The 226,398-nt window shown below is 66.2% G+C and carries 208 protein-coding genes and 2 pseudogenes (1 of these 210 cut by a window edge); 98 read left to right on the top strand and 112 right to left on the bottom strand.

Annotated elements, in window-relative coordinates; all coding sequences use genetic code 11:
• Both U6958_RS31425 and queA read left to right on the top strand, forming a co-directional pair.
• Nucleotides 1–615 carry the end of an HD-GYP domain-containing protein gene (locus U6958_RS31425; RefSeq protein WP_016449151.1) on the top strand. It extends 639 nt beyond the left edge of the window, so the window shows 615 of its 1,254 coding nt (coding positions 640–1,254); its start codon lies off the left edge, out of view; it ends in the stop codon at nt 613–615.
• A 97-nt stretch (nt 616–712) separates the two neighbouring features.
• A complete protein-coding gene (gene queA, locus U6958_RS31430; protein ID WP_074920818.1) occupies nt 713–1,813 on the top strand; it encodes a tRNA preQ1(34) S-adenosylmethionine ribosyltransferase-isomerase QueA in 1,101 nt (366 codons plus the stop codon).
• A 68-nt stretch (nt 1,814–1,881) separates the two neighbouring features.
• Here the strand turns inward: queA and U6958_RS31435 are convergent, their stop codons facing one another.
• The 9 genes from U6958_RS31435 to hpf form a co-directional block, all read right to left on the bottom strand.
• On the bottom strand, nt 1,882–2,640 hold the full coding sequence (locus U6958_RS31435; protein ID WP_034363473.1) for an ABC transporter ATP-binding protein: 759 nt from the start codon (nt 2,638–2,640) through the stop codon (nt 1,882–1,884).
• Nucleotides 2,637–3,635 carry an iron chelate uptake ABC transporter family permease subunit gene (locus U6958_RS31440; protein WP_016449148.1) on the bottom strand — a complete coding sequence of 333 codons (999 nt, stop codon included), beginning with the start codon at nt 3,633–3,635 and terminating at the stop codon, nt 2,637–2,639. The genes U6958_RS31435 and U6958_RS31440 overlap by 4 nt, the downstream gene beginning before the upstream one ends.
• A complete protein-coding gene (locus U6958_RS31445) occupies nt 3,632–4,615 on the bottom strand; it encodes an ABC transporter permease (protein ID WP_074920928.1) in 984 nt (327 codons plus the stop codon). Before U6958_RS31445 ends, U6958_RS31440 begins: the two co-directional genes overlap by 4 nt.
• A 46-nt stretch (nt 4,616–4,661) precedes the next feature.
• Nucleotides 4,662–5,672, bottom strand: a complete 1,011-nt coding sequence (locus U6958_RS31450; protein ID WP_074920821.1) for a siderophore ABC transporter substrate-binding protein — start codon at nt 5,670–5,672, stop codon at nt 4,662–4,664.
• A 14-nt stretch (nt 5,673–5,686) separates the two neighbouring features.
• Entirely contained in the window at nt 5,687–7,453 is a 1,767-nt protein-coding gene (locus U6958_RS31455) for an enterochelin esterase domain-containing protein (RefSeq protein WP_074920823.1), read from the bottom strand.
• Nucleotides 7,454–7,457: 4 nt separating this feature from the next.
• The gene (locus U6958_RS31460; protein ID WP_074920826.1) at nt 7,458–9,635 is read right to left on the bottom strand and encodes a TonB-dependent siderophore receptor; all 2,178 of its coding nucleotides are present in this window, start codon (nt 9,633–9,635) and stop codon (nt 7,458–7,460) included.
• 232 nt (nt 9,636–9,867) lie between these two features.
• The gene (gene hprK / locus U6958_RS31465; protein WP_016449143.1) at nt 9,868–10,824 is read right to left on the bottom strand and encodes an HPr(Ser) kinase/phosphatase; all 957 of its coding nucleotides are present in this window, start codon (nt 10,822–10,824) and stop codon (nt 9,868–9,870) included.
• A gap of 32 nt (nt 10,825–10,856) precedes the next feature.
• Nucleotides 10,857–11,330 (bottom strand): PTS sugar transporter subunit IIA, encoded by a 474-nt coding sequence (locus U6958_RS31470; RefSeq protein ID WP_016452020.1) that lies wholly within the window; start codon nt 11,328–11,330, stop codon nt 10,857–10,859.
• A gap of 155 nt (nt 11,331–11,485) precedes the next feature.
• Nucleotides 11,486–11,845 carry a ribosome hibernation-promoting factor, HPF/YfiA family gene (hpf, locus tag U6958_RS31475; protein ID WP_016449141.1) on the bottom strand — a complete coding sequence of 120 codons (360 nt, stop codon included), beginning with the start codon at nt 11,843–11,845 and terminating at the stop codon, nt 11,486–11,488.
• Between the two features lie 364 nt (nt 11,846–12,209).
• On the opposite strand from hpf, the gene U6958_RS31480 reads away from it, so the two are divergent.
• Nucleotides 12,210–13,133: a phosphoribosylaminoimidazolesuccinocarboxamide synthase gene (locus U6958_RS31480; protein WP_016449140.1), complete on the top strand. Its 924-nt coding sequence runs from the start codon at nt 12,210–12,212 to the stop codon at nt 13,131–13,133.
• Between the two features lie 142 nt (nt 13,134–13,275).
• Nucleotides 13,276–13,860, top strand: coding sequence for a DJ-1/PfpI family protein (locus U6958_RS31485; RefSeq protein WP_016449139.1), 585 nt, complete (start codon nt 13,276–13,278; stop codon nt 13,858–13,860).
• 29 nt (nt 13,861–13,889) lie between these two features.
• Here the strand turns inward: U6958_RS31485 and U6958_RS31490 are convergent, their stop codons facing one another.
• On the bottom strand, nt 13,890–14,750 hold the full coding sequence (locus U6958_RS31490; protein WP_074920828.1) for a DMT family transporter: 861 nt from the start codon (nt 14,748–14,750) through the stop codon (nt 13,890–13,892).
• 94 nt (nt 14,751–14,844) lie between these two features.
• Here U6958_RS31490 and U6958_RS31495 point away from each other — a divergent pair, with 94 nt between their 5' ends.
• Complete coding sequence (locus U6958_RS31495; protein WP_074920830.1) at nt 14,845–15,741, top strand: LysR family transcriptional regulator; 897 nt, start codon at nt 14,845–14,847, stop codon at nt 15,739–15,741.
• A 3-nt stretch (nt 15,742–15,744) separates the two neighbouring features.
• Here the strand turns inward: U6958_RS31495 and U6958_RS31500 are convergent, their stop codons facing one another.
• Nucleotides 15,745–16,656, bottom strand: a complete 912-nt coding sequence (locus U6958_RS31500; RefSeq protein WP_074920832.1) for a LysR substrate-binding domain-containing protein — start codon at nt 16,654–16,656, stop codon at nt 15,745–15,747.
• Nucleotides 16,657–16,755: 99 nt separating this feature from the next.
• Between U6958_RS31500 and U6958_RS31505 the strand changes: the two genes are divergently transcribed.
• A complete protein-coding gene (locus U6958_RS31505) occupies nt 16,756–17,562 on the top strand; it encodes an aminotransferase class IV family protein (protein ID WP_074920929.1) in 807 nt (268 codons plus the stop codon).
• A 63-nt stretch (nt 17,563–17,625) separates the two neighbouring features.
• On the opposite strand, the gene trxA is transcribed toward U6958_RS31505, so the two are convergent.
• Entirely contained in the window at nt 17,626–18,582 is a 957-nt protein-coding gene (gene trxA, locus U6958_RS31510) for a thioredoxin (protein ID WP_016449132.1), read from the bottom strand.
• 268 nt (nt 18,583–18,850) lie between these two features.
• On the opposite strand from trxA, the gene U6958_RS31515 reads away from it, so the two are divergent.
• The 6 genes from U6958_RS31515 to U6958_RS31540 all read left to right on the top strand — a co-directional run bounded on the left by U6958_RS31515 (nt 18,851) and on the right by U6958_RS31540 (nt 24,880).
• Nucleotides 18,851–19,837, top strand: coding sequence for an ABC transporter ATP-binding protein (locus U6958_RS31515; protein WP_074920834.1), 987 nt, complete (start codon nt 18,851–18,853; stop codon nt 19,835–19,837).
• Nucleotides 19,834–21,222 carry a hypothetical protein gene (locus tag U6958_RS31520; RefSeq protein WP_074920837.1) on the top strand — a complete coding sequence of 463 codons (1,389 nt, stop codon included), beginning with the start codon at nt 19,834–19,836 and terminating at the stop codon, nt 21,220–21,222. Before U6958_RS31515 ends, U6958_RS31520 begins: the two co-directional genes overlap by 4 nt.
• Before the next feature lie 83 nt (nt 21,223–21,305).
• Nucleotides 21,306–21,803: a 5-(carboxyamino)imidazole ribonucleotide mutase gene (gene purE, locus U6958_RS31525; RefSeq protein ID WP_016449129.1), complete on the top strand. Its 498-nt coding sequence runs from the start codon at nt 21,306–21,308 to the stop codon at nt 21,801–21,803.
• A complete protein-coding gene (locus U6958_RS31530; protein WP_017404019.1) occupies nt 21,800–22,966 on the top strand; it encodes a 5-(carboxyamino)imidazole ribonucleotide synthase in 1,167 nt (388 codons plus the stop codon). Before purE ends, U6958_RS31530 begins: the two co-directional genes overlap by 4 nt.
• An 11-nt stretch (nt 22,967–22,977) precedes the next feature.
• Complete coding sequence (locus U6958_RS31535; protein WP_074920838.1) at nt 22,978–23,976, top strand: L-threonylcarbamoyladenylate synthase; 999 nt, start codon at nt 22,978–22,980, stop codon at nt 23,974–23,976.
• Nucleotides 23,977–24,178: 202 nt separating this feature from the next.
• Nucleotides 24,179–24,880, top strand: coding sequence for an NYN domain-containing protein (locus U6958_RS31540; protein WP_244160436.1), 702 nt, complete (start codon nt 24,179–24,181; stop codon nt 24,878–24,880).
• A 36-nt stretch (nt 24,881–24,916) separates the two neighbouring features.
• On the opposite strand, the gene U6958_RS31545 is transcribed toward U6958_RS31540, so the two are convergent.
• On the bottom strand, nt 24,917–25,816 hold the full coding sequence (locus U6958_RS31545; protein WP_074920842.1) for a MurR/RpiR family transcriptional regulator: 900 nt from the start codon (nt 25,814–25,816) through the stop codon (nt 24,917–24,919).
• Between the two features lie 104 nt (nt 25,817–25,920).
• On the opposite strand from U6958_RS31545, the gene iolC reads away from it, so the two are divergent.
• From iolC to U6958_RS31565, 4 genes are read left to right on the top strand one after another with little or no spacing between them, the layout of a single operon-like run.
• Complete coding sequence (gene iolC / locus U6958_RS31550) at nt 25,921–27,894, top strand: 5-dehydro-2-deoxygluconokinase (RefSeq protein ID WP_074920844.1); 1,974 nt, start codon at nt 25,921–25,923, stop codon at nt 27,892–27,894.
• On the top strand, nt 27,891–28,694 hold the full coding sequence (iolB, locus tag U6958_RS31555; protein ID WP_074920846.1) for a 5-deoxy-glucuronate isomerase: 804 nt from the start codon (nt 27,891–27,893) through the stop codon (nt 28,692–28,694). Before iolC ends, iolB begins: the two co-directional genes overlap by 4 nt.
• 44 nt (nt 28,695–28,738) lie before the next feature.
• Nucleotides 28,739–29,758 carry a tripartite tricarboxylate transporter substrate binding protein gene (locus U6958_RS31560; RefSeq protein ID WP_083393554.1) on the top strand — a complete coding sequence of 340 codons (1,020 nt, stop codon included), beginning with the start codon at nt 28,739–28,741 and terminating at the stop codon, nt 29,756–29,758.
• A gap of 46 nt (nt 29,759–29,804) precedes the next feature.
• On the top strand, nt 29,805–30,785 hold the full coding sequence (locus U6958_RS31565; protein WP_074920848.1) for a tripartite tricarboxylate transporter substrate binding protein: 981 nt from the start codon (nt 29,805–29,807) through the stop codon (nt 30,783–30,785).
• Between the two features lie 10 nt (nt 30,786–30,795).
• On the opposite strand, the gene U6958_RS31570 is transcribed toward U6958_RS31565, so the two are convergent.
• On the bottom strand, nt 30,796–31,746 hold the full coding sequence (locus U6958_RS31570) for a LysR family transcriptional regulator (protein ID WP_034363449.1): 951 nt from the start codon (nt 31,744–31,746) through the stop codon (nt 30,796–30,798).
• 82 nt (nt 31,747–31,828) lie between these two features.
• Between U6958_RS31570 and U6958_RS31575 the strand changes: the two genes are divergently transcribed.
• A complete protein-coding gene (locus U6958_RS31575) occupies nt 31,829–33,367 on the top strand; it encodes a CoA-acylating methylmalonate-semialdehyde dehydrogenase (RefSeq protein ID WP_074920850.1) in 1,539 nt (512 codons plus the stop codon).
• 64 nt (nt 33,368–33,431) lie between these two features.
• On the opposite strand, the gene U6958_RS31580 is transcribed toward U6958_RS31575, so the two are convergent.
• The 3 genes from U6958_RS31580 to dacB form a co-directional block, all read right to left on the bottom strand.
• The gene (locus U6958_RS31580; protein ID WP_016449118.1) at nt 33,432–34,103 is read right to left on the bottom strand and encodes an OmpW family protein; all 672 of its coding nucleotides are present in this window, start codon (nt 34,101–34,103) and stop codon (nt 33,432–33,434) included.
• Nucleotides 34,104–34,134: 31 nt separating this feature from the next.
• Nucleotides 34,135–35,268, bottom strand: a complete 1,134-nt coding sequence (locus tag U6958_RS31585; protein ID WP_017404003.1) for an SGNH/GDSL hydrolase family protein — start codon at nt 35,266–35,268, stop codon at nt 34,135–34,137.
• A gap of 264 nt (nt 35,269–35,532) precedes the next feature.
• The gene (dacB, locus tag U6958_RS31590; protein WP_034363446.1) at nt 35,533–37,101 is read right to left on the bottom strand and encodes a D-alanyl-D-alanine carboxypeptidase/D-alanyl-D-alanine-endopeptidase; all 1,569 of its coding nucleotides are present in this window, start codon (nt 37,099–37,101) and stop codon (nt 35,533–35,535) included.
• A gap of 69 nt (nt 37,102–37,170) precedes the next feature.
• On the opposite strand from dacB, the gene tsaB reads away from it, so the two are divergent.
• From tsaB to corA, 4 genes are all read left to right on the top strand, one after another.
• Nucleotides 37,171–37,911 (top strand): tRNA (adenosine(37)-N6)-threonylcarbamoyltransferase complex dimerization subunit type 1 TsaB, encoded by a 741-nt coding sequence (gene tsaB, locus U6958_RS31595; RefSeq protein WP_016449115.1) that lies wholly within the window; start codon nt 37,171–37,173, stop codon nt 37,909–37,911.
• A complete protein-coding gene (gene rimI, locus U6958_RS31600) occupies nt 37,908–38,432 on the top strand; it encodes a ribosomal protein S18-alanine N-acetyltransferase (protein WP_016449114.1) in 525 nt (174 codons plus the stop codon). The genes tsaB and rimI overlap by 4 nt, the downstream gene beginning before the upstream one ends.
• Nucleotides 38,423–39,382 carry a uracil-DNA glycosylase family protein gene (locus U6958_RS31605; protein WP_074920852.1) on the top strand — a complete coding sequence of 320 codons (960 nt, stop codon included), beginning with the start codon at nt 38,423–38,425 and terminating at the stop codon, nt 39,380–39,382. Before rimI ends, U6958_RS31605 begins: the two co-directional genes overlap by 10 nt.
• A gap of 173 nt (nt 39,383–39,555) precedes the next feature.
• Entirely contained in the window at nt 39,556–40,542 is a 987-nt protein-coding gene (gene corA, locus U6958_RS31610) for a magnesium/cobalt transporter CorA (RefSeq protein WP_016449112.1), read from the top strand.
• Nucleotides 40,543–40,573: 31 nt separating this feature from the next.
• Here corA and U6958_RS31615 read toward each other — a convergent pair whose 3' ends face one another.
• From U6958_RS31615 to U6958_RS31630, 4 genes are all read right to left on the bottom strand, one after another.
• The gene (locus U6958_RS31615) at nt 40,574–40,969 is read right to left on the bottom strand and encodes a RidA family protein (protein WP_016452039.1); all 396 of its coding nucleotides are present in this window, start codon (nt 40,967–40,969) and stop codon (nt 40,574–40,576) included.
• Nucleotides 40,959–42,101 (bottom strand): DSD1 family PLP-dependent enzyme, encoded by a 1,143-nt coding sequence (locus U6958_RS31620; protein ID WP_016452040.1) that lies wholly within the window; start codon nt 42,099–42,101, stop codon nt 40,959–40,961. The genes U6958_RS31615 and U6958_RS31620 overlap by 11 nt, the downstream gene beginning before the upstream one ends.
• A 19-nt stretch (nt 42,102–42,120) precedes the next feature.
• Nucleotides 42,121–43,134, bottom strand: a complete 1,014-nt coding sequence (locus U6958_RS31625) for a tripartite tricarboxylate transporter substrate binding protein BugD (protein WP_016452041.1) — start codon at nt 43,132–43,134, stop codon at nt 42,121–42,123.
• Between the two features lie 66 nt (nt 43,135–43,200).
• Nucleotides 43,201–43,866, bottom strand: a complete 666-nt coding sequence (locus tag U6958_RS31630; protein ID WP_016449108.1) for an HAD family hydrolase — start codon at nt 43,864–43,866, stop codon at nt 43,201–43,203.
• A gap of 72 nt (nt 43,867–43,938) precedes the next feature.
• On the opposite strand from U6958_RS31630, the gene U6958_RS31635 reads away from it, so the two are divergent.
• Nucleotides 43,939–44,847 (top strand): LysR family transcriptional regulator, encoded by a 909-nt coding sequence (locus U6958_RS31635; RefSeq protein WP_016452042.1) that lies wholly within the window; start codon nt 43,939–43,941, stop codon nt 44,845–44,847.
• 6 nt (nt 44,848–44,853) lie between these two features.
• On the opposite strand, the gene U6958_RS31640 is transcribed toward U6958_RS31635, so the two are convergent.
• The 12 genes from U6958_RS31640 to U6958_RS31695 form a co-directional block, all read right to left on the bottom strand.
• Entirely contained in the window at nt 44,854–46,149 is a 1,296-nt protein-coding gene (locus U6958_RS31640; protein WP_016449106.1) for an MFS transporter, read from the bottom strand.
• A gap of 29 nt (nt 46,150–46,178) precedes the next feature.
• On the bottom strand, nt 46,179–47,246 hold the full coding sequence (locus tag U6958_RS31645) for a porin (protein ID WP_013804504.1): 1,068 nt from the start codon (nt 47,244–47,246) through the stop codon (nt 46,179–46,181).
• A 77-nt stretch (nt 47,247–47,323) separates the two neighbouring features.
• Nucleotides 47,324–48,283, bottom strand: coding sequence for a PDR/VanB family oxidoreductase (locus U6958_RS31650; protein WP_016449105.1), 960 nt, complete (start codon nt 48,281–48,283; stop codon nt 47,324–47,326).
• Nucleotides 48,280–49,305: an aromatic ring-hydroxylating dioxygenase subunit alpha gene (locus tag U6958_RS31655; protein WP_016449104.1), complete on the bottom strand. Its 1,026-nt coding sequence runs from the start codon at nt 49,303–49,305 to the stop codon at nt 48,280–48,282. Before U6958_RS31655 ends, U6958_RS31650 begins: the two co-directional genes overlap by 4 nt.
• A 24-nt stretch (nt 49,306–49,329) precedes the next feature.
• Complete coding sequence (locus tag U6958_RS31660) at nt 49,330–49,551, bottom strand: recombinase-like helix-turn-helix domain-containing protein (protein WP_016452043.1); 222 nt, start codon at nt 49,549–49,551, stop codon at nt 49,330–49,332.
• A gap of 38 nt (nt 49,552–49,589) precedes the next feature.
• Entirely contained in the window at nt 49,590–50,567 is a 978-nt protein-coding gene (locus tag U6958_RS31665) for a tripartite tricarboxylate transporter substrate binding protein (protein ID WP_074920853.1), read from the bottom strand.
• Between the two features lie 53 nt (nt 50,568–50,620).
• Nucleotides 50,621–51,583 carry a VOC family protein gene (locus U6958_RS31670; protein ID WP_016452044.1) on the bottom strand — a complete coding sequence of 321 codons (963 nt, stop codon included), beginning with the start codon at nt 51,581–51,583 and terminating at the stop codon, nt 50,621–50,623.
• Nucleotides 51,584–51,594: 11 nt separating this feature from the next.
• A complete protein-coding gene (locus U6958_RS31675) occupies nt 51,595–53,070 on the bottom strand; it encodes an aldehyde dehydrogenase (protein ID WP_017406709.1) in 1,476 nt (491 codons plus the stop codon).
• Between the two features lie 35 nt (nt 53,071–53,105).
• Nucleotides 53,106–54,812 carry a thiamine pyrophosphate-binding protein gene (locus U6958_RS31680; RefSeq protein WP_034363429.1) on the bottom strand — a complete coding sequence of 569 codons (1,707 nt, stop codon included), beginning with the start codon at nt 54,810–54,812 and terminating at the stop codon, nt 53,106–53,108.
• Between the two features lie 34 nt (nt 54,813–54,846).
• The gene (locus U6958_RS31685) at nt 54,847–55,644 is read right to left on the bottom strand and encodes an SDR family oxidoreductase (protein ID WP_047217882.1); all 798 of its coding nucleotides are present in this window, start codon (nt 55,642–55,644) and stop codon (nt 54,847–54,849) included.
• Nucleotides 55,637–56,530, bottom strand: a complete 894-nt coding sequence (locus U6958_RS31690) for an IclR family transcriptional regulator (protein WP_074920854.1) — start codon at nt 56,528–56,530, stop codon at nt 55,637–55,639. Before U6958_RS31690 ends, U6958_RS31685 begins: the two co-directional genes overlap by 8 nt.
• A gap of 12 nt (nt 56,531–56,542) precedes the next feature.
• Nucleotides 56,543–57,313, bottom strand: a complete 771-nt coding sequence (locus U6958_RS31695) for an SDR family oxidoreductase (protein WP_074920855.1) — start codon at nt 57,311–57,313, stop codon at nt 56,543–56,545.
• A gap of 554 nt (nt 57,314–57,867) precedes the next feature.
• Between U6958_RS31695 and U6958_RS31700 the strand changes: the two genes are divergently transcribed.
• From U6958_RS31700 to U6958_RS31710, 3 genes are all read left to right on the top strand, one after another.
• Complete coding sequence (locus tag U6958_RS31700) at nt 57,868–58,143, top strand: hypothetical protein (RefSeq protein ID WP_046989307.1); 276 nt, start codon at nt 57,868–57,870, stop codon at nt 58,141–58,143.
• Between the two features lie 263 nt (nt 58,144–58,406).
• The gene (locus U6958_RS31705; RefSeq protein WP_017406311.1) at nt 58,407–58,754 is read left to right on the top strand and encodes a type II toxin-antitoxin system RelE/ParE family toxin; all 348 of its coding nucleotides are present in this window, start codon (nt 58,407–58,409) and stop codon (nt 58,752–58,754) included.
• Nucleotides 58,751–59,059: an XRE family transcriptional regulator gene (locus U6958_RS31710; RefSeq protein WP_016449816.1), complete on the top strand. Its 309-nt coding sequence runs from the start codon at nt 58,751–58,753 to the stop codon at nt 59,057–59,059. Before U6958_RS31705 ends, U6958_RS31710 begins: the two co-directional genes overlap by 4 nt.
• Before the next feature lie 12 nt (nt 59,060–59,071).
• Here U6958_RS31710 and U6958_RS31715 read toward each other — a convergent pair whose 3' ends face one another.
• The 9 genes from U6958_RS31715 to U6958_RS31755 all read right to left on the bottom strand — a co-directional run bounded on the left by U6958_RS31715 (nt 59,072) and on the right by U6958_RS31755 (nt 66,628).
• On the bottom strand, nt 59,072–59,833 hold the full coding sequence (locus U6958_RS31715; protein WP_074920856.1) for a 5'-methylthioadenosine/adenosylhomocysteine nucleosidase: 762 nt from the start codon (nt 59,831–59,833) through the stop codon (nt 59,072–59,074).
• Between the two features lie 111 nt (nt 59,834–59,944).
• A complete protein-coding gene (locus U6958_RS31720; RefSeq protein ID WP_016449818.1) occupies nt 59,945–60,742 on the bottom strand; it encodes an aspartate dehydrogenase in 798 nt (265 codons plus the stop codon).
• 54 nt (nt 60,743–60,796) lie between these two features.
• Entirely contained in the window at nt 60,797–61,603 is an 807-nt protein-coding gene (locus tag U6958_RS31725; protein WP_016449819.1) for an IclR family transcriptional regulator, read from the bottom strand.
• A 22-nt stretch (nt 61,604–61,625) separates the two neighbouring features.
• Nucleotides 61,626–62,480: an alpha/beta fold hydrolase gene (locus U6958_RS31730; protein ID WP_074920857.1), complete on the bottom strand. Its 855-nt coding sequence runs from the start codon at nt 62,478–62,480 to the stop codon at nt 61,626–61,628.
• A 14-nt stretch (nt 62,481–62,494) separates the two neighbouring features.
• Nucleotides 62,495–63,025, bottom strand: a complete 531-nt coding sequence (locus tag U6958_RS31735; protein ID WP_016449821.1) for a cupin domain-containing protein — start codon at nt 63,023–63,025, stop codon at nt 62,495–62,497.
• 199 nt (nt 63,026–63,224) lie between these two features.
• A complete protein-coding gene (locus U6958_RS31740) occupies nt 63,225–64,421 on the bottom strand; it encodes an MFS transporter (RefSeq protein WP_074920930.1) in 1,197 nt (398 codons plus the stop codon).
• A gap of 22 nt (nt 64,422–64,443) precedes the next feature.
• Nucleotides 64,444–65,328 (bottom strand): NAD(P)-dependent oxidoreductase, encoded by an 885-nt coding sequence (locus U6958_RS31745; RefSeq protein ID WP_074920858.1) that lies wholly within the window; start codon nt 65,326–65,328, stop codon nt 64,444–64,446.
• 136 nt (nt 65,329–65,464) lie between these two features.
• Nucleotides 65,465–66,055: a TetR/AcrR family transcriptional regulator gene (locus tag U6958_RS31750; RefSeq protein WP_013804518.1), complete on the bottom strand. Its 591-nt coding sequence runs from the start codon at nt 66,053–66,055 to the stop codon at nt 65,465–65,467.
• 81 nt (nt 66,056–66,136) lie between these two features.
• Nucleotides 66,137–66,628 carry an Lrp/AsnC family transcriptional regulator gene (locus U6958_RS31755; RefSeq protein ID WP_016449824.1) on the bottom strand — a complete coding sequence of 164 codons (492 nt, stop codon included), beginning with the start codon at nt 66,626–66,628 and terminating at the stop codon, nt 66,137–66,139.
• A gap of 143 nt (nt 66,629–66,771) precedes the next feature.
• Between U6958_RS31755 and U6958_RS31760 the strand changes: the two genes are divergently transcribed.
• Nucleotides 66,772–68,217: an L-lactate permease gene (locus tag U6958_RS31760; protein ID WP_074920859.1), complete on the top strand. Its 1,446-nt coding sequence runs from the start codon at nt 66,772–66,774 to the stop codon at nt 68,215–68,217.
• A 68-nt stretch (nt 68,218–68,285) separates the two neighbouring features.
• Here U6958_RS31760 and U6958_RS31765 read toward each other — a convergent pair whose 3' ends face one another.
• The gene (locus U6958_RS31765; RefSeq protein ID WP_074920860.1) at nt 68,286–69,965 is read right to left on the bottom strand and encodes a long-chain-fatty-acid--CoA ligase; all 1,680 of its coding nucleotides are present in this window, start codon (nt 69,963–69,965) and stop codon (nt 68,286–68,288) included.
• A gap of 157 nt (nt 69,966–70,122) precedes the next feature.
• The gene (gene dkgB, locus U6958_RS31770) at nt 70,123–70,944 is read right to left on the bottom strand and encodes a 2,5-didehydrogluconate reductase DkgB (protein ID WP_074920861.1); all 822 of its coding nucleotides are present in this window, start codon (nt 70,942–70,944) and stop codon (nt 70,123–70,125) included.
• A gap of 140 nt (nt 70,945–71,084) precedes the next feature.
• Here dkgB and U6958_RS31775 point away from each other — a divergent pair, with 140 nt between their 5' ends.
• The 4 genes and pseudogenes from U6958_RS31775 (at nt 71,085) to U6958_RS31785 (ending at nt 74,335) form a co-directional block, all read left to right on the top strand.
• Complete coding sequence (locus tag U6958_RS31775; RefSeq protein ID WP_016449828.1) at nt 71,085–71,978, top strand: LysR family transcriptional regulator; 894 nt, start codon at nt 71,085–71,087, stop codon at nt 71,976–71,978.
• A 193-nt stretch (nt 71,979–72,171) separates the two neighbouring features.
• Nucleotides 72,172–72,630 (top strand): annotated as a pseudogene (locus tag U6958_RS33365) (amidohydrolase); the annotation flags it as partial.
• A 62-nt stretch (nt 72,631–72,692) separates the two neighbouring features.
• Entirely contained in the window at nt 72,693–73,364 is a 672-nt protein-coding gene (locus U6958_RS33370; RefSeq protein WP_404997197.1) for a M20/M25/M40 family metallo-hydrolase, read from the top strand.
• Nucleotides 73,361–74,335, top strand: a complete 975-nt coding sequence (locus U6958_RS31785; RefSeq protein ID WP_016449830.1) for a tripartite tricarboxylate transporter substrate binding protein — start codon at nt 73,361–73,363, stop codon at nt 74,333–74,335. Before U6958_RS33370 ends, U6958_RS31785 begins: the two co-directional genes overlap by 4 nt.
• Before the next feature lie 12 nt (nt 74,336–74,347).
• On the opposite strand, the gene U6958_RS31790 is transcribed toward U6958_RS31785, so the two are convergent.
• The 3 genes from U6958_RS31790 to tkt all read right to left on the bottom strand — a co-directional run bounded on the left by U6958_RS31790 (nt 74,348) and on the right by tkt (nt 78,015).
• Nucleotides 74,348–74,707, bottom strand: coding sequence for a tRNA-binding protein (locus U6958_RS31790; RefSeq protein ID WP_016449831.1), 360 nt, complete (start codon nt 74,705–74,707; stop codon nt 74,348–74,350).
• Between the two features lie 151 nt (nt 74,708–74,858).
• Complete coding sequence (gene gap / locus U6958_RS31795; protein WP_012202871.1) at nt 74,859–75,860, bottom strand: type I glyceraldehyde-3-phosphate dehydrogenase; 1,002 nt, start codon at nt 75,858–75,860, stop codon at nt 74,859–74,861.
• A gap of 109 nt (nt 75,861–75,969) precedes the next feature.
• Nucleotides 75,970–78,015 (bottom strand): transketolase, encoded by a 2,046-nt coding sequence (gene tkt / locus U6958_RS31800; RefSeq protein ID WP_074920862.1) that lies wholly within the window; start codon nt 78,013–78,015, stop codon nt 75,970–75,972.
• A gap of 117 nt (nt 78,016–78,132) precedes the next feature.
• Between tkt and U6958_RS31805 the strand changes: the two genes are divergently transcribed.
• Both U6958_RS31805 and U6958_RS31810 read left to right on the top strand, forming a co-directional pair.
• On the top strand, nt 78,133–78,921 hold the full coding sequence (locus tag U6958_RS31805) for a nucleotidyltransferase family protein (protein WP_061287286.1): 789 nt from the start codon (nt 78,133–78,135) through the stop codon (nt 78,919–78,921).
• A 132-nt stretch (nt 78,922–79,053) separates the two neighbouring features.
• On the top strand, nt 79,054–79,890 hold the full coding sequence (locus U6958_RS31810) for a sulfite exporter TauE/SafE family protein (RefSeq protein ID WP_034363409.1): 837 nt from the start codon (nt 79,054–79,056) through the stop codon (nt 79,888–79,890).
• Between the two features lie 57 nt (nt 79,891–79,947).
• Here U6958_RS31810 and fba read toward each other — a convergent pair whose 3' ends face one another.
• The 3 genes from fba to U6958_RS31825 form a co-directional block, all read right to left on the bottom strand.
• On the bottom strand, nt 79,948–81,012 hold the full coding sequence (gene fba / locus U6958_RS31815; RefSeq protein WP_013804528.1) for a class II fructose-bisphosphate aldolase: 1,065 nt from the start codon (nt 81,010–81,012) through the stop codon (nt 79,948–79,950).
• Between the two features lie 129 nt (nt 81,013–81,141).
• Nucleotides 81,142–82,512 carry a two-component sensor histidine kinase gene (locus U6958_RS31820; RefSeq protein ID WP_043791552.1) on the bottom strand — a complete coding sequence of 457 codons (1,371 nt, stop codon included), beginning with the start codon at nt 82,510–82,512 and terminating at the stop codon, nt 81,142–81,144.
• Nucleotides 82,509–83,207, bottom strand: coding sequence for a response regulator transcription factor (locus U6958_RS31825; protein ID WP_074920931.1), 699 nt, complete (start codon nt 83,205–83,207; stop codon nt 82,509–82,511). Before U6958_RS31825 ends, U6958_RS31820 begins: the two co-directional genes overlap by 4 nt.
• Before the next feature lie 93 nt (nt 83,208–83,300).
• Between U6958_RS31825 and U6958_RS31830 the strand changes: the two genes are divergently transcribed.
• Together U6958_RS31830 and U6958_RS31835 are read left to right on the top strand one after the other, a co-directional pair.
• Complete coding sequence (locus U6958_RS31830; protein WP_074920863.1) at nt 83,301–84,077, top strand: phosphatase PAP2 family protein; 777 nt, start codon at nt 83,301–83,303, stop codon at nt 84,075–84,077.
• Nucleotides 84,078–84,089: 12 nt separating this feature from the next.
• Complete coding sequence (locus tag U6958_RS31835) at nt 84,090–84,674, top strand: phosphatase PAP2 family protein (RefSeq protein ID WP_074920864.1); 585 nt, start codon at nt 84,090–84,092, stop codon at nt 84,672–84,674.
• Between the two features lie 139 nt (nt 84,675–84,813).
• Here the strand turns inward: U6958_RS31835 and pyk are convergent, their stop codons facing one another.
• On the bottom strand, nt 84,814–86,250 hold the full coding sequence (gene pyk / locus U6958_RS31840) for a pyruvate kinase (RefSeq protein WP_016449840.1): 1,437 nt from the start codon (nt 86,248–86,250) through the stop codon (nt 84,814–84,816).
• 501 nt (nt 86,251–86,751) lie between these two features.
• Here pyk and U6958_RS31845 point away from each other — a divergent pair.
• Nucleotides 86,752–88,023, top strand: coding sequence for a TIGR03118 family protein (locus tag U6958_RS31845; protein ID WP_074920865.1), 1,272 nt, complete (start codon nt 86,752–86,754; stop codon nt 88,021–88,023).
• Nucleotides 88,024–88,062: 39 nt separating this feature from the next.
• Here the strand turns inward: U6958_RS31845 and U6958_RS31850 are convergent, their stop codons facing one another.
• From U6958_RS31850 to U6958_RS31865, 4 genes are all read right to left on the bottom strand, one after another.
• Nucleotides 88,063–88,881, bottom strand: a complete 819-nt coding sequence (locus U6958_RS31850) for a hypothetical protein (RefSeq protein WP_016449842.1) — start codon at nt 88,879–88,881, stop codon at nt 88,063–88,065.
• Nucleotides 88,874–90,256, bottom strand: coding sequence for an aminopeptidase P N-terminal domain-containing protein (locus tag U6958_RS31855; RefSeq protein WP_016452064.1), 1,383 nt, complete (start codon nt 90,254–90,256; stop codon nt 88,874–88,876). Before U6958_RS31855 ends, U6958_RS31850 begins: the two co-directional genes overlap by 8 nt.
• 101 nt (nt 90,257–90,357) lie before the next feature.
• Nucleotides 90,358–90,888 carry a rhodanese family protein gene (locus tag U6958_RS31860; protein WP_017404647.1) on the bottom strand — a complete coding sequence of 177 codons (531 nt, stop codon included), beginning with the start codon at nt 90,886–90,888 and terminating at the stop codon, nt 90,358–90,360.
• A gap of 25 nt (nt 90,889–90,913) precedes the next feature.
• Nucleotides 90,914–91,231 (bottom strand): helix-turn-helix transcriptional regulator, encoded by a 318-nt coding sequence (locus tag U6958_RS31865; RefSeq protein ID WP_074920866.1) that lies wholly within the window; start codon nt 91,229–91,231, stop codon nt 90,914–90,916.
• 81 nt (nt 91,232–91,312) lie between these two features.
• Here U6958_RS31865 and U6958_RS31870 point away from each other — a divergent pair, with 81 nt between their 5' ends.
• The gene (locus U6958_RS31870; protein ID WP_017404645.1) at nt 91,313–92,209 is read left to right on the top strand and encodes an MBL fold metallo-hydrolase; all 897 of its coding nucleotides are present in this window, start codon (nt 91,313–91,315) and stop codon (nt 92,207–92,209) included.
• 57 nt (nt 92,210–92,266) lie between these two features.
• Nucleotides 92,267–92,677 (top strand): OsmC family protein, encoded by a 411-nt coding sequence (locus U6958_RS31875; RefSeq protein ID WP_016449847.1) that lies wholly within the window; start codon nt 92,267–92,269, stop codon nt 92,675–92,677.
• A gap of 81 nt (nt 92,678–92,758) precedes the next feature.
• Here U6958_RS31875 and U6958_RS31880 read toward each other — a convergent pair whose 3' ends face one another.
• A complete protein-coding gene (locus tag U6958_RS31880) occupies nt 92,759–93,055 on the bottom strand; it encodes a hypothetical protein (protein WP_016449848.1) in 297 nt (98 codons plus the stop codon).
• A 191-nt stretch (nt 93,056–93,246) separates the two neighbouring features.
• Between U6958_RS31880 and U6958_RS31885 the strand changes: the two genes are divergently transcribed.
• The gene (locus U6958_RS31885; RefSeq protein ID WP_016452068.1) at nt 93,247–94,185 is read left to right on the top strand and encodes a pirin family protein; all 939 of its coding nucleotides are present in this window, start codon (nt 93,247–93,249) and stop codon (nt 94,183–94,185) included.
• A gap of 97 nt (nt 94,186–94,282) precedes the next feature.
• Here the strand turns inward: U6958_RS31885 and U6958_RS31890 are convergent, their stop codons facing one another.
• A complete protein-coding gene (locus tag U6958_RS31890) occupies nt 94,283–94,663 on the bottom strand; it encodes an HPF/RaiA family ribosome-associated protein (RefSeq protein WP_016449850.1) in 381 nt (126 codons plus the stop codon).
• Nucleotides 94,664–95,034: 371 nt separating this feature from the next.
• On the opposite strand from U6958_RS31890, the gene U6958_RS31895 reads away from it, so the two are divergent.
• Nucleotides 95,035–95,916, top strand: a complete 882-nt coding sequence (locus U6958_RS31895) for a gamma-glutamyl-gamma-aminobutyrate hydrolase family protein (protein WP_012202849.1) — start codon at nt 95,035–95,037, stop codon at nt 95,914–95,916.
• Here U6958_RS31895 and U6958_RS31900 read toward each other — a convergent pair.
• A complete protein-coding gene (locus U6958_RS31900; protein WP_074920867.1) occupies nt 95,818–96,837 on the bottom strand; it encodes a LysR family transcriptional regulator in 1,020 nt (339 codons plus the stop codon). The two genes, U6958_RS31895 and U6958_RS31900, sit on opposite strands and share 99 nt — an antisense overlap.
• Before the next feature lie 76 nt (nt 96,838–96,913).
• Here U6958_RS31900 and U6958_RS31905 point away from each other — a divergent pair, with 76 nt between their 5' ends.
• Nucleotides 96,914–97,255: a protocatechuate 4,5-dioxygenase subunit alpha gene (locus tag U6958_RS31905; protein ID WP_074920932.1), complete on the top strand. Its 342-nt coding sequence runs from the start codon at nt 96,914–96,916 to the stop codon at nt 97,253–97,255.
• A 47-nt stretch (nt 97,256–97,302) separates the two neighbouring features.
• Entirely contained in the window at nt 97,303–98,148 is an 846-nt protein-coding gene (locus tag U6958_RS31910; protein ID WP_074920868.1) for a class III extradiol dioxygenase family protein, read from the top strand.
• 86 nt (nt 98,149–98,234) lie between these two features.
• Here the strand turns inward: U6958_RS31910 and U6958_RS31915 are convergent, their stop codons facing one another.
• Together U6958_RS31915 and U6958_RS31920 are read right to left on the bottom strand one after the other, a co-directional pair.
• Complete coding sequence (locus tag U6958_RS31915) at nt 98,235–98,705, bottom strand: peptidylprolyl isomerase (RefSeq protein ID WP_034399899.1); 471 nt, start codon at nt 98,703–98,705, stop codon at nt 98,235–98,237.
• Between the two features lie 111 nt (nt 98,706–98,816).
• The gene (locus U6958_RS31920; RefSeq protein ID WP_047326367.1) at nt 98,817–99,710 is read right to left on the bottom strand and encodes a LysR family transcriptional regulator; all 894 of its coding nucleotides are present in this window, start codon (nt 99,708–99,710) and stop codon (nt 98,817–98,819) included.
• Nucleotides 99,711–99,811: 101 nt separating this feature from the next.
• Between U6958_RS31920 and U6958_RS31925 the strand changes: the two genes are divergently transcribed.
• From U6958_RS31925 to U6958_RS31935, 3 genes are read left to right on the top strand one after another with little or no spacing between them, the layout of a single operon-like run.
• Complete coding sequence (locus tag U6958_RS31925) at nt 99,812–100,825, top strand: tripartite tricarboxylate transporter substrate binding protein (RefSeq protein WP_074920869.1); 1,014 nt, start codon at nt 99,812–99,814, stop codon at nt 100,823–100,825.
• A gap of 16 nt (nt 100,826–100,841) precedes the next feature.
• Nucleotides 100,842–102,218, top strand: coding sequence for a lyase family protein (locus tag U6958_RS31930; protein ID WP_074920870.1), 1,377 nt, complete (start codon nt 100,842–100,844; stop codon nt 102,216–102,218).
• A gap of 16 nt (nt 102,219–102,234) precedes the next feature.
• Entirely contained in the window at nt 102,235–102,687 is a 453-nt protein-coding gene (locus tag U6958_RS31935) for a carboxymuconolactone decarboxylase family protein (protein ID WP_016452075.1), read from the top strand.
• Nucleotides 102,688–102,713: 26 nt separating this feature from the next.
• Here the strand turns inward: U6958_RS31935 and U6958_RS31940 are convergent, their stop codons facing one another.
• From U6958_RS31940 to U6958_RS31950, 3 genes are all read right to left on the bottom strand, one after another.
• A complete protein-coding gene (locus U6958_RS31940) occupies nt 102,714–103,760 on the bottom strand; it encodes a pirin family protein (protein ID WP_043825395.1) in 1,047 nt (348 codons plus the stop codon).
• Nucleotides 103,761–103,891: 131 nt separating this feature from the next.
• Nucleotides 103,892–104,614: a glutathione S-transferase C-terminal domain-containing protein gene (locus tag U6958_RS31945; protein ID WP_013804547.1), complete on the bottom strand. Its 723-nt coding sequence runs from the start codon at nt 104,612–104,614 to the stop codon at nt 103,892–103,894.
• A 236-nt stretch (nt 104,615–104,850) separates the two neighbouring features.
• Nucleotides 104,851–105,399 carry a DUF1439 domain-containing protein gene (locus U6958_RS31950; RefSeq protein WP_034366894.1) on the bottom strand — a complete coding sequence of 183 codons (549 nt, stop codon included), beginning with the start codon at nt 105,397–105,399 and terminating at the stop codon, nt 104,851–104,853.
• A gap of 398 nt (nt 105,400–105,797) precedes the next feature.
• On the opposite strand from U6958_RS31950, the gene yjjJ reads away from it, so the two are divergent.
• The gene (yjjJ, locus tag U6958_RS31955) at nt 105,798–107,150 is read left to right on the top strand and encodes a type II toxin-antitoxin system HipA family toxin YjjJ (protein ID WP_074920871.1); all 1,353 of its coding nucleotides are present in this window, start codon (nt 105,798–105,800) and stop codon (nt 107,148–107,150) included.
• Nucleotides 107,151–107,350: 200 nt separating this feature from the next.
• Entirely contained in the window at nt 107,351–107,998 is a 648-nt protein-coding gene (locus U6958_RS31960) for a DUF924 family protein (RefSeq protein ID WP_074920872.1), read from the top strand.
• An 81-nt stretch (nt 107,999–108,079) separates the two neighbouring features.
• On the opposite strand, the gene U6958_RS31965 is transcribed toward U6958_RS31960, so the two are convergent.
• The 3 genes from U6958_RS31965 to U6958_RS31975 all read right to left on the bottom strand — a co-directional run bounded on the left by U6958_RS31965 (nt 108,080) and on the right by U6958_RS31975 (nt 111,179).
• The gene (locus U6958_RS31965; RefSeq protein WP_016449864.1) at nt 108,080–109,228 is read right to left on the bottom strand and encodes an acyltransferase; all 1,149 of its coding nucleotides are present in this window, start codon (nt 109,226–109,228) and stop codon (nt 108,080–108,082) included.
• Between the two features lie 494 nt (nt 109,229–109,722).
• Nucleotides 109,723–110,571 carry a tRNA-uridine aminocarboxypropyltransferase gene (locus U6958_RS31970; RefSeq protein WP_083393556.1) on the bottom strand — a complete coding sequence of 283 codons (849 nt, stop codon included), beginning with the start codon at nt 110,569–110,571 and terminating at the stop codon, nt 109,723–109,725.
• The gene (locus U6958_RS31975) at nt 110,568–111,179 is read right to left on the bottom strand and encodes a class I SAM-dependent methyltransferase (protein ID WP_016449866.1); all 612 of its coding nucleotides are present in this window, start codon (nt 111,177–111,179) and stop codon (nt 110,568–110,570) included. The genes U6958_RS31970 and U6958_RS31975 overlap by 4 nt, the downstream gene beginning before the upstream one ends.
• Nucleotides 111,180–111,547: 368 nt before the next feature.
• Between U6958_RS31975 and U6958_RS31980 the strand changes: the two are divergent.
• A pseudogene (locus U6958_RS31980) lies at nt 111,548–112,189 on the top strand (N-acetylmuramoyl-L-alanine amidase).
• A 32-nt stretch (nt 112,190–112,221) separates the two neighbouring features.
• Nucleotides 112,222–112,623: a hypothetical protein gene (locus tag U6958_RS31985; protein ID WP_074920934.1), complete on the top strand. Its 402-nt coding sequence runs from the start codon at nt 112,222–112,224 to the stop codon at nt 112,621–112,623.
• A 139-nt stretch (nt 112,624–112,762) separates the two neighbouring features.
• On the opposite strand, the gene U6958_RS31990 is transcribed toward U6958_RS31985, so the two are convergent.
• On the bottom strand, nt 112,763–113,149 hold the full coding sequence (locus U6958_RS31990; RefSeq protein ID WP_012202828.1) for a VOC family protein: 387 nt from the start codon (nt 113,147–113,149) through the stop codon (nt 112,763–112,765).
• 135 nt (nt 113,150–113,284) lie between these two features.
• On the opposite strand from U6958_RS31990, the gene sbcD reads away from it, so the two are divergent.
• The 4 genes from sbcD to U6958_RS32010 all read left to right on the top strand — a co-directional run bounded on the left by sbcD (nt 113,285) and on the right by U6958_RS32010 (nt 119,892).
• Complete coding sequence (gene sbcD, locus U6958_RS31995) at nt 113,285–114,562, top strand: exonuclease subunit SbcD (protein ID WP_074920873.1); 1,278 nt, start codon at nt 113,285–113,287, stop codon at nt 114,560–114,562.
• Nucleotides 114,559–118,056 carry an AAA family ATPase gene (locus U6958_RS32000; RefSeq protein ID WP_074920874.1) on the top strand — a complete coding sequence of 1,166 codons (3,498 nt, stop codon included), beginning with the start codon at nt 114,559–114,561 and terminating at the stop codon, nt 118,054–118,056. Before sbcD ends, U6958_RS32000 begins: the two co-directional genes overlap by 4 nt.
• Nucleotides 118,057–118,138: 82 nt before the next feature.
• Complete coding sequence (locus tag U6958_RS32005; protein ID WP_083393557.1) at nt 118,139–119,077, top strand: GSU2403 family nucleotidyltransferase fold protein; 939 nt, start codon at nt 118,139–118,141, stop codon at nt 119,075–119,077.
• A 206-nt stretch (nt 119,078–119,283) separates the two neighbouring features.
• Nucleotides 119,284–119,892, top strand: coding sequence for a hypothetical protein (locus U6958_RS32010; protein WP_074920875.1), 609 nt, complete (start codon nt 119,284–119,286; stop codon nt 119,890–119,892).
• Between the two features lie 102 nt (nt 119,893–119,994).
• Here U6958_RS32010 and U6958_RS32015 read toward each other — a convergent pair whose 3' ends face one another.
• The 3 genes from U6958_RS32015 to U6958_RS32025 all read right to left on the bottom strand — a co-directional run bounded on the left by U6958_RS32015 (nt 119,995) and on the right by U6958_RS32025 (nt 122,267).
• On the bottom strand, nt 119,995–120,453 hold the full coding sequence (locus U6958_RS32015) for an RDD family protein (protein WP_074920876.1): 459 nt from the start codon (nt 120,451–120,453) through the stop codon (nt 119,995–119,997).
• Between the two features lie 113 nt (nt 120,454–120,566).
• A complete protein-coding gene (locus tag U6958_RS32020; RefSeq protein ID WP_016452086.1) occupies nt 120,567–121,631 on the bottom strand; it encodes an asparaginase in 1,065 nt (354 codons plus the stop codon).
• A 129-nt stretch (nt 121,632–121,760) separates the two neighbouring features.
• Nucleotides 121,761–122,267 (bottom strand): glutathione peroxidase, encoded by a 507-nt coding sequence (locus U6958_RS32025; protein ID WP_074920877.1) that lies wholly within the window; start codon nt 122,265–122,267, stop codon nt 121,761–121,763.
• Between the two features lie 232 nt (nt 122,268–122,499).
• On the opposite strand from U6958_RS32025, the gene U6958_RS32030 reads away from it, so the two are divergent.
• Nucleotides 122,500–123,069, top strand: coding sequence for a bacterioferritin (locus tag U6958_RS32030; RefSeq protein WP_017405563.1), 570 nt, complete (start codon nt 122,500–122,502; stop codon nt 123,067–123,069).
• Between the two features lie 163 nt (nt 123,070–123,232).
• Nucleotides 123,233–125,758 carry a penicillin-binding protein 1A gene (locus U6958_RS32035; RefSeq protein WP_074920878.1) on the top strand — a complete coding sequence of 842 codons (2,526 nt, stop codon included), beginning with the start codon at nt 123,233–123,235 and terminating at the stop codon, nt 125,756–125,758.
• A gap of 654 nt (nt 125,759–126,412) precedes the next feature.
• Here the strand turns inward: U6958_RS32035 and U6958_RS32040 are convergent.
• Both U6958_RS32040 and U6958_RS32045 read right to left on the bottom strand, forming a co-directional pair.
• Entirely contained in the window at nt 126,413–127,192 is a 780-nt protein-coding gene (locus tag U6958_RS32040) for a tyrosine-protein phosphatase (RefSeq protein WP_016449410.1), read from the bottom strand.
• A gap of 216 nt (nt 127,193–127,408) precedes the next feature.
• Nucleotides 127,409–130,324 (bottom strand): DNA topoisomerase III, encoded by a 2,916-nt coding sequence (locus U6958_RS32045; RefSeq protein WP_034368856.1) that lies wholly within the window; start codon nt 130,322–130,324, stop codon nt 127,409–127,411.
• A gap of 128 nt (nt 130,325–130,452) precedes the next feature.
• Here U6958_RS32045 and U6958_RS32050 point away from each other — a divergent pair, with 128 nt between their 5' ends.
• The 3 genes from U6958_RS32050 to U6958_RS32060 are packed head-to-tail and all read left to right on the top strand — an operon-like array spanning nt 130,453 to nt 132,696.
• A complete protein-coding gene (locus tag U6958_RS32050) occupies nt 130,453–131,103 on the top strand; it encodes an SET domain-containing protein (protein WP_074920879.1) in 651 nt (216 codons plus the stop codon).
• On the top strand, nt 131,100–131,930 hold the full coding sequence (locus tag U6958_RS32055) for a biotin--[acetyl-CoA-carboxylase] ligase (protein ID WP_016449407.1): 831 nt from the start codon (nt 131,100–131,102) through the stop codon (nt 131,928–131,930). The genes U6958_RS32050 and U6958_RS32055 overlap by 4 nt, the downstream gene beginning before the upstream one ends.
• A 34-nt stretch (nt 131,931–131,964) precedes the next feature.
• Nucleotides 131,965–132,696 (top strand): hypothetical protein, encoded by a 732-nt coding sequence (locus U6958_RS32060; RefSeq protein WP_017407049.1) that lies wholly within the window; start codon nt 131,965–131,967, stop codon nt 132,694–132,696.
• 74 nt (nt 132,697–132,770) lie between these two features.
• Here the strand turns inward: U6958_RS32060 and U6958_RS32065 are convergent, their stop codons facing one another.
• Both U6958_RS32065 and U6958_RS32070 read right to left on the bottom strand, forming a co-directional pair.
• Complete coding sequence (locus U6958_RS32065; RefSeq protein ID WP_047218928.1) at nt 132,771–133,703, bottom strand: N-formylglutamate amidohydrolase; 933 nt, start codon at nt 133,701–133,703, stop codon at nt 132,771–132,773.
• Nucleotides 133,704–133,878: 175 nt separating this feature from the next.
• Entirely contained in the window at nt 133,879–134,847 is a 969-nt protein-coding gene (locus U6958_RS32070) for a tripartite tricarboxylate transporter substrate binding protein (protein WP_026062916.1), read from the bottom strand.
• Nucleotides 134,848–134,956: 109 nt separating this feature from the next.
• On the opposite strand from U6958_RS32070, the gene U6958_RS32075 reads away from it, so the two are divergent.
• Nucleotides 134,957–135,937: a LysR substrate-binding domain-containing protein gene (locus tag U6958_RS32075; RefSeq protein WP_016454232.1), complete on the top strand. Its 981-nt coding sequence runs from the start codon at nt 134,957–134,959 to the stop codon at nt 135,935–135,937.
• Here the strand turns inward: U6958_RS32075 and U6958_RS32080 are convergent.
• From U6958_RS32080 to U6958_RS32090, 3 genes are all read right to left on the bottom strand, one after another.
• Nucleotides 135,921–137,420: a sensor histidine kinase gene (locus U6958_RS32080; protein WP_074920880.1), complete on the bottom strand. Its 1,500-nt coding sequence runs from the start codon at nt 137,418–137,420 to the stop codon at nt 135,921–135,923. The genes U6958_RS32075 and U6958_RS32080 overlap by 17 nt on opposite strands.
• Nucleotides 137,421–137,515: 95 nt before the next feature.
• Nucleotides 137,516–138,190, bottom strand: a complete 675-nt coding sequence (locus U6958_RS32085; RefSeq protein ID WP_012202808.1) for a response regulator transcription factor — start codon at nt 138,188–138,190, stop codon at nt 137,516–137,518.
• 100 nt (nt 138,191–138,290) lie between these two features.
• On the bottom strand, nt 138,291–138,791 hold the full coding sequence (locus U6958_RS32090) for a MarR family winged helix-turn-helix transcriptional regulator (protein ID WP_017407164.1): 501 nt from the start codon (nt 138,789–138,791) through the stop codon (nt 138,291–138,293).
• 147 nt (nt 138,792–138,938) lie between these two features.
• Between U6958_RS32090 and recA the strand changes: the two genes are divergently transcribed.
• Both recA and recX read left to right on the top strand, forming a co-directional pair.
• Nucleotides 138,939–140,042, top strand: a complete 1,104-nt coding sequence (gene recA / locus U6958_RS32095) for a recombinase RecA (protein ID WP_016454235.1) — start codon at nt 138,939–138,941, stop codon at nt 140,040–140,042.
• A gap of 202 nt (nt 140,043–140,244) precedes the next feature.
• On the top strand, nt 140,245–140,724 hold the full coding sequence (gene recX, locus U6958_RS32100) for a recombination regulator RecX (protein WP_074920881.1): 480 nt from the start codon (nt 140,245–140,247) through the stop codon (nt 140,722–140,724).
• Here recX and yddG read toward each other — a convergent pair.
• Genes yddG through argC form a run of 3 tightly spaced genes read right to left on the bottom strand, consistent with a single transcriptional unit; the run spans nt 140,721 to nt 144,476 of the window.
• Nucleotides 140,721–141,641, bottom strand: coding sequence for an aromatic amino acid DMT transporter YddG (gene yddG / locus U6958_RS32105; protein ID WP_074920882.1), 921 nt, complete (start codon nt 141,639–141,641; stop codon nt 140,721–140,723). The two genes, recX and yddG, sit on opposite strands and share 4 nt — an antisense overlap.
• A 22-nt stretch (nt 141,642–141,663) precedes the next feature.
• On the bottom strand, nt 141,664–143,547 hold the full coding sequence (locus tag U6958_RS32110; RefSeq protein WP_074920883.1) for a hypothetical protein: 1,884 nt from the start codon (nt 143,545–143,547) through the stop codon (nt 141,664–141,666).
• Nucleotides 143,544–144,476, bottom strand: coding sequence for an N-acetyl-gamma-glutamyl-phosphate reductase (gene argC / locus U6958_RS32115; protein ID WP_017405114.1), 933 nt, complete (start codon nt 144,474–144,476; stop codon nt 143,544–143,546). Before argC ends, U6958_RS32110 begins: the two co-directional genes overlap by 4 nt.
• Before the next feature lie 435 nt (nt 144,477–144,911).
• Between argC and sucC the strand changes: the two genes are divergently transcribed.
• The 10 genes from sucC (at nt 144,912) to U6958_RS32165 (ending at nt 155,221) form a co-directional block, all read left to right on the top strand.
• Nucleotides 144,912–146,072 (top strand): ADP-forming succinate--CoA ligase subunit beta, encoded by a 1,161-nt coding sequence (gene sucC / locus U6958_RS32120; RefSeq protein ID WP_016449395.1) that lies wholly within the window; start codon nt 144,912–144,914, stop codon nt 146,070–146,072.
• Nucleotides 146,073–146,092: 20 nt separating this feature from the next.
• On the top strand, nt 146,093–146,986 hold the full coding sequence (gene sucD, locus U6958_RS32125; RefSeq protein WP_016449394.1) for a succinate--CoA ligase subunit alpha: 894 nt from the start codon (nt 146,093–146,095) through the stop codon (nt 146,984–146,986).
• Between the two features lie 165 nt (nt 146,987–147,151).
• Entirely contained in the window at nt 147,152–147,844 is a 693-nt protein-coding gene (locus U6958_RS32130) for a TerC family protein (RefSeq protein WP_016449393.1), read from the top strand.
• Between the two features lie 294 nt (nt 147,845–148,138).
• The gene (locus U6958_RS32135) at nt 148,139–148,921 is read left to right on the top strand and encodes a PP2C family serine/threonine-protein phosphatase (RefSeq protein ID WP_047474588.1); all 783 of its coding nucleotides are present in this window, start codon (nt 148,139–148,141) and stop codon (nt 148,919–148,921) included.
• Nucleotides 148,922–149,169: 248 nt separating this feature from the next.
• The gene (locus U6958_RS32140; protein ID WP_074920884.1) at nt 149,170–149,880 is read left to right on the top strand and encodes an FHA domain-containing protein; all 711 of its coding nucleotides are present in this window, start codon (nt 149,170–149,172) and stop codon (nt 149,878–149,880) included.
• 222 nt (nt 149,881–150,102) lie between these two features.
• Nucleotides 150,103–150,537: a pilin gene (locus tag U6958_RS32145; protein WP_074920885.1), complete on the top strand. Its 435-nt coding sequence runs from the start codon at nt 150,103–150,105 to the stop codon at nt 150,535–150,537.
• 75 nt (nt 150,538–150,612) lie between these two features.
• On the top strand, nt 150,613–151,044 hold the full coding sequence (locus U6958_RS32150) for a pilin (RefSeq protein ID WP_074920886.1): 432 nt from the start codon (nt 150,613–150,615) through the stop codon (nt 151,042–151,044).
• A gap of 54 nt (nt 151,045–151,098) precedes the next feature.
• Nucleotides 151,099–153,126, top strand: coding sequence for a hypothetical protein (locus U6958_RS32155; RefSeq protein ID WP_143044491.1), 2,028 nt, complete (start codon nt 151,099–151,101; stop codon nt 153,124–153,126).
• Nucleotides 153,123–154,007 carry a glycosyltransferase family 2 protein gene (locus U6958_RS32160; RefSeq protein ID WP_074920888.1) on the top strand — a complete coding sequence of 295 codons (885 nt, stop codon included), beginning with the start codon at nt 153,123–153,125 and terminating at the stop codon, nt 154,005–154,007. Before U6958_RS32155 ends, U6958_RS32160 begins: the two co-directional genes overlap by 4 nt.
• Nucleotides 154,004–155,221: a glycosyltransferase gene (locus U6958_RS32165; protein ID WP_074920889.1), complete on the top strand. Its 1,218-nt coding sequence runs from the start codon at nt 154,004–154,006 to the stop codon at nt 155,219–155,221. Before U6958_RS32160 ends, U6958_RS32165 begins: the two co-directional genes overlap by 4 nt.
• 4 nt (nt 155,222–155,225) lie before the next feature.
• On the opposite strand, the gene U6958_RS32170 is transcribed toward U6958_RS32165, so the two are convergent.
• From U6958_RS32170 to moaC, 16 genes are all read right to left on the bottom strand, one after another.
• Entirely contained in the window at nt 155,226–156,368 is a 1,143-nt protein-coding gene (locus tag U6958_RS32170; protein ID WP_074920890.1) for a glycosyltransferase family 4 protein, read from the bottom strand.
• Nucleotides 156,369–156,381: 13 nt separating this feature from the next.
• Nucleotides 156,382–157,488: a UDP-galactopyranose mutase gene (gene glf / locus U6958_RS32175; RefSeq protein ID WP_074920891.1), complete on the bottom strand. Its 1,107-nt coding sequence runs from the start codon at nt 157,486–157,488 to the stop codon at nt 156,382–156,384.
• A gap of 207 nt (nt 157,489–157,695) precedes the next feature.
• On the bottom strand, nt 157,696–158,745 hold the full coding sequence (locus tag U6958_RS32180; protein ID WP_143044492.1) for a polysialyltransferase family glycosyltransferase: 1,050 nt from the start codon (nt 158,743–158,745) through the stop codon (nt 157,696–157,698).
• A complete protein-coding gene (gene pseI / locus U6958_RS32185; protein ID WP_074920892.1) occupies nt 158,721–159,779 on the bottom strand; it encodes a pseudaminic acid synthase in 1,059 nt (352 codons plus the stop codon). The genes U6958_RS32180 and pseI overlap by 25 nt, the downstream gene beginning before the upstream one ends.
• Entirely contained in the window at nt 159,772–160,533 is a 762-nt protein-coding gene (locus tag U6958_RS32190; protein WP_074920893.1) for a WbqC family protein, read from the bottom strand. The genes pseI and U6958_RS32190 overlap by 8 nt, the downstream gene beginning before the upstream one ends.
• Before the next feature lie 20 nt (nt 160,534–160,553).
• Entirely contained in the window at nt 160,554–161,615 is a 1,062-nt protein-coding gene (locus U6958_RS32195) for a putative sugar O-methyltransferase (protein WP_074920894.1), read from the bottom strand.
• Between the two features lie 7 nt (nt 161,616–161,622).
• The gene (locus U6958_RS32200; protein WP_083393559.1) at nt 161,623–162,237 is read right to left on the bottom strand and encodes a trans-aconitate 2-methyltransferase; all 615 of its coding nucleotides are present in this window, start codon (nt 162,235–162,237) and stop codon (nt 161,623–161,625) included.
• The gene (locus tag U6958_RS32205) at nt 162,234–163,229 is read right to left on the bottom strand and encodes a hypothetical protein (RefSeq protein WP_143044493.1); all 996 of its coding nucleotides are present in this window, start codon (nt 163,227–163,229) and stop codon (nt 162,234–162,236) included. Before U6958_RS32205 ends, U6958_RS32200 begins: the two co-directional genes overlap by 4 nt.
• Nucleotides 163,230–163,292: 63 nt before the next feature.
• Nucleotides 163,293–163,904, bottom strand: coding sequence for a bifunctional 2-polyprenyl-6-hydroxyphenol methylase/3-demethylubiquinol 3-O-methyltransferase UbiG (locus U6958_RS32210; protein ID WP_083393560.1), 612 nt, complete (start codon nt 163,902–163,904; stop codon nt 163,293–163,295).
• A 28-nt stretch (nt 163,905–163,932) separates the two neighbouring features.
• Nucleotides 163,933–164,628 (bottom strand): pseudaminic acid cytidylyltransferase, encoded by a 696-nt coding sequence (gene pseF, locus U6958_RS32215; RefSeq protein WP_074920897.1) that lies wholly within the window; start codon nt 164,626–164,628, stop codon nt 163,933–163,935.
• Nucleotides 164,625–165,782: a UDP-4-amino-4,6-dideoxy-N-acetyl-beta-L-altrosamine transaminase gene (pseC, locus tag U6958_RS32220; protein WP_074920898.1), complete on the bottom strand. Its 1,158-nt coding sequence runs from the start codon at nt 165,780–165,782 to the stop codon at nt 164,625–164,627. Before pseC ends, pseF begins: the two co-directional genes overlap by 4 nt.
• A 4-nt stretch (nt 165,783–165,786) precedes the next feature.
• Nucleotides 165,787–166,788 (bottom strand): UDP-N-acetylglucosamine 4,6-dehydratase (inverting), encoded by a 1,002-nt coding sequence (gene pseB, locus U6958_RS32225; RefSeq protein WP_074920899.1) that lies wholly within the window; start codon nt 166,786–166,788, stop codon nt 165,787–165,789.
• A gap of 13 nt (nt 166,789–166,801) precedes the next feature.
• On the bottom strand, nt 166,802–168,517 hold the full coding sequence (locus U6958_RS32230) for an ABC transporter ATP-binding protein (RefSeq protein ID WP_074920900.1): 1,716 nt from the start codon (nt 168,515–168,517) through the stop codon (nt 166,802–166,804).
• 264 nt (nt 168,518–168,781) lie between these two features.
• A complete protein-coding gene (locus tag U6958_RS32235; protein ID WP_074920901.1) occupies nt 168,782–170,104 on the bottom strand; it encodes a nucleotide sugar dehydrogenase in 1,323 nt (440 codons plus the stop codon).
• On the bottom strand, nt 170,094–170,840 hold the full coding sequence (locus tag U6958_RS32240) for a class I SAM-dependent methyltransferase (protein WP_074920902.1): 747 nt from the start codon (nt 170,838–170,840) through the stop codon (nt 170,094–170,096). The genes U6958_RS32235 and U6958_RS32240 overlap by 11 nt, the downstream gene beginning before the upstream one ends.
• A 58-nt stretch (nt 170,841–170,898) precedes the next feature.
• Nucleotides 170,899–171,372 carry a cyclic pyranopterin monophosphate synthase MoaC gene (gene moaC / locus U6958_RS32245; RefSeq protein WP_074920903.1) on the bottom strand — a complete coding sequence of 158 codons (474 nt, stop codon included), beginning with the start codon at nt 171,370–171,372 and terminating at the stop codon, nt 170,899–170,901.
• A 152-nt stretch (nt 171,373–171,524) separates the two neighbouring features.
• Between moaC and U6958_RS32250 the strand changes: the two genes are divergently transcribed.
• Entirely contained in the window at nt 171,525–173,150 is a 1,626-nt protein-coding gene (locus U6958_RS32250) for a M48 family metalloprotease (RefSeq protein ID WP_016454243.1), read from the top strand.
• On the opposite strand, the gene U6958_RS32255 is transcribed toward U6958_RS32250, so the two are convergent.
• The 3 genes from U6958_RS32255 to U6958_RS32265 form a co-directional block, all read right to left on the bottom strand.
• Nucleotides 173,124–173,471: a phage holin family protein gene (locus U6958_RS32255; RefSeq protein WP_012202791.1), complete on the bottom strand. Its 348-nt coding sequence runs from the start codon at nt 173,469–173,471 to the stop codon at nt 173,124–173,126. The two genes, U6958_RS32250 and U6958_RS32255, sit on opposite strands and share 27 nt — an antisense overlap.
• Before the next feature lie 152 nt (nt 173,472–173,623).
• Nucleotides 173,624–174,082, bottom strand: a complete 459-nt coding sequence (locus U6958_RS32260) for a hypothetical protein (RefSeq protein WP_016449386.1) — start codon at nt 174,080–174,082, stop codon at nt 173,624–173,626.
• A 134-nt stretch (nt 174,083–174,216) separates the two neighbouring features.
• A complete protein-coding gene (locus U6958_RS32265) occupies nt 174,217–174,957 on the bottom strand; it encodes a TerC family protein (protein WP_016449385.1) in 741 nt (246 codons plus the stop codon).
• Nucleotides 174,958–175,465: 508 nt separating this feature from the next.
• Here U6958_RS32265 and U6958_RS32270 point away from each other — a divergent pair.
• From U6958_RS32270 to U6958_RS32280, 3 genes are all read left to right on the top strand, one after another.
• A complete protein-coding gene (locus U6958_RS32270; RefSeq protein ID WP_047474569.1) occupies nt 175,466–175,897 on the top strand; it encodes a DUF3717 domain-containing protein in 432 nt (143 codons plus the stop codon).
• Nucleotides 175,898–175,954: 57 nt separating this feature from the next.
• Nucleotides 175,955–176,134 carry a hypothetical protein gene (locus U6958_RS32275; RefSeq protein WP_016449383.1) on the top strand — a complete coding sequence of 60 codons (180 nt, stop codon included), beginning with the start codon at nt 175,955–175,957 and terminating at the stop codon, nt 176,132–176,134.
• Nucleotides 176,135–176,274: 140 nt separating this feature from the next.
• Complete coding sequence (locus U6958_RS32280) at nt 176,275–176,964, top strand: hypothetical protein (RefSeq protein WP_043790902.1); 690 nt, start codon at nt 176,275–176,277, stop codon at nt 176,962–176,964.
• Between the two features lie 29 nt (nt 176,965–176,993).
• Here the strand turns inward: U6958_RS32280 and U6958_RS32285 are convergent, their stop codons facing one another.
• Nucleotides 176,994–177,554, bottom strand: a complete 561-nt coding sequence (locus U6958_RS32285; RefSeq protein WP_017404069.1) for a YaeQ family protein — start codon at nt 177,552–177,554, stop codon at nt 176,994–176,996.
• Between the two features lie 104 nt (nt 177,555–177,658).
• The gene (gene purB, locus U6958_RS32290) at nt 177,659–179,038 is read right to left on the bottom strand and encodes an adenylosuccinate lyase (RefSeq protein ID WP_016449379.1); all 1,380 of its coding nucleotides are present in this window, start codon (nt 179,036–179,038) and stop codon (nt 177,659–177,661) included.
• A gap of 114 nt (nt 179,039–179,152) precedes the next feature.
• On the opposite strand from purB, the gene U6958_RS32295 reads away from it, so the two are divergent.
• Nucleotides 179,153–179,773, top strand: a complete 621-nt coding sequence (locus U6958_RS32295; RefSeq protein WP_016449378.1) for a glutathione S-transferase family protein — start codon at nt 179,153–179,155, stop codon at nt 179,771–179,773.
• 352 nt (nt 179,774–180,125) lie between these two features.
• Here U6958_RS32295 and glnE read toward each other — a convergent pair whose 3' ends face one another.
• On the bottom strand, nt 180,126–182,867 hold the full coding sequence (gene glnE, locus U6958_RS32300; protein ID WP_016454244.1) for a bifunctional [glutamate--ammonia ligase]-adenylyl-L-tyrosine phosphorylase/[glutamate--ammonia-ligase] adenylyltransferase: 2,742 nt from the start codon (nt 182,865–182,867) through the stop codon (nt 180,126–180,128).
• A gap of 133 nt (nt 182,868–183,000) precedes the next feature.
• On the opposite strand from glnE, the gene U6958_RS32305 reads away from it, so the two are divergent.
• The 4 genes from U6958_RS32305 to U6958_RS32320 are packed head-to-tail and all read left to right on the top strand — an operon-like array spanning nt 183,001 to nt 190,721.
• On the top strand, nt 183,001–187,137 hold the full coding sequence (locus U6958_RS32305; protein WP_074920904.1) for a YhdP family protein: 4,137 nt from the start codon (nt 183,001–183,003) through the stop codon (nt 187,135–187,137).
• Complete coding sequence (locus U6958_RS32310) at nt 187,134–187,949, top strand: carbon-nitrogen hydrolase family protein (protein WP_016454246.1); 816 nt, start codon at nt 187,134–187,136, stop codon at nt 187,947–187,949. The genes U6958_RS32305 and U6958_RS32310 overlap by 4 nt, the downstream gene beginning before the upstream one ends.
• Complete coding sequence (locus U6958_RS32315) at nt 187,946–190,057, top strand: nitrogen regulation protein NR(II) (RefSeq protein ID WP_016454247.1); 2,112 nt, start codon at nt 187,946–187,948, stop codon at nt 190,055–190,057. Before U6958_RS32310 ends, U6958_RS32315 begins: the two co-directional genes overlap by 4 nt.
• 34 nt (nt 190,058–190,091) lie before the next feature.
• On the top strand, nt 190,092–190,721 hold the full coding sequence (locus U6958_RS32320) for a response regulator transcription factor (RefSeq protein WP_074920905.1): 630 nt from the start codon (nt 190,092–190,094) through the stop codon (nt 190,719–190,721).
• Nucleotides 190,722–190,726: 5 nt separating this feature from the next.
• On the opposite strand, the gene U6958_RS32325 is transcribed toward U6958_RS32320, so the two are convergent.
• From U6958_RS32325 to U6958_RS32335, 3 genes are all read right to left on the bottom strand, one after another.
• Complete coding sequence (locus U6958_RS32325; RefSeq protein ID WP_047328051.1) at nt 190,727–192,001, bottom strand: amino acid deaminase; 1,275 nt, start codon at nt 191,999–192,001, stop codon at nt 190,727–190,729.
• A gap of 105 nt (nt 192,002–192,106) precedes the next feature.
• Nucleotides 192,107–192,835: an OmpA family protein gene (locus tag U6958_RS32330; RefSeq protein ID WP_016449372.1), complete on the bottom strand. Its 729-nt coding sequence runs from the start codon at nt 192,833–192,835 to the stop codon at nt 192,107–192,109.
• A 145-nt stretch (nt 192,836–192,980) separates the two neighbouring features.
• The gene (locus U6958_RS32335; RefSeq protein WP_167368393.1) at nt 192,981–193,151 is read right to left on the bottom strand and encodes a hypothetical protein; all 171 of its coding nucleotides are present in this window, start codon (nt 193,149–193,151) and stop codon (nt 192,981–192,983) included.
• Between U6958_RS32335 and U6958_RS32340 the strand changes: the two genes are divergently transcribed.
• Nucleotides 193,150–194,334 (top strand): murein transglycosylase A, encoded by a 1,185-nt coding sequence (locus tag U6958_RS32340; protein ID WP_074920906.1) that lies wholly within the window; start codon nt 193,150–193,152, stop codon nt 194,332–194,334. The genes U6958_RS32335 and U6958_RS32340 overlap by 2 nt on opposite strands.
• A 277-nt stretch (nt 194,335–194,611) precedes the next feature.
• Here U6958_RS32340 and U6958_RS32345 read toward each other — a convergent pair whose 3' ends face one another.
• Both U6958_RS32345 and U6958_RS32350 read right to left on the bottom strand, forming a co-directional pair.
• Nucleotides 194,612–196,372 carry an MFS transporter gene (locus U6958_RS32345; protein ID WP_374006324.1) on the bottom strand — a complete coding sequence of 587 codons (1,761 nt, stop codon included), beginning with the start codon at nt 196,370–196,372 and terminating at the stop codon, nt 194,612–194,614.
• Between the two features lie 159 nt (nt 196,373–196,531).
• Nucleotides 196,532–197,035: an Lrp/AsnC family transcriptional regulator gene (locus U6958_RS32350; protein ID WP_016449368.1), complete on the bottom strand. Its 504-nt coding sequence runs from the start codon at nt 197,033–197,035 to the stop codon at nt 196,532–196,534.
• A gap of 188 nt (nt 197,036–197,223) precedes the next feature.
• Between U6958_RS32350 and U6958_RS32355 the strand changes: the two genes are divergently transcribed.
• The 5 genes from U6958_RS32355 to U6958_RS32375 all read left to right on the top strand — a co-directional run bounded on the left by U6958_RS32355 (nt 197,224) and on the right by U6958_RS32375 (nt 206,914).
• Nucleotides 197,224–200,805 carry an indolepyruvate ferredoxin oxidoreductase family protein gene (locus tag U6958_RS32355; protein WP_074920907.1) on the top strand — a complete coding sequence of 1,194 codons (3,582 nt, stop codon included), beginning with the start codon at nt 197,224–197,226 and terminating at the stop codon, nt 200,803–200,805.
• A 332-nt stretch (nt 200,806–201,137) separates the two neighbouring features.
• Entirely contained in the window at nt 201,138–201,473 is a 336-nt protein-coding gene (gene yajC, locus U6958_RS32360; protein WP_016449366.1) for a preprotein translocase subunit YajC, read from the top strand.
• Between the two features lie 91 nt (nt 201,474–201,564).
• Complete coding sequence (gene secD / locus U6958_RS32365) at nt 201,565–203,487, top strand: protein translocase subunit SecD (protein ID WP_016454252.1); 1,923 nt, start codon at nt 201,565–201,567, stop codon at nt 203,485–203,487.
• Between the two features lie 13 nt (nt 203,488–203,500).
• Entirely contained in the window at nt 203,501–204,451 is a 951-nt protein-coding gene (gene secF / locus U6958_RS32370; protein WP_016449364.1) for a protein translocase subunit SecF, read from the top strand.
• A gap of 39 nt (nt 204,452–204,490) precedes the next feature.
• Nucleotides 204,491–206,914: a DUF1631 family protein gene (locus tag U6958_RS32375; protein WP_047328047.1), complete on the top strand. Its 2,424-nt coding sequence runs from the start codon at nt 204,491–204,493 to the stop codon at nt 206,912–206,914.
• Between the two features lie 143 nt (nt 206,915–207,057).
• Here the strand turns inward: U6958_RS32375 and dprA are convergent, their stop codons facing one another.
• Together dprA and U6958_RS32385 are read right to left on the bottom strand one after the other, a co-directional pair.
• Entirely contained in the window at nt 207,058–208,263 is a 1,206-nt protein-coding gene (dprA, locus tag U6958_RS32380; RefSeq protein ID WP_074920908.1) for a DNA-processing protein DprA, read from the bottom strand.
• Nucleotides 208,264–208,288: 25 nt separating this feature from the next.
• Nucleotides 208,289–209,494, bottom strand: a complete 1,206-nt coding sequence (locus tag U6958_RS32385; RefSeq protein WP_074920909.1) for a LysM peptidoglycan-binding domain-containing protein — start codon at nt 209,492–209,494, stop codon at nt 208,289–208,291.
• 199 nt (nt 209,495–209,693) lie between these two features.
• On the opposite strand from U6958_RS32385, the gene def reads away from it, so the two are divergent.
• From def to U6958_RS32425, 8 genes are all read left to right on the top strand, one after another.
• Nucleotides 209,694–210,206, top strand: a complete 513-nt coding sequence (gene def / locus U6958_RS32390) for a peptide deformylase (RefSeq protein ID WP_061288755.1) — start codon at nt 209,694–209,696, stop codon at nt 210,204–210,206.
• Complete coding sequence (locus U6958_RS32395; RefSeq protein ID WP_034366210.1) at nt 210,203–210,736, top strand: membrane protein; 534 nt, start codon at nt 210,203–210,205, stop codon at nt 210,734–210,736. The genes def and U6958_RS32395 overlap by 4 nt, the downstream gene beginning before the upstream one ends.
• 36 nt (nt 210,737–210,772) lie before the next feature.
• Nucleotides 210,773–211,756: a methionyl-tRNA formyltransferase gene (gene fmt / locus U6958_RS32400; RefSeq protein WP_074920910.1), complete on the top strand. Its 984-nt coding sequence runs from the start codon at nt 210,773–210,775 to the stop codon at nt 211,754–211,756.
• A complete protein-coding gene (locus U6958_RS32405) occupies nt 211,753–212,616 on the top strand; it encodes an AzlC family ABC transporter permease (protein WP_016449357.1) in 864 nt (287 codons plus the stop codon). Before fmt ends, U6958_RS32405 begins: the two co-directional genes overlap by 4 nt.
• Nucleotides 212,616–212,951, top strand: a complete 336-nt coding sequence (locus U6958_RS32410) for an AzlD domain-containing protein (RefSeq protein WP_012202761.1) — start codon at nt 212,616–212,618, stop codon at nt 212,949–212,951. Before U6958_RS32405 ends, U6958_RS32410 begins: the two co-directional genes overlap by 1 nt.
• Before the next feature lie 202 nt (nt 212,952–213,153).
• A complete protein-coding gene (locus tag U6958_RS32415; RefSeq protein WP_074920936.1) occupies nt 213,154–214,347 on the top strand; it encodes a phosphoglycerate kinase in 1,194 nt (397 codons plus the stop codon).
• Nucleotides 214,348–214,466: 119 nt separating this feature from the next.
• Nucleotides 214,467–215,006 (top strand): hypothetical protein, encoded by a 540-nt coding sequence (locus U6958_RS32420; protein WP_074920911.1) that lies wholly within the window; start codon nt 214,467–214,469, stop codon nt 215,004–215,006.
• Nucleotides 215,003–215,602, top strand: coding sequence for a FlgO family outer membrane protein (locus U6958_RS32425; protein WP_017407706.1), 600 nt, complete (start codon nt 215,003–215,005; stop codon nt 215,600–215,602). The genes U6958_RS32420 and U6958_RS32425 overlap by 4 nt, the downstream gene beginning before the upstream one ends.
• Before the next feature lie 74 nt (nt 215,603–215,676).
• On the opposite strand, the gene U6958_RS32430 is transcribed toward U6958_RS32425, so the two are convergent.
• On the bottom strand, nt 215,677–216,558 hold the full coding sequence (locus tag U6958_RS32430) for a DMT family transporter (RefSeq protein ID WP_074920912.1): 882 nt from the start codon (nt 216,556–216,558) through the stop codon (nt 215,677–215,679).
• Between the two features lie 88 nt (nt 216,559–216,646).
• Between U6958_RS32430 and pyrF the strand changes: the two genes are divergently transcribed.
• The 4 genes from pyrF to U6958_RS32450 all read left to right on the top strand — a co-directional run bounded on the left by pyrF (nt 216,647) and on the right by U6958_RS32450 (nt 220,524).
• On the top strand, nt 216,647–217,474 hold the full coding sequence (gene pyrF, locus U6958_RS32435) for an orotidine-5'-phosphate decarboxylase (protein ID WP_016449352.1): 828 nt from the start codon (nt 216,647–216,649) through the stop codon (nt 217,472–217,474).
• A 20-nt stretch (nt 217,475–217,494) separates the two neighbouring features.
• On the top strand, nt 217,495–218,400 hold the full coding sequence (locus U6958_RS32440) for a LysR family transcriptional regulator (protein WP_034366206.1): 906 nt from the start codon (nt 217,495–217,497) through the stop codon (nt 218,398–218,400).
• A gap of 155 nt (nt 218,401–218,555) precedes the next feature.
• Nucleotides 218,556–219,539 (top strand): tripartite tricarboxylate transporter substrate binding protein, encoded by a 984-nt coding sequence (locus U6958_RS32445; protein ID WP_016449351.1) that lies wholly within the window; start codon nt 218,556–218,558, stop codon nt 219,537–219,539.
• 7 nt (nt 219,540–219,546) lie between these two features.
• Nucleotides 219,547–220,524, top strand: a complete 978-nt coding sequence (locus U6958_RS32450) for a succinylglutamate desuccinylase/aspartoacylase family protein (protein WP_074920913.1) — start codon at nt 219,547–219,549, stop codon at nt 220,522–220,524.
• A 3-nt stretch (nt 220,525–220,527) separates the two neighbouring features.
• On the opposite strand, the gene U6958_RS32455 is transcribed toward U6958_RS32450, so the two are convergent.
• The gene (locus tag U6958_RS32455; protein WP_074920914.1) at nt 220,528–221,682 is read right to left on the bottom strand and encodes an FAD-binding oxidoreductase; all 1,155 of its coding nucleotides are present in this window, start codon (nt 221,680–221,682) and stop codon (nt 220,528–220,530) included.
• 8 nt (nt 221,683–221,690) lie between these two features.
• Nucleotides 221,691–224,798, bottom strand: coding sequence for an excinuclease ABC subunit UvrA (uvrA, locus tag U6958_RS32460; protein WP_016449348.1), 3,108 nt, complete (start codon nt 224,796–224,798; stop codon nt 221,691–221,693).
• Nucleotides 224,799–225,071: 273 nt separating this feature from the next.
• On the opposite strand from uvrA, the gene U6958_RS32465 reads away from it, so the two are divergent.
• Nucleotides 225,072–226,247, top strand: coding sequence for an MFS transporter (locus U6958_RS32465; protein WP_034348262.1), 1,176 nt, complete (start codon nt 225,072–225,074; stop codon nt 226,245–226,247).
• Nucleotides 226,248–226,398: the final 151 nt, after the last annotated feature.

Below are 226,398 nucleotides of genomic sequence, written 5' to 3' on the forward strand. Positions count from 1 at the left end.
AAGCCCGGCCCGCTGGACGACGCCGAATGGGCGCTGATGCGCGCCCATCCACGCCACGGCGAGCAGCTGCTGCGCCCGCTGGGCCTGGACGACGAGGTCATCGATGCCTGCCTGCACCACCATGAAAAGGTGGACGGCAGCGGCTACCCCGACGGGCTGCAGCAGGGCGACATCGGCCTGCTGGCGCGCATGACGGCGATCTGCGACGTCTACGATGCCATCACCTCGGACCGGCCCTACAAGAAGGGCTGGCCGCCTTCGGAGGCGCTGCGTCGCATGGCCGAGTGGAGTCCGCGCCATTTCGACAAGCGGCTGTTCGAGCAGTTCGTGCAGACCGTGGGCATCTACCCGCTGGGCTCGCTGGTGCGCCTGCATTCGCAGCGTCTGGCGGTGGTGGTCGATGCCTCGCCGGCCAGCCTGCTGGCGCCGCGCGTCAAGGTCTTCTATTCGCTGCGCCAGTCCTGCCGCATCACGCCGGAGATCGAGGACCTGTCCGAAAGCCAGGGCAACGACCGCATCATCGCGCGCGAAGACCCTGCGGACTGGGACTTCCCCGATCTGGAATCGCTGTGGCTGGAGTTCGAGCGCCAGCCCCAGGCCGCCATGGCCAGGTGACCACCGGCAATTCCGGGGATGACCCCAGGGTTTGCGACAATTGCCAGCTTCCGTTCAACGAACTTGGAACGGGCCATGTCCGGCCCTCAAGCACTGCATGTCCTCCCTGTCCCGTGTGTTCTCGCTCAGCGATTTCGACTTCGAGCTTCCCGAGAAGCTGATTGCCCAGCATCCTGCCGCCCAGCGCAGTGCCTCGCGCCTGCTCGACGGCCGCGACGATGCCAACCCGCCCGCCGACCGCATCTTCCACGAGCTGCCCGATCTGCTGCAGCCCGGCGACCTGCTGGTGTTCAACGACACGCGCGTGATCAAGGCGCGCATCTTCGGCGAGAAGGCCAGCGGCGGCCGGCTGGAGCTGCTGGTCGAGCGCGTACTGGAAGGCAACGACGTCGTGGCCCACATGCGCGTCAGCAAGAAACCCCTGCCCGGCTCGCGCATCCACCTGTGCGGCGGCAAGAACGGTGGCGGCTTCGACGCCGTGCTGCGTGGCCGCTGGCCCGACGAGAACGGCTCGCTGTTCCACCTGAGCTTTGAAGGCCCGCGCGGCGAGACGCCCCATGAGCTGATGGAGCGCTTCGGCCATCTGCCGCTGCCGCCCTACATCGAGCGCCACCAGGAAACCGGCAACGACCCCGATGCCGCCGAAGACAGCGAGCGCTACCAGACCGTCTTCGCGGCCCGCCCCGGCGCCGTGGCCGCACCCACGGCCGCCCTGCACTTCGACGACGCCGTGCTGGCCCGCCTGGCCGAGCGCGGCATCGAACGCGCCAGCGTCACGCTGCACGTGGGCGCCGGCACCTTCCAGCCCGTGAAGACCGAGAACCTGGCCGACCACCAGATGCACAGCGAGTGGTACGAAATCCCGCTGGCCACCCTGGCCGCGCTGGAACGCTGCCGCCAGCGCGGCGGCCGCATCATCGCCGTGGGCACGACCACGGTGCGCACGCTGGAGTCCTGGGCCCAGACGGGCAACTTCTCAGGCGATACGCGCATCTTCATCACACCGGGCTTCGAGTACCAGGTGGTCGATCTGCTGATCACCAACTTCCACCTGCCCAAGAGCACGCTGATGATGCTGGTCAGCGCCTTCGCCGGCTACGAGCAGGTGATGGCGCTGTACCGCCATGCGATCGCGCAGGAGTACCGCTTCTTCAGCTATGGCGACTCCATGCTGTTGAAGAAGAAAAGCACCCCCTGAGCGGCTGGCTTAGGCCCTTGCTTGGTGTCCCTCGCCTCAGGCCGCGCCAAGCCCGAAACGCCGCATGTTCAGCCAAAGTAATGGCAGAGCCTGCGGCCCTTGACCTCGTGCACGCTGACGGGGATGCCGTAGAGGGTGCTGAGGACCTCGTCCTGCACGACCTCGGCCGGCGTGCCCGCCACGGCCAGGCGGCCGTCCTTGAGCGCGATGATGTGGTCGGCGTAGCAGGAGGCGAAGTTGATGTCGTGCAGCACCATGACCACGGTCTTGCCGCGTTCGGTGACGGCGCGGCGCAGCAGGCCCATCATGCTGACGGCATGGGCCATGTCCAGGTTGTTCAGCGGCTCGTCCAGCAGGATGAAAGGCGTGTCCTGGCACAGCACCATGGCGATGTAGGCGCGCTGGCGCTGGCCGCCTGACAACTCGTCGAGAAAGCGCTCGGCCAGCGGCGTGAGCTGCAGGTACTCCAGCGCCTCGTCCACATGGCGCACATCCTCGGGGCCCAGCCGGCCCTTGCTGTGCGGAAAGCGGCCGAAGCCCACCAGGTCGCGCACCGTCAGGCGCAGCGTGCTCTGGTTGTCCTGGCGCAGGATGGCCATGATGCGCGCCAGCGCCTCGGTGGGCGTGGTGGCCACGTCGCGGCCAGCCACCAACACTTGGCCTTCCGTGATCGGCATGAGGCGGCTGACCAGGGACAGCAGCGTGGATTTGCCGGCCCCGTTGGGGCCGATGATGGCCGTCAGCGCCCGCTCGGGCACGTTGAAGTTGAGCTCCTGCAGCACGGTCGTGCCGCCATGGCGCTTGAGCAGATCACGCACCTCGATCATTGGGTCCCCTTGCGCATGAGCAGCACGATGAAGACGATTCCACCCAGGAACTCCACCACGATGCTCAGCACGGTATTGAATTGAAAAAGCTGCTCCAGCAGCACCTGGCCGCCCATGAGCAGCACGCAGCCCCAGAGCACGGCCGCAGGCAGCACCCAGGCATGGCGGCGCGTGCCCATGGCGTGATACGCCATGTTGCTGACCAGCAGACCGAAGAAGATGACAGGCCCGACCAGGGCCGTGGACACGGCCACCATGCAGGCCACCACGGCCAGCAGCCGCAGCACGCGGCCATCGTAGTCCAGGCCCAGGCCGATGGCGGCATCGCGCCCCAGCGAGATCACGTCCAGCACGTGGCGCTGGCGCCAGATCCAGGCGCTGCCCAGCGCGATCAGCAGCAGCGACGGCACCAGCAGTTGCAGGTTCACCGCGTTGAAGTTGGCGAACATGCGGTCCTGCAGCGCCGTGAACTCATTGGGATCGAGCACGCGCATGGCCAGCCCCGCCAGGCTGCGAAAGAAGATGCCACCCACCATGCCCACCAGCAGCATCAGGTGCAGGCTGCTGGCATGGCCCACGAAGAGCCAGCGCATCAGCAGCACGCTGAAGCCCACCATCAGCACGATGTTGAGCGCATAGCGCCCGACCTCGCCCATGGCGGACACGCCTGCCGCGCCCAGCATCAGCACCATGGCCGCCTGCACGAACAGGTACAGCGCATCCAGCCCCATCACCGAAGGCGTGAGGATGGTGTTGTGCGACACGGTCTGGAACACCACGGTGGACAGGCCGATGGCGCAGGCCACCAGGGCCATGGTCAGCACCTTGGCGCCCCGGTGCTCCAGCACGAAGGCCCAGTCGGTCCTGACGCCCACGGTCATGAAGGCCAGCAGGCACAGCAGCGCCAGCCCTCCCAGCAGCGCCAGGCGTCGGCCCCGGCCCCAACTGCGCGCAGACGGATCGGCGCAAGCAACGGATTGCGGCAGGCTGCTCATGCTCGGTCCTTGCGGCGGCGCAGGATGAGCGCCAGGAACAAGGCACTGCCCAGCACGCCCAGCACGGTGCCCACGGGGATTTCATAGGGCGCGATCAGCATGCGCCCGACCAGATCGCACAGCAGGGTCAGGCCCGCGCCGATCAGCGCCACCCACAGCACGCTGCGGCGGACGTTGTCACCCAGGACCAGGCGCACCACGTTGGGCACGATCAGTCCCACAAAGGGAAGGCTGCCGGCCGTGACCACCACGGCGGAAGTGGCCACGGCCACCACCACCAGCCCCTGCCAGACCAGGCGCCGGTAGTTCAGGCCCAGATTGGTGGCAAAGCTCTCGCCCAGGCCGGCGACGGTGAAGCGGTCGGCCGCCAGGCAGGCCAGGGCGGTGACACCCAGCGACAGCCACAGCAACTCGTAGCGGCCCTGAACCACCAGCGAGAAATCGCCGTTGGACCAGGACTTGAGCGCCTGCATCATGTCGAACTGCAGCGCCACGAAGCTGCCCGCAGCCTCCAGCACGCCGGCCAGCACCAGGCCGACCAGGGGCACCATCCACGACGAGCGCAGCCGGATGCGCGAGAGCACGGCCAGGAACAGCGCCGTGCCCAGCAGTGCCGCCACGGCCGAGATGCCCATCTTGGCCATCACCGGCCAGTCCGGCACCCAGAGGAACGCGGCCAGCATGCCCAGGCTGGCCGACTCCACCGTGCCCACGGTGGAAGGCTCCACGAAATGGTTGCGCGCCAGCATCTGCATGAGCAGTCCGCAGACCGCCATGGATGCGCCGGCCAGCACCAGGGCCAGGGTGCGCGGCACGCGGCTGTAGACCAGCACCTGGCTGGCCAGGTCGTCCTCGCTGCGCGACCACAGCACGCTCCAGTGCATGTCGCCCGCGCCCACCATCAGGCTGGCCAGCGACAGCGCCAGCAGCAGGCCCAGCGCGAAAAGCCAGGCAAGGGCCTGGCGAGAGGGGCGTGACATGGGCACGGCGTGCGCGGTGGCGACAGGCGGGCTCAACGCTTTGGCGTCATGTGCGGGCAAAGGCATCCGACAGTTGCTGGATATTGGCCTTCAGCGCGCCCGGCCCGGCGTTGGACAGGGTGTACCAGTTGGCTGCGTTCAGATAGACCACCTGCTTGCCGCGCCAGGCCTTGGTGGCGCGCACCAGCGGGTTGTCCAGGAGTTGCTGGGCGGTCTTGCCATCCTGGCCGATGGCCACGTCGCGGTCGATGACGAACAGCCAGTCGGGATTGGTCTTGAGCAGGAACTCGAAGGAGACCACCTGCCCATGGCGCGCCACCGTCAGGTTGTCGATGGCCGGCTTCACGCCGAACACATCGTGCAGCATGCCGAAGCGCGAGCCCGGACCGTAGGCGCTGAGCTTGCCGCCCGAGGTCAGCAGCACCAGCCCCTTGCCCGCGTTCTGCGCCTTGCCATGCAGCGCGGCGATGGCCTGCTCCACGGCCCGGACCTCGGCCTCGGCCTTGTCCTGCAGGCCGTAGACGGCGCCCAGCGTGCGGATGTTGCGGTAGATATCGGCCATCTGGTGCTGGTCGCTGACGCTCAGGTCCAGCACGGGGGCGAAGCGCGACAGCTCCTTGTACTTGGCCTCGGAGCGGCCGCCCACGATGATGAGGTCGGGCGACAGCGCCTTGACGGCCTCGTAGTCGGGCTCGAACAGGCTGCCGATGCGTGCGTATTTCGCATCGGCATAGCGGTCCAGCAGCGGCGGCATCTTGAACTCGGGCACGCCACGCACCTCGCCGCCCAGCGCCTGCAGCGTGTCCAGCGCCGCCAGCTCGAACACCAGCACGCGCACGGGCTTGAAGGGCACCTGGACCTCGCCCTTGGCGTGCGGCACGGTCACGGTCTTGCCGACCGCTGCCGTCTGCGCATGGGCCATGGACAGTGCCAGAGGCAGCGTGACCAGCATGCCCGCGCCCTGGCCCATCGTCGCCAGGATGTGGCGCCGGGAATGATTTGCATTCAAGGTGTTCATTCTTTCAATGATTGCTGTATCGCCAGGAAGTTCAAACATTGGCCTTGGCGGCCTCAGGGAAGTGCGGGCGTGCTGTCCGGCATGCGCTCGCAGGCCGGCAGGCCCTGGGCAAAGCGCCCGGGGTTGAGCAGGGCCACCAGGCCGCAGGCCAGCGATCCCTGCCATTGCAGGTAGTCATGGCTGGTTTCATGCTCGGCCTGCGTGACCTCGTAGCCCTTGGCGCGCAGCACGTCGGCCAGGTGGCGGTTGGTTTCCAGGATGCCGTCCTGCCCGCCGCGTGCACGCTCGTAGCGGCCTGCATCCAGATAGAAGCGCACGGGCTGGCGCGGCTCCTGGGCATAGCGGCGCTGCACCCAGCCCGGCACCTCGCCGGCCGGCGACCACCAGAACGATCCCGACATGCTCAGCACATTGCCGAACCAGCGCGCATTGACCAGGCCCGCATAGGCCGAGGCCAAGCCGCCGAAGCTGGAGCCGCCGATCACCGTGCGCGCCGCAGGCTGGCCCAGGCCCTGCTCCCCCACCCAGGGCATCAGCTCCTCATCCAGAAAGCGCGCGAAGGCGGTGTTGGGCGGCAATTCCCTGCCGCGTGCCTGCGGGCTGGCGTTGTCCACCAGCACCACGGCCGTGGGCGGGATCAGGCCGTCGGCCATGAGGTTGTCGATGAGGGTGGGCGTGGACACCTGCTTTGCATAGGCATTGCCGTCGAACAGCACCAGCAGCGCCTCGGGCGCTTGGCCGCCTGCCGGGCGGTAGGTCCAGACATTGCGGCTGTTGCCCAGCACGCGGCTGGACAGGCGGTGCTGCACCAGCGCCCCCTGGGCCACGCCCGCGCGCGGCACCACCCAGGGCTGGGGCGGCGCCTTGGGCAGCTCCAGCACGGAGGCGCCCTGGAAGACATCGATGAAGCCGCCCTCGGGCGGCTGCGGGAAGGTCTTGGGATTGAGCGGATCGCGCTGCGCCGTGGCCAGCAGGGCGCGGCGCTGCTCCATGGCCGAGCCTTCGATCAGCGGCACATCGGGCGCCAGCCGGTAGCTGAGCCTGGCGTTGTCCGCCATGCGGAAGCTGGCCCACCAGACATCGCTGCCGGGCAGATGCTGCAGCGGATCATGGTTGCCGGCCGGGCTGCCGAACAGGCGCACGCCCTGCATGCCCGCACGCGGCTGGCCGCGCCATAGGAAGGTGACCAGGGAGTGCCCCTCGGACAGGGGCTCGACCATGGGTGTTCCTTCCTCCTGCACGCGCCGCCAGAAGGCGTCGGCAGCCACACCAGCACCCGCGCCGCGCTGGATTGCCTGCGCCAGAGCCCGCAGCCGCGGGCTTTGCAGTGCCGGAGGCTCGGAGGTGGCCGAGGCCTTGTTGCCGGCAGGCGCCAGGCTGGAGGTCAGCCGCAGCGCGAAGCGCCCCGCTTCTTGCGCCTCACCGCCGGAACCGGGGTCAGCCAGGGCCACACGCCTGGCCACCAGCCGCTGCCGTCCGGCTCCCTCCGTGACCCACATCAGCGACTGGGCGCCGCCATCAGGCCTGGCCAGGCGGCGCAGGTGCCGGCCCTGGACATCCTCCAGGTCCAGGGCCACGCCCTGCCCCTCGAATTCACCCTGGACCACATGGCCGGCGGGCAGATCGACGCGCCAGGACTCGCGCCCACCGGCAGCCAGAACCCCTGTGGCCGCCTGGCCCGGCGCCAGCGTGCCCGACCGTGCGGCCAGGGCCTGCCGCGATGCGGTTGCCGTCATGTCTTCAGCGGCATGGACGGCTGCGCCCAGCAGGCACAGCAGCGAGGCGGCCAGGCACAGGCCTTGTCGTGCAGCTTGTGCCATGGCGTCAGAAGTCCACCGTGGCCGAGACACGCACCGTGCGCGGGCCGCCCGTGGTGGCGAAGTTGTCGTTGAAACTGCCGGCCCAGTAGGACTTGTCGAACAGGTTCTCTACCGTGGCGCGGAAGGTGACGGGTTTGGCCGCGATGCGGGTGGCATAGCGTGCGCCCACGTCCACGCGGGTCCAGCTGGGCATCTTCAGCGTGTTGGCCGAATTCACCCATTGCGCGCCCGTGTAGATCAGGCGGCCGGTGAGCGTGGCGCCCGGCAGCGCGGGCACATCCCACTCGCCGCCCAGGTTGGCCGTCCAGCGCGGCACGCCGTAGACGCCGTAGCCGTCGCGCGCGCCGCCCTGGGTCTTGCTCTGGATGGCCTGCGTATAGGCCAGGCCGCCCAGCACGCGCGTGCCGCGCAGCGGCTCGCCGAACACATTCCACTCCAGGCCCCGGTTGCGCTGCTCGCCATCCATCAGCAGGCGGTTGGTCGCGGCCTCCACCACGGACGAAGGCCGCTCGATCTGAAACAGCGAGACCGTCTGCGTGAAATCACCCGTGCGCCACTTGGCGCCGATCTCGAACTGCTTGGTCTTGTAGGGCGCGAACACTTCGCCGGCATTGGCGTAGGTGGCGCCGACGATGGAGCCCGCGCTCAGGCCCTGCACATGGTTGGCGTACAGCGAGACCGTATCGCCCCAGGGCTTGACCACCAGGCCCAGCGCGGGCGAGATGGCATGTTCGTCATAGCGCGCCATCTTCTGGTTCACGCGCTGCAGGCGCGCGCCCACGGTGAGCTGTACGGTGTCGCCACCCCAGCTCAGCGTGTCGGCCAGGGCCAGGCTGCTGAGCACGTCGTCGCGCTCCTGCTTGATGGCGCCGTAGGGGCCGGCCAGTGTGATGGGCGCAGGGTCGTAGATGTTGGTGATGTAGCTGGCGCTGGTGGCCACGGCCGCGCGGCCGCCCTTTTGGTTCATCCAGTTCACGGAGGCGACCAGCAGATGGTTCACGCTGCCCGTGCGCAGGCGCCCGCGCACGCCGAACTCGGCCGCCATGCTGTCGGTGTAGCCGTACTGGTTGTAGGTCTGGCCCACGGCCGAGCCGTCGCCCTGGGCGCGCAGCACCACGCGCGTGCCGTTGAGCATGCCGTCATAGGAATGCTTGCCGCTGCCCACCGAGCCGAACAGCGTCCAGTCCGCCCCCAGGTCCACCGAGCCGCGCAGCATCAGCGCATCGCTTTGCTGCTGGGCACGTATGCCCGGGAAGAGATTGGTCTTGGCGTCGGGCGCTGCAATCACCTGCTTGAGGTTCTGCATGCTGACCATCATCGGGCTGCCGTCACGGATGGTGGAGCGGTAGCTGTAGGCATCCAGGCCCAGCGTGAAACCGTCGCCCTGGTAGTCGAGCGCCAGTGCGCCCAGGCCATGGCGGCGGTTCTGGCCGTCGATCTCGGTATCGCCGCCCGAGGTGCTGCCGTTGATGCGTATGCCCAGGCGGCGTTCCGGTCCGAAGCGGCGCGACACATCGGCCTGCAGGCCCAGCTGCGAGGAGCTGCTGAACATGGTGGTCACGCGCGTGAGGTCCCGGGCCAGCGGACGCTTGGTCACCAGGTTGATGGTGCCGCCCACGGCGCCGCCCGGCGTCATGCCGCTCAGCAGCGCACCCGGGCCCTTGAGCACTTCCACGCGCTCGATCATCTCGGTGGGCACATGGCCATCGGGCGCCAGGCCGTACAGGCCGTTGAAGCCCAGTTCCGAGGCATTCACACCCAGGCCGCGGATGGTGAAGTTCTCGTAGGCGTGGCCGGTGTTGGTGGTGAAGCGCACGGAGGGGTCGTTTTCCAGCACCGACATCAGCGTGGTCGCGTGCTGGTCGGCAATGCCTTCGGCCGTGTAGGAGGTGATGTTGAACGGCGTATCCATCACATCGCGCTGGCCCAGCACGCCCAGGCCCGCGCCCTTGGCCACCTGGCCGCCCGGCGCCACGGTGGGCAGTGCCTGGGGATCGGTGGTGCTGCGCACCGTGATCTCGCCCAGTTCGGCGTCGGCCGCCCAGGAGGCGGCGGGCAAAGCGGCAGCGGCAACCATGGCGCAGACACGGGCGATGGTGCCCAGGCCGTGGAACGGTGAAACGGGGGCGAAGGGGCTGACAGCGCCTGCGCGCGGCAGGCCGGTGCGGGAACGAGAGGACATCCGGGAGGGCTTTCAAGGCGGAAGAAAATGCGCCGCATCCAGGCCCGCAGCCCGTCGGGACACAGGCCGGATACGGCATCTGCCCGAATTATAGAAAATGAGAATTATTCTTATTTGAGAAAACAACGACAACGCACCGCGCGCAAACATGGGCGCACGGTCCGCAAACAATCCCGGGGAAAACAGTGGGGGCCAGGCAACAGGCCGCCGGACGCCACGACGGCGCAGACCGCTAGAAGGTGTCGCCGCGTTCCATGGCGCGGCGGTGGCGCTGCACGAATTCCTGGTAGGTGTCGATGCCGCGCAGCTGCAAGATGGCATTGCGCACGGCCGCCTCCACCAGCACGGCGATGTTGCGGCCCGCCACCACCTGGATCACCACCTTGCGCACGGGCACGCCGAGCACGTCCTGCGTCAGCGGCTCGGCTGGCAGCCGCTCGTATTCGCGCTCCATGGTTTCCTTGCGCACCAGGTGCACGATGAGCTTGAGACGCATCTTGCGGCGCACGGCCGTCTCGCCAAAGATGGCGCGGATATCGAGCAGGCCGATGCCGCGCACCTCCAGCAGGTTCTGCAGCAGCTCGGGGCACTTGCCTTCGATCGTGGTCTGGTTGATGCGGTACAGGTCCACGGCATCGTCGGCCACCAGGCCGTTGCCGCGCGTCACCAGCTCCAGCCCCAGCTCGCTCTTGCCCAGGCCCGACTCGCCCGTGATCAGCACGCCCATGCCCAGGATGTCCATGAACACGCCATGCATGGTCGTGCGGTCGGCGAAATGCTTGGCCAGGTAGGCACGCAGCACATCGATCACGAAGGCCGACTGCTCGCGCGTGGCGAACATGGGAATGTGGGCACGCTCGCACATGGACAGCAGCGCCTCGGGCGCCGTCTGGCCATCGGCCAGCACCAGCACGGGCGGCTCCAGCGTGACGATGCGTGCCACGCGGCGCTGGCAGTCCTGCGGCGTGGCGTTGGTCAGATAGGCGATCTCACGCTCGCCCAGCACCTGCAGCCGGTAGGGATGGATGTAGTTCAGGTAGCCGACGAGATCGGCGCCCGAGCGCGCCGAGCGCACGGCCATCTCGTCGAAGCGGCGCTCCGAGGCCCCCAGGCCCGCCACCCACTCCCAGCGCAGGCTGGAGCGGAACTCCTCGAAAAGGACGTCGGCGCTGATGGCACTGGGTCTCATGGCAAGGCCCGTGAAAAGGGGAAGACGAAAGTCTAGACCAGCGGAGCGGCGGAAGACTGCCAGCCGGCAATCATTCCATGCAGCCGGGCCGCATCGCCGCAGGACTTCAGCCGCTCGCGCAGCTGGCTGTCGCTGAGCAGTTCGGCGATTTCAGAAAGGATTTCCAGATGCTTTTGCGTCGCCGCTTCGGGCACCAGCAAAAAGATCAGCAGGCCTACGGGCTGCTCATCGGGCGCATCGAAGCCAATGGGATGGTCCAGCTGGAACACGGCTGCCATCGGAGCGGTCAGCCCCTTGATGCGACCGTGGGGAATGGCCACGCCATGGCCCAGCCCCGTCGAGCCCAGGCGTTCACGCGCGAAGAGGCTGTCGGTGATGAGTGCGCGGGACAGGCCATGCAGGCTCTCGAATAGCAGACCTGCTTCTTCGAAAGCGCGCTTTTTGCTGGTGACGTCGACGCTCACGAGCACTTGAGCGGCGGGCAGGATGGAGGCAAGACGGTTCATGGTTCGGGAAACAATTATGCACCGCAGTGCCGGAAACCGTGGGGAAACCCTGACCCCCATCAAAAACCGCCCCGAAGGGCGGTGGTCGTGCGTGGCACATCAGCCACAAAAACGCAGGTATTGTAAGCGCCCGCACAGGGCCGGCGCCTTACCTGTCACCCGACTGACGCCAGGGTCAGTCCAGCATCATCGAGCCGCTTGGCCGTGCCGTAGCGGCTGCCCTGCTGGCGGGTCTTGTAGCGCACCACGAGGCGGTCCAGCTTGTCAGCCAGCGCGTCGACGGCGGCATAAAGGTCGAAGTGAGAGGTTTCGACAAAGAGATCCTGGCCCTTGACGCGCAGCGTGCAACCGGCACGTTGGCGCTTTTCCTTCTCCTTCTGGTTATGAACGGTCAGCAAGACCTTGACATCCACCACCTGGTCAAAGTGTCGAAGAATGCGTTCGAGCTTGGCCATGACGTAACTGCGCAGCGAGGGAGTGACCTCCAGGTGATGCCCACTAATCGTCAGATTCATATCTAAACACTCCTTGCTCTGGATGGAAACAGCCCGGTCCACCGGGGGACGATCCGCCGGGACAGGTGCTTGCAGGCCGGAATGCGCATTCGTTTGCTTGCGAATCCACTATGCGCCCGGGTCGGGTCAAAAGCAACGCCGCAAGCCGATAGCGCAGGACGGTGCAGGGCCTTGGAGGCGGGTTTTGCGCGCCATGCGATTGGGCGCACAATCGGCGGGTTTGCCAGGCTGCGCCCCTGGGGTGGGGGTGGCCACAGGCCGTCCGTCACCGTGAGGCGCCGTTGGGTAGAATCGCGCTCCTGCGCGTGCCGCTTGCAGCCCTCCGGCCCCTGCAGCCTCTTTGCCAGATTGCCCCTTGCCTCACATGACCACCCAGTCCCGTCCCTCCGCCCTGCACACTTCCAACATTGCCTCGCTGCCGCTGCTCGCGCGCGGCAAGGTGCGCGACAACTATGCCGTGGGCGATGACCGCATCCTGATGGTGGCCTCGGACCGCCTCTCGGCCTTTGACGTGATCATGGGCGAGCCCATCCCCGGCAAGGGCGAGCTGCTGACGCAGATGGCGCTGTTCTGGTTCGACAAGCTCGGCCACATCTGCCCCAACCACCTGACTGGCGAAGCGCCCGAATCCGTGGTCACGCCCGCCGAAGTGCCCCAGGTCACGGGCCGCTCCATGCTGGTCAAGCGCCTCAAGCCCGTGCTGATCGAGGCCGTGGTGCGCGGCTACCTGGCCGGCAGCGGCTGGAAGGAATACCAGGAATCGCGCTCGGTCTGCGGCGTTCCCCTGCCCGAAGGCCTGACCAACGCCGCCAAGCTGCCCGAGCCCATCTACACGCCGGCCGCCAAGGCCGAGATGGGCGACCATGACGAGAACATCACCTACGAGCGCACGGTGGAGATGGTCGGCGAGAAGCTGGCCTCCCAGATCCGCGATACAGCCATCCGCATCTACAAGGAAGCCGCCGCCATCGCCCTCGAAAAGGGCATGATCATTGCCGACACCAAGTTCGAATTCGGCCTGGACGAAAACGGCGAACTGGTGCTGATGGACGAGGTGCTCACGCCCGACAGCTCGCGCTACTGGCCCGTGGAAGGCTATGCCCAGGCGCTGGCCAAGGGCGAGAACCCGCCCAGCTACGACAAGCAGTTCGTGCGCGACTGGCTGGAGCAGGCCCAGGTCAACGGCAAGCCCTGGGACAAGAGCGCCCCGGCGCCCCGCCTGCCCCAGGAGGTGACCGAGAAGACGGCCGCCAAGTACCGCGAAGCGCTGCAGCGCCTGACGGCCTGAGCTGCCGCCTGCCTGTCCCCGCAAAAGAGAGCTTCGGCTCTCTTTTTCATTACGCGGGCCCGTTTCTGCAGCCGGTCACGTTGGCGTCACCGACACTGCCACAATGCTTGTTCCCTCTGACTTTTTTCGAAGGAGCAAGCACATGGCCGGCAAGAAGATTCTGATGATCTGCGGAGACTACTGCGAGGACTACGAAACCATGGTCCCGTTCCAGGCCCTGCAGGCCGTGGGACACACGGTGCACGCGGTCTGCCCCGACAAGAAGGCGGGGGACCACATCAAGACGGCCATCCATGATTTCGAGGGCGCCCAGACCTACAGCGAAAAGCCCGGCCACAACTTCACGCTCAACGCCAGCTTCGCCGACATCAAGCCCGAGCAGTACGACGCCCTGGTGATCCCCGGCGGACGCGGCCCCGAATACCTGCGCAACTACGATGCCGTGCGCGCCGCCGTGCGCCACTTCTTCGACAACAACAAGCCCGTGGCCGCCGTCTGCCATGGCGCCCAGCTGCTGGCCGGCGCCGGCGTGCTCAAGGGCCGCACCTGCTCGGCCTACCCGGCCTGCCGTGCCGAGGTCGAACTGGCCGGCGGCACCTACGCCGACATCGGCGTGGACCAGGCGCACACCGAAGGCAATCTGGTCAGCGCCCCCGCCTGGCCGGCCCATCCGGCCTGGATCGCACAGTTCCTGTCCCTGCTGGGCACGCGCATCAGCCACGGCTGAGCACGCAGCCGCCGTTGGCGCCGGGCGGATCAGCCGCCCCAGCGCACCAGCACGATGCCGCCGAACACCAGGGACGAGGCCAGCATGCGCACGCGGCCCAGGCGCTCGCGCATCAGCCAGGCGGCAATCCAGCCTGCAAACAGCACGCTGCTTTCACGCAGTGCAGACACAAGCCCCATGGGCGCCTGCGACAGCGCCCAGGTCGCCATCCAGCTGGCGCTCAGCTGCATGGCGGCGGCCAGGGCGCACAGGCGCCAGGTGCGTGCATCGGCGCGCAGCACGGCAGGACCGCGCCGCCAGGCAACGATCAGCACCGTGGCCAGGCCATCGCCCAGCGTGAGCAGGGCCGCATAGAGCAACGCGGAACCGGATGCGCGCGCACCCAGCCCGTCGATGACCGTGTAGCAGGCAATCATGGCGCCCGTGGCCAGCGCATGGCCGCTGCCGCCATAACCGCTGGCCGCGCCGCTGCGCAACGACAGCGCCAGCACGCCCAGCGACAGGCACAGCACGCCGGCCAGCCCGGTCGCGCCCGGCCACTCACCGGCCAGCAGCGCCGCGCCCAGCGTGACGAACAGTGGCGCACTGCCACGTGCCACCGGGTAGACCACGCCGAACTCGCCATGCTGGTAGGCGCGCGGCAGCACGAAGTGGTAGGCGGTGTGCACGGCCACCGAGGCCGCCAGCCACCACCACACCGATGCATCCCACAGCGCCGCCGCACGCCAGTCCAGCCAGGGCAGCACCAGCAGAGACCACAGGCTGGCCAGCCCCGTGGTCAGCGCCATGGCGACCATCTTGTCACCGCCTAGCTTGATGGCGCTGTTCCATCCCGCATTCATCAGCGCGGCCCCCAGGGCCGCGGCCAGCACTGCATTGCTCAATTCCATTCCATGGCCTCGTTCCTGATACGGGACGGGATGATGGATTCACACCCAGATTAGATAAAGTCGAATTTTCGGAACCTTATCTTCAGGAAACCTGATGCGACGCCTGAACCTCGACCAGCTCCAGACCCTGGAGGCCGTGGCCGACCTGGGCACGCTGGCTGCCGCCGCCCAGGCCCTGCACCTGTCGCCGCCCGCCGTCAGCCTGCACATCCAGGAGCTGGAAGCGCGCCTGGACACACCGCTGCTGGTGCGCGGCAAGCGCCAGGCGCAGCTGACGCCTGCGGGCGAACTGCTGGCCGAAGGCGGACGCCGCCTGCTGGCAGACAGCGAATCCCTGCTGCGCCAGGTGCGCAAGCGTGCCGAGGGCTTTGGCGCCAGCGTGCGCATAGGCGCCTCGGCCGGCGTCAGCCCCCTGCTGCTGCCCGAACTGCTGCAATGGCTGGCCGAGCACGCACCGAGCGTGGAGCTGCGCCTGGAAGTCGTGAGCTCGGCCCAGGCCATGCAGCGCCTGGCGGCCGGCAGCCTGGACCTGGCCCTGGTCGGTCTGCCCCAGCCCGTGGCTGCGGGGCTCGAGGTGCTGGCCTGGCGCAACGACCCCATGGAGCTGTTCGCGCCGCCGCAGATGCCGCTGCCCGACCAGATCACGCCCGAATGGCTCAACGCCCAGCCCTGGATAGGCTTTGCCGCCGGCACCCAGATGCACCGCCTGCTGTCGCAATGGTTTGCCCAGGCCGGCCTGCTGCCCCAGCCGCGCATGGAGATGAGTTATCCCGAAGGCATACGCGCCCTGGTCGCCGCAGGCCACGGTCCCACGGTCCTGCCACGCGAGGAGCCCATGGACGCCGTCAGCCGCACGCTGCAGCAGCGCGGGCTGAGTCCCGCCCTGACACGCCCGCTGGGCCTGGCCTGCCGCAGCGCCTCGCAGCAAGACCCGGCCGTGCAGGCCGTGGTGCGCGGGTTGATGCGATTTGCCGATCCCGTACGGAAGTAGGCGCTACAGTCCGGCCTCCTGCAGCACCCACGCACGCAGGGCCTCGATGGCCGGCTGGCCCTGGCTGCGCCGGGGGTAGAGCAGGTGGTAGGCATAGGCCGGGCCCAGGCCCACGGCGATGTCGAACAGGCGCACCAGGCGGCCACGGGCCAGGTCTTCGGCCACCAGGTCCTGCTCGACCAGGCCCACGGCGCCGCCGTCCAGCACGGCCTGCACGACATGGCTGGAGTCGGTGAATGCGATGCAGCGGCCTGCGTCCAGGCCCTCCACGCCGGCCGCCGCCATCCACATCGGCCAGTTCGGCCAGACCTGGCCGTCCACCATGCAGTCCACGTGGCACAGCGTGTGGCCCAGCAGGTCGGCGGGGCTGGCCAGCGGCGGGCCGGACTGCAGCAGGGCCGGGCTGCAGACGGGGATGACCCTGGCGTCGAACAGGCGCACCGCCAGGGTGTGCGGATCACGGCCGGTGCCGAAGCGGATGCCGGCATCAATGTCATCGGCGTCGAAGTCGCGCACCTCGTCGCTGATGTCAAAGCTCAGTTCGATCTGCGGATGCGCGGCGCGAAAGCGCGGCAGCCGGGGCAGCAGCCACTGCGTGGCAAAGCGCGCGCCCAGCGACAGGCGCAGCCGCGTCTCGCCCCGGGCCAGCTGGCGCGCCCGACCGGTGGCGCGCCGCAGCAGGCCCAGCGCCTCGGCCGTGGCCTCCAGCAGCACGCTGCCTGCGGGCGTGAGCTGCATGCTGCGGCTGTTGCGCGTGAAGAGGACGAGGCCCAGCTGTTCCTCCATCTCCTTGATCTGGTGGCTGACCGCCGCCGGGGTCAGTCCCAGTTCGTCGGCCGCACGCGTGAAGTTCAGGTGGCGCCCTGCGGCCTCGAAGCTGCGCAGGGCGCGTGTGCCCGGTGGAAGCTGGCGCATGGATCTTCAAATCTTTCTTGATGGAGCATCGAATACTACTTGCTTCCTCTTTTGGAACCGCCATCGAACAATCAAGAAAACTTGTTGATGGATGAATCCATGGAAACCGCCTCTTTCTTCACCAGCCTTATCGATGGGCAGCCCGCTACGGCGGCCGAACTCGCCGCCCTGGCCTTTGCAGGCCATGCCCATTTCACGGCCATGCAGGTGCGCGGCGGCCGGCTGCGCGGGCTGGACCTGCATCTGCAGCGTCTGCGCCAGGCCTCGCTGGAGCTGTACGGCCAGGCCTTGTCCGATGACCATGTCCAGGCACAGCTGAGGGCGGCGCTTGCCGGTGGTCCGCAGGATGTGTCGCTGACCGCCACGGTGTACTCGCCTGCCGGTGAATTCACGGCCGCCGATGCGCGGCCGCGCATGCTGGTGCGGACCTCGGCACCCGCCTCGGGCCCTGCCGGGCCCTTGAGCCTGGCGCTGTTCGAGCATGAACGCATGCTGCCCCACCTCAAGCATGTGGGCGAGTTGGCGAAGACGCATCTGCTGCGTCGCGCCGTAGCCCAGGGCTTTGACGATGCCGCCTTTGCCGATCGCCACGGCCGTATTGGCGAGGCCACCATCTGGAACCTGGCCTTCTGGGATGGAGATGCCGTGGTCTGGCCGCGCGCCCAGGTGCTGCCGGGCACGACCGAGTCCATGCTGCGCCGCCAGCTGCAGCGCATGGGCGTGGCGCAGCGCGAGGCCGTTCTGACCCTGGCCGACCTGCCCGACATGGCCGGCGCCGTGGTGATGAATTCATGGTCCCCCGGCATTGCGGTCAGGCGCCTGGCCGAGGTGCATCTGCCGGATGCGCCCGGCTTCGTGCAGTTGCTGCACCGCGCGCATGCGGCCGAGGAGCCGGTTGCACCCTGAGCCCTCGCCATGAAAAAAGGGAGCCGCAAGGCTCCCCGTCTCTTCACTGGCGTGCGGCCGGACTCAGTTCAGCGCCATGCTGAGCTTGCGGCGGTAGCCGTTGACCAGCTGCGTGGCCTCGTCCTGCTCGGCCGCGCCCTTGCCCAGCAGCTCGATGCCGCCGCTGCTCTTGCCGGGGATGGCGTCCTGCTTCTTGGGCTTCGGGGGTGTGAGCAGCTCCAGGATGCCCACATAGAGCTTGCGCGCGGCCTGGCCGTTCCATTCCTTGTCGCGCATGATGATTTCCAGCAGCTCGTCCATGCTGGCTGCCCACTGGCCTTCGGCGGCCAGGGCCTGGGCCTTGCCGAAGCGGGTGTCGAAGTCGCGCTTGTTCTGTGCGATGACGGCATCGAACTGGGCAAACTCCCAGTTGCCGCGATCGTCGTTGTGCACGAAAAGCATGCACTGCAGCCATTGGTTGAGCGCCTCGAAGCGCGTGGGCTGGGGAATGCGCTTGAGCGGCTCGGTCAGCAGGGCGCCGGCCTCTTCGTAGCCGCCCGTGGCGATCAGCAGGCGCACGTAGTCGAAGCGCGCATCGTCGTTAGCTGGGTCGGCGGCCAGCGCATCGGCCAGCTTTTGCAGGGCGGCCTGCGTGTCGCCGGCTTCCAGCAGCTGGTGGGCCTCGTCGGCTTCGGCCTCGGCCGCCAGCTCGCCTTCGGAGGGCAGGTGCTTGTCCAGGAACTCGCGCAGCTTGCCTTCGGGCTGGGCGCCCATGAAGCCGTCCACGGGCCGGCCGCCCATCATCAGGATGCAGGTCGGGATGGAGCGGATGCCGAACATGCCGGCCAGCTGCTGCTCCTGGTCGGAATCGATCTTGACCAGCTTGAAGCGGCCTTCGTAGGCCACTTCCAGCTTTTCCAGGATGGGGCCCAGCGTCTTGCACGGGCCGCACCAGGGCGCCCAGAAGTCGACGAGCACCGGCACCTGCATGGAGGCGGCGACGACTTCGGCTTCGAAATTCTCAATGGTGACATCAATCATGTGATCAGACCCTGTGGCAAGGCGCGCGGCCAGGGCGCGCGAACTGTGGCGGTTCGGAGTTCGGCGGCCGGATGCCTCCGATGCGGACCGTGTGATTCTCCAGCAATTCCATGGCGTGGGCGCCATGGACGGCAACCACCCCAGTTGGGAGCCGGCTGCGTGCATTTCAAGCCGCCCGGCCGGGGACGAGGCGCGGCAGCGCTGGGCTATATTGGCGCGCTGAGCCGCCATTGCGGCCTGCCATCAACACAATGAGGGAGGGCTCGCCTTGATCAAGGTTTCGCAGCTGGTGTTCGAGTACCCGGGCCACCGCGCGCTGGACGGCGTCAGCGTCCATATCGCCGCAGGCACCGTCACGGCCCTGGTAGGGCCCAACGGCGCCGGAAAATCCACGCTGATGCGCTGCATCGCCGGGCTGGACCAGCCGCTGTCGGGCCAGGTCGAGGTGCATGGCATTGCCGTGCAGGAGCAGCCCCGCGAAGTGCACCGGCACCTGGGCTATCTGTCGGATTTCTTCGGCCTCTATGACCGCCTGAGCGTGCGGCGCTGCCTGCAGTACGCAGCCCTGTCCATGGGCGTGCCCCCGTCCGAGGCGCCGCAGCGCGTGGCGCACGTGGCCGGGCAGCTGGGCCTGGCCGATCTGCTGGAGCGCCTTCCCACCGAGCTGTCTCGCGGCCAGCGCCAGCGCGTGGCCATCGGCCAGGCCATCGTCCACCAGCCGCGCGTGCTGCTGCTGGACGAGCCGGCCAGCGGCCTGGACCCCGAGGCACGCGCCAGCCTGTCCCGGCTGATGCGTGCGCTGCAGGCCCAGGGCATGACCCTGATCGTCTCCAGCCACATCCTCAGCGAACTGGACGAGTACTGCACCCACATCCTGAGCCTGCGCGGCGGCCGCGTGGAAAGCCACGAGGCCCTGCACGGCGGCATCAAGGCACCTGCCGCCGGCGACGATGCCCCGCTGGCACTGTACGCGCTGGAGCTGGCGCCGCCCCCGGGTGCCTCGGCCGGGTCGCTGGCACGGCAGCTGCATCTGGTCCTTCCCGACACCCCTGTGCCGCCGCCCGATGAACAGGGCCTGGTGCATCTGCAGCTGTGGCTGCCCACCCTGCCGCGCGAGCGCGCCGATCTGCTGGCCCGCCTGGTCGGTACCGGCCTGCCCGTGGCCAGCCTGGCCCCGGTGCGCGAGCGCCTGCAGGACCGCTATGCGCGCGGCCTGCAGAACGCAGCAACCCCCACGCCTGCGGAGCAGCCATGACGCACAACCCCGAATTCCAGCGCCAGCTCTGGCTCAACTGGCGGCCGTCCCAGCTGGGCTGGAGCCTGCTGCTCACCGCCTTGCTGCTGGCCACGCCAATGGCCCTGGTCCAGCCCGACCGCCGCCTGCACACGCTGCTGATCGCCGCCCTGGTCGGCATGTGGATCGCCGCGGCCGGCCTGGGCAGCGTGCTGGCCGGACGCGGCCTCAACGAGGAAGCGCGCCAGCACACCTGGGACTGGCAGCGCCTGTCAGCCCTCACGCCCTGGCAGATGGCCTGGGGCAAGCTGCTGGGCGCCCCGCTGCCGGCCTGGCTGTACATGCTGTGGTGCGCGCTGGCCGTGCTGGCCACCTCGGCAGGCCAGCCGGGCGGGCTGGCCTGGGGCGTGCACGCCGTGCTGCAGGCCGCGCTGTGGGGCCTGGCCCTGCAGGCCTGGAGCATGCACTCCGTGCTCATGGGCTGGGGGCCGAAGGAGCAACCCGCGCGCCGCATCCGCTTCGTGCTGGTGCCGCTGCTGTTCGTGATGGTGCTGCCCGGCCCCATCCTGGGCCGGTTGACCGAGCAGCTGGGCCGCGAGGAAGGCCGCCCTGTGCTGTGGTGGTCCTTACCGCTGCACGGGCGCGGCGCCATCTACCTGTTCGGCGCCATCGCGCTGGGGCTGGGCCTGCTGGCCCTGTGGCGGCTGCTGTGCACGCGGCTGGATGTGCGCACCCTGCCCTGGGCCTGGCCGCTGGGCCTGTGCGTGGCGGGCCTGGCCTTTGGCGGCATGCACCTCGATGCAATGCAGTTGCAGGGCCCCGGCCCGACCTCCTTCTTCGCATGGACCACGGGGCTGGCGCTGGCGGGCACGGCCTATGTCTGCCTGCACGGCATGGACGAAGGCCTGCGCAGCTGGCGCCAGGTGCAATGGTGCGTGTTGCAGGGGCGCTGGCGTGGCGCGCTCGAGGCCCTGCCGCTGTGGCCCGTGAGCTGGCTGCTGGCCGTGCTGGCCTGTGCGCTGTGGCTGCTGTGGCCCGCAGGCGGCCAGCCCATCCTGCCCGGTACAGCCCAGTTGGCGGCACTGGCAACGGCGCAGTTGCTGCGTGATGCCGCGCTGGCCACGGGCTTTTCCCTGCTGGCCGGGCGCATCAAGTCGCCGCTGGCCGCGTTCGCCGTCACCTGGCTGCTGGTCAACATCGTGCTGCCGCTGCTGGCCTTTGGCCTTGCCGGGGCCGATGCCGCCATGCTGGCCCAGCCGCTGGCAGCCGGCCTGACCAAGCCCGTCACCAGCGGCATGTGGCTGTCGCTGGCCGTGCAGGTGGCGGTGGCCCTGGCCTGGCTGGCCCATGTGTTTCGCCAGCGTGTGCTGGGTTTTGCGCGCGAGCAGCACACGGCTGTGCGGTGATTTGCAGGGGGATGCGGGCCGATCCGGACTAAAAAAGTAAAATCGCGGGTTCCACTAGGCCGGGCCGCAGGCGCCCTCACGACATGAACTCCATCCAGATCGGTGTGGTCATGGGCTCCAGCAGCGACTGGGAGACCATGCAGCACGCAGTTGCCATTCTTCAGCAATTTGGCATCGCCCATGAAGCCCAGGTCGTCTCGGCCCACCGCATGCCCGACGACATGTTCGCCTATGCCGAGGCCGCCGCAGGCCGGGGCCTGAAGGCCATCATCGCGGGCGCCGGCGGCGCCGCACACCTGCCCGGCATGATCGCCGCCAAGACCGTGGTGCCCGTGCTCGGCGTGCCGGTGGCCAGCCGCCACCTGCAGGGCGTGGACTCGCTGCACTCCATCGTGCAGATGCCCAAGGGCGTGCCCGTGGCCACCTTTGCCATCGGCGCGGCCGGCGCAGCCAATGCGGCCCTGTTCGCCGTGGCCCTGCTGGCCAATGAGGACCCGGCCCTGCGGGCGAAGCTCGAAGCCTTCCGCGCCGAGCAGACCGCCGCCGCGCGTGCCATGACGCTTCCCTCGGTGGCCGCATGAGCGCCGCTGAAGTGATCCTGCCCGGCGCGACCCTGGGCGTTCTGGGCGGCGGCCAGCTCGGCCGCATGTTCGTGCAGTCGGCCCAGGCCATGGGCTATTTCACGGCCGTGCTCGACGCCGACCCGACCAGCCCCGCGGGCCTGGTAAGCCACCACCACATACGCACCGGCTACGAGGACCCGCAGGGCTTGGCCGAGCTGGCGCGCCTGTCGGCCGCCGTCACCACCGAATTCGAGAACGTGCCCGCCGCGGCGCTGAACCTGCTGGCCGCCCAGCGGCCGGTCTCGCCGGCCGGCTCCTCCGTGGCCATTGCCCAGGACCGCGCCCAGGAGAAGGCCCACTTCGTGCGCTGCGGCGTGCCCTGCGCGCCCTACGCGGTGATCGAGACGCCGGCCCAGCTGGCCGCCGTGCACGCCAGCCTGCTGCCCGGCATCCTCAAGACCGCGCGCATGGGCTACGACGGCAAGGGCCAGGTGCGCGTGAAGAACGCCGCCGAGCTGGCCACCGCCTGGGAGCAACTGGGCCGCGTGGCCTGCGTGCTGGAAAAGATGCTGCCGCTGGCCCATGAATGCTCGGTCATCGTGGCGCGCGGCCGTGACGGCTCCATGGTCAACCTGCCCGTGCAGCGCAACCTGCACCGCGAGGGCATCCTCTCCGTCACCGAGGTCTACGAAGGCAACCTGCCCCAGGCCCAGGTCGAGCAGGCGCTGGCCGCCGCACGTTCCGTGGCCGACGGCCTGGACTACGTGGGCGTGCTGTGCGTCGAATTCTTCGTGCTGCAGGACGGCATGCTCGTGGTCAACGAGATCGCGCCGCGCCCGCACAACAGCGGCCACTACAGCCAGAACGCCTGCGATGTCTCGCAGTTCGAGCTGCAGGTGCGCTGCATGACCGGCCTGCCGCTGACACAGCCGCGCCAGCACAGCCCATCCATCATGCTGAACCTGCTGGGCGACCTGTGGTTCAAGGACGGCGAACAGGCCCAGGCGCCGGCCTGGGACCAGGTCCTGGCCCTGCCCGGCTGCCACCTGCACCTGTACGGCAAGCACGACGCCAAGCGCGGCCGCAAGATGGGCCACCTGAACGTCACCGGCCCCACGCCCGAGGCCGTGCGCTCCACCGCCCTGCAGGCCGCTGCCATCCTGGGTATAGAGCCGTTCTAAAGGCCCGCGCGATGATTCTTGATGGAACGCTGGCGGCCTCTGTCCAGGCCGCCGCACAGGCGCTGCAGCGCGGCGAACTGCTGGGCCTGCCCACGGAAACCGTCTACGGCCTGGCGGCCGATGCCGACAACGACGCGGCCGTCGCGCAGATCTTCACTGCCAAGGGCCGGCCGCCCAACCATCCGCTCATCGTGCATGTGGCCGACAGCGGCGCCATCACGCGCTACGCACGTGAAGTGCCGCTGTTCGCGCAGCAGCTGATCGACGCCTTCTGGCCCGGCCCGCTGACCCTCATCCTGCCGCGCCTGCCCCAGGCCGCCCGGGCCTCGACCGGCGGCCAGGACAGCGTGGGCCTGCGCTGCCCCTCCCACCCCGTCGCCCATGCCGTGCTGGCCGCCTGCCAGCAGTTGCAGCCGCCCGTCTGGGGCGTGTCGGCGCCCAGCGCCAACAAGTTCGGCCGCGTCAGCCCCACCACGGCGGCCCATGTGGCCGACGAGTTTGGTGACGCGCTGCTGGTGCTGGACGGCGGCGCCTGCGAAGTGGGGATTGAATCGACCATCGTGGACTGCACGCGCGGCGTGCCCGTGCTGCTGCGCCCCGGCGCCATCACGCGCGACGACATCGAGCGCGCCTGCGGCCAGCGCCCCCTGTCCAAGGACGAGCTGCTGGAGAACACGCCACGCGCCTCCGGCACGCTGTTGGCCCACTACGCGCCCAACGCCAAGGTCCGGCTCATGGATGCAAGGCAGCTGCAGGCCGGGCTGGACGTGCTGGGCGCCGACGCCCGGAACCTGGCCGTCTACCACCGCGCACCGCTGCGCACCGCCTCGCGCGCCGTCACGCTGCGCGCCATGCCCGCCGACGCCGCCGCCACCGCGCGCGAGCTGTTCGGCGCCCTGCGCGACTTCGATGAGATCGGCGCCCAGCTGATCTGGATCGAGACCCCGCCCGACACGCCGGACTGGGAAGGCGTGCGCGACCGGCTGCTGCGCGCGGCGGCTGCGGGGTAGAAGAGGTTCCCCCGGGACTGCAGTGCCGCATCGGGCCTCAACCCGCGCACCTGTCCAACGGCGTGCGGCGCAGGAACAGGCGCCGTTCCAGGCCTTTGAATGGCAGGAGTTGCTAGAATCGCGCTACAAAATCCCTTCGCGGTGTCATTCAGTTGGCTCAGGCTTAGGGCGAAAAGGCCACCGCAAGGTGGTCTTTTCATTGGTGGCTTGGACATCGACCAGAACAACCATCTACATTGACGGCTACAACCTCTACTACTCGCGGCTCAAGGGCACGCCGTACAAGTGGCTGGACATTGCTGCGCTGTTTCGTGATCGCATCCTGCTGCCGCAAGACCCTGGCGCAGAGGTTGTCGCCATCAAGTACTTCACGGCCCCCGTCAAAGCCTCGTACGCCCGGCATGGCGAGGCATCGGTCCAGGCACAGACCCAGTACCTTCGCGCCCTTCAGGCACAAGACCCTGGCCTGATCCAGATCGTCAACGGCTTCCACGTCTTCGAACCCACATCCCTGCCGAGCTACCAAGCGGGCGCCAACCCGAGCAAGAACAACGTGTCGCGCGTCTGGATGATCGAAGAAAAGCAGACCGACGTGAACCTTGCGCTGCACGCCTACCGTGATGCAGTACGTGGCGAATGCGACCAGCTGGTGATCTGCTCCAACGACAGTGACGTGGAACCCGCACTGCGCATGCTGCGCGAGGACGTGCCCGCCGCCAGGCTGGGGCTGGTCATGCCATTGCGCGACAGGACCGCAGCAGACGGCAAAGTGCCCAACAAGCGCTTGACGGCGTTGGCGCACTGGGTTCGCCATCACATCAGGGACGACGAGCTGGCGCAATCGCAGTTGCCGCTGAACGTGCAGACGCGGAAAAAACCAGCCGGCAAGCCTGCGCATTGGTGAACCCCCACAAAGCGGCCCTGGGCGGAATGCTGCCGCCTAAGACCTCTTCCCCGAAGGCTCGTACGCCAGCTCCATCCGGTAGGCCAGCGCCAGGAACAGCGACTGCGCCAGGGTCAGCGTGCTGTTCAGCGAGCGAAAGCCGAAGGTGGCTGCGTCCTGGGCCAGCAGGGTGACGGTGGCGCGGGATGCCAGGGGGCTGAGCTGGCTGTCGGTCAACGCCAGCAGGCGCGCGCCGCGTGCCAGGGCCGCGTCCACCACCTCCAGCGTTTCGGGCGCATAGGGCTCGAAGGAGACGGCCAGCATCACGTCGCCGGGCGACAGCGCGCGCAGCTCGCCCTTTTGCATGGCGCCCAGGCCGTGCAGCCAGTGCACGGGCTTTTCAGTGTGCTGCAGCGCATAGGCCAGGTAGGCGCCCACGGGGAAGGCCCGGCGCGAGGCGGCCAGCCACAGCGAGGGGGCATCCAGCATGAGGTCCACCGCCGCCTCGAACTGCTCGGGCGGCAGGCCGCGCTGCAGGGCCTGCAGGCTTTCGATGCTGCCTTCGATGACCTCGTACGCCAGGCGCGCGCTGCTGCGTGGCTCGTTGCCCGAGGCGATCAGGCCCCGGATGCGGTCCTGGTAGTCATGCTGGGCCGAGAGCTGGCGCGCCGCATCGGCGCGGAACAGCGCCTGCAGTTCCGAGTACCCCGAGAACCCGAAATGCTTGGCAAAGCGCACCACGGCAGAAGGCTGCACACCGCACTGTTCGGCCGTGGCCTGGATGCCGTCGAAGGCCAGGCGGTCGCCCTGCATCTCCACATGCCGGCCTATGGCCTTGAGCTGGCGGCTCAGCGCCTCGAAGCCCTGGCGTAGCACGTCCAGGAAGGCAGCGCGGTCGGCGTAGGGGCCGCAGGCCGCAGTGGCGCCCGCATCGGCTGGTGTTTTTCTATTTTTCATATTTGTGGAAAATATTTTCTATTTCGATCTATGATCGCACGAACGCAACGATTATGGGGAGGCCCGCACGCCCCGGGCCCCTCGCAACGCACAGGCCTATGACGATGAGCATGCTGAACTTTCCCTCCGACCGTCCGCTGGACGTGGCCTGCCTGGGCCGTCTGGCCGTGGACCTGTACGCGCAGCAGACAGGCTGCAGCCTGGAAGAGGCCAGCAGCTTTGCCAAGTACCTGGGCGGCTCCTCCGGCAACATGGCTTTCGGCACGGCGCGCCTGGGGCTGCGCTCGGCCATGATTTCGCGCGTGGGCAATGAGCACAACGGCCGCTTCCTGGTCGAGACGCTGCAGCGCGAGGGCTGCGACACCAGCCAGGTGCAGGTCGATGCCCGGCGCCTGACCGGCATGGTGCTGCTGGGCATCAAGGACCAGGAGACCTTCCCCCTGCTGTTCGCCCGCGAGGACTGCGCCGACATGGCGCTGGACGCCGCAGCCATCAGCGAGGAATTCCTGGCCCGCTGCCGCTGCCTGGCCATCACGGGCACCCACCTGAGCGCGCCCGGCGTGCTGGCCGCCAGCCGCAGGGCGCTGGAGATCGCGGGCCGCCACGGACTGGTGCGCGTGCTGGACATCGACTACCGGCCCGTGCTGTGGGGCCTGACCGGACGGGGCGACGGCGAGACACGCTATGTCGCCAGCGCCGAGGTCAGCCGCAGGCTGCAGGCCGAGCTGGGCCCGTTCGAACTCATCATCGGCACCGAAGAGGAATGGCTGATCGCCGGCGGCGTGGAGGGTGACCTGATCGCCAGCCTGCGCCGCGTGCGCGAATGCAGCCGCGCCGTCTTCGTGGTCAAGCGCGGGCCGCTGGGCTGCTCGCTGATCGAAGGCGCGGTGCCCGATGCCATCGACCAGGCGCCCACGGTGCCGGGCGAACGCGTGGAAGTGCTCAATGTGCTGGGCGCGGGCGATGCCTTTGCCTCCGGCCTTCTGTCGGGGCTGCTGCGCGGCAAGAGCCTGGCCGAATCTGCGGCGATTGCCAACGCCTGCGGCGCCATCGTGGTCTCGCGCCATGGCTGCGCGCCGGCCATGCCCACGCAGGCCGAGCTGGCGCACTGGTTCTCGGGCCACCGCCATCCGCGTCCCGACCAGGACCCCGAGCTGTCCCACCTGCACCGCGTCAGCCGCGCGCGGCCGCAGTGGCCCGCGCTGTGCGTGCTGGCCTATGACCACCGCAGCCAGTTCGACGATCTGGCGCGCGAGGCCGGCGCAGCGCCCGCGCGGCTGCGCCCGCTCAAGCGGCTGATCAACGAGGTGGTCGCCCAGGTCGAGCGCGATCCGGGCAACGCGGGCCGCATGGGCGTGCTGATCGACGGCCGGCACGACCTGGGCGAGGCCGCGCTGCACGACGCCACGGGACGCGGCTGGTGGATAGGCCGGCCCATCGAGCTGCCGGGCTCGCGCCCGCTGCGCTTTGACGGCACGGACTCGCTGGCCTCCGAACTGCTGCACTGGCCGCAAAGCCATACCGTCAAATGCCTGGTTTTCTACCACCCCGACGACACGCCCGCACTGCGCGCCGAGCAGGATGCCTGGCTGCAGCAGGTCTGGACCGCCACGCGCGCCAGCGGCCATGAGCTGCTGCTGGAAGTGATCCCGCCAAAGGACACGCTGGCGCCCGACGACCGGGGCGAGGCCGTGCTACGCGCCATACGCCACTTCTACGACCTCGGCCTCAGGCCCGAATGGTGGAAGGTCGGCACCATGGCGCGCGAAAACTGGGAGGCGCTGGACGCCCTGGTGAACGAACGCGACCCCTGGTGCCGGGGCGCCGTGATCCTGGGGCTGTCCCAGCCCGTGGAGCAACTGGTGCAGGGCTTTGCCCAGGCGCGGGCGCCCGTGGTCAAGGGTTTCATGATCGGCCGCAGCGTCTGGGCCGGCCCGGCCCTGCAGTGGCTGCGCAACGAGCTGGACGATGCCGGCCTGCGCGATGCCGTCGCCGCCAACTTCCGTGCCCTGATCGCCGGCTGGGATGCCAGCCGCGTGGAAACCTCCCAGGACATCACCGAAGGAACTGCAGCATGAGCCTGCTCGTCAAGGCCGCGCCCGGCCGCATCGTCACCGACATCACGCCCGCCAGCGCGGGCTGGAAGCACATCCACTTCAAGGCCCTGAGGCTGCAGGCAGGCGAGCAGGAGGAGTTTTCCACGGGACCGCTTGAATACTGCATCACCGTGCTCACCGGCCAGGTGGATGTGCAAGTCGGCAGCCAGGCGTTCAGCGCCCTGGGCAGCCGCGCCAGCGTGTTCGAGGAGAGTGCGCCCACGGCCGTGTACGTGCCGCCCGGCCAAAGCCTGCGCATCACGGCGCGCAGCCCGGCCGACGTTGCCTTGAGCGCCGCACCCGCCACGGGCCGCCATGCCACGCGCGTGATCGCGCCCGAAAGCATGCGCCGCAGCGTGCGCGGCCAGGGCAGCAACACGCGCCATGTCTGCGACATCCTGCCCGAGACCGAGGCGGCCGAGTCCCTGCTGGTGGTCGAGGTCATCACGCCCGCAGGCAACTCGTCCAGCTATCCGCCGCACAAGCACGACAGCGCCGACCCCGCCGCGCCGGACGCCGAGACCGTGCTGGAGGAAACCTACTTCCACCTGCTCAACCCCAGCCAGGGCTTTGCCTTCCAGCGCGTCTACACCGATGACCGCAGCATCGACGAAGCCATGGCGGTGGAGCATCGCGACACCGTGATGGTGCCGCGCGGCTACCACCCCTGCGTGGCCCCGCACGGCTACGACCTCTACTACCTCAACACCATGGCCGGGCCCGAGCGGCGCTGGGCCTTTCGCAACGATCCCGCGCACGAATGGATGCTGCGGCCGCGCTGACGCACGGCGCAACAGATCCCCATAAAAACCACCGGAGACAAAAAATGCTGTTCAACCCAATGGTCCTGCACCGCCAGGCCTGGCTTTCCTGCGCCCTGCTGACGCTGGGCATGGGCACCGCCCAGGCGCAATCCACCCCAGCCCCCTCCTCCCAGGGTGCGCCAGCCTGGCCCACCCAGCCCGTCAAATGGGTGGTGCCCTATGCACCGGGCGGCACCACCGACGTGATCGCGCGCCAGCTGGCCGTGCAGATGGGCAAGGACCTGGGCCAGCCCGTGGTGGTGGACAACCGTCCCGGCGCGGCCAGCATCATCGGCGCCACGCTGATCGCACGCGCCCCGGCCGATGGCTACACGCTGGGCACGGCCGACTCGGGCACGCTGGCCTTCAACCCCGCCATGTATGCGCGCCTGAGCTATGACGCGGGCAAGGACTTCAGCTACATCGGCGGTCTGGGCCGCATGCCGCTGGTGCTGGCCGTGCATCCGTCCTTCCCCGCGAAGAACGTGCAGGAATTCCTGGCCATGGCGCGCAAGGAGCCGGGCGGCATCTCCTCGGCCTCGTCGGGGCCGGGCTCGCCGCTGCACGTGGCGCTGGAGCTGTTCAAGCAGCGCACGGGCACCCAGATCCTGCACGTGGCCTACAAGGGCTCGGCCCCGGCGCTGCAGGACCTCATGGCCGGCCAGATCCAGTCCATGTTCGTGGACCTGCCGCCCAGCATCTCGGCCATCCGCGCGGGCAAGCTGCGCGTGCTGGCCGTGGCCACGCCTCAGCGCCTGCCCATCCTGCCCGACGTACCCACCATGGCCGAGGCCGGCGTGCCCGGTTTCGAAGCCTATGCCTGGCAGGGCTTCGTCGGCCCCGCCCACCTGAGCCCCGCGCTCACCGAGCGCCTGAACAAGAGCCTGGCCACCGCCCTGCGCCACCCCGAGACGCGTGCCAAGCTCGAAGAGATCGGCATACAGCCCATGGAGATGACGCCGCAGCAGTTCGCAGGCTTCGTGCGCTCGGAACAGGCGCTGTGGAGCGGCGTGATCAAGGCGGCCCAAATCAAAATGGATTGAAGCGCAGCAGCGACAAAAGACACTTAGAACAGATTCCGGAGACAACATGACCACCGCATCCCGCCGCCATTTCATCCGCTCACTCGGCGCCCTGGCCGCAGCGCCCGTCCTGCCCGCCGTGGCACAAGCGCCTGCCGGCGCCTGGCCCCAGCGCCCCATCGAACTCATCGTGCCCTTCGCTGCAGGCGGCGGCACCGACGTGCTGGCACGCGCGCTGGCCGAGGTGGCGCGCAAGCACCTGCCGCAGGACCTGATCGTGCTCAACCGCGCAGGCGCCAGCGGCGCCGTGGGCTGGACCGAGCTGGCCAATGCCCGGCCGGACGGCTACAAGATCGGCATCATCACCGTCGAGCTGACCATGATCCCGCACATGGGGCTGACCAAGATCAGCTCCGACGCCGTGCTGCCCGTGGCCCGCCTGAACGCCGACCCCGCCACCATCGCCGTGCGTGCCGACTCGCCCTATCGCAGCATCGAGGAACTGATCGCCGCCGCGCGCAAGGACGAGGCAGCGGTGCGCATCGGCAATGCCGGCCCGGGCTCGCTGGGCCACCTGGCCGCCGCCGCGCTGCAGGACAAGGCGGGCGTGAAGTTCAACCACGCGCCCTACCGCGGCGCCAACCCCGCCGTGCTCGACCTGCTGGGCGGCCACATCGAGGCCGTGGCCGTCACGCCCGTGGAGGTGGCCACCTATGTGGCGGCCGGCAAGATCCGCCCGCTGGCCATCATGGCCGAGCAGCGCATACAGGCCGGCTGGGAAGCCGTGCCCACGCTCAAGGAGCGCGGCATCGACCTGCTCATCGGCGGCTGGCGCGGCCTGGCCGTGCCCCGCAACACGCCCGACGCCGTGGTCCAGACCCTGCGCAAGGCCATGGCCCTGACCCTCAAGGACCCCGTCCTGCGGGAAACCATGGCCAAGCAGAACATGGGCGAGGGCTACCTGGACCAGCCCGAATTCAAGGCCGTGATCGACCGCGACAACGCGGTGTTCAAGCAGTTGGTGGACAAGCTGGGGATCAAGGCCTGAGGGCTCGCCCTCAGCGGATGAACCCCGCCGCAAACGACGCCCGCAGGAACTCCACGAACACCGCCACCGCGCGCGGGACGTGGCTGGCGTAGGGGCGGATGGCGAACAGCTGTTCGCCGAAGGCGTCGACGGGCCGCCAGCCGGGCAGGACTTCGCTCAGGTGGCCGGAGGCCAGGCCCGATTGCGCGCTGAAGTCCGGAACCAGGGCGATGCCCAGGCCGGCCAGTGCCGCGTCGCGCAGGATTTCGCTGTTGTTGGCGGCAAAGCCGCCGGTCACGGGAACGACGACGCGCACGCCGTCCACGCCGGCGTCGCGGGGAACGAAGCTCCAGGCCGGGGCACCCTGGGTGCGCGGATAGTGCAGGCAGTGGTGCGCGGCCAGGTCCTGCGGCGTGGACGGGGTGCCGTGCGCGGCCAGGTAGTCCGCGCTGGCCACGAGCAGCGAGCGCGTGGGCGCCAGCGCCCAGGCCACATGGGTTTCGGGCGGCGCCGTGACGTGGCGTATGGCCAGATCAAACCCTTCCAGCGCCAGCGAGCGTATCTGGTCCGACAGGTCCAGCTCCAGCCGGATCTGCGGATGTGCGCGCAGGAAGGCCGGCAGGCGCGGCATGAGTTGCTGGCGCGAAAAGGCCAGCGGCGCCGTCACGCGCAGCAGGCCGCGCGGTGCGGCAGCCAGGTCGCGCACGCCGGAGAAGCTGTGGGCAATGTGCTCGAAGGCACCGCGCGTGTCGTCCACCAGGCGCTGGCCCGCTTCGGTCAGGCGCACGCTGCGCGTGGTGCGGGTGACCAGGGCGATGCCGGCCGCGCGCTCCAGCTCTGCCACGCGCTGGCTCATGGCCGCCTTGCTCACGCCCAAACGCGCGGCGGCCGAGGTGAAGCTGCCCTGCTGCTCCAGCACGACCAGCCAGTGCAGGTGGCTCCACAAGGCCTCGGCCTTGGCATCGGGTTTTTCATTTGCCATGCATGGATTGTTCAGCAAATCGAACAATCAATTCAAGCGCAGCGCCTAGGCAGGCAGAAAGCGCACTTCTAGACTGCCTGGCATGAACACCGCAAACACCTCCTTCGCTTCCATCGTCCACTACGTCAACGGCCAGCGCACGGCAGGTGCCAGCGACCGCGGGCAGGACGTGACCAACCCGGCCACCGGCCAGGTCACGGGCCGCGTAGCCCTGGCCTCGCGCGCCGATGTCGATGCCGCCGTGGCGGCGGCCAAGGCGGCCTTCCCGAAGTGGGCCGATACGCCGCCCATCCGCCGTGCACGCGTGCTGCTGCGCTTCCTGGAGTTGCTCAACCAGCACAAGGACGAGCTGGCCCATGCGATCACGGCCGAGCACGGCAAGGTCTTCACCGATGCGCAGGGCGAAGTCAGCCGCGGCATCGACATCGTGGAATTCGCCTGCGGCATTCCGCAGCTGCTCAAGGGCGATTTCACCGACCAGGTCTCCACCGGCATCGACAACTGGACGCTGCGCCAGCCCCTGGGCGTGGTCACGGGCATCACGCCCTTCAATTTCCCGGTGATGGTGCCGATGTGGATGTTCCCGGTGGCCATTGCGGCGGGAAATACCTTCGTGCTCAAGCCCAGCCCCATCGATCCCACGCCGTCGCTGCTGATCGCCGACCTGCTCAAGCAGGCGGGCTTGCCTGACGGCGTGTTCAACGTGGTGCAGGGCGACAAGGAGGCGGTGGACGCGCTGATCGAGCATCCCGACGTGAAGGCCGTGAGCTTCGTGGGCTCCACGCCCATTGCCAACTACATCTACGAGACGGGCGCGCGCCACGGCAAGCGCGTGCAGGCCCTGGGCGGCGCCAAGAACCACATGGTGGTCATGCCCGATGCCGATATCGAGCAGGCCGTGGACGCGCTGATCGGCGCCGGCTACGGCTCGGCCGGCGAGCGCTGCATGGCCATCAGCGTGGCCGTGCTCGTGGGCGACGCGGCCGACCAGCTGCTGCCGCGCCTGATCGAGCGCACCAAGGCGCTGAAGGTGCTGGACGGCGAGGACCTGGCCGCGGAAATGGGCCCCATCGTGACCCGCGCCGCACACGAGCGCATCAGCGGCTACATCGACCTGGGCGTCAAGGAAGGCGCGCAGTTGCTGGTCGATGGCCGGGGCTTCGATGGCAAGGCGGCCGGCGCCTCCACAGGCACGGACACCTCGGGCGGCTTCTGGCTGGGCGGCACGCTGTTCGACCATGTCACGCCCGACATGCGCATCTACAAGGAAGAGATCTTCGGCCCCGTGCTGGCCGTGGTGCGCGCCAAGGACTTCGCCGAGGCCGTGCAGCTGGTCAACGACCATGAGTTCGGCAACGGCGTGGCCTGCTTCACGCGCGACGGCAATGTGGCGCGCGAGTTCGGCCGCCGCATCGAGGTCGGCATGGTCGGCATCAACGTGCCGATTCCCGTTCCCATGGCCTGGCACGGCTTCGGCGGCTGGAAGCGCAGCCTGTTCGGCGACATGCACGCCTATGGCGAGGAAGGCGTGCGCTTCTATACCCGCCAAAAGAGCATCATGCAGCGCTGGCCCGAGAGCACGCCCAAGGGCGCGGAATTCGTGATGCCCACGGCCAAGTAGGCGCAGTCCCCCTCCATGAAAAAACCAGCCCGCGGGCTGGTTTTTCTTTGGGGACTGCGACCTGTCAGAAGCGGTATCCGATGCCGATGGCGTAGACGTTCGGATTGAGCTTGAGCGACACGCTCTGGCCCGAGGACAGGTGCGCCGTGGTCTTCAGGAAGCTCTTGTAGTAGGCCACGTCCAGGAACCAGCGCTCGTTGAAGTTGTAGACGAAGCCGATCTGGGGCGTCAGGCCCCATTTGCTGTCCACCGAGGCCGTGGTCGGGTTGGCCAGCGTGCCGCCGGTCAGGCCGTTGAGGGAGGCCGTGGTGCGCTCGCCGAAGAACTTGGCATAGGTCACGCCCAGGCCCAGGTAGGGGCGGAAGGCGGAGTTGGCCTCGCCGAAGCGGTACTGCGCGAACACGGTGGCGGGCAGCACCTTGGTGCGGCCCAGCTTGCCCGTGCCGGAGATGGCGCCATTGCCCACGAAGTCATGCTTGAACGGCAGGCCCATGGGCACGTCGATGGCCCAGTTGTTGGTGACCATGTAGGTCACGCCGCCCGTGAGCTGGCTGTTGGCCTTCACGTCCACGCGGGTGTCGGGGAAGCTGGGTGTGCTCAGCCAGCCGCTGCTGGTCTGGGGATCGATGCGCGTGGCGCCCAGGCGCACGCTCCAGGTGCCGGCGGACTGGGCGGTGGCGGCCATGCAGGCCGTGGCCATGGCCACGGCGGCGGTGATGCGCAGGAATGTCTTCATGGATGTGTCTCCTCGTGCTGCATGACTGCGATCACAGCCAGCCGGCACGGGCCAGGGTGCGGGAGGCCAGCTGGCTCATCTGCTGATGGCCATAGGGCGTGGGGTGGAAGCTGTCGGCAAAGGCATAGCTCTTCCACCAGTTGGCGCTGGTCTCGCCCACGGGAATGGAGGCGGACAGCGCGGCCTCGGTGCAGGTCGGGAAGCTGTAGGTGGGCAGGCCGTCGGCGCCCGCGCCGGTGGCAGGGCAGGCCGCCTTTTTCACGTTGGTGTAGGCGTACTGGGCGGGGTCGGCCATCTGCTGGCGGAACTCGCTGTAGAAATCGATGATGGCCACGCGGCTCTCGCCCGCGAAGCCGGTGGCAACCTGCTGGTTGAAGGCCTTGACCCAGCCGTCGAACACGGTCTCCAGCTGGGCGGCGGCGGCCGAGCCCTGCTGCTGGGCCACCGACTGCAGTACCAGCTGGAAGCGCGGCGTCAGCGTGATGGCCGGCACGTTGAGGATGGCCACGCGCGTGGCGCCCTTGCCCAGCACATTCGCCTGGATGGTGGACACATAGCCCTTGGCCAGGTTCTGCATGTACAGGCCGCCGGCCTGGGCCATGCCGGCCTGGCCCTGCTGCAGCAGCGCACCCAGCGTGGCCGCGTCGATCTTGGTGGACAGCAGTGCCTTGAAGTTGGCGCCCTGGTCCCTGGAAGCGGCCAGGAAGGCGCCGATCACGTCGGCCGCGTCATTGGCGCCGCCGTCGATCACGGCCAGGTCATCGGCCGTGAAGCCAGCCGCGCCGGCCAGCAGGATCTGCTGCGTGATGGAGATGGGCGCCGTGGGCGCGCTGGTGTAGTTGATGCGGCCGCCGCCCACGGCGTAGTTGTTGCACGAGGTGTTGGGCGTGAAGGCCGTGCCGTTGAAGCGCGGGCACAGGGAGATGTTGTACAGGCCCGCCACGCGCTCGGCCCAGACCTGGTTGGAGCCGGCGCCTGTCAGCGTGGCGTTCTGCACGGTGAACTTGTAGCCGAAGGTGCCGCTGTCGGAGAGGCTGTCGCCCATCACCTTGACGGAGGTGATCTTGGCACGGGGGGTGGTGTCGGCGCCGCTGCCGCCACCGCAAGCGGCCAGCAGGCCGGCCGTGGCCAGGGAGGCCGCGAGGATTCGATAACGATTTGCCAAGGTGTGATCTCCGTGAAGTGTTGTGAATAGCACGACCGTGCTTTTTTTGGTGATTGCCATCGTAGCGACAGTCGCACCTTGGCGACACCGGGCAAGTACCGATAGGAATCGCGGGCCTACCGGGCATTTCGCACGCGGGCGAATAGACGATAAATACCGGTCTGGCGCCCGCAGGCAGGACAAGGCCCTTGCCGGGCAGGAGGCGGAAACACAACGGAAAGGGCCTGCAAAAGCAGGCCCTGGAACAGGAGCGCAGGCGGCGTATCAGCGGTCGTGCGCCGTCCAGTCCACCAGCGCATCCCAGGCCGCGCGCGCGGCGGCCGCATTGGCGTGGTTGGCCATGGCCACCAGCACGTATCGGCGGCCGCTGGCACCATCCACATAGCCGGCCAGGGCCGAGGCATCGCGCAGCGTGCCGGTCTTCAGGTGTGCCATGCCCTGGACGCGGCTGAGGCTGCGGCGCAGCGTGCCATCGACGCCGACGATGGGCATGGAGGCCACGAACTCCGGCATCACGGGCGAGGCCCAGGCCTGCTGCAGCATGCGGCCCAGGCCGGAGGCCGTGATGCGCGCCTCGCGGCTCAGGCCCGCGCCGTTGTCGGCCACGGGCTGCTCGGCCGCACCCCAGCGCGCCTGCCACCACTGGCCCAGCGCCTGGCGCGAGGCCTCGAAGCTGGCCACGCCGGTGCGCTGCATGCCCATGGTCAGGAACACCTGCTGGGCCATGACGTTGTTGCTGTATTTGTTGATGTCCCGCACCACCTCGGCCAGCGAGGGCGATTCGCTCTGGAAGGCCGGCTGCAGGCCGGCCGGCACGCGGCCGTCGCGCACGGTGCCCGTGAGCTTGCCGCCCAGCTCGCGCCACATGCCCTCGATGGCGCGCGCCGCGAAGGCCTCGGGCTGGGCCGGCGCCAGCGACCAGCTCTTGTCGCCGCAGCTGGCCGGGAACGTGCCGGCAAAGGCGATGCGCAACGGGTCGGCCATGTCCAGCTGCAGCCGGGCGCGCCAGTCGCCGCACTCGCTGCCTGCCGGCGCCAGGGGCACGGTTTCCTGTTGCTGGATTCCGGCCAGCGGCGGATCGTATTGCAGCCGCGCCACGCCCGCCGCAGCGTCGGGCACAAAGCCGACCGTCACGGCCTTGTAGTTGACCAGCAGGGCGTCGGGCGCCACGTTGTAGGGGCGCCAGGGCTCGTTGTCGAAGGTGGAGGGATCGTGGGCGGGGACGGAGAACGCGCTGCGGTCCAGCACGATGTCGCCCACGATGACCTTGATGCCCATGCCCTGCAGGCGGCGCAGCATCAGCCACAGCCGCTCCATCACGAGCTTGGGATCGCCCTGGCCCTGGATGTACAGCGGCCCGCGCAGCACGCCGTCCTGCACCGGCCCGCCCAGGAAGACGGGCGTGCGCCAGACATGGGCAGGACCCAGCTGGTCCAGCGCCGCATAGGTGGTGACCAGCTTCATCACCGAGGCCGGGTTCATGGCCACATGGCTTTGCCAGTCCAGGCGCGGAGCGGCCCGGCCATCGACCTCCACCACCAGGGCGGAGACCGCCTCGCGCGGTAGCTTGGCGCGCGCCAGGGCGGCTTCCACGGGAGGCGGCAGCCGGCTTTCGCGCGCAGTCTTGGTGGAAAGGGCCGCCGGTGACGTGGGCGCATCGGCCTGGGCAATGGCCATGCCGGGCAGGGCAGCCGCCGCCAGCAGCGCGGCTGCCAGGCCCCGGTGTGAACGCGGCGTTCCGAGTGAGAAGGCGGAGGAAATCGAGGAAATAAGGAAAGAAGACAGCGAAAGATGCAACATGGCCGGCAAGTCTACGCCGGTCATTGCGGCCATGCCGCGCGCGGGCCGGGCGGGGCACCGATAATCCAGGGCTTGCTGCGGCACCGCCGCCTGCCCCACGCCATGAATCTTCTTGCCCTAGACACCAGTACCGACACCCTCTCCATCGCCGTGCAGCGCGGCGATGCCGTCTGGGAACACAGCGGCCCCGGCGGCCCGCAGACCTCGACCGAGCTGATCCCCGCCATCCTGGCCCTCATGGCCCAGGCCGGACTGGAGTTCGCCGAGCTGCGGGCCATCGTCTTCGGCCGGGGTCCGGGCTCGTTCACGGGCCTGCGCACGGCGTGCTCCGTGGCCCAGGGCCTGGCCTTTGCCGCCCGCGTGCCCGTGCTGCCCATGGACAGCCTGCTGGCCGTGGCCGAGCAGGCGCGCATGCAATACGGCTGCACCGACCTCATCGCCGTGATCGATGCGCGCATGAACGAGGTCTACCACGCCGCCTACCACTGGGCCGATGGCCGCTGGAACGACATCGGCGAGCAAAGCGGCGACTTCGGCCTGTGCGCGCCCGAGGCCCTGCAGCTGCCGCCCGGCACCGTGGTGGCCGGCAACGCCCTGGCCGCCTATGGCGAGCGCCTGGCGCCCCAGGCCAGCCATGTGGCTGCGCTGCCCACGGCCGCCGCCATGCTGCGCCTGGCCCCTGCGATGCTGGCGGCCGACCGCGCCCTGCCGGCCGACCAGGCCCTGCCGCGCTACATCCGCGATAAAGTCGCGCAGACCACGGCCGAGCGCGAGGCTGCCAAGGCGGCAGCCGCGCTTGCTTCACCCGTGCAGACCACAGAGACCCCTCCTGCCCAGGCATGAGCACGCACACGCCACAGCCCTCGCGGCCGCTGCCGCCCCTGACCGACGCCTTGGCGTCGGAGCGGGACAGCGTGCGCTTCGAGCCGCTGAACGTGCTGTGGCTGGACACGCTGCTGCCCGTGGAGCAGCAGGCCTATTCCCATCCCTGGACGCGCGGCAACTTCATCGACGCCATGGCGGCCGGCTATGAAACCCAGCTGCTGGTGGATGCCCAGGGCGGGCTGGTCGGCTACTTCGTCGCCATGATCGTGCTCGACGAGGTGCACCTGCTCAACATCACCGTGGCCCCGGCGCGCCAGCGCCAGGGCTGGGCCCGCATCCTGCTGGACGCCCTGGCCCTGTGGTCGCGCCAGCGCCAGGCCCAATGGATCTGGCTGGAAGTGCGCGAGAGCAATGTCCGCGCACGCAGCATCTACGCCGCGCATGGCTACCAGGAAGTGGGCCTGCGCAAGAACTACTACCCCATGCACGACGGCCCGCGCGAGCATGCCGTGCTCATGAGCCTCAAGCTATGGCCCTGAATCTAGACACCCGCCAGCGGGCCATGCTGCATGCCATGGGCATCACTGTCTGGCTGCCCGAACCCGAGACCGCGCCCGCCGTGCTGTCCGAGGCCCTGGCTGCGCCCTCCGATGCGCCTGCAGCGGCGCCCCTGGCAGATCCGCTGGTGGCCCGCCCCGTGCCGCCGCCCGTGCAGGAGGCGCCCTCCCCGGCGTCTGCTGCACCGGCGTCTGTCGCCGCGCCAACGCCCGCACGCGTCCAGGTGCCTGTTCAGGCGCCGGTCCAGGCGCCACCGCCTCCCGCACCCGTGCACGCCTCTCCTGCACCCGTCATCCCCGAACGCGAACGCCCGCCGCGCCGCTACGTGCAGCAGCCCGTGGCCGGCGCACCGGGCCTGGGCTGGCGGCTGGGCCCCGTGCGTCCCGTGTATGCGGCAACGCCGCCGGCCGGTGATGGCGGCGAAGGCGGCTGGCTGATCCTGCTGGAGCCGCCGGCCAACTCCCTGCCGCTGCCGCCCGCCCGGCGCCCCGGCCCCGACTGCGCGCGCACCGCGCTGGAAGGCGATGCTGCCCGGCTGCTGGACAACATGCTGCGCGCGCTGAACCTGCAGGACCATCCGCGCCTGTACAGCGCCGCCCTGCACCGCGTGCAGCCTCCGGCCGAAGGCCAGGAGGCGCCCGAGGTCCCGGCCCTGCAACCGTCGCTGGAGGCACTGCTGCGCGATCTGCGCCCGGCCTGCGTGCTGGTGCTGGGCCTGGCCACGGCGCGCGCCGTGCTGGGGCGCCAGGAGGCCCTGGGCCGCCTGCGCGCCGAGCCTCACCGCATCGCCGGTGTGCCGGCCGTGGTCAGCTACGACCCCAACTATCTGCTGCGCGCCCCCCAGGCCAAGGCCGGCGCCTGGGCCGACCTGTGCCATGCCCAGGCTTTTGTGACAGGCCGCCAGATGCCCCCTGGAGCCGCTTCCGAATAGCGCGGCCGGCCCGCATGCTGCAGCGCAACGCTGCATAATCCGATGCTTTGCATCTTGGAGAAAGCTCCGTGGAAACCTACCCCAGTTGGTAGCTTTCAACTCCCGGTTGGCCTGTGGGGTTGAAAGCACCCCCGATACCCCGCACGCCTGAGAAGAACACCTGGAGTGAGCCTATGCTCAACATCTTTACGCTGGCCAATGGCCGCCTGGTTCAAGAAGAGATCGAGTCGCTGGAGGAGCTGTCCCGCTTCAAGCCGATCTGGGTGGACCTGGAGTCGCCCACGGTCGAGGAAAAGCGCTGGATCAAGCAGCACTACGAGTTGTCCATCCCCGAAGATGCGATGGACGACGACATCGAGGAATCGGCCCGCTTCTACGAAGAAGACAACGGCGAGCTGCACATCCGCAGCGACTTCCTGATCGACGATGACGAGGACCCCCGCTCCGTGCGCGTGGCCTTCATCGTCAACGAGCACAACAAGAACCTGCGCAGCTGCGGCGTGCTGTTCTCCATCCATGACGAGGACGTGCCGGTCTTCCGGCTGCTGCGCATGCGCGCGCGCCGCGCGCCGGGCCTGATCGACGAGGCCAAGGACGTGCTGCTCAAGCTGTTCGACGCCGACGCCGAGTACTCGGCCGATACGCTCGAAGGCATCTACGACGACCTGGAGAAGGCCAGCAAGATGGTGCTGTCCGGCGACGTGACCGACGATGTGGCCCGCGAAGTGCTGGGCGCCATCGCGCGCCAGGAAGACCTGAACGGCCGCATCCGCCGCAACGTCATGGACACGCGCCGCGCCGTCAGCTTCATGATGCGTTCCAAGATGCTCAATGCCGAGCAGTTCGAGGAAGCGCGCCAGATCCTGCGCGACATCGAATCGCTGGACAGCCACACGGCCTTCCTCTTCGACAAGATCAACTTCCTGATGGATGCCACCGTCGGCTTCATCAACATCAACCAGAACAAGATCATCAAGATCTTCTCGGTGGCCAGCGTGGCCCTGCTGCCGCCCACGCTGATCGCCAGCGTCTACGGCATGAACTTCCGCTTCATGCCCGAGCTGGAGTGGGAGTTCGGCTACGTCTACGTCATCGCGCTCATGGTGCTCAGCGCCGTCGGGCCCATGCTGTATTTCCGCAAGCGCGGCTGGCTGAAGTAGCGGCAGCCGGCCCCCTCGGGCCGGGCTTTCTTCAGGCCAGCGCCACGGCCTCGATTTCCACCTTCAACCCGAAATGCAGCGCCCCCGTGGGCACCACGGCGCGCGCGGGCCGGTGTGCGCCGGCCCAGTCCGCGTAGATGCGGTCGAAGGCCGGCCAGTGCGCCATGTCGTCCAGGTACACGCGCACCTGCAGCAGCCGCGGCACGCCGCTGCCGGCCAGCTCCAGCGCCGCTGCCAGGTTGGCCAGCGCCTGCCGGGCCTGGTCCTCGAAGCTGGCGTCCACCAGGCGCGTGCCGTCGGGCCGTATGGGCAGCTGCCCTGACACGAAGACCAGCCCCTGGCCCGTGGCCGTGTGGCTGTAGTGGCCGCCCGGCGCAGGCAGGTTCGGCGATGCATGGCGCAGATCGATCCCGTTTTCACCAGCCATGGAGCCGCTCCCAGGTTTGCACCGAGCCATCTGCCCCCAGCGCCTGGTAGGCCGGGAACTGCGCGCCCGTGGCGCAGGCATGGTTGGGCAGGATGCGCAGCCGCGTGCCCAGGGGAAAGCGGGCGGCGATGTCGGCCTCTATCGCGCCATCAGCGCGCGCCAGGATGCCGTGCTCCTGGTTGGCGCCGGTCAGCACGAAGCCCGGCATCACCTCGCCATGCAGGTCGCAGACCTGGCCGTAGCCGAAGTCCTGCCGCTGTTTCGCCGTGCCCCGGTCGCGGCTCATGGCCATCCAGCCTGCGTCCACGATGGCCCAACCCTTGTCGGCCTGGTGGCCGATCACGGTGGCCAGCACCGACAGCGCCACGTCCTCGGCCGTGCACACGCCGATGTTGCGCATCACCAGGTCGAAGAACACATAGACGCCTGCGCGTACCTCGGTCACGCCGTCCAGCCGGCATGCCGCCAGCGCGGTGGGCGTGGAGCCCACGCTGACCACGGGGCACGGCAGGCCGGCCGCGCGTAGGGCTTCGGCGGCCTGCACGCAGCCGGCGCGCTCGCGCTCGGCCAGCGCCTGCAGCGCCTCGGGCGTGTCCAGCTCGTAGCTGGAGCCGGCATGCGTGAGCACGCCGCCCAGGCGCATGCCGCCATCGTGCAGCGTGCGGCCAATGGCCAGCAGCAGCGGCGCATCTTCGGCGCCCACGCCGGAGCGGTGGCCGTCGGTGTCGATCTCTATCCATACCTCGAAGGCCTCGCCCTGTTCGCGGCCAAACGCGGCAATGGCCTGGGCCGCCGCCACGCTGTCCACGATGAGCTTGAGATCGCAGCCGCGCCGGCGCAGTTGCAGGGCCTGCGGCAGGCGGTGCGGCGCCATGCTGACTGCATAGAGGATGTCGGTGGTGCCAGCGGCAAAGAACTGCTCGGCCTCCTTCAGGGTGGAGACCGTGATGCCCGAGGCCCCGGCCGCGCGCTGCGCGGCGGCCACGGGCACGCTCTTGCTGGTCTTCACATGGGGGCGCAGGCGCACGCCCTGCGCGTCCATGCGCTGCTGCATGCGGTGGATGTTGCGCTGCATGCGTGCGAGGTCGATCACGGCAGCGGGCGTGTCCAGGGTCAGAAGTGTGTCTTGCATGGTGTTTCTCTCTCCATCGTCAATCCAGGTATTGGCCTTTGGCCTTGAGGGCAGGCACGTCGTTGCGCAGTCCCTGTTCGATCAAGGCGGAGACCGTGGCCGGCACGGCCTGCTCGGGCGACGGCAGCTCCACCCCCAGCGCGGCCATCTGTGCGCGCAGGCCCGCATCGCCCATGGCGTGCTGCAGCGACCGCGTCAGCCGCGCGAGCACCGCCGGCGGCGTGCCGCGTGGTGCGAAGATCGCGTTCCATGAGCGCGCCTGCAGGGGGTGGCCGGCCTCGGCGCTGGCCGCCGTGCCCGGCAGCTGAGCCAGGCGCTGTGTTCCCAGCACCGCAATCGCCTTGATGCGGCCGCCCGCGATCTGCGGCAGCGCCGTCGTCGTCTGGTCGCACATGAAATCGGTCTGTCCGCCCATGAGATCGTTCATGGCAGGCGCGATCCCGCGATAGGGAACATGGGTGGGGCTTTGGCCCAGCGCCGACAGCAGCAGCACGCACCCATAGTGCGATATCGAGCCCACGCCGGCGCTGCCATAGGAGGCTGCGGCCTGGTTGCGCTTGAGCCAGTCGGCGAACTGGCGCAGGTCGGAGGCCGGCAGATTGGCACGCGCCAGCAGCAGCATGGGCGCCGCGCCCGCAGGTCCCACAGGGGCGAAGTCGGCCACGGGGTCATAGGGCAGCTTGCGGTACAAGGCCACATTGACCACATGCGTGCCTATGCCGCCAAAGGACAGGGTGTAGCCGTCGGCGGCAGCCTTGCGCGCCTGGTTCAGGCCGATGGTTCCATTGGCGCCACCCAGGTTCTCGATCACCAGGGGTTGGCCCAGATGCTCCCCCATCTTCTGAGCCACGGCACGGGCCAGCGCATCGCTGGGGCCTCCCGGGGGAAACGGCACGACCAGCGTGACCGGCCTGGCCGGAAAGGCAGCGCCGGCCTGCGCCAGGGCTCCCTGGCTCCACGCCATGGCACAGACGATGGACAGGACCGGGAATGCGGACACAAGGGACAACGGCAGGGCTGGACGCAGCTGCATGGCAGGCTCCTCACAAGGGTGGACAGGATAGGAGGGCGGGCACAGCACCGGCTGCACCCTCGGGGTTCAACCCTGCTGCAGGGAAAAGTCCCTGAGCCAGGGCAGTGCCGGCGCCAGCGTGGGTGCTTCGGCCTCGGCCTGCGGCGCGCCCGTGGGCCGCGACAGGCCCACGCGGTTGTGCCAGAAGGTACGCAGGCCCACGGCCGAGGTGCCGAACAGGTCATAGCCCGATCCGGCCACGAAGGCGGCCTGGCCCGCAGGCAGCCCCAGCCGGTCCAGCGCCAGCTGGTAGGGCCGGGGGTCGGGCTTGTAGAAGCCTGCTGCTTCCGAGGTCACCACCACATCCCAATCCACGCCCAGCAGCGCGGCGGCACGTTGACCCAGTCGCTCGGAGCAATTGGTCACCACGGCCAGGCGACAGTGCGGGCGCAGGGCGGCCAGCAGCTCGCGTGCGCCATCCCAGGGCTGCAGCTGCTCCCATTGCGCCTCCAGCCTGTCGGCCACCGCCTCGGGCAGGCCCCGGTTGCGGGCCGCCGTGCGCACCAGGTCCTCATAGGGCTGGTAGGCGCCGCAGCCATAGGTCAGGCGCAGGTATTCGGCGCGCCAGTCGCGCCCGGCAGCCTCGCTGCCGGCGGCCGCATTCCAGACGGTCCAGGAGTCCAGCAAGGCGGTCAGCAGGTCGAAGAGCACGGCCCGGGGCCATGCGGCAGAGGTGGGGTATGGGGTGTTCATGCCTTGGCACTGTACGGACCAAGACCATGGTCGTGGTTAAATCCGCCGTCATCAATCGTTAAGGCAAATTGAATGATTGCCATCGAAGACCTGCAGCTTGCCGCCGCCTTGCTGCGCGAAAGCTCGCTGAGCGCGGCGGCCCGTGCGCTTGACGTGACACCGCCTGCACTGTCCATGCGGCTGCGCCGGCTGGAGGCCGAACTGGGCCTGTCCCTGGCCAACCGCAGTGCGCGGCGCCTGGCGCTGACGCCCGAGGGCGAGCGCTTTGCCCGCGAGGCCGTGCGGCTGCTGGGCCAGATCGAGGAGCTGCGCGACTCGCTGCACGGCGATGCCCGGCAGCTGGGTGGCACGCTGCGCATTGCCGCGCCCTTTGGCTATGGGCGCAGCCGGCTGGCCCCGGCCCTGGTGCCCTTCACGCGCCAGCACCCGCAACTGAAACTGCAGCTGGACCTGCGCGAAACGCCTTTCCCCGACCGCCACGATGCCGATGCCGTGGTCCACATCGGCGCGGTGCGCGACTCCTCCTGGGTGGCGCGCGAGCTGGCTGCCAACGACCGCTGGCTGTGCGCCAGCCCCGGCTACCTGCGCCGCCATGGCACGCCCGCCACGCCGCGCGAATTGCTGGAGCACGCCTGCATCTGCATCCGCGAGAACGAGGAGGATGTGACGCTGTGGCACCTGCGCCCCGCCGCCAGCCGGCGTGCCGTGGACGGCCAGACCCTGCGTGTGACGCCGTCCTATGTGACCAACGATGGCGGCGTGGCCCGCCACTGGGCCGAACAGGGCCTGGGCCTGGTGCTGCGTTCGCAATGGGACATGGCACCGGCCATTGCCGAGGGCCGGCTGGTGCGCGTGCTGCCCGACTGGCATTTCGGCAGCGCACCCGTCACCCTGCTGGTGCCCACGCGCAAGGGCCGCACGGCGCGCGTGCAGGCCTTGGTGACGTTTCTGGAGCAGTGCGCCGCAGCGGGCGCGCTGTAGTGCAGGTCAGGCCGTGCGCGCGGACGTATCCCGGGCATCGCTGGCACCGTGGGTGCCCTGGCCGCGCTCGCGCAGCCACAGCACCAGGCCGCAGACCATGACCACCAGCTGCGTGCCCACCAGCAGGCCGAAGCCGGCAACGAAACCGCCGCCGGCCGAATGCGATGTCCAGCCGATGACGGCGCCCATGAGCGCAGGCATGAAGCCCGCCACCAGGGTCGCCGTGCCGTTGACGACGCCATAGGCGCTGGCCACATGCTCGGGCCGCGCGCAGTACTGCACGGTGCTGGGAATGGCCGGGCTCATCAAGCCCCAGCAGAAGTTGGCGGCGATCAGGCAGTAGGCCGCCGCGTAGCGGTCTTCCATGTGGATGGCCAGCCATATGGCCAGCGCCAGGCCCAGGCTGCCGCCGACGAAGATCAGCGGCACCTGGCGGCGCGGCAGGCGGTCGATGACGATGCCGCCGACCAGCACGGCCAATACCGTGGCGTACTGCGGCAGCGAGGCCAGCCAGCCCATCTCGCGCAGCGAAAAGCCGCGCGACTCCAGATAGGCCGGCAGCCAGTTGCTGCTGCCCCAGAGGTAGGAGAAGAAGGCCGCCGACAGCACGGCCACCAGCACCAGATAGCGCGTGTGCATGGCGCCGCGCACGATCTGCCCGACCTGGCCCACCGCCTCGCCCAGCGAGCGCGGGCGCGGCATGCCGGTGTCCACGCGGGGCATGCGGATGAAGGCCAGCACCAGCGGAATGCCGATGGCCACATTGATCAGGCCCAGCACGTGGAACGAGGTCTGCCAGTCATGGCCGGCCACCAGGTAGCCGATCAGCGGATAGCCCACCGCCAGCCCCAGGCCCGTGCCCATGTTCACGAAAGAGTTGGGCAGGCCGTTCTCATGGCTCTGGAAATGCGCCTTGATGTAGCTGCCCGCCAGCGAGTACAGCGGCCCTTCGGAGATGCCCAGCAGGATGCGCGAGGCCAGCAGCAGGCCATAGCTGTTCATGGCCGGGGACAGAAAGGACACGGCGCCCCACAGCAGCAGGCCGACCACCAGGCTTCGGCGCACGCCGAAGAGCGCCGCGCAAAACGGCGTCAACACGAAGGAAGAAACGCCGTAGCCCACCATGAAGGCCGTGGCCAGCAGGCCCTGGCGCGTGCGGTCGTCGTGCGTCAGCCCGATGTGGTCCAGAAATCCCTGGTCGAGGATGAGGATCGAAAGGTTGATCCGGTCCACATAGGAGATGGCGACGATGATGAAGAGGCTGATCACCCCCCACCAGCGGGCCGCACGCATATCTTTCATGGCAAGTCTCTATCGCCCGATGGGCTGTATCAGAAGAAGTGGCGCACGCCCACCTCGAAGCCGGAGGAGCGGCCGCCCAGCGTGGTGCCCGGGGCCGACAGGCCCTGCACGCCGATGGACTTGGCCGCGCCGTCCTTGTTCTTGAGGAAGGCCACCGTGCCGTAGACCTGGGTGCGCTTGGACAGGTTGTGCCCGTAGCCCACGCTGATCTTGTTCCAGTCGGCATTGCTGCCGTCGGTGTTGTAGTGGCCGTAGGAGGCCTTGAACTCGCCCATGCCCACGGGCGCGGTCACGCCCAGCTGCAGGGCGGTGACCTTGAGGGCGCCGCGCTTTTCGCTGGCCCACAGCAGCATGGGCTTGGCCACGCCGAAGTCCCAGCTCAGGCCCACGTTGCTGGCCGTGAGGTTGGTCGCATCGCTGTCGCCATAGAACTTGCCCGTGGCCAGTGCGCCGTTGAAGGGGCCCTGGCGGTAGCCGAAGCGCAGGCCGCGGTAGTCGCCCTGGTTCTTGTTGGGCGCGCTGCGCGCCTGCTCGCCCATGGCCACCTGCACCTGGCCGTAGAAGCCGCCCAGGTTCTGCGGCAGGAAGTAGCTGACCGCGTTGCTGATCTGGATGGGCGCGCCGCCCGTGGCCGTGCCCGTGCCGGGAATGCCCAGCATGGTGAAGCCCATGGTGCCGCCCACGCCGTTGGTGAGGAAGGGGTCGAAGATCAGCGTGCTCAGGAAGGTGGCCGAGTCATCGCGGCCCAGGCGCACTTCGCCGAAGTCGCCCGACAGGCTCACGGTGGAGCGGCGGTTGAAGCTCAGGCCGCCACCGCTGGCCTTGCCCGAGCCGCTGTCCACGTCCATGCCCGCCTCCAGCCAGAAGCCAGCGCGCAGGCCGCCGCCCAGCTCTTCCGTGCCGCGAAAGCCGAGGCGGCTGATGTTGGCGCCGCCCGTGGACAGGCCGGTCTTGGACGGGCCGGAGCCGTTCAGGTGCGTGACGCCGACATCGACGACGCCGAAGATCTCGACCTTGGACTGCGCCGAAGCGGCACCGGGCAAGGACGCCAGGCAGGCTAGCGCCACGCCCAGCATGGGCGTATGGATGGTTTTCATGGGGTTGTCTCCTCTGGGGTGGTGGCTTGGGGGGCTTGGGGGTGGTGGGTTGTTGCCGTGCAGGTCTGATTGCCTGCTCAGATATCGAGCACTAAACGTTCGCTCTTGCAGCCGGAAACGCAGACCATCATCACTTTGTTGCTGGCCTTTTCCTTGGGGCTGAGCACCGAGTCGCGGTGGTCCGGAATGCCTTCGAGCACGCGCGTCTCGCAAGAGCCGCAGACGCCTTCGCAGCAGCTGTGGTCCATCTGGATGCCGGCATCCAGCAGGGTGTCGAGCAACGACTTCTCGGGCGTGATCTCGATGAAGCGGCCGCTGCGCTTGAGCTCCACCGTGTAGTTGCTGCGCGCATCGTCGGCGGCCTTGACCTCCACGGGCGTGAAGCGCTCGATGTGGGCGTTGGCGTGGCCCAGCTCGGCGCAGAACTTCTCGAAGGCGTCCAGCATGGGCGTGGGGCCGCAGGCGTAGTGGTGCGTGCCCGCGTCGGGCTGGCGTTGGGCCAGCAGCGCGCGCAGGTCGGGCGGGCCGCCGGCCTCGCTGTCGAAGTGCAGGTGCAGCGGCATGCCCAGCGCCTGCAGCTCTTCCAGGAAGGCCGCGCCCTTGCGCTCGCGGGCGAAGTACAGCATCTCGAACGAGCGGCCCTGGCCCTTGAGCCTGCGCGCCATGCACAGCAGCGGCGTGATGCCGATGCCGCCGGCCACCAGCACGGTGTGCGCGGCGCTTTCGTCCAGCGCGAAATGGTTGCGCGGCTCGGAGATGGTGATGGGCATTCCCACGCGCAGCGACTCGTGCACGCAGCGCGAGCCACCGCGGCTGGCGCGGTCGCGCAGCACGCCGACCACGTAGCGGTGGCGCTCCTCGCTGGGGTTGCTCAGCGAGTAGCTGCGCACCAGGCCGTTGGGCAGGTGCAGATCGATGTGCGAGCCCGGCGTGAAGGCGGGAAGCTCCCCGCCCGCCACGGGCCGCAGGTCCACGCTGATGGTGTCCTGGGCCTCGAAGCGCAGCGTGTGCACGAAGGCCTGGAGGTTGGTGCTCATGATGCGGCGCCTTCGTCGATCTGCTCCTGGGCCAGGCGGCGCAGGTGGCGGCGCAGGCGCACCAGGCCGATGTCGTGCTGGTAGAGGTTCTCGCGCTCGTTGGCGTCCAGCTCCATCTGCTCCATCATGATCCGGTCCTGCTCCAGCACGGCCCAGTGGCGCGCCTCCAGGCGGTTGCGGTACAGGAAGCGCCAGGTGTCGCGCATCCAGCCCTGCACCTTGCGGCAGCGCCAGAAGAACACGGCGCACAGGTCGGCGCTGATGGGCGTGACGCAGGCCACGATGGCGAAGTTGCCGCCGGGGCCGCCGGTCTTGGGATAGGGGATCTCCAGGCGCATCCAGTGCACGCCCGTGCTGCCCCACTCGGTCCAGTCGAAGTTCACGCCGCGCTGGCCCACCTTCTCGAAGACGAAGCCGTCATCGGTCTCGCGCACCTGGAACGTGGCCTTGCTGTCACCCTCGGCCATGGAGTGCGACTGCTTGTGCAGGAAGGTGCCGTGCATGGGGTCCATGACGTTGTCCAGCGCATAGCGGTAGTCGCTGCGCCACTCGGCATAGCACAGGAAGTTGGAGTACTCGGGCGAGGTCAGCTCCTCGGGCAGCGTGAACTCGGGCGCCTCGTCAACGGCCTTGTCGCTGTTGTAGAGAAAGATGGCGCCATGCGCCTCGCGCGCATGGAAGGCCAGCGCCGCGCGCGAGCCTTCGAGCTTGCAGCCGGGGCTGCCGGGCACCTTGGTCACGGTGCCGTCGCAGCGCACTTCCACGCCGTGGTAGGGGCAGGCCAGGCGGTCGCCCAGGATCACGCCCTGCGACAGCGGCGCGCCGCGGTGCGGGCAATGGTCTTCCAGCGCGTGGACCTGGCCGGCGGCATCGCGCCACAGCGCGATCTTGCGGCCGAAGCGGCGCACGGACACGGGCTGGGTCTTCACGAAGTCCGAGGGGCAGACCGCGTACCAGAGGTTCTTCAGGCCTTTGTTGAGCAGGCCGTCCACCGGATCGATGGTGATGGTTTGTACGTTCATGGGGCTCTCCAGTCCTGCTCGGTATCAATAGCCCAGCCGCGCCATCAGCGCCTGGAAGCTGTCTTCGGTCCAGGCCTCGCCGTTCTCGCCGGAGGGGCCGCTGCGGTTGAGGTAGGCCACCAGTTCGGGCAGGGTCTGCACGCCTTCGCCGAAGGCGCGTTCGATGGAATCGCCCAGCAGGTCTTCCATCAGGGTGGGGGCACGTTCGCGCGCCTGGTGCGGCTCGAGATAGCGATCAGCGGCCATGGTTCTCTCCTTCGAAAACTGTCTTGTGTGGGGGGTGCTCAATCAGCCCTGATATCCAGGTCTTTGATGAGCTTGCCGAAGCGATTGAAATCGGCGGCATTCGTCTTTTCCAGGCGCGCGGGCTCGCCGCCTGCGGGCAGCGCGCCGAAGGTGGCCATCTTGGAGACCACGTCGGGCATCTTCAGGATCTCGTTGAGGTGCGTGTTCAGCAGCTTCACGGTCTCGGGCGACATGCCCTTGGGGCCGAACAGGCCCTGCCATGCGGACACTTCCACATCCTTGACGCCCAGCTCGGCCAGGGTGGGCACATTGGGGGCCAGCGCGCTGCGCTGGCTGTCGGCCACGGCCAGGGCGGCGACCTTGCCGCCGACGTAGGGCGCGATCGGTCCCCAGGTCATGAAGGTCGTGGGCACATGGCCGCCGATCAGGTCGTTGACGGCAGGTGCCACGCCCTTGTAGGGAATGTGGGCGATGCGCGTGCCGGCGGCGCGGTGGAACATCTCGCCCAGGATGTGCATGGGCGAGCCGCTGCCGGGGCTGGCGTAGGTCAGGCCGTCGCGCTTGCCCTGGGCGATCAGGGTCTTCATGTCCTTGATGCCCGAGGCCTGGTTGGTGGCCACGAACATGGGCTGCACGCTGGTCTGCACGATGGGCGTGAAGCCGTGCAGCACGTCGTAGCTGGAGCCCGAGGCCGTCTTGAGCACGAACTGCGCGATGGCGAAGGTATTGGGCGCCAGCAGCAGCGTGTAGCCGTCCGGCGAGGCCTTGGCCACATGCACGCTGCCGATGGTGCCGCTGGCGCCGGGGCGGTTGTCCACCAGCACGGGCTGGCCCAGGCGCGTGGACAGCTTCTCGGCATACAGGCGCGCCATGGCATCGGTGTCGCCACCGGCCGGATAGGCCACGATGATGGTGATGGGCTTGGCCGGATAGGCCTGGGCCATCGCGGTGCCGGACAGCGTGGCTGCAGCCAGGAATGCAGCGGCAAGAGAAACCTGGCGACGTGTCTTGTTCATGGTGGGGGGCCGTGGGGTGGTTGGGTTGTGGGGGTAGGCCGTCAGGCGCGGTCTCAATGCCGCTTGTCGGTGATGAATTTCCCGTCGCTGGTACCCACGCCCTTTTGGCGCCGGGTGTTGCCGTCGATGCCGCCATCGATGGCCCATTCGGCAAACACCGTGGGGCCGGGCTCGAACTCGCGGGGCTGCCAGTCGGCGGTGAGCTGGTCCTCGTCGGCGTAGTACTCGACCAGGGCGCCGGCCGGATTGCGGAAGTACCAGAAATAGGCCGAGGACACGGGATGGCGGCCCGGGCCCAGCTGGGTGTCCCAGCCGCAGCGCGAGATGTGCATGCCGCCGCCGAAGACCTCGTGGATGTCGCGCACCGTGAAGGCCACGTGGTTCAGGCCCGCGTCCTTGGCGGGGCGCTGCAGCAGGAAGATGTCGTGGTGGCCGCCGTCGGGTGCGCAGCGCAGGAAGGCACCGCGCTCGGGGTAGCGGTCCGAGGCTGCGAAGCCGAAGTTGTCCACGTAGAAGCGCTCGCAGGCCTGCACGTCCTTGACGAAGAACACCACATGGCCGACCTCGATGGGCTGGGCGCGCTCGTAGGCCGGGCTGGCCTGGTTGACGCGGTCCTTGCGGTCCCAGGTGTTGTAGGCGGCGCCTTGCACATCCACATCACGCTTTTGCGTGACCTGCAGGCGCACGGACAGGCCGTTGGGGTCGGTGCAGCCTATGCGCCCCTGGCCCTGTGTGAAGCCCGGCAGCGCGGCAATGCGGCTGGCGTACAGCGCAAGGTCCGCCTCGCTTTCCACACCCCAGACCACTTCGCGCAGCGTGGGGCCGGCCTCGATGGCGGGCGGCAGATCGGGATGGTCCACGGTGGCCACGATCACGCGGCAGCCGTTGAGGGTCTCGAACACCAGCCGGTCGTCCGCTTCCTGCACCAGCGCCAGGCCCCAGTCCAGGAAGAAGCGGCGGCAGGTGGCCAGGTCGTCCGCGCCGTAGGTGATTTCGTCTATGCCCAGTACGCTCATGTCGTGCTCCTTCAATTTGCCCAAGCGATGGGGCTCTCGTTCAAGCCCCAGTACATGCTCTTTTGCTCCATGTACTGCTGTATGCCCAGCCGTCCCTTCTCGCGGCCCAGGCCGCTGTCGCGCCAGCCGCCGAAGGGCGTGGAGATGGAGAACTGCTTGTAGGTGTTGATCCAGACCGTGCCGGCCTGCACGGCGCGGCCAATGCGCCAGGCGCTCTTGTAGTCGCGCGTCCAGATGCCGGCGGCCAGCGCGTAGACGCTGTCATTGGCCTGGGCGAGCAAGTCGTCCTCGTTGTCGAAGGGCATGGCCACGAGCACGGGGCCGAAGATCTCCTGCTGGCAGATCTGCCAGTCGTTCTTCACGCCGTCGATGATGGTCGGTCGGTAGTAGTAGCCGCGCTCGAACTGCGCGCCCTCGGGCCGCTGGCCGCCCGTGAGCAGCCGGCCGCCCTCGGACAGGCCCAGGGCCACATAGCTCTCTATGGATTCGCGGTGCTTGGCGGTGATCAGCGGCCCCATCTGCGTACGCTCGTCGGCCGGGTCGCCCACCTGCAGCGCGGCGGCCTTGGCCGTCAGGCGCTGCATGAATTCGGCATGCAGGCTGCGCGCCACGAACAGGCGCGAGCCCGCGATGCACGACTCGCCCGAGGAGCTGAAGATGCCGTAGAGCACGCCGTTGACGGCATGGTCGATGTCGGCATCGGCCAGCACCATGGTGGCCGACTTGCCGCCCAGCTCCAGCGAGACCGGCATCATCTTGTCGGCCGCGATGTGGGCGATGTGCTTGCCCGTGGACGTGCCGCCCGTGAACGACACGCGCTTGACCAGCGGATGCTTGGTGATGGCGTCGCCGATCACCGAGCCCCGGCCCGGCAGCACGCTGACCAGGCCCTTGGGCACGCCGGCCTCTTCGCAGATCTTCGCCAGCTCCAGCGCCAGCAGCGGCGTGGCCTCGGCGGGCTTGACGACCACGGCGTTGCCGGCGGCCAGCGCCGGAGCGAGCTTTTGCGCCTCGCTGGCGATCGGCGAGTTCCACGGCGTGATGGCCGCCACCACGCCCATGGGCTCGTACACGCTCATGGTCATGAAGTCGCCGCGCGAGGGCGTGATGGTTTCCTCCATGGTCTCGCAGGCCGCTGCAAAGAACTGGAAGGTGGCGGCGGCGCTGGCCACCAGCATGCGTGTTTCCTTGATGGGCTTGCCGTTGTCCAGGCGCTGCAGCTGGGCCAGGGGCTCGGCGCGCTCGCGGATCAGCTGGGCCACGCGGTGCAGCACGGCCGCGCGCTCATGGGGCTTTTTCTGGGCCCAGCCGCTGGTGCGGAAGGCGTGGTCGGCCTTCTGGATGGCCTCCTCCACATCCTCCAGGCTGGGCGCGCGCAGGCGGCCCACCACTTCGCCGGTGGCGGGATAGAGCGTGGTGGATTCGCCGCCGCCGCCCAGGCGCCATTCGCCGGCGATATTGATGGGGAGCAGTTCCAGGTTCGACATGGTGAGCCTCTCTCGTTCGTTCGAATCCAGCCGCCTCAGGCGGCCTTGGTGGCCGTGGTGGTGGCCGGGATCTGGTCCAGCTTGTTCACGGGCGGGCCAGAGAACGTGGCCTTGAAATTGCCGATGGCGCGCATGTCGATCTCCAGCAGGAAGGGGCCCTTCTTCGTCCAGGCCGACTGCAGCACCGCCGGCAGCTCTTTGAGGTCTTGCACGCGGGCATGGGGCAGCTGGATGGAGGCGCACAGCTGCGCGTAGTCGGGCGTGTGCAGCTCCACATAGCAGCGGCGGCCGCCGTAGGAGGCGTCCTGGATGTTCTGGATCACGCCGTAGCGCTGGTCGTTCATCAGCACGATCAGGGTGTCGCACTCTTCCTGCACCAGCGTGGCCAGCTCGCCCAGGTTCAGGATGAAGCCGCCATCGCCCGCCAGGCCCAGCGTCTTGCGGCCCGAGCCGCTGACGGCCGCGCCCACGGCCGCGCCGATGGCCATGGGCATGCCCATGCCGATGCCGCCGCCCGTGGCGTGCACGCCCGCGTTGGGCTCGAAAAAGCGCAGCTCGCGGTTGCCCCAGGTGCTGTTGGAGACGGTCACGTCGCGCACCCAGTTGAAGTTGCGGCCCACGGCCTTTTGCAGCTCCTGCACCAGCACGCTGTACGGGCCCAGGCCGTCGCGCATGGTGGCCACGGCCTCGTCGTGCACCTGGCGCAGGTCGGCCAGCAGCTCGGGGTCGGCCTTGTAGCCGCGCGCCTCCAGCCGGTCAGCCAGGCCCGTCAGCGCCAGGGCCGAGTCGCCGCAGACAAAGCCGTCATCGGCATAGCAGCGGCCCTGCTGGGCGGCGTCCACATCGATGCGCAGCAGCGGGCGCGGCAGCTTCAATTCGTACTTCAGCGTCTCGTTGCTGCGCAGGCGCGTGCCCACGGCCAGCATGGCGTCGCAGCGCTGGTAGAAGGCCTCCACGGGCTTTTGGATGTTGTAGGCGCCCAGCGAGGCCGGATCGTCCTCGGCCACGATGCCGCGGCCCTGGCCCGTGCTGACGATGCCGAAGCCCAGCGCCTTCAGGCGCTGCACGGCAGCGACTGCGTGGCGTGCGCCGCCGCCCAGCCACAGCAGCGGGCGGCGTGCCTTGGCCAGCGTGTCGGCCAGGGCGTCGAGCGCGGCCTCGCTGGGGGCCAGCACGGCCACCGGCAGCGGCGACAGGTCGGCCGGCATGTCGATCACGGTCTGCTGGATGTCGATGGGAATCTCCACGCTCACCGGGCCGGTCGGCGCGGTCATGGCGGCCTGCACGGCGGCCTTCAGGGTGGACAGGCAGGTCTCGGCGCTGCGCACGCGGAACGCCGCCTTGGACACGGCGCCCAGCATGGTCAGCTGGTCGGGCGCCTCGTGGATGTACGACAGCTTCTGGTCCAGGTACTGCGTCTCGATCTGCCCCGTGATGTGCAGCAGCGGCGTGCCGGCCGTATAGGCCTCCACCAGGCTGCCGGCGATGTTGCCTGCGGCCGGGCCGGTGCTGGTGATGCACACGCCCAGGCTGGAGGTGGAACGCGCGCAGGCATCGGCCATGTTGCCGGCGCCGGCCTCGCCGCGCGCCATCACGAAGCGGACCCTGCCGCGCGCATGCATCGCGTCCAGGATGGGCATGTTGTGGATGGAGATCACCCCGAACGCGGCCTGCACGCCGCAGTGTTCGAGGAACTGGGCCACAACGGCGCCGACGGTGATTTTGGATGCGGAAGAAGTCATGTTCTGCTTTGAATCGGGTGAAGGGGCTGAAGCACTACGCTTGCCGTGCAAGACCACCGGAGACGTCGATGTGGCTGCCGGTCGTGTAGGAGGACAGGGGCGTGGCGAGATAGAAGATGGCGCGCGCGGCCTCGTCGGGCGAGCCCAGGCGGCCCAGCGGAATGGACTTCTTGCGGGCGAGGTCGGCGCTCCAGGCGTTCCAGTCCTGGCTGCGGTCCTCGCGCGCCTCGAAGCGGCGGCGCCACTGGCCGGACTCGATCAGGCCGACCAGGATGCCGTTGACGCGCACGCCCTTGGGCGCGAACTCGGTGGCCATGGAGCGCACCAGGTTCTTGAGGCCGGCGCGCGCGGCCGAGGTGGCCACCATGTGCGGCTCGGGCTGCGAGGCCAGCAGCGAATTGACGCAGACGATGGCCGGCTCAGCCGTGCGCTCGAGCTGCGGCAAAAAGGCGCGCGTGGGATGCAGCACCGAGAAGAACTTCAGGTGCAGCTCCTCGGTCCAGGCCGCATCGTCGGTGCTGGCAAACGTCGAGACCCGGCCCTGGCCCGCGTTGTTCACGAGGATGGAGGCCGGACCCAGCGCAGCCTCGCTGTCGCGCGCGAATTGCTGCACCTGGGCGGCGTCGAGCACGTCGCAGGCCTGGGCGAACAGGCGGGCCTCGGGATGGCGCCCGCGCAGTTGCTGCACGGCCTGCTCTAGGCGTTCGGCGCTGCGCCCGCACAGGGCGACACGCGCGCCCTGCGACAGCAGCAGATCGACCGTGGCCAGGCCAATGCCCGAAGAGCCGCCGGTGACGACGGCCGTGGTGTCCTTGAGTTGGGAATCAAACATGGCCGCCTCCTGCGCGCCGGGAATTGAGGGAAAGCAGCTGTGCCGTCTGCGTCTGCGTCTGCGCTTGCGGGCGGTAGTTCAGCAGCTCGGACAGCTCGGCCGCCGCGTCGCAGACGCCGGCGATCAGGGTCTCGGCACGGCCCTCCTCCACATGGGGCGCGGGAACCGTCGTGCCCAGCGCCGCCACCACGCGGCCGCTGTGGTCGCGCACGGGGGCGGCGATGGTGCAGATGGAGCTTTCGTAGAAGCCTTCGCTGAACACATGGCCGCGCTCGCGGTCGGCCTCGACCAGGTTGAACAGGTCCAGCACCGTGCGCGGCGTCTTGGGCGTGTGCGCTTCCAGGTGGTCTTCGGGGTAGAGCGCGCGCAGCTCGGGCAGGGACAGGTCGGCCAGCAGCACGCGGCCCAGGGCCGTGGCATGGGCAGGCAGGCGCGTGCCCACACGCACCGAACTGGTCAGCGGCGTGGGAGGCGTGACCTTGGCCACGTAGACGATGGAGCGGCCATCACGCACCACGATGTTGCAGGGATAGCGGATCTCGCCGCACAGCCGCGCGATCACGGGCTGGCCCAGCTCGGTCAGGTCCATGGACGACAGGAACTCGAAGCCCAGGCGCAGCACGGAAAGACCCAGCCTGTAGTCATTGCTGCCCTCGGCACGCTGCAGAAAGCCCATGGCCTCCAGCGTGTTGAGCATGCGGAAAATCGTGGCGCGCGGCAGCTGCAAGCGGCGGGCCAGCTCGGGCGCGCCCAGCGTGGCATTGCCGCGCCCGAACTCCTGCAGCAGGCGCAGGCCGCGCTCCAGCGCGGGCACCATGTACTTGTCGGCGCCGTTGTCCGCGCTTTCGGCGCTCTCGGCATTCCCGGAAGAGGGGGTGTCGTTCATGGCGAACCCCCTTCAATTCATGACGAAGCCGCCGTTGACGGGCAGCACCTGCCCCGTCACGAAGCGCGCGCCATCGGACAGCGCATAGGCCACGGCGCCCGACACATCCTCGGGCCGCTGCTCGCGCTGCAGCGCGCGCTGGTCGATGTACAGGCGGTGGCGGTGCTCGGGCACGTACTCCGTGGCCTCCACCAGCACCAGGCCCGGCGCCACGGCGTTGATGGTGATGCCGTCGGCGCCCAGCTCGCGCGCCATGGAACGCGTCATGGCCATCACCGCGCCCTTGCTGGCCACATAGGCCATCAGGTTCGGGGCGCCCCACATCGCGGTGTCGGAAGCCAGGTTGACGACGGCGCCCCGGCCGCTGTCGCGCAGCGCGGCGCGGCAGGCGCGCGTCATCAGCCACACGCCGCGCACGTTCACGTTCATCACCTGGTCCCACTTGTCCAGATCGATGTCGTCCATGCCCTTGCCGCCCGAATCGGTCACGGCCGCGTTGTTCACCAAGCCGTCCAGCCCGCCCAGCGCCTGCACGGCCTGCTGCGCGCAGCGCTCTATCGACTCCGGATTGCCGGCATCCAGCCCGAAGCCATGGGCCTCGAAGCCCTGCGCACGCAGCCGGGCCACGGACTCGGCCAGCAGCTCCTCGCGCAGATCGGCCATGGCGACACGCGCGCCCTGCTCGCAAAAGGCCTTGGCGAACGCAAAGCCCAGGCCGCGCGCCGAGCCTGTGACGAGGATGCGGCGGCCGGCAAGCTGGCCTGTGGAGGGCGTGGTGTTCATGGCGTACCTCAATCGAAGGGGGTTTGTGTCTGTTTCAAATTTGAAATGACACTTTTTTCTTGAAACAAGCGTGAGTTTAGGACTGATGGGGCAGGGGGGGATTGGGGAAAACACGGAGACGTGTGGGAAATGGATGACAGAGGTGTGTCTGGGTGTGTTTTGGATGGGGGCGTTTTTATGGCTTGCGAGGACATGCCCGCCCTGCGGGCGCGTTCATACGGGGAGTGGGGTGCGGGCCGTCGCTTCGCTCGGCCTGGGGTTTGAGGCGGGGTTGTGGAATGCCTCTATGATTTCGGTGGCCCCCTGTTCCGGGGCTGGTGCTTGAAAACACCATCAACACACAGCGGCAGAGCCTCCCCGAAAGTGAGGCCTCGTCACGTCTGAACACTTGGACAGTGGACATCGCACCCGCACGTCCACACGGTTTTGGATGGGATGGGGCTACCCGCAAGGCTGCCCGCACGTCTGTGTGCGTGTTTTCAACATCCCATCCACCCTTTCTGCGCTTGAAAACGCAGGTCGGGTGTTTCCGTCTCGCACAGGAGTACGAAAACATGAACGATCAGCGCACCGCTCTTCCCACACGCGCCAGCTTCGAGCAACTGGCTCGCACCATCACCGAAACCAATGGATGGGTACAGGAAGGCTGCAACGAAATACGGGCCCTGGCCCAACTTGCATTGGCCAGCCTCCATGCCCCAGAAGACTTGCGACGTCCGCAAGCCATGGCTCACGCACTGCGCGCCATCCGCGATGGCGCTGAGTCACTGGCCGACTATGTGCAAGGCGAAGCCAGAAGCGTAGGTTGCGACCCCACTCAAAGCCCATAGCCACGAGTGCGGCCACATCCGGCCGAGCGCAGCGAAGGGGTCGCGGGCATTCGGGTTGCCGTCTTTGACCTGACCTTTCTTGGCGCATCAAGATGGGCCATCGGCTGCCAGGCCAGGAACCAGGCATCGAAACCAAGCAATCGCAGTAGCAGGAATTCCCCTCGCGTCCAGCGTCAAGGCTTTGGCCTCCGATGACACACGGGCTACACGGTCATCAGTAAAGATACGCAGCAAAATAGTACTTTTTTAGATACACTTTTCCGATGGAAGAGCCCATTCTTTCCGTTGTCTTCTACCGGTCCGATGCCGGCAAGGAGCCCGTGCGTGACTGGCTTCTTGAACTTACGGTGGAAGACCGCAAAGCCATCGGCGCCGATATCAAGACTGTCCAATACAACTGGCCTCTGGGCATGCCCGTAGTACGCAAGATGGAGCCAGGACTGTGGGAGGTGCGGTGCAGCATTGGCGATGGCATCGCACGTGTCCTATTCACGGCCCAGAATGGAAAAATGGTTCTGCTGCATGGCTTCATCAAGAAGTCGGCCAAGACCCCCGCGCCGGATCTGACAACTGCCAGAAACCGGCTCAAGAAGCTGAGGAATACCCCATGAACAAACATCTAGGCAGCAATTTCGATGACTTCCTCGAAGAAGAAGGCCTGCTTGAGGAGGCCACAGCTATCGCAGTGAAGCGGGTGATTTCCTCGCAATTCGCACAGGCGATGAAAGCCCAGAAAGTCAGCAAGACCGAGATGGCGACACGCATGCGCACCAGCCGCATGGTGGTGAACCGCCTGCTGGACGAAAACGACACCGGCGTCACCCTGGCCACGTTGGCCCGCGCCAGCGTGGCGCTTGGCACGGCTTTGCACTTTGAACTGGACGATGCGACGGTTCTCCAGGCATCAGCGGCATAAAAGCACTACCGCTCAGCGCTGCGCCGACAGCCGCCGCAAAAACCCATCCACCACCCGCAACGCATACCGACTCGCCACCACCCTCACAAACTCCGCAAAGTCCACATGCGCACTGTCATCCGCCCGATCGGAAACAGTCCGCATCGCAGCAAACGGCACGCCATAGTCCAGGCAAGCCTGCGCCACCGCAGCCCCTTCCATCTCCACCGCCAGCACCTCATGCCCTGCAGCACGCAGGCCCTGCGCCAGCGCGCAAGAAGCGCCCGCCGTGCCCACGAACTGGTCACCGCTGGCAATCAGCCCCTGGTGCGCGCGCGGCGCCGTGGTGGCGTGGGCGGCGCGCAGGTCTTCGCCCGCCTCGGCCACGCAGGCCTGGGCGGCGGCCAGCAGCGCGGCGGTCATTTCAGGGTCGCAGGGCAGGCGCGTGCGTCCGTAGCCGGGCATTTCCCAGCGCGGGAAGATGGGCGAGGCGTCCAGGTCGTGCTGCAGGTATTCGTCGGCCACGACGACATCGCCCACGCGCACGCCTTCGCCCAGGCCGCCGGCGACGCCGGTGAAGGCGATGCGGCGCACGCCGAAGCGCTCGATCAGCGCCGTGGCCGTGGTGGCCGCCGCCACCTTGCCTATGCCCGACAGCGCGCAGACCACGTCGTGCCCCTGCAGGCGCCCGCGCCAGAACATGCGGCCGGCGTGGGCCGTGCCCTGGGCGTCGGACAGGGCATGGACCAGGCCTTCCTGTTCCTGCGGCAGGGCACTGAGGATGGCGATGGTCATGGTGGCTTCTCTTTCAACGTTTCAACGGCACAGGCAAAAAGCAAAGGCGGCCCGGGGGCCGCCTGCGGGGCGAAAGCGCCCATTGTGCCGCGAGCCTGTGCCCGGCGCGGCTCAGATGGCGATGGCCGTGGCCTGGTTGAGCACGGCGCGCACCACGCTGTAGACGGTGAGGGCCGAGGTCTTGGGGTTGGCCGCCAGCGGCTTGCCGCGCATGGTCAATTCCATGGATCCGAAGGCGCCGCGCGCGGCCACATGGTGCACGTTCTCGTCCACGCCCGGGTCGGCGTACAGGCGCACCGTGGTGCGGTCCAGGCCCATGCCGGCCAGCGACAGGGTGGCGGCCACGTTGGCGTTCTTGGGGTAGAGCTGGGCGGCCTCGCGCGCGCTGCCTTCGAAGATGCAGAAGGCTTCCTTGAGGCTGGCAAGGTCGCAGCGCTGTTCTGCGGGCGTGCCGGTCCAGGCCAGGGGCGGCTTGCGGCCGGTGTAGACCACTTCATCCAGGCCGCCGATGCGCGCAGCGGCCAGCGCATCCACGCCGCCGATGGCACCCGACAGCAATTGCACCTGGGTGCCTCCGGCCTCGGCCGCCGCCTGCACGGCCTCGGCCATGCCCGGGGCGCTGAGTGCGCCGATGGAGGCCACGACGGCAGGAATGCCGCGCCGCAGGGCGGGCAGCACATGCTCCTCGATGGCGGCATGGCCCGCGCACTCCACGATGAGGTCGGGCCGGTCTTCGGCCGCCAGCGCAGGCACGGCACGCGCCTGGGGCGCATGCAGGGCCAGGGTGGCGCGCACGGCGTCGGTCACTTCCGGCACAAGCACCCAGCCCACCTGCACGGCGGCATGTCCCTTGAGCAGTTCAAGCACGCTGGCGCCAATCGCACCGCAGCCAATCACAGCAATCTTCATCGTCATATCTTTCTGGGAAGGAATGCGCTGGCGGCCGGTGTGCCCACCATCCGTTCAGCGCAGAAAACCGGGATGCTGGGTGCGCAGGTGGCCGGCCAGCTCATCGGCGGCGGCACGTACCTGCTCCACCCAGTCGGCCATGCGGCCGGGAGCGATTTCGGTGAAGGCCACGGCCATGCCCAGGCCCGCCACGATGCGCCCCTGCGCATCGCGCACGGGCGCGGCGATACTGGAGACGCCGGGCTCGTAGAAGCCCTCGCCCATGGCGTAGCCGCGTTCATGGTCCTGCTGCAGCAACTGCAGCAACTGCTCCACGCTGCGTGGCGTGCTTTCCGAGAACTGGGGCAGTTCGCTGCCGCCGAACAGGGCGCGCAGCTGGTCCGCGTCCATGTCCTGCAGCAGTGCCCGGCCCAGCACGGTGGCATGGGCCGGCAGCCGCGAGCCCACGCGCACGGCGCCCTGGAAGGCGCCGGCCGGCGCGATGCGCGCCACGTAGACCACCGAGGTGCCGTCCAGCAGCGCCAGGTTGGTGGTGAAGCCCAGCCGGTCGCACAGCGACTGCAGCACGGGCTCGGCCAGCTGGGCCAGCGGCTGGGTGGACAGGTAGTCGTAGCCCAGGCGCAGCACGGCCAGGCCCAGCCGGTATTCGGTGCCCGAGCGTTGCAGATACCCCATGCCCTCCAGCGTCGTCAGCATCCGGAACACCGTGGACCGGGGCAGCGCCAGGGTGCGCGCCAGGTCGGGCGCGCTCCACACGGGCTGCGAAGGCGTGAAGCAGGCCAGCAGGCGCAGGCCGCGCTCCAGCGCGGGGACGGTGTAGCGGTCGTTGTCGTTCGAGAGGGTTTCGGAGGTATCGCTCATCGCAATTCGGGCAGGTAGGCCATCAGGTCAGCAGGGTGGCCAGCCTCTGTGCGACATCCGCAGGTTGTTCGACGACAGAGGCATGGCCGGCTGCCGCAAGCGTAACGTACCGCGCCCCCAGTCTTGCGGCCCAGGCCGCGCAGGCAGCCGGCGGCGTGACCACGTCGTGCTCTCCCACCCAGACCTCGACCGGCATGGCAAGGCGCCCCGCCGCCTGCCCCAGGTCGCTGCCGCACAGCAGTTCCACGGCCTGGGCGTAGCCTGCGGCATGCAGGCGCGCCGTGTTCCAGCGCACCCATTGGCGCACGGGCTCGGGCGCGGCGGGCGAGACCAGGCGCTGGTCGATGGCGGCGGCCAGGCCTTCGATGCCTTTTTCCTGCAGGGCCGCAAGACGGCCCTGGCGTACCTTGGCCTGCTGCTCGCCCATGCCGGGTGCGCCATAGCCGCCAGCGGGGCTGATCAGCACCAGTTGCTGCACGCGCCCGGCACCGGCCTGCACCGCCCAGGGCGTGCCCATGAGCGCACCCAGCGAGTGGCCCACCAGCAGGCAGCGGCGCACGCCCAGCGCCTGCAGCGACTGCTCCAGCACGCGGGCGTAGTCGGCGCCCGTGGGCGCGGCAGGTGCCAGCGGCGTGGAGCGGCCATAGCCGGGCGCGTCCCAGGCCAGCACGCGCGTGCGCGGCGCCAGCGCCAGGGCCACGTCCATCCAGGACGCGGCGCCCGAGCTGATGCCGTGCAGCATCACCACGGCAAAGTCCGAGGCCGTGTCGCCGGCCTCGCGCCAGGCGACCTGGGCGCCACCGGGCAGGGCGATGAGGTGTTCGGGGAACTGCGCCTGAAGGCGCTGCTCCATGCGTTGCAGCGTCTGCGCGGTCATGGCAGGCCCGCTACTCAACGTTTGATTTTTGCCAGGGGGTGTTCTGGGGGATAGGTGGGCGTGATGGGCTTCTTGGCACCCAGCATCACGCACATCAGCGCGTCTTCGTCGCCGATGTTGATTTCCTCGCGGTACACGCCGGGCGGCACGGAGACCACGTCGCGGTCGGTCAGGATGGTCTCGAAGCGCTGGCCGTCCTTCTCCAGCACGAGCTTGAGCTTGCCGCGGATCAGGAAGAAGACTTCCTCCACATCGGTATGCAGGTGCGATGGGCCTTCATTGCCGGCCGGGATGACCATGGTGGAGAAGGTGAAGTGCTCGGCCGGAATGGTGTTGCTGTCCGCAGCCACGCCCGTGCCGCCCGTGCCGATGTAGCGCATCTGGCCACGGCGGTACTTGGGATCGAAGTCGGCCTGGAACTTCAGCGCGTCGAAGTCGTACTTGCGCGTGGAAAACCGCGCCACGCGCGATTCCATCCATTGTTCGAAGCTGGAGCCTTCGGGCTGGTCCCAGGTGCGGGGCGTGTTCTGAGCGGATTCGGACATGTGTCTCTCCATCAACGTCGGTGGATCATGGCGGGGAAGGCGCCATTTGTTTTATCCATGAATCACAGTTCATGGGGTAAAACAATTATAGGAAGATTGATCGCACGCAACAAGGGCCACATGCGCAGCGGCATGTGGCCCCTTTGCTGCCCCGTCTGTTAGGGAACAGCGATGCGGGTGCAACAGCGATGGCCGTGCCTCAGGCAGCCATGCTGCGCCGCCCAGGCCGAAAGCCCGCATGGCTGGCCGGCCAGACCACGGACAGGCAGGCCAGCGCCAACACCCCCAGCGCCCAGGGCAAGGCGCGGGCACCCAGCCAGCCCAGCAGCAGTCCGCCGGCCACGCCGCCGCTCGCCACGGCCAGGTTGAAGACCGTCACCAGCATGGACTGGGCCACGTCGGCGCCCTCGCCTGCCGCGTCGGCCAGCGCGGTCTGCAGCAGCGTGGGCGCGCCGCCAAAGCTCAGGCCCCAGGCCGCAACGCCGATCAGAACGGCCACGGCCGACTGCCCGGCCAGGCCCAGCACCAACGCAGACACGGCGAACAAGGCCAGGCTCAGCACGGTGAGTGCGCGCAGCCAGCGGTCCACCAGCAGGCCCGTGAGCCAGATGCCGGCAATGGCCGCAAGGCCGAACAGCAGCAGCACCCCATCCACCCTTTGCCCCAGACCCGCCGAAGCCAGGAAGGGCGCGATGAAGGTGTAGAGCATGTTGTGGGCCAGCATCCAGCCGAACAGCGCCAGCAGCACGGGGCGCACGCCGGGCATGAGCAGGATGCGCGCCACGGGCAGGCGCTGCTGCGCCGTCTGCCCGGTGTAATCCGGCACACCCAGCCGCACCCAGGCCAGCAGCAGCAGGCATAGCGCCGACAGCGCCCAGAACACGCCGCGCCAGTCGAACAGGCTGCCCAGCCAGGCGCCCAGCGGCACGCCGGCCGCCAGGGCCAATGGCTGGCCCACGCCCGCCACGGCCAGTGCGCGCCCCTGCAGATGCGGCGGCACCATGCGCCGCGCGTAGCCGGCCACCAGCCCCCAGATCACGCCCGCAGCCATGCCTGCGGCAAAGCGCGCGGCCAGGGTCAGGCCGTAGTGGCCGGACAACGCGGTGAGGCTGTTGAACAGCAGCAGCCCGCCCACCGCCGCCATGAACAGCGGCCGGCGCCTGAGCCCGCGCGTGGCGGCCACGACGGGAATGGCGGCCAGTACCGAACCCAGCGCGTACAGCGTGACCATCTGGCCGGCCATGGCTTCGGACACAGCCAGTCCCGTGCCGATCTGCGGCAGCAGGCCGGCCGGCAGGGCCTCGGTCATGATGGCCAGAAAGCCTGCCATCGCCAGGGCCAGCAGCCTGCCCAGTGGCAGGCCTGTGTCGAAGGAGGTGTCCATGGGCGAATTCATTGCCTTGTCCTTGCTGCGCATCTCAGGCATGGGAGGCTGGATAGGATGCCAGGTGGGATGCCGCCATGTCCTTGTCGCCATGCCCGGCGGCCAGCGCGCGTTCGAAGCGGCGCAGCCCGGCCTGGGCGCCATCCAGCAGCAGGCCTGCGCCGGCGGCGGCATCGGCCACCAGTTGCGCGTCCTTGACGGCATTGGCCACGGTGAAGCTGGCGTCGTAGCGGCCTGACAGCATGGCAGCGGCCTTGGCCTGGAAGAAGCCGCTGTCCATGGGCCCGCCCGTGACGGCATCGACCACCAGGGCCGGTTCTATGTCCAGCCCCTTGGCCAGCGCCAGGCTTTCGGCCAGGCCATGCGTGAGTGCGAAGGCCCAGTGGTTGAGCGCCAGCTTGAGCCGGCTGGCGGCGCCTGCCTGCTGCGCAATCCACAGGCTGCGTTTGCCAATGGCATCGAACACCGGCTGCACCTGGCCGCGCTGCGCCAGCGGGCCTGCGGCCAGGATGACCAGCTGGCCCTGCTCGGCCGGCTGGCGCGTGCCCTGCACGGGGCAGTCGTAGAACACCAGGCCATGCCGATCGGCGAACTGCGCCAGCGGCGCGATGGCGTCCACACCCACCGTGCTCAGTTGCAGCCACAGTGTGCCCGGCTGCAATGCGGGCGCTGCAGCCTGCATGGCCTGCAGCACGGCCGGCCCGTCCTTGAGCACGGTGACGACGATGCGGGCGCCACGCACGGCGTCGGCCGCGTCGCCACAGGCCTGAACACCGTCGGCCGCAAGGGCCTGGGCCTTGGCGGCCGTCCGGTTCCAGGCCCGGACGGTGAAGCCCTTGCGTTGCAGGTTGCGCGCGACGGGCGCACCGATCAGGCCCGTGCCGAGCACCGCAATGGTGGTTTGAAGGTTTGTATGCATGGGAGCTCCTGGGTGATGAGAGAGTGAAACAGACACGGAAAACTGAGATCCGCATTACTGGAACGATCATTCCAATTCAAGGAAAATAAAAACCCGCAACGGCACGACATGCGCGCGGCGGGTGGCGGGTGGTCGGCTATTGCGCCTGCAGCGCCATGTCGACCACGTCGACCACATCCATCAGGCACTGGCGGCGCTGCGGCGCGCTGCTGCCCTTGCCCAGCACGCGCAGGCCCTGCACGGTGTTCAGGACGAAGCGCGCCAGGGCGCGCGGCTTTTTGCTGTCGGTGATATCGCCTTCCTGCTGGCCGCGCAGGATGAGCTTTTCCAGCGCCTTTTGCAGGCGCTGGAAGTTGCCGGCCACCCTCTCGGCCACGGCCTCGTCATGGCCGGCCAGCTCCAGCGCGGCATTGGCGACCAGGCAGCCCCGGCGCCCGGCATCGCTCAATTCGTCCTGCACGATGCGCAGCAGCAGCTGCCGCACCAGGTCCCGGGCGCGTCCCGGGCCGGACAGCAGTTCCACGTTGGAGGTGGTCACGGCCTCATAGCGGCGCAGCGCATGCTGGAACAGCCCCTGCTTGTTCTCGAAGGTGCCGTACAGGCTGCTGCGCGACAGGCCCGTGCCGTCCACCAGGTCCTGCACCGAGGTGGCCGCGTAGCCGCGCTGCCAGAACACCTGCATGGCGGCGTCTGCAATGTCATCGGGGTCGAAGTCCTTGGTGCGCATGGTGGCTCATTGAATTGGAACGATCATTCCATTCAATGTAGGCGGCCGTTTGGCGGCTGTCAAGATTGCGCCAAAGGGCCTTCACTCGCAGGGAATTTCCAGCCCGACCTTCACGCGGTCCAGCGCCACGATGGTCTTGAACCATTTGACGTTGGGGTTCTCGGCGAACAGGCGCCGCGCCAGCGCCTCGTACTCCTGCATGGTGGCCACGGTGAGGACGAGCACGAAGTCCACCTCGCCCGTGACGTAGTAGCACTGCTGGACCTCGGGCACGGCGAAGTGCGACTTCATGGCGTTGAGCGCATCGATGCTGGTGCGCTCGGTCATGACCTCCACGATGATGGTGATGGGCCGGCCCACGCGCGTGGGGTCCACGGTGGCGGCCTGGCCGGTGATCACGCCCTCGGCCTGCATGCGCTTGAGCCGGCGCTGCACGGCGGCCGTGGACAGGTTGACCTGCTCGGCCAGCAGGCGCAGCGGCACCGTGCTGTCGCGCTGGACGATGGCCAGGATGGCGCGGTCGAAGCCGTCGAGGTCGGCCAGGTGTGCAGGGTGGGCGGTGTGCTTGGTCATGGGAAGCGAGGACTTTTGGAGGGTGAGAAATTTTCTCGCAAACACCCTCAATTCAGAGACCAAAAAACAGGTGTCGCGAAATAGTATTTCGTCGTTTTCCGCATCCAACGCATGCGGACCTGCCTGCCGAGAAAGCCCATCCCATGGCCACCCTGCTCCACCTGTCTCCCGTGTTTCTTGTGATGTCCATGCTCATGGTTTTGCGCCGCCCGCCTGTGCAGGCGGCCATGGCCGGGGCGGCGCTGGTCGCCCTGCTGTGGCTGGTCGATGCCTGGATGGCGAAGGGCACCGCCGCTTCCGGCGCCGCCCTGGCCGCAGCGCGCGACACGGGCGTGCTGTTCCTGAGCACGGCCTTCGTGATCGTGCCGGGCCTGGGTTTCGTGATCCTCATCGAACGCATGGGTGTCAACCAGGCGCTGAGCCAGTGGGTGCGCTCGCTGGGCCTGGGACCCGCCGATCAGGTGGTGTTCATCGTGCTGGGCCTGGCGCCGCTGCTGGAGGCGATGACGGGTTTTGGCGTGTCGCTGATCGCCACCGTGCCGCTGCTGCTGAGCCTGTTCGAGCGGCGCGCCGCGCTGCGCATGGCGCTGGCGGGCATGGCCATCATGCCCTGGGGCACGCTGGGCCTGGCCACGGTGATCGGAGCCTCGCTGGCCCATGTGGATGCGGCGGCGCTGGCCGCTGTGTCCTCGCTGACCAGCGCGCCGGTGTTCCTGGTGCTGGGCGCCCTGTCCCTGCACTTGGCAGGCGAGCGCGGTGCGCGGGCCTGGCTGCTGCTGGGCGGCTTTGGCCTGCTGTTCGTGGGCGTGCTGCATGGCATCAGCCGCTGGCTGGGTCCCGAGGTGGCGGGCGTGGGCGCAGGCTTTGCGGTGGCGCTGGGCATGCTGGTACGCGCACTGCTGCTGCGCGGAACGGCCCAGGCGGCACCCGGCTGGCCGCGACAGGCCTGGCCGTATCTGGCGCTCGCCCTTGCCATCGTGCTGCTCAAGCTGCTGGCCCTGGCCACGCAGTGGGACCAGCGCTGGATCGTGCAGGGCGCCCAGGTGGCCTGGAAGCCGCTGGCCTCCCCGGGCGTGGCGCTGACCCTGGTGCTGGCCCTGCTGCTGGCGCGCGGGGCCGGCCGTGGCGTTGCCCTGGCTGGTGCACTGGCCGCCCGCGCCAAGCGCCCGCTGCTGACCATCTTCTTCTTCCTGGCGATGTCCCAGATGATGGTCAAGGCCGGTTTCCTGTCCGGCCTGGCGCAGATGCTGGCCGAGCTGGCGCCTGCGGCCCTGGCGCCCATCGTGGCCGCCTTCGGTGCGCTGGCCGGCTACATGACGGGCTCCAACGTGGGCGGCAACGCGATCTTCATGCCCGCCATCGCCCTGCTGCCCGAGTCCTCGCGCCTGCTGCTGGCCGCCGTGCACAACAGCGCCGCCGGGCATGCGGCCCTGGGCTCCCTGTCCATCGTGATGCTGGTGCTGGGCCTGGCACGGACCACCGCGCAGGAAGAAGGCGAGCTGGTGCGCTTCGGCTTTGCGCTGGCCTGCCTCAATACGGCGGCCGTGGCGCTGGCGGCGCTGGCCCTGGCGGGTCCGGGCGTGTTCTGAAGACGTGTTCCCTCCCAATGAAAAGAGGCGCCGCAGCGCCTCTTTGCAAACACGGCAAGCCGCCCGCGTTACTTGCTGTCGCGCAGCTCCCGGCGCAGGATCTTGCCGACCGGGGTCTTGGGCAGTTCGGTGCGGAACTCGATCACGCGGGGCCGCTTGTAGCCCGTGAGGTTGTCGTGGCAGAAGTCGCGCACGGCCTGTTCGGTGAGGCTGTCGTCCCTGCGCACGATGACCAGCTTGACGGCCTCGCCGGTCTTCTCGTCGGGCACGCCGACCACGGCGCATTCGAGCACGCCGGGGCAGTTGGAGACCACGTCCTCCACTTCATTGGGATAGACGTTGAAGCCGCTGACCAGGACCATGTCCTTCTTGCGGTCCACGATCTTGAAGTAGCCGCGCTCGTCCATGGTGCCGATGTCGCCGGTGCGAAAGTAGCCGTCGGCGGTGAAGACCTTGGCGGTTTCGTCGGGGCGCTGCCAGTAGGCGGCCATGACCTGCGGGCCCTTGATGGCGACCTCGCCGCGCTCGCCGATGGTGGTCACGTCGTTTCCTTCGTCATCGACGAGCTTCATCCAGGTGCTGGGCAGGGGCACGCCGATGGTGCCCGAGAACTCGGTGGAGGTGACGGGGTTGCAGCTGACCGAGGGACTGGTCTCCGACAGGCCGTAGCCCTCGCAGATGGGGCAGCCGGTCTTTTGCAGCCACAGCTGGGCCACGGCGCTTTGCACCGCCATGCCGCCGCCGACCGAGACCTTCAGGTGCGACCAGTCCACGGTGTTGAAGTCCGGGTGGTTGGCCAGGCCGTTGAACAGCGTGCTCACGGCCGGGAAGCTGTGAAAGCGCTGCGTGGACAGCTCCTTGAGCGTGGCCTTGAGGTCGCGCGGATTGGGAATCAGGATGGTTTTGCCGCCCGTGCGCATGGACAGCATCATGTTCACCGTGAAGGCGAAGATGTGGTACAGCGGCAGCGCGCAGATGCTGGTGGGCTGCTCGCCGGCCGGCACCTTGCCCATGGCGGGCTGGTTCCAGGCCTCGGACTGCAGCACGTTGGCGATGATGTTGCTGTGCAGCAGCACCGCGCCCTTGCTCACGCCCGTGGTGCCGCCCGTGTACTGCAGCAGGGCCATGTCGGAGGCCTGCAGCTGCGGCGCCTGGAAGGGCGAGCGCATGCCCTTGGCCAGCGCGTCGTTGAAGAGCACGGCCCCTGGCAGCGAGAACGGCGGCACCAGCTTCTTGACCTTGCGCACCACGTAATTGACGATGGCGCCCTTGAGCATGCCCAGCTGGTCGCCCATGGTGCACAGCACCATGTGCTGCACCGGAGTGGCGGCCTTGCAGGCCTGCAGCGTATGGGCGAAGTTCTCGATGATGACGATGGCCTTGGCGCCCGAGTCCTTGAGCTGGTGCTCCAGCTCGCGCGCCGTGTACAGCGGGTTGACGTTGACCACCACGAAACCGGCGCGCAGCACGGCGGCCACGGCCACGGGGTACTGGGGCACGTTGGGCATCATCAGCGCCACGCGGTCGCCGCGGGCCAGGCCCAGGCTTTGCAGATAGGCAGCGAAGGCGCGGCTTTGCGCATCGACCTGGGAGTAGGTCAGCTCCTTGCCCATGAAGGAATAGGCCACACGGTCCGCGTAGCGGCTGAAGGCCTCCTCCATCAGGGCCACCAGCGAAGGGTATTGGGAGGGATCGATGTCGGCGGGCACACCTGCCGGATAGGCACCCAGCCATGGGCGGTCACTCATGCTGCTTGTCTCCTGGTTGTCTCGACTAATCGTGCATTCTCATAAAAAGCACGGTCGTTCGATACTGTGATAACCCTAGTACTACCCCTAGGGTCCGCATTGCGTTGCTCCAGGTCAAAGCTCGCCGGGCCGCCCAGGCCCCTGATCACAGCCCCATTCAATCCCAGGCGGGAGCCAGTCCGTCAGGGCTGACTTGGCGGTCGCCGCGCTCCAGCGCGGCGATGCGCTGCATGTCTTCGGCGCCCAGCACCAGCTGGCAGCTGTCCAGGTTGGCCTGCAGGTGGGCGCGCCGGGTGGACGAGGGGATGACGGCATAGCCCATGGCCATGGCCCAGGCCAGCGCCACCTGGGCGGGCGTGGCGCCGCGGGCGGCGGCGATGTCGGCCAGCACGGGATCGGCCAGCAGCTTGCCGTAGCCCAGCGTCATGTACGAGGTGGTGTGAATGGCCTGCTGGCGTGCGAAGTCGGTGACGGCGCGGTTTTGCAGATAGGGGCTGAGCTCGATCTGGTTGGTGGCGATGTTCGTGGCGCCCACGGCGGCGATGGACTGCTGCAGCAGCGCGATGTTGAAGTTGGACACGCCGATGTGGCGCGTCAGCCCCTGCTCCCTGGCGCGCATGAGGGCGCCCAGGCTGTCCTCCAGCGGCACGCTGCGCGAAGGCCAGTGGATCAGCGTCAGCTCCACATGGTCGGTGCGCAGGGCTTCAAGGCTGCGCTCCAGGCTGGGGATCAGCGCGTCGGCGGACAGGTTCTCGGTCCAGATCTTGGTGGTGAGGAACAGCTGATCGCGCGGCACGGCGCTGGCGGCGATGGCGGCCCCCACATCGGCCTCGTTGCCGTAGATCTGGGCGGTGTCGATGGCGCGGTAGCCTACTTCCAGGGCCTGGCCCACGGAGTGGCGCACCACCTCATCCTTGAGGCGGAAGGTGCCCAGGCCGAAGGCGGGCACCACGGAAGCGAGAGAGGCAGTCGATGTCATGCAGGTCTTTCAAAAAGGAAAAAAGGCGCGGAACAACGCCTCGAAGACTGCAGTCTGGCGCGTTCACGCTTGCAGATAAAGCCTGGTATCAGCAGAAAATATTTGACGCTGCAGCAACAATTGCGCCAAGCTGGCACCCCATGAAAACCACCCTGGACGAGTTGCAGGCCTTTCGCGCCGTGATCGACTGCGGCAGCATCACGGCGGCGGCCGAGCAGTTGGGACAGACCACCTCGGGCATCAGCCGCAGCCTGTCGCGCCTGGAGAAAAAGCTGGCCACCACCTTGGTGCGGCGCACCACGCGCAGCCTGGAGCTGACCGAGGAAGGCGCGCGCTTCCTGGCCCGCACGCGCGAGGTGCTGCAGGCCCTGGACGCGGCCGAGGAGGAACTGGCCGCGCGCCGTGAGGCGCCGGCCGGGCTGCTGCGCGTCAACGCGGCCTCGCCCTTCATGCTGCATGCCATCGTGCCGCTGGTGGGTGAGTTCCGCGCGCTCTATCCGCTGATCACGCTGGAGCTGAACACCGATGACCTGCACATCGACCTGCTGGCCCAGCGCACCGACATCGCCATCCGCATCGGCGAGCTGCGCGACTCCACGCTGCATGCGCGGCTGCTGTGCCACAGCCTGCTGCGCGTGCTGGCCAGCCCCGCCTACCTGCAGGCCCATGGCCCCGTGGCGAGCGTGGCCGCGCTGGCGCGCCACCAGCGCATCGGCAACAGCCAGGTGCCGGGCCTGAACCACTGGCCGCTGCGCACGCCCGAGGGCGGCGACCGCTGGGATGCCGCGCCCCAGCTCACGGCCTCCAGCGGCGAGACCATGCGCCAGCTGGCCCTGGCCGGCCAGGGCGTGGTCTGCCTGGCCGACTTCATGACCGTGCGCGATCGCGCCCAGGGCGAGCTGGTGCAGGTGCTGGCGCGCGAGACCGTGCAGCAGCGCCAGCCCATCCACGCCGTCTACTACCGCAACACGGCGCTGGCCGCGCGCATCACGGCCTTCCTGGACTTTCTCGCGCAGCGCATGGCGCAGTCCTGAGGGCCCTGTGACGACGTCCGCCTGAACGGCTTGATCGGCCCGTTCGGCTTGTGCATGCAGGGCGCATGCATATGCGTTTTGCTTCGTTGCCGCAGGGCTGGCGGTTTTACAGAATCCGGGATTCGCCGCAGCAGGCATGGGCCGGCTGCGGCCGGAGACCGTCTTGCCCCACCTGATCGAAAGCTTTGCCGACATGGCGCCCTTCGTGGCCCTGCGGCGCGACCTGCATGCCCACCCTGAGCTGGGCTTCGAGGAACACCGCACCTCGGCCATCGTGGCCGAACGCCTGGCCGCCTGGGGCGTGGAGGTGCACACCGGCCTGGCCGGCACGGGCGTGGTGGGCGTGGTGCACGGCAGGCATACGTACGCACGCCACGGCACGCGCACCATCGGCCTGCGCGCCGACCTGGATGCGCTGCCGCTGCAGGAAGAAAACCGGTTCGCCCACCGCTCGCAGCACGCAGGCCGCATGCATGCCTGCGGCCATGACGGCCACACCACCATGCTGCTGGCCGCGGCCTGGCATCTGGCACGCACGCGCGACTTCGCGGGCACGGTGCACCTGATCTTTCAGCCCGCCGAAGAGATGGGCAAGGCCGGCGCACGCAGGATGATCGACGAAGGCCTGTTCGAGCGCTTCCCCTGCGATGCGGTCTTCGCACTGCACAACTTCGCGCTGGACCGCGTGGGCAGCTTCTCAACCCGGGCGCGCTCATGGCCTCCAGCAACACCTTCCGCATCGTGCTGCATGGGCAGGGCACGCATGCCTCGCTGCCGCACACGGGCACCGATCCGGTGGCCGCCACCATTGATCTGGCCCAGCAGCTGCAGACCCTGGTCGCGCGCCATGTGGATTCGCGCGAACGCGCACTGCTGGCGGTCACGCAGATCCAGGGCTCGGACGCGCCCAACGTGATTCCCGACAGCGCCTGGGTGGGCGGCACGGTGCGCACCTTCTCCGTGGCGGCGCTGGACATCCTCGAAGCCGCCCTGCGCCGCCAGGCCGAGCACACGGCCTTGGCCCATGGCTGCAGGGCCGAGATCCATTTCCGGCGCGCCTCGCCGCCCCTGGTCAACCACGCGGCCGAGGCCGCCTTCGCCGCCGCCGTGATGCGCGAGATCGCGGGCGACGACGCCGTGGACACGCAGTTCCCCGGCGTGCTGGCGGCCGAGGACTTCGCCCACATGCTGCAGGCGCGCCCCGGCTGCTACGCCTTCATCGGCAACGGCCAGGGCGATCACCGACTGCCCGGCCATGGCGACGGCCCCTGCCTGATCCACAACCGCTCCTACGACTTCAACGACGACATCCTTGCCATCGGCGCCAGCTACTTCGTGCGGCTGGTGGAGCGGTGGCTTGCCGTCACCCAGGAAACTTCCCCATGAAAACCTCTCACCCTTCTCCCGTCACCCGCCGCGTTCTGCTGGCAGCAGCCCTGGCCCTGGGACTGGCACCGGCCGTGCATGCCGAACGCGTGATCCGCATCGTCGTGCCCTTCGGCGCGGGCGCCACGCAGGACACGGTGGCACGCACCTTCAGCAATGAACTGGGCCAGGCCCTGGGCGCCACCGTGGTGGTGGAAAACCGGGCGGGCGCGGGTGGCAGCGTGGGCACGGCCCAGGTGGCCAAGTCCGCGCCGGACGGCAACACCCTGGTGCTGGCTGCGGCCAGCCACAACCTGGCCGGCCATCTGTACGCGAAGCTGCCCTATGACCCGCTCAAGGACTTCGTGGGCGTGTCTTTCCTGGGCCGCACGGGCTATGTGGTGGGCGTGCCGGCCGCCTCGGGCGTGCAGACCCTGGGCGAGCTGCTGCAGCGCGCCAGGGCCCAGCCCGGCCAGCTCAACTATGCGTCGGCCGGCAATGGCAGCGCCTCGCACCTGGCCTCGGCCTCGCTGGCCGCGCAGGCGGGCGTCAAGCTGCAGCACATCCCCATGAAATCCACGGGCGACGCCACGACCGAACTGCTGGCCGGCCGCGTGCAGCTGGTCACGGGCGCCACCATCGGCATGCTGGCCTTCCAGAAGGACCCGCGCGTCAAACTGCTGGCCTACTCGGGCCAGCAACGGTCGCGCTTCCTGCCCGATCTGCCCACGGTGGCCGAGTCCGGCGTGCCCGGCTATGCCTTCGACTCCTGGCTGGGCCTGCTGGCACCGGCCGGCACGCCGCCCGCCGAAGTGGAGCGCATCAACGCCGCCGTGCGCAAGGTGCTGGCCGAGCCCGTGGTCCAGGAGCGCCTGGCCCGCGTGGGCGTGGAAGCCGCCACCCTGCCGGCCGCCGAATTCCAGCGCCTGCTCAAGGACGACTGGGAAGCGTCCGGGCGCATCGTCAAGGCGGCCGACGTGCGCATCGAATAGTCACCCAGGCCGTCACAGCAGCTTGGTACCCAGCGGCACCTCGCGGTCGGGCACGCACAGCGCCACCTCGCCGTTCTCGTTGTGGAATCCCGTGACCAGGCATTCCGAGCGCATGGGCCCGATCTGCTTGCTGGGAAAGTTCAGCACAGCCACCACCTGGCGGCCTATCAGTTCCTCGGGCCGGTACAGCGCCGTGATCTGGGCGCTGGACTTGCGCAGGCCCAGCGCCGGGCCGAAGTCGACCTGCAGCACATAGGCGGGGCGGCGCGCCTCCTTGAACACCTGGGCGTCCACGATGCGGCCCACGCGCAGCTCCACCTTGAGGAAGTCGTCAAAGCCAATGGTCTCGTGCAATGCGGATGAAGTAGTCATGCGGCCATGATGCCGCGCCGCCGGTGCCGGCATTGTCGAGCAACGCTTGCAGTGCCGGGGCACACTGTCCGCCATGAAAAAGGCCGGCATCGCGTCCGATGCCGGCCTGGTGCGAGGCCCTCGACAGGCCCCGCAGCGGTTCACGCCAGGATTACTTGGCGGCGACCACGCGCACCATTTCCAGGCACTTGTTGGAGTAGCCCCACTCGTTGTCGTACCAGGACACGACCTTCACGAAGGTCTTGTCCAGGGCGATGCCGGCTTCGGCATCGAACACCGAGGTGCAGGACTCGCCGCGGAAGTCCGTGGCCACGACCTTGTCTTCGGTGTAGCCCAGCACGCCCTTGAGCGCGCCTTGCGACTGGGCCTTCATTTCGGCGCAGATCTCTTCGTAGCTGGCTTCGCTGTTCAGCTCCACCGTCAGGTCCACCACCGACACGTCGGAGGTGGGCACGCGGAAGGACATGCCGGTCAGCTTCTTGTTGAGCTCGGGAATCACCACGCCCACGGCCTTGGCTGCGCCCGTGCTGGAGGGAATGATGTTTTCCAGTATGCCGCGGCCGCCGCGCCAGTCCTTGTTGCTGGGGCCGTCCACGGTCTTTTGGGTGGCGGTGGCAGCGTGCACGGTGGTCATCAGGCCGCGCTTGATGCCCCACTTGTCGTTGAGCACCTTGGCCACGGGAGCCAGGCAGTTGGTGGTGCAGGAGGCGTTGGAGATCACGTCCTGGCCAGCGTAGGTCTTGCAGTTCACGCCGAAGACGAACATCGGGGTGCTGTCCTTGGAAGGCGCGGACATGATGACCTTCTTGGCGCCGGCAGCCAGGTGCTTGCGTGCGGTCTCGTCGGTCAGGAACAGGCCGGTGGCCTCGATCACGATGTCGGCGCCGACTTCGTTCCACTTCAGGTTGGCGGGGTCGCGCTCCTGCGTCAGGCGGATGGTCTTGCCGTTGACGATCAGGTTGGAGCCCTCCACCGAGACCTCACCCTTGAAGCGGCCGTGAACGCTGTCGTACTTGAGCATGTAGGCCAGGTAGTCGGGCTCGAGCAGGTCGTTGATGCCCACGACTTCGATGTCGCTGAAGTTCTGCACGGCAGCGCGGAACACCATGCGGCCGATGCGGCCGAAGCCGTTGATACCGATCTTGATCGTCATATTTGCCTCTTGGATTGACGGATTGCGAAAAACGGAAAAACTGAAACGGTGAGGGCCAGGCCGGGCCTGGAGGGCGGCAAAAAGGGGCCACAGGCCCCTTCTCGCAGCTTTACTTGCCGGCGCGCTGCAGCGCAGCCTGCACGGTGTCGGCCACGTTCTCGGCCGTGAAGCCGAAGTGCTTGAACAGCACGGGCGCTGGGGCCGATTCGCCGTAGGTGTCGATACCGACGACAGCGGCGCAGCCGTACTTCCACCAGAAGTCGGTCACGCCCATTTCCACGGCGATGCGCGGCAGGTTGGCCGGCAGCACCTGGCTCTTGTACTTGGCGTCCTGCTTGTCGAAGGTGGTGGTGCTGGGCATGGAGACCACGCGCACGGCGACCTTGCGCTCGGCCAGCAGCTTCTGGGCGGCCAGGGCCAGCTGCACTTCGGAGCCGGTGGCAATGATGACGGCCTGGGCCTTCTTGTTCAGGCCGACGGCCTTGGGTTCGGACAGCACGTAGGCGCCGCAGGCGATGTCGTCCAGCGCGTCTTCGGTCTTGGCTGCGTAGGCCAGGTTCTGGCGCGACAGCAGCAGGGCCGTGGGCTTGTTCTTCTGGCTCAGGGCCACGGTCCAGGCGACGGCGGTTTCCGTGGTGTCGGCAGGGCGCCAGACATCCAGGCCCGGGATCAGGCGCAGAGAGGCGGCGTGCTCGATGGACTGGTGGGTGGGGCCGTCTTCGCCCAGGCCGATGGAGTCGTGCGTGAAGACATGGACCACGCGCTGCTTCATCAGCGCGGCCATGCGGATGGCGTTGCGGCTGTAGTCGCTGAAGGTCAGGAAGGTGCCTGCGTAGGGGATGTAGCCGCCATGCAGGGCGATGCCGTTCATGATGGCGGCCATGCCGAACTCGCGCACACCGTAGTTGATGTGGCGGCCGATCTTGCCGTCTTCGGTCAGGACCACGGCACCCTTGTCGTCCACGCGCAGCGAAGGCGTGCTCTTGGTGTTGGTCAGGTTGGAGCCGGTCAGGTCGGCCGAGCCGCCCAGCAGTTCGGGCAGGGCTGCGGTCAGGCCTTCCAGGACCAGCTGGCTGGCCTTGCGGCTGGCCACGGTGGCGCCTGCGTCATGCGCGTCGGAGGCGATCTGCGCGGCGATCTCGCCGAAGTTGGCGGGCAGGTCACCGGCCATGCGGCGCTTGAATTCGGCAGCCAGTTCGGGGAAGGCCTTGGCATAGGCGGCGAACTTCTTGTTCCAGGCCGCTTCGGCCTTGGCGCCGGCGGCCTTGGCATCCCAGTCGCCGTAGACGCTGGCGGGGATGTCGAAGGGGCCGTGCTCCCAGCCCAGGGCCGCGCGGGTCAGTGCGATTTCCTCGGCGCCCAGGGGCTCGCCGTGGGCCTTGGCCGTGTCCTGGCGGTTGGGCGAGCCCTTGCCGATGCTGGTCTTGCAGCAGATCAGCGTGGGCTTGTCGCTGCTCTTCTTGGCGGCGGCGATGGCGGCATCGATGGCCTGCACGTTGTGGCCGTCCACGTCGCGCACCACGTTCCAGCCATAGGCTTCGAAGCGGGCGGGCGTGTTGTCGATGAACCAGGGGGCGACCTTGCCGTCGATGGAGATGCCGTTGTCGTCGTACAGCGCCACCAGCTTGCCCAGCTTCCAGGCGCCGGCCAGGGCCGCGGCCTCGTGGCTGATGCCTTCCATCAGGCAGCCGTCACCCAGGAACACGTAGGTGTGGTGGTCGACGATGGCGTGGCCTGCGCGGTTGAACTCGGCGGCCAGCAGCTTTTCGGCCAGCGCGAAGCCCACGGCATTGGTGATGCCCTGGCCCAGCGGGCCGGTGGTGGTTTCCACGCCGGGGGTGATGCCCACTTCGGGGTGGCCGGCCGTCTTGCTGTGCAGCTGGCGGAAGTTCTTGAGTTCGTCGATCGGCAGCGCGTAGCCCGTGAGGTGCAGCAGCGCGTAGATCAGCATGGAGCCGTGGCCGTTGGACAGGATGAAGCGGTCACGGTCAGCCCATTGCGGGTTGACGGGGTTGTGCTTGAGGTGACGGCTCCACAGTGCCACGGCCATGTCGGCCATGCCCATGGGGGCGCCGGGGTGGCCGGAGTTGGCTTGTTGAACGGCATCCATTGCGAGTGCGCGGATCGCATTCGCCATTTGTTGAGTGTTGGCCATCAGGGCGCTCCGTGAAGGAGGGGGTAATCAGAGTAAGCCGGCTATTTTAAAGGACGCGGGTTTTCGGCTCCCGCGCGCGGGGCAATGGCCGCTGGCAATGGTCTACAGTTGCGCTCCATGACCGCCTCGCCCATCCAGCCGTTCCCCGCCGCCAAGGCGCTTTTCCTCACCGAGCAGCCACCGGCCATGCTGCTGGCCGCAGGCCGTGGCGAGCGCATGCGGCCGCTGACCGACACCTGCCCCAAGCCGCTGCTGCAGGTGCAGGGCCGGCCGCTGCTGCAGCACCACCTGCAGGCCCTTGCGCAGGCCGGCGTGCGCCGCGCCGTGGTCAACACGGGCTGGCTGGGCGAGCAGATTCCCGCGCGCTTCGGGGCGCGCTTCGCGCCCGACACAGGTGGCGAGCCGCTGCATCTGGCCTATTCCCCCGAGCCCGAGCAGGCGCTGGAGACCGCGGGAGGCATTGCGCGCGCGCTGCCGCTTCTGGACACGGTGTTCTGGCTGGCGGCCGGCGATGTCTACGCGCCCGACTTTGATTTCCCGTTCGAGGCGGCCCGCGAATTTGCCGCCAGCGGACGGCTGGCCCATCTGTGGCTGGTGCCCAACCCCGAGCACCATCGGCGTGGCGACTTCGGCGTGGACGAACTGGGCCTGGCCTGCGACTGGCCCGAGGGAGATGCCCGCCCGCGCCAGACCTACGGCACGATCGCACTGCTGCGCGCCGAGCTGTTTGCCGCGCCCTGGTGCGACATCCCGCCCGGCAACCCCGACGGTTGGCGCGTGCCGCTGGTGGCGCTGCTGCGCCGGGCGATGGCCGCCGGCCAGGTGAGCGCCAGCCTGTATGCCGGGCGCTGGACCGACGTGGGCACGCCCGAGCGGCTGCAGCGGCTCAACACGCCAGCCGCCTGAGACGTCGGACTGACACGCCGGCCTGGCACGTTGGCCTGGGGCGCCCGCTGGTGACTTCGCCGCCCGGGCAGGCGAAGGCGCTCCGTGTTAGCGTCGCCGGTTCGGCGCAGCGGCGCGCCAGAAAGCCTTTCGATGAGTGTGATCCAGTATGTGATGTTCCTGGCCCTGGTGGGCCTGGCGACGTTTTGCCAGAACCTGACGGGCTTTGCCTTCGGGCTGATCTTCGTGGGCGTGGCCGGTGCCACGCACCTGATGGGCATTGGCGATGCGGCCAACGTGGCCTGCCTGCTGTCCGTGGTCAACGGCGTGGCCTACCTGCGCGCCCACCGCCAGGTGCCGCAGTGGTCCCTGCTCAAGCCCATGCTGATCAGCAGCGTCATCGGCGTGATCGGCGGCGTGCTGCTGCTGCAGTGGCTCAGCGGCAATGCGCTGAGCGGGCTGCGCATGCTGCTGGGCCTGGCCATCGTGGCCTGCGCGCTGTTGCTGTTGCTGCAAAAGCAGGTCAACGCGCAGGTGTCGGGGCCGGTGTCGCTGTGGGTGGCCGGTGTGGCCTCGGGGCTGCTGGGCGGGCTGTTTGCCACGCCAGGCCCGCCCATGGTCTACCACCTGTACCGCCAGCCGCTGGACCGTCTGGTGGTGCGCCAGTGCCTGTTTGCCATGTTCCTTACCTGCGCGCTGCTGCGCCTGGTGATGGTGGCCTGGGAGGGCGAGATCACCGCCAGCGTGCTGCTGGCCGCAGCCCTGGCCTTTCCCGTGGTGACGGTGGTGACCTGGCTGCACATGCGCCATCCGCCCGCCCTGCCCAAGCGGCTGGTCGAATGGATGGTCTGCCTGCTGCTGGTGCTGTCGGGCACCAGCCTGCTGGTGTCGGGCTGGAACGCCAGCCACCCCCAGCCCGTGGTGCCCGATGACGAGATGGCCATGGCCGTGCCCCAGCGGTCCCAGGCTGCGGCCCCCGCGCCGCGCTGACAACAAAAAAGCCCGCCGGGCGGACCGGCGGGCTTTTTTGAAGGGGGAAGGAACCGATCAGTTCACGACCTGCTGCAGCGATCCGGCAGCGTACTTGGCTGCCATCTGCTCCAGCGTGTAGCCCTTGATCTTGGCGCCCTGGCCTTCGCAGCCGAACTCGATGTAGCGGGCCTTGCAGATCTGCTTGGCGGCTTCGCGGGCGGGCTTGAGCCATTCGCGGGCGTCGAACTTCTCGGGGTTCTCGGCCAGGAACTTGCGCACGGCGCCGGTCATCGCCAGGCGGATGTCGGTGTCGATGTTGATCTTGCGCACGCCGTGCTTGATGGCTTCCTGGATTTCCTCGACGGGCACGCCGTAGGTTTCCTTCATGGCGCCGCCGTACTGGCGGATGATTTCCAGCAGTTCCTGGGGCACGGAGGAGGAGCCGTGCATGACCAGGTGGGTGTTGGGCAGGCGCGCGTGGATTTCCTTGACGCGCTGGATGGACAGGATGTCGCCCGTGGGCTTGCGCGTGAACTTGTAGGCGCCGTGGCTGGTGCCGATGGCAATGGCCAGCGCGTCCAGCTGCGTGGCCTTGACGAACTGGGCCGCTTCCTCGGGGTCGGTCAGCAGGGCCGAGTGGTCGAGCACGCCTTCGGCGCCCACGCCGTCTTCCTCGCCGGCCATGCCGGTTTCCAGCGAGCCCAGGCAGCCGAGTTCACCTTCGACGGTGGCGCCCAGCTTGTGGGCCATTTCCACGACCTTGCGGGTCACGTCCACGTTGTATTCGAAGGAGGAAGGCGTCTTGCCGTCTTCCATCAGCGAGCCGTCCATCATCACCGAGCCGAAGCCCAGGTTCAGCGCGCCCTGGCAGATGGCGGGCGAGGTGCCGTGGTCCTGGTGCATGACCAGGGGGATGTGGGGATACTGCTCGGCGGCGGCCTGGATCAGGTGCTTGATGAAGGGCTCGCCGGCGTACTTGCGGGCGCCTGCGCTGGCCTGCAGGATGACGGGCGCGCCCACTTCGTCGGCGGCCGACATCACGGCTTGCACCTGCTCCAGGTTGTTGACGTTGAAGGCGGGAAGACCGTAGCCGTTTTCGGCAGCGTGGTCCAGCAGTTCGCGCATCGAAACGAGAGGCATGTGTAGGGTCCGTATCAAGTTGTTGAGAGGGGGATGCCCCTGCCGCATGGCGGCCGCCGCTGCGTCATGGGTTCGCTGCGGGGCTGCGGCCGGGGGATCGCGGCAGTAACCGCTTGGTAACTGGCGATTTTAACCAGCTGCCGCCAACCCTGTCCCGGGCATTCCCATGCGGTAGCAGGTCGTGAAGCCTTCGGGCGGCGCGGCCTCGCCAAAGCTTCCCTGGTGGGCGCGCAGCACGCGCGCCACGATCTCGTGGCCCAGGTGCAGGCTGTCCACGGGCGCTGCCGCGCGCTCTGCGCCATCGCGGCGGCCGTCGTCGCAAACCTGCAACCAGACCTCGCCGTCGGGCCCCTGCCCGGCCTGCACCTCGATCTGCGTGCCGTGCGGTGTGTGCTTGAGGGCGTTTTCCACCAGGTTGCGCAGCGCCAGCTCCAGCAGCACGGCATTGCCCATCACGCCCAGTGCCTCAGGCGCCTGCACGGACAGGCTGCAGCCGCGCTGCCAGGCCGCCTGCGCATGGGCGGCCACCACCTGGCGGGCCAGCGCGGCCAGGTCCACGGGCACGGGCGGGTCGGCCAGCATGGCGCGTCCTGCGCGCGCCAGTGCCAGCAGCTGGCTGAGCACATGGCCGGCGTGCAGCGCGTCCTGGCCTATGCGCGCCAGCGCGGCGCGCTGGGCCGGGGCATCCATGGCGCCGGCCGGCGCATCGCCCAGGGCACGCGCCTGCAAGGCGATGGAGGCCAGCGGCGTGCGCAGTTCATGGGCCACTTCGTTGGCCAGGCTGCGCTCGCGCTCCAGCGCCTCCTGCTGGCGGTCCAGCAAGGTGTTGATGGAGTTCACCACGGGCATGAATTCCCGCAGCGCGTGGCGGTGCGAAACGCGCTCGGCCTGGGCCAGGTCCAGGCGCTCGACCTCGCGCGAGAGTTCGTTGAGCGGCCGCATGCCGCGTCGAATGGCCAGCCCCAGCGCCAGCGCGACCACAGGCAAAAGCCACAGGCCCGGCTCGATCATCTGGCCCGCGATGTCGTCGGCCAGTTCGTCGCGCTCCTGCAGCTCGATCATCACGCTGACCTTGCGTGCATGGTCGCGGCTCCATTGGGTGAAGCTGCGCCAGGCCCGATGCTCGGGACCCAGGCGCAGGGTGGCAAAGCCCTGCTCGGTGTCGAAGGCGGGCTCGGGCGCATCGCCCGTGCGCGAGATCAGCCGCCCCGCGCCATCCCACAGGGCCACGCTCAGCGACTGCTGGTAGTCGTGGGCCATCAGGCCGGGGGGCTCATGCACGGGCGTGGCTGCTCCCTGGCCTACGGCGCCTGCGACTTCCAGGTTGAGCACCAGCGCAGCGACGCCGGCCAGGTGGCCGTCGGTGAGCTCGTCGGCCTCGTGCACGCCGGTCTGGTAGCCCAGCGCCACGAAGCTGGCCCAGACCACGACCAGCGCGCCCAGCATCCAGGCCATCAGATGCCAGATCAGCGAGGGGCGGCGCTGCTGCGCGGTGCTCATGGGTTCTCCGCAGGAAGAAAGTAGCCCACGCCGCGCATGGTGACGATGCTGGCATTGCCCAGCTTCTTGCGCAGGTGGTGGATATGGACTTCGACGGCATTGCTTTCCACGGCCGTGCCCCAGCTGTAGAGATGTTCCTCGATCTGCTGGCGCGAGAGCACGCGCCCGCGCGCCTGCAGCAGCACCCAGAGCACGGAGAACTCGCGCGGCGACATTTCCACCAGCTTTCCGTCGCGGCGCACGGTGCGCGCGGCCGGGTCGACCTCCAGCTCGCCATGGCGGATCACGGGTGCCGCCTGCCCGCCTGCGCGGCGCAGCATGGCGCGCAGCCGCGCCTCCAGCTCGTCGATGTCGAAGGGCTTGACCAGGTAGTCATCGGCACCCAGGTCCAGCCCGGCGATGCGCTCGCGCACCTGGTCGCGCGCGGTGAGGATGAGCACGGGCGTGTTGGGGTCCGGCAGGGCGTGGATGTCGCCACCCGGGCGGCGCGGGCTCCGCAGGCGGCGCAGGATTTCGCTGCCATCGCCATCGGGCAGGCCCAGGTCCAGCAGCACGGCGTCGAAGCGCTCCATCTCCAGCGCATGCCAGGCATCGGCCACGGTGGAGCAGACGTCGACCGCATAGCGGCGCTGTTGCAGATTGGCCTGCAGGCCTGCGGCAATGCCCGCGTTGTCTTCGACGACCAGTATTCGCATGCGCGCATTGTGCAATGGCCGCTGCCGGCTGCGGCGCCAGACGATGGCCGCACGCCGGGGCATGCGTTAAGACGGGTTTAAGCCGCGCTTCTCATGCTGCCGGCCATGCCGACACCTGAACCCCGAGATTTTTCCGCCGCCCCTGCGCAGGGCCCCTCCTTCAAAAGCACCCTGCTGTGGACCCTGGCGGCGCTGGCCGTGGTCCTGGCCTGGGATGCCGGCGCCCTGGACCTGGCCATGGCCCGCTGGTTTGGCGACGCCGATGGCTTTGCGCTGCGTTCGGACTGGTTCTTCGTGAACATCGCCCACGAAAGCGCACGCCGCCTGGCCTGGCTGGTGGTGCTGGGCCTGACGCTGTGCGTCTGGCGGCCCATCGGCCCGCTGCGCCTGCTGCCTCACGGGCGGCGCGTGCAGCTGGTGGCGGGCATCTTGCTGTCGCTGGCCCTGATCTCGCTGCTCAAGTACACCAGCGCGACCAGCTGCCCCTGGGACCTGGCCGAGTTCGGCGGCGTGGCGCGCCATGTCTCGCACTGGTCGCTGGGCCTGGCCGACGGCGGGCCGGGCCGCTGCTTTCCCGCAGGCCACGCCTCGGCAGGCTTTGCCTTTCTGGCCGGCTATTTCGCGCTGCGCCGCCATGCACCCCGCGCAGCCTGGATCTGGCTGGCCGTCTCGCTGGCCGCAGGCCTGTCGATGGGCCTGGCCCAGCAGATGCGCGGCGCCCATTTCATGAGCCACACGCTGTGGACCGGCTGGCTGTGCTGGACGGCGGGCTGGCTTTTCGACCTGGCGGTCACGCGTGCGCTGCGCACCCGGGACAGCGCGCCTGACTCCCTGTGGCCCGCCGCCAGCCTTCCGCCTTCCACTCCCTGATCAAGCGTTGCCATGCTGCCCCTGGACCCCGCCCTGTTCACGCTGCTGAACGCCAACGCGCAAACGCCCGCCATCTCGATCGAGGCGGCGCGCGCCATCTCCTCCTGGCTTCCCTCGCTGTGCGCCCTTCCCGTGATGGCCGGGTTGCTGCGCGGCTCGCCCGCCCTGCGCCGCACGCTGGTGCTGGCCCTGCTGTCCATGCTGGCCGCCTGGGCCGTGGCACGGCTGGTCCGCTGGGGCTTCCCCGCGCCGCGTCCTGCCCAGCTGGGCATGGGCGTGCAATGGGTGGAACACGCGCTGCGGTCCAGCTTTCCGAGCATGCACGCCACGGGCGCCTTTGCCCTGGCCCAGGCGCTGACCCTGGGCTGCACGCGCCACCGCCGCTGGGTCATGGTGTCAGCCTGGTCGCTGGCCCTGGGCATGGGCTGGAGCCGCGTGCACCTGGGCGTGCACTTCCCGTCCGATGTGGTCGGCGGTGCCATCGTGGGCATCTGCAGCGCCACCCTGGTCTGGCATGCTGCGCTGTGGCGCTGCCTTGCCGTCATGCCCAACCTGCTGCCCTACAACGCACGAACCCACTCAGGCAGGCCCCGATAGACCATGGCGAAGGCATAGCGCACGGCACATAAAACTGGCGCCCCCCAGAACGAGGGACACCGAGCAAGGGCCGCCCCGCCGCGAGGGTGTCGTCCCCCCCGCGTAGCAAGAGGGGGAAGGCGCGAAGCGCCTCAGGGGGTTAGTTCACACGACATATCTTCAGCATGTTCGTGCCACCGGGCTGGCCCATGGGCTCGCCGCAGGTGATGGCATAGACATCGCCGCTTTGCACGATGTTGCGCGCGCGCAGATGGCCTTCGGCCTGGTCCAGCGCGGTGTCGCGGTCGGCGCTGGTGTCCATGAGCAGGGGGCGCACGTTGCGGTACATGGCCATCTTGCGCTGCGTGGAGATCTTGGGCGTGAGCGCGTAGATGGGGATGTGGATGCGGTGGCGGCTCATCCACAGCGCGGTGGAGCCGCTGTCCGTCATGGCGACGATGGCCTTGGCGCCCAGGTGGTGGGCCGTGAACAGCGCGCCGATGGCGATCGACTGGTCGATACGCGAGAACTGGCGGCCGGTGAACTCGGCATCGCTGTCCGGGTCTTCGGCGGCTTCCGCGGCGGCGCAGATCTTGGCCATTTCCTGCACGGTCTCCAGCGGGTACCTGCCGGCGGCGGTCTCGGCGCTGAGCATGACGGCGTCCGTGCCGTCCAGCACGGCGTTGGCCACGTCGCTGACCTCGGCGCGCGTGGGCACGGGGTTGGTGATCATGCTCTCCATCATCTGCGTGGCGGTGATCACGAACTTGTCCATGTCGCGCGCCATGCGGATCATCTTCTTTTGCAGCGCGGGCACGGCAGCGTTGCCCACTTCCACGGCCAGGTCGCCGCGCGCCACCATGATGCCGTCGGAGACATGCAGTATCTCTTCCAGGCGCGGAATGGCCTCGGCGCGCTCGATCTTGGCGATCAGGCCGGGCTTGTGGCCGTACTGGGCCGCAGCCACGTTGCACAGCTGGCGCGCCATCTCCATGTCGGTGGCGTTCTTGGGAAAGCTCACGGCCACGTAGTCGGCCTGGAAGCTCATGGCGGTCTTGATGTCCTCCATGTCCTTGGCCGTCAGCGCCGGGGCCGTCAGGCCGCCGCCCTGCTTGTTGATGCCCTTGTTGTTGGACAGCTCGCCGCCGAGCTTGACGGTGGTGTGCACCTCGTCGCCACGCACATGGTCCACGGTGAGCACGATCAGGCCGTCGTTGAGCAGCAGCACGTCGCCGGGCTTCACGTCGCGCGGCAGTTCCTTGTAGTCCAGGCCCACGCCGTTGATGTCGCCGGGCTCGGTGCGCGACGCGTCGAGCACGAAGCGCGCGCCGGGCTCCAGCATGACCTTGCCTTCGGCGAACTTGCCGACGCGGATCTTGGGGCCCTGCAGGTCGGCCATGATGGCCACCTCGCGGCCTGCGCGCTGGGCCGCCTCGCGCACCATGGTGGCGCGGTCGATGTGGTCCTGCGCCTTGCCGTGGCTGAAATTCAGGCGCACCACGTTGACGCCTTCGCGCACCATCTGTTCCAGCAGTTGCGGGTCGCTGGAAGCGGGGCCCAGGGTGGCGACGATCTTGGTGGCACGGCTCACTTGCATGGAATGTCTCTCGCTCAGGGTTTGTAATCGGGTTTCAATTCTCACACGAATGCGGTTACATGAAGGCAACATTCCGGCATGCGGTGCGGGCCTGAAGACCCCGCGTCCTGAGCCTGCGCAAGGGGGCGGCCGGATGCCGTTGCCATCGCCGAACACTGCGGTGCACTGCCTTTGCCGCTATTGCTTTTGATGCTGCACGGCAGCATTCCCGGCAAAGGCGCTGTGCCATGCCGGTCTCCTGTGAAAGCAGTTTTGCCCGCCGCGTTCGCAATGCCTGCTGCACCGCACCGCACCGCACCGCACCGCACCGCACCGCACCGCAGGACACCACAGAATCAGACTGGTCCACATTGACGCGGCCCGCCCCTGCTTCCTAGCATCGCCTTCATATTCCTGTGGTCCACCCGGCCCGCAGGCCGCAGCCAGAACATACGGTTCCCCTTGGTTTCGCATGCTCAGCCAGCCCATCCACAGCTTTGCCATGCCACCAGGAAATCCACCATGCTTGACCGCAGACGCTTTGTTCTGACCACCCTGGCCTCCCCGGCGCTGACCGCCTGCGGCGCGGGTAGCGATGTTGCTGCCAACCGCTATGTCCAGACTCCCCTGCTCGCCAGCCATGCGCGCTACGGCGCGCGCTTCACGCAGCCCGGCTTCGTCAACGGCTGGGGCATCGCCATCCGCCCGGCCGGCGCGGGAGGCCATTTCTGGATTGGCGGCGGGGGCACGTCCTGGCAGTTCATCGGTGACGTGGCTCGCTCGGCCGATCCCGGGATGCGCGCCCTGCACCAGGACGGCCTGCGCGAAGTGGCCGTTCCGCGCTCCGATGCCCTGACCGGCGATGACAGTGCCGGCAAAGTCACCGGCGTGGTCTACAACGGTGCGCCCCTGGACTCGCAGCTGCTGCGGGTCCGGCAGCAGCCTGCCGCCGGACGACTGCTCGAGGGCTCGGCCCGCTTCGTCTTCGTGACCGACAGCGGCAGCGTCAGCGCCTGGACGGAGCGCGATGCGCAGACGGGCGCCATCGTCCGGGTGGACGGCCCTGCGGTGGAAATGTTCAATGGTGCCGACCAGGGCATGGCTTTCTTCGGGGCCGCCATCCACACGGGCCGATGGGACCGCGTGTGGATGGCCGACTTCGGCGCCCGGCCCCAGATCCGCACGCTGGACGCGCAGTGGCAACTGGTGCCCACCCAGGGCTTCGCCAACCCGTTCGCATCAGGCGCGGCAGGCGAGGCCCGGCCCGGTGATCCGGTGCCCTTCAACATCCAGGTCGTCAACGACGGCCGCCGCGACCGCGTGTTCGTGCTCTATGCGATCAGCCAGCCCGACCCGGACGATCCCCTGGCGTTCCATGCCGGCGAGGAGGATGCTCTGGACGCAGCCGCAGAAGCGGCCAGCGGCAACCGGCCTGCGCGCGGCAGGCTGGCCGAGTTCGACCTCGACGGCCGCCTGCTGCGCATGTATGAGGACGATGGACGCCTGAATGCGCCCTGGGGCGTGGCCATCGCTCCTGACGGCTTCGGCGCAATGGCGGGGCACCTGCTGGTCGGCAACTTCGGGGGAGCAGGCCGCATCTGTGCCTTCGACCTGTCCACGGGCCGCTATGTGGACGATCTGCGCGACGCGCAGGACCGCCCCGTGGCCATCCCCGGCCTGTGGGCCCTGCAGTTCGGCAACGGCGTGGCCCTGGGCGACAGCGACGCGCTCTACTTCGCCGCCGGCCCCGAGGACGAAACCGAGGGCCTGTTCGGCTCGCTGAGGCTTCTGTGACGCTTCATCCTGGCGGTGTCATTGCGCAGACGCCAGGCCTCACACCAGCCCGTGCGAGAGCAGGTAGGTGATGGCATGGGCCACCATGGCCGCCTCCAGGCCATAGCGCCAGAACAGGAAGCCGCCCACGGCGCCGTGGACGACCTCGAACAGCAGCAACTGCAGCACCAGCGCGTCCGACAGGCCGCCCCAGGTGCTCCAGGCCAGGGCCAGCTGCAGCATGCCCCACAGCAGGGCCGACAGCATGACGGACCACCAGCCCAGCGTCCATCCCGGGCGGCGGTCTGTGCGTCCGCTCAGCCGCCACAGCAGCCACATCACCAGCGTCATGCCGCCCAGCCGCATCACCAGCTCGGCCGTGATGCCCGCGTACAGCATCTTGGCGCCCAGCGGCATGGCGTAGACGGGGTCGATCAGGGTCAGGTCGTCGGGCCAGGCCAGGGCCAGGGTCACCAGCCAGGCCGCGCCGACCACGCCACCGGCCAGCCCCGGCAGCGTGAGGTAGCGCACGGCGCGCTGGGGCGAACGCCCGGCCACCCAGGTGGTCAGCAGCGGTGCGGACAGGCCCAGCCGCGGCCCCAGCCACACGCCCACGCCCACGGGCAGGGCCAGCAGCGCGGCCATCACGCCAATGCCGGTGAGCGGCGTGACCAGCGGCTCCACGGGCAGGCCCAGCATGCGCATCCAGTCGGGCAGCACGAACCAGGCCATGGCCGCCACGCCGGGCAGCCCCAGCAGCCAGAGCACCGTGAAGATGCGCCAGCTCAGCCGGGGCAGTGCGGGTGCGGCATAGGCCGATGGGGCGGGCATGAGAGTGGACACGGGGCCGGTGGTGGGCAGGCTGGCGTTGTCAGTCACGCATCAAGGCTTCTATCTCGTCGGGCTCCACGGGCACGCCGCGCGTGATCAGCTCGCAGCCGGTCTCGGTGACGATGGCATCGTCCTCGATGCGGATGCCGATGTTGTGGAACTGCTCGGGCACGCCGGCCGCAGGGCGCACGTAGATGCCCGGCTCGATGGTGGTGCACATTCCCGGACGCAGGATGCGGCTGGGGCGGTTGGTGATGGTCTCGCCCGACAGCGGGTCCTTGCGCTCGTGCGACTGGCCCAGCTCCGAAGGCTCCACATAGCTGCCGCAGTCATGCACGTCCATGCCCAGCCAGTGGCCGGTGCGGTGCATGTAGAACTGGAAGAAGGCGCGCTGCTCGATCACGTCCTGGGCATTGCCATAGACCTTTTTGTCCAGCAGGCCCAGATCCAGCATGCCCTGCGCCAGCACGGCCACGGTGGCGTCGTGCGGATCGTTGAAGCGCGCGCCGGCCCGCGTGGCCGCCACGGCAGCCTTCTGGCTTTCCAGCACCAGCTCGTAGAGCGCGCGCTGCGGGCCGGTGAAGCGGCCATCGGCGGGGAAGGTGCGCGTGATGTCGCTGGCGTAGCCGTCGAGCTCGCAGCCGGCGTCGATCAGCACCAGTTCGCCCGCGCGCACGGGGGCCTTGTCGGCCTGGTAGTGCAGCACGCAGGCATTGGCGCCGGCGGCCACGATGGAGCCGTAGGCCACGTACTGCGAGCCCTGCTGGCGGAATTCATGCAGCAGCTCGGCATCCAGGTGGTATTCACGCACTTCCTGGCCTGCGCGCAGCATGCGCGCCGAGCGCTGCATGGCGCGGATATGGGCCTGGGCGCTGATGGCGGCGGCGCGGCGCATGATGTCCTGCTCGTGGGCGTCCTTGACCAGGCGCATCTCGTCCAGCAGCGTGCACAGGTCGCCCTGCTCGGACGGGCACAGCGCGCCAAAGCGCACCCGTGCGCGCACCTGGCCCAGCCAGCCTTCCACGCGCACGGCCAGCCCTTCATGCGTGGCGAACGGATACCAGAGGCGGCCCCGGTTCTCCAGCAGGCGGGGCAGGCGCGTATCGATCTCGGCGCTGGAGAACGCCTGGCTCACGCCCAGCGTGGCCACGGCAGCCTCGGGGCCCAGGCGGATGCCGTCCCAGATTTCGCGCTCCAGGTCCTTGGGCTGGCAAAACAGCACGCTGGTGCCATCGGCGGCCAGTACCAGGCAGGCATTGGGCTCGGCAAAGCCGGTCAGGTAATAGAAATAGCTGTCGTGGCGGTACAGATAGCCGGTGTCCCGGTTGCGCTGGCGCTCGGGAGCGGTGGGAATGATGGCGATGCCGCCGGCGCCCAACTGGGCGGCCAAGCGTGCGCGGCGTTGGGCATAAACAGATGTCATACAGCTATCGTACTGCCGTCCGGGGTTCTCCACAGTCCCCGGAACAGGGGAAGGAGGGGGGGCAGCCGGCCGGCGTCAGGTGGACTTCAGCGCAGACACCGTCACTGCCCCAGGGCGCGCCGATTCCAGGGTGCCTTCATCAGCATGCGCGCCAGTCCGCAAAAGCCGGTGGCACCCGCCACGATCAGACCGCAGCCCACGAAGGCCGAAAGCAGGTGCCACCACGGTGAAACCGTGGCACCGAGCACGGCGCCCAGCAGTGCCAGCCCGCCCGCACCCAGTTGCACCTGGCGCTGCAGCTCCAGCGGCTGGCGGCTGTCGTGCAGCACGGGCAGGCCTTCGGCCTTCCAGGCGTCCAGGCCGCCGTCGAGCACATGGCCGGCACAGCCGGGCGGCAAGGCAGCCGCCAGGGCCTGGGCGTTGAGCCTCGTGCGGTTGCCGGAACGGCAGTGAAAGACCACGGCGGCCGGCGCATCGCCCCAGGCCTGGGCGCCCAGGCGCTCCATGGGCATGCTGCGGGCGCCTGCCATGCGTTCGCGCGCATGTTCGTCGGGCGCGCGGATGTCGATGAGCCAGGCGCCTTGCGCCTGCAACTGGCGGGCGGCCTGGGCCGAGATGAGGGGAAGGGACATGGGACGACTCCTGGGGTGGGGGTTTTCAGGGACAGAAGATGCTCTTGAGTGCCGCCACCAGCTTTTGCGCATCGGGATCGGCGATGCGGTAGTACAGGGTCTGCGACTCGCGGCGGTAGGCGACCAGGCCCTCCTCGCGCATGCGCGCCAGATGCTGGGACAGGGCCGACTGGCTCAGCGGGATACGCTCCAGCAGCCCGCCCACCGACAGCTCGCCATGCTCGATCAGCAGGCACAGCACCAGCAGGCGCCTCTCGTTGCCCACGGCGCGCAGCAGGGTGGCGGCGCGCGCCGCACCCTGCTGCAGGAAAGCCTGTTCGGAGGAGAGGATGGGTTGGTTCATGATTAAGAAAAATCTAATTTAGCAAATTCTAATATACTTGCCGGCAGGCTGCACTGGAGCCATCGACAAAGGAGTGCTTTCATGACCTCGCCGCTGCGCATCGCGCCATTCTTCGACGAAGCCACCCATACCGTGACCTACCTGGTCTGGGATGCGAACACGGGCGAGGCCGCCGCCATCGACCCCGTGCTCGACTACGACCATGCCAGCGGCCAGGCCCACACCGGCTCGGCCGATGCCGTGCTGGCCGCCGCGCAGGCCCAGGGCCTGCGCCTGCGCTGGATCCTGGAAACCCATGCGCATGCCGACCACCTCAGCGCGGCCCCGTACCTGCGCGAGCGCACGGGCGCCCCGATCGCCGTGGGCGAGCACATCCGCGAGGTGCAGCGCATCTTCCGCCCCGTCTTCAACCTGCCCGCGCCCGCCGGGGAGCCGCCTTTCGACCGACTGCTGGCAGACGGCGACAGCCTGCCCCTGGGCGGGCTGCGCATCGAGGTGCTGCACACGCCCGGCCATACGCCCGCCTGCGTGTCCTACCGCATCGAGGATGCGGTCTTCGTGGGCGATACGCTGTTCATGCCCGACTACGGCACGGCGCGCGCCGACTTTCCGGGCGGCGATGCGCGCACGCTGTTCCGCTCCATCCAGCGCCTGCTGGCCCTGCCGCCCGCAACACGCCTGTTCATGTGCCATGACTACAAGGCGCCGGGCCGCGACCGCCACGCCTGGGAAACCACCGTTGCCGACCAACGTGCCGGCAACGTGCATGTGCACGCGGGCGTGGACGAGGCCAGCTTCGTGGCCATGCGCAACCGGCGCGACGCCACGCTGTCGGCGCCCGCCCTGCTGCTGCCCGCCATCCAGGTCAACATGCACGCAGGCCATTGGCCCGAGGCCGAGGCCAACGGCGTGCACTACCTCAAAATTCCGCTGCGCATGAAGCATCGGCCCCAGGCAGCGGACGCGAAGCAGGCGTAGAGTCGTCCGTTGGCTCCCCCACCCCTCTTGCGACACCCCCAGGACAAAGGACCTTCCATGATCCACAGCGCCCATGCCACCAGCACGGACACCCCCTATCGCGTCACGCTCGCAGACCCCCAAGGACACCGCTGGCACGTGGACGAGCCCGCGGACAAGGGCGGCGGCGACACGGCGCCCAACCCCCTGCAGCTGCTGCTGTCGGCCCTGGGCGCCTGCACCACGGTCACGCTGCAGATGTATGCGGCGCGCAAGCAGTGGAAGCTGGAGCAGGTGGATGTGCAATTGCGCCTGAACCCCGAAGGCACGCCGGCCAGCGGCAACCTGATCGAACGCCAGATTACCCTGCAAGGCGACCTGGACGACGAACAGCGCCAGCGCCTGCTGCAGGTGGCCGAGGCCTGCCCCGTGCACAAGCTGCTGGCCGGCGAAGTGCACATCCAGACCGCGCTGCAGCTGCCCGCCTGAGCGAAGGACTGGCCACCATGCAAAAGGCCCTGCGGCAGGTATGCCGCAGGGCCTTCGGAGTGGACGGGGACATGGCCGGCGTCAGGCTTCGCTGACCTCGATCTCCCCCGTATCGACATAGAGTTCGAACTCCCGCTTGGCCAGCGACACGGTGATCGGCTGATCCTCCTGGGTCCAGGACAGCACATAGCTTCCGATGGCCGTGGCCACCTGCACACGGGTGCCACGCGGAATGTCTTCCAATTGGCCATCGCCTACCCGGTGCTGCACATTGCCGGTGACCGTGGCTTCGAATTTCTCGGGGAATCGCTGGACTTCCACGGCGCTCTGGACCGCCTCTTCAGCGGCTTCGGCGTGCGTCTGTACGGATGTATTCATGGCGTTTTCTCCTGTAAGAGTGAGGCCGGCGCCCGCCAAAAGGACGGGCGCCGGGCCGTTCCTCGAATGTAAACAATGTTCCTGAGAATGCGCTGTCAGCGAACAGGCCCAATATCTGCGATCCTGGTTTGCCTGCTGCGCCGAGCTGCACGACACTGGTGGCCTCCCCCACGAACCAGGCCGATCCGCCCATGTCCGACACGTCCCCACCCAACTCCCAGCCCCAGCACCTTCCCACCCGCACCGCCGACGTGGGCGGCATTCCCATTCAGCGCGCCATTCCGCAGCGCGCCCTGCGCAAGGTAGGTGCCTGGTGCTTTCTCGACCACGCCGGCCCCGCCGATCCCGCGCCGCCCGGCATGCAGGTCGGCCCGCATCCCCATATCGGCCTGCAGACCTTCACCTGGATGATCCGCGGCGAAGTGCTGCACCGCGACAGCCTGGGCAACACCCAGATCATCCGGCCCGGACAGGTCAATCTGATGACGGCAGGCCACGGCATCGCCCATTCCGAGGAAAGCCAGACGCCCTCGCACATCCACGCCGCCCAGCTGTGGATTGCGCTGCCCGAATCGCACCGCAACGGTCCGCCCCGCTTCCAGCACTACCCCGAGCTGCCCAGGACCACGGTGGGGGACTTCACGGCCACGGTGCTGGCCGGCGAGGCGCTGGGCCTGACGTCGCCCGCCGAGGTGCACACGCCCCTGATGAGCGTGGACCTGCATGCGGACAGCGCACGCAGCGCCAATGCCGTCGCCACGTTGCCGCTGCGCGCCGATTTCGAGCATGCCGTGCTCAGCCTGGAAGGCGACGTGCGCGTGAACGGCCAGCCGCTGCCGGTGGAGGAATTGCTCTACCTGCCCCTGGGCACGCCCTCGGTCGCCATCGAAGCGGCGCCCGGCAGCCGCCTGCTGGTCATTGGCGGCGAGCCCATGGATGAAGCCATCTTGCTGTGGTGGAACTTCGTGGCGCGCACGGGAGAGGAAATCGCCGAGGCCCGCGCGCAGTGGGAGGCCGAGACCCGGCAGCCCGCCACTGCGGCGCGCCGCTTCGGACCGCCGCTGGCTTCGCCCCTGGCGCCGCTGCATGCGCCTTCGCTGGACGGCGTGGTGCTGCGCGCCTCGCGCTGAAACGCGCCGTACCGCAGCCTTCGCGGCGATCGCCGCCCCAGCAAAAAGGCGCCCCGAAAGGGGCGCCTTGCCGTTGATGTTGCGGGAGTTTCGAGGGTCAGGCCGGGCTGGCCGCATCCACCTCGGTGCCATCTTCCACGCCGCGCACGCTCTCGCGGCCATGCTTGTCCTTGAGCTTGCCCAGATCGGTTTCCACCGCCCGCTTCAGCTTATCGATGGCGGCGTTGAAGGCGTCCTTGACCTTCTCGGCCTCGGCGTTCACGGCGATCGGCGGGCGTCCATTGGCCCGGGTCTCCAGAACGCAGCGCTTGCCGGGAGCCCCCGAGGTCTTGAGCGCATCGACACCCGTGAGGAACACCTCCACGCGCACCACATAGTCCTTCAATCTCGCCAGCTTGGCGTTGATTTCTTCCTGCGCCCATTGCGCCAAGGACTCGCCACCCTGGATCGAATCGTCGGCATGAACCTGAACTTGCATGCATATCCTCCTAGTCGCCAAAAGCCGCACCACCGGCGCGGCGGGGTTGTCGGGGCCATTGATGAACTGGCGAAACCATCGTAACGCCATGCGGGCTGCCTGCACAGCAAGTCGCACCCTGCGTCGTCAGGTTTTTCGCACTGCAGCATCCGCAGTCCCCACCCTGCCTACAGGCTACACCCAGAGGGGCGACGCCGGGTTCAGCGCGCTGAAGAAGCTTGAGATGCCTCAAGACAACTCTTGCATTCACCTACACCTATTTGCGGTGATGGCCCTGCGCCGGTCGCGGGCGTTCAACCCCTTCCTACAGGTCGCAGGCACGATTGGGCTTACAACGTGACCATCAGGACTTTCCCCTTGCCCACCACCCCATGAGCCCACTTGCCTCACGCCGCCTCAAGATCGGCCTTTCGGCCTGTTTCTCCCATGCGGACCCGCAGCGTCCGCTTTTCACGGGCAAGACGCTGCAGTACGTGGAGCAATCGATAGCGCACTGGATCATGTCGGCCGGCGCCATGGTGGTGATGGTGCCCTGCCCCACAGGCGAGACCGCACGCGGCGACGTGACGCTGGAGCACTATGCCGAGTGGCTGGATGGGGTGGTCATGCATGGCGGCGCCGACGTCTGGCCCGGCAGCTATGGCGAGGAACCCATGCGCCCCGAATGGCTGGGCGACCGCGTGCGCGATCTCTACGACCTGGCCGTGGTCGAGGCGTTTTCCCAGGCCGGCAAGCCCATCTTCGGCGTCTGCCGCGGTCTGCAACTGATCAACGTGGCCTTCGGCGGAACGCTGTACCAGGACATCGAGACCCAGGTGCCCGGCTCGCAGCTGCACCGCAATCCCACCGAGTACGACCGCCACTACCACGACATCGCCATCGTGCCCGGCAGCCGGCTGGAGGCGCTGTATCCCACGCTGGACCGCGCACGCGTCAACAGCATCCACCACCAGGGCATCAAGGACGTGGCGCCCGAGTTCGATGTGGAGGCCTGGAGCCTGCCCGACCGCATCCCCGAGGCCATCTTCCGCAAGCCCGGCACGCTCAAGAGCTATATCGCGGCCACGCAGTGGCACCCCGAATTCCAGTTCCGCAACCCCGACACCAGCACGCTGGATGACAGCGTGCTGCTGCGCGACTTCCTGGCCGCCTGCTCACGCGCCCGCGTGAGCCCGGCCGTGAGCCACAGCCCCTTCCAGATCCGCAACCGCGCCGCGCGCCTGCTGCGCCGCGCCTTGCTTCGCAGGCATTGACGGCCCGGCGCCGCCAAGCGCCTGCGCCACCACCTGCTGCAACTGCCCGCGCAGCCACGCATGGGCGGGATCGGCCTGGTGGCGCGCGTGCCAGATCATGAACATGGGCAGCGGCGGGCAGTCCACGGGCACCGCAACGCTGGCCAGCGATGACAGGGCCGTGCGGCCCAGCAGCGATGGCGCCGTCGCCAGCAGCGGCGTGCCGCGCACAAAGGCGGCCAGCGCCGCAAAGCCCGGCACGCGCACGGCAAAGCGGCGCTCCAGCCCGCGCGCCTGCAGTTGCAGGTCCAGGTCCAGCGCCTGGCGGTCGGCATAGGCCACGGTGGCGTGGTCGGCCTGCAGATAGTCGGCCAGGCTGGCCGGCGGCTGTCGCACGGCGCTGTCATAGAAGACGGCGTACTCATCGCTGAACAGGCGCTTTTGCACGATGTCCGTGGCATCGGGCGGGCGCGGGCTGATGGCCAGCAGGCAGGCGTCCGAGCGCAGCAGTTCGGCATCGGGCGCGCCGCTGTCGATCACGCGCAGCACCGTCCGGGGCGCGGCTGAGCGCAGGCGCCGGGCCAGTGCGGGCAGCAGCAGCTCGCGCTGCAGGTCGTTGGCGGCAATGGTGATCTCGGCACGCCAGTGCGCGGGGTCAAAGCTGGGCCCCTGGCCGAACTGCTGCATCTGCCGCAGCAGCTCGCGCGCAGGGCCCTGCAGCGCCAGTGCATGGGCCGTGGGCGCAATGCCCCGCCCCTGCCGCACGAACAATCGGTCGCCCGTGATGGCGCGCAGCTTGTCCAGCAGATGGCTGACGGCCGATTGCGTCACGCCCAGGCGCTGCGCCGCCGCCGTGACGCTGCCGGTCTCCAGCACGGCCAGCAGCAGTTGCAGCAGCCTGCCATCGAGCTGCGATCCATCGATTTGTCTCATGCATTCCATGATTGGCCGCCGCTTTATCTTTGGCAACGCGGGCCGGACACTGCCGCTGATCCAACGCAAATACCGGAGACAAAACATGGCCGATCAGCCGCAGATTCCCGGCACCACCCTGTTCGACGGCAGGCAGGCCCGCAAGGGCTATGCGCTCAACAGCATGTGCTTTTCCTTCAACGAGCTGACCAACCGCCAGGCCTTCCTGGCCGACGAGGAGGCCTATATGCGCAGCTACGGGCTGAACCAGGAGCAGGCCGAGGCCGTGCGCACGCGCAACGTGCTGCAGATGATCGCGGCCGGCGGCAACGCCTACTACCTGGCCAAGCTGGCCGGCATCTTCCACCTGGACATGCAGGACATAGGCGCCCAGCAGACCGGCATGACCAAGGCCGAGTTCCAGGCCCTGCTGCGCTCGCACGCCTGAGCCCCGCCGCAGCCCACACGCAAGACACAGCACAGGAGACACCCACCATGGCACATCTCATCGGCGGCCTCGGCACCTCGCACATTCCCGCCATCGGCAACGCCATCCACAAGGGCCTGCAGAACGAGCCGTACTGGAAGCCCTTCTTCGACGGCTTTCCGCCCATCCGCGAATGGCTGGCCGCCCAGCGCCCCGACGTGGTGGTGGTGTTCTACAACGACCACGGCCTGAACTTCTTCCTCGACAAGATGCCTACCTTCGCCGTGGGCGCGGCCGAGCGCTACTGCAACGCCGACGAAGGCTGGGGCATTCCCACGCTGGCACCGCTGCGCGGCCACGCGGAGCTGTCATGGCACCTGATCGAGTCCCTGGTGGGGGAGGACTTCGATGTGGTCAGCTGCCAGGAGATGCTGGTGGACCATGCCTGCACGCTGCCGCTCAAGCTGTTCTGGCCCGAGGGCGACTGCCCTGTGGCCGTCGTGCCGGTGTGCATCAACACCGTGCAGTTCCCGCTGCCCTCGGCGCGCCGCTGCTATGCGCTGGGCCAGGCCGTGGGCCGGGCCATCGCGCGCTGGAACAGCGACCAGCGCGTGGCCGTCATTGCCTCAGGGGGCCTGTCGCACCAGCTCGATGGCGAGCGCGCGGGCTTCATCAACAAGGCCTTCGACCTGCAGTTCCTTGAAAGCATGGCCACCAATCCCGAATGGGCCACGCAGTTCAGCGTGCATGAACTCGTGGAAAAGACCGGCACCCAGGGCGTGGAACTGCTGATGTGGCTGGCCATGCGCGGCGCCCTGTCAAGCGCCGCGCCCGGCGTGCGCCGCGTGCACGGCAACTACCACATACCGATCTCCAACACCGCCACGGCGCTGCTGGCGCTGGAGGCGGTCTAGTCGGAAAACACAAAGGCCGCCGGGCATGCCAGGCGGCCTTTGTGCTCTGCGTAGCCGTGCGGACCGGGTGTACCCGGCCCTGCCTCTCAATGGTGGTGGCCGTGGCCGCCGTGCACGTGGCGGTGCTCGATTTCCTCGGGCTTGGCCGCGCGCACTTCGGTGACCTTGCAGGCAAAGTGCAGCGCCATGCCGGCCAGCGGGTGGTTGCCGTCCAGCAGCACCACGGGGCCCTTGATTTTGACCACGTGGTAGATCTGGGGCTGGCCCTGGTCATCCGTGCCGCGCAGCTGGCCGCCCACCTTCACGCCGGGCGGGAACTCGCCCTTGGGGATGGTGCGGGTCAGGCTCTCGTCGCGCGCGCCGAAGGCGTCTTCCACGGCCAGGTCCACGGTCAGCGTGTCGCCCACGGCCTTGCCGTCCAGGGCGGCTTCCACCTTGGCGAAGATGTTGTCGTAGCCGCCATGCAGATAGGCCACATCGCCCTTGTCGAGCAGCTTGCCCAGCTTGTCGGTGATCTTGTAGTTGATGGTGACGGCGGTGTCTTTGGTGATGTTCATGGCAAAGGCCTTGGAAAACCGCAGCGCAAAAGGCGCGCCGCGCAAAGCCGCCATTGTCGGCGACCTGGGGCATTCCAGCGTCGGGACCGGGGGTTCACCGGCTGCCCAGCCTCAGCCCAGGCACTCGCGCGCGCATTCGAGCAGGCTGCGCGCCCAGCGCGCGCGGGCCGAGGTGTTCAGCCACAGCAGGCCGACCTTGCGCGCATCGGCAGGCCGGGGGCCCTCGCCGCCGGCCTGATCGGGCAGCGCCAGCACCCGCACGTCGCGGCCCTGGGAGAGCACGGGGCCGATGTCGGGCACCAGGCCCACGCCCAGCCCCTGGTCCACCATCATGGCCACGGCCAGCACCGAGTTCAGCTCCATGCGCTCCAGCGGCGCAATGCCCTGGGCGCGCAGGTAGCGGTCGGCCAGCCGGCCACCGGCCAGGGAGCGGTCGTAGCGCACCAGGGGCCGGGTGCGCAGCAGGGCCAGCGGATCCTGCTGCGCGTCGCGGGCGCGGCACAGCACGACCAATGGCTCCTGGCGCAGCTCGGCCCAGCACACGGTCTTGGGCAGGTCGAACGAGGGTTGCAGGCAAATCAGCACGTCCAGCTCGGACTGGACCAGGGCCGTGTACAGCTCGGGCGTAAGGCCGGCGCGCACGCTGATGCGCACCTCGGCGTGGCGCGCCACGAAGGCCCGCATTACGGCGGGCACAAAGCCGTGCAGCGCCGTGTTCACGGTGCCCAGCCGCAGCTCGCCGCCGTCCGCATCCGAGGCCACCCATTCGCGCAGGCCCTCGAAGTCCTGCAGCAGCTGGCGGCCGCGCTCGAACAGCCGCTCGCCCGCCTCGGTGGCGCGCACGCTGCGGCCATGGCGCACCAGCAGCGGCGCACCCAGCTCGCCTTCCAGTACGCGCATCTGCTGGGCAATGGCCGAGGGGCTCAGATCCAATTGGCGAGCGGCTTCGGACATGGAGCCGGTGTCCACCACTCTCAAGAAATTGTGTATGTATCTCACGTCCATTTCACACATTTTCTTGAATCACAACGCAGATGCAACTGCTGTTTTCCCAGGCTGCGCTGCACCACACTGCGTGACAACGACTATTTCCAGGAGACAGACGCATGGATTCCCGGCCCACCGCTCAAACCGCTCAAGCCTCTCAGACCTCTTTGCCGCGCCGGATGTGGCTGTCCGCCGCCGCCGCGCTGGCCGCCTGTGCGCTGCCGGCCTGGGCCCAGAAGCGCGGCAGCCGCCTGGTGGTGCCGTTTGCGCCGGGCGGCGGCAACGATGTGTTTGCACGGCAGATGGCGCATGGCCTCAACGAGTCCTTCGGCTACGGGATGATCGTGGAGAACAAGGCCGGCGCGGGCGGCAACCTGGGCACGGAAGCCGTGGTGCGTGCGGCCGGCGACGGCGGCACCTGGCTGCTGGGCCATACGGGCACGGTGTCCATCAATCCCTCGCTGTACCCGGGCCTCAAGTTCAATGCAGCCACCGATCTGCAGCCGGTGGCCATGTTCGCATCGTCGGCCCTGCTGCTGGTGGTGCCGGCTTCCTCGCCCGTGCGCAGCGTGGCCGACCTGGCCGAGCAGATGCGCAAGCGCAGCGGCGAGATGAACTACGCCTCCAGCGGCTCGGGCACGGGCGGCCACCTGACGGGCGAGATGTTCGCCCACGCGCTGGGCGCCAAGGCCATCCACGTGCCGTACAAGGGCACGGCCCCGTCGCTGACCGACCTGGTGGGCGGCAATGTGGACTTCAGCTTTGGCGTGATTCCCGCGGCCATGGCCCTGGTGAAGGCCGGCAAGCTGCGCGCCCTGGCCGTGACCGGCGCCAAACGCCAGCCCCAGCTGCCCGACGTGCCCACGGTGGCCGAGTCCGGCGTGCGTGCGCTGGCCGACTTCGAGAGCTCGCTGACCTACGGCATCCTCGCGCCCAGGGGCACGCCTGCCGAGACGGTGCGCGCGCTGGGACGCGACATCCTCAAGGTGGCGTCTGCCGAGTCCTTCCAGTCGCGCCTGGGCATCGAGGGCGCCGTTCCGCTGCTGGGCGATGGCGCGCAGTACGCGGCCCGCATACAGGTGGAGAGCGCCAAGTGGGCGGCCGTGATCAAGGCCTCGGGCGCCACGGCCTGAGACCGGCAAGGACAGCATGTCATTGGTGAAGGACTATCTGGGCCCGGCCGACAGCGGCCACTGGTTTGCAGACGCGCGCTGGCTGGACGCGCTACTGCGCTTCGAGAGCGCGCTGGCCCAGGCCCAGGCCGACTGCGGCCTGGTGCCGCGCCCGGCCGCCGAGGCCATTGCGCGCGCCTGCGCGCAGGCGCCGCTCACGTGCGAAGGCGTGGTGGAGCAGGCGCGCGCCAGCGGCGCGCTGGGCCTGGCTGTGGTGCGGCCGCTGCAGCAGTGGCTGCAGGCCTACACCCCGGAAGGCCTGCCCTGGCTGCACTGGGGTGCGACCACGCAGGACGCCGTGGACACGGCGCAGGCCCTGCTCACGCAGCAGGCCCTGCAGGCGCTGCTGGCCGAGCTGGACGCGCTGCAGTCCGCACTGCAGGCCCTGGCCCGCACGCACGCGGCCACGCCCATGCTGGCGCGCAGCCTGCTGCAGCCCGCGCAGATCACCAGCTTCGGATTCAAGTGCGCGCAGTCGGCTGCCGCCGTGCAGCGCAGCATCGAACAGTTTGAAAGGCTTGCCGCCGCTGCGCTGTGCGTGCAATTGGGCGGCGCCGTGGGCAATGGCGCCGTGCTGGGAAGCCACCGTGCCGAGGTGGAGCAGGCACTGGCCCGGCGCCTGGGCCTGTCGGCCTGCGGCCGCAGCTGGCATACGCAGCGCGACGACTGGATGCGCCTGGCCATGGAAGCGGCTGTGTGCGGCGGCAGCCTGGCCAAGCTGGCCCGGGACTGGTCGCTGATGGCGCAGTACGAGGTGGGCGAGATCGCCGAGGCGCCGCGCGGCAGCACCTCCAGCGCCATGCCGCACAAGCGCAATCCCGTGCACCTGATGCAGGCGGTGGCACAGGCCCAGGCCATCCCCCAACTCGCGGCCCTGCTGCTGGGCTGCATGGCCCAGGCCCATGAACGCGCGCTGGGCGAGTGGCAGGCCGAGGTCGCCCACTGGCCCGATCTGTGGCGCCATGTGCATGGCGCCGCCGCCGCATTGCGCCAGGCCGCCCAGTCGCTGCAGGTGCATCCGCAGCGCATGCTGGGCCATGTGCGGGGCCTGCACGGACTGGTGTTTTCAGAGGCCTGCGTGCACGCCATGGCGCCCTGGACGGGCAAGCCCGAGGCCCTGGCCGCCGTGGAGCTGCTGGCCCCGCAGGCGCTGGAGCAGGGGCGCGAGCTGCGCCTGCTGCTGGCCGAATGGGCCGCGCCCCGGCTGGACGCAGCAGCCCTGCAAGCGCTGCAAGATGCGCTGGCCCGGGCCTGCGATCCGGCACGCGCCGTGCAGGCATCGCATGATGCGTGCCTGGCGCTGCTGGCAGCGCCGCAGACCCACGCCAACGCCCATGCCCATGCCCATGCTTGACACAGGAACCCCCGCCATGACCGAACCTTCCGCCGACGCCCTGCAGCGCGGCCTTGCCAACCGCCGCCGCGTGCTGGGCGATGAATGGGTGGACCAATCCGTGGCGCGCGCCAACGAACTGAATGTGGAGTTCCAGCGCATGATCACGGCCTATGCCTGGGACGGCATCTGGAGCCGCCCCGGCCTGGAGCGCCGCACGCGCCGCATCATGGTGCTGGCCATCACGGCCTCCATGGGCCGCTGGGAAGAGTTCGAGCTGCACATCCGCACAGGGCTGCTGGCCGACCCGGCCGATGCCGAGGCCGCGCCGCTGGACCTGGACACCATCCGCGAAGTGCTGCTGCAGACCGCCGTCTATGCCGGCGTGCCCGCAGGCAACACCGGCATGGCCATCACGCTGAAGATCCTCAAGGAGCTGGGGCGCACGCCCGCGCCGGCCAGCTTTCATCCACCCTCAGACACGGCCTGACACGGCCTGACGCGGCCTGACCGGACTCAGGCGGCCGGCGGCTGTTCCTCGGCCGCAGCGCCCGGGTAGCGCGCAAAGCGCCGGTTCTCTGCGCCATGCACCGGGTCCTGCTCGGCCCAGGGCCATCCGCCGAACTGGGTGCGCCGGTAGTCCTGCATGGCCTGCATGATTTCCTGCTGCGTGTTCATCACGAAGGGGCCGTACTGCGCCACGCTCTCGCCAATGGGGCGGCCCTGCAGCACCAGGCATTCCACGGCGTCGGCGCCGCTGTTGTGCAGCTCCCAGTCCTGCGTGGCATCCACATGCAGGGCCGCATGCTGGGCCAGGGCCGTGGGCCCGACCTGCAGTGCCTGGCCTGCAAAGAAATACAGCATGCGTTGCGTGTCCGCACCGGCTGCGCGCGGCAGCGTCCAGCGTGCGCCGGGCTCCAGGCGCAGCGTCCAGATGGCCACGTCGCCCTCGGGTTGCGAGGCCCAGGATTCGGGCGGCGGAGGCAGGGCGGCCGCCGTGCCGGGCAGGCTGCCTGCGACCACGGTGACCACGGTCCTGCGGCCTGCGGCATCCGCATGCTCCAGGCGGGGGATGCGTTCGTTCCAGAACATGGTGAAGTGCGGCTCCACCATCTTGGAGCGCGCAGGCAGGTTCAGCCAGATCTGGAACAGCTCCAGCGGATTGGGCGCGTCGCTGTCGAGCAGCGGGAACATCTCCGAATGCTGGATTCCCTTGCCGGCCGTGAGCCACTGCACGTCGCCGCCGCCAAAGCGCGCGGCCGCGCCCAGCGAATCGGAATGGTCGATCAGGCCCTTGCGCACCAGGGTCACGGTCTCGAAGCCGCGGTGCGGATGGCCGGGAAAGCCCGGCACGCCATCGCCGTGGTACATGGAAAAGCCGTCCTTGCGGCTGAAGTCGCTGCCCATCTGGCGGCCTTCCAGGTCCACGGCCTGCACGCCCAGTCGGCCATCGCTGGGCGGATAGGCATCGTCATGGTGGGCACAGAACAGGAAGGGGTCCATGGTGGGCCACAGCGGGCCCAGCGGCTGGCTCTGGAGGACGGGGGTGGTGGCTGCGGTCATCGTGGCTCCTGTGAGGCTGCGCCCGCAAGAAAAAGGGGGCGCTGCATTCTCGGACAGATGCGGCCCCCGCGCCGGTTTTGAAAGCCACCATGGCTGGGACAGTGCGGCCCAGGAATGCAACGCCCGCCGGGTCAGTTGCGCGGCGGCGTCACCAGGCCCTTTTGCACGGCCGGGCGCGCCACGAAGGCGGCCAGCACGCGCTGCAGCTCGGGAAAGCGCTCCCAGCCCAGCAGTTCGGCCGCGTTGTAGCCCTGCTCCACCACCATGTTGCGCACCCAGGGCCACAGGGCGATGTCGGCAATGGTGAACTGCTCGCCCATCACCCAGGCGCGGCCTGCGAGGCGGCGCTCCAGCACACCCAGCAGGCGCACGGACTCGTTCACGTAGCGGTCGCGCGGGCGCTTGTCCTCGAAGTCCTTGCCCGCGAATTTGTGGAAGAACCCCAGCTGGCCGAACATGGGGCCGACGCCACCCATCTGGAACATCAGCCACTGCAGCGTTTCATAGCGCGCGGCCGGGTCGGCGGGCAGCAGCGGGCTGCCGGACTTCTCGGCCAGGTAGACCAGGATGGCGCCCGACTCGAACAGCGCCAGCGGCTTTCCGCCCGGACCCTGCGGGTCCAGGATGGCCGGGATCTTGTTGTTGGGAAAGGTGTCCACGAACTCGGGCGAGAGCTGGTCATTGCTCTCGAAGCCCACGCGGTGCGCCTCATACGGCAGGCCCATCTCCTCCAGAGCGATCGACACCTTGACGCCGTTGGGCGTGGGCAGGGAATACAGCTGGATGCGGTCCGGCTGCGTGGCCGGCCACTTGCGCGTGACGGAAAAGGCGGAAAGCGGATTCTGTGGAGTCATGGGGCACCTTGAAGGCTGGACGGGTTCGCCAAGAAATCGATGGCCGCTGCATCGTAGCGTTCGGCGCCCAGCCATGCTTGGCACGCCAAATAATGGCGGCCCGACCCTGCCGCCGGGTCATGACAACCCACGCAGATTGCATGGCCAGTCTCCGCGCTCGCCGCCATGCACCGGCTACCGAGGCGCTCGGATGGAGGCGCACGGCTGAACCGAGCACCGCCCGCACGGCGCAGCTCTCAGCGCGGCGCGACGGGCTTCTGGACCAGGGCCACGCTCAGGCCGTCCGGCGTCACCGTGATGGCGCCGGGCTCCATGTTCAAAGAGTCCATCAGGGCCAGGTCCTTGTCCTGCAGCTGGTAGAGCACGAGCTGGCCCAGCGCCTGCTCGGCCAGGGCGCTGGCGTAGGTGGTGATCATGTCGCTCATGGCGGGGGCCAGGTCGTTGATGACCAGGCTGTTGACCTTGATCTGGTGGGCGCGCAGCGTGCGGTCCGTGGGCTCGTAGCGCAGCGCGAAGTCCAGGTTCAGATGGCCGCCATAGGCTTGCTTGAGCACGGGTCCCGACAGATCGGCCTGCAACACCGCATTGAGCGCGTTGCGCTCGGGCAGCAATCCCAGCACCGGCGAATGCAGCTTGAGCTGCAGCATGCCGGCCACGGGGAATTGCCGTGGAAAGCGCTGGGCCACCACCTCCTGCAGCCTTTGCCGCGAAATCGAGACATTTCCAGGCCCGGACTTTCCCGAACATCCGGTCGCAGCCAGGCTGCAGCCCGTGGCCAGGACCATCAACAAAAAGCGGCGATTCATCACGACAGCACAAGCCCCAGAAAGCCCGACACGAAACCCTGAAGCGCCATGCATGCCATACGCATGGCGCTATGTTTTTTGAGATCGGCATTGTCCCGCCAGGGGCTATTCCCTGTCCCTGCAGTGGGTGTTGCCCGGCACCTGCGCGAAGGCGCTTCACAGCGAGCGCCCATCAGACATAGGCAGTACCGCCACCCGTACGGAAACATCACCCAATCCTTCTGGCCGGCCCTCCCGCCCGCCCAGCTTTGCCGCGGCCTTGGGCACGGCCCTCCACCGGCGCATTAATTTATTCATATATTCATTCATTGATTTGCATAAATCATTGATTTTTAATAAATTACCCCCTATTTTTATTCATTCATCAATTGATTCCCATGGCCTTGGAAGACCTCTCCACCCAGGTACTGGCGGCACTGCGCCGCCAGGGCGGTGCGCTGGCGGCGCGCGAGCTGCAGCAGATGCTGGGCGTGAGCCAGCCCACCGTGTCGCGCGCGCTGGCGCCGCTGATCCGGTCGGGCCAGGTGCGCAAGGTGGGTGCGGCGCGCACGCAGCGCTATGTGCTGCCGCGCCAGGTGGCGGGCGTGGGCGCCGAGGTGGCCATCATGCGCGTGGATACCGAAGGCCACGCATCGCCCTTCGGCCGCATGATCGCGCTGCACGGCGGCGGCTTCTGGGTGGACGAGGCCGATGGCCTCAGCGAGCAGCACGACGGCCTGCCCTGGTTCCTGGACGACATGCGGCCCCAGGGCTTCATCGGCCGCACCTTTGCGCACAGCCATCCCGAACTGCAGTTGGGCGGCGACCCGCGCCAATGGGGCGAGGACGACGTGCTGCGCGCCCTGGCCCGCTTCGGCGAGGACCTGCCGGGCAACCTCATCGTGGGCGAAGCCGCGTTCGAGCGCTTCCACACCCTGCCCGCCCGCGCGCTGCGCGCCGAGTCGCCGGCCGAGTATCCGCGCCTGGCCATGCAGGCCATGCAGGGCACGCATCCGGGCTCGTCGGCGGGCGGCGAGCAGCCCAAGTTCTGCTGCACCACGGCCGGGCGCAGCGTCATCGTCAAGTTCTCCCCGGCAGGCGACGCGCCGGCCGAGCAGCGCATACGCGACCTGCTGGTCTGCGAACATCTGGCGCTGCAGACCCTGGCCGAAGACGGCCTGCCCGCCGCGCGCACGCGGCTGTTCATTGATGGCGGCCGGGCCTTTCTCGAATCGGAGCGCTTCGATCGCAGCCAGCCCGAGCCGGGCTGCGCACCGCCGCAGGACCGCAACCCCGGACGCATAGGCATGGTCTCCCTGCAGGTGCTCAATGCCCAGTACGTGGGCGAGGTGGACAACTGGGCCGCCACGGCCAGCCGCCTGGCGGCGCGTGGCCTCATCACCGAGACCGATGCGCGCAGCCTGCGCCTGCTCGAGGCCTACGGCCAACTCATCGCCAATACCGACCGGCACTACGGCAACATCTCCTTCGTGCTGCCGCAGCCGCAGGGCGACTGGGCGCTGTCGCCCACCTACGACATGCTGCCCATGCTCTACATGCCCATCAATGGCGAGATCGTGGAGCGCGACTTCAGCGCCCAGCCCCCGCGTCCCACGGCCGCCACGCTGGCCGAATGGCCGCGCGCCCAGGCACTGGCGCGGCGCTTCTGGTGGGCCGTGGCGCAGGATGCGCGCATCTCCGGGGAATTCCGCAGTATTGCCGAAAGCAATCTTGATGCCCTTGCCGCTTGATTTTCAAGCACCTCCAATGGAATCAATGACGCCACCTGTTGATAACCAATAGAAATCCTCTTGAAAAATCTGTGCATATTGTTTGGAAAAAGCTCTGCGCAAACTGTTATCCATCTGCGGAGAACCGGCCATCCACAGCCTCGGCCCGCCACCGCCTGCACAATCGAAGCTTTCCTCATCCGACCAGACACGGGCCCCCGATGACCAGCATTGCACCCTCCTCCGCCGCAGACCCCCGCATTGCCGACGTGCTCGGCTACTGGCTGGGCTCCACCCGCCCCGACAATGCAAGCGCCCTGGCCTGCAAGAACCTGTGGTTCATCAAGTCCGATGCCACCGACAACCAGATCCGCGAGCGCTTCGGCGCCCTGGTCGAAGACGCGCTGGCCGGCCGACTCGACGCCTGGGCCGGCACGGCGCTGGGCAGGCTGGCGCTGATCGTGCTGCTGGACCAGTTCACGCGCAACCTGTTCCGGGGCACGGCGCGCAGCTTTGCGGGCGACCCGCAGGCGCTGCAGCTGGCGCTGGACGGCATCGCCCAGGGCCATGACCGGCATGCCGACCTGCCCGCCGTGGCCCGCATCTTCTGCTACCTGCCGCTGGAGCATGCCGAGAACCTGGCCCTGCAGGACCGCAGCGTGGCCGCCTTCCAGGCCCTGGCCGACCAGGCCGGTGACACTGGCGGCGAGGGCGTGCGCGAGTTCCTGGCCGGCACGCTGGACTACGCCCACCGGCACCGCGACGTCATCGTGCGCTATGGCCGCTTTCCGCACCGCAATGCCATCCTGGGCCGCACCAGCACGCCCGAGGAACTGCAGTACCTGTCCCAGCCCGGCGCAGGGTTCTGAGAGCGCAGCGGATCTCCTTCACCCACAAAAAAAGGGAACGTGCCAACGTTCCCTTTTTTGCTTTCGGCGCCCTGCCGGCATTCAGGCCGGCTGCGCCTGCGGCTGGCGCTCGCCGCCCTTGCGCTCGCCATCACGCATGCGCAGCGCCCAGCGCTCGATGGTGTAGAAGGACAGCGCCGACAGCACCACCGAGATCGCCAGGCCCAGCACCACGACCACGGGCCACGAGAAGTCGGCGCGCAGATAGCGCACCACCGGGTAGTGCCAGAGATAGACGCCATAGGACAGGCGTCCCAGCTTCACCAGCATGGGCGACGACAGCATGTCGTAGACCAGGCCCGAGCCCTGGCTCACCGCCACCAGCAGCACAACGGCCGCGCACTCCACCACGGTGATGCCCCAGACCATGGCGTCCTGGTTGTCCCATTGCAGCGCCATCAACAGCGGCACGGCCAGCGGCACCCACATGGCGTGGTGCATGCGCGCCTTCAGCGCAGCGATGAAGTCCGGGCGCTCGATCATCAGCGCCGCCAGCAGCGCACCGGCGAACAGGCCCGAGGCGCGGGTATCGAAGCGGAAGAAGATCTCATAGAAGTGCTGACCCTGGTCCACCCAGTACACGCGCCACAGCCAGCTCAGCGCCCACAGCAGGGCAATGGGGCGCCACAGGCGGCCCGGCTTGGAAAAGCGCAGCAGCAGCACCAGCAGCGGCGGCCAGATCAGGTAGAAGTGCTCCTCCACCGACAGCGACCACATGTGCAGCAGCGTGTCCGGGCTGTCGAAGAAGGCGATGCCGTAGTCGGCCAGATAGAGGATGGAGACCAGCGCATCGGAGTAGATGTCGTTCAGGTCCGGCCACAGCATGGGCGCGAAGATGCAGTACGCGGCCAGAAACAGGGCCAGCGCCGGCATCAGGCGGAAGAAGCGGCGGCGGTAAAAGCGCCAGAAGCCGATGCGGCCCTCGGAATCGTTCTCCATCAGCAGCAGCGAAGTGATCAGATAGCCGCTGAGCACGAAAAACAGGTCGACCCCGAAGAACGCGCCATCAAACAGAGGCGCATGGGAGTGCGACAAGATCACCAACAGGATCGCCACGCCCCGCAGCCCGTCAAGGGCGGGGTTGTAGCGCAGTTTGAAATCCTTGACCACCAAAACCGGACACCTTTCCAACGCCGGAGCAATGGGCCCCGAGCCATGAACAAACCCCAAGAAAATGGAGCACGCGGCCATGGCGCAGCCGACCCCGAAGGGTGCAACGCATGGTCCAGCGCGATAAGAGAGACGGCACGTCCCAAGGTTCCCGGCGGATGCGGTGAACAGCAATCCGCGTGCCGCGGTGCGGCGCGCCCTGAGGATGCGGGCCACCTCGACGGACAGCCCTGCGTGCACGAACAAGCCCCGCTTGAGCGGGGCCAGGCCGATGAATTTCAGCGAAATCCAATTCTAGCCATCACCGCCCGGGGACGAGGTTCGATGGACATTCAGCCCGGGATCCTATGCCCCCGCCCTGCCGTCCACCCGCCTTTCTTCGCACGCCGCGAGTATGGGAGGCGCCCTGCAGCCAGAACGTAACAGGAGGTTTGTGCTGGCGCCGCTGCACCCTGGCCCGTTCCACCCCGTGAAGCCACCGGCGCACACCGGGCCGGTGCGATGGATGTGCCGTCAACAATTTGGAACAAAACGACGCCAATCCCAATGAACACAAGCGTTTACCGCTATCGTTTTTATTCTTCAGGCGTACAGCGGGATGAGACGGCGTCCTGCAGACCCCGGTGCGCGGCACTGTCTGCCTGCACCGGCTGCTGGTTCTTGGCGCGCAGATAGTGCTCGGTGAACAGCGCCAGGTAGCTCTCCAGCGCGCGGCCCGCGCGCCGGTCGCCCGCATCGCCCGTCAGCTCCAGGCACAGGGCGGCCACCTCGCTGGTGCAGAAGTGGTCTTCGCGCTGGGAGCGGCGCAGGCGGTACTGCGAGACCTGATCCGGGTGCAGGCTCAGCACCGGAAAGCGGTCCAGGTAAGGGCTCTTGCGGAACATCTTGCGCGCCTCGGGCCAGGTCGCATCCAGCAGGATGAACAGCGGGCGCCGCTCCTGGCCCGGCACGACCGCGGCCTGGGGCACCGGCAGCGTGTGCACCACGCGCTGCGGCGGCTGTACGAACTCACCCGGAAACACCACATAGGACTGCCACTGCGGATCGGCAAGCAGCGCCAGCAGGCCCGCATCGGCCTCGGTGCGCGCCCAGCCGAAGGCGTGCGTCTGCTCCACCACATCGGCGATCAGCCAGCCCGTGTTGCTGGGCTTGAGCGGCTCTGCATCGTGCATCAGCAGGCAAAAACCCGCCCGCGTCGGCAGCATGGGACGCAGCGCGCAGATGCAGTGCGAAGGCCGTAGCCGGCAACCCTCGCAGCGCTCGCCGCGCGGCCCGCCGCGCGACAGGAACGGCCGCGTGCTGCGCGCCAGCCGCTGCGTGCGCAGGCGCGACACCGCATGCGGCGCCACGCCCGAATCCACGCCACGCAAATAGGACAGGGGCACCGGAGACGCCGGAGCCTGGTCAGGCAGCTCCATGCTCATCCCACGCTTTCCAGCTCGAACAGCGGCAGCTCGGCGCGGCGGCTCAGCCACACGCCGCCACCCAGTTCCTTGAAATGCTCGGCCAGCCCGCGACGGTACAGATCGGCCCGGTGGCGGAACAGGCGCGGATCGGTCAGATCCTCATCGATCACGCCGCGTTCGTAATCCTCGCGCGCCACCGCCTCCACATACAGACCGCCTCGGCTCAACCGCCCCAGATTGGCCAGCGCGCGCTTGAGATCCGGCGGGCTCAGATAGGGCAGCACGCCCTGGCAGATCACCAGATCGAAGGGCTCTGCAGGATCATGCGCCGCATAGTCCACCACCGAGCCGCGCTCCCAGCCGAAGCGCCCGCACAGGTACTCGCTGAACTCCACGCCGTGGTAGCTGGCACCGGGGAAGTGGCGCTGCACCGCCTCGCGCCACAGACCGATGCCGCAGCCCACATCCAGCACGCGGCGCACCGGCACCCGCACATAGTTCAGATAGGAACACACGAAAGCGCCCAGCCGGTTCACATGCTCGGTGTCGACCACGCTGGTCTTCTTGTCGAAGTAGTAGCGCTGGTAGTACGCCTCGTCGAACCACTGGTCACTTGCTGATTGCACGCATTCTCCTTGGGGGTGAGCGCCCGGTGGGCGCGTTCGGGCGGGAGTATGGCGCAGAGGGCAGTGGGTATGGGAACGCGTGTTTGTTGCCCCTGCCGGGTGATGCTTTTTTCCGAGGCCGGGCCTGTCCGGTTGTCGACCAATTTCTTGATCGCCCGCATAAGCCAAGACAGTTGCTACTCCGCAAGACAGACTGATTTGCATATCAGATCACAACAACAGCCGCCCAAACATCTAAAAAACTGCGAGATATGACAAAAAGATCAGGATTGCATAATTTTACAAATTCAACCCAACCACTCAATACCCATCATGGCTAACATATCAACGGCAATTACGATATCCAGCAAAATACCAAATTAACACCCATGGGCCATCGGCAGGCCTACATCATTGGTACTAAAATGCTAATAATTGATAGAAATGGAATAGCAATCCACTCCCTTATAAAGCGAGCCATCGCACCCACCATTGAACGTGGTGAAATGAAGGAAATTCATGGCATCATTGTTCATCAAACTGGAGGATCGACAGCACAGTCTTCAATTGATAGTTACAAAAACCCATCAGCAAATGGAGCACATTTCCTGATAGAGAAAGATGGAACAATATATCAAACCGCTTCCCTTTACAAACAAACATGGCACATTGGCAAAATAAAAGCGCGTTGTTTACTGGAAAAGCGATGCACGCCAGTTGAATTAAAATCGTTACAACGCTTCAATCCAACCCAAGAGAACAAGCGCGAGATGCTGAAAAAGGTTCCAGCACGATTTCCGGCCAACCAAGACAGCATTGGCATTTAATTGGTAGGTGAAGCACTTCCTCGTGGCGGGAACATACCAGACGGAAAGAAAACTTATCAGGCCGTTACAAGCGAGCAGAACAATGCACTACAGTGGCTTATCGCGGAATTAACGCTGACACTAAGAATATCTATGAGCGAAGTTTTCAGGCACCCAGAAGTCTCTAGAAAAAATCCTACGGAAGCGATTTCAGCAAAATGGTGAGATCACTATTAACCTTACCCCTGCTAGTTGTTATGGCTAGCACCGCCTCCGCCGCCAATCAATGCACAAAAGGCTCAGAGTTCGAGCCACCACTGTGCCCACTGATACTTCCCAAGATCAGCCAGATCACCATCCAGGAAAACGCGGCCAAATCGCCCGTCGAAAAAGACCCAGCGGTGAGTTGCGCCAACTTTGTCCTGACCATCTCCCAGGTGCGCCGTTATTTTCAACAGGCAAAAACCACCAACGAAAACGACGCACACTACACGCTAGACTGGTCGCCCTGCTATGCAAGCGGCGAAATCGCATTCAGCGATGGCAGCCGTGGAAGTTGGAGCATCAACCAGTTCCGGGGCGGTGCGCTGTTCCTGGAGGGCAGGGACAATACGGTATTGCACTGCCCAAAATGCAAGTTCAAGCCATTTCAATGGTGATTGTTCTGGCGCGGCACCACGTTGGCCAATCGCAATAAAAACAGCCGAGTGCAGCTATGGCACATCGGCTATTTGCATTTTGGCGTTTCGACGTCAGGGCTCCAGCCCCGAAAAAACACCGTCCGGCACGGTCAGAAACTTAGGCCTTCGGCGGCCGATGCAACAGGCACAGCTTGTTGCCATCCAGATCCCGCACATAGGCCAGGTACAGCCGGCCACCGGGCGAAGCCTCGCGCCAGCCGGGCGGATCCTCGCAGGTCACGCCCCCGGCTGCCACGGCGGCGGCATGGGCCGCGTCGGCCTGCTCGGGCGACTGCGTCGCAAAGCCGATGGTCGCGCCATTGCCGTGGCAGGCGGCCTCGCCGTTGATCGGTGTGGAAATGGCAAACGTGCCGCCCGCGCTGCGGTAGAAATAGCGGTTCTTGTTGGCCATGCCCGGCGCAATGCCGAGCGCGCCCAGGAATGCGTCGTAGAACTGCTTGGATTTTTCGAGGTCGTTGACCCCGACCATGACGTGGCTGAACATGCCTGTGTCTCCTTGGTTGATGCGAACCGGGATGTTAGCTGCGGCAAGCCGTCCTGCTGTCACCCATGCGCGCCAGCGACCATACTGTCGCCCCCGCCAGAGCCGGCGGACATTGGACCCCGCGATACCGAAACCATGCGCCTTCTTCACACTTCCGACTGGCATCTGGGCCAGCACTTCATGGGCAAGAGCCGCCAGGCAGAGCATGCCGCGCTCATCGACTGGCTGCTGGAGCAGGTCGATGCCCAGGCGGTGGATGCCGTGCTCATCGCGGGCGATATCTTCGACACCGGCGCGCCGCCCAGCTATGCGCGCGAGCTGTACAGCCAGCTCGTGGTGCGCCTGCACGCGGCGGGCGTGGCCCTGCTGCTGCTGGGCGGCAACCATGACTCCGTGGCCACGCTGGCCGAAAGCCGCGAGCTGCTGGCCTGCCTGGACACCACCGTGGTGGCCGCCGTGGGCGAGACGGCCAGCCACGTGGTGGAGTTGCCGCTGCGGCGCCGGCCGGGCCAGCCTGCCATGCCCGGCTGCATCGTCTGTGCCCTGCCCTTCATGCGCCCGCGCGACGTGATGCTGAGCCAGGCGGGCCAAAGCGCCGAGCAAAAACAGCAGGCGCTGCAGGCCGCCATTGAGGCCTGCTACCGCAACGTGCACGACGCCGCCATCGCTCGCCGTGATGCGCTGGCCGCCACACGCGGCGAGCGCCTGCCCATCGTCGCCACGGGCCACCTCACCACCGTGGGCGCCAGCAGCAGCGAGTCCGTGCGCGAAATCTATGTGGGCTCGCTGGACGCGTTTCCCACTTCGGCCTTTCCACCCGCCGACTACGTGGCCCTGGGCCACATCCACCAGCCGCAGAAAGTGGGCGGCCTGGAGCACATCCGCTACAGCGGCTCGCCCATTGCGCTGAGCTTTGACGAGGCCCACCAGTCCAAGCAGATGCTGCTGGTGGACCTGGGCCCCGAAGGGCTGCAGTCCGTCACGCCGCTGCCCGTTCCCTGCTTTCAGCCCATGGCCTCGGTCGCGGGCCGCCTGGCCGCCTTGCCGGATCTGATGCGCGCCACCGCCCAGGCCGGCAGCCCTGCACGGCCCGTGTGGTTGGAGGTGGTGGTGGAGCAGGACGACTACCTGCTCCAGCTCACCGACCGCGTGCAGGCCTTGGCCGACGAGCTGCCCGTGGAACTGCTGCGCGTGCGGCGCCAGCGCGGCCGGGCGGTGGCCGGCATGGCCGCCGCCGCTGGCGAGTCGCTGCACGAGATCAGCCCCGCCGACGTCTTCGAGCACCGCCTGGCGCTGGAAACACTGGAGCCTGGCATGGCCCAGGCCCTCACCCGGCGCTACCAGGAGGTGGTGGCCGGGCTTGATGCGCCCCACCCAGGCGCCGGCGAACACGGCGAGGAGGCCCGCGCATGAAGATCCTTACGCTGCGGCTCAAGAACCTCAACTCGCTCAAGGGCGAATGGCGCATCGACTTCACGCAGGCACCGTTCGCGGGCAACGGCCTGTTCGCCATCACCGGGGCCACGGGCGCGGGCAAGTCCACCCTGCTCGATGCCATCTGCCTGGCGCTGTACCACGAGACACCGCGCCTGAAGACCATCTCGGCATCCGCCAACGACCTCATGACGCGCCACACGGCCGACTGTCTGGCCGAGGTCGAATTCGAGGTCAAGGGACAGGTCTACCGCGCCTTCTGGAGCCAGCGCCGCGCACGCGACAGGGTGGATGGCGCACTGCAGGCGCCCAAGGTGGAACTGGCCCGGGGCGACGGCAGCATCCTCAGCAGCCAGACGCGCGACAAGCTCGAGCAGACCGCCGCCATCACGGGGCTGGACTTCGATCGCTTCACCAAGTCCATGCTGCTGGCCCAGGGCGGCTTTGCGGCTTTTCTGCAAGCCAATGCCAATGAGCGCGCCGGCCTGCTGGAAGAGCTGACAGGCACCGAGATCTACGGCCTCATCTCGCAGAAAGTCTTCGAACGCGCCCGCGATGCGCGCCAGCGCCTGGACCAGCTCAAGGCCCAGGCCGATGGCGTGGAGTTGCTGACGCCCGAGGCGCGCGATGCCCTGCATGCCCAGGCCGACAGCCTGGTGACGGAGCAGGCCACGCTGCAGGCCGACTACCTGCGCGCCCAGGCCCAGCACCAATGGCAGCAGCAACTGGCCCAGGCCACCCAGACACTGCAGTCCGCCCGCACCGGCTGCGCAGACGCCGCCCAGGCACTGGAGCAGGCCACGCCCGAACTGGAAAGACTGGCCAACGACGAGCCTGCTCAAGCGCTGCAGCCGTTGCACCAGGCCTGGCAGCGCAGCACCGCCGCCTGCGATGACAGCCGCCAGCAACTGCAGCAACTGCGCGAGCACGAACAGCAGACCCAGACCCGCCTGCTGCTGCAGCACCGCCATGCCCAGGCCCTGTCCGCCCGCCTGGCCCAGGCTGCGCAAGACACCCTGGCCCGCCAGCAGGCCGAGCACCAAACGCTGGAACAGTTCTGCACCCACCATGCAGCCCATGCCCTGCTGGGCGAGCGCCTGGGCAGCTGGCGCCAGCAGTTCAAGCTGCGCGCCAGCCAGCAACAGCAGGCGGCCCACCAGCAGCAGGCCCTGCGCAAGCTGGATGCCGAACAGGCCCGCATGGCGCAAAGCGTCGAAGCCGGCGCGGCCCAGGTCCAAGCCGCCACCGATGCCCAGGCCCGCGCCAGCGCCGCACTCCAGCACGCGCAGGACGAACAGGCGCAGCGCCTTCAAGGCAGCGGCGGCATGGCCGAGCTGCGCGCGCGCGAGCAGGCAGAGCAGGACCGCCTGCACCTGTGGCGCCAGGCAGAAACCCAGGCCGCGCAGCGCCGCGAACTTGCGCGCCAGCAACAGACACTGGCCCGGGAATTGCGCGAAGGCACAGCACTGGCGCAGCAGCAGACGGACACCTGGCAAGCCCTGCGCACGCGCTACATAGACGTGCGAGAACAGGTCCGTGACAAGCAAAAACTGCTGGCCCAGGAGCAGCGCATCCAAAGCCTGTCCGAGCACCGCCACGCCCTGCAGCCCGGCCAGCCCTGCCCGCTGTGCGGCGCGCAAGAGCACCCGGCCGTGGCCGCCTACGAAGCGCTGGACGCCTCGGCCACCGAAGCCGCGCTGCGCCGCAAGCAGGAGGAACTCGACGCCCTGCAAACCCAGGGCGAAACCGCCCGCGCCACGCTGGCCGCCACCACGGCCGCGCAGGCGGCGCGCCAGCGCCAGGCCGACGAACTGGAACAGGACATCGCACGCTGGCACGACACATGGTACGACACATGGCAGGGCCTCACGCAACCCCTGCAACTCGCGCCAGACAGTTGGCAACAGGCCGACACCCTCGCCGCATCGGCCCAGGCCTGCGCCCGGCAGCTGGACACGCTCAAGCGCGCCGTGCAGGCCGCCGAGCAAGGCGAGCAGGCCGTGCAACAGGCCAAGGACGCCGCCCAACACAGCCGCCAGACACTGCAGACCGCGCAAGGCCAGCTTGCGCTGCAGCAGCAGGCCCTGGCCGACCACAGCGCACGCCGCGAAGAACTGCAGCAATCCATCGCCGGCCTGCAGGCCGAAGCCCAGGCGCTGAACGCGCAGTTGCAGGCTTCGCTCGGCGAGGCCGGCCACACCCTGCCCGACGACGCCCAGCCCTGGCTTGAAGCGCGCGAAGCCGAATGGCAGCACTGGCAGCAGGCCCGGCACGACCTGCAGCAACTGGCCCAATCGATGGCCTTGCAGCGCAAGGAATGCGAGGCGGCCGAGGCCGATGCGCAGCGCTGGAAAAAGCAGTCGGAAACACAGTGGGAGGCACAGTGCGAGGTGCAGAGAACGGCGCAGCACCATCCCGTCGATACGGCTGTGGCAGAGCCGCCTTCACTCCCCATGCCGCCCCTGGAACAGCTGCCGCAGGCCCTGGCCGAATGCGTCAGCGACATCGCCGCTCTCACGCGGCAGCAGGATGCCCTGCAAGGCCAGCAGCAACAGGCCCAGGCCACGCTGGCCCGCCAGCGCGAGGAAGCGGCCCAGGCCGAATCCGCATGGCAGGCCGCCCTGGCCGCCAGTCCCTTTGCTGACGAACCCGCCTACCTGCAGGCCCTGCTGCCCGCACCCGAACGCCAGCGCCTGGTCGCGCTGCGCCAGCAACTGCAGGCGGCACAACAGCGCGCTGCCACCCTGCTCGAAGCCGCACAGCGCGAGCACGCGCAACTGCAGGCCCAGGCCCTGACCGAGGCGGCGCCCGAAGAAATCCAGGCCCGCCTGCAAACGCTGGAGGAACGCCGCAACGCACTCAGCGAACAACTGGGCGGCGTCCGCACCCAGCTGGCCGACGACCAGCGCCGCCGCCAGGGCCAGCAGGCCCTGTTCGAGCGCATTGCGGCCCAGGCCAGCGACAGCGAGCTGTGGCAGCACCTGGACGGCCTCATCGGCTCGGCCAAGGGGGACAAATACCGGCGCTTTGCCCAAGGCCTCACGCTGGACCACCTGCTGCACCTGGCCAACCTCCACCTGTCGCGCCTGCACGGCCGCTACCTGCTGCGCCGCAAGCCCGAGGGCGAGCTGGAACTGGACATCGTCGACAGCTGGCAGGGCGACACCCCGCGCGACACGCGCACGCTATCGGGCGGCGAGGCCTTCCTCGTCAGTCTGGCCCTGGCCCTGGCGCTGTCCGACCTGGTCAGCCACAAGACCTCCATCGACTCCCTGTTCCTCGACGAAGGCTTCGGCACGCTCGATGCCGACACGCTGGAGATCGCACTCACCGCGCTGGACCGGCTCAACGACAGCGGCAAGATGATCGGCATCATCAGCCACGTGGAGGCGCTCAAGGAACGCATCGCCGTGCAGGTGCGGGTGGAGAAAGGCGGTGGCGTGGGGCATTCGAGGCTGGTGGTTTCTTCGTGATCCGAAGCGTTTCAAAATCTCTTAGGCTGTTGTTTTTAAAAGAATTTCGGTATAAAAGAGAAATTCTCAAAAAAATACCGAAATGCAAGACCTCCAGCCATCAGCGGCCCGCCAGTACATAGACGCCGTATCCACCTTCGAAGCCCTGGAAGAAGCCCGGGATGAAGGGGCTCAAGTACGCGGTGGCATGTATTGGCATGCGGGTCCGGCGTCGTCTCCTCAATCCAGCTACCTGATCCGCACCACGCCTGCGGGCGCCGAAACCAGCCTCGGTCTTCGCACGCCGGAAACCGAAGCCATCTATGAACGCTTCATGCAGCGCAAACAGAAAAGCGCCGAGCGTTTGGCCGGGCTCAAGGCCGCATTGGCCCAGCACCAGCGACTGAATCGTGCGCTGCGCGTAGGCAGGGTGGACCCGCTGGTGGTGGAGCTGCTCAACCGTCTGTCGATCACCGGGCTGAGTCCGCACTTTCGCGTGGTAGGAACGCATGCGCTTTACGCGTACGAGGCAGCAGCCGGCTTGCGGCTACAGGCAGATGCCCTGGCCACGCGCGACATGGACCTGTTGTGGGATACCCGCAAGCGGCTGCAATTTGCCACGCAACTCGCCCGCGTAGACAGCTCCATGCTCGGCGTACTGAAGAAGGTGGACAGCACGTTCCGCCTGCGCAAAAGCCAGCTCTACACGGCCGTCAACAAAGACGGTTTTGAAGTGGACATCATCCGTCGCGAACGTGTGGCAGACGATCCCCACCCCATCAAACTCAGCGACGCCGAGGAAGACTTCTGGGTGGCCCAGGCCAGGCGTGCCAACGTGCTGCTGGATGCGCCACCGTTTTCAGCCGTCATCGTCGCCAGCAATGGAGCCATGGCGCGCATGCATACCGTCCACCCGGCAACCTTCGTCGCGTTCAAGCGATGGATGGCCGGCCTGCGCGAGCGAGAGGCCATCAAGCGCAGGCGGGATGTACTGCAAGCGGACGTGGTGCAAGCGCTGGTGGACGGGTACTTGCCTCTATGAGTGCTTTCGGATACGTCTGAGACCTGTGCAATTTGTGAGCAGGCAGGCCTGGGTTCAACGCACATATGGGAAGTCATTGCGTGCCACTGCTTTGCTCTGCTCTGCAGCTCAATACAGAACTGTCACCAAACTGCCGCCCAACGCCTGCACCATCCTGCGGGCACGGCCTGCCTGGCCGCCGTTCACTCCTTTTCAAGGACCGCTCCATGCAAGTGCGCTTTCCCAATCCCTTCGGCCTGGCCCTGCCCGACGCCCAGGCGGTGCGCGACTACCAGGCCGCGCAAGGCTTCTCCGACGCCTACGCGCAGTTCCTGATCACGCAGAACGGCCTGGACTTCGACCGGCTCGAAGCGGCGCCCGACCGCGAGGACTACCTGCAGGCCGACGACGAGACCGGCGACAACCACGCCTGGCTGCGCACCCTGCACCACTTCCGCGCAGGCTCGGAGCACTGCGACGTGGAGGACCACCAGCGCGAGAACCTGTTTGCCGCGCACTTCATGGTCATTGGCCATGACCCCGGCGGCAACCCCTTCGTGGAAGTGCTGCACGGCGCCTTCAAGGGCCGCATCGGCAGCCTGGACCATGAGCTGTTTGCGGGCTGCGAGGACCTGGAGCAGTTCCTCGAAGAAATGGAACTGAGCGGCTTTGCCGCCGCCAGCGTGGACGAGCAGACCGACATGCTTTGCGACGAAGACCAGGGCCTGATCTGGTTCCACGCCAGCAGCATGGACAGCTTCGTGCAGCAATGCGTGTTCTGCGACGAGGACGGCTCGGGCTTCGTGGTGGACGAGCCGGGGCTGGACGAGGATTGAGCCACGGGGCGGGCCTTGCCCGCAACCTGGCAGACAGCCAGAAGGCGTTGAAGCAGGCCGAGGCACAAACGGCCAGCGCGCTGGAGCAGTGCGATATGGATATCAGTGGAACTTCACCGGCTGCACGCCCCGGTGCTTGGGCCTGACCACCACGGTGCCCGCAATCTTGTCGTGCCAGCCTTGCTTGCGCGGGTCAAAGGCCACCCAGATCAGCCCCAGGCACAGCGGGATGATGGACACGAAATAGGCCAGGTAGCGAATGACGGCCTGCCGTGTGCTCATGTCCGCGCCGGTCTGCGCGTCCACGATCCTGGCGGAGATGATCATCTTGCCCGGCGTCGCCTGTTTCTTGATCCAGAAGATGACGACGGCAATGGCAGGCAGCACCCAGGAGATGACGAAATCGGCCGGGCCGTGCAACAGTTTTTCGGACTCCAGGTATTCCCATCCGTAGATGGAGATCAGGGCCGGCAGCATGAGCACGAGCAGGATCACGGTGTCGATCAGCGCGGCGCCGGTGCGGGCCCAGAAGCCCACGTATTCGAGATCGTCAACCTGCATGGTGCGCCCTGGTTGGCATATGGGGCTGCCAGTGTGCCACCTCGGTGCCCCGCCAGAAATGCCGCGCAAGACCAGGGCCTGCGCGGCAGGGTTGCGGCGGCCTGTCGGTCGAACTATCGATCAAATACCGCCTGCAGGTCCTTCTGCCCCGTCACGCCGGACTGCAGCGCCAGCATCAGCAGGATCCGCGCCTTGGGCGCGCGCAGGTCGTCGGCCATGACGGCGCCGGCCTCGAACGAGGTCTTGCCGCCGCCCTCGAAGCCGTAGCTGGGCATGACGCGGCCGTTGTGCACGCGCGTGCTGACGACCACGGGCACGTTCTTGCCGATGGCGTACTTGGCGGCATCGAGCATGGCGACGTTCATGTTGCCCATGCCCAGGGCGTCGATGACGATGCCCTTGACGCCACGGTCCACCGCCTGGCGCACGGCCTGGCCGTTGGCACCGCCGTACATGGGGAAGATTTCCACCTCGGGCATGGTCTGCGCCTGGATGGGCAGGTGCTGGCGGCGCGCGGGGGCGGAGGCGAAGCTGACGCGGTCCGGGTAGACCTCGCCCAGGAAGCCGAATTCACCCGAGCGGAAGGTCTCCACGTTGGCCGTGTGTGTCTTGGTGACGTAGCGCGCGGCGTTGATCTGGTTGTTCATGGCCAGCATGGCGCCCTTGTCGCGCGCCTTGGGGTCCACGGCGATGCGCACGGCGTTGAGCAGGTTGCGCGGGCCGTCGAAGTCGGACACCGAGGCATTGCGCTGCGCGCCGATGAGCACGACGGGCTTGGACGACTGCACGGTCAGGTCCAGCCAGAAGGCGGTTTCCTCCAGCGTGTCCGTGCCGTGCGAGACGATGGCGCCAGCCACCTCAGGGCGGGCCAGCGCGGCCTGTACGGCCTGGGTGAGCTGCACCCAGCGGGCCGGGTCCATGTAGTCGGAGGGCACGTTGGACAGGTTGTTGACCTGGATGCGCGCGTACTTGCCCACGTCGGGCACGGTGGCCAGCAGGTCGTCGCCCGAGATCGCGGGCACGGGCGCGTTCTTGACCGGGTCGATCTTCATGGCAATGGTGCCGCCCGTGGCGATGAACTGGACCACGGGCTTGTCCTGGGCGGCGGCGCTGGTAGCAATCATGGGCAGGGTGCAGGCAGTGAGCAGGGCGAGGGCGGTGCGGCGGAAGGCTTTCACGGGTGTTGTCTCCTTGTTGTGATGTCAAGGAGCATGCTAACCATGGCGTGCGGCCGGCCCGCGCTGCCGGCCCTGCGTGAAACCCCGATGGACAGGCGCGATCAGCGCGCATCAACGCGCATCAACGCATCAAAGCGCCAGCGCGGCCTCGATGTCCGTGGACAGCTTGGCCGGCGCATCCTGCGGCGCATAGCGGCGGATGACCTGGCCGTCGCGGCCGACGAGGAATTTGGTGAAGTTCCACTTGATGGCCTTGGTGCCCAGCACGCCCGGCGCCTCGGCCGTGAGCCAGCGGTACAGCGGGTGGGCATTGGCGCCGTTGACGTCGATCTTGCCCATGAGCGGGAAGCGCACGCCAAAGTTCAGGTCGCAGAAATTGGCGATTTCCGATTCGCTGCCCTTTTCCTGGGAACCGAACTGGTTGCACGGAAAGCCCAGCACCACCAGGCCGCGCTCGCCGTACTGCTCATGCAGCGCCTGCAGTCCCGCGTACTGCGGCGTGAAGCCGCAGGCGCTGGCGGTGTTGACGATGAGCAGCACCTTGCCACGGTAGTCCGACAGGGGAACGGCCTGGCCCGTGATGGAGGTGGCCTCGAAGTCGTAGGCCGAGCGGGGCGCGGCGGCGGTGTCATTCATGCGGTGCTCCTGAAGTGGAGCATCCATGGTAGCGCCGGGACACCCGGGGGCGCGCTGGCCGGGCATGGGGATGCGGACTTGTCTCACAGACAGCAGGCGGCCAAAAACTTACCTTGGAAGGCAACAGGCGGGCACAGCGGCCCGCCTGGTCCCGTTTCGCTGGCAGGTGTTTACAAGCCGCATAGGCGCATGCCTGCCGTAGTTTCCGTCCCACGATGAAGAGACCACCTATATGAACGCCAACAGCACCCCCACGAAGCAAGCCAAATCCAACCCCGGCAACGGCCACCTGGCGCTGGACCCCAAGGCCCTGGAGGCTGCCAAGCGCAGCCTGGACGATGGCGCCGTGACCCCGCATTTCGGGCCCTGGCGCGAGGACATCATCAAGCTGCTCAATGACTCGCTGGCCACCGAGCTGGTGTGCGTGATGCGCTACAAGCGCCATCACTTCACCGCCGTGGGTCTGGCCTCGCCGGCCATCGCCGACGAGTTCCTGGTCCATGCCAACGAGGAAATGGCCCACGCCGACAAGCTGGCCCAGCGCATCGTGCAGCTGGGCGGCGAGCCCGACTTCAACCCCCAGACGCTGACCCAGCGCAGCCATGCCGACTACAACGGCGAGACGGACCTGAAGGCCATGATCCGCACCAACCTGATCGCCGAGCGCGTGGCCATCGAGGCCTACAGCCAGATGATCGACCTGATCGGCGACAAGGACCCGACCACGCGCCGGCTGATCGAATCCATCCTGGAGCAGGAGCAGGAACACGCGGACGAGCTGTCCGACTGGCTGGAGAAATAAGCACTTCCCGCCAGTACACGCCAGCCCGACAATACCGGGGCTTGGCCCATAGGCAAGGCACCCCGCGCGAGCGGGGTGCCGCTTTTTTGGGCATTCTCTAGCCTTCGCGAAATGGTCCCGCCCTATCGGCCCTGATGTCCTGTCATCAGGGCCGTCTTGCAATATGCGCTTTTCTTTCAATGACTTGAAGCTGCCCGACGCTGTACTCGCAGCCTGGCAAAGGCTGCTGGCCAGCCGCATCGGCCAGCGCGTGGCGGCCCTGCCCTGGTGGCACCGCTGGCCCACCCGGCGCGAATGGCTGCTGTTCGCCGCTGCGCTGCCGCTGCTGTTCGCGCTGTATGTGCTGGCCCTGATCCCGTTCACGCCCGGCATCCGCGACATACGCAAGGCCAAGCTGGAGCAGCCAGCCCAGATCATGAGCGCGGATGGCAAGCAGCTCGCGCAGTTCAAGCGCAGCAACCGGCAGTGGGTGAAGCTCGACGAGATGTCGCCCTCGGTGATCAAGGCGCTGATTGCCACCGAGGACCACCGCTTCTACGAACACCACGGCATGGACTGGCGCCGCACGCTGGGCTCGGTGGTGCACACGCTGCGCGGCGATCCGCAGGGCGGCTCCACCCTCACCCAGCAGCTCGCACGCAACCTGTACCCGACCGAAATCGGCCGCGCGCCCACGCTCAACCGCAAGCTCAAGGAGGCGATCACGGCCTTCAAGATCGAGGCGCTCTACACCAAGGACGAGATCCTCGAGACCTATCTGAACACCGTGCCCTTCCTCTACAACGCCTTCGGCATAGAGATGGCGGCGCGCACCTATTTCGACAAGCCGGCCGCGCGGCTGACGGTGCTGGAAAGCGCCACGCTGGTGGGCATGCTCAAGGGCACGAGCTACTACAACCCCGTGCTCAACCCCGACCGCGCGCTGTACCGCCGCAACACGGTGCTGTCGCAAATGGTCAAGCGCGGCGTGCTGCAGGAGGCCGAGTTCGCCCAGCTCAAGAAGCGTCCCATGCGCATCAACTTCGAGCGCCAGGAAGAGCCCCTGGGCATGGCGCCGCACTTCGCGCAGCATCTGCGCAAGTGGCTGATCGACTGGGCCGACCGCAACGACTACAACATCTACACCGATGGCCTGGTGGTGCACACCACCATCGACTCGCGCCTGCAGAACTGGGCCAACCAGGCCGTGGCGCGCCAGACGCGCACGCTGCAGGGCGTGGCCAATGGCGCCTGGAGCCAGCGCGACGGCTGGAACGCCTCCAACCCGCTGGTGCAGCAACTCGTGCGAGAGACCCCCGCCTGGCGTGCCGCGCGCAAACGCGCGGACAGCCAAGGCAAGGACAAGGCAACGGACAAGGACAGCGAGGAAGACACCCTCAAGGCCCTGCTGGCCGACAAGGCCTTCATGAAGCAGCTGCGCGAGGACAAGACCCGCGTGCAGGCAGGCTTCGTGGCGCTGAACCCGGCCACCTCCGAAGTGCTGGCATGGGTAGGCAGCCGCGACTTCACGCAGGACGCCTACGACCACGTGCAGCAGGCACGGCGCCAGCCCGGCTCCACCTTCAAGCCCTTTGTCTATGGCGCCGCGCTGCAGCAGGGCGCCACCCCCGGCGACAAGCGCGTGGACAGCCCCGTGGAAATCCAGCTGGCCGGCGGCGAAGTCTGGCGCCCCACCGACGCCACGCCCCCCACGGGCCGCGAGATGACGCTGCGCGACGCCCTGGCCTACTCCAAGAACACCATCACCGCCGAAGTCATGCAGTCCGTGGGCCCCGCCCGCGTGGCACGCCTGGCCCGCGCCCTGGGCGTGCGCCAGAGCCCGCTGGACGAGGTTCCCGCCCTGGCCCTGGGCAGCAGCCCGGTGTCACTGCTGGAGATGGTCAACGCCTATGCCAGCCTGGCACACGGTGGCCGCTGGCTGCCACCCATGATGGTCACGCGCATCGAGGACGCCGACGGCAAGGTCATCGCCGAATTCAGCCCGCCCAAGCCCGAGCGCGCGCTGGACGAAGACCACGCCTACGCCCTGGTGGACATGCTGCGCGCCGTGGTGGACAAAGGCACGGCCGTGGCCGTGCGCCAGCGCTACGGCATCCACGCCGACGTGGCCGGCAAGACCGGCACCACCCAGGGCAATGCCGATGGCTGGTTCATCCTCATGCACCCGGAAATCGTCACCGGCGCCTGGGCCGGCTTCAACGACGCGCGCATCACCCTGCGCAGCGACCGCTGGGGCCAGGGCTCGCGCAGCGCCCTGCCCATGGTGGGAGACTTCATGTCCCGCGCCCTGCGCAGCCCCGTCATCGACGCCAAGGCCCGCTTCGAGCCACCCGAACAAAGCCACTGGTGGTCCGACATGGTCGGCCGCCTGCGCGAACGCATGCAGGGCTGGTGGCCCGACCAGCAGCCGCCCGCACAGCCCGGCCAACCCGCCACCCCGGAGCCGGCGCCGACCCCTGAACCCGCACCCGAGCCCACGGAGCCACCCGGCCCGGGCCTGTCGCCCGGCGAGGAAATCATAGAAAGCACCCCCGCCCTGCCCGCCCCCAACATCCCCCTCACCCAGGGCACGCTGGGCCCCACGGACCAGCGCGCAGTGCAGGAAGCCACCCCCGCCACGCCCGCCCTGCCCGGCGGCGAAGACGCCCCCGCAGGCACCGGCGTGGTGATCACGCCGATCCAGCCCTGACCCGGCTGGCTGTTGGCTGTTGGCTGTTGGCTGTTGGCTGTTGGCTGTTGGCTGTTGGCTGTTCCCCAGCCTCCCCCCTTCTGCCCACGCCTGCGTTGGGCGGGATGCGGGGTGGCAAGCCTGCCGAAGGACAGGCTTGCTTCGTTGTCTAGCTCGCCGTGATGTTTGAGTGAAGCGCGCAGCGCGCAACGAGTTTCACGGCGCACCCCGCATCCCGCACAACGCAGGTCGCCCGCAGCGAAGCGAAGGGTCGTGGGCAGTGGGGCGCGCTTCTTTGCCTACTTTCTTATCGCGCGATAAGAAAGTAGGTCGGCCGCCGGGCCGAAACCCGGCCTCGAAAAACAACCACCCGGCAGGGACAAATCCAGCGAAAGAACCAAAGCACAAAAAGTCACCGCGAAGTCCGCGTATGACTCACATTGGCATCCACAGTCCCAAACACCGTCACCCCACTGCCACTGGACGCCTGGCTCCCCGCAACATCCCCAGGCACCCCACCCGCACAGCCAGCCAGCCCCACACTCAGGGCCACCAGCACCATCGCGGCCAGCTCACGCATGCCGTATTTCATCGCAATCTCCTTGAACTCCGGCGCAACCGACCGGCACAGCCCATGTTAGCTGCGCCACCCTGCCGCCCCGTGAGCGAAGGTAATCACCCTTCGAGGTAAAGCGCGGCCAGCCGCTCGCGTGCCGCACTGTCGATGCCCAGCGCATCCCGCAGATACCCTTCCATCCCCCCGAAGTCGGCCCGCACCATGTCGGTGGCGGCCGCAAGGTAGGAGGCCTGCACGCGCCACAGCACATCCATCACTTCGGCTGGCATGGGGGCGAAGGTGGTAGCGGGCCGCTGGTAGAGCTGGTTGGTCAGCAGGTAGTCCTGCATCACGGTGTCCTCGTCCACGCCCAGCGCGGTGAGCAGCAAGGCGGCAGCCCAGCCCGTGCGGTCCTTGCCGGCCGTGCAGTGGAAGACCAGCGGATCCTGGCTGTCCAGCAGCAGCTGGAACAACTGTGCAAAGCGCGGTGCGTAGGCGTGCACGAAGCTGCGGTAGGTGTCCTGCATCAGCTCCTCGGCATGGGCGGCCGTGAGGTCGTTGCCTGCGGCGATCAGGGCACTGGCGCGCTGCACCACGGTGGGCTCGACGATGAGCGCATGGCGGGCAATGCCCGGCCATTCGTAGGCCAGGTGGGCGCTTTCCATCTTGCCCCGGAAGTCCGCGCTGCGCGCGAGCTTCAGGCCCTGCAGCACGTCCAGGTCCGCTGCGCTGAGGCCGGCCAGGTGGTCGGCACGGAACAGCGTGCGCCAGCGCACGCGCCGGCCATCCAGGCCCGCGTAGCCACCGAGGTCTCGGAAGTTGGAGGCGCCGTCCAGGCGGATGGAGCGCGAGGGCGCCGGGGAGGAAGCAGCGGCGGCAGCCGCTGCCGGGGTGAGCATTTCGGTATCCATACCCGCTAGATTAGCCCAAGCATGTGTTGCCCCCATGTCAGGCCGGCGACCCGCTGGTGTAGAGCTCAAACACTGCCCTCAAAACTGGCGCGCCCCAAAGCCAGGGACACCGAGGAAGGGCCTAAGCCGGCCGCGCCGCCCCGCACCGAGGGTGTCGTCCCCCTCCCTCGCGGAGCGAGTAGAGGGGGAAGGCGCGTAAGCGCCTCAGGGGGTGAGATGTTTCCCCACGATGCCGGCCAGCTCGAACATGTTCACGCTGTCCTTGCCGAAGACGGGCCGCAGCTTGTCATCGGCGCGGATGACGCGCTTGTCCTTGGGGTCCTGCAGGTTCTGGGCCTTGACGTATTCCCACAGCTTCTTGACCACCTCGGTACGCGCCACCGTGCCTTCGCCGATGACGGCGGCCAGGGCCGCGCTGGGCTGCAGCGTGCCGGCAGCCGGCTTGCGCGCAGTCTTGGTGGCCGTCTTTGCCGTGGTCTTGGCCGCGGCCTTCTTGGCAGGTGCCTTCTTGGCCGGCGCGCTCTTGGCGGCCGCCGTCTTGCGCGGCGGGTATTTGCTGTCGCGCTGCTCGAACTCGAAGTTCACCTTGCCGGCCGCGCCATCCCACACCAGGAAGGCCTTGAAGCTGCGGCGCGTGCGGTTGGAGACGAACTTGTCCAGCAGGTCGGTCTTGCCGGTCTGCAGCAGCTTTTGCATCTGCTCGCGCTCTATGGGCTGCTGCAGGATGATCTGCCCGCTCTTGAAGTCGCAGCTGGGCGTGGCCTGGGCCAGCGTGGGCACGGCCTTGGCGCAGACGTAGTTGCTGCCGTGCTCGAAGACGGGCGCGCCGCACTTGGGGCAGGGGCCCAGCGATTGCTGGCTGGCGAAGTCCACCAGCTCGCCCGTGTCTTCGGAAGCGGCGTCGTCGCCGAAGTCGAACTCGAGCTTGTAGTTGCCGCCTTCCTCATCGTGCACGATGGTGACCTCGGCCACGAAGGGCCAGCCTGCCTTGGAGCGAAAGCCGTCCAGAGGGCCCAGGCGGCGGTCGCGCAGCAGTTGCTCGGCCTCGGCCGTCTCGAAGGTGCGGCCTGCAGGCGACTTGGTGAACGAGAAGCCGCAGCCCGCGCCCTGGCCGTCGCTGCCCGTGCAGCCGTAGCGGCGGTAGTTCTCCTTGACCACGCCGCCGCAGTTGGGGCAAGGCGTGGACAGGGTGGCGTAGTCGCCGGGCACGGTGTCTCGGTCGTATTCCTTGGCCTTCTTGACCAGCTTTTCCGTCATGGACTGGATCTGCTGCATGAAGGCATCGCGCGAGAGCTGGCCCTTTTCCATCTGGGCCAGCTTGTATTCCCATTCACCGGTGAGGTCGGCGCGCGAGAGCTCTTCCACGCCCAGGCCGCGCAGCAGCGTCATGAGCTGGAAGGCCTTGGCCGTGGGAATCAGCTCGCGGCCTTCGCGCAGCATGTACTTTTCGGTCAGCAGGCCTTCGATGATGGCCGCGCGCGTGGCAGGCGTGCCCAGGCCCTTTTCCTGCATGGCCTCGCGCAGCTCGTCGTCCTCCACCTGCTTGCCCGCGCTTTCCATGGCGCCCAGCAGCGTGGCTTCGGAGTAGCGCGCGGGCGGCTTGGTCTTGAGGCCCTTGGGATCGACCTGGCCGGCGCGCGGCTGCTCGCCGGGCTGCACCGCGACCAGGGGCTGGCCCTTGTCGCCGTCCTTGCCGCCTTCGACCTCGTTGGCGGCCTCCTTGCCGTAGATGGCCAGCCAACCGGGCTTGACCAGGATCTTGCCTTCGGTCTTGAAGCTGTGCTGCTCGACCTTGCTGATGCGCGTGGTCACCTGGTGCTCGGCACTCGGGAAGAACACGGCCATGAAGCGGCGCACGACGAGGTCATAGAGCTTTTGCTCGGCCTCGGACAGGCCGCTGGGCGCCTGCGTGGTCGGGATGATGGCAAAGTGATCCGACACCTTGCTGTTGTCGAAGATGCGCTTGGTCGGGCGCACATAGTTCTCGTCCAGCGCCTGCTGGGCAAAGGGTGCCAGGTGGCGCATGCCGCTGCCGGCCAGCATGGCGAAGGTCTGGTGCGCCACGGGCACGTAGTCCTCGGGCAGGGCGCGCGAGTCGGTACGCGGGTAGGTCAGGGCCTTGTGGCGCTCGTACAGGCTTTGCGCCAGCGCCAGCGTGGTCTTGGCCGAGAAGCCGAACTTGCCGTTGGCCTCGCGCTGCAGGCTGGTCAGGTCGAACAGCAGCGGGCTGGCCTGGGACGTGGGCTTGGACTCCTCGGTGACCTGGGCTGGCTTGCCGCGCACGGCGTCGGCGATGGCCTGGGCGTCGCGCTGGTTCCAGATGCGGTCGGCGCGGGCTTCCGCATCCTCGCTCTTCTTCCATTGGGGATCGAACCACTTGCCCAGGTACTGGCCGGCCTGCGCGTCGAAGGCGGCATGCACTTCCCAGTAGTCGCGGCTGACGAACTTGCGGATCTTTTCCTCGCGCTCCACCACCAGGGACAGCGTGGGCGTCTGCACGCGGCCCACGGTGGTCAGGAAGAAGCCGCCGTCGCGCGAATTGAAGGCCGTCATGGCGCGCGTGCCGTTGATGCCCACCAGCCAGTCGGCCTCGGAGCGGCTGCGCGCCGCGCTGGCAAGGCCCTGCATCTGGCTGTCGCTGCGCAGGTTCTGGAAGCCGTCGCGGATGGCCTGCGGCGTCATGGACTGCAGCCACAGGCGCTTGACCGGCTTGCCCAGGCCCTTGCCGTCCGGCTTGGCGCCTGCGGCGTACTGCTCGATCAGGCGGAAGATCAGCTCACCCTCGCGGCCCGCGTCGCAGGCGTTGATGAGTTCGGTGACGTCCTTGCGCTTGGCCAGCTTGACCACGGCATTGAGCCGGCTCTTGGTCTTGTCCACGGGCTTGAGGTCGAAATACGGCGGAATCACCGGCAGGTTGGCAAAACTCCATTTGCCGCGCTTGACGTCGAATTCCTCGGGCGCCTGGATTTCCACCAGGTGGCCCACGGCGCTGGTCACGACGTAGTGCTCGCTCTCGAAATATTCATCGTGCTTGTCGAATTTGCCCGCCACCGGAGTCAACGCGCGGACGATGTCCTGCGCGACCGAAGGCTTCTCAGCAATCACCAGGGTCTTTGTCATTGTGTGTACTCGTCATTCCCCGCAGGAGCTGCATGTCGCATGCCTGCGCTTCTACAATCCATGGCTCACGCGTGTACGTACGTGTACGCGCACGCGCATGTGTGCCTATTCAAGTTATCAGAGAAAACATGCCCCGCACAGCTTTGGCCCCTTCCGGCGGCCGCCGTATCCAGACCCGCCGCTCGGGTGTCCATGGCAAGGGCGTCTTCGCCGTGCAGGATCTTGCCGAAGGCGAGGTCCTTGTCGAGTACGTAGGGGAAATCGTCAGCTGGCAGGAAGCCCAGGACAGGCACCCGCACGACCCCAGCCAGCCCAACCATACCTTCTACTTCCACATCGACGAAGACCGCGTGATCGATGCCAACTACGGCGGCAATTCCTCGCGCTGGATCAACCACAGCTGCGCGCCCAACTGCTACACCGACGAGCGCGATGGCCGCATCTTCATCGTCGCACTGCGCAACATCGCCGCCGGCGAGGAGCTGAGCTACGACTACGGCCTGATCATCGACGAACCCTACACCAGGCAGCTGAAGGCCGAGTATCCCTGCTGGTGCGGTGCGGCCACCTGCCGCGGCACGCTGCTGGCGCCCAAGCGCGGCTGGCGCCCGCCCATGCCCGGCGATGCGTTGCCGGCCGGCGCAAAGCCGAAATCGGAAAAGTCTGAAAAGGCAAAGCGGCCCCAAAAACAGCAGGCCCAAGCGCCAAAGCCTTTGGGCAAACCCACCCAAGAACCGAAGAAAAAATCCGGCACATCCTCGACAAAGGCGGGCGCATGATGGCTTCGTCCCCCATCCACTGGCCTGCGGAGTCGCTGTGGCAGGCCATCGAGCCGCAACTGCCGGGCTTTTCCGTGGAGATCGTGCCCAGCATCGGCTCGACCAATACCGAGCTGATGGCACGCGCCCGCGATGGCCGCAACGAACCCGTGCTGCTGGTGACCGAAGTGCAGACCGCCGGCCGGGGCCGGCTGGGCCGCCAGTGGACCAGCGGCGTGGGCGATTCGCTGACCTTCTCGCTGGGCATGCCGCTGGCGCCTGCCGACTGGTCCGGCCTGTCGCTGGCCGTGGGCCTGAGCGTGGCGCAAAGCCTGCAGCCGCAATTGCCCGCCCCGGGCTCGCAGCGCCCGCGCATCGGCCTCAAATGGCCCAACGACCTGTGGATCGACGGCGACCGCAAGCTCGGCGGCATCCTGATCGAGACCGCCAGCTTTGTCGGCAGCGCCGCGCATGAGCCCGGCACGCCGCGCTACGTGGTCGTGGGCATCGGCCTGAATGTGCGCCCCCGCCCCGGCGACGGCATGCGCACGCCGCCGGCCAGCCTGCTGGAACTGGACGAGCGCCTGGACGCGCCCACCGCCCTGGCCTGCGTGCTGCCGGGACTGGTGTCCGACATCCAGGCCTTTGCCGCCCAGGGCTTTGCGCCGCTGGTGGACCGCTTTGCCCAGCGCGACCTGCTGCGCGGGCGCGCCGTCAATCTCAGCGACGGCGAAAGCGGCATGGCCGAAGGCGTGGGCCGCGATGGCGCGCTGCTGGTGCGCACGGCGCGCGGCCTGCAGGCCATCACCAGTTCGGAAATCAGCGTGCGGCCGGCTGCTGTAGGCTAGAGCGATTGATGCACTAGGCCCGCCGAGAAACGACATGCTGCGAATTGCCTTTCTGCTGCTGGTGCTGGCCAATGCCGGCTACTACCTCTGGAGCCACGGCCAGCTCCAAGCCCTGGGCCTGGCCCCCCCGTCCACGACCGAGCCCGAACGCCTGGCCCAGCAGGTGCGCCCCGAGGCGCTGAGCCTGCTGAGCGTGGACAACGCATCCACCACGCCCTCACCGGCCGCCGCCCCGTCCACGCCAGCGCCGGCCTCCACCCCGGCAGGCGGCGAGGAGCCCGCCCCTGCACCCAGGCCCGCCCAGGCTGCAGGCCAGCCCACCAGCTGCCTGGTGGCCACGGGCATCGAAGACCGCCATGCCGAGGCGCTGCGCCGCGGCCTCATCGCCCAGGTCGCCAGCGACCAATGGGACCTGAGCAGCACGCACCAGCCGGGCCGCTGGATGGTTTACATGGGCAAGTTCCCCGACGCCGAATTCCTGGAACGCAAGCGCGCCGAACTGCGCGCCCGCAAGATCGATTTCGACCGTGCGGGCGGCGCGCTGGAGCCGGGCCTGTCGCTGGGCCGCTTTTCCACCGAGGAAGCGGCCACGCGCGAGCTGACCAACTTCGCGCGCCAGGGCGTGCGCACGGCCCGCGTGGTGCAGGAGCGCCCCGACATCACGCTCTACACCCTGCGCCTGCCCCAGGCCACGGCCGCACTGCGCAGCCAGGTCGAGGCCATGGGCGGCAAGGCCTTCGAGGGCAAGCCGTTCAAACCCTGCTGAACCCGTTGGGCACGCCATGCGAAAAGGCCCGCGATCACAGGATCGCGGGCCTTTTTCATTTCAGCCGCCGCGGGTCAGAGCGCGCGCGGGTCGGTGGCCATGAGCTGCTCGACCAATACCTTCAGATCGGTGGTCAGGCGCAGGTAGCCGGCCTGGTCCAGTTCCAGGGTCTGCTCGTTCATGTAGAGCTTGCGGTTGATCTCGATCTGGATGCTGTGGCGGTGCTCGGCAGGCTTGCCGTAGCGGCGCACCAGCTCCACGCCCTTGTAGGGATGGTTGTAGTCCACGCTGTAGCCGCGCTCGCGCAGGAAGGCGCAGATGCGCTCGGACAGCGCGGGGCTGGCCGTGCTGCCGTCGCGGTCGCCGATGACGAAGTCGGCATGCACCAGGCCCGGGTGCAGCGTGGCATGGCTGGCGGCGACGGAAGGCATGGAATGGCAGTTGATGTGGATGCTGTAGCCATGGCGCGCATGGGCGGCGTCAATGGCGCGCTCCACGGCGGCGTGGTAGGGCTTCCAGCAGCGCTCGATGCGCTGCAGCAGCTCGGAGGCCGGCAACTGGCGGTCGTAGATGGGCACGCCCTCGTCGGTGAACTTCCAGATCAGGCCCTTGCCCAGGCGAACCTTCTGCAGCACGACCTGGTCGGTGGTGACGGGCAGCGGCCAGTCGCCTTCGATCATGGTGGTGTCGATCTCGGTGGTGTCGCGGTTGGCATCCAGGTAGATGCGCGGGAAATGCGCCTCCACCCAGCCCACGCCCATGCCTGGCGCAAAGGCATAGATCTTCTCCACATGCGTGTCCTCGGCCTGGCGCAGCGTGGCCAGCGGCAGGCAGGAGCCGAAGTCCTGCGGGTAGACCGTGCCGCTGTGCGGCGAGTCCAGCACCACGGCGCTGGTGCCGGCCACGCTGGTCACCATGGGCTGCGCGGCATCGGCCGCGCCGGAGCCTGCCGCGCCGGGCAGGGATTGCAGGAAGTTCTGACTGATCAGTCGCAGGACGGGATGCATGAGGAAGTGGTCTATCTCGGTTACGCATTGCACCGCTGCGCTGCGGCCAGCCCGCCATGAAACTGGCGCGTCCCAGGCCAGGGACGCCGAGCAAGGGCCGCCCCGCAGCGAGGGCGTCGTCCCCCTCCCGCGAAGCGAGAGAGGGGGAAGGCGCGAAGCGCCTCAGGGGGAGCCTTTAATCCAGCTGGATCTGGGCCGTGGCGGCAATCTTCTTCATCTTGGCCACTTCGCTGGCGATCTGCTTGGTGAAAGCATCGCTGCTGGTGCCGGAGATGTACAGGCCCTGGGCAGCCATGCGCTTTTGCACGGCCGGGTCCTTGAGCGCGGCCGCGATGGCCTTTTGCACGCGGGCGATCTGCTCGGGCGGCGTGCTCTTGGGGGCCACGAGGCCGAACCAGGAAGGATCGTTCAGGTCGGCGTGGCCGGCTTCGGCGTAGGTCTGCACATCGGGCAGCACGTCCAGGCGCTCATGCCAGGACACGGCCAGGGCCTTGACCTTGCCGCCCTTGATGTGGGGCAGCGAGGACGCGACCTGGTCGAAGTACACGGGCACCTGGCCGCCGAGCACGTCGTTGATGGCCGGGCCTGCACCACGGTAGGGAATGTGCTGCATCTCTGTGCCCGTGCTCTTCATGAACTGGGCGCCCCACATGTGGCCGATGGTGCCGTTGCCGGGCGTGGCGAAGCTGACCTTGCCGGGGTTGGCCTTCAGGTACTTCACGAACTCGGCAAAGTTGTTGGCAGGCACCAGCTTGGGGTTGATCACGATCACGCCGGGCGCCTTGACGATCTCGGTCACGCCGACGAAGTCATTGATGGCGTCGTAGGGCAGCTTCTTGAACACGGCAGGGTTCACGCCATGGGTGGACAGCGTGGCAATGCCGAAGGTCACGCCGTCGGTGGCACGTGCCACTTCGGCCATGCCGATGGAGCCGCCGGCGCCGGCCTTGTTCTCGATCACCACCGCCTGGCCGCCCAGCAACTTGGGCAGCACGTCCTGCATGTTGCGCGGGACCATGTCGGTGGAGCCACCAGCAGGGAACGGAACGACGATGCGCAGGGGACGGGTGGTTTCCTGGGCGAAGGACATTCCAGGAACGACAGAAGAAGCGGCGATGGAAGCAAGGAAATGGCGTCGTTGCATAGGATCTTTCTTACAAACAAGGTCAGATTAAAAGAAATCTGCTCACAAAAAAAGCAAATACTGTGCCTGTTAATATTCCGAACAGGAATAGTTTCATCATATCCCTGTCATGAGTTTGCGCCGCCTCAACCCGCCCATACATCTGCTGCGCGCCTTCTCCACCGTGGTGCGCTTCGGAGGTGTCTCGCGCGCGGCCGAAGCCTTGCACTTGACGCAAAGCGCAGTCAGCAAGCAGATCCAGGAGCTGGAGAAGTGGGTGGGCGTGCCGCTGTTCGAACGCGAGCGCAAGCGCTTGAGCCTGACGCCTGCGGGCGAACGCTACGAGCGCGCCGTGCGCGCCCTGCTGGGCCAGCTGGAGGCGGCCACCCTCGAACTCATCACCAGCGATGACAGCCGAGGCGCGCTGCACCTGTCATCGCTGCCGACTTTCGCGGCCAAGTGGCTGATCCCCAGGCTGCCCCAGTTTCAGCAGCGCTATCCACAGATCACGCTGCACTTTGTACCCTACGTACACAGCTACCAATTTGACAGTCCGGGTCTGGACTGCGCGATTTTGTTCGGGGACGGGCATTGGAGCGGCGCGCACGCCCACTATCTGGTGGGCCGCCAGGTGGCGCTGATCGCACCGCCACATGGCACGGGCCCCGAGGCGCGCATCACCACGCCCCAGGACGTGGCGCGCTGCACGCGGCTGCGCCACGTGACCATTGCCGACGCCTGGGCGCGCTGGAGCGAGGCCCACGGCATCCACGGCATCAGCCCGCTGGCGGGCCCGCAGTTCGACCAGTTCCAGACCATCATCCGCGCCGTGATGGCGGGCATGGGCATCGCACTGGTGCCACGCTGCCTGGTGCTTGACGAGCTTGCCGCCGGCCTGGTGAACGAGCCCCTGCCCCAGCACGGCTACCAGAGCGCCCTGGGCTACTGGCTGTGCTATCCGGCCGACCGTGCCAACCATGGCACGCTGGGCATCTTCCGCAACTGGTTGGTGGACCATGCGGCGCAGACACCGGGACGGGTGGCGATGGCCCCTGTAGCCCCCGATGCCCCTGCGGCAGCCGGTCAGGCGCCACCTATGCCGCAGGCTTAGGCGGCGGCGGCGAGCGCAGTGCCGTGAAGCGCACGCTGAAGCGTGCGCCCGGTGGCTGCTGGCCCGGATGCGCATCCTCCAGCACCACCTGCCCGCCATGCTGGCGCGCAATCTCCAGCACGATGGGCAGGCCCAGGCCCGAGCCATCGGCCTCCGAGCCCAGCACGCGGTAGAACGGCTGGAACACCAGCTCGCGCTCGGCCTCGGGCACGCCCGGCCCCGAATCCTCCACCTGCAGCAGCAGGACCTGACCAAAAGGATCGGCCAGCACACGCACGGTGACCATGCCCGGCCGGCTGCTGGTGGAAGGCGTGTAGTTGATGGCGTTGTCCACGAGGTTGCGCACCAGCTCGGTCAGCAGCGTGGCATTGCCCTGCAGCCAGACGCCGGTGGCCGATGACTCGGCGCCGTCGTATCCCAGGTCCACATGCTTGTCCATGGCGCGCGGCAGGCAGTCGCGCACCACGTCGGTGACGATGCGCACCAGGTTGCAGGGCTGCATGGCCAGGCCGCGGCCCACGCCGGCGCTCTCGGCGCGCGCCAGCGCCAGCAACTGGCTCACCGTGTGCGTGGCGCGGATGCTGGAGCGCGCAATCTGTGCCAGGGACTGCCGCAACTCCTCCGTGCTCACGCCCTCGCGCTGGGCCAGTTCGGCCTGCATGCGCAGCCCGGCCAGCGGTGTCTTGAGCTGGTGGGCCGCGTCGGCCAGGAAGCGCTTTTGCGTAGCCAGCGAGTCGCCCAGGCGGCCCAGCAGGTCATTGACCGAATCCACCAGCGGCACGACTTCCAGCGGCACGTCCTTGTGGTTGATGGGCGAAAGGTCCTCGGGCCGGCGCGCGCGGATGCGCTCCTCCAGCCGGTGCAGCGGCTTGATGCCGCGCGCCAGCGCCAGCCACACCAGCAGCGCGGCCAGCGGCAGGATGACGAACTGCGGCAGCATCACGCCCTTGATGATTTCCGTGGCCAGCACGCTGCGCTTTTCGCGCGTCTCGGCCACCTGGACCAGGGCCTGCGGTTCGCCCGGCAGGGGCATGCGCACCCAGACATGGGCCACGCGCAGATCGATGCCGCGAAATTCCGCATCGCGCAACTGCACGGTGCCGCCGGACGGCAAGCCTGGAGGCGTCGCGCCAGTCAGAGCCTCGTCGGGTTCGGGCGGCGGCGGCAGGTCGCGCTCGCCGGCCAGGTATTCGCCCTTCACGCCCAGCACCTGGAAATACACGGTGTCCGATTCGTCGGCACGCAGGATCTCGCTGGCCGACTGCGGCAGGTTGAACAGCACCTTGCCGTGCTGCACCATCACCAGCTGGGCCAGCGCCTGGGCGTTGTATTCCAGCGCGCGGTCGAAGGGTTTGTTGGCCAGGCCCTGGGCCACCAGCCAGGTCAGCGCCAGGCTCACGGGCCACAGCAGCAGCAGCGGCGTGAGCATCCAGTCAAGGATCTCGCCGAACAGGGAGCGCTGTTCACGCTGGAAGATTTTCATCGGCGGGCAGCCCCTTACGACGGGTTCACGGCCCCGCGGCAACCACCACTATGCGCAGGCAAGCCAACCCGGGCCTGACAGCCACGGCAGCGGCCTCAGGACGCGATCTTCTCAAGGCAGTAGCCCAGGCCGCGCACGGTGGCGATGCGGATGGGGCCGCGCTCTATCTTCTTGCGCAGCCGGTGGATGTAGACCTCGATGGCGTTGTTGCTGACTTCGTCGCCCCACTCGCACAGGCGCTCGACCAACTGGTCCTTGCTGACCAGCCGGCCGGCCCGCTGCAGCAGCACTTCCAGCAGGCCCAGCTCGCGCGCCGACAGCTCGACCATCTTGCCGTCGATGGTGGCCACGCGGCCGGCCTGGTCGTAGACCAGCGGGCCGTGCTTGATGGTGCTGCTGGCGCCGCCCATGCCGCGCCGCGTGAGGGCGCGCACGCGCGCCTCCAGCTCGGACAGCGCAAACGGCTTGGCCATGTAGTCGTCGGCACCGTAGTCCAGCCCCTGCACGCGCTCCTCCACGCTGTCGGCCGCCGTGAGGATGAGCACCGGCAGCGCATCGCCGCGGCCGCGCAGTTTCTTGAGCACTTCGAGACCGTGCATCTTGGGCAGGCCCAGGTCCAGGATCAGCAAATCGAATTCGCTGCTGGTCATCAGCGCGGTGTCGGCCTCGCTGCCATTGGCCACATGGCTGACCACGGCGCCCGAGCCGCGCAGGCTGCGCAGCAGGCCATCGGCCAGGACCTGGTCGTCTTCGGCAATCAGAATGCGCATGGGGGATGTCTCCTGTAATGCAGGCGCGCTCTGGGAGTTGGAAATGCGCGCCTTTAATTCCCAGGATTCTAGGATGCGCCCCGCAGCGCGGGCAGGGACCTTACCCGAGTGAGCCGCCGCCCGCGTAGGCCTCCAGCCCCAGCGCCACCACGGTGGCGATGTCGTCGCCGACTTCCTCGCGGAATTCGGCCTCGGCCTGGGAGACGGCGTCATGGAAAGCCTGCAGCCAGGCCAGGCCCGCTGGCGTGAAGCGGATGCGGCGCGCGCGCGCATCGCGCTCGTCGCTCTCGCGCGTGACCAGGCCCCAGGCCTCGCACTGGGTCACCAGGTCGCCCATGGACTGCTTGGTCATGCCTGCGCGCTCTGCCAGGTCCGTCAGCCGGTCGCCAGCCAGCGACAGATGCCGCGTGATGTGGATATGGGCCGCCCCCACCTTGTCGCGCGCAGCGAGGTTGGACAGTGCCAGCGGCACCTCAACATCGCGCGCCATGAGCTGCAGCACACGCGCGTCGAACCGCCGCATGGCATGGCCGAGCAACCGGCCCAGGTGGGTCTGGCGCCAGGCGTCGGCGGGCGGCGTGACAGGGGAAAGCTCACTCATGGATGCATTGTGAAGGCAAATCCAACAAGTCAGGAAAACTGACCAAAAACACCAACAAATCAAGGCAGCAAGCCCATAAACTACTGTTCAAGCATCCAGCCTGAATGCAAATACAGAGCTGAATCCATACCCAACCCAGGAGTCCGCATGAACACCGCCGTCACCACCGCCAACAGTGAAAAAGCCAAGGCCCTGCAGGCCGCACTCGCCCAGATCGAAAAGCAGTTCGGCAAGGGCACGATCATGCGCCTGGGTGAAGGCGAAGCCATCCAGGACATCCAGGTCGTCTCCACCGGCTCGCTGGGCCTGGACATCGCCCTGGGTGTGGGCGGCCTGCCCCGTGGCCGCGTGATCGAGATCTACGGCCCTGAATCCTCGGGCAAGACCACGCTGACGCTGCAGGTCATCGCCGAAATGCAAAAGCAGGGCGGCACCTGCGCCTTCATCGACGCAGAACACGCACTGGACACCAGCTACGCCCAGAAGCTGGGCGTGAACCTCAACGAAGTGCTGATCAGCCAGCCCGACACCGGCGAGCAGGCCCTGGAAATCGTGGACAGCCTGGTGCGCTCGGGCGCCGTGGACATGATCGTCGTGGACTCGGTGGCCGCACTGACACCCCGCGCCGAAATCGAAGGCGAGATGGGCGACCAGCTGCCCGGCCTGCAGGCCCGCCTGATGAGCCAGGCGCTGCGCAAGCTGACCTCCACCATCAAGAAGACCAATTGCATGGTCATCTTCATCAACCAGATCCGCATGAAGATCGGCGTGATGTTCGGCAGCCCCGAAACCACCACGGGCGGCAATGCGCTGAAGTTCTACGCCTCGGTCCGCCTGGACATCCGCCGCACCGGCACCATCAAGAAGGGCGACGAAGCCATCGGCAACGAAACCAAGGTCAAGGTCGTCAAGAACAAGGTCTCGCCCCCGTTCAAGACCGCCGAGTTCGACATCCTCTTCGGCGAAGGCATCTCGCGCGAAGGTGAAATCCTGGACATGGGCGTCAACGCCAAGATCCTCGACAAGTCGGGGGCCTGGTACGCCTACAACGGCGAAAAGATCGGCCAGGGTCGCGACAACGCCCGCGAATTCCTGCGCGAGAACAGCGGCCTGGCCGTGGAGATCGAGAACAAGGTGCGCGACAGCCTGGGCATTGCCCTGCTGCCCACGGCCGGCGGCGATGCCCCCGAAGCCAAGGCTGCCAAGGCGGGCAAGGCCAAGGCCGACAAGGACGGCGTGATCGAAGCCTGAGCGCCCAGACCCCTCACAGCAGGCGCCGCAGCGCCTGCGCACACTGTGTTTGCCATCTTGGCGCAGGCTCACGTCTGCGCCTTTTTTATCGCCGGGACGCCCCAAGGCAAAAAAGCGGCCCCCTTGGGGGGCAGCGGACCTTGCGCAGCAAGGGGAGCGTGGGGACCTTTTTTATTCGGGATGATTCAGGAGACATTGCCGCATGGGATTCGCCAAGCTGTCGCTCAAGGGCCGGGCGCTCAAGCTGCTGGGCCAGCGCGAACATTCACGGCTGGAGCTGGAACGCAAGCTCGCCCCCCATGTTGAGGAAGGCGAGGACCTGGGCGCCATGCTCGACGCGCTGGAGAAGCGCGGCTTCATCAGCGCCGAGCGCGTGGCCGAGTCCGTGCTGCACCGCAAGGCCGCGCGCTTTGGAACATCGCGCGTGGTGCAGGAGCTGCGCAGCAAGGGGCTGGACGATGGCCTGGTGCGCGCCGCCGCAGAACAGTTGCGCGCCACCGAACTGCAGCGCGCCCATGCCGTATGGCGCCAGCGCTTCGGCACACCGCCGGCCACCCCGCAGGAACGCCTCAAGCAGATGCGCTTTCTGGCCGCGCGCGGCTTTGGCGGAGAAATAGCGAGCAAGGTGCTGCGCGGGCGCAGCGAAGACTGGGATGACGGAGCTGCAGACGAAGGCAACTAATCCACGCGCCGGGTTGCGCCCCAGCACACCAGCGACCCCACGGTCACCAGCGCCACGCCCTGCCAGAAGCCCCAGCCCGGCTGCACCTGCAGCCAGGCACTGGCCAGCAAGGCAGAGAACACGGGCGTGAAGTACGAGGCCGCCGCCATCACGGCCAGATGCCCGTGCTGTATGCCGTGCTCCCAGCAGCTGTAGCCCATGGCCGTGAGCCCGCCCACGGCCAGCAGCTGCAGCACCACGGTGCCTGACCAGTGCATGCCGCCTTCGCCACCCAGCCACAACCACTTGATCCACAGCGCCAGCGCAGTCCAGATCAGGAACAACCCCACGGCATTGTGCCCCCCACCCCAGCGCCGAGCAGCCAGCGAATAGCAGGGCCACAGCAGAGCCGCGCCAAAGGCGAGTCCATAGGCCAGCGGATTGGCCAGCATGTGGTCTGCCATGTCATGCATCTGCAGGGACTCGCCGCCCAGCACGCGCGTCAGCCCCCACAGGCACAGCAGCACGCCGGGCCACAGCCACCAGCGCGCATGCTGCTGGCGCAGCAGCACCGCCAAGACGATGGTCAGGCTGGGCCACAGGTAATTGATCAGCCCCAGCTCCAGTGCCTGGGCGCGGTCCTGCGCCAGACCGATCGCCAGCGACAGACAGATTTCATAGACCGCAAACAGTAGGCCGCAGCCCCAGAAATAGGCTGGGTGCATGGTTCGCCACTGCGAAGGCCTGGGCAGACCGCGCACGGCGGCCACGCAGATGGCGCTGACGGTATAGAGCATGGCAGCGCCGCCCACGGCGCCCAGCGGTTCGGCCACCGAGCGCATCAGGCCCACGGTGCAGCTCCAGCACACCACGGCCAGCAGGCCGATGGCGGTGGCCCGGCCTGCGGCTGCAGGGGAACTGCTGTGCGCTGAAGACATGGAAAAGGCTGCGCGCGGCAGGTCAGTGCGGCTGCAGCACCTGGCGCAGCGAGCGGTAAAGCGCGTCCGAGCCGTGCGCGCGGTTATCCGCATCGAAGGAGAACTCGTTGCTGGACTGCGTGCCGGTCGCGTCCTCGGGCCGCGCCTCCATGAAGAAGGACAGGAAGCGCGCGCCCTGGCGGCGGTGCATGGTCAGCACTTTCTCCAGCCGCTGTGGCGACAGGGCCACCAGCGGATGGAACTCCGTCACGCCATAGGCGGTGTGGCCATAGCGGCGCAGCATCTGGCCGACCAGCGGCCCATAGGTGTCTTCGCCATACAGGCTGACACCCAGGGACAGCCCCGGCATGCGCTGCAGGCTGCGCTCCACGGCGTAGCGGCTGGCGTCCCAGCTCGGATTCGCATGGGGGTTGAGCTGGTGGGCAAAGCGAGGCACCCGGCCCAGGCAGCCGTGCCCGATGTGCTCGGAAAAGCCCTGGATGTAGTCGGCCACCTGCTGCTTGCGAAAATCGTTCCAGTCCGTCGCCAGCGGGTTGTAGAACAGCGCCAGCCGGTCCTGCGGGCTGTCCACCCAGAACTCCACACCATCGGGCAGCTTGCCGAAGTCAGGCAAGGCCTCGGCGGCATGGGGCCTGGGCTCGCCCTGGTGGCGGTCCATCACGGCGATCTGGCGCGTGGCCAGCAGGCCCAGGCTGCGCCCGCCGGCCTGCAGCACCACGTCGATGCGGTGCAGGCCCTCGCCCAGCGCCGGATAGCGGATGTCGGCACGCCAGCCCACATCGGGCGTGAGGAAATCAGGCTTGGCCTGGGCCACATCCTGGCGGTGCATGTGCACGGGGGCGTGCGAGTAAGGGCGCCCGTCCACGAAGACGGCCACGGCCAGTTGCTTTTGCAGCTTCGCGTCGGGCGAGTGAACCCAGCCGGACACCGGGACCGTGCCAGCCGCATAGCTGTCGATGTGCTGGAAGAAGTTCTGCAGCGGCTCGCTGCGGATGTTGCGCGACGGAGGCTCCACCGCATCGAAGCTGGCGAACTCCGACTTCAGATGGGCATTGAGCCGCGCAATGTCGCCATAGCGCTGGCGCAGGAATGCATGGAAGCCCGCCACGGATGCAGGGCTGTAGTCGGTGACCGCATAGCCTTCGGCCGCGAACCCCATGCCGGCCTCGAAACCCGGGAACAGCTGGTGCGTCTCGCCCAGCACGGTGAGCGCACGCAGCGGATGCATGGCGGCATCGCCCGCAGCGCACATGCGCTCGGCCAGGGCATCAACCACCAGCTTGCGCACGCGCGTGATTTCATTGTCCTGCCGCGCAACCGACCACGGGAAGATGCGCGCGCCCAGATAGGTGTCCAGCGGCAGCGGTCCCTTGGGCGTCCAGGCCAGATTGGCGGGATCGGCGGCCAGGCGCTCCTCGGCCTGGGAGTGGACCTCGAAATGCGTGGCGAACAGGTAGAGCACCACGGGCCGCTGCGCCTGCGCCACCGTGCGCACCACGCGGTCCAGCGCCTCGCCCCGGACTTCCCAGGCCCGGCCGTTCCACTGCACATAGCGCAGCAGAGGCACGCTGAGCGTATAGCCCAGCTCCAGCCCCTCGCCCTGCGGCCGGCCCAAGCGCTGCAGCGTGGCTTTCACCATTTCCGCGGCTGAGCCCTGAGGGCCCAGGCAACTGGCAGGCACCTGCTGGAATTCCTTGGGAAAATCCTCGCGCAGCCCGTCCTGCACCAGGCAGGCTTCCATATTGCCCAGCAGCGGACTCAGCAGCAGGCGCGATGAGGAAGGCAATGCCGGCCGCAGCTTCCAGGCGAACACAACGATCAGCAGACACAGCACGGCCAGGGCCAGGACATGGCCCCAGACCGGACCGCGCCGGCCCGGCAAGGACGGGGGCGCGGGGGGCCTCACAGGCCCAGCATGATCTGCAGGTTCTGCACGGCGGCGCCGCTGGCGCCCTTGCCCAGGTTGTCCAGACGGGCGATCAGCACGGCCTGGCGGTACTGCTCATTGGCGAACACACGCAGCTCCAGCTTGTTCGTGTCGGTCAGCGTATCGGCAGCCAGCTTCATGTCTTCGGTGGGCGGCAGCACCGACACCCATTGCTCGGGCGTGTTGGTCGCCGCGTAATGGGCGGCCAGCGCATCGTGCAGATCGGCGGCCTTGGGCGCGCCCGGCAGCAGGTCCAGATGCAGGGGCAGTTGCACCAGCATGCCCTGGCGGAAATTGCCCACGGCAGGAATGAAGACCGGGCGGCGCGTCATGCCCGTGTAGTGCAGGATTTCGGGAATGTGCTTGTGCGACAGGCCCAGCGCATAGGCCTCGTAAGGCGCGGCCGTGCCGGCCTCGTAGGCTTCGATCATGCTGCGGCCGCCGCCCGAGTAGCCGGACACCGAGGGCAGGCTCAGCGCGTAGTCGGCTGGAATGAGGCCTGCCGCCACCAGCGGGTGCAGCAGTGCGATGGCGCCCGTGGCATAGCAGCCGGGGTTGGCCACGCGCGTGGCAGCCTTGACGGCGTCCAGCTGGCCCTTGCGCAGCTCGGGAAAGCCGTAGACCCAGCCCGGCGCCACGCGGTGGGCGGTGGAGGCATCGATGATCTTGATGGCGCGGCCGGTCTCGGCCTCGATGGCGTCGACCATGGCCACGGTTTCGCGCGCAGCGTCGTCATGCAGGCACAGGATGACCAGGTCCACGCCGGCGATCAGCGCACGCTTGGCAGCAGGATCCTTTCGCAGCTCGGGCGCAATGCTGACCAGCTCCACGCCGGACAGATCGACCAGACGCTCACGGATCTGCAGCCCTGTCGTGCCTGCTTCGCCATCGATAAAGACTTTTGCCATCGCTGTATTTCTCCTGCTGCGCGGCCCTCCTGGAGCCGCTGCGGCACCATTGCCGCGTTCCAGCTGCGGATTCTCACCGAAACCGGGTCCCCCTGCGCCCGTTGTCGCAAAACGGTTGGCAGCGGCGATCCAGGGCCGCTGACATGCGCCTGTTACAAACGGCGGGCAGGGCCGCCTGCAGATCCTCTATAAGACAAAAGAGCTGTGGCGTCTGGAGGAAATGTCGGGAAACCGTCTTTTCCCTGACATATCAATGCATTGCACAGTTCCTGGCATGCTGCTTGGCCCGCAGGAAATTGTGGATTCTGCGCATGGGGGCGTGTCGGATGGCGCAGTGCAGCATGGTACATTCGGCGATTGCCAGGTCACTCCGCCTTGAGGCAGCACCCCAGGGCTACCGGGTCAATCCCCCCCTATTTGTTTGAGAGAGACATCATGAAGATTCATGAATACCAAGGCAAGGACATCTTGCGTCAGTTTGGTGTGCCTGTACCTCGCGGTATCCCTGCGTTCACAGTGCAAGAGGCCGTCGAGGCCGCCCAGAAGCTCGGCGGCCCCGTGTGGGTCGTGAAGGCCCAGATCCACGCTGGTGGTCGCGGCAAGGGCGGCGGCGTGAAGGTTGCTAAGAGCATCGACGACGTCAAGGCACTGGCTGGCCAGATCCTGGGCATGCAGCTGGTCACGCACCAGACCGGCCCCGAAGGCCAGAAGGTCCGCCGCCTGTACATCGAAGACGGCGCCGACATCCAGAAGGAATACTACCTGTCGTGCGTGACCGACCGCGCCACGCAGAAGGTGGCCTTCATCGCTTCCAGCGAAGGCGGCATGGACATCGAGGAAGTGGCCCACTCCACGCCCGAGAAGATCATCACCATCTTCGTCGATCCCCTGGTCGGTCTGACCCAGGCCCAGGGCGAAGAGCTGGCCAAGGGCATCGGCATGCCTGCCGACTCCACTGCCCAGTTCATCGACATCTGCCAGAAGCTCTACAAGTGCTACATGGACACGGATGCCTCGCTGGTCGAAATCAACCCCCTGAACCGTGACAGCAAGGGCAATGTCATTGCCCTGGACGCCAAGTTCAACTTCGACGCCAACGCCCTGTTCCGCCTGCCCGAAATCGTGGCATTGCGCGACCTGGACGAAGAAGATCCCGCCGAAGTCGAAGCCTCCAAGTTCGATCTGGCCTACATCTCGCTGGACGGCAACATCGGCTGCCTGGTCAACGGTGCCGGCCTGGCCATGGCCACCATGGACACCATCAAGCTGTTCGGCGGCGAGCCGGCCAACTTCCTGGACGTGGGCGGCGGCGCCACCCCCGAGAAGGTCACCGAAGCCTTCAAGATCATGCTGAAGAACCCCAAGGTCGAAGGCATTCTGGTCAACATCTTCGGCGGCATCATGAAGTGCGACACCATCGCCACCGGCGTGATCACTGCCTGCAAGGCCGTGAACCTGCAAGTGCCCCTGGTCGTGCGCATGAAGGGCACGAACGAAGAACTGGGCAAGAAGATGCTGGCCGAGTCCGGCCTGCCCATCATCAGCGCCGACACCATGGCCGAAGCGGCCACGAAGATCGTCGAAGCCGTCAAGTAAGCAGGCCCGGAGAACACACCATGTCTATCTACATCAATAAAGACACCAAGGTCATCACCCAAGGCATCACGGGCAAGACGGGCCAGTTCCACACGGAAAAATGCATCGAGTACGCGAACGGCAAGAACTGCTTCGTGGCCGGTGTGAACCCCAAGAAGGCCGGCGAAAAGATCTTCGACGTGCCAATCTACGCCTCCGTCAAGGAAGCCGCACAAGGCACGGGCGCCACGGTCTCCGTGATCTACGTCCCCCCCGCAGGCGCTGCCGCCGCGATCTGGGAAGCCGTGGAAGCCGACCTGGACCTGGCCATCTGCATCACCGAAGGCATCCCCGTCCGTGACATGCTGGAAGTGCGCAACAAGATGCGCGCCAAGGAAGCTGCAGGCGGCAAGCGCACCCTGCTGCTGGGCCCCAACTGCCCCGGCCTGATCACGCCCGACGAGATCAAGATCGGCATCATGCCCGGCCACATCCACAAGAAGGGCCGCGTCGGCGTGGTCAGCCGCTCCGGCACGCTGACCTACGAAGCCGTGGCTCAGCTGACCGAACTGGGCATTGGCCAGTCGTCGGCCGTGGGCATCGGCGGTGACCCGATCAACGGCCTCAAGCACATCGACGTGATGAAGGCCTTCAACGACGATCCCGACACCGACGCCGTCATCATGATCGGCGAAATCGGCGGTCCCGACGAAGCCGAAGCTGCCCGCTGGTGCAAGGACAACATGAAAAAGCCCATCGTCGGCTTCATCGCTGGTGTCACCGCCCCTCCCGGCAAGCGCATGGGCCACGCCGGCGCGCTGATCTCCGGCGGCGCCGACACGGCCGACGCCAAGCTGGCCATCATGGAAGAGTGCGGTTTCGTCATCACCCGCAATCCCTCCGAAATGGGCCGCCTGCTCAAGGGCCTGATCTAAGCGGCACCGGTTCTGCGTGACATCCAGGGTTCGCTCCAGGAAGAAATTACGCAGAATTACGAATCGGTAAGGCGGCAAGTCCGCCCTACACTGACGACTCCAAAAAAGAAAAAGCGCCAGAGGCTACCGCCCTGGCGCTTTTCAACTCATAACAGCGGAGAAACCATGGAATACCTGCAAAGCGCCGATTTCTGGATCGGCCTGTTGAAGATCGTCTGGATCAACATCATCCTGTCTGGCGACAACGCCGTCGTCATCGCCCTCGCAGCACGCTCGCTGCCCCCCGCACAGCAAAAGAAAGCCGTCATGTTCGGCTCCGGCGCCGCCGTGGTGCTGCGGATCATCCTGACCGTGGTCGCGGCCAAGCTGCTGGAGCTGTCGTTCCTGCAGATCGTGGGCGGCTGCCTGCTGCTGTGGATCGGCCTGCAGCTGCTGACCGGCGAAGAAGATGATGAAGGCGAATCCAAGGGCCATGGCAGCATGATGGTCGCCATCCGCACCATCCTGATCGCCGACCTGGTGATGAGCCTGGACAACGTGATCGCCGTGGCCGCCACTGCGCAGGGCAACATGGTCCTGCTGATCCTGGGCCTGGCCATCAGCATCCCGCTGGTGATCTTCGGCTCCACGCTGATGATCAAGCTCATGGAGCGCTTCCCCGTCATCATCACGCTGGGCGCCGCCCTGATCGGCTGGGTCGGCGGAGAAACCATCGTCAACGACCGCCTGCTGCACGGCTACGCCATCAGCCACCCCTGGCTGCACTATGTGGCGGCCGCAGCCGGCGCCGTGCTGGTCGTGGGCATTGGCAAGTTCCTGCAGGCGCGCTCAGGCGCAAAGCACGCAGCCCAGGCCTGACGCTGCCGCAGGCAGCACCTTCGCCGCATCACGAACGCACTGCCCCGGCAGTGCGTTTTTGCTTTGTGAGGACCCATCTTGATGTGGCGTCAAGCTGACGAGCCGTTGCGCCCGCGCATTCCGGGCACTTGCGCGCACTGTTTTCATTTACGCTGTGCACCGGTCTTCACCATTGCATCTGCACACCAGGGACTGATGGCACCACCGCCGAATCCGTCCTTTGCCACCATGCCCAGCGCCCCCCAAATCCCGGACCAACCCACCCTGCAGCAAGCTCCTGCCCAGTACTGCGCCATGGTTGCACGCACCGATGTGGGCCGGCGCCGTGACAACAACGAGGACGCCGTCACCATCCACCCCAGCGCCCAGCCCTGGCCCATTGCCGTGCTGGCCGATGGCATGGGCGGCTACAACGCCGGCGAAGTCGCCAGCGCCATGGCCATTAGTCTGGTATCCGTGGCGCTGCAAAGCACCACCACCGAGGCGCCCGTGGCCAACACGCCGCAGGCCCGCCAGGAATTGCAGCAGTCACTTGCCAATGCCCTGAACCTGGCCAACGCCGCCATCCTCACCGCCGCCCAGGAAACACCCGGCTGCCGCGGCATGGGCACCACCGTCATCGCAGCCGCTTTGCTGCCCGGCCTGCTGATGCTGGCCCACCTCGGCGACTCGCGGGCCTATGGATGGCGCGATGGCCAACTGCTGCGCCTGACCCGGGACCACACCTGGCTCCAGGAAGAAATCGATGCAGGCCGCATCCAGGACCACGAAGCCCGGCAGTCCGGCCTGGGCCACCTGCTCACCCAGGCCCTGGGCGTGACCCAGGACGTCACACCCGACTTCAATGAATGGCCGCTGCAGCCTGGCGACCGCATCCTGCTGTGCTCCGACGGCCTTACCGACATGCTCGATGACGACGCCATTGCCGCCCTGTTCAAGCAGTCCAGCCCGCTGCCCGTGCTGCTGACCTCGCTGCTCACGGCCGCCAATGAAGCAGGCGGAAACGACAACATCAGCGCAGCGCTCATCGAACTCCAGGCCAACCCGCCCTCTGCCGCCTGCGCTGCCATCGATTGAGCCCAGACAGAGCGCAGGGATCGACGGCAGAACCCATCCGATGGACGCGCTTGCGTGCACAAAAACCCCAGGTTCCAATTGTCAAAAATGATTGCGCACCCAACAATCGGTCAAAGACAAGCCATAGCCTGTATCAAATACGATGACGGACTCCGGCGTGCCCGGGCCGCAGACATAATAGTTGGATAGACCCCAGCTCCGGATCACCCAGTGCAGTGCAAGCCGGGCATAACAAAGGAATTTTGAGCATGCCGACCCTGGTCATCTCCATCGACGGCGCCGTCATCAAGGAAGTGCAGCTGACCAAGGAGCGCACCACGCTGGGACGCCGCCCCTACAACGACATCGTCATCGACAACCTCGCGGTCAGCGGGGAGCATGCCGTGCTCAGCATCGTCGACGGTGCCGTCATCATCGAAGACCTGCGCAGCACCAATGGCACCTATGTCAACGGCCAGCCCATACTGCGCCAGACCCTGAGCCACGGCGACCTGCTGGACATCGGCAAGTACAAGATCCGCTTCGTGCAGCAGCAGGTCAGCGCCTCCTCGCGCTCGGCACTGGCGGCCATTGCCGCAGCAGTGGAGGCAACCCGCCCAGCCCCCTTGGCGGAAGACCTGCCATCGCAGTTCAGCACCCAGACCCCCTCAGGCTTCGACCACACCCTGCCGCCTTCGATGGCCGGCCTGGCCACGCGCCAGGCTGCCATCCGCATGCTCAACGGCAACGCCGCTGGCCGCGAAGTCCCGCTGGTCAAAGTCGTCACTACCCTGGGCAAGCCCGGCGTGGCCGTCGCATCCATCACCCAGAAGCACCACGGCTTCGTGCTCGCCCAGTTGGAAGGTGATGCCCTCAGCCTCAAGCTCAACGGCCAGGAAATCGGCCGCCGCCCCATGCCACTGCAGCACGGAGACACGGTGGAGCTGGCAGGCACGCAGATGCAGTTCCTGGTGGCGTAAGGAACCAGCTCGACCCCGCCGACAAGCCTCGCGTGACGTCTGTAGCAAGCGCACGATCTCTGACAAAAACGTCACAACAAGTGGATCAATTTGTCAGAGAATGGCGTCCAACCGTGTCAGTTGCAACCAAACCATACATAGACCTGGACCTTGGCCCCCTGGAGCGACTGGCACGGCTCTTGCTCAGTAGAGCATGCAATCAACCCCTATGAGGAGAAGTTCATGAAGCGTTCCATCCAGCAAGGTTTTACCTTGATCGAATTGATGATCGTTGTGGCGATCATCGGCATCTTGGCAGCGGTTGCGCTGCCGGCCTATCAGGATTACACGAAGCGTGCCCGCGTTTCGGAAGCCCTGTCGCTGATGAGCGGCGCCAAGGCCGCGATTACTGAGTACTATTCCACGAACAACTCTTGGCCCAGCAACAATGCATCGGCTGGCCTTGCTGCCGCAGCCTCCATCAATGGCACCAGCGTTTCCAGCGTGACTGTGGCTGGGAGCAAGATTACGGCCCGTGTACGTACCAACATCGAGGGCAGCAGCAAGGATGTGGTTCTGAAGGCATCGCCTACTGCTGGTGGCGTAACTTGGAGTTGCAAGGCTGCGGTCAGTGGCACCAGCGTGAATTCCAAGTTCCTGCCAAGCGAGTGCCGCTAATTTAGTACCAACGGTATTAAAAGCCTCAGGCGCATCCCCTACAGGGCGATGCGCCTTTTCAATTATGGAGCCTAGATGACTAAAATAAAATCAAGAGGCTTCAGCTTGGTTGAGCTACTGATAACTTGCGCAATTCTTTCAATTCTTGCGGCAATTGCTTTTCCAAACTACCAGGATTATGCGATACGTGCCAAGATGTCGGAGGCACTGACACTGATGAGTGGAGCCAAGGCGTCTGTGACTGAGTACCGGCTCAGCAAAAATGTGTGGCCCTCCAACAATCAGGAGGCGGGCCTGGCACAACCGGCGTCCATACAGGGCACAAGTGTGAAATCCGTGCAAATCGATGGCAGCGTTATCATTGCATCCATTCGCAGCATTTCTGCTCCTGGCGGGGGCAAGATAGTACTCAAAGGAATAAATTCAGGCGATTCGGTTCTTTGGCGGTGCGATTCTTCTGCAGGAACCACCCTGCAAGCAAAATTTCTTCCCCCTGAATGTCGCTAGTATTTCCAAAGAATCTGCTCATCAATGCCTTATAAGCATTGAATAAAAATGTAAATGAAAATTTCCTCGCACCGGCAATCAATTCAATCCGAAAGATTATCTAGCAAGTCTCTGGCGGCATGGGTTGTATTGTTGCTCCTGATTTTTCTTGCTTATCAACCAGGGTTGTCTGGATCCTTTGTTTTCGACGATTTTCCCAATATCGTCGAAAGCGAGCAGATTATTTTGAAAAATCTGTCCGCTTCAGAAATTTACCGAGTGGCCTTGTCCGGAAATGCAGGGCCGTTGCTTCGCCCGATTTCCATTGTCAGCTTCTCTTTGAATATATATTTTGGCGGGATGAATCCCTGGCACCTCAAGCTGACAAATATATTCATCCATATTCTTTGCACCATTGGGATAGGGTTGCTGGCACATCGATTTTTCATAGCCCTGCTCTGGAAAAGAGATTTCCGCAAGTTTTCTATTGAAGATGAAAATTTAGTCATCTGGGGAAGCTTGCTCACAGCAGCCATATGGGGGCTTCATCCCTTGAATCTGACCAGCGTTCTTTATGTTGTCCAGCGGATGACCAGCTTGGCCGCTCTCTTCGGAATCATAGCAACAGCCATATATGTCAATGCTCGCATGCATAGTGCATTTGCGACCTATATTCGCTCAAGTGCGAAGAGAACCATATTTCAATATACATCTGTTGTATTTTTCATTGTCCTTTCCGTTTTCAGCAAAGAAAACGGAATATTATTCATCCCCCTCATAATTCTGATTGAATTATATTTGTTTGAATTCAAGGTGAACGGCAAATCTATTCACCTGCTCCATCTATCCATGGATCGATGGACAAAATACTCAATTATTCTGTTCTCAATCTTCATTGTCATATGGATCGCACCCGAGGTCGCAAAAAACATCAGAGTCCCAAATAGAGATTTCTCCATTTACGAACGTCTCTTGACACAAACCAGAGCCATCTCATTTTATCTGGGTGAATTTTTTCTCCCACAAATATCCAGAATGTCTCTTTATCACGATGACATTGAGATATCTCGTTCAATATTTCAACCATTGACGACTTTCTGGTCCATCATTTTTCTCTCATTGATCAGCATTTTCTGCTTTCTATCGAAAAAAAAATATCCAATCATTGCATTTTCATGGCTATGGTTTATTTTTAGCCACAGCATGGAATCCAGCTTTTACCCATTGGAGTTGGTGCATGAGCATAGAAATTACTTCGCAACCATTGGATTTTGCCTTGCAGTATCTTGGTTTACCGTCCAATTTTTCCAAAAATCCAGAAGCAAGTTACGCTTCCTTTTGGTGCCGTACCTAATACTTCTCCCTATCTCCACATCAGTTCGCGCACTGGAATGGTCCTCGCCCTTTGAGTTTTCCGCAATGGAGGCTTCACGGCATCCACTCTCAATGCGTGCCAACTACCAACGTGCAGGGGACTTGCTTTCGCTTGCCGAGCATGCGGACAATAAGTCTCAAGCTCTGGAAGAGGCCAAATCTTCATTCCTGGCAGCCGTCAACTCTAGAAGCAAGTCAGTCTCTCCATATTTTGGATTGCTTGCAGTGGAGTTCTCTCTCGCCAAGGCAGAGCATCGCGATCCAGACACCAGGGATATTGTGAAATCACTGATAGCCAGCCTCAAGGAATATCCAGGGGAAGCCAGCACTACAGCACATATCAATGCATTTATTCAATGTCAGAACAGTGGCATTTGCAGTCTGACTGACATGGATGCGCTTGCCGTCATCACGGCACCAGTGGAGAACCCCACGCTGCCGGCAATTGCCAAAGGTGAGATCCTGAAGCTTGCTGCTGAGTACTCGATTTCAAAAGCCAATGACCTGGATTTCGCTCAGCGCCTTGTAGAGGAGGCAATTTCACACTTCGATACTGCGAGCACAAGAATCGTTTACTCTCAAATCCTAAGGATCAATGGAAAATTCAAGGACTCCCAGGAGCAACTGTCTATCGCAAAAAATCTGGATCGACTGAGACAGTATTCGAGTGCAATAGAGAGAGAAAATAACTTACTTAAGAAGTTAACGTCACAGGACAAAACCCTATGACCAATCCATACTCATCAAAAAGAGATGATTCTTGCGTCAGCCTTGTCCTTCCTGCCAAGAACGAGTCAGCAGCTATCGGCATGACGGTTGAGAAGATAAGACGATACTTCCCAACCTCTGAAATACTGGTTGTTGATGACGGATCCACAGACAACACGGCAGAAGTCGCTGAGTTAGCTGGGGCAAAAGTTATTTCCCATCCTTACGGAAAGGGTAATGGCGCGGCCATCAAGTCTGGCGCGCGTGAGGCCAGCGGGGACATCATCGTATTTCTGGATGCAGATGGCCAACATGATCCAGCAGATATTCCCAGACTGCTGGAAAAAATCCAACAAGGCTATGATATGGCGGTTGGAGCAAGGCAGAAGGGATCGCAGGCGAGCATTGGACGCGGTTTGGCCAATGGATTTTATAACCGCTTGGCGACATGGATGACAGGCCATCGTGTAGAAGACTTGACTTCGGGCTTTAGAGCGGTACGCGCCAGCAAGTTCCGCGAGTTTCTATATTTGCTGCCTAATGGTTTTTCGTATCCGACCACCAGTACCATGGCTTTTTTCCGGGCGGGGTATTCCGTGACCTATGTTCCCATTCATGCAGCCAAACGCGTCGGCAAGAGTCACATCCGACTGCTACGAGACGGCGCTCGCTTCATACTCATTATTTTCAAGATCGGCACCCTGTTCTCGCCACTGAAGATCTTCGCACCGGTCGCCTTGAGCATGTTCCTGCTGGCTTCCGGCTGGTACGGCTGGACTTGGTGGCACCAGGGACGCTTCACCAATATGAGCGCCTTGCTCTACAGCGGCAGCGTCATGGTGTTTTTGATGGGGCTGATTTCCGAGCAGATCACCGCCCTGATGTATCAGGATAGAAAGTGAACATCGGCCCCAGCCCCAAGCCAGCTCTGCTTGTACTGGCTTCTACATACCCGCGATGGACAGACGATCCGGAGCCAGGCTTTGTCCATGAACTGTCACGCAGGCTCTGCTCAGACTTTCGTGTCATCGTGCTCTGCCCTCATGCAGCGGGAGCCAAGCCAACAGAAACCATGGATGGCGTGGAAGTCATTCGCTACCGCTATGCCCCGGAGCGCCTGCAGACCCTGGTGACCAACGGCGGCATTGTGACCAATCTGCGCAATCACCGCTGGAAGCTGTTGCTGGTGCCGGGCTTCATTCTGATGCAGGCCTGGCAGGCTTGGCAGCTGTGCCGGAAGCACAAGATCGCCTCCGTCCACGCTCACTGGCTGATTCCCCAAGGCCTTATCGCAGCAATGCTGCAGCGTCTGCCGGGGTCCAAGCCCACCTTTGTCGTAACCTCACATGGGGCCGACCTGTATGCGCTGCGCAGCCGGCCTTTGCAGGCGATCAAGCGCATGGTGCTGCGTCAGGCCCATTCCTGCACCGTGGTCAGCAGCGCCATGCGAGCCGCAGTGGAACAACTGGGAGGTGACACGGGGAAAGTCTCTGTCGTGCCCATGGGCGTGGACATGGCAGAGCGCTTCGTCCCAGGCAATGCAGCGCTGCGCTCACGCAATGAGCTGCTGTTTGTAGGCAGGCTCGTCGAGAAAAAGGGGCTGAGTTTTCTGCTTGACGCCTTTCCCGCTCTCCTGCAGGTCCGACCCGACCTTCACTTGACGATCGCAGGTTTCGGTCCGGATGAGTCACAACTCAAACGCCAGGTAACCGAGTTGGGTCTTCAGCACAGCGTGCGCTTCCTGGGCGCAGTCGCCCAGAAGGATCTGCCGCAGCTTTATCAGAGCGCTGCGCTTTTTGTCGCGCCCTTTGTGCGAGCCGAGTCCGGCGACCAAGAAGGCCTGCCCGTCGCACTCATGGAGGCTGTGGCCTGTGGCTGTCCGGCAGTCGCGGGCAATGTGGAAGGGCTGCAGGACATCTTCGGAATGCATGCACAAGAATGCATGGTCGATCCACATGACAGTGGCGCGTTGACGGCAGCGATTCTGGCCCGTCTGCAGGCCCCAGAGAATGCAGCCAGGCAGGCACTGGCCATGCGCGCAGCGCTGCTGGAGCAGCTGGGCTGGGAGCATGTGGCAGCTCGCTACAGCCAGTTGCTCAAGCAAGCCTGTCACTAGGTCGTCAGGTGCGGTTTGAAGCAGTGCTTTGTGCCGCCATACGCAGCAAAATCGGCTCTATGCCCGCGATCAGGTCCGGCCAGCCCTGCACCGCAATTCTGGAATCCGTGGGCATGCTCAGTTGATTTTCCAAAGCCCGCACCAAGCCTTCGGCGTCGCCCGGTGGAAACATGATCTGCGGCGTCGGGGCGAACAGTGCTGACATCTCGCCAATGTCCGCCACCACCACATTGAGGCCGCACGCCAGCATTTCATAGGCTTTCTGCGGAAAACAGTAGCGTCCGAACGGTGTATCCAAAATGGAGATGACACCCACGTCCAGCGCCCGGAACAGGTCCGCGACCTGGGCGTGGTCCAGATGGCCCAGGTAATGGACGCGATCTCCCTGAGGTGGGGGCAGTTCGGGCCGATAGGGGCCGGCCAGAACCAGGCGTGCAGTGGGGTGCCGGGCAGCGATGCTCTCCCATGCCCGATACAGCGGCTCCACACCTTTGTCCTTGTGCAGCCCTCCTGCCGTGCCGATCAGCACATGGTCTTCAGGCAAGCCCAGACGCTGGCGTGCTGCCGATTTATCGCCTCGGTTGAAAACCTGAAGATCGACGCTACTGGGCATGGAAATGACCTGCCCTCTGGCACCGTAGTCCTTCAAAACCATCTGCCGCAACGGCTCGCTGGTTGTCACGACCAACGAAGCATTGCGAGTGGCCTTGCGCAAGGCAGGAACAAAGCCCGGAATGCGCGCCTGGCCAAAGCCCTCGAAGTTGTCGTAAAGATCCACTGCATAAGGCAGGGCCAGCCTTTTGGCCAGCCAACGAGTCAACGCCACATGTGGAATATCGGATGCCCCTACCAGCACCTGGGGTCGAAACTTCTTCAGTTGATCCAACAGATGCCACGGGTATAGCGCCAGTCGCGGAAGCAGAAGCCCGTGGACCGACTCGCTGGCCCAAGCCAGGCTGCCGGCCTCAGTTTCATGCCGCCACGGTCCCGTGGCCTTAGCTTGCCCGGCATGGTAGTCTAGGCAATAGCTGCGGACCTCATGCCCCAGCAATGCCAGTTGATGTGGGATTTCATAGAGCCGCGCGTAGCGATCAAGGATTACATCCTTGCCCATATAGCGGCGTTTGCATAGAAAAGCGATGCGCATTGTCACTCCAGGCTCAGTCCCCGCTCATCAGCTGCTGCGACAGGCGCTGTGATGCAGCCAGTGCTGCCGCTACCACTTGATCCATGTTGTAGTAGCGGTACTCGGCCAGCCGCCCCACAAAGGTCACACCACTCTCATCATCGGCCAGGGCCTGATAGCGTTTGAACAGCGCTTCGCTGCTGTCACTGGGGATGGGGTAATAGGGATCACCCTCAGCCTGTGGGTATTCACGCACAATCGACGTTCCGCTGTGCCGTTGGCCGGTCAAATGCTTGAATTCTGTAATACGCGTGTAATCATGCTCATTCGGATAATTTACTGTTCCGACATCCTGGAAATATTCCGTTTTTTCCAAATGATCATGCTCAAACCGCAGAGAGCGATAAGGCAAGGGTCCGAAGCAATGACCAAAGTATGCGTCAACGGGCCCTGTATACACCACATGCGCAAATTCGCCGCGAGACTTTACTTCGAGAAAATCCACGCCCAACTGAATTTTTATATTTGGATGGTCGAGCATGCGTTCAAACATGCGTGTATAGCCGTGCAACGGCATGGCCTGAAAACTGTCCGTGAAATACCGGTCATCGGTATCTGTACGCACGGGAATGCGAGCTGCGACGCCAGCCTTCAACTCTGAAGGCTCCATCCCCCACTGCTTGCGCGTGTAGTTGAGGAAGAATTTCTCGTACAGATCCCGCCCCACGCTGTTGAGAACTACATCCTCGCTGCTGCGTATGGGATCACGCGGTATACGCACGCTTTCAAGAAATCCAGCAGCGCCGGCAGCATCAAGCTGCAATCCATACAAAAGATTCAATGTGTCGCGATTGATGGGAAAGGGGTAGCTCCTGCCGTTGACCACACCAAGCACACGGTGCTCATATTGCCGCCATTCGGTAAAGCGCGAGAGGTATTGAAAAACTTTCTCGCTATTGGTATGAAAAATATGAGGTCCATAGCGATGAACCAGCACAGCCTTTTCATCCAATTCATCATAGGCATTACCGCCGGCATGGGGGCGCCGATCTATGATACAGACATGATGCCCGCGTTCAGCCATTTCACGGGCCATCACACTACCGGCAAAACCCGCGCCGACGACAAGAATATCATTCATGACTAAATATGCGATCCCTCATCGCGCTTACATTACACCCAGCAAGACATTAAAGCTCTCTACTCAGAAGCACGGCCTATGGAGGTGTTGCCAACAATTAAAAATCCGCCCAGAGATATACTCCAATACGAAGCGGATCATCAAATACAGCCCATATATTGCCATTCGCCACCGCAACAAACACTCTCACATCCATCGCTAATCCACTCAAGCAGGCAGCAGCTCAGAATGATTGTAGATCAATGAAACACCTACATGATCCAGAAATTCTATCCAGACTCTGCCATCTTCATCAAGCATCTCATCATAATGAAAAACACATATCTCAGGAAACAGGAACTTCGCAATATGTAGCGTCGAAGTTCTCGAGCCAATAATTGAATGAATATTCAGCCCCGAAAAAAGAATCATCTCAGCAGGGAGATGTTGTGGCATAAACAGAGGATCCCCCCAAAAATCCGTCAATATCTCTGCACCGTTCTTGTCCCTAGGATGAATCTTGAAAATTGGAGAGGTTTCATTTTTTCGACAATATTCGACGATCGGATCCAAGAAGTTTCTCATGAATTTCGAAGAAACGGAATCAGCATATGGAACAGCAATCAGCGTTATTTTTTTCCCGTAAAATTCCAGAGGCATCTGAAGCCTCACATCTTCTATGAAAACCCTATCTTTGGGCAAAGTATCGACCGGTAGGGGACGAAGATTTTCACGAAGCAGATCGGGATAAAAACAGCATATTCTCGATATACTAGGATGCAGGCCCAATTCATCAAACTTCATCCAATGAGGTCCTGCAGCAAACTTGTGCTTCAGCACGCCCAAAAGACTCCAAGGTATGACTCCTCCAGGCCTATACAAGGCAATACCGTCTTCCAGCATTATGAAGTCTGCGGAAATTTTCTTGAACCTCTTCATATTCAAAAGAGATTGAGGCTCCGGACGAAGATCGTGGAAAAGATAGACCGACCTGACCACCTGACCGAATTCTCTACATAGAAATCTCGCATTGGAGCGCATGATCAGTGTACGCTGCAGCCGCCCTTCAGCTGTTGCCGACCCTGGAAGCATGACGAGGCGCCCCATGCCATCTCTCAGCAGCTGCACTGCCAAACTATGCAGCCCCCGAGAATCCTCAACAACCACAAAGATTGTATTCTGGGGATCGTTTTTCCTGTAAGCCACCATCATGCTGATCAGCAAATGGAGAGGGGTGTGGCATAAAAATAGGTTCATTTCTGAGAAACCAGATCCCATGACAGTGGCGTGCCGCGACTGATGTTACGGCTTGCACGGCGACCCAAAGCTATTCCCAGATATTTTGGCGATAATCCATGTCCAGGACGTATGCACCGCAGATTTTGGGAAGTAAATTCTTCGCCTTCCTTCATTTCCCCCACAACATAAACAGATCGACGGTAGATCAGCGAGTCCATCTCGACCTCGGTGGGCCCGACATGAACATGACCAAGAGAGTCCCAGGCACGCCCCACTTCGTCCACCAATTGCTTCATCTCTGCGGGGTCCGACGAAAATGCACTATCCACCCCTCCATCATCGCGATCAAGAGTGAAGTGTTTCTCAATAATAGTCGCGCCCAATGCGACCGCAGCCACGGGAACGCCTATTCCTAAAGTGTGATCAGACAGACCTACTTCGCAATCGTATGCGTCACGCAAATGCGGAATGGTCCGAAGATGGCTGTTGGCAGGCGTGGCAGGGTAGCTGCTGGTGCACTTGAGCAGTGCCAGTTCCTGACAGCCTGCCAGGCGGGCGACCCTGACGGCATCATCTATTTCGGCATGGCTTGCCATGCCTGTTGAAATAATCACGGGTTTCCCTGTGGCCGCCACGCGCTCTATCAAAGGTAAGTGGACACATTCAAAGGATGCTATCTTGTACGCAGGCACCCCTAGGGATTCCAGAAAATCAACCGCAGTTTCGTCGAATGGTGAGCTAAAGCAGGCAATACCATTGCTTGCAGCACGCTCCATCAATGCGCCATGCCACTCCCAGGGGGTATGCGCCTCTTGGTAAAGATCATGCAAGCTACGCCCAGCCCAAAGTCCATGCGCGTCAGAGACCATGAACTCCCCTTCGCGCAGATTCAGGGTCATTGTATCCGCCGTATAAGTCTGCAACTTGATGGCATCCACCCCAGCGCAAGCGGCGGCATCGACAAGAGCGAGCGCGCGCGCCAAAGACCCATTGTGATTTCCAGACATCTCGGCAATTACATATGGCTTTTTTCCAGAACCGATGGCACGGCCACCTATTCTCATTTCAGACATGATCTGGCTTCCCTTTTTCTGGATTGCTCACTGCACGAGCACCAAGGGGCCGTGCGACACATCGCCCCGAGCGGATAATTCCCATTGATGCCGGGCCTTCATTGAACAAAAGGTCCAATGTGCTTGCATATGGAATAAAGGGCTGAAAAACCTGCCGATATTCTGGATGCGAGTACTCATGAAGCCAGACTCCGATGTCTCTGTGATCAAAGGCAGACCGGTCCTCCAGCAGGTACTCTTCGGCCCCCAGCGGAGATAGATACTCGTCAGCTCCTAAGGCTTCACACAAGGCTGCCATGTATTGGCCCCGTTTCCCTTCGATATTCAGGCTGCTGCTGAGACACATGGGAGTAGACAGGCCGAGCACTTTCCAAAACCAGTCTATGAGGTGACGATTCAGTGCAGATAGTTTTCCCTCCACCGCGCCTTCATGCAACGCATGAAAAAATGATGGTGAAAGTTGCTGAAAGAAAGGTGCCCGCGCGTAATTAGTGACAATTGTCCGTTCAAGCTTGACGGCGAACTGGGCATCCGCAATCTGTACATCGAATATGGGCTGCCCATAACGACCGCTGGTAAAAACTGAAACGGTGGCGAATTCCAGCGCGCGGACCGTACGCAATCGATTGCGTTGCTGCCACGACCGCTTGGCGAAGGCCACATCATCCAGCAAAACCAGAGAATCTACCTGATCAGCGATATCGAACCATCCCAGCCAAGGCAGGAATGTAGGTTGAAGTATGGCGATGCGCATGAAAATACAATGCAGTGAATTTATCGCCGCTCATACAGGCGCAGCTCGGAGTGGAATCCATCGACCGTGCGATAGCCGAAAGGCACGGTATTGCACGCAAGTAGACGATAACCCTGTAGGTAATCGTCATACATTTCCCCCTTGATCGGATCAACAACCCCAACATCGGTTGAAGCAGCGGCCTTGGCCTTACCCTCCCTTAAATTGCGGAGAAGTACAAACTGCGAACCTAAACGATCAGCCTGGGCGAGGTAATTTCTGACTACTGCAGGCTCCATTTCCTGAAATGAAATAAAGTTGACAACCAAATCAACCTTACCATTCAGTACAGGAAGCTGCCACGACGCCAGAGTGGCGGCTCGATGCATTTTTCGCATCTGTGCGATGTCAAGCACGGACCGTCCGCGTGTCTCAGAATAGCCAACAATGGCATCTTCACCATAGATTTCATTGAGATAGTAATTCGCACAGAGCAAGGTTGGAGCAATATCCACATCAATGTAAAAAACATCGTTTCGCGGATCAGCCAACAATATCTCGCCCAATGATCCAAAGCCACCGCCAATTTCCATCACTGTCGCCACCTGGGACAGATCACAATGGCGTTTGAGAAAGCTCAGCCCCAGAAGATAGTTCAATGATGAACGACTGAAACGGCGACCATCAAACTCAAACTGCTCTATGGGATCACCCACCCGTGATTCACTAAAATGATCAATGAACAATGGACAAGGTGTATCGGAAGCAAGCAGTGCCCTGTAGTCGGATTCCGCGTGCGCTTCTCCTGAGAACAGTCTATCCATGTGTGCACCAACACGTGCATCTGTCAACTGGAGCCCATCCAAGGCAAGATGAACCGGAGCAAAACGACGCGGACTGGAATGGTAGCCAGGAAAACTGTAGCTTGGTACAAAAAAATCCAACGGTCCTGGTAACGCACGAAAACGCTCAAGGCCTTCACCGCGTAACTCTTCAACCAACGATCCAATGGCAGCACGCCAAAAATGGGTGGGCTGGTATATCGGATCCGCTGCCTCCATATCCTGCAGCAAAGCATTCAGTGCGACATCGTTCTGGTGCATGAGTCGATTACTTGTAAAGATAAATAGTGTATTCAAATGGAGGCCTATCGTCACGAACCAAATATTCATGGCGCAGACTGACTCGGCGTGTCAGATGTCGCTTGCAGAAATCGAATACATCACGTGGATCTGTATAATATAATTCAGAAGCCTCAAAATCAACATAAGTTGACATTGCGTTGAATGCTACATACCTATTGGCTGCAGCAAATGCTTTCTTCAAAACCGATTGCATGAAGCCGGAATTATCAGACATCTTGTTATTAAACACTCCACACACAACAAAAGTGTCATACCCTTGAGGAAATTCATCCAAAAAGAGATCGCACCTCTGAAATGCTGTTCTTGGATCATGAGAATACTTGGCATTCCCATGGTCAACAAACTCCTGCACGAAATCCAACCCTAGATACGATCCATTAAATGCATTGGATCTCAAATAATCGCAAAAATGCCCTAACCCGCAACCAAGATCAACTACCGAACCCAGGTCAGCGGAAATCTCACTTAAAACCTGAAAACGCCGAAATTGAGACGGCGAATCGGTATATTGCACAGACTTCGCCGAGTCTCCATGTGCTTTAAATAGCCCTTGGTAGTGATCTTGAATTTCAGAGTTCATAGTGATAAAATTGTTCTGACTATCTTGCTTGAGCCATCATCGCTGATCTTCGAAGCAAAGTTCTTTCGTTGCCCTAACAATGCGATGGGGTCATCGATGAATTCCATGATTTCCCTTTTTACACGTCCATACTCGAAATCAATTGCCGCCCCCAAATCCAAAGTAAGCCCCTGCCTTGCCATTTCTTCAGTATCATTGGACTGCAGGTTCGTCAATGAAATACAGGCATTGACCAAGCCAGAAAAAGCGCACTCATATTTTGTCAAACCGCCCCCACACACGACAAAATCCGCTTCTGCATACACCGTCTCCATGTCCGCCGTCAGCGATAGATGATTGGCATTGTATCCAATATATGACGGCGCTGCATTTTTAGACAAGTATGATATCTTCCTTCCTGACGAGGCAAGTACATCAAGAATCGACGACAGATATTTCATTCCCAGTGCACCACCGGACATAAATACCAAGATGCGAAGAGGCAGGCGTTCAGGATGCAAATTCAAATTCCGTTCGCGCAGCAAACGCAGCTCGGGTTTGACAGGCAAAAAAGATGGCCCCAGCAACTGATGGCGGGCGCCATAGTCCAATAATTCGGCATTCGCTCGGAAACATATAACCAAATCCGCCTGGCGCAGATCGAGACGCTGATCATCATCAAACAAGGCAAGCTTACAAGGCTGCTGCTTGAGTCCATCGATGTATTTTTGATCTATCGTATAGCTATCGAGCAGCAGCATATCGAAATTCACGCACACCTTGAGTGTGGCATCTACACCGCGCTCGTTCCCAGGTGGCGGCTCGAATGGCAGTAGTGACAGGCCGTATCGAATCAATAGCTGCCGAGCAAACCTATCATAGTCACCCCAAAAAAAGATCTGGATCTTCCGATCTTCCAGCTGCATATTCCGTGCCAAGTTAATGCAGCGAGACAAATGTCCAAGACCAGTTTCTGCATTTCCATCACATCGAAAGATGACGCGAAAAGACATGATCTAAATCAATCAAAATTATTGCTCCCGAAGAACATTGACAGCCCAGGCACTACCATCCATTCATTTTTCCAGCAGCAGCTTCCACTCGAAATGCGTAGTTTTTTGGCCATCAAAGGTAGAAACAGATTTATCTATCAAGGCCCGCGAAAACAACTTTCCAAGAGACTCGACTTCTTTCTCCGAATAGCCATGAAGATGGTATGGCGTCTTATTTCCCAGATTATAGCTTTCCTCCCCCGCAAATAGGAAAAAGGCTTCACCGCCGATCTTCAGTGATTTATGTACCGATTCCATAATCCGATGTGCAACTTCTAAACCGACAACCTCCAGTACGCCCACGCATATAACCAGATCAAGACTTGAGGGCAGCTCATTGATGGTTTCTGCAGATTCTGCACGAAGGTTGGCCGATAGTCCATCCGCCAGCAGCCGCAGCCTCGCTGCATTCACCCCTTGATCGGAGATATCTGTGGCGCTCACCCGAAAACCTTCACGAGCCAAAAACCAGGTGTTGACGCCATTGCCGCACCCCAGATCAAGCACCTTGATGGATTCTCGATCTCCTCGCTGCGGCCAGCGCTTAAGGCAATACTTGATAACCTGATTATGTGGATAATTTGGAGCACTTGTGGAATTCCAAATATTCCACATTTCGATATTATCAGATTTCATGAGATTGCCTTTTGTCAATTTTCTCGGTTCACAATCCTGAACTCTGAATAAACTTGAACATCAATTCGGCATGGATCCAGTCTTCAGGAGTGTCTATATCCTGAGATCTGTGTCGCGGAATTCTAATAGGCATGGCCGATGCACAATAGACAGGCTTTTCATCAAGCCACGCGGAAGTACGGCCCCACCAAAATTGAGCTGCATCGTAGAACGCCATCTCCAGATCCTGCGATCGCATATTGAAATTTTCTGGCTGAAACATGTCCACATAACCAGACGTGTCTATACGCAAAGCACGCTGTATAGGAGCCGGAAACTCCGTTACAGGAAATGCATAATCACATTTGCTTTGCTTTAGACATTTCAGCCCGACAATCAAATCTTCGGCTTTAATAAAAGGTGCCGTAGCATGAATGCAGCAAACGAAATCTATTGAATGAAAATCCCCCATTACTTGCTCAATAGCGTGCCGTATCACAGGCATGGTTCCAATATGGTTTCCAGATAATTCCGAAGGCCGTTTGAAAGGAGCCGTAGCGCCATGGCTGCGTGCAATATCCGCTATTTCGTCATCATCAGTGGACACTATGACGTGATCAAAACATCCACTAGAAAGAGCCGCCTCGATCGACCATGAAATGATTGGCTTTCCAGCAAAATTTCGGATATTTTTTCGCGGAATTCTTGTACTTCCACCACGCGCAGGGATTATTGCAACATTCATTTCACAGCTCTATCCAAAGCTTCGACCACATGGTCTTGCTGCATATCACTCAATGAAGGGAACATCGGCAAGCTGATTGCCTCTGCATAATACTTCTCGGCCTCCGGAAAATCTCCGAAATCAAATCCTAAATTCTTATAATATGGCTGCAAGTGCACGGGAATATAATGCACATTCACACCAATACCAGCATCTCTTAAATTGTCGAAGACTTCCCGACGACTTTTCCCTATCTCTTTTAATTGCAGCCTGACAGGATAGAGATGATAGGCTGAAAATGCATCGGGGTGCTGCCATGGCTTGGTCACCGGCATCATCGCCAGCAATTCATCATAACGACCTGCAATTTCATGGCGACGGGCGACATAGGCATCCAAGCGGGGCATTTGGCTAATGCCCAGTGCCGCATGTAGGTCTGTGAGCCGGTAGTTGTAGCCCAATTCTATTTGTTGATAATACCAGGTACCATCGCAACCATCCAGCATGGCCGATGCATCTCGGGTAATCCCATGACTGCGTAGCAGAGTCATTCGCCGGGCGATATTCTCATCGTTAGTCAACGCCATGCCGCCTTCGCCAGTTGTAATGATTTTCACCGGATGAAAACTAAAGATCACAATATCGCTATGACGCAGATTGCCTACAGGTCGATTCTGGTATCTTCCGCCAATGGCATGGGATGCATCTTCAATAATCTTGAAATCATACTGTAGAGACAAGGCATGTATGGCTTGCATATTTGCAGATTGGCCACCGAAGTGCACAGGAACGACAATTTTTGGCAACCGGTCCTGGGCCTTGGCTTTTCTCAGTTTTTCTTCCAATAGCTGTGGGCACATGTTATATGTGCGTGCATCTACATCCACGAAATCAACATTCGCGCCACAGTACCTAGCACAATTTGCCGATGCCACAAATGTAATTGGTGACGTCCATAGCCAGTCATTTACACCAAGCCCCAATGCCATGCAAGAAATATGCAATGCAGAAGTGGCGCTATTAACTGCTATTGCATGCCGAGCGCCACAATAATTAGCCACTATTTTTTCAAAGTGCGGAACAGCAGGACCTTGGGTCAGAAAATCTGACTTCAGCACTTTAACAACAGCGTCAATATCTGCCTGAACAATATCTTGCCGGCCGTATGGAATCATGACTTCAACTTTCAGCTTTTTTATTGAACTCAATGATCTGAGGTATGGTCAGAAAATTATCGTTGGAACCTGAATTATATTCAAAACTAGGCTCCACTGGCGCTCCACGCACACCCAATGCATTGATGGCAAAATCATTGCCCCGACTGCTGAAGGTGATTGACGGTCCAATCACATAGTGATCATCAAAATCCAGTGTCAGTCTTGAATCATCTGCTGGGCACATGATCTCATGTACTTTCTCACCCGGCCGGATCCCGATGATTTTGCGAGGAATCCGTGGCGCAATAGCTTCAGCCAGATCAACAACCCGAATCGACGGTAGTTTGGGAACAAAAATCTCCCCGCCAAGCATTCTTTCAAAATTTTTGAGAACGAAGTCCACACCTTGCTGCAGAGAGATCCAAAAGCGTGTCATTCGCTCGTCAGTAATTGGAATATGATCCACGCCTGACTCCAGGCATTTCTGAAAGAAAGGAACCACCGAGCCGCGTGAGCCAACGACGTTTCCGTAACGTACAACAGAAAACATGGTATCTCTGTCGCCTGCCATATTGTTTGCCGCAACAAACAACTTATCAGAGGCCAGCTTTGTTGCACCGTATAGATTAATAGGGTTGGCTGCCTTATCAGTTGAAAGTGCAATCACTTTCTTTACATTGTTCTCCAATGCAGCCGATATTACGTTTTCAGCGCCATATATATTTGTCTTGATGCACTCCATCGGATTGTATTCCGCCGCAGGAACCTGCTTCAATGCAGCAGAATGAATCACATAATCCACATCACGCATGGCCTGAACCATGCGATCCTTGTCCCTGACATCACCGATGAAATAACGCATGCACGGCGCATTGAACTGCTGCTGCATCTCATACTGCTTTAGCTCATCACGTGAATAGATAATTAGGCGACGCGGGGAATACCTCTCCAGAATAGTTTTGACATATTTCTTTCCAAAGGAACCGGTCCCGCCGGTGATAATAATCGATGCGTTATCAAACATAACTCCTCCTGAATTAATATTTTTTTCTCAGCGAAATTAAATCGCTGCAATTTTTCAATGAAGATTCTCTATGCGCAATGAGCACAATTGTTTTTCTTCCTGACAACTCTTGAATCGCCTTGTTCAATGCTTCTTCTGTTTGATGGTCCAGTGCGCTGGTCGCTTCATCCATAAAGAGGACAGGCGGATCACGATACAAGGCACGGGCAATTCCTATGCGCTGACGCTGTCCTCCTGAAAGGCGAATACCACGGTCACCGAGTCGAGTCTGGTAACTATGTGGCAGATCATTGATGATGACATCGTGCACTTGTGCAGCGCGCGCAGCGCGCTCCACCGCAGCCATATCAATGAGTTTCGGATCAACACCGAAAGCAATGTTTTCTGCCACCGTAGCATCCATCAAATAAATATGTTGCGGCACATAGCCAATTGCCTGCTGCCAGGATTTCGCATTATCTTCATTGATTGGAACGCCGTCTACGCAAAGTGTGCCTTGCTGAGGATGCAGCAGACCCAGAAGAATGTCCATCAGCGTACTTTTCCCTACACCGCTAGGCCCGACTATTCCAACCGTGGTGTTGGATTTTATAGAAAAACTAAAATCTTCCAAAACACAATTACTTGACACCCCAGGATAACGATAACTCACATTTTCAAGTTCAATACTTCGCCGGGGAGCAATGGCAACAATATCTCCTGAAGAAGGAGTCAATCCCAAATGAAGATCATTTTCAATATTCTGCAAGGCAGCGCTGGAAAATTTCAGCCTGGCCATGCCACGATAGATAATTTGCACAGCAGGCAATATTCGGTAAGCGGCGAAACCATAAAGCCCTAATGCAGGTAATACGTGAGCAATATCTCCAGAGCGCCATAGCAATGCCAAGGCCACTAAGATTAAACCGGAATACCCCACAGCCTCGACAATATACAAGGGAGAATGGCTCAGCGTTTCTGCAGTTGCAGAGTGCCGGGAGAATTCATGCGCTTCCCGAGAAAAATCACTCAGATAGGCCCCCATGGCATTCGCTACTTTTACATCCTTTACACCATTCAGCACTTCGCTGCTTTTTTGGTAGCGGCCTACATCTGCGGCTTGACGAGCCGCACCAATTTTCACCAATCGCTTTCGAACCAGCAGATAAATGGCTCCATAAAGCAGACTGAGCACCGTCACGATGCCAACCGCCATCCATGGATCGTAGGAAAACACCAAAATCACCATCACCCCAGCAACCAAACCTTGAGCTATCACCATGGAAAGTGGTTGCAAGAGGTCAAAGACAAGCTGATCTACCTCCGAAAGCACATTTTTTGCAAGTTCAGATGGATTTCTTAGGAGGAAAAATTCATAGGGCTGTTGGAGATAAATAAACAGAAGACGTGAACTCAACGATTGTCTCTGCATATGAACAAATCGTCCAACCAAATGGAACGTCAGAGTCTTAAACCCCGATGCCATCACCACGATCAACATCGTAAACAGGCCAAGTACCGTAATGAAAGATGAAACATCATGGAACCCACCATTAACATAGGCGATCTGAAGCCACTTATTTTCCTCAATTACTCCTGGTCGTGCTAACACAGAGAGAAATGGAGCAATTGACATTACTCCAATTGTTTCAAGGCATGCCATCAGAATTATCAAGAAAAGCATGGCAAGTGCTTTACGTTGTTGTGGTGGGGTGAAAAGTCGCCAGACTTTTTTTAGAACGGCTTTCATTCTTCACTCAATTTCGGGGGGAGTATAATATTCAACCTAGCCTTTTCAAAGCTGATGCGACTCTGGTCCATCATGATCTTTCTATGAATTTTGATAATTGTCAGAGCTTCGAATTTTCCTCTTGCCCACAATTAGAATCAATAGCAATTTTGGGCTTCAATGATATGATGGTATTGGCGTATCTTGATACTCTATCCAGATACACCGTGGGCTGATCATCCATTGCTCATCAAAACGTGAGTGGCATGAGACAACAAGCCAAAATCAGGCAGCGATAACATTGCCACCCTCTTGCACCCGGCCACGTGTATCCACCAATATCCGTGCATGCCTTGCAAAAAGCGAATAATCAAAATCATCATGATCCGTGGCCAGCACAACGCAGTCGTAGCTTGTCACACTCTCGGAAGTCAAAGGCACTGACTTCAAGTCAAAGTAATAATCCCGTTTTTGTGGGAATACCGGCACATGCGGATCACTGTAATCAACATGTGCACCCTTGGCCTGCAGCAAATCCATGATCTCCACGGCCGGTGATTCCCTTGTGTCATCGATGTTCTTCTTGTACGCAAGCCCCAGCACCAGAATACGGCTGCCCTTGATGGCCTTGCCTCGGTCGTTGAGCGCGTCGGCAACCTTGCCCACCACCCAGTGCGGCATGTAGTGGTTGATTTCACCGGCCAGTTCAATGAAGCGCGTGTTCACGCCATATTCACGCGCCTTCCATGTCAGGTAGAAGGGATCGATGGGAATGCAGTGGCCGCCGAGGCCGGGGCCGGGTCGATAGGGGACAAAGCCGAAGGGCTTGGTGGCAGCTGCATCAATGACTTCATGGATGTTGATACCCATCTTGTCGGCCACGATCTTCATCTCGTTGACCAGTCCGATGTTGACGCTGCGGTGGATGTTCTCCAGCAGCTTGGTCATTTCAGCCGCCTTGGTGCTGCTGACGGGCACCATGGTCTGGATGGCATGTTGGTACAGCGCCATGCCCAGTTCCAGGCAGCTGGCAGTGCTCCCTCCGATCACCTTGGGGATGTCCTTGGTACCGTAGTGCGGGTTGCCAGGGTCTTCGCGCTCCGGAGAGAACACCAGAGCGCAATTGGCGCCAGGCGCCAGTCCACGGCTGCGCAGGCGCGGTGCCAGCACTTCGTCCGTCGTGCCGGGCCAGGTTGTGCTCTCCAGGCTCAGCAACTGACCTTCGCGCATGTGAGGCAGCGCCGCCTCCACCGTGTTGATGATGAAGCTCAGGTCGGGCTCGCGGTGAACATTCAGGGGCGTGGGCACGCAGATGATCAAGGCATCGATTTCCTTTGTGCGTCCGAAGTCCGTGGTGGCCTCGAAGCCCTGCTCCAACGCACGCCCGATCTGCGCGTGAGTGATTCGTTCAATGTAGCTGCCGCCATCGCCAAGGGTACGAACCTTGGTTTCATCGATGTCAAAGCCCAAAACCTTGATTCCAACCTCGGCGAAGCGCAGGGCAAGAGGCAGACCTACATAGCCCAGTCCATAGACACCTACGCGCACAGAGCCATGGGAGATTTTTTCCTTGAGGCTTCCAAGAGTTGAAGAGAAATTAATGCTCATTGAGTTTGACATGGTGAACTTGGTAAATCAGGGTGGGAATGGCCGGCACCAATGGCTTTATCAGCCAATCAGGAATTACGCCCATGATCCGGGTTCCCAATTTACCAGGCCTCTCTAATTCCAAGGTTTTCCGCAATGCCTGGATGCACATGTTCTCAAATGATAGCCCACAGCCAGAAATCATTCTTTCCAGAGTCTTCATTTCCAAAGGTTCACAGTCATAGAAATCCCCTTTCCCCATCATTCTGAGGTAAGGTGTGCGCCAGCTCCGCGGAAGCCAGCTCAGGAATTTCAACTGATAATGTGGCTCTTTCAGCATCCAGCGATTGGGAACCGCAATATATGCTTTTCCATTCTTGCGCAAGACACGCGCTATTTCCGCAAGATGTTCTTTCTGGAAATTCTCTTCCCCAACATGTTCTATGACATGATTGGAAATGACCAGATCGAATTTCTCGGGATCGAAAGGCAGCTTGACTCCTTGGACCTGGATATATTCATAACCTTCAAATATTTGCCGATTATCAAAAATATCAACAGCCACCACTTCACACTGCAGAGATGAATGCTTTCCAAAATAATTAGCTATCCATCCCGAACCCGTTCCAATCTCAAGAACTTTCAGAACTCCCTTGTGATCTGAAAGATTGAGCAGAACTTCTATTTTTCGTGCCTTTTTATGTCTTGACAGTATATCCAGGGCCGCATGAGGCTGCCGCGCCAAATCAGTATTCATGAACTCCCCTCCCTTTTCTCATCTGATGATTTATCAGGTCTCGGCAGCCCTGGCTTCGCTATGCGACGAAACTGCCCGATTTCCCGCCATGCTTCTCCAACACCCTCACCCCCTCCATCACCATGGCCTTGTCCACCGCCTTGCACATGTCATAGATCGTGAGCAGGGCAACCTGCACGGCCGTGAGTGCCTCCATCTCGACCCCCGTGGGCCCCACCGTTTCCACGGTGGCCGTGCAGCGGACGGCGGGGGCACCGGGCAGGAACTCGAAATCCACCGCCACCCTGGTCAACGCCAGCGGATGGCACAGCGGAATCAGGTCACTGGTCTTCTTCGCTGCCATGATGCCAGCAATGCGCGCAATGCCCAGCACGTCGCCCTTCTTGGCCGTGCCGCTCTGGATGATGGCCAGGGTTTCGGGCTGCATGGTGATGCGGCCTTCGGCGACCGCGATGCGGTGGGTTGCGGGCTTGGCGCCGACATCGACCATGTGGGCCTGGCCCTGGGCATCGAAATGGGTGAGGGAAGACATGGAAACTCCTGAAAATGCACGGGCCGCTCTACGCCAGTCCTGACACGCTGGTCAGTCCTGCCATGAACGTTCGGCGAACCGAGGCATCATAGTGGGGTGTTCCACCGCCCCGTGACTATGCACGGGCCCGGCCCCTTGGTTCTTACCTGCCCATGCGCCCATCACGCCTGAAGACACGTATCGCCGTCGGCCTGCAGTTGCTGGCGGCCTCTCTCGCCATCGCAACGCATGCACCCGCACAGGCCCAGTTGCGCCTGCCCACGCTGGGCGACGGCGCGGCCACGACGACCAGTGACGAGCGGCGCCTGGGTGACCGCATCATCCGCTCGCTGTACCGCGATCCGGACTACATCGACGATGCGGTACTGCAGGAATATGTGGAAGGCATCTGGCAGCACCTGGTCGATGCGGCGCGCACGCGTGGCGAGCTGTCGGACGAGCTGGAAGAGCGCTTTGCCTGGGAGATCCTGCTGGGGCGGGACCGCTCGGTCAACGCCTTTGCGCTGCCCGGCGGCTATCTGGGAGTGCACCTGGGACTGATCGGCGTGGTCAGCACGCGCGACGAACTGGCGTCGGTGCTGGCGCATGAGCTGAGCCACGTCACCCAGCGCCACATTGCGCGGCTCATTGCCCAGCAGGGCAAGCAGACGCCGCTGATGATCGGCTCGATGATCCTGGGCGCCCTGGCCGCCAGCCGCAGCCCGGATGCCGCCATGGCGATGATGATGGGCGGCCAGGCGCTGGCCGTGCAGAACCAGCTGAACTTCTCTCGCGACATGGAGCGCGAGGCCGACCGCATGGGTTATGGCTTGATGGCGCCTGCGGGCTTTGCGCCGCAGGGCTTTGTCACCATGTTCGACAAGCTGCAGCAGGCCAATCGGCTCAATGACAACGGCAGCTGGCCCTATCTGCGCAGCCATCCGCTGACCACGGAGCGCATGGCCGACATGCATTCACGCCTGCCGCGCGGCGTTGCGCCCGCGCCCGCCCCTTCCCTGGAACACGTGATGATGGCCGCACGGGCCCGCGTGCTGTCGCGCCCGGGCGTGGACGTGCTGCGCCAGTGGGCCGAGCTGCCGCGCTCCACCAGCTTTGGCAGCCAAACACCGACCCAGCAGGTGGCACAGTTGTATGCCGCCACGCTGAGCGCCGTGCAATTGCGCGATTGGGCCGAGGCGCGGGAAATGTCCGGGCGCCTTCAAGCAGCCACGGCCGCCGATCCCGGCGCCCTGCGGCAGGCCAAGCTGCTGCAGGCCGAACTGGAGCTGACAGCCGGCAAGCCCGGCGCCGCGTTGCAGGCGTTGCCACCGCTCTACCTGCCTGCAGCCGCACCTGCCCAGGCCAGTCCCACGGAATCCGTCCCCGCCAAGACAACGGAAAGCGGCCCCAGTCTGGCCACCGTCAATGTGGTCGAAAGCCGCGCGGTGCGCCGGCCCGAGCTGCTGATGCGCACACAGATCCTGCTGCGCGAGCAGGGCGCCGCCAGCATGGCAGGCCCGCTGCAGACCTGGGTGACGGACCACCCGCGCGATGCCAGCGCCTGGCAACTGCTGGCCCAGGTTCAGCGCTCTCAGGGCCAGGAGCTGCGCGCCCTGCGCGCCGAGGCCGAGGCCCAGGTCGCGCACTACGACTATGCGGCCGCGGTGGATCGCTTCAAGGCAGCGCAGGAACTGGCCCGCAAGGGCGGGCCCAAGGTGGATTTCATTGAAGCCTCCATCGTGGACACGCGGCTGCGTGCCGTGGAGGAGCTGCTAAGGGAACAGGCGCGCGAGAAGTGACTCGATGGCCAGGCCCAGCAGCGAGTAGATGAGCGCGCCCAGCATGGCCGCCCAGAAGCCCGCGACATGAAAGCCGCTGAGCAGGCCCGAGGCTGCCCAGAACATCAGTCCGTTGACCACGAAGAGAAACAGCCCGACCGTCACGATGGTCACGGGCAGCGTCAGCACCACGAGGATGGGCCGCAGCACCGCGTTGAGCAGGCCGATGACCAGCGCCGCGATCATGGCCGAGCTGAAGCTGTTGACCTGCACGCCGCCATAGAGATAGGCCACGACCAGCAGGGCACCGGCGCTGAGCAGCCATTTGATCAGGATTTTCATGCGGGCAGCATAGCAGCAGCCGGCAGATCCGGGTTGAGGCGGCGCACTGGGAACCGTGGACCGGAGAACTCCATGAAAAACGGCATCCCGTTTTCCGGGATGCCGTCCTGACAGTGATCGCCTGACCAGAGCAGCCAGGCAGATGCCAGCCTTTAGACCATCGCTTCCTCGAACACCAGGCCCATCAGCGCGCCGATGGCCGCCAGCGTTCCCGGAAGATTCCAGCGCCGACCCAGCGGGGCTGCAGGCGCCACGGCTGGGGCCGTGGCTTCCTGCTTGGGGCGGCGCGCATCGACGATCTGGGCCGCGCCATGCTCCTGCTGGAGCTGGGCCACCAGTTCGGCCAGCGGCCCCTTGGCCAGCACCGGCGTGATTCGGCCTGCACTGTCACCGAACACCGGCAGCAACTGGGCAAACAGCTTGTCGGCCCACTTGCCGCGCCAGCTTTCGCGTGCGCTGTGGCTCACCCATTTGCTGACACGGTGGGTTATGCGCGGTGCGCAGGCCACCAGCAACCAGTGCGAGGACTGGGCCTGCGGCGAGGCGGCCAGGGCCTGGACCAGAGGCAGGGCGTAGGAAGCGTCATCCACGTAGACGATGATGGGGTTCAAAGCAAGTCCTTGTCGAACTGGGTTTGCGGGGTGGGACAGGCGGGCGGTCAAAGCCGCCCTTGCACTGGATTGTCGCGAATCGGCGCGGGAGGCCAGACAGGCCAACCCGGCGCCAACCTCAACTTTTCAGGAAATCAAGCTCCGTGGGCATCCGCCTTGGGAGCAGGACGGCGCGAAGCGATGTACTTGCCCAGTGCCAGCACCAGCAGGGCTCCGAACACGCTGGCACCGTACTTGAGCATGTCGGTCTGGGGCAGCTTGACCATCCAGTCCCACTTCTCCGTATTGGCGAAGACGGGGTCGGTGACCAGCATGCCGCCGGCAATCCAGCCCAGCAGCATGCCGCCGGCCACGATGATGATGGGGAAGCGCTCCATCAGCTTGATCACGAGCTGCGAGCCCCAGACGATGATGGGGATGGAGATCAACAGACCCAGCACGACCAGCAGCAGCTGGTGCTCGCCCGAGCTCTGTGCGGCGCCGGCGATGGCGATCACGTTGTCCACGCTCATCACCAGGTCGGCAACGATGATGGTCTTGATGGCCGCCAGCAGCTTGTCGCTGCCCTGGATGTTGTCATGGCCATCTTCATCAGGCGCAATCAGCTTGATACCGATCCACACCAGCAGCAGTGCGCCGACAAACTTCAGGAAGGGCAGCGCCAGCAGCGTCATCGCGAAGGCGATCAGGATGACGCGCAGGATGATGGCGCCAGCCGTGCCCCAGATGATGCCCTTCTTGCGCTGCGCGGGCGGCAGCTTGCGGCAGGCCAGCGCGATCACGACCGCGTTGTCCCCGCCCAGCAGGATGTCGATGATGATGATTTGGCCCAGGGCCACCCAGAACGGGGCGTGAGTCAGAAAGTCCAAGTCCATAAGGTCCTCGCTGTTGAGTACGGCCGGCGGGAACTCCTCCCTCCTGGAGAAACACCCACCAGCACAGAAAGACCGATGCGACGACACAGCGCCTACCCGGGCAAGGACATGCCTGGCTCAGGGGAGAACACCTTGATCGACCGTCATCAGGTCCATCAAAGGTCTTGCTCGGCTGCGGTATGCACCGCAGCCCGGAAGGCCGGAAGCTTGCGCTTCGTATTGACGACCATTCCGATGCCGGCGCGGTGGCTTTGCAACCACCCCTGCCGGCAGAGAGCTACTCCCCTTCGAACCTGCGGATTGCAACACAAAGCCGCTGCGGCACGCAAGTGAAAAAACCCTTCAATTCCACGGAAAGCACAAGCAACACATCCCGCACTCCTTTTATACATCTGCCCCCAACGCTTCACTATTCATAGCAACCCTGAAGCTGATGGAGTGTTGCAGCAGTGCCCGGCCGAGGACTGGCATGCGCCTTATCATCGCTGTCCCTTCCCCTTGCCCGTCCATGACCGCACTGCACATCACCGATATCGAAGCCGCCATCAACTACTGGCGAGAGCGCCACCCGTCCCCGGACGGCGTGCTGCTGCAGCCCGAAGTACGGGCCCTGGCCGAGGTGTACGCGCTGATGATCTTCTGGCATGAGACCGAAGTGCAGGTTGAGGGCTTTCCCTCGCACGCCATGGCAGCCTGGCTGGCCTGGTACGACACGACCCCCGATACGCCCTGCATCGCCATCTGCTCCACCAGCCAGGGCGACGAGAAATGCAAGGGTTGTGGCCGCAGCTTCGACGAAGTGCAGATGTGGACCGCCATGGAGCCACCACAGAAGCGTGCCGTATGGCGCAGGATCACGACAGAAGGCGACTCCTGGCGCTTTACCCGCTATGCAGAGCGTGCGGCCGAGCGCGCGGACATATCGCGCAAACCCAGCTGATTGCCGTATATCGCACCGAACCAGTGCGATGTTGCAGGCGGCCTAACATCAGTCCCCATGCTGCAGACCGCCGCTTCCAGCCACCGCCGCCCCCGCCCCTGCATGCGCCTCACGGCAAGTGATGCGGGGAGCACGCGCGTGCCGGCCGGCAAGGCCTGGCCTGCCACGGCCGCTCGCCTGCGCGAGCGCGATGCAGCGCGGCTGAACATCGGCCCCAGACAGGCCGCACGGTCTTGATGCGCTGCCCTGCGCGGAACCGGGCAGCGTCGCTTCACTGAATCCGCTCTTCTTGCGCCGCCTTCACCTTGAAACTGAAGGCGGTTGGGTTTTCACGCGTCTGCCGGGCCACAAGGCCTGCCGACAAAGCGAGCTTTGCCGTGACCTGTCTAGCCTTTGCCCCAGCCGGGCCCTCGTTTTCCACCCTCTGGCGCCATCTGCGTGATGCCGTGGCGCATCGCGCCTCGGCCCGCTTGCGGCCGCACCACGTCACCGAACTGCGCATCGACGTGATGCAGCCGCTGGTGGAGGGCGAGCTCGAAGCCATTCATGAGCGCCTGTACCAGCCCGGCAACAAGCTGCACGGCCTGGAGCGACGTCCGCTTCACGATCCGCAGTTCCAGCTGCACTGGCGGGAGGCCGACGGCGAATGGTTTGCCTACGTGGAGGATATGGAGCGGCGCTGCCTGGCCGGCTACACGGTGTTCAATCGCCTGGTCGAAGTGGACAAGCGCACCGACCGCCGCGTGCGCTCGCCCCATTCGCGCTTTGCGCCGGACTACCAGCGGCGCGGCATCGCCAGCGCCGTCTACCGCAGCGTGCTCGATACGGGCACCTGCCTCGTCAGCGGCGCACGCCAGTCGCCGGGTGCCCACGGCCTGTGGAACCATCTGGCGCGCAGCTATGACGGCCGCTATGTGGGCATCACGGAGAGCAAGTCGCTGATCCATCTGGGCTGCAATGTGCCCGACGATGTCATGGACCGGCTGTCCACTCGCCGCATGCTGCTGGGCGCGGGCTGGACGGTGGAGTCCTTCGCCCAGGCCGTCCGGATGCAGTTGCCTGACTGAGACAGTGGCTTGCTTGGGCCAGTGCCCGGCTACTTCCAGCGCAGCGGCTCGATGAAGACCGTGCCTAGATTGCTGCTGAGCGTCAATGCGCCTTCCTGGATGGTGGCCTGCAGTTGCATGCTGCGCTCGGCCAGCTCCGCCAGCGACTGGGAGGTTTCGGAGGGAATCCGCCAGACCTGCAGCTTGTTCAGTCGTGCCAGCTTGCCTTCCAGGCCTTTCCACCAGACTTCCGCCGCATGGTGGAAGGCGTAGAGCACTACGGCATCGGACTTGTTGCATGCCTTGGCGATGGGCTTTTCCTCGGGCTGGCCGACCTCGATCCACAGGCGCTTGGCTCCCGTGAAGTCGGTCAGCGAGACATCGGGATCCTCGGGATCGGACAGGCCCGCGCCAAAGGCCAGCGTGCCGTCGCCGTTGCACATGTCGCTGAGCTGGTGGGCATTGAGGGCCAGGGCCACAAGGCGCACCATCATGCGCTCGTCCGTTTCGCTGGGATGGCGAGCCAGGGTCAGCGCATGGTCGGCGTAGTAGCCGTGGTCGATGTCGGCGATGGACAGGTTCGCCTTGAAGATGGTGGATTTGAGGGCCATGAGACAGAACCTATCAAAAACAAGAGCTGCCGCAGCAAGCCTGTGCTTGCATCGGCAGCCCTGAATGGTTGAAGCGCGCCCTTCATGGCGCGGCAAAGGATGGATTAAACGCGGCGCGCCAGCTCGGCCGCCTTGCCCACATAGGAGGCAGGCGTCATGGCCAGCAGGCGGTCCTTGTCGGCCTGGGGGATTTCCAGGCCGTTGATCAGGCGGTGCAGGTCTTCGGCCTGCACGGTCTTGCCGCGCGTGACTTCCTTGAGCTTTTCGTAGGCGCCCTGCACGCCGTAGCGGCGCATCACGGTCTGGATGGGCTCGGCCAGGACTTCCCAGGCGTTGTCCAGGTCTTCCTGCAGGCGCTCTTCGTTGAGTTCGAGCTTGTTCAGGCCGGTCATCAGCGAGCTGTAGGCCAGCGTGGCATAGCCCATGGCCACGCCGATGTTGCGCAGCACGGTCGAATCGGTCAGGTCACGCTGCCAGCGCGAGATGGGCAGCTTTTCGGCCAGGTGCTTGAGCAGGGCGTTGGCCAGGCCCAGGTTGCCTTCGGCATTCTCGAAGTCGATGGGGTTGACCTTGTGCGGCATGGTCGAGGAGCCGATCTCGCCGGCCTTCAGGCGCTGCTTGAAGTAGCCCAGGGACACATAGCCCCAGACATCGCGCGAGAAGTCGATGAGGATGGTGTTGGCGCGCGCGATGGCGTCGAACAGCTCGGCCATGTAGTCATGCGGCTCGATCTGGATCGAGTAGGGCTGGAAGCTCAGGCCCAGACCCTGGGGCTCGGGCGACTCGATCACGTTCTTGCTGAAGGCTTCCCAGTCGAACTCGGGCCAGGCGGAAAGGTGGGCGTTGTAGTTGCCGACGGCGCCGTTCATCTTGGCCAGGAGCTTGACCTCGGCGATGCGGGCAGAGGCCTTTTCCAGGCGTACCAGCACGTTGGCGATTTCCTTGCCCACGGTGGTGGGGCTGGCGGTCTGGCCGTGCGTGCGGCTGAGCATGGGCACGGCGGCATAGGCATGGGCCATCTCGCGCAGCTTGGCCGTGATGCCGGAGATTGCGGGCAGCAGCACGCTGTCGCGGCCGGCGCGCAGTTGCAGCGCGTGGCTGGTGTTGTTGATGTCTTCGCTGGTGCATGCAAAGTGCACGAATTCGGCGGCCTTGAGCAGCTCGGGACGGCCGTCGAACTTGCCCTTGATCCAGTACTCCACGGCCTTGACGTCGTGGTTGGTGGTCTTTTCGATGTCCTTGATGGCCACGGCATCGGCCTCGGAGAAGTTCTTCACCAGGTCCTGCAGATAGACGCGCGCGCCTTCGGACAGGGGCTTGAACTCGGCAAAGCCGGCATCCGACAGGGCGATGAACCAGGTGACCTCCACCTGCACGCGGCGGTGCATGTATCCCATCTCGCTCATGATCGGGCGCAGAGGAGACAGTTTGGCGGCGTAGCGGCCGTCGAGCGGGGACAGGGCGGAGATGTGCGGCAGATTCATGGGCCGTGATTGTAGGTGCGCGCGGCAAAAACGGGGGCCGAGGGGGAGATCGCCGGGCAGCGCATAGAATCTGCTGCCCGCCCATGGGCCGCCTCTTCGCCACGGAAAATTGCCATGAAACTGATAGGTTCCTCCACCAGCGCCTACGTACGCAAGGTACGCGTCGTACTGGCAGAGAAAAGGCTCGACTATCAGTTCGTCGAGGAAAACCCCTGGAGCCGCGAGCTGTCGCCCGGCACCGGCAACCCGCTGGGCAAGGTGCCGCGCCTGGTCATGGACGGCAGCGATGCCATGTTCGACTCGCGCGTGATCGTCGAATATCTGGACACACTTTCCCCGGTAGGCAAGCTGATCCCCGGCACGGGGCGCGAGCGCGCCGAGATCAAGACCTGGGAAGCACTGGCCGATGGCCTGCTGGATGCCGGGGCGCTGGCCCGCCTCGAAGCCACCTGGGATGGCCGCAGCGAAGAACAGCGCTGCCAGGCCTGGATAGACCGCCAGCTTGCCAAGGTGCGGGCTGCACTGAACGTGATGTCCCAGGGGCTGGGCGACAAGCCGTATTGCTGCGGCATCCACTTCACCCTGGCCGACGTGTGCGTGGGCTGCGCCCTGGGCTGGCTGGACTTTCGCTTTCCCGAGCTGGACTGGCGCGCCGACCACCCCAATCTGGCCGCACTGCAGGCCAAGCTGGCCGAGCGTGCCAGTTTTGCAGCCACGCGCCCTCCCCAGCCCTGACGCCGCACCAGCCCGGGAATGCAAAAAGGCCACCCGATAGGTGGCCTTTTTGCTGGCATAAAAAAGTTGCGAAGCATCCCGAAACGAATAAAGAGAGGGAGGGAGGAGAAGCGCTTCGGGCGGAACAGTTCAGGACTGTGGCCCCAGAGGCTTCGCAACGTGAAATTCGGTCTGGATACTCTCTCTCAACAAGCTGTTCAATAGATGAGCTACTTTTGCAGAAGTTCCAGGGGTCGTGGGCAGGAAAAATGTAACATTTTGAGGATGCCCGCGATCCTGCTGTAGGCCAATTTCCACGGATGCTGAAGTGAAGGCGTTCGCAGCCGCAAACCGCCTTCTTTGCTTCACATCGTCAAGCCGCAACGGCGTTGGCGAAAACCGCATCCCACAAGGCCTTGACGGGCGCACTCAGCGGCTCGGCCTGCCCTGGCACCAGCTGTGCCGAGCGCTCATCCAGCCGTGCCACGTGCTGCAGGCGGCGCAGCTCGCGATAGGCCCGGGCCGCCTGCTGGCCTACGCCGGCCGGGATCAATCCTGCCTGTTCGGCGCGCTGCAGCAACGCGATATTGCCGAGGTTGGCCATCAGTTCCGGGTGCGAGGCCGATTGCGAGAGCACGAGGTACTGGACCGCGAATTCCACATCGACCATGCCGCCCGGGCTGTGCTTGACATCGAACAGGCCGCCGCGCACCGGATGGGCGCCGCGTACGCGTTCGCGCATGGCGACGATTTCGTCGCGCAGCGCCGAGGGGTCGCGAGGCGCGGTGATCACAGCCTCGCGCACGGCATCGAAGCGGGCCTGCAGATCGTCGCTGCCCAGCACGAAGCGCGCCCGTGTCATGGCCTGGTGCTCCCAGGTCCACGCCGTGTTGCTGCCGCGCTGCTGCTGGTAGTTGGCATAGGAGGCGAAGCTGGTCACCAGCAGGCCCGAGTTGCCGTTGGGGCGCAGCGCGGTGTCGATCTCGAACAGGTCGCCCTCGCCCGTCTTGACGGCCAGCCAGTTGATGAGCTTGCGCACAAAGGCGGCATAGATCTCGGAGGCGTGTTCGTCTTCGTCATCGAAGACGAAGACGATGTCCAGGTCGCTGCCGTAGCCCAGCTCCTTTCCGCCCAGCTTGCCGTAGCCGATGATGGCGAACTGCGGCGACTCGCGGTGGCGGTTCTTGAGCCGGCTCCAGCACCAGCTGGCCGTCACCCGCAGCACGCAGTCGGCCAGTGCGCTGAGATCGTCCGCCACCTGCTCGACCGTGATGCGGCCTTCGATATCGCGCGCCAGCGTGCGAAAGACCTCGGCATGGTGGGCGCGGCGCAGCAGGTTCAGCAGGGTTTCGTCATCGTCCTCGCCCGTGGCCTGCAGCGCGGCCAGGCGCAGGGCCAGCTCATGCTCGAAGTCCATGGGCGAGAAACGCTCGCCCAGCATGGCTTCGTTGGCCAGCTCGTCGATCACGCCCGGGTGCTGCTGCAGGTAGCGCGCGGGCCAGCGTGCCGCGCCCAGCAGGTCCAGCAGCCGCTCGTGCACGGCGGGGCGCTCCAGCAGCAGGGCCAGATAGCTTTCACGGCGCAGCAGCGGCTCCAGCCAGTTCAGAAAGCGCAGCGCGGCGTCTTCGGGCACGCTGCGCTCGGCCACCCATTGCGCCGTGCGCTGCACGAGTCGAAACAGCCGGCCGCGCGCCTCGTCGCGCAGGTTGGCGATGCGGGCATTGCCGCGCCAGTCGGCCACATGGGCGGCCAGGGCTGGCGGCAACTGCTCCATGAGGCCGTCTATCTCGCGCGGCGTGCCCTGGGCGGGGCTGCGCGCGCCGTTGCAACGGCCCGAGCCGCACTGGGGCTGGGCCGAGCCGCCCAGCAGGGTGTCGAATTCCTCGGCCACCTTTTCACGATGGGCATCGAGCTGGTGCAAAAAGGCGCAGGCATCGGCAAAGCCCATGGTGCGCGCAATCCATTCCAGGTCATCGTCGCGGGTGGGCAGCACATGGGTCTGCTGGTCGTCCAGGTACTGGATACGGTGCTCGACACGGCGCAAAAAGGTGTAGGCCGAGCCCAGGGCGTCGGCCACTTCCTGGCTCATGAGGCCGGCGCGCGCCAGGCGGCCCAGCGCCTCCAGCGTGGGGCGGCAGCGCAGTTCGGGGAACTGGCCGCCACGCACCACCTGCAGCAGCTGCACGGTGAATTCGATCTCGCGGATGCCGCCGCGCGAGAGCTTGACGTCATTGGAGCGGCCCGGATGGCCCGCGCTGCGCCGCGCCGCATGCTCGCGGATCTGGCGGTGCAGCGAGCGCAGCGCGTCAAAGACCGCGTAGTCCAGGTAGCGGCGAAAGACAAAGGGCAGGACCACGGCACGCAGCGCCTGCACCTGCTGGGAGCGCACGCAGTCCATGGGCGCCACGACGCGGCTCTTGAGCCAGGCAAAGCGCTCCCACTCGCGTCCATGGGTCTGCAGATACTCCTCCAGCGAGGCCAGCGAGACGGCCGAAGGCCCCGAGTTCCCGTTGGGACGCAGCGCCAGGTCCACGCGGAAGACAAAGCCGTGCTCGGTGGTGTCGCCGATCAGGCCGTAGATGCCCTTGACCACGCGCGCGAAGTACTCGTGGTTGGAGATCACCCCGCGCCCATCGGGCAGGCCGGCGGTGTCGCCGTCCTGCTCGTAGACGTAGATCAGGTCGATGTCGCTGGAGACGTTGAGCTCGCGTGCGCCCAGCTTGCCCATGCCGATGATCCACAGCTGCACGGGCCGGCCGTCGGGGCCTTGGGGTGCGCCATGGCGCGCGTCGAGCTCGGCGCGTGCCTGGATGCAGGCGCGCTCCAGCGCCAGCTCGGCCAGCTCGGTCACGGCGCGCGTGACCACGGCCAGCGGCGCCTGCTGCTCGCAGTCGAGCACCATGGTGCGCTCCATGACCAGCTGGCGCAGCACACGCAGCGCAGCCGACAGGTCCAGGCCACGCTCCAGCAGTGCCGCCAGGGCCTGCTCCATGGACGCGCGCTCGGGCGGACCCGGCGGCAAAAGGCTCAGCTCGTCGCCATAGCGACGGTGCAGCCGTTGGTGAAAACGGGAATAGGCGGCCTGTGCGGGGACATTCAAGGCCGTACCTGCCATTGCGTGAACTGAGGATTGCATACGGAACGCGAAAGAAGCGGCCACTCACGCGCAGAGGGATTGCAGCAACCCTTGGTTACCGCCCAGGCCCTGAGGGCGCCGGTCATAATTCCCGTCATAGCTGATGCCGCCGATGATCGAACCGAAACCGCACCCCACACGCCTGACCCGTTGGATGGCCGGCCTTGCGCGGTGGTCACTGGGGCTGGTCCTGGCCTTCTGGCTGGTCCTCGCCTCCGTGTGGGGGGTGCTCCATGGCTGGATTGTGCCGCGAATCGGCGAATGGCGTCCTCAGCTGGAATCCCTGGCCTCACGCACGCTGGGCCTACCGGTTCGCATAGGCAGCATCACGGCCCGCAGCGAGGGATTGGTCCCCCGCTTCGAGCTGGGCGACGTGGTGGTGCAAGACCCCGAACATTCGGCAGACGCCCTGCGCCTGCCCAGCGTGGTGGTCGCCGTTTCGGCACGCTCGCTGATGCGCCTGGGCGTGGAACAGATCTACATAGACCGTCCTGAACTCGTGGTGCGCCGCGCGGCCGATGGCCGAGTCTTCGTGGCCGGCATCGAGATCAGCCCTTCGGCCGGCGGGGACAATGCCGCCGCCGACTGGCTGTTTTCGCAGACCGAACTGGCGCTGCGCGGCGGCAGCCTGCTGTGGTTGGACGAACTGCGCCAGGCTCCGCCGCTGGCCTTGCGCGATGTGGACCTGGTGCTGCGCAACAAGGGCTGGGGCCACGGACTGCGCCTGGATGCCACGCCGCCCGAGGGCTGGGGCGAGCGCTTCATGCTGACCGGCCTGTTCCGCGAGCCGCTGCTGTCCACGCACGAGGGCAACTGGCGCCGCTGGAGCGGCCAGGCCCATGCGATGTTCACGCAGATCGACCTGTCCCAGCTTGGCCAGTACATAGACATCTCTGGCTTGCGCCTGCAGCAGGGCCGGGGCGCGCTGCGCGCCTGGATAGACCTGCGCCAGGGCCAGCCCGTGGGCGCCATGGCCGACGTGGCCGTGAACGCGCTGCAGCTGCAGTGGCGCGAAGACCTGCAGCCGCTGAAGCTGCAGGCCCTGACGGGCAGGCTGAGCGTGCAACACCAGGACGGCTGGCGCTTCGCCGCGCAGAACCTGGAATTTTCCACGGGCGACGGCCTGCACTGGCCGGCTGGCAATCTGCGCGCGCGCTACAACCCCGCCGGCGCCAGCACGCAGGGGGCGCTGGGTGAGCACGGCGAGTTCCAGGCCGATGGCATTGACCTGGCCATCCTCGCCCAGCTGGGCCAGCGCCTGCCGCTTCCAGCGCAGGTGCAGCAGCACCTGGCCGATCTGGCACCGGCCGGCCGCCTGCACCAGTTCCAGGGAAGCTGGCGCGGCCCGCTGGAGTCCTTGCAGCAGTACAAGGCCAGTGGCGAACTGCAGCAACTGTCGATCAACGGCGTGGCATCGTCCGAAGGCCCCGCGGCGCCGGGCATGCCCGGCCTCAAGGGCCTGAACGCGCGCTTCTCGCTGGACCAGGACGGCGGCCAGGCCCAGCTGGAGATGGAGGGCACAGAGCAGCGGCCGGCGTCGCTGTCGTTCCCCGGCGTGTTCGAGGAGCCCGAGATCCCGCTGCACCGCCTGCAGGCCAGCCTGCGCTGGCAACTGCGCGGCCAGGCCATCAGCGTGCAGGTGCCCAGCCTGCGCTTTGCCAATGACGACACCGAAGGCGAGGCCCGCGCGCAATGGCATACCGGCGACGGCAGCGACAGGCAGCCGCGCTTTCCCGGCGTGCTGGACCTGCAGGGCCAGCTGCGCAACGCCGATGGCACGCGCGTGCACCGCTACCTGCCGCTGGAGATTCCCGCCGACGCGCGCCACTATGTGCGCGAGGCCATACACGCCGGGCGCGCGAGCACGGTGAACTTCAAGGTGCGCGGCAACCTGGACCACGTACCGGCCGACAAGCCCAGCCAGGGCGAGTTCCACATCGCGGCCAAGCTGCATGACGTGCACTATGAATATGTGCCGCCCCATCTGCTCACGCATGGCGAGGCGCCCTGGCCGGCCCTGGTCGATCTGTCCGGCGAGCTGGTGTTTGACCGCTCCTCCATGGCCGTGCGCAATGCGCGCGGCCAGTTCGCCGGCTATCCGCAGCTGCAGATGCGCGACATCCAGGCCAGCATTCCCAACCTGGCCCACACCGAGGTGGCCGTCACCGCCAAGGGCCAGGGCCCGCTGGCCGACATGCTGGGGGTGGTCAAGACCTCGGCCCTGTCGGCGCTGACCGGGCACGTGCTGGACGGCAGCGAGGCCACGGGCGCCGCGCAACTGGCCCTGCAACTGCAATTGCCCATCGACCATCTGGACCGCAGCAAGGTGTCCGGGCAGGTCACGCTGGCGGGCAACTCGCTGCAGCTCGATGACGAGACACCGCACCTGAGCCAGCTGCGTGGCGCCGTCAAATTCTCCGACACCGGCTTCTCGCTGGTGGGCTTGCAGGCGCGGGCCCTGGGCGGTGAACTGCGTGCCGATGGCGGCATGCAGGCGCTGGCGCGCAATGCGCCAGCCACCGAATCGTCCGTCAAGGTGCGGGTGCAGGGCACGGCCACGGCACAGGGGCTGCGCGATGCCAGGGAACTGGGCTGGGTGGCCGACCTGGCCCGCCATGCCGAGGGCCAGTCGCCCTATTCCCTGCTGCTGAAGGTGCGCCGTGGCACGCCCGAAATCCAGGTCCAGTCCAGCCTGCAGGGCATGCGCATCAACCTGCCGGCTCCGCTGGGCAAGGCCGCCGAGTCCATCCAGCCGTTGGCCGTGAGCCACCAGCTCGCGCCCGCCAGCTTCGCCGCGCCCGATGCCCCGCTGCGCGACCAGATCAGCGTGCAACTGGGCGACACGGGCTCGGTCTTCTATGAGCGCGACATCAGTGGCAAGCACAGCCGCGTGCTGCACGGCAGCATCCTCATCGGCCAGGAAGCGGGCACGGCCCCCACTTCGGGCCAGGGGGTGCAGGCCCATGTGCAGTTGCCGCTCTTCAATATCGACGACTGGCTGGCGCTGGCGCCGCAGTCCAACGGCACCAGGCCAGAGCCCGCCGACGCCGCCACGGACCCTGCGCGCGAATACCTTCCCGATCGACTGAGCCTGCGCGTCAAGCAACTGCAGGCCAAGGGGCGGCAGCTGCACGATGTGGTGGCGGGCATTTCGCGCGATGGCGGCTCGTGGCACAGCAACCTCACCTCCCAGGAGCTGGATGGCTATGTGGGCTTTCGCGAAGGCACGGACGCCCAGCCCGAAGGGCAACTGGTCGCCCGGCTGTCCCGCCTGACGGTGCCGGTGGCCAAGTCCGAACGCGTGGACGCCCTGTTCAACGAAGGGCCGCGCCAGCTGCCGGCGCTGCAGATCGTGGTGGACGACATGCACCTGTCGGGCCATGCGCTGGGCCGCCTGGAGGTCGAGGCCCGCAACCGCCCCGTGCCCGGCAACGCGGCGGCACGCGAATGGCAGCTGTCGCGCTTCAACATTTCCACGCCCGAGGCCACGCTGACGGCCAACGGCCAGTGGCGCCTGCCCCAGGGGCAGTCCGAGCATCCGGGGCGCAGCCAGCTGCAGTTCCAGCTGGACCTGCGCGACGTGGGCAAGCTGCTCACGCGCTTTGACATGCCCGGCGTGGTGGGCAATGGCAAGGGGAGCCTGCAGGGCTCGGCGGGATGGACGGGCTCGCCCATCACGCCCGATTTCCGCAGCCTCTCGGGCTCCATGCACCTGGATGTGCAGACCGGCCAGTTCCTCAAGGCCGAACCGGGCCTGGCCAAGCTGCTGAGCGTGCTCAGCCTGCAGGCGCTGCCACGCCGGCTGACGCTGGATTTCCGCGATGTCTTCAGCAACGGCTTTGCCTTCGACTTCATGCGCGGTGATGTGCAGATCACCGATGGCGTGGCGCGCACCAACAACATGCAGATGAAGGGCGTCAACGCCGCCGTGCTGATGGAAGGCACGGCAGACCTGGTCCAGGAGACGCAGAATCTGCACGTGGTGGTGGTGCCCGAGATCAACGCGATGACCGCCTCCCTGGTGGCCACGGCCATCAACCCCGTGATCGGCCTGGGCAGCTTTCTGGCGCAGGTGCTGCTGCGGGGCCCGCTGATTGCGGCAGCCACCAAGGAATTCCGCATCGACGGCAGCTGGGATGATCCCCAGGTCACTGCCTTGCCGCGCCGCCGGGCCGCAACGCCCTCTGACACACCGTCGCGCACGCCCTCCACCGCCACCGAGTCAGCCCCTTCAGGAGAGAACCCATGAAAATCGCAGCCCTGCAAATGGTGTCGGAACCCGATGTGCGCGCCAACCTCGACCAGGCCATGGCCCTGCTGCGCCAGGCGCGCGAGCAGGGCGCCGAACTCGCGGCCCTGCCCGAATACTTCTGTGCCATGGGCCTGCGCGATACCGACAAGCTGGCCTACCGCGAGAGCTTCGGCCAAGGCCCCATCCAGGACTTCCTGGGCCGCGCCGCGCGCGAGCTGCAGCTGTGGATCGTCGGCGGCACCCTGCCCCTGGTGGCCGATGACGATGCCCACGTGCTCAACAGCTCGCTGGTGTTCTCGCCCCAGGGCGAATGCGTGGCGCGCTACGACAAGATCCACCTGTTCCACTACGACAACGGCCGCGAGCGCTACACGGAGGCCGCCGTGGTCCAGGCCGGCCACACGCCCGTGACCTGCGACATCACCTCGCGCGAGGGCGAGTCCTGGCGCCTGGGCCTGAGCGTGTGCTACGACCTGCGCTTTCCCGAGCTGTACCGCCGACTGGCCGAGCAGGGTGCCGACCTGCTGCTGGTGCCCGCCGCCTTCACCCACATCACGGGCCTGGCCCACTGGGAGGTGCTGCTGCGCGCCCGCGCCATCGAAAACCAGGCCTACCTGCTGGCGCCCGCCCAGGGCGGCCACCATGAGAACGGCCGCCGCACCTGGGGCCACAGCCTGCTGGCCGACCCCTGGGGCATGGTGCTGGCGCAGCAGGCCGAGGGTGCCGGCGTGGTGCTGGGCGAGATCAAGCGCGAGCGCCTGGCGCATGTGCGCCGCCAGTTGCCGGCCCTGGAGCACCGCGTCCTGTGAATCCGCTGCACCTGTCCACGCCCGCCCCTGCCGAAGGCCGCTGGCCCTGGCGCCGCTGGCGCACTGCCTGGCGGCGCTGGTCGTTGTGGAGCCTGCTGGTCGCTTTGGTGGCCAGCATGCTCATCACCATGGTCTGGCTGGCCGGACGCTATGAGGCCTCCCAGGTCCAGGACAAGCTGGAGCGCGACACCGCCAATGCCGTGGCAGACATACGCGCCGCCCTCAACCGCAACCTGCAGGACCTGCAGGCGCTGAACGCGCCCGACAACGACCCTGCCGAGTGGAAGACCCGCGCCGCCGAGCTGCTGCAGGTGCGCCGCGAGCTGATGCGCATCGAATGGCGCGATGCGGGCCTGCAGATCCGCTCCCATGCCGAGACGCCCTACCGCAACGTGCAGTGGGAAGACCAGCTGCGCACGCAAAACACCCATCCGGAGGCCGTGCTGACCTGCACCCACGCGCGCCGCCTCAACGGCCCGGCCTACTCGCCCAGCTACTTCCAGCTGCTGGCCGAAGGCCTGGGCACGGAGATGATGGAGGTCTGCCTGCCATTGACGCAAAGCGGCCACATCATCGGCTTTGTCATCGGCACCTACAGCCTGCAAAGCCTGCTGATCACCCAGGTCAGCAAGAACCTGCCGCGCACCCAGGAAGTGTCCTTCACCGAGCCGGACGGCACGCGCCTGGCCCTGCTGGGCGCCTCCTGGCGCGGCACGCGCATGTTCACGGCGCAGCAGCTCCTGGACCTGCCGGGCAGCACACTGGTGCTGCGCATGGACAGCTGGCACCGCGCGCCCAGCGTATTCCCCAACGTGCTCACGGCCCTGGTGACGCTGATGTCCATCGCCCTGGTGTCCGTGGTCGCCGTGCTGGTGCGCGACAACCGCCGACGCCTGCGCGCCGAGCGCGATCTGGGCGATGCGCTGGCCTTTCGCAAGGCCATGGAGGACTCGCTGGTCACGGGCCTGCGCGCGCGCGATCTGCAGGGCCGCATCAGCTATGTGAACCCGGCCTTCTGCAGCATGGTGGGCTTCACGGCCGAGGAACTGCTGGGACTGAGCATTGCGCCCTACTGGCCGCCCGAGCGCGCCGAGATCTACGCGCGCCGGCGCGACAGCCGCCTGTCCGGCAACGCCCCGCCGCCGCGCGAGGGCCATGAAAGCATCTTCATGCGCAAGGACGGAACGCGCTTTCCGGTGTTGATCTTCGAGGCGCCGCTGATCAATGCCCAGGGCCAGCACACCGGCTGGATGAGTGCCTTCATCGACATCAGCGAGCAAAAGCGCATGGAAGAGATCTCACGCGCCTCGCAGGAGCGCCTGCAGGCCACGGCCCGCCTGGCCACGGTGGGCGAGATGGCCTCGCTGCTGAGCCATGAACTCACCCAGCCGCTGGTGGCCATCTCCAGCTACGCCACGGGATCGCTGAACATGCTGGGGAGCGACGATGGCACGGGCACAGGTGCAGGTGCGGGCAGCGCCATCTCGGACCATGAAGCCCGGCTGCGCCAGCAACTGCAGGACCTGCGCATGGCCATGGAGCGCATCAGCTTCCAGGCCGACCGCGCAGGCCGCGTGATCAAGAGCGTGCGCGATTTCGTGCGGCGGCGCGACCAGTCCCGCGAAGTCATAGGCGCCGCCGAACTCATAGACGCCGTGCTGCCGCTGATCAGCCTGCAGGCACGCAACCTGGGCGTGCGCGTGACCACCGACATCGAGCCCGGCCTCCCGCCCGTGCTGTGCGATCCGACCATGATCGAGCAGGTACTGCTCAACCTGGCGCGCAACGGCATGCAGGCCATGGACTCGCCCGAGACCATGGAGCGCGAGCTGCAGCTGCGCGTGCGCCGTGCGGCCGCCAGCACGCGCCGCAGCTGGGTGGAGTTCGCCGTCATCGACTGCGGCACCGGCATTCCCCAGCATGTGGCGGAGCAACTGTTCACGCCCTTTTTCACCACGCGCAACGAGGGCATGGGCCTGGGCCTGAGCCTGTGCCGTACCGTGGTCGAGCAGCATGGCGGCCACCTGCAGCACAGCCCCCACAGCCCGCGCGGAACCGTTTTCGCCTTCACGCTGCCGGCGCACAGCCCTGCGCAGGTGCAGGCATAGATGGCACCAATGGAACAAATGGAACAATAGGCCCATGGAACCTGTACCCGACGCCACCGTCTACATCGTCGACGACGACACCGATGTCCGCGAAGCGCTGGCCTGGCTGCTGCGCTCGCGCCGCCTGCTCAGCGAATGCTATGACAGCGCAGAGGCCTTCGACGCCATGCTGCAGTCGCGCCCAACGCCACGCAATCCCTGCTGCCTGCTGCTGGACATGCGCATGGGCGGCATGAGCGGGCTGGCGCTGTTCAACCTCATGCTGGAACGCAACCAGATCGCAGGCATGCCCGTGATCTTCCTGACCGGCCATGCCGACGTGCCCACGGCCGTGGACACCGTCAAGCGCGGCGCCTTCGACTTCTGCGAAAAGCCTTTCTCGGACAATGCCCTCGTGGACCGCATCGAACAGGCGCTGGAACTGTCGGCCCAGCACCAGGCCGAAACCCGTGCGCGCGAAGCCGTGCGTGCACGCTTCAACGAGCTGACGGAGCGCGAGCGCGACGTGATGCGCCTGGTGGTCGAGGGCATTCCCAACAAGCTCATCGCCGACCAGCTGGACATCAGCGTGCGCACCGTCGAGGTCCACCGCGCGCGCGTCTTCGACAAGATGCAGGTCAAGTCGGCCGTTGAACTGGCCAACCTGCTGCGCACACACGGCTGACCCCTTCAGAAATACGTGGCAATCACGTCCACCACGTCATAGCGGTCATTGACGACGGCCAACTGCCGCCATTTGTCAAAGGTCAGGCAGGGGTGGGAGATGTCGAAGGCCAGCATGTCGCCTATGCGCAGGCCATCGTCCTCGGCCACCTTCAGGAAAGCATGCTGGTCCATCATGGCCGTGACCTCCCAATGCGGGGGCGCCGCCACGGGCGCGGCATCACCGGGGCGGTAGCGCAGCGCGGGCCGGGGCGGCACGGCCTCGAAGGCGGTATCGCGCTTGCCCAGCGCCACGATGGCGCGGCCGGGCTCGGGCAGCGACTGCACATAGGCCCAGACCTGCAGCGCAGGCTGCAGGCTGGCACGCATCTGCTGCGCCACGGGATTGGTCTGGTCGATGCGCCGCTGCGCTGCCTGGTAGATGCCCGCGTCATGCGTGAGATAGCAGCCCGGGCGCAGCACCAGATCCAGCGGACCGCCGATGTCGGCCTTGCCGAACTCCTGGGCCACCACGTCATACCAGGCCGAGCCGGCGCCAGTGAGCACGGCCGGGCTGCGCTGCAGCCGGCCCTCGCCCGCCAGCCGCTGGAGCCAGTCCACGGCGCGCCGCAGCAGGGTGCGGATGGGTTCTTCTTCCTTGAGCACGCCCTCGTAGACCTCGATCCCGGCCAGTCGCACGCCGGCACCGGCCCGGGCCAGCGCGTCCAGCAGCGGCTGCATCTGCGCATCGGAGCGAACGCCCGTGCGCCCGCCGGGCGGGCCCAGTTCGATCAGCACCTGCACGGACCGGCCCGCTGCGCCAAAAAAGGCGGCCAGTTGCTCGACCTGCTCGGCACAATCGACCAGGCAGAAGAACTCGAAGCCGGGATCGGCCAGCAGCTCGGCCACGGCCGCCATGTTGCGCCGGCCGATCAACTGGTTGGCCATGAGCACGCGGCGCACGCCATGGGCATGGGCCACGCACGTCTGCTGAGCGGTGGCCAGCGTGATGCCCCAGGCGCCCGCGTCGATCTGCTGGCGGAACAGGCGGGGCGCCATGGTCGTCTTTCCGTGGGGCGCGAGCTGGGCGCCGTAGGCATCCACAAAGCGCTGCATCCAGGCCAGGTTGTGCGACAGGCGCGACTGCGACAGCACGGCCACCGGCAAACTCAAGTCTTCCCGCAGCAGATTCCAGCCCTGCGCGGCAGCGTCCTGCGGCGCGCAGGGGGCGGACAGCGCGCCCAGGCCCTTGTCGAGCGGGCTGACCACGTCGGCCGCGCCCGCTGTGCTTGCTTCACTCATACGACTCCCCATTGATGGATGGGAGCCAGCATAGGGCAATGCCGGTGCCTGCCCACGCAAAAACGCCCCGCGTTGCGGGGCGTTGCATCTGGCACAGAGCCCGGGTCAGCGGGGCTGCTGGTACTGGGGCTGGTATTGCGGCTGCTGGTACTGCGGCTGCTGTTGATACTGGGGCTGCTGCTGGTGCTGCTGCGGGATCTCGCCCACGAAGATTTCCACGCGGCGGTTCATGGCACGGCCGCTGGCCGAGTCGTTGGAAGCCACGGGCTGGTGCGAGCCACGGCCTTCGGTGGCGATGCGGGCGCCCGAGACGCCTCGCATGGTCAGGTAGTTGCGCGTGCTGTTGGCGCGGTCCAGCGACAGCGGGTTGTTGATGGCATCCGAGCCGGTGCTGTCGGTGTGGCCGATGATGCGCACCTCGGCATTGGGGTTGTTGCGCAGGCCCTCGGCGAAGCGGTCCAGGATGGGAGCGAAGTTGCCCTTGATGTCGGAACGGTTGGTATCGAACGAGATGTCGCTGGGAATGTCGAGCTTGAGCTGGTTGTCGGCCGTCTGGCTCACGTTCACGCCCGTACCCTGGGTGGCCTGCTCCATCTCGCGCTTTTGCTTTTCCATGTTCTGCGACCAGATGTAGGTACCCAGTGCACCCACGCCAGCGCCGATCACGGCACCCGTGCCGGCCCTGCCGCCGGTGACGGCGCCCAGCACGGCGCCAGCTGCAGCGCCCACGCCAGCGCCCGTGGCCGTGCGGCGCTGGGTGTCGCTCATGTTCGCGCAGCCGGAGATGAACAGTGCGGCCGCCGTTGCGGCGGCCAGAACGATGTGCTTGCGCATTGGAAACTCCTTTTGAATCTTGGGAACGCACCGTGCGGTAGCGCCAGGGTCCCCATTGTGGAAAGCAGGCTGCGCACAGCCTATCAGTGCGGGCAGGGCATACCCGTAGGACGGCGCCCGCTCCGCGAGGCTGCCTCCACGGCCGTCACGGGCCGCTGCGATCCTGCCCGGGAGAGGATTTGTCTGGAGACGGATGCGAATCCCGTGGCGTGTCCACGGGCAACTCGCCCTTGCGGCGTCCGGAGAACATGGTCCACCACACAATAGCGACCAGAATCACCAAGGCCAGCAGTGCTTCGAGCAAAATCAACCCCATGAATTTCCACCTCCTGCGCCATGCCGCGATGGCGCTGATTGTAGGGACGCTGGTCGCCTGCACGACCACCACCAAGCCGGTCTACGACCCCTCGCCCGTACCCGATCTGCAGCCGGGCGGCTCTCCCGCCGTCACGCCCAGGCCCCCGCTGGTCACCAACACGCCCACCAAGAGCCGCTGGATCGCAGCCGACTGGAGCGAATTGCCCGGCCTGCAGGAGGACGCGCTGCACGAGGCCTGGAATGCCTGGCTCAAGAACTGCGAACGACCCAGTTCGGTCTTCGCAGGCCTGTGCCGCGATGTGCGCCAGCTGAGCATCGCCACGGGCGACGAGCAGCGCGCCTGGCTCATGGCCAATCTGCAACCCTACCGCATCGAGGCGCTGGGCGGCGGCCCGGACGGCATGCTGACCGCCTACTACGAGCCGCTGTTCGAGGCGCGGCGCCTGCCCGGCGACGGATTCAACGTGCCGCTGTACAAGACGCCGGCCGGCGCCGGCTTCGGCAGCCGCAAGCCCTGGTTCTCGCGCCAGCAGATCGAGACCCTGCCAGAGGCCCAGGCGGCCCTGGCAGGCCGCGCCATCGCCTGGCTGCGCGACCCGGTCGATGCGATGGTGCTGCACATCCAGGGATCGGGGCGCCTGAACATCACCGAGCCCACGGGCGCGCAACGCACGATCCGCGTCGCCTTTGCGGGCACCAATGACCAGCCCTACAAGAGCGTGGGCCGCTGGCTGCTGGACCAGGGACTGGTGCGCGACGCCACCTGGCCCGGCATCAGCGCCTGGGTGGCCGCCAACCCCGGCCGCGTCAATGAAATGCTGTGGAGCAACCCGCGCTACGTCTTCTTCCGTGAGGAGCCGCTGGAAGGCCTGGACCTGCAGTTCGGCCCCAAGGGCGCCCAGGGCGTGGCCCTGACGCCAGGACGCTCCATCGCCGTGGACAAGCAGAGCATCCCCTACGGCACACCGGTCTGGCTGTCCACATCCGGGCCCACCGTGGCGCTGAACCGCCTGGTCTTCGCCCAGGACACGGGCAGCGCCATCGTCGGCGCCGTGCGCGCCGACTACTTCATGGGCTGGGGCCCCGAAGCCGGCGACCTGGCAGGCCGCATCAAGCAGAACCTGCGCCTGTGGGCCTTCTGGCCGCGCGCCCTGGCGAACCAGGCACCGCACTTGAGGTGACCCCCTGAGCGGCTACGCCGCTTCCCCTCTCTACTCGCTTCGCGAGGGAGGGGGACGACAGCCTCGCTGCGGGGCGGCCCTTGCTCGCTGCCCCCCCGCTTTGGGGTGCGCCGGTTTTATCCTTTGCGCCAAGGCTCGCCACGCATGGCACAAGGCCAGCGCAGACACACCTCTATCCACTGTCCCTCGCTCTGGCGCGGCCCAACACCAGGGGCGCCGAGCAAGAGCCGCCTCGCGGCGAGGGCGCCGTCCCCCCAGGGGGAAGGCGCGCAGCGCCTCAGGGGGTATCAAAATACCTCGTGACGCGCGGCGGTTCCTTGCCCTTGTGATACGCCAGCTTGCGGTCGCGCAGCGCCACGTCGGCGGCGGTGACGCGGTCGAAGCGGCGAAGGTGCTCGGTCCATGACTCGTCGATGATCTGCTCCACGTAGCGCTCCGGGTGGCTCATGCTGTGCAGCAGGCTCCAGCCCAGCGCGCCCTGGCGCATGCGGCTGCGGCGGCTTTCCTGCATGAGGGCGCGGAAGGCCTCGGCCTGGGTGGGGTCGATCTGGTACTCGATGGTGACGACCACGCGGCCGGCTTCGGGGATGTTGACCTCGGGGCGCTGGAAGGCCTTGGAGGGGCTCAGGTCCTCCTCGATCTGGCGGTCGCGCACCAGGCGCTGCACCAGCAGCATGCAGGCCACGCCGCTGGCGGCGGCCACCATGAGGCTGCCGCGCACGCCCACCATGCTGGCCACCTGTCCCCAGAGCGCGGCGCCTGCCGCCGTGCCGCCCATGATGGACATCTGGTAGATGGACATGCCGCGCGCCCGCACCCAGTTGGGCAGGGCCATCTGGGCCGAAACGCCCAGCACGTTGGCCGTGGAGATCAGCGCCATGCCGGCCAGCATCATGGCCGGCACCGCCATGTAGACATTGGGCGACAGGGCCACGGCCAGCGTGGCCAGCGCATGCACGGCAGAGCCCGACCGGATCAGCCTTTCCTTGGACATGGCCTGGCGCAGGCGCGGCAGGAACATGGCGCCCACGATGGCGCCCGCCCCCATGGAGGCCAGCAGCAGCGTGAAGGTCTCAGCGCCGCCCCCGCCTTCGGTCGGGCCGTGCAGGCGCTGGGCCACCAGGGGCAGCAGGGCCATCACCGCCGTGCACTGCAGGAAGAAACACACCGTGCGCGCCAGCACCGCATGCATGCGCGGCGACTCGCGCACGAACTGCAGGCCCACGCGCATGGCCGAGGGCAGGCGCTCGCGGCCCAGCGGGTTGGCCACGTGGCGGCGCTTCCAGCGGATCAGCACGATGCCCGAGATGACGGACAGCACGGCGTTCAGCACGAACACCCAGGCACTGCCCAGGCTGGCGATGATGGCGCCCGCCACCAGGGGTCCGATGATGCGCGAGGCGTTCATGGCCACCGCGTTCAGCGCCATGGCCGAGGGCAGGTGGTGCTTGGGAACGAGTTCGGGAATCAATGCCGAGAACACGGGCCAGCGCATGGCCAGGCCGATGCCGTTGGCAAAGGTCAGCACCAGCAGCCAGTGCGCCGTCATCCGGCCCGAGAGCACGAACAGGCACAGCACCAGGGCCACGGCCGCCACCCAGAACTGGGTGACGATGAAGTAGCGGCGCCGGTCCAGGATGTCGGCCAGCGCACCGCTGGGCAGGCCCAGCAGGAAGACGGGCAGCGTGGAGGCCGATTGCACCAGGGCCACGAGCACGGGCGAGGTGGTCAGCGAGGTCATGAGCCAGGCCGCCGCCACATCGTTCATCCACATGCAGGTATTGGCCGCCATCCAGATCAGCCAGAGCATGCGGAAGGTGGGGCCGGACAGCGGCGCCCAGACGCCCTGCTGGGCCTGGGCCGTCTTCTGGCCTTCGGCCTCGGCGGCCGCCCTGTCGGCAGCGGCCATGCCGGACGGGTCCTCGAGCAGGGTGCCCGGCGCCCCCGCGCCCGAGGGCTCGGCCGGGGGCTGGGTGGAAGGCTCGGTTTCTGAGGCGGGTGGCTGGGCGGGGTCTGGTGTTGATTGTTCTGCGGCCATGTGTCCCGATTCTCGGGCCAAACGCAGGGTGGCGCCAGAAATGGTTGCCTTACTAATAACCACGATCACCACCTTGTACGACAACCGTTTTTCGCTCCTGTTACAGGAGCACACTGTCGCTTCGGCGCGACCTTCATAGGCCAGTCCGCCGGCCTGCGGCTACTGGCCAGGCAGTCCCTGGCCCGCCATGGGTCCCAGCTGGGACAGCGGCAGCGCATGGCTGGACTTGATCTCGCCCAGCGAGAAACTGGTCTGCATGTCCTTCACGTTGGGCAGGTTCAGCAGCGTGTTGCGCGCGAACTGCGCAAAGCTGTCCAGATCGCGTGCCACCACCTGCAGCTCGAAGGTGCCGGTGCCGCTGATGTAGTGGCAGGTGACCACCTCGGGCAGCTTGCGGATGGCGTCCTCCATCTCCAGCGTCAGCGTGCCGGCCGTGCGCACGGCATCGAGCCGCACGAAGGCCAGCACGCCCAGGCCGATCTTGTGGCGGTCGATGTCGGCGTGGTAGCCGCGGATGAAGCCCGCTTCTTCCAGCGCCCGCACACGGCGCCAGCAGGGCGCGGCCGACAGGCCCACGCGCTGGGCCAGCTCGGCATTGGTCAAGCGTGCGTCGGCCTGCAGGTGGCCGAGGATGGCAATGTCGAATTTGTCCAAAGTTTGCACAAAACACCGTTTTCAAGAAAGATCCTTGCTCAGGATACTTGAAACAGCGCAAAGAAAGCAAAGACCTATCAGACGAGCACGAATACACTGAAAAAAGGCGATTTGGTTCAGACAACGAGTGCCGTGCATGCCTCTTTCCCGTTCCGGGCAGGACATGACAGGGCACCGACCATCGATGGAGACAAGCCATGAATGCCCCACTGCCCGAAGACGTGCGCCGCGCCCTGGAGACGGTCACCCTCGACGACAAATACGCTCTGCAGCACGGCCGTGCGTTCATGAGCGGAGTACAGGCCCTTGTGCGCCTGCCCATGCTGCAGCGCCAGCGCGACGCTGCAGCGGGCCTGAACACCGCAGGCTTCATCAGCGGCTACCGGGGCTCCCCGCTGGGCGGCTATGACCAGGCGCTATGGGCGGCGAAAAAGCACCTCGAATCCAACAACATCGTCTTCCAGCCCGGCGTCAATGAAGAGCTGGGCGCCACGGCCGTCTGGGGCACGCAGCAACTGGATCTCTATCCCGAGACCAAGAAGTTCGACGGCGTCTTCGGCCTGTGGTACGGCAAGGGCCCGGGCGTGGACCGATGCTCCGACGTGTTCAAGCACGCCAACATGGCGGGCACGGCCCGGCACGGCGGCGTGATCGCGCTGGCCGGCGACGACCACATCAGCAAGAGCAGCACGGCCGCCCACCAGAGCGACCACATCTTCAAGGCCTGCGGCACGCCGGTGTTCTTTCCCAGCAATGTGCAGGACATCCTGGACATGGGGCTGCATGCCTTTGCCATGAGCCGCTTCTCGGGCCTGTGGTCGGGCATGAAGACCATCCAGGAGGTGGTCGAGTCCTCGGCCAGCGTGTCGGTGGAGCCGGACCGCGTGAACATCATCCTGCCCGAGGACTTCCAGATGCCGCCCGGCGGCCTGCACATCCGCTGGCCCGATGCGCCGCTGGAGCAGGAGCAGCGGCTGATGAACTACAAGTGGTATGCGGCCCTGGCCTATGTGCGCGCCAACCGGCTCAACAACAACGTGATCGAGGGCCCCAACGACCGCTTCGGCCTGATCGCCAGCGGAAAGGCCTACAACGACATGCGCCAGGCCCTGGCCGACCTGGGCCTGGACGACGACACCTGCCGCCAGCTGGGCATACGCGTGCACAAGGTCAACGTGGTCTGGCCGCTGGAGGCCACCATCACGCGCGACTTCGCGCGCGGCCTGCAGGAAATCCTGGTGGTGGAGGAAAAGCGCCAGGTCATTGAATACCAGATCAAGGAAGAGCTGTACAACTGGCGCTCCGACGTGCGGCCCAACGTGGTCGGCAAGTTCAGCGATGAGCACGGCGGCGAATGGTCGGTGCCCAATCCCAGCCAGGACTGGCTGCTGCGCCCCAATGCGGACCTGACACCGGCCCTCATCGCGCGCGCCATCGTCCAGCGCCTGACCAAGATCGGCGTGCCCGAGCACATCGCCCAGCGCATGCACGAGCGCATTGCCGTGCTGGACGCCCGCGAGGCCGCCCTCAAGGCCGCCCAGAGCCAGCCCACGGGCGACCGCGTGCCATGGTTTTGCAGCGGCTGCCCGCACAACACCAGCACCCGCGTGCCCGAGGGCAGCCGCGCCGTGGCCGGCATCGGCTGCCACTACATGACGGTGTGGATGGACCGCTCCACCAGCACCTTCACGCAGATGGGCGGCGAGGGCGTGACCTGGGTGGGCCAGGCGCCCTTCACCAAGGACGCCCATGTCTTCGCCAACCTGGGCGACGGCACCTACTTCCACAGCGGCCTGCTGGCGATACGCCAGAGCATCGCGGCCGGCGTGAACATCACCTACAAGCTGCTGTACAACGACGCCGTGGCCATGACGGGCGGCCAGCGCGTGGGCGAGCGGCCCGAGGGCCATTCGGTGCTGCAGATCATGAACAGCCTCAAGTCCGAGGGCGTGGCCAAACTGGTCATCGTCACCGACGAGCCCGCCAAGTACGACGGCGTGGCGCTGGCCGAGGGCGTGACCGTGCACCACCGCGACGAGCTGGACCGCATCCAGCGCGAGTTCCGCACCCTCAAGGGCTGCACGGCCATCATCTACGACCAGACCTGCGCCACCGAAAAGCGCCGCCGCCGCAAACGCGGCACGCTGGCCACGCCCGACAAGACCGTGGTCATCAACGAATTGGTCTGCGAGGGCTGCGGCGACTGCTCGGTGCAGTCCAACTGCCTGTCGGTCGAGCCGGTGGAGACCGAGTTCGGCCGCAAGCGCCGCATCAACCAGAACACCTGCAACAAGGACTACTCCTGCGTGAAGGGCTTTTGCCCCAGCTTCGTCACCATCGAAGGCGGACAGCTCAAGAAGCCCAAGAAGGAGAAAAAGGGCGACCTGTCCATGCTGCCCGCCATCCCGGAGCCCGTGCTGCCGGTGGCCGAGCAGGCCTGGGGCATCGTGGTGGCCGGTGTCGGCGGCACGGGCGTGATCACCATCGGCTCGCTGCTGGGCATGGCCGCCCACCTGGAGGGCAAGGGCGTGATCACTCAGGATGCGGCCGGCCTGGCGCAAAAGGGCGGCTCCACCTGGAGCCACATCCAGATCGCCAACCGCCCCGAAGCCATCTACACCACCAAGGTGGACATGGCCAAGGCCGACCTGGTGATCGGCTGCGACCCCATCGTCACGGCCACTCCGACCACCATGTCGGTGATGCAGCCGGGCCGCACCTTCGTGGCGCTCAACAGCCACGGCTCGCCCACGGCAGCCTTCGTCACCAACCCTGACTGGCAGGCGCCGGACGACCGCTGCGCCAGCGCCCTGGCCCAGGCCGTGGGCCCCGAGCTGCTGGGCAGCTTCGACGCCGAGCAGGTGGCCGTGCAACTGCTGGGCGACAGCATCTACACCAACCCGCTGATCCTGGGCTACGCCTGGCAAAAGGGCCGCGTGCCGCTGTCGCATGCGGCGCTGATGCGCGCCATCGAACTCAACGGCGTGCAGGCCGACAACAACAAGGCCGCCTTCGAGTGGGGCCGCCGCTGCGCCCATGACCTGGCTGCCGTGCGCGCCCTGTTCCAGACGGCCCAGGTGATCCAGTTCGTCAAGAAGCCTTCGCTGACCGAGATGGTGGCCAAGCGCGTGGACTTCCTCACGGCCTACCAGAACGCCGCCTATGCGGCCGAGTACCAGGCCTTCGTGGACAAGGTCCATGCCGCCGAGCGCGCCGTGGCGGGCTCGGGCACGCGCCTGTCGCAAGCCGTGGCCCGCTATCTGTTCAAACTCATGGCCTACAAGGATGAGTACGAGGTCGCGCGCCTGCACACCGATGCGGCCTTCAGCCAGCGCATCGCCAGCATGTTCGAGGGCGACTACCGCGTGGTCCACCACCTGGCGCCGCCGTCGTCGGCCGCCAAGGACGAGCAGGGCCATCTGGTCAAGAAGTCCTACGGTCCCTGGATGCGCAAGGCCATGCAGGTGCTGGCGAAGATGAAGGGCCTGCGCGGCACGGCGCTGGACCCCTTCGGCCGCACGCAGGAGCGCCGCACCGAGCGCGCACTGATCCAGGAATACCGCCAGTGCATAGAAGGACTGCTGTCCGAGCTCACGCCCGAGCGCCTGGCGCTGGCCGTGGAGATCGCCAGCATTCCCGAGGACATCCGCGGCTACGGCCACGTCAAGGAGCGCAACCTGGCTGCGGCCCGCACCAAGTGGAAGGCGCTGATGGCACGCTGGAACGCCCCGTCACGGGGCGCGGGCAGCACGGGACAGCCCGCAGTCGGCGTGGCCTGAAACCACACGGACAGCCCCGCCACAGGGGCGTCCTGTAAGATCGCGGCCGCCGCCCGTACCGTGAGGTGCGGGCGGCGCGGTTGCCTCCGGGGCCGCTTCAAGTGCCGTCACGCCGGGCGCAAAAACCACGAAAAACCGCGCTCCGCCCCTTTAAAAACGGCAGATGGCCGCCAGTTGCAGCCATCGTCGCCGAAAAACCCGCAGCAGCCAGATCCTGGCAGCCCATGTGGGTCAGGGCTGACGCATACAATGCTCCGTTCTCCTGCGCGGGCCCGTGCATATCGGCGTGCGCAGCGACCCTTTTTCGACCTTCCAATCCTGGAGTCTTGCCCGTGTTTATTTCTTCCGCTTTTGCCCAGACCGCACCCGCAGCAGCAGCCTCCGGTGGCGACTTCATGTCGCAGTTGATGGGCATGGCGCCTCTGGCGCTGATGTTCGTGGTGCTGTACTTCGTGATGATCCGTCCGCAGATGAAGCGCCAGAAGGAGCATCGCTCCATGATCGAGGCACTGGCCAAGGGTGACGAAGTGGCAACGGCCGGCGGCATCATCGGCCGCGTGACGCGCATGTCCGAGCAATTCCTGCACATCGAGATCGCCTCGGGTGTGGAAGTCCAGATCCAGCGCAGCGCCGTCGTCCAGGTGCTGCCCAAGGACACGCTGAAGTAAGCGCTGTCCCTGTCTTGCGGGTGTGCGGACCGCGCAGGCGGCAGCACACCCTTTTGTGCGTTGCTGTCTACAAAGAGCGAAGAGCGCGATCATGAACCGATATCCGGTCTGGAAGTACGCGATCATCGTGATCGCGCTGCTGGTAGGGGTGCTCTACACCCTGCCCAATTTTTTCGGTGAGGCGCCTGCGGTGCAGGTCTCCTCGGCCAAGGCCACCATCAAGGTGGACAACGCCGTGCTGCAGAAAGTCGAAGAGGCCTTGAAGGCTGCCGATGTCAAGCCCGACGTCCTGTCCATCGAAGGCACCTCGGTGCGCGCGCGCTTCAACACGCCCGACGAGCAGCTCAAGGCCAAGGACGTGATCCAGAAGGCCCTGATCCCCGATGCCAACGACCCGGCCTACATCGTGGCCCTGAACCTGGTGTCGCGCTCGCCGCAATGGCTCACGGCCGTCGGCGCCAAGCCCATGTACCTGGGGCTGGACCTGCGCGGTGGCGTGCACTTCATGCTGCAGGTGGACATGGCCGCCGCGCTGACCAAGAAGGCCGACTCCTTTGCCGGCGACCTGCGCAGCTCGCTGCGCGACAAGAACATCCGCCACGGCGGCGTCTCGCGCAACGGCAACACCGTCGAGATCCGCGTGCGCGACGAAGCCATGCTCACGGCCGCGCGCAACCTGGTCTCCGACCAGTTCCCCGATCTGGCGGCCACCTCCGAGCCGGATGGCGCAGGCTTCAAGCTGCTGGCCTCCATCAAGCCCGAAGCCCTGCGCAAGGTGCAGGAGCAGGCGCTCAAGCAGAACATCGTCACCCTGCACAACCGTATCAACGAGCTGGGCGTGGCCGAGCCCGTGATCCAGCAGCAGGGCCTGGACCGCATCATCGTGCAACTGCCCGGCGTGCAGGACACGGCCAAGGCCAAGGACATCCTGGGCCGCACGGCCACGCTGGAAGTGCGCCTGGTCGACGAATCCTCCGAGGCGCGCGGCGCTGAACTGGGTTCGGGCCCCGTGCCCTTCGGCTCCGAGCGCTACCTGGACCGCAACGCCCAGGCCGTGATCGTGCAAAAGCAGGTCGTGCTGACCGGCGAGAACCTCACCGACGCACAGCCCGGCTTCGACAGCCAGACCCAGGAGCCCACGGTCAACCTGGTGCTGGATGCCAAGGGCGCACGCATCTTCAAGGACATCACGCGCGAGAACGTGGGCAAGCGCATGGCCATCATCCTGTTCGAAAAGGGCAAGGGCGAGGTCGTGACGGCTCCCGTGATCCGCACCGAGATCGGCGGCGGACGCGTGCAGATCTCGGGCCGCATGACCACGGCGGAAGCCAACGACACGGCCCTGCTGCTGCGCGCCGGCTCGCTGGCCGCGCCCATGGAGATCATCGAGGAATACACCATCGGCCCCAGCCTGGGCGCCGACAACATCAACCGCGGCATCCACTCCGTGGTCTGGGGCCTGGTGGCCATCGCGGCCTTCATGTGCGTGTACTACCTGCTGTTCGGCGTGATCTCCACGGTGGCCCTGTCGGTCAACGTGCTGCTGCTGCTGGCCATCCTGTCCATGCTGCAGGCCACGCTGACCCTGCCCGGCATCGCCGCCATGGCGCTGGCGCTGGGCGTGGCCATCGACTCCAACGTGCTGATCAACGAGCGCATCCGCGAGGAACTGCGCGGCGGCGCGTCGCCGCAGGCGGCCATCCATGCGGGCTACGAGAACGCCTGGCACACCATCCTGGACTCGAACGTGACCACGCTGATCGCGGGCCTGGCGCTGCTGGCCTTCGGCTCCGGCCCGGTGCGCGGCTTCGCCGTGGTGCACTGCATCGGCATCCTGACCAGCATGTTCTCGGCCGTGTTCTTCTCGCGCGGCCTGGTCAACCTCTGGTACGGCCGCCGCAAGAAGCTCAAGAGCATTTCCATCGGCCAGGTCTGGAAGCCTGAAGACACCAGCCAGCTGCGCTCGGTGACGGCCAAGGGATCCAGCGTCGCCGATTCCGGCGCCAACAACTGAAAGGGGGAAGACCATGGAGTTCTTCCGCATCCGCAAAGACATCCCCTTCATGAAGTACGCGTTGATCCTCAACGCGGTGTCCTTCATCACCTTCGCGCTGGCCGTGTTCTTCCTGCTCACCCGCGGCCTGCACCTGTCCGTGGAATTCACGGGCGGCACCGTGATGGAGGTGGCCTATACCCAGCCCGCCAACATCGCCAAGGTGCGCGACACGGTCGCCGGCCTCGGCTACGCCGATGTCACGGTGCAGAACTTCGGCACATCGCGCGACGTGATGATCCGCCTGCCCGTGCAAAAGGACGTGACCTCGGCCCAGCAAAGCGAGCAAGTACTCACGGCACTCAAGAAGGAAGACGCCGAAGTCACGCTGCGCCGCACCGAGTTCGTGGGCCCGCAGGTGGGTGACGAGCTCATGCACAACGGCCTGATGGCCCTGGGCTTCGTGGTGCTGGGCATCGTGATCTACCTGGCCATGCGCTTCGAGTGGAAGTTCGGCGTGGCCGCCGTGATCGCCAACCTGCACGACGTGATCATCATCCTGGGCTTCTTCGCGTTCTTCCAATGGGAGTTCTCGCTGTCGGTGCTGGCCGGCGTGCTGGCCGTGCTGGGCTACTCGGTCAACGAGTCGGTCGTGATCTTCGACCGTATCCGCGAAGCCTTCCGCAAGTTCCGCAAGCTCAGCACCACCGAGGTGATCGACCACGCCATCACCAGCACCATGAGCCGCACCATCATCACCCACGCCTCCACCGAGGCCATGGTGCTGTCCATGTTCTTCTTCGGCGGTCCCAGCCTGCACTACTTCGCGCTGGCGCTGACCATCGGCATCCTGTTCGGCATCTATTCCTCGGTCTTCGTGGCCGCCGCCATCGCCATGTGGCTGGGCGTCAAGCGCGAGGATCTGATCAAGGCGCCCAAGGCTTCCACGGACCCCAACGACCCCAACGCCGGCGCCACCGTGTAAGCGGATGTTTTAGCCCTGGACCGGCTTACACTCCCGGGCATGCCCTCCCTGCCCCACCCTTCCAACGCGCCTGCTGGCCCCCAGTCCTCGCTGGGCCAGCAGGCGCGTTTGCATTGGGTGCGAGGACTGTGCAAGGGCCTGCCCGGCGTGGCCCAGCAGCTGCTGGCGCAGATGGAGCAACAGGCCCAGGCCGTGGGCACGCAGCGCGAAATGCAGGAGCGGCGTGAAGCCTGGGGCAACTACCGCCAGCACCAGAGCGCCTGGCTGAACGCCAGCATGCAGGCCCTGCAAGGCGCGCTGCAGCCGGCCAAAGCCGCGCCTGCCGCCGTGCCGCAGCGCGGCGCGCTGCAGTTCGAGTTGCTCAGCGACGATGTGGTGGAGAACAAGATCCTGGCCTCCCGCATGGCCCTGGCCATGGGAGAGACCGCAGCGCCGGCCTTCGACACGCTGCGTCTGCGCATGCAGTTCATCGAGGGCCGCGAGCTGCCCTCGGACGATATCCTGCGCACCGAAACCGTGTGCCGGCACCTGGTCGAGCAATGGCTGGCCACGGGCCTGCAGCGCGGTGATCTGCAGCGCGTGCTGGACCTGCTGCAGACGGCCCTGGCACCCGTGCTGGTGACCGAGTACCAGGCCGCCCATGTGCTGCTGGACGGCCAGGGCGTCACCCGCTCACAGGACGTGGCCATGCGCGTGCGGCGCACCGAGGCAGGCAACTCCACGCGCGCCATGGGCCTGGGCCAGACCGCCGCGCCACCTGCTGCGGCATCGCAGCATGCCACTGCATCACAGCATTCCTCGGCCTATGCGCCCACGCAGATGGGCGGCGTGCCCGGCGCTGCCGCCTACCCGCCCGACACTGCGGCGCCCCCCCATGGCCAGATGCCGGCGATGCCCGCCATGCCCGTAGGCCTGACAACCCTTTCGCGCGCACGCCACCGCGCCCAGGAAGTCGTGGGCCAGTTGCGCCGCCTGCTCATGCAGCCGGGCGTGGGCGTGCAGGGCCTGGTGCCCGGTGTGGGCGCAGGCATGCCCCAGGCGCCCGCATCGGCCGCGCTGACCCAGGCCTTGCTGGAGCAGCGCGTGGTGGCCCAGACGCAGTACCAGCAGATGCTGGCCCAGGGCCTGACCACGCTGCACATCGATGTCAGTCCGGCTGCCATCGGCCAGCTGGTCGGGCAGGTGCGCGAACGTTCGGCCGACCTCAAGCGCAAGGCCACCACCTCGGGCGAAAAGGCCACCATCGAGATCGTGGCCCTGATGTTCCAGGCCATCCTGACCGAGGACCGCATCCCGCCCTCGGTGCGCGTCTGGTTTGCCCGGCTGCAGGTGCCCGTGCTGCGCGTGGCACTGGCCGAGCCGGAATTCTTCAGCAACCTGCGCCATCCGGCCCGGCTGCTGATCGACCGCCTGGGCTCCTGCGTGATGGGATTCGACGCCTCCAGCATCAGCGGCAGCGCGCTGGAGTCCGAGATCCGGCGCATCGTCCAGGTCATCGAGCAATACCCCGAAACGGGCCAGAAAGTGTTCGTGCTGGTGCTGCGCGAGTTCGAGGATTTCCTGGCGCGCTACCTGACCCAGTCGCAGGACAAGGCCAAGATCGTCACCGTGGCCCAGCAGGTGGAGCAAAAGGAAACCCTGGCCATCCAATACACGATCGAGCTGCGCCACCTGCTCACCGACATGCCGGTGCGCAAGGAGATCCGCGAGTTCCTGTTCAAGACCTGGACCGAGGTGCTGGCCCTGGCCGCCGTGCGCCACGGTGCCAAGGACGCGCGCACCATGCGCTTCAAGCAGGCCGCCAGCGAACTGGTCTGGGCCGCCAGCGCCAAGCCCACGCGCCAGGAACGCTCGCGCGTGATCCAGACGCTGCCGACGCTTTTGCAGACCCTGCGCGAAGGACTGGCCCTGATCGGTGTCACGGGCGACGCCCAGTCCACGCGCATCAAGCTGGTCACCGACACGCTGGCCGAGGCCTTTGTCTCCAAGACCGCGACCATCGCCCCGGCCCGCATCGAGGCCATGGCGCAGCGGCTGGCCCATCTGGAGCAGTACATCAATGAAGACGGCATGCTCGACGAGGACATGCCGCTGTCGCCCGAGAACATCGAGATGATCCTGGGCGTGGACACGGCCGGCCTCAACGTCATCCCGAGCACGAACACGGCCGTGGAGCCGGTGATGCTGGAATGGGCGGCCTCTCTGGAGACGGGCCGCTGGTTCACCCTGGACCACAACGGCGCGCGCATCCAGGTGCAATACACCTGGCGCAGCCGCCGCAAGCAACTGCACCTGTTCGCCGCGCTCGATGGCACCTGCCACCTGCTGCAGCTGCGGCGCATGGCCTCCTACCTGCAGTCCGGCCTGCTGGCCGTGCATGACGAGGAGGCGCTCACCGTGCGCGCGACGCGGGATGCGCTGCAGAAGATTCAGGCGAACCCTGAAAGGCTAAGCTCCCCCTGAGGCGCTACGCGCCTTCCCCCCGGGGCACGGCGCCTCTCTACCCGCTTCGCGGGGGAGGGGGACGATGCCCTCGGCTAGGCGCCCCCACCGCGAGGCGGCTCTTGCTCGGCGACCCTGATGTTGGAGTGCGCCAGTTTTTGAGATCAGGCCTGGGCCAGGCGCTGGAACAGGCCGCCGGGCAGGCGTTCCACGCGGCCGTCCAGTTCCAGCTCCAGCAGGCGGGCCTGCAGGGCTGCGGCGTCCATGCCTGTGCGGTCCATGAGCTCGTCCAGCGACAGCGGGTCGTGGGCCAGGGCGCGCAGGGTGGCGTCGCTCTCAGAGTCCTGGGCGGACTGGACAGCTGCCGCTGCCGGTACAGGCTTGGGAAGCGGCAGGCGCGCGGCCGTGCCCTGCAACTCATCGAGCACGTCCTGCGCCGTTTCCACGAGCTTGGCGCCCTGGCGCAGCAGCGCATGGCAGCCGCGCGACTGGGGCGCGTGGATGGAGCCAGGAATGGCAAAGACTTCGCGGCCCTGTTCGCTGGCCAGCCTGGCCGTGATCAGCGAGCCCGACTGCAGGGCCGCCTCGACCACCAGCGTGCCCTGGGACAGGCCCGCGATGATGCGATTGCGCTGTGGAAAGTGCGCGGCCATGGGGCCGGTGCCCAGCGGATATTCGCTGACGATCAGCCCGTGGCTGGCCACTTCGCGGGCCAGGGCGGCATGGCTCCGCGGGTAGACCTGGTCCAGGCCCGTGCCGACGACAGCAATGGTGACGGGAGCAGCCAGTCCGCCCAGGCGTGGCGCCGCGCGCAGCGCGCCTTCATGGGCCGCGCCATCCACGCCCTGCGCCAGTCCGGAGACGATGCACAGGCCGGCCTCGGCCAGCGCCTGCGCCATGGCACGCGCGTTGGCCGCGCCCTGGACCGTCGGCCCGCGGCTGCCCACCATGGCCAGGGATTGGGGATAGGGGAACCAGGGCCCCGGCCCTGCCATGCAGCGCTCGCTGCCCTGCACATGCAGCAGCAGTGGCGGATCTTCCGTCTGCAGCAGCGCCTGCGGATATTGGGGGTGGCCCAGCACGAGCACGGCGTGCAATTGACCGGACGCGGGCTTGTCCAGCCATTGCGCCGTGGCCGCTACAAGCTGGCCCAGGCGCTGGGGCACGGTCTGCAGGGCATGGGCCTGAGCGGCGGTCACCAGTCCGTGCCAAGCGGACGGCGGGCCGCTCCAGATGTCCTGCGCACCACCGCAGGCCGCCAACAGACGCCGGGCCGTGGTGCGGCCCACGCCGGGCGTCAGCAGCAGCCGGAGCCAGGCAGAGAGTTCGTCAGGAGCCAACCGGTCCGTGGACTGCAGGGCGGCCGCCATGGCGCTGCCGGCAGGCTGTGGTGGCTCAAGGAGCCGGCGAGGTCAGGCTGTCGCCGACCTCAACACCGCGCCGCGCCTCCATGATCAGCGCGTAGGAGACGCGATCGAAGGTCCGGAACACCATGGCATGGCCGTTGTGTTCGTCGGGCAGTTGCACCTCTTCCTTTTTCTCGCCCGTCTTGTCCACGATGCGTGCGCCGCGGCGTATCAGCTCCAGCACCGTGCCCACGTCCATGCCGTCCTGCGTGCCCTTGTTGATGGCAATGACCTGGTTGTTGGCCGCCCAGCGCACGGCCTGATCACCGTACAGGGAAACCACATGGGCCTTCACTGCCTGTTGCGGCGCGTGGGGCGCGTAGTTCATGTAGCTGCGCTCGGGCGCGGGCAGCAGGCGGTCGCCGGCGCGCATTTCGGTCTTGGAACGCGACAGGTCCACCGTGGCGGGAGAGTTCTGCTGGTGCTTTTCGCCCTTGCTGTCGACGATCTCCAGCGTGGTCTCGCCCTCGATGAGATCGGCCAGGCCCAGGTACTTGGCCTCATAGCCCAGCACCTCGCCGGAGATGGGATCCTTGAGCGCCACGGCATCGCGGAAGACGCGGTACTGGCGCGGCAGGCCGTCGCCCTTGCGCAGCGGCGCCTCGGCCGTGCCGCGTGCATAGGCGCGGTCGCCGCTGGCCATGAGCACGCGCTCGTCCGTGGTGGCGATCAGGCGTGGCGCGCGCAGCAGCGTTTCGGCATCGACGACCAGGGGCTCGGCCAGGAAGGGCTCGATCAGATGAGGCTGCAGCGTGGGCAGGGCCGCCTGGGCCAGGGATTCGCTGCGCGTGCTCGGAGTGATGCGGACCACGCCGGGCTCGCCGCCATCGCCCATGGGGCGGGCCGTGCTCAGGCGGGCGTAGCCGTCACGCTTGTCCAGGTACAGCACCTGGCCCGGATAGATGAGATGGGGGTTGGCGATGGCCTGCATGTTCATGCCCCACAGCTCGGGCCAGCGCCATGGACGGCGCAGGAACATGCCGGAGATGCCCCACAGCGTGTCGCCGCGCTTGACGGTGTAGCTGTCGGGCGCATCGGGCGCCAGCTCACCCACGGGAACGCCCTGCTGCGCCACCTGCTGGGCTGCCGAGCGCTGCGATGGCGTCACCGGATACTGCTGCGCGTGGGCCGCCGCACACGCGGCGATCAGGGCCGAGGCAACAGTCCAGGTACGAGCTGTGGCGAATGCAGTCATGGAATTCCTCTTCTTGTGTCTGACACAGCGTCCCTCCTAGGCACTGCGGCACGGCCGATCTTGTCATGAACGGCCATACAGGTCTTACAAATCAGCAAAGATTCTGCGTGCAAGGCCATGAGAGGGCAACGCTTATTGCGTCGTCCCGCTGCGCCCAGGCAGAAAAGTGGCGAAAATAACGACATTCACCGACCACGCCATGTCCATTCTGCCCATTCTTTGCTATCCCGACCCCCGCCTGCACACCGTCGCCAAGCCGGTCGCCAAGGTCGATGACCGCATTCGCCAACTGGTCCAGGACATGTACGCCACCATGTATGACGCCCAGGGCGTGGGACTGGCCGCCACCCAGGTGAATGTGCATGAACGCGTGGTCGTGGTCGATGTCTCTGAAGGCCGCGACGAGCCCTTTGCGCTGATCAACCCCGAGCTGCTCTGGGCCAGCGACGAGAAGCAATTGGGCGAGGAAGGCTGTCTGTCCGTGCCCGGCATCTACGACGGTGTCGAACGCTCCACGGCCATCAAGATCAAGGCGCTGGACGAGAACGGCAACGAACGCATCATCGAGGCCGAAGGCTTCAAGGCCATCTGCATCCAGCACGAGATGGACCACCTGATGGGCAAGGTCTTCGTCGAATACCTGTCGCCGCTCAAGCGCAACCGCATCAAGACCAAGCTGCTCAAGCAGCAGAAACAGGCAGAACGCGCATGACCCGCCTGCCAGCGCCTCGCTTCATGCCGCGCTGGAAGATGGACGGCGCGGGCCTCGTTGCCTGGGCGCTGCTGGCCCTGTCCCTGCTGCTGGTCGGCTGCACCGTACCCGAGTGGCAAAAGCCCGGCACGCCACGGGCCGACATCGAGCGCTCCATGGGCCGCCCGACCCTGAGCCTGCCGCTGGACGGCGGCGGCACGCGCCTGGTCTACAGCTGGCAGCCTGCAGGCCAGCAGGTCTACCACATGGATTTCGACGCCAGCCAGCGCCTGGTGCGCGTGGAGCAGGCGCTCACCATCGAACGCTTCCACGCCCTGCGCAATGGCGAGGACACCCGGGAAAGCGTACGCCAGCTCTTCGGCCCGCCTGCGCTGATCGAGAGGGTCTACAGTTTCAACGGCGACATCTGGACCTACCGTATCCTGGAAAATGGCATTCGCCGCCAGGCCCATGTGCATATCGACCCCGCCGGCGTGGTGCGCCGCGTGATGTTCACCGACGAAGTGTTCAATGACGACGATCGGCGTTGAGCCTGCACACCGTCCCCACCGTCCCTACTGGATTGCATGAGAGTCATTTTTGCCGGCACGCCCGAGTTCGCGCGCGTTGCCCTTGAACGCCTGCTCGCCGCGGGCTTCACCGTCCCCCTGGTGCTGACCCAGCCCGACCGTCCTGCCGGGCGCGGCATGAAGCTGCAGGCCTCGCCCGTCAAGCAGTGCGCGCTGGAGCATGGCATTGCCGTGGCCCAGCCGCGCAGCCTGCGCCTGGACGGCAAATACCCCGAAGAGGCCGCCGCCGCCCGCGCCGCCATCGAAGCGGCCCAGGCCGATGTCATGGTCGTGGCCGCCTACGGGCTGATCCTGCCGCAGTGGGTGCTCGATACGCCTCCGCGCGGCTGCCTGAACATCCACGCCAGCCTGCTGCCGCGCTGGCGCGGCGCCGCCCCCATCCACCGCGCCATCGAGGCCGGTGATGCCGAGACCGGCGTCACCATCATGCAGATGGACGCGGGCCTGGACACGGGCGACATGTGCCTGGTCGAGCGCCTGCCCATCACCGCCGACGACACCACGGCCAGCCTGCACGACAAGCTGGCCGACCTGGGCGGACGCCTTATCGTCGAGGCGCTGGAGATGAGCGCCTGCGGCGGCCTGCCGCGCACGCCCCAGCCTGCCGAGGGCGTGAACTACGCGCACAAGATCGAAAAGGCCGAAAGCCAGATCGACTGGCGCCAGGATGCCGAGGCCATTGCCCGGCGCCTGCGCGCCTTCAATCCCTTCCCGGGCGGCGCCACGCAGTACGGCGATGAATCCATCAAGGTCTGGGAGGCTCACGCCGACCCCGCCGCCGCCGTGGCGGCGGCAGTGCCCGGCACCGTGCTGTCCGCAGGCGCCGACGGCGTGCGCGTGGCCTGCGGCCAGGGCGTGCTGTGCATGACGCTGCTGCAGCGCGCGGGCGGCAAGCGGCTGGCGGCGGGCGATTTCCTGCGCGGCTTCGATCTGCCTGAAGGAGCCATCCTGGACGGTGCTGCCAGCGGCGGCACGCCATGAACCTGCAGCCCCTGGTGGAACGCGCACGCGGCATTGCGCGCGATCCCGCCTTCATGACCGGCGTGCGCGACATGTCGGGCACGGCGCTGGGCATAGGCGCCTGGGGCCTGGTCACGGGCGTGGCCATGATCAAGAGCGGCATGTCCCTGCCCCTGGCGTTGTTCATGGGCCTGCTGGTCTATGCCGGCAGTGCCCAGCTGGCCGTGCTGCCGCTGATGGCCGTGGGCGCGCCCATGTGGGTGGTCTGGTTCACGGCCATCTGCGTGAACCTGCGCTTCGTCATCCTCAGCAGCATGTGGCGCAGCTACTTTGCCCACCTGCGCCTGCGCCACCGCCTGGCCATCGCCTATTTCAGCGGCGACGTGATCTTCGTGGGCTTCATGAAGCGCTACCCCGATGCCCGGCCCCAGCCCGAGCAGCTGCCCTATTTCTGGGGTGCCGCATCGACCAACTGGCTGGCCTGGCAGATCCCGTCCACGCTGGGCATCCTGCTGGCCGACCAGGTGCCCCTGTCCTGGGGCCTGGGCTTTGCGGGCGTGCTGGCCCTGATGGGCGTGCTGCTGTCCATGCTCAACGACCGTGCCACCTGGGTGGCAGGCGTGGTTGCGGCCAGCGCGGCCGTGGCGGCCTTTGCGCTGCCGCTCAAGCTCAATATCCTCGTGGCCATCGCTGCAGCCGTGGCCGCAGGCCTGCTGGCGGAAACGCTGCAGCAGCGCCTGCGCGCACTGCAGGCGCCTGAAAAAGAGGAGCCAGGCCCGGTGATTCTCCCGCCCGATACAGCCCATGGCGAGCGCCATGCCCGGCTGCCGCTGGACGAAGACGCCCGGCCCGTGCAAACCAAGGAAAAGGAAACGCTCTGATGGATCTGTCCTGGCTGTGGCCCTGGCTGGCCTGCGTGGGCCTGGCGGCCATCACGCTGTTCACACGCGCCTTCTTCCTGATTCCCGAGCGCGAGGTGCCCTTGCCGCAATGGCTCAAGCGCGGCCTCAAGTACGCGCCGCTGGCGGCCCTGGCGGCCGTGATTGCGCCCGAGATCGTGATGACCAACGGCCGGCTGATCTCCACCGTGGTCGATGCGCGCCTGCCGGCCCTGGCTTGCGCGGTCATGTATTTTTTTTACAAGCGCAGCATCATGGGAACGATCGCGCTTGGCATGGCGGTCTATCTGCCACTGCATATCGGCCTGGGCTGGTAGGCGCAGCGCGGCCGAGAGCGACCGAGAGCGACCGAGAGCGCCCGGCTGCCCGGCTGAAACCGGATTACAGGCGCTCCCGATGCCCCGGATCGCCGGTGCGCCCGCCCGCTGCCAGGGCGGGCACGCCGCCTACAATGGCCGCGCTTTACCCCTTTTTCGTTTCAATTCCATGGCGATCGCCACCGATCGCAACGCCGCCGTCATGAACATTCTCCGCTTCTCCGATCTGTGCGCCCAGGGCAAGGCCCAGGGCCAGCGCGTCTTCATCCGCGCCGACCTCAACGTGCCCCTGAACGATGCTGGCGAGATCACCGAGGACACGCGCGTGCGCGCCTCCGTGCCCGCCATCGAGATGGCACTGAAGGCCGGCGCCGCCGTGATGGTGACCAGCCACCTGGGCCGTCCCACCGAAGGCGAGTTCAAGCCCGCCGATTCGCTGGCGCCCGTCGCCCGCCGCCTGGGCGAGCTGCTGGGCCGCGAAATGCCCCTGGTCGCCGACTGGGTGGACGGCGTGCAGGTGGCGCCCGGCCAGGTCGTGCTGCTGGAGAACTGCCGCGTGAACGTGGGCGAGAAGAAGAACAAGGAAGAACTGGCCCGCAAGCTGGCCGCGCTGTGCGACATCTTCGTGCACGACGCCTTCGGCACTGCCCACCGTGCCGAGGGAACCACCTACGGCATCGCCCAGTTCGCGCCCATTGCCTGCGCGGGACCGCTGCTGTCGGCCGAGATCGACGCCATCACCAAGGCCCTGGCCAACCCGCGCCGCCCGCTGGCCGCCATCGTGGCAGGCTCCAAGGTCTCGACCAAGCTGACCATCCTGCAGTCGCTGGCCAAGAACGTGGACCAGCTCATCGTGGGCGGCGGCATTGCCAACACCTTCATGCTGGCGGCGGGCCTGAAGATCGGCAAGAGCCTGGCCGAGGCCGACCTGGTCGGCGAGGCCCGCGCCGTGATTGACGCCATGGCCGCACGCGGCGCCGAGGTGCCGATTCCCACCGACGTGGTGGTCTCCAAGACCTTCGCGGCCGACGCGCCCGCCACCGTCAAGAAGGCCACCGAAGTGGCTGACGACGACATGATCCTGGACATCGGCCCCGAGACCGCCGCCCGCCTGGCCGAGCAACTGCGCAAGGCCGGCACCATCGTCTGGAACGGCCCCATGGGCGTGTTCGAGTTCGACCAGTTCGCCAACGGCACCAAGGTCGTGGCCCAGGCGATTGCCGAGTCCGACGCCTTCAGCATCGCCGGTGGCGGCGACACCCTGGCCGCCATCGCCAAGTACGGCATCGAGGACAAGGTCGGCTACATCTCCACGGGCGGCGGCGCCTTCCTGGAGGTGCTGGAAGGCAAGACCCTGCCTGCCTTCGAGATCCTGCAAAAGCGCGCCAACGGCTGAGCACGGCAACATCCGGATACGGGGCACTTTCTTGTCAGTGCCTCGCAGCGAAGCCACAATCGACACTTTGCGCAGCTGCAGCAATCCGCCGCAGCGCGCCCCGCACCGAGGAGAAATCCATGCGATCGTTCAAATCCGCTGGCGGCCTGGCCCTGGCGGGCCTCTGCCTGGCCCTGGCGGGCTGCGTCAATGCACCGATGACCAGCTACTTCGAAGCCACGGCCCAGCCCAAGATCGGCGCTGCCGGCCACTGGGACTCCGTGGCCAACGATGTCGTCGCCAAGACGCTGGAAACACTGCAAAAGACCGGCATCGAGCGCACCACGCCGGTCCACGTGGCCCTGCCGGCCGAGCCCAGCCCGTTCGACAAGGGTTTTCGTGAGCTGATCATCACCAAGCTCGTGCAAAGCGGCGTGACCGTCATGCTGCAGCCGGCCCAGGCCCAGCTGCAGGTGAGCTACGGCACCCAGGTCGTGCGCCACGGCAAGCGCCTGCCCAACCCCGAACTCGTGCTGACGACGACGGTGGTGCGCAACAACCAGTACCTGGCGCGCAAGACCGACGTCTACTACCTCGAAAAGAGCGACGCCGTGCTGTTCACGGCCGAGGACGAGCGCCCCGAATTCCCCACCAAGAACCTGAAGGTGGTGGGCCAATGACGCTGCGCACGCCCCTCCTGCCGGCCGCGCTGGCTGCGGCAGCCCTGCTGTCCGCCTGCGCCGTGCCCGCCCCCGCGCCTTCGCCCGAGTTCTCGGCCGCGCGCCGCGGCGAGCCCACCTACCAGTCGGCCGCAGCCAACCCCTTCATCGCCAGCAGCCGCGCTGCCGTGGACGAGCTGGTCAAGGGCCTGAACACCGAGGAGCTGGGCGAGGCGCCCGTGCTCGTGGCCACCGTGGTCAACGTCAACGACCTGACGCGCTCGGCCCCGCTGGGCCGCACGCTCAGCGAGCTGTACGCCTCCCAGCTGTCCGCCAAGGGCTACAACGTCAAGGAGCTGAAGCTGCGCGGCGATGTGTACGTCAAGGAAGGCACGGGCGAGCTGCTGCTGTCGCGCGAGATCAAGGACATCGCCCGCAACCACAATGCGGCCCTGGTCCTGGTGGGCACGTACTCGGCAGCTGCCAAGTACACCTATGTGAGCCTGAAGCTGGTTCGCACCGACGACAGCCGCATCGTGCGCAGCCACGACTACGCGCTGCCCAACAACATCGACATCCAGCGCCTGCTGGGCGCCCCGGCCACGGCGCAACGCTGAGGCCCTGCAGCCTGACTGCGCCCGTGTGCGCAGTCAGGCTGCGTCTTCTTCTCCCGACCTTCCCCTGCTTGCCCTCAGCGGCCGCGCGCCGGCCACAGCACCGAGGCGATGGCCACCACCATCAGCGCCACGGCCGTCCAGTCCTGCCAGTGCAGCACCTCGCCCAGCCACCAGGCGCCGCTGAACACGCCCAGCACGGGGATCATCATCACGCTCAGCGTGGACGCCACGGGCGGCAGGCTGCGCGCCAGGAAGAACCAGACCGTCTGGCCAAAGCCCAGCACCAGCACGCCGTTGAAGACGATGGCGCCCGTGGCCTGGGCATCGGGCCAGTGCCACTGGTGGCGCTCGAAGACGAAGGCCAGCACCGTGAGCGTCAGCGCGGTCAGCGCCACCATCCACAGCGTCATCGTCAGCAGGGGCACGGGCACCTCGGCGCGGCGCAGCTTCTGCGTGCCGAAGGCCCAGCTCAGCGCGGCGGCCAGCATCAGGCCCACGCCGATGGGGCGGCTGCCCAGGGCGCCGACCTCGTGCCACAGCAGCAGGAGCACGCCCGCCAAGGCCGCCGCCACACCCGCCCAGGCACGCGGCGCCAGCCGGTCATGGAAGAACAGGCTGCCCAGCACGGCCGAGAAGATGGGCATGGTGTAGCCCAGGATGGCCGCCCGCCCGCTGGACAGCATGGGGATGGCAATGATGATCAGGCTGTTCCACAGCACCATGTTGAACAGCGTCAGCTGCGCCAGCCGGGGCCAACAGGCGCGCGGCACGGCCAGCGGCAGGCGGCGCCAGACCACGAAGGCCGCCAGGATGGGCAGCCCCACCCACATCGAGGCCATGCGGAAACTCAGCGGCGGGAAATGCTGCACGCCCAGCTTCATCACCGGCCAGTTGATGCCCCAGATCAGGGTCAGCGCGATCAGCAAAAGGATTTGTCGGGCGGTGAAGGCAGGCATAGGCCGCCGATTGTGCCCATGGGCCGCCAAACCCGCTGGATGCCCGGCGACAGGCCCCGGGAAGGGCCGATCGCTAAAATCGCGCCCCATGACCTTTCTCGACATGCTGCGCAATGCCACCGCCCAGAACCAATCCATGCTGTGCGTGGGCCTGGACCCCGAACCCAGCCGCTTTCCTGCGGCCATGCGCGGCGATGCAAGCAAAATCTACGAATTCTGCGCCGCCATCGTCGAGGCCACGGCCGACCTGGTGAACTCCTTCAAGCCCCAGATCGCCTACTTCGCGGCCCACCGCGCCGAAGACCAGCTGGAAAAGCTCATGGCCCACATGCGCGCCGTCGCGCCCCATGTGCCCATCATCCTGGACGCCAAGCGCGGCGACATCGGCTCCACCGCCGAGCAGTACGCCAAGGAAGCCTTCGAGCGCTACGGCGCCGACGCCGTGACCCTGTCGCCCTTCATGGGCTTCGACTCCATCACGCCCTACCTGCAGTACGAGGGCAAGGGCGCCTTCCTGCTGTGCCGCACCTCCAACCCCGGCGGCGACGACCTGCAGGCCCAGCGCCTGGCCGACCTGCCGGGCCAGCCCCACCTGTTCGAGCATGTGGCGCGCCTGGCGCAAGGCCCCTGGAACACCAACGGCCAGCTCGGCCTGGTGGTGGGCGCCACGCGCCCGCAGGAAATCGAGCGCGTGCGTGAATTCGCGCCCTCGCTGCCGCTGCTGATTCCCGGCGTGGGCGCCCAGGGGGGCGATGCCGTGGCCACGGTCAAGGCGGCGCGCATCGGCGGCGGCCCCATCATCATCAATTCCTCGCGTGCGGTGCTCTATGCATCGCAGGGCGACGACTTCGCTGCCGCCGCGCGCACCGCCGCCCAGGCCACGCGCCAGACGCTGCAAGACGCAGCCGCCGCCTGAGACGGCAGGGAAGCCCGGCCATGCAAGGCAAATGGCTGGAAGACTTCCTGCTGCTGGCCCAGGAGCGCAGCTTCACGCGCGCGGCCGAGCTGCGCCATGTCACCCATCCGGCCTTCGGGCGGCGCATCCGCGCGCTGGAGGCCTGGGCCGGCACGCCCCTGGTCGAGCCCGGCGGCGGCCCCGTGCGGCTGACGCCGGCCGGCGAAGCCTTCCGCGACACGGCCGAGCAACTGGTGCGCACGCTGGCCCAGTCGCACGATGAACTGCAGGCCGTGGCCGGGCGCCAGGCCCGCGTGATCACCCTGGCCACGGGGCGCACGCTGGCGCGCACCATCGTGGCCGACTGGCTGACGCGCCACGGCAGCGTGCTGCAGACGGCCGAGCTGCGCGTGGTCACACGCACGCTGGACGAGACCGTGGCCATGCTGCAGCGCGGCGAAGTCAGCTTCACGCTGGTCTACCACCACGCCGCCATTGGCGTGCGCCTGGACGGCCGCCAGTTCAGCTACCTGACGGTGATGCAGGACAGGCTGGTGCCCGTGGCCCGCGCCGATGCCCGGGGCCGCCCGCTGTACGAGCTGTCGGCCAGCCACCAGTCCGTCGCTCCCGTGCCCTACCTCGCCTTCTCCCACAGCATGGCCCTGGGCCGGCTGGTGGAAGACCACCTGGCCCGGCATCCGCTGGCGCCGCGCCTGCGCCGCTGCGTGGACTGCGACTCGGCCGACGCCCACTACGAATACGTGCTGCGCGGCCTGGGCCTGGCCTGGATGCCGTGGTCCATGGTGCGCGGCGACTGCCAGGCCGGCCGCCTGGCCGTGGCCGGCGACCCGGGCCTGGAGGTGCACTTCGACGTGCGCCTGTACCGTCCCAAGCGCCACCTGGGCCCCGCGGCCGAGCAGTTCTGGAGCGACATCACGGGCGCCTGACGGGTGCATGCATGCGCCCTCCTGGTGCAAACCCGCACCGCGCTGTGGAACAAGCGGGTTTTGGTGCTGCAATGGCTCCGCCTCGTGCCGAATCAGCACCAAATGCCTGGGAAGTCCTTCGCACAATCAATCTCATACATTTCAGGAATAACCCCATGCCCAGCAACTCCCTCCTGCGCCGCACCGCCCTGGCCTGCGGCCTGCTGATCGCCGCCACCGGCAGCGCCTTCGCCGACGACGCCGCCAGCTACCCCAACCGCGCCATCACCATGATCGTGGGCTACCCCGCCGGCGGCAGCACCGACCTGGTGGGCCGCTTCGTGGCCGATGGCCTGGCCTCGCGCCTGGGCCAGCCCGTAGTGGTGGAAAACCTGGGCGGCGCAGGCGGCGCCATCGGCGCGCAAAAGGCCGTCAAGGCCACGCCCGACGGCTACACGCTGTTCGTGGGCGCCAACAACGAGCTGGCCATCGCCCGGCTGATCAACAAGAGCATCAAGTACTCCATCGGCGACTTCACGCCCATCGGCATGATCGGCTCCCAGCCCATGGTGCTGGTGGCCTCGCAGAAGGCCGGCGTGAAGACCGCCGCCGAGTTCAGCGCCCTGGTGGCCAAGAACCCGGGCAAGTTCAGCTACGGCAGCTCGGGCGTGGGCACGGCACTGCACCTGGCCGGCGAGATGGTCAAGGAGCAGGGCAAGCTGCACATGACCCACATCCCCTACCGTGGCGTGGCGCCCCTGACCACGGACCTAGTGGGCAACAACATCGAGTTCGGCATGTTCGTGCTGTCCTCGGGACTGCCCCAGATCCGCGCGGGCAAGGTCATCGCTCTGGGCACGACGGAGGCCAAGCGCTCGGCCATCACGCCCGACATCCCGGCCCTGTCCGAGCTGCCCCAGTACAAGAACGTGGACATCAACGTCTGGTTCGCGCTGATGGCGCCCAAGGGCCTGCCCGCACCCGTGGCCGCCAAGGTCAAGAAGGCGCTGGACGAGACCATGGCCTCGCCCGAGTTCCGCAAGAAGATGGAAGAGTCGGGCTCGGTCGTGGCCGATCCCAAGACCGATGCCGGTAAGTACATCAACGCCGAGATCGCCAAGTACACCAAGATCGTCCAATTTGCCCACATCGAGAACTGAGCCAGCCATGGACGCTTTGCGATTTGACCTTCCCCTGCCCGACCTGAGCGCCTGGCGCGCAGGCAATACCGGTACCGAGGGCGTGTGGCAATTCGACTCGGGACGCCCGGGCCGCCACGTGATGATTTCCGCGCTGGTGCACGGCAACGAGATCTGCGGCGCCTGGGCCGTGTCCGGGCTGCTTCAGGCCCTGCACAACGGCCTGGCGCTGGACAACGGCCGCCTGACCCTGGTGCTGGCCAACCTCGATGCCTTCGACCGCTTCGACGCGGCCAGCCACGATGCCTCGCGCTTCGTGGACGAGGACATGAACCGCCAGTGGATAGACGCACGCATCGACGAGGGCAGCACCCGCGAACGCCGCCGCGCCGCCGCGCTGCGCCCCTTCGTGCAGCAGGCCGACTGGCTGCTGGACCTGCATTCCATGCACGAGCCCTCGGCCCCGCTGCTGCTGACCGGCATGCAGCCGCGCAACCGCGATCTGGCACGCCAGATGGGTGCGCCGGCGAACATCGTCGTGGATGCCGGCCACAAGGACGGCACGCGGCTGCGCGACTACGGGCGCTTCGGCCTGCCCGACGCCGAGGCCGGCGACTCGCGCTCGCTGCTGATCGAATGCGGCTTCCACGGCGATCTGGCCAGCCGCGACGTGGCGCACGACCAATGCCTGCGCTTCCTCGAAGTGGCCGCCATCTTCGACAACGGCGCGCTGCACGCCGCCCTGCCCGGCTGGAAGCAGGCCGACGCACCGGCCCAGTGGGCGCTGGAAGTCACGGCGCCCGTGGTGGCCAAGAGCAGCGGCTTTTGCTTCACGGCGCCGTTCACGGGACTGGAGCGCTTCGAGAAGGCCGGCACGGTGATCGGCGACAACGATGGCGAGCCGGTGATCACGCCCTATGGCGACTGCGTGCTGGTCATGCCCTCGGTGCGCCAGGCGCGCGCGGGCGTGACCGTGGTGCGCTTTGCGCGGCGCTCGCCGCTCTGAGCCTCAGGGGCGCTGGCAGCGCGCAGGCGACAGCCGTTCAGGCTGCACGCCCTGCGCGGCCAGGCGCGCATCCAGCGGCTCGCCGCGCAGCAGGTTGCGCGCCAGCAGGCTGTAGCCGAAGGCGCTCTGTATGCCGTAGCCGCCCTGGGCGGCCACCCAGAAAAAGCCCGGCAGCGGCGCAGGCGAGGCATCCCAGCCAATGGCCATCTCGCCGTCGGCCACAAAGCTGCGCAGCCCGGCCCAGGTGTGGGAGGGGCGGCGGATCTGCAGCGTGGTCACTTCCTCGATGCGCCAGATGCCCGTGGCCACGTCCAGCTCCTCGGGCGCCACGTCCTGCGGCGCCACGGGGTCGGCGTTGGCGGGCGAGCCCAGCAGCTGGCCTGCATCGGGCTTGAAGTAAAAGCCCTCGTCGGCGCTGATCACGGCGGGCCAGTGCGCGGCGTCCATGCCGTCGGGCACGGCAAAGGTGAAGGCACTGCGCCGCTTGGGCACCAGGCCGATGGGCGCTGCGCCCGCCAGTGCGCCCAGCGCATCGGCCCAGGCGCCGGCCGCGTTGACCACGCAGCGCGCGCGCACCTGGCTGCCGTCGGCCAGGTCCACGGTCCAGACACCTGCGGCATGCGCCAGCGCACGGACCTCGGCGCTGCAGCGCAGCTCGCCGCCGCACTGGCGCAGGCCGCGCAGGAATCCCTGGTGCAGGCCATGCACGTCGATGTCGCGCGCGCCGTCGTCCGCAAAGCCATCGACCAGCAGCGTGGTGTTCAGGCAGGGCACCAGGGCCTTGAGTTCATCGGGGCCCAGGCGCCGCGCCTGGGGCGAGTGCAGGAGCGCCTCGGCATGGGCGGCATCGAGCAGGTCCTTCTGCGCGGCCGTGCCCACATAGAGCACGCCGCGCGGCGCCAGGATGGGCGCCTGCACAAAGCCCTGCGGCGGCTGCTCGTAGAAGGCGCGGCTGGCGCGCGTCAGCGCCTGGACTTGCAGCGGGCCATAGTGCTCCTCATACAGCGCGGCCGAGCGGCCCGTGCTGTGGTAGCCGGGCTGGGATTCGCGCTCCAGCACCAGCACCGAGGCGCCGCCATCGCGCGCCAGCTGCCAGGCCACCGAGGCACCGGCCATGCCCGCGCCCACCACCACGAAATCAAGGATGCTGCTGTCCATGGCCGGCCTCACTGTGCTTTCCGGCGACCAGCCTTGGCCGCTGCAGGAGCCGACACCGACGCTGCCTCCAGATAGGGCCGCAGGTAGCGCCCCGTATGGCTGGCCGGGTTGGCCGCCACGTCCTCGGGCGTGCCCGTGGCCACCACCTGGCCGCCGCCCGAGCCGCCTTCGGGGCCCATGTCGATGATCCAGTCGGCCGTCTTGATCACGTCCAGGTTGTGTTCGATGACCACGATGGTGTTGCCCGCATCGCGCAGCTGCTGCAGCACCTTGAGCAGCAGGGCGATGTCGGCGAAGTGCAGGCCCGTCGTGGGCTCGTCCAGGATGTAGAGCGTGCGCCCCGTGTCGCGCTTGGACAGCTCCTGGGCCAGCTTGACGCGCTGCGCCTCGCCGCCCGACAGCGTGGTCGCGCTCTGGCCCAGCCGGATATAGGACAGGCCCACGTCCAGCAGGGTCTGCAGCTTGCGGGCGATGGTGGGCACGTCCTTGAAGAAGGCATGGGCGTCCTCCACCGTCATCTCCAGGATCTGGGAGATGTTGCGGCCCTTCCACTGCACCTCCAGCGTCTCGCGGTTGTAGCGCTGGCCGTTGCAGATGTCGCAGGGCACGTAGACATCGGGCAGGAAGTGCATCTCCACCTTGACCACGCCGTCGCCCTGGCAGGCCTCGCAGCGGCCGCCGGCCACGTTGAAGGAGAAGCGCCCGGGGCCGTAGCCGCGCTCCTTGGCGGTGTTGGTCTCGGCCATCAGGTCGCGGATGGGCGTGAACAGGCCCGTGTAGGTGGCCGGGTTGCTGCGCGGCGTGCGGCCTATGGGCGACTGGTCCACATTGATGACCTTGTCGAAATAGCCCATGCCGATGATGTCGTCGTGCGGCGCGGCCTCGCCGCCGGCACGGTGGATCTGGCGCGCGGCCTCGGTATAGAGCGTGTCGTTGACCAGGGTGCTCTTGCCCGAGCCCGAGACGCCGGTCACGCAGGTCAGCAGGCCCACGGGAAAGTCCGCCGTCACGCCCTTGAGGTTGTGGCCGCGTGCCCCCACCACGCGCAGGGCCTGCAGTTGCGGCGCAGCCGCACCGGCCTCGGCCGGATGCTGGCCCGTGCGTGCGGGGAAGCCCTTGGCAGGAGACCGGACCTCGCCCTCAGCCGGCGCCTCGACCACGGGCTGCCAGGGCGTGCGCCGCGCAGGCACTTCGATGCGCTGGGTGCCCGCCAGGTAGCGGCCCGTGGGCGAATCGGGGTTGGCGCGCACCTCTTCGTAGCTGCCCTGGGCCATGACGCGGCCGCCATGCACGCCCGCGCCCGGCCCCAGGTCGATGATCTGGTCGGCCGCGCGCATCATGTCCTCGTCGTGCTCGACCACGATGACGCTGTTGCCGATGTCGCGCAGGTGCTGCAGCGTGCCGATGAGCTTGTCGTTGTCGCGCTGGTGCAATCCGATGCTGGGCTCGTCCAGCACATACATCACGCCCGTCAGGCCGCTGCCGATCTGGCTGGCCAGGCGGATGCGCTGGGCCTCGCCGCCGGACAGCGTGTCGGCCCCGCGCTCCAGGCTCAGGTAGCTCAGGCCCACGTCGTTGAGGAACAGCAGGCGCGAGGCGATCTCGCGCACCACCTTGCCCGCGATCTCCGCCTTGGCGCCCGACAGCTGCAGGGACGCGCACCAGGCATGGGCCTCGGCCAGCGTGGCATGGCCCACCTCGTAGATGGCGCGGGCCTGCTCGCCCTCGCCGATGCGCACGAAGCGCGCCTCGCGGCGCAGCCGCGTGCCGCCGCAGTCGGGGCAGACGGCGACGCTGCGCAGCCGCGCCAGGTCGTCGCGCACCACGCTGGACTCGGTCTCGCGCCAGCGCCGCGTGATGTTGGGGATGATGCCCTCGAAGGGATGGCTCTTGACCAGGGTCTCGCCCTTGCGCGCACCGCTGTCGAAGACATAGGTGAAGGGCATTTCCTCCTCGCCCGAGCCCCACAGCATCACGTTGCGCACCTTCTCGGGCAGCTCCTCGAAGGGCAGCTCCACATCGGCGCCATAGTGGCGCGCCACGCTCTCCAGCATGGAGAAGTAGTAGCCGTTGCGCCGGTCCCAGCCCTTGACGGCGCCGCTGGCCAGGCTCAGCGTGGGAAAGGCCACCACGCGCTCGGGATCGAAGGACTCCGTGCAGCCCAGGCCGTCGCAGCCCGGGCAGGCGCCCATGGGCGAGTTGAACGAGAACAGGCGCGGCTCCAGCTCGGGCAGCGAATAGCTGCACAGCGGGCAGGCGAACTTGGCGCTGAAGAGGTGCTCCTTGCCGCTGTCCATCTCCAGGGCGATCACGCGGCCGCCGGCGTCGGCGCCGCCCGCGCGCAGGGCGGCCTCGAAGCTCTCGGCCAGGCGCTGCTGGGCGTCGGCACGCACCTTGAGGCGGTCGATCACCACGTCGATGTCGTGGCGCTCGTTCTTCTCCAGCGCGGGCAGGGAATGGGACTCGTGGATCTTGCCGTCGATGCGAAAGCGCACATAGCCCTGGGCCTGCATCTGCGCGAACAGCTCGGCGAACTCGCCCTTCTTGTTGCGCGCCAGCGGCCCCAGCACCATGAGGCGCGTGTCCTCGGGCAGGGCCAGGGCCGCATCCACCATCTGGCTGATGGTCTGGGACTGCAGCGGCAGGTTGTGGTCGGGGCAGTAGGGCGTGCCGGCGCGTGCGAACAGCAGGCGCAGGTAGTCGTTGATCTCGGTCACCGTGCCCACGGTGGAGCGCGGGTTGTGGCTGGTGGCCTTCTGCTCGATGCTGATGGCGGGCGACAGGCCCTCGATCAGGTCCACATCGGGCTTGTCCAGCCGCCCCAGGAACTGGCGCGCATAGGCCGACAGGCTCTCCACATAGCGGCGCTGGCCCTCGGCGTACAGGGTGTCGAAGGCCAGGCTGGACTTGCCCGAGCCCGACAGCCCGGTGATCACCACCAGCCGGTTGCGCGGAATGTCCAGGTCGATGTTCTTGAGGTTGTGCGTGCGCGCACCGCGGATGGCGATGCGTGACTGCGCCAGCGCCTGGCCGAGGTAGCGGCCGTCGGGCTGGGAGCGGGAGTCGGCGGCCCGGTCCAGGCCGCCGTCTTCGGAAATCGTGTGGGAACCAGGCATCGGGAAAACCCCTGCGAAGGCGAACCCGCCATGATAGGTCAGAACCCGCGCCACCGCATGGCGGCTCGGTCTGCGGGGCGGCAGGGCCTTCTGCGGCGCCCCTTCACAAAACTGTCTTGCACTGCCTTGCATAACCCAGCCACCCCGCAGCGCCGGCCTATGGGCGAGAATGGCGGATTGCTTGCCCCCACAACAGTGCACCCCGTGCTCGATTCCCCCACACCCGTCCACGGCGCCCAGGCGCCAGCCCCCTCCTCGGCCGCATCGGGCCGCATGACCTCGCAGGAACGCCGATCCAGCGCCAGCCTGGCGCTGATCTTTGCGCTGCGCATGCTGGGCCTGTTCCTGGTGCTGCCGGTGTTCGCGCTGGAGGCGCGCAAATACCCGGGCGGGGATGATCCGGCCATGATCGGCCTGGCCATGGGCCTGTACGGGCTCACCCAGGCCGTGTTCCAGCTGCCGCTGGGCCTGGCTTCGGACCGCTTCGGGCGCAAGCGCGTCATCGTCGCCGGGCTGCTGGTCTTTGCCGCGGGCAGCCTGCTGGCGGCCACGGCCGACTCACTGCTGGGCCTGATGTGGGGCCGGGGCCTGCAGGGCGCGGGCGCCGTCTCGGCCGCCGTGACCGCGCTGCTGGCCGACCTCACGCGCGACAGCGTGCGCACCAAGGCCATGGCCATGGTGGGCGGCAGCATCGGCCTCATGTTCGCGCTGGCCCTGGTGCTCAGCCCCTTGCTGGCGGCCTGGGGCGGGCTGCCCGGCATCTTCGGCCTGACCTGCGCCCTGGCGCTGGCGGGCATTGCCGTCGTGCTCTGGGTCGTCCCGCCCGAGCCCGCGCGCCACGCCGACCAGCCGCGCGGCCGCATGGCCGAGCTGTGGCGCCATGGCGACCTGGTGCGCCTGAACCTGGGCGTCTTCGTGCTGCACACCGTGCAGATGTCCATGTGGGTGGCCGTGCCCGCCATGCTGGTGCAGGCAGGCCTGGACAAGCAGGCGCACTGGCATGTCTACCTGCCGGCCGTGGTGCTGTCCTTCGCCGCCATGGGCGGCCTGTTCGCCATGGAGCGGCGCGGGCGCCTGCGCGCGGCCCTGCTGGGCGCCATCGCCCTGATCACCCTCGTGCAGATCGGCCTGGGCCTGCTGGCGGCCGGCGGCACGCAGCCGCCGCTGTGGGCCATGGCCGTGCTGATGTTCGTGTTCTTCTGCGGCTTCAACGCGCTGGAGGCCACCCAGCCCAGCCTGGTCTCGCGCATGGCGCCGGCTCCGCTGCGCGGCGCGGCGCTGGGCGCCTACAACACGCTGCAATCGCTGGGCCTGTTCGCAGGCGGCGCGCTGGGCGGCGCCGTCGCCAAATGGGCCGGCATGCCGGGCCTGTTCACCCTGACGAGCGTCCTGGCCGTGCTGTGGCTGGTCGTCACCTGGCCGCTGCGCCCCGTGGGCCGCCACGGCTGAACGGCAGTTTTCCGACGGTTACAAACTGCTGCAGCCAGCCGCTGCACCGGCATATCCGCCCCCTGCCAACGGCGGACGGCTTGCGGCACAATGGCGCGTCTGGCCCGGGATCCATCCTTCTATGCCCGGGCCACTTCTCTCTGTAAAGGTA

Source organism: Delftia lacustris (assembly GCF_040267515.1).
Classification (GTDB): domain Bacteria; phylum Pseudomonadota; class Gammaproteobacteria; order Burkholderiales; family Burkholderiaceae_C; genus Comamonas; species Comamonas tsuruhatensis.

Coding starts and splice junctions, on each gene's coding strand:
- U6958_RS31490 (WP_074920828.1), bottom strand. CDS start 14,750: ATGGAATTGAGCAATGCAGTGCTGGCCGCGGCCCTGGGGGCCGCGCTG.
- U6958_RS31480 (WP_016449140.1), top strand. CDS start 12,210: ATGACCACCCAGTCCCGTCCCTCCGCCCTGCACACTTCCAACATTGCC.
- U6958_RS31825 (WP_074920931.1), bottom strand. CDS start 83,207: ATGCGAATACTGGTCGTCGAAGACAACGCGGGCATTGCCGCAGGCCTG.
- U6958_RS31500 (WP_074920832.1), bottom strand. CDS start 16,656: ATGCGCCAGCTTCCACCGGGCACACGCGCCCTGCGCAGCTTCGAGGCC.
- U6958_RS31665 (WP_074920853.1), bottom strand. CDS start 50,567: ATGAACAAGACACGTCGCCAGGTTTCTCTTGCCGCTGCATTCCTGGCT.
- U6958_RS32355 (WP_074920907.1), top strand. CDS start 197,224: ATGAATGCCCCACTGCCCGAAGACGTGCGCCGCGCCCTGGAGACGGTC.
- U6958_RS32050 (WP_074920879.1), top strand. CDS start 130,453: ATGCCCCGCACAGCTTTGGCCCCTTCCGGCGGCCGCCGTATCCAGACC.
- U6958_RS31920 (WP_047326367.1), bottom strand. CDS start 99,710: ATGGACGTGAGATACATACACAATTTCTTGAGAGTGGTGGACACCGGC.
- yddG (WP_074920882.1), bottom strand. CDS start 141,641: ATGTCTTCAGCGCACAGCAGTTCCCCTGCAGCCGCAGGCCGGGCCACC.
- uvrA (WP_016449348.1), bottom strand. CDS start 224,798: ATGCCTGGTTCCCACACGATTTCCGAAGACGGCGGCCTGGACCGGGCC.
- U6958_RS32465 (WP_034348262.1), top strand. CDS start 225,072: ATGACCTCGCAGGAACGCCGATCCAGCGCCAGCCTGGCGCTGATCTTT.
- U6958_RS32240 (WP_074920902.1), bottom strand. CDS start 170,840: ATGAATACTGATTTGGCGCGGCAGCCTCATGCGGCCCTGGATATACTG.
- U6958_RS32270 (WP_047474569.1), top strand. CDS start 175,466: ATGACCGCACTGCACATCACCGATATCGAAGCCGCCATCAACTACTGG.
- U6958_RS31775 (WP_016449828.1), top strand. CDS start 71,085: ATGAAAACCACCCTGGACGAGTTGCAGGCCTTTCGCGCCGTGATCGAC.
- U6958_RS32285 (WP_017404069.1), bottom strand. CDS start 177,554: ATGGCCCTCAAATCCACCATCTTCAAGGCGAACCTGTCCATCGCCGAC.
- U6958_RS31725 (WP_016449819.1), bottom strand. CDS start 61,603: ATGAGCGATACCTCCGAAACCCTCTCGAACGACAACGACCGCTACACC.
- U6958_RS32205 (WP_143044493.1), bottom strand. CDS start 163,229: ATGTCTTTTCGCGTCATCTTTCGATGTGATGGAAATGCAGAAACTGGT.
- U6958_RS32130 (WP_016449393.1), top strand. CDS start 147,152: ATGGAATACCTGCAAAGCGCCGATTTCTGGATCGGCCTGTTGAAGATC.
- U6958_RS31730 (WP_074920857.1), bottom strand. CDS start 62,480: ATGACCGCGCAGACGCTGCAACGCATGGAGCAGCGCCTTCAGGCGCAG.
- U6958_RS32255 (WP_012202791.1), bottom strand. CDS start 173,471: ATGAAAATCCTGATCAAATGGCTGCTCAGCGCCGGTGCCCTGCTGGTC.
- U6958_RS31705 (WP_017406311.1), top strand. CDS start 58,407: ATGGAAGAGCCCATTCTTTCCGTTGTCTTCTACCGGTCCGATGCCGGC.
- U6958_RS32295 (WP_016449378.1), top strand. CDS start 179,153: ATGAAACTGATAGGTTCCTCCACCAGCGCCTACGTACGCAAGGTACGC.
- U6958_RS31740 (WP_074920930.1), bottom strand. CDS start 64,421: ATGAATTCGCCCATGGACACCTCCTTCGACACAGGCCTGCCACTGGGC.
- U6958_RS31680 (WP_034363429.1), bottom strand. CDS start 54,812: ATGACTTCTTCCGCATCCAAAATCACCGTCGGCGCCGTTGTGGCCCAG.
- U6958_RS31455 (WP_074920823.1), bottom strand. CDS start 7,453: ATGGCACAAGCTGCACGACAAGGCCTGTGCCTGGCCGCCTCGCTGCTG.
- U6958_RS32060 (WP_017407049.1), top strand. CDS start 131,965: ATGCTGCGAATTGCCTTTCTGCTGCTGGTGCTGGCCAATGCCGGCTAC.
- rimI (WP_016449114.1), top strand. CDS start 37,908: ATGAGCACGCACACGCCACAGCCCTCGCGGCCGCTGCCGCCCCTGACC.
- U6958_RS32445 (WP_016449351.1), top strand. CDS start 218,556: ATGCCCAGCAACTCCCTCCTGCGCCGCACCGCCCTGGCCTGCGGCCTG.
- U6958_RS31650 (WP_016449105.1), bottom strand. CDS start 48,283: ATGAGCACCAACCTCCAGGCCTTCGTGCACACGCTGCGCTTCGAGGCC.
- U6958_RS31890 (WP_016449850.1), bottom strand. CDS start 94,663: ATGCAAGTTCAGGTTCATGCCGACGATTCGATCCAGGGTGGCGAGTCC.
- U6958_RS31615 (WP_016452039.1), bottom strand. CDS start 40,969: ATGGCTGGTGAAAACGGGATCGATCTGCGCCATGCATCGCCGAACCTG.
- U6958_RS31895 (WP_012202849.1), top strand. CDS start 95,035: ATGAGCCCACTTGCCTCACGCCGCCTCAAGATCGGCCTTTCGGCCTGT.
- U6958_RS32035 (WP_074920878.1), top strand. CDS start 123,233: ATGCGCTTTTCTTTCAATGACTTGAAGCTGCCCGACGCTGTACTCGCA.
- U6958_RS32190 (WP_074920893.1), bottom strand. CDS start 160,533: ATGCGCATCGCCATACTTCAACCTACATTCCTGCCTTGGCTGGGATGG.
- U6958_RS32150 (WP_074920886.1), top strand. CDS start 150,613: ATGACTAAAATAAAATCAAGAGGCTTCAGCTTGGTTGAGCTACTGATA.
- U6958_RS32415 (WP_074920936.1), top strand. CDS start 213,154: ATGAACATTCTCCGCTTCTCCGATCTGTGCGCCCAGGGCAAGGCCCAG.
- U6958_RS32135 (WP_047474588.1), top strand. CDS start 148,139: ATGGTTGCACGCACCGATGTGGGCCGGCGCCGTGACAACAACGAGGAC.
- U6958_RS31865 (WP_074920866.1), bottom strand. CDS start 91,231: ATGAACCAACCCATCCTCTCCTCCGAACAGGCTTTCCTGCAGCAGGGT.
- U6958_RS31470 (WP_016452020.1), bottom strand. CDS start 11,330: ATGAACCGTCTTGCCTCCATCCTGCCCGCCGCTCAAGTGCTCGTGAGC.
- U6958_RS32305 (WP_074920904.1), top strand. CDS start 183,001: ATGATCGAACCGAAACCGCACCCCACACGCCTGACCCGTTGGATGGCC.
- U6958_RS31655 (WP_016449104.1), bottom strand. CDS start 49,305: ATGAACGTACAAACCATCACCATCGATCCGGTGGACGGCCTGCTCAAC.
- U6958_RS32065 (WP_047218928.1), bottom strand. CDS start 133,703: ATGCATCCCGTCCTGCGACTGATCAGTCAGAACTTCCTGCAATCCCTG.
- U6958_RS31885 (WP_016452068.1), top strand. CDS start 93,247: ATGTCCGACACGTCCCCACCCAACTCCCAGCCCCAGCACCTTCCCACC.
- U6958_RS31620 (WP_016452040.1), bottom strand. CDS start 42,101: ATGCAAGACACACTTCTGACCCTGGACACGCCCGCTGCCGTGATCGAC.
- trxA (WP_016449132.1), bottom strand. CDS start 18,582: ATGATTGATGTCACCATTGAGAATTTCGAAGCCGAAGTCGTCGCCGCC.
- sucC (WP_016449395.1), top strand. CDS start 144,912: ATGAAGATTCATGAATACCAAGGCAAGGACATCTTGCGTCAGTTTGGT.
- U6958_RS31485 (WP_016449139.1), top strand. CDS start 13,276: ATGGCCGGCAAGAAGATTCTGATGATCTGCGGAGACTACTGCGAGGAC.
- dprA (WP_074920908.1), bottom strand. CDS start 208,263: ATGGCGGCCGCCCTGCAGTCCACGGACCGGTTGGCTCCTGACGAACTC.
- U6958_RS32340 (WP_074920906.1), top strand. CDS start 193,150: ATGAATTTCCACCTCCTGCGCCATGCCGCGATGGCGCTGATTGTAGGG.
- U6958_RS32335 (WP_167368393.1), bottom strand. CDS start 193,151: ATGGGGTTGATTTTGCTCGAAGCACTGCTGGCCTTGGTGATTCTGGTC.
- U6958_RS32450 (WP_074920913.1), top strand. CDS start 219,547: ATGGACGCTTTGCGATTTGACCTTCCCCTGCCCGACCTGAGCGCCTGG.
- U6958_RS32045 (WP_034368856.1), bottom strand. CDS start 130,324: ATGACAAAGACCCTGGTGATTGCTGAGAAGCCTTCGGTCGCGCAGGAC.
- U6958_RS32000 (WP_074920874.1), top strand. CDS start 114,559: ATGAAGATCCTTACGCTGCGGCTCAAGAACCTCAACTCGCTCAAGGGC.
- U6958_RS31660 (WP_016452043.1), bottom strand. CDS start 49,551: ATGGCCGCTGATCGCTATCTCGAGCCGCACCAGGCGCGCGAACGTGCC.
- U6958_RS32310 (WP_016454246.1), top strand. CDS start 187,134: ATGAAAATCGCAGCCCTGCAAATGGTGTCGGAACCCGATGTGCGCGCC.
- U6958_RS32235 (WP_074920901.1), bottom strand. CDS start 170,104: ATGAGCATTAATTTCTCTTCAACTCTTGGAAGCCTCAAGGAAAAAATC.
- U6958_RS31505 (WP_074920929.1), top strand. CDS start 16,756: ATGGAAACCGCCTCTTTCTTCACCAGCCTTATCGATGGGCAGCCCGCT.
- pyk (WP_016449840.1), bottom strand. CDS start 86,250: ATGCAAGTGAGCCGTGCCACCAAGATCGTCGCCACCCTGGGCCCCGCT.
- U6958_RS32005 (WP_083393557.1), top strand. CDS start 118,139: ATGCAAGACCTCCAGCCATCAGCGGCCCGCCAGTACATAGACGCCGTA.
- U6958_RS32025 (WP_074920877.1), bottom strand. CDS start 122,267: ATGAATGACACCGCCGCCGCGCCCCGCTCGGCCTACGACTTCGAGGCC.
- U6958_RS32420 (WP_074920911.1), top strand. CDS start 214,467: ATGCGATCGTTCAAATCCGCTGGCGGCCTGGCCCTGGCGGGCCTCTGC.
- U6958_RS31690 (WP_074920854.1), bottom strand. CDS start 56,530: ATGAACGACACCCCCTCTTCCGGGAATGCCGAGAGCGCCGAAAGCGCG.
- U6958_RS32430 (WP_074920912.1), bottom strand. CDS start 216,558: ATGCCTGCCTTCACCGCCCGACAAATCCTTTTGCTGATCGCGCTGACC.
- U6958_RS31695 (WP_074920855.1), bottom strand. CDS start 57,313: ATGAACACCACGCCCTCCACAGGCCAGCTTGCCGGCCGCCGCATCCTC.
- U6958_RS31735 (WP_016449821.1), bottom strand. CDS start 63,025: ATGTCCGAATCCGCTCAGAACACGCCCCGCACCTGGGACCAGCCCGAA.
- U6958_RS31670 (WP_016452044.1), bottom strand. CDS start 51,583: ATGAGCGTACTGGGCATAGACGAAATCACCTACGGCGCGGACGACCTG.
- U6958_RS32375 (WP_047328047.1), top strand. CDS start 204,491: ATGCCCTCCCTGCCCCACCCTTCCAACGCGCCTGCTGGCCCCCAGTCC.
- tsaB (WP_016449115.1), top strand. CDS start 37,171: ATGAATCTTCTTGCCCTAGACACCAGTACCGACACCCTCTCCATCGCC.
- U6958_RS31930 (WP_074920870.1), top strand. CDS start 100,842: ATGTCATTGGTGAAGGACTATCTGGGCCCGGCCGACAGCGGCCACTGG.
- U6958_RS31820 (WP_043791552.1), bottom strand. CDS start 82,512: ATGAGCACCGCGCAGCAGCGCCGCCCCTCGCTGATCTGGCATCTGATG.
- U6958_RS31630 (WP_016449108.1), bottom strand. CDS start 43,866: ATGAACACCCCATACCCCACCTCTGCCGCATGGCCCCGGGCCGTGCTC.
- U6958_RS31460 (WP_074920826.1), bottom strand. CDS start 9,635: ATGTCCTCTCGTTCCCGCACCGGCCTGCCGCGCGCAGGCGCTGTCAGC.
- U6958_RS32070 (WP_026062916.1), bottom strand. CDS start 134,847: ATGCAACGACGCCATTTCCTTGCTTCCATCGCCGCTTCTTCTGTCGTT.
- dkgB (WP_074920861.1), bottom strand. CDS start 70,944: ATGACATCGACTGCCTCTCTCGCTTCCGTGGTGCCCGCCTTCGGCCTG.
- pseF (WP_074920897.1), bottom strand. CDS start 164,628: ATGAATGTTGCAATAATCCCTGCGCGTGGTGGAAGTACAAGAATTCCG.
- U6958_RS31535 (WP_074920838.1), top strand. CDS start 22,978: ATGATTCTTGATGGAACGCTGGCGGCCTCTGTCCAGGCCGCCGCACAG.
- U6958_RS31750 (WP_013804518.1), bottom strand. CDS start 66,055: ATGCGCACCAAGGACTTCGACCCCGATGACATTGCAGACGCCGCCATG.
- U6958_RS31445 (WP_074920928.1), bottom strand. CDS start 4,615: ATGTCACGCCCCTCTCGCCAGGCCCTTGCCTGGCTTTTCGCGCTGGGC.
- def (WP_061288755.1), top strand. CDS start 209,694: ATGTCCATTCTGCCCATTCTTTGCTATCCCGACCCCCGCCTGCACACC.
- U6958_RS32410 (WP_012202761.1), top strand. CDS start 212,616: ATGGATCTGTCCTGGCTGTGGCCCTGGCTGGCCTGCGTGGGCCTGGCG.
- U6958_RS31685 (WP_047217882.1), bottom strand. CDS start 55,644: ATGTTTGATTCCCAACTCAAGGACACCACGGCCGTCGTCACCGGCGGC.
- secF (WP_016449364.1), top strand. CDS start 203,501: ATGGAGTTCTTCCGCATCCGCAAAGACATCCCCTTCATGAAGTACGCG.
- U6958_RS31950 (WP_034366894.1), bottom strand. CDS start 105,399: ATGGTCCTGGCCACGGGCTGCAGCCTGGCTGCGACCGGATGTTCGGGA.
- U6958_RS31835 (WP_074920864.1), top strand. CDS start 84,090: ATGCTGCCCCTGGACCCCGCCCTGTTCACGCTGCTGAACGCCAACGCG.
- U6958_RS32080 (WP_074920880.1), bottom strand. CDS start 137,420: ATGAAAATCTTCCAGCGTGAACAGCGCTCCCTGTTCGGCGAGATCCTT.
- U6958_RS31785 (WP_016449830.1), top strand. CDS start 73,361: ATGAAAACCTCTCACCCTTCTCCCGTCACCCGCCGCGTTCTGCTGGCA.
- pyrF (WP_016449352.1), top strand. CDS start 216,647: ATGACCTTTCTCGACATGCTGCGCAATGCCACCGCCCAGAACCAATCC.
- U6958_RS31965 (WP_016449864.1), bottom strand. CDS start 109,228: ATGGCCGCGTGCTCCATTTTCTTGGGGTTTGTTCATGGCTCGGGGCCC.
- U6958_RS32330 (WP_016449372.1), bottom strand. CDS start 192,835: ATGCGCAAGCACATCGTTCTGGCCGCCGCAACGGCGGCCGCACTGTTC.
- U6958_RS31530 (WP_017404019.1), top strand. CDS start 21,800: ATGAGCGCCGCTGAAGTGATCCTGCCCGGCGCGACCCTGGGCGTTCTG.
- U6958_RS31970 (WP_083393556.1), bottom strand. CDS start 110,571: ATGAGCATGGAGCTGCCTGACCAGGCTCCGGCGTCTCCGGTGCCCCTG.
- U6958_RS32090 (WP_017407164.1), bottom strand. CDS start 138,791: ATGAGTGAGCTTTCCCCTGTCACGCCGCCCGCCGACGCCTGGCGCCAG.
- dacB (WP_034363446.1), bottom strand. CDS start 37,101: ATGGCCGCAATGACCGGCGTAGACTTGCCGGCCATGTTGCATCTTTCG.
- U6958_RS31520 (WP_074920837.1), top strand. CDS start 19,834: ATGACGCACAACCCCGAATTCCAGCGCCAGCTCTGGCTCAACTGGCGG.
- glf (WP_074920891.1), bottom strand. CDS start 157,488: ATGAATGATATTCTTGTCGTCGGCGCGGGTTTTGCCGGTAGTGTGATG.
- U6958_RS33370 (WP_404997197.1), top strand. CDS start 72,693: ATGGCCTCCAGCAACACCTTCCGCATCGTGCTGCATGGGCAGGGCACG.
- U6958_RS32140 (WP_074920884.1), top strand. CDS start 149,170: ATGCCGACCCTGGTCATCTCCATCGACGGCGCCGTCATCAAGGAAGTG.
- U6958_RS31765 (WP_074920860.1), bottom strand. CDS start 69,965: ATGAGTGACCGCCCATGGCTGGGTGCCTATCCGGCAGGTGTGCCCGCC.
- U6958_RS31945 (WP_013804547.1), bottom strand. CDS start 104,614: ATGACTCCACAGAATCCGCTTTCCGCCTTTTCCGTCACGCGCAAGTGG.
- U6958_RS31720 (WP_016449818.1), bottom strand. CDS start 60,742: ATGAAGATTGCTGTGATTGGCTGCGGTGCGATTGGCGCCAGCGTGCTT.
- U6958_RS32145 (WP_074920885.1), top strand. CDS start 150,103: ATGAAGCGTTCCATCCAGCAAGGTTTTACCTTGATCGAATTGATGATC.
- recX (WP_074920881.1), top strand. CDS start 140,245: ATGGGATTCGCCAAGCTGTCGCTCAAGGGCCGGGCGCTCAAGCTGCTG.
- U6958_RS31565 (WP_074920848.1), top strand. CDS start 29,805: ATGACCACCGCATCCCGCCGCCATTTCATCCGCTCACTCGGCGCCCTG.
- U6958_RS32200 (WP_083393559.1), bottom strand. CDS start 162,237: ATGAACTCTGAAATTCAAGATCACTACCAAGGGCTATTTAAAGCACAT.
- U6958_RS31745 (WP_074920858.1), bottom strand. CDS start 65,328: ATGCATACAAACCTTCAAACCACCATTGCGGTGCTCGGCACGGGCCTG.
- U6958_RS32055 (WP_016449407.1), top strand. CDS start 131,100: ATGATGGCTTCGTCCCCCATCCACTGGCCTGCGGAGTCGCTGTGGCAG.
- U6958_RS31860 (WP_017404647.1), bottom strand. CDS start 90,888: ATGTCCCTTCCCCTCATCTCGGCCCAGGCCGCCCGCCAGTTGCAGGCG.
- U6958_RS32075 (WP_016454232.1), top strand. CDS start 134,957: ATGAGTTTGCGCCGCCTCAACCCGCCCATACATCTGCTGCGCGCCTTC.
- U6958_RS32230 (WP_074920900.1), bottom strand. CDS start 168,517: ATGAAAGCCGTTCTAAAAAAAGTCTGGCGACTTTTCACCCCACCACAA.
- U6958_RS31905 (WP_074920932.1), top strand. CDS start 96,914: ATGGCCGATCAGCCGCAGATTCCCGGCACCACCCTGTTCGACGGCAGG.
- U6958_RS31910 (WP_074920868.1), top strand. CDS start 97,303: ATGGCACATCTCATCGGCGGCCTCGGCACCTCGCACATTCCCGCCATC.
- U6958_RS32345 (WP_374006324.1), bottom strand. CDS start 196,372: ATGGCCGCAGAACAATCAACACCAGACCCCGCCCAGCCACCCGCCTCA.
- iolC (WP_074920844.1), top strand. CDS start 25,921: ATGAGCATGCTGAACTTTCCCTCCGACCGTCCGCTGGACGTGGCCTGC.
- U6958_RS31880 (WP_016449848.1), bottom strand. CDS start 93,055: ATGAATACATCCGTACAGACGCACGCCGAAGCCGCTGAAGAGGCGGTC.
- U6958_RS32160 (WP_074920888.1), top strand. CDS start 153,123: ATGACCAATCCATACTCATCAAAAAGAGATGATTCTTGCGTCAGCCTT.
- U6958_RS32395 (WP_034366210.1), top strand. CDS start 210,203: ATGACCCGCCTGCCAGCGCCTCGCTTCATGCCGCGCTGGAAGATGGAC.
- U6958_RS32210 (WP_083393560.1), bottom strand. CDS start 163,904: ATGAAATCTGATAATATCGAAATGTGGAATATTTGGAATTCCACAAGT.
- secD (WP_016454252.1), top strand. CDS start 201,565: ATGAACCGATATCCGGTCTGGAAGTACGCGATCATCGTGATCGCGCTG.
- recA (WP_016454235.1), top strand. CDS start 138,939: ATGAACACCGCCGTCACCACCGCCAACAGTGAAAAAGCCAAGGCCCTG.
- U6958_RS31845 (WP_074920865.1), top strand. CDS start 86,752: ATGCTTGACCGCAGACGCTTTGTTCTGACCACCCTGGCCTCCCCGGCG.
- U6958_RS31830 (WP_074920863.1), top strand. CDS start 83,301: ATGCTGCCGGCCATGCCGACACCTGAACCCCGAGATTTTTCCGCCGCC.
- fmt (WP_074920910.1), top strand. CDS start 210,773: ATGAGAGTCATTTTTGCCGGCACGCCCGAGTTCGCGCGCGTTGCCCTT.
- U6958_RS32010 (WP_074920875.1), top strand. CDS start 119,284: ATGCAAGTGCGCTTTCCCAATCCCTTCGGCCTGGCCCTGCCCGACGCC.
- corA (WP_016449112.1), top strand. CDS start 39,556: ATGCTCAACATCTTTACGCTGGCCAATGGCCGCCTGGTTCAAGAAGAG.
- U6958_RS32275 (WP_016449383.1), top strand. CDS start 175,955: ATGCTGCAGACCGCCGCTTCCAGCCACCGCCGCCCCCGCCCCTGCATG.
- U6958_RS31545 (WP_074920842.1), bottom strand. CDS start 25,816: ATGAAAAATAGAAAAACACCAGCCGATGCGGGCGCCACTGCGGCCTGC.
- glnE (WP_016454244.1), bottom strand. CDS start 182,867: ATGGCAGGTACGGCCTTGAATGTCCCCGCACAGGCCGCCTATTCCCGT.
- U6958_RS31985 (WP_074920934.1), top strand. CDS start 112,222: ATGGCTAGCACCGCCTCCGCCGCCAATCAATGCACAAAAGGCTCAGAG.
- U6958_RS31605 (WP_074920852.1), top strand. CDS start 38,423: ATGGCCCTGAATCTAGACACCCGCCAGCGGGCCATGCTGCATGCCATG.
- U6958_RS31805 (WP_061287286.1), top strand. CDS start 78,133: ATGACCGCCTCGCCCATCCAGCCGTTCCCCGCCGCCAAGGCGCTTTTC.
- U6958_RS31675 (WP_017406709.1), bottom strand. CDS start 53,070: ATGTCGAACCTGGAACTGCTCCCCATCAATATCGCCGGCGAATGGCGC.
- U6958_RS32085 (WP_012202808.1), bottom strand. CDS start 138,190: ATGCGCATTCTGATTGCCGAAGACGACCAGGTCCTGGCCGATGGCCTG.
- purE (WP_016449129.1), top strand. CDS start 21,306: ATGAACTCCATCCAGATCGGTGTGGTCATGGGCTCCAGCAGCGACTGG.
- U6958_RS31900 (WP_074920867.1), bottom strand. CDS start 96,837: ATGGAATGCATGAGACAAATCGATGGATCGCAGCTCGATGGCAGGCTG.
- U6958_RS31715 (WP_074920856.1), bottom strand. CDS start 59,833: ATGACCATCGCCATCCTCAGTGCCCTGCCGCAGGAACAGGAAGGCCTG.
- U6958_RS32155 (WP_143044491.1), top strand. CDS start 151,099: ATGAAAATTTCCTCGCACCGGCAATCAATTCAATCCGAAAGATTATCT.
- U6958_RS31700 (WP_046989307.1), top strand. CDS start 57,868: ATGAACGATCAGCGCACCGCTCTTCCCACACGCGCCAGCTTCGAGCAA.
- U6958_RS31580 (WP_016449118.1), bottom strand. CDS start 34,103: ATGAAGACATTCCTGCGCATCACCGCCGCCGTGGCCATGGCCACGGCC.
- U6958_RS31935 (WP_016452075.1), top strand. CDS start 102,235: ATGACCGAACCTTCCGCCGACGCCCTGCAGCGCGGCCTTGCCAACCGC.
- U6958_RS31440 (WP_016449148.1), bottom strand. CDS start 3,635: ATGAGCAGCCTGCCGCAATCCGTTGCTTGCGCCGATCCGTCTGCGCGC.
- U6958_RS31495 (WP_074920830.1), top strand. CDS start 14,845: ATGCGACGCCTGAACCTCGACCAGCTCCAGACCCTGGAGGCCGTGGCC.
- U6958_RS31570 (WP_034363449.1), bottom strand. CDS start 31,746: ATGGCAAATGAAAAACCCGATGCCAAGGCCGAGGCCTTGTGGAGCCAC.
- iolB (WP_074920846.1), top strand. CDS start 27,891: ATGAGCCTGCTCGTCAAGGCCGCGCCCGGCCGCATCGTCACCGACATC.
- U6958_RS31810 (WP_034363409.1), top strand. CDS start 79,054: ATGAGTGTGATCCAGTATGTGATGTTCCTGGCCCTGGTGGGCCTGGCG.
- pseB (WP_074920899.1), bottom strand. CDS start 166,788: ATGTTTGATAACGCATCGATTATTATCACCGGCGGGACCGGTTCCTTT.
- argC (WP_017405114.1), bottom strand. CDS start 144,476: ATGGCAAAAGTCTTTATCGATGGCGAAGCAGGCACGACAGGGCTGCAG.
- U6958_RS32250 (WP_016454243.1), top strand. CDS start 171,525: ATGCGCCCATCACGCCTGAAGACACGTATCGCCGTCGGCCTGCAGTTG.
- U6958_RS31645 (WP_013804504.1), bottom strand. CDS start 47,246: ATGAAAACCATCCATACGCCCATGCTGGGCGTGGCGCTAGCCTGCCTG.
- U6958_RS31855 (WP_016452064.1), bottom strand. CDS start 90,256: ATGACATCTGTTTATGCCCAACGCCGCGCACGCTTGGCCGCCCAGTTG.
- U6958_RS31790 (WP_016449831.1), bottom strand. CDS start 74,707: ATGACTACTTCATCCGCATTGCACGAGACCATTGGCTTTGACGACTTC.
- U6958_RS31625 (WP_016452041.1), bottom strand. CDS start 43,134: ATGCAGCTGCGTCCAGCCCTGCCGTTGTCCCTTGTGTCCGCATTCCCG.
- U6958_RS32170 (WP_074920890.1), bottom strand. CDS start 156,368: ATGCGCATCGCTTTTCTATGCAAACGCCGCTATATGGGCAAGGATGTA.
- pseC (WP_074920898.1), bottom strand. CDS start 165,782: ATGATTCCATACGGCCGGCAAGATATTGTTCAGGCAGATATTGACGCT.
- U6958_RS32455 (WP_074920914.1), bottom strand. CDS start 221,682: ATGGACAGCAGCATCCTTGATTTCGTGGTGGTGGGCGCGGGCATGGCC.
- U6958_RS31990 (WP_012202828.1), bottom strand. CDS start 113,149: ATGTTCAGCCACGTCATGGTCGGGGTCAACGACCTCGAAAAATCCAAG.
- U6958_RS31755 (WP_016449824.1), bottom strand. CDS start 66,628: ATGACCAAGCACACCGCCCACCCTGCACACCTGGCCGACCTCGACGGC.
- U6958_RS31450 (WP_074920821.1), bottom strand. CDS start 5,672: ATGTTTGAACTTCCTGGCGATACAGCAATCATTGAAAGAATGAACACC.
- sbcD (WP_074920873.1), top strand. CDS start 113,285: ATGCGCCTTCTTCACACTTCCGACTGGCATCTGGGCCAGCACTTCATG.
- U6958_RS32320 (WP_074920905.1), top strand. CDS start 190,092: ATGGAACCTGTACCCGACGCCACCGTCTACATCGTCGACGACGACACC.
- U6958_RS31560 (WP_083393554.1), top strand. CDS start 28,739: ATGCTGTTCAACCCAATGGTCCTGCACCGCCAGGCCTGGCTTTCCTGC.
- U6958_RS32030 (WP_017405563.1), top strand. CDS start 122,500: ATGAACGCCAACAGCACCCCCACGAAGCAAGCCAAATCCAACCCCGGC.
- U6958_RS32195 (WP_074920894.1), bottom strand. CDS start 161,615: ATGCACCAGAACGATGTCGCACTGAATGCTTTGCTGCAGGATATGGAG.
- U6958_RS32180 (WP_143044492.1), bottom strand. CDS start 158,745: ATGGGATCTGGTTTCTCAGAAATGAACCTATTTTTATGCCACACCCCT.
- U6958_RS32325 (WP_047328051.1), bottom strand. CDS start 192,001: ATGAGTGAAGCAAGCACAGCGGGCGCGGCCGACGTGGTCAGCCCGCTC.
- U6958_RS32405 (WP_016449357.1), top strand. CDS start 211,753: ATGAACCTGCAGCCCCTGGTGGAACGCGCACGCGGCATTGCGCGCGAT.
- U6958_RS31870 (WP_017404645.1), top strand. CDS start 91,313: ATGACCTCGCCGCTGCGCATCGCGCCATTCTTCGACGAAGCCACCCAT.
- purB (WP_016449379.1), bottom strand. CDS start 179,038: ATGAATCTGCCGCACATCTCCGCCCTGTCCCCGCTCGACGGCCGCTAC.
- U6958_RS31875 (WP_016449847.1), top strand. CDS start 92,267: ATGATCCACAGCGCCCATGCCACCAGCACGGACACCCCCTATCGCGTC.
- tkt (WP_074920862.1), bottom strand. CDS start 78,015: ATGGCCAACACTCAACAAATGGCGAATGCGATCCGCGCACTCGCAATG.
- U6958_RS31635 (WP_016452042.1), top strand. CDS start 43,939: ATGATTGCCATCGAAGACCTGCAGCTTGCCGCCGCCTTGCTGCGCGAA.
- queA (WP_074920818.1), top strand. CDS start 713: ATGTCCTCCCTGTCCCGTGTGTTCTCGCTCAGCGATTTCGACTTCGAG.
- U6958_RS31640 (WP_016449106.1), bottom strand. CDS start 46,149: ATGAAAGATATGCGTGCGGCCCGCTGGTGGGGGGTGATCAGCCTCTTC.
- U6958_RS32265 (WP_016449385.1), bottom strand. CDS start 174,957: ATGGACTTGGACTTTCTGACTCACGCCCCGTTCTGGGTGGCCCTGGGC.
- U6958_RS31925 (WP_074920869.1), top strand. CDS start 99,812: ATGGATTCCCGGCCCACCGCTCAAACCGCTCAAGCCTCTCAGACCTCT.
- U6958_RS31575 (WP_074920850.1), top strand. CDS start 31,829: ATGAACACCGCAAACACCTCCTTCGCTTCCATCGTCCACTACGTCAAC.
- U6958_RS32015 (WP_074920876.1), bottom strand. CDS start 120,453: ATGCAGGTTGACGATCTCGAATACGTGGGCTTCTGGGCCCGCACCGGC.
- U6958_RS32425 (WP_017407706.1), top strand. CDS start 215,003: ATGACGCTGCGCACGCCCCTCCTGCCGGCCGCGCTGGCTGCGGCAGCC.
- fba (WP_013804528.1), bottom strand. CDS start 81,012: ATGCCTCTCGTTTCGATGCGCGAACTGCTGGACCACGCTGCCGAAAAC.
- hprK (WP_016449143.1), bottom strand. CDS start 10,824: ATGAGACCCAGTGCCATCAGCGCCGACGTCCTTTTCGAGGAGTTCCGC.
- U6958_RS31435 (WP_034363473.1), bottom strand. CDS start 2,640: ATGATCGAGGTGCGTGATCTGCTCAAGCGCCATGGCGGCACGACCGTG.
- U6958_RS32440 (WP_034366206.1), top strand. CDS start 217,495: ATGCAAGGCAAATGGCTGGAAGACTTCCTGCTGCTGGCCCAGGAGCGC.
- U6958_RS31760 (WP_074920859.1), top strand. CDS start 66,772: ATGGCCACCCTGCTCCACCTGTCTCCCGTGTTTCTTGTGATGTCCATG.
- gap (WP_012202871.1), bottom strand. CDS start 75,860: ATGACGATCAAGATCGGTATCAACGGCTTCGGCCGCATCGGCCGCATG.
- U6958_RS31960 (WP_074920872.1), top strand. CDS start 107,351: ATGACCAGCATTGCACCCTCCTCCGCCGCAGACCCCCGCATTGCCGAC.
- sucD (WP_016449394.1), top strand. CDS start 146,093: ATGTCTATCTACATCAATAAAGACACCAAGGTCATCACCCAAGGCATC.
- U6958_RS31710 (WP_016449816.1), top strand. CDS start 58,751: ATGAACAAACATCTAGGCAGCAATTTCGATGACTTCCTCGAAGAAGAA.
- U6958_RS32040 (WP_016449410.1), bottom strand. CDS start 127,192: ATGCTCACCCCGGCAGCGGCTGCCGCCGCTGCTTCCTCCCCGGCGCCC.
- moaC (WP_074920903.1), bottom strand. CDS start 171,372: ATGTCTTCCCTCACCCATTTCGATGCCCAGGGCCAGGCCCACATGGTC.
- yjjJ (WP_074920871.1), top strand. CDS start 105,798: ATGGCCTTGGAAGACCTCTCCACCCAGGTACTGGCGGCACTGCGCCGC.
- hpf (WP_016449141.1), bottom strand. CDS start 11,845: ATGAATCTGACGATTAGTGGGCATCACCTGGAGGTCACTCCCTCGCTG.
- U6958_RS31940 (WP_043825395.1), bottom strand. CDS start 103,760: ATGACCGCAGCCACCACCCCCGTCCTCCAGAGCCAGCCGCTGGGCCCG.
- U6958_RS32385 (WP_074920909.1), bottom strand. CDS start 209,494: ATGACTGCATTCGCCACAGCTCGTACCTGGACTGTTGCCTCGGCCCTG.
- U6958_RS31915 (WP_034399899.1), bottom strand. CDS start 98,705: ATGAACATCACCAAAGACACCGCCGTCACCATCAACTACAAGATCACC.
- pseI (WP_074920892.1), bottom strand. CDS start 159,779: ATGTCTGAAATGAGAATAGGTGGCCGTGCCATCGGTTCTGGAAAAAAG.